This window comes from Leclercia sp. LSNIH3, from assembly GCF_002935105.1.
GTDB lineage: Bacteria > Pseudomonadota > Gammaproteobacteria > Enterobacterales > Enterobacteriaceae > Enterobacter > Enterobacter adecarboxylatus.
Genome location: NZ_CP026387.1, coordinates 800,507 through 1,031,192, shown reverse-complemented (window position 1 = coordinate 1,031,192; position 230,686 = coordinate 800,507). Strand labels below are relative to the sequence as shown.

Below are 230,686 nucleotides of genomic sequence, written 5' to 3'. Positions count from 1 at the left end.
GTGAAACCCTCTCCGGCTCCGAACAAATTTTCTATAGCGGCTTTAAAGAGTTTGCCCGTTTGCACCGCGCTAACAACCATGCGCCGGAAGCGGTCGTTGAAGGGGCATCCCGTGCGATGCGCATTTCAATGAACCGTGAACTGGAAACGCTGGAAACGCACATTCCATTCCTGGGCACCGTGGGTTCCATCAGCCCGTATATCGGTCTGTTTGGTACGGTCTGGGGGATCATGCATGCCTTTATCGCCCTGGGCGCGGTAAAACAGGCGACGCTGCAGATGGTTGCGCCGGGTATCGCAGAAGCGCTGATTGCGACCGCTATCGGTCTGTTCGCCGCTATTCCTGCCGTTATGGCGTATAACCGCCTTAACCAGCGCGTGAACAAACTGGAACTGAACTACGACAACTTCATGGAAGAGTTCACCGCGATTCTGCACCGCCAGGCGTTTACCAGCACCGAGAGCAACAAGGGGTAAACCATGGCCAGACAGCGTGGACGGGGTCGTCGCGAACTGAAGTCCGAAATCAACATTGTACCGCTGCTGGACGTGCTGCTGGTGCTGCTGCTGATCTTTATGGCGACAGCACCCATCATCACCCAGAGCGTTGAGGTTGATCTACCGGATGCGACAGAATCTCAGGCTGTAAGCACCAATGACGATCCACCGGTCATCATTGAGGTATCCGGCGTTGGGCAGTACAGCGTGGTGGTTGAAAAAGATCGTCTTGATCAACTGCCGCCGGAGCAGGTTATTGCCGAAGCGCAACGACGTCTGCAGTCCAATCCGAAAACGGTCTTCTTAATTGGTGGGGCGAAAGACGTGCCTTACGATGAAATAATAAAGGCGCTGAACCTGTTGCATAGCGCGGGCGTTAAGTCAGTCGGCTTGATGACGCAGCCTATTTGATCATCTGCGTACACAACAGAGTTTTTGGGAACCCATAGTGTCAAAGGCAACCGAACAAAACGATAAGCTTAAGCGGGCGATCATTATCTCGGCGGTGCTGCATGTCATTCTTTTTGCAGCACTGATCTGGAGTTCGTTCGATGAGCATCTCGATACCGCTGCTGGCGGTGGGGGAGGTTCATCCATCGATGCCGTGATGGTCGATCCCGGCGCGGTGGTGCAAAACTATAACCGCCAGCAACAACAGCAGGCGAGTGCAAAACGTGCTGAAGAGCAACGCGAAAAGCAGGCGCAACAGCAGGCGGAAGAGCTGCGTGAAAAGCAGGCGCAACAGCAGGCGGAAGAGCTGCGTGAAAAGCAGGCCGCCGAGCAGGAACGTCTGAAGCAGCTCGAGAAAGAGCGTTTGCAGGCGCAGGAAGCGGCGAAAGAGCAGGCGGAGCAGCAGAAACAGGCTGAAGCCGCAGCGAAGAAAGCGCAAGAGCAGCAGAAGCAGGCAGAAGAGGCGGCAGCCAAAGCCGCAGCCGATGCCAAAGCGCAGGCCGATGCGCAGGCTAAACAAGCTGCCGAGGCGGCAAAACAGGCCGCGGATGCCGCTGCATTAGCCGCGAAAAAAGCCGCTGCCGATGCGCAAAAACAGGCTGAAGCTGAAGCCGCCAAAGCGGCTGCTGATGCGAAGAAAAAAGCAGAAGCTGAAGCCGCGAAGAAAGCTGCTGCCGACGCACAGAAAAAAGCGGAAGCTGAAGCTGCCAAACAAGCAGCTCAGGAAGCCGAGAAGAAAGCGGCTGCCGAAGCAGCTAAAAAGGCCGCTGCAGCAGAAAAAGCCGCCGCAGCTGAAAAGGCTGCTGCTGAAAAGGCTGCCGCAGAGAAAGCTGCTGCCGCAGAAAAAGCGGCTGCTGAGAAGAAGGCCGCCGCCGCAGAAAAAGCCGCCGCTGATAAAAAAGCCGCTGCAGAGAAGAAAGCCGCTGCCGATAAAGCTGCTGCTGACAAAGCGGCCGCTGCAAAAGCCGCAGCAGCTAAAAAAGCTGCCGCGGAAAAAGCAGCCGCATCGGACGTTGATGGCCTGTTTGGCGAGTTAAGTTCAGGTAAGAATGCGCCGAAAGGCAGCAACAGCGGTAGCGCAGGTGGTGCCTCTCCTGCTAAAGGAAGTAAGCCAGGACAAGGTGGTGCGTCTCAGGCTGAGATTGCATCATATATTGCGCAAGTGCAGGCCGCTATTCGTGGACATCTGTATGACTGGGATAGTTACCGTGGCAAGACCTGTACGCTTAGGGTAAACCTAAGCGCAGATGGGACGATTCTTAGCGTTAAAAAAGAGGGTGGCGATGAGGCATTCTGTCAGCAGATGTTATCTGCTACCAGCAGAATGACCAAGTTCCCGAAACCACCTTCGCAAGCAGTGTATGAAACGTTCAAAAATGCACCACTGGACTTTAAGCCTTAAGTTTTATTTTTCCTGTGCAAATGGGGAAAAACAGGCCAGGTTTAGTCTTAGCGTTCTGGTAGTTTTGTTTATTTGGGTTTGTTAACATTCTGCTAAATTATCGCGGGTAAGGTTACCCGGATATGGGAGATATGATGAAGCAGGCATTACGTGTTGCAATGAGTTTCTTAGTACTGTGGGCAGCGGTGCTGCACGCAGAAGTGCGTATCGAGATCACCCAAGGGGTGGACTCGGCACGTCCGATTGGTGTTGTTCCGTTCCAGTGGGCCGGTCCTGGCGCTGCACCTGAAGATGCTGGTGGCATCGTGGCGGCTGACCTGCGTAACAGCGGTAAATTCAACCCATTAGATCGTTCTCGTCTGCCTCAGCAGCCGGGCAGCGCACAGGAAGTGCAGCCTGCTGCATGGTCTGCACTGGGTATTGATGCGGTGGTTGTGGGGCAGGTATCTCCTAACCCGGACGGCTCTTACAATGTGGCCTGGCAGCTCGTGGATACTGGCGGTGCACCGGGTACCGTTCTGGCACAGAACACATACAAGATCACTAAACAGTACCTGCGCTACGCGGCACACGGGGCCAGCGATGAGGTATTTGAAAAGCTGACCGGCATTAAAGGTGCGTTCCGTACCCGTATCGCTTATGTCGTGCAGACCAACGGCGGCCAGTTCCCGTATGAGCTGCGCGTCTCTGACTACGATGGTTACAACCAGTTCACCGTTCACCGTTCACCGCAGCCGCTGATGTCTCCAGCCTGGTCGCCGGACGGTTCAAAACTGGCTTACGTAACCTTCGAAAGCGGCCGTTCAGCACTGGTAATTCAGACGCTGGCTAACGGTGCGGTTCGTCAGGTGGCTTCCTTCCCGCGTCACAACGGGGCACCGGCATTCTCACCAGACGGCTCTAAACTGGCGTTTGCGCTGTCTAAAACCGGTAGCCTGAACCTGTACGTGATGGACATCGGCTCCGGCCAGATTCGTCAGGTGACCGATGGTCGTAGCAACAACACCGAACCAACCTGGTTCCCGGACAGCCAAAACCTGGCCTTTACCTCTGACCAGGCCGGTCGTCCACAGGTTTATAAAGTCAATATTAACGGCGGTGCTCCGCAGCGTATCACCTGGGAAGGTTCTCAGAACCAGGACGCAGACGTGAGTGCTGACGGTAAGTTTATGGTAATGGTTAGCTCGGCCGGTGGTCAGCAGCACATTGCTAAACAAGATCTGGGCGGGGGCGGCGTACAAGTTCTGTCGTCGACTTTCCTGGATGAAACGCCAAGTCTGGCACCTAACGGCACTATGGTTATCTACAGCTCTTCTCAGGGGATGGGATCCGTGCTGAATCTGGTTTCTACCGATGGGCGTTTCAAAGCGCGTATTCCGGCAACTGATGGACAGGTAAAATCACCTGCCTGGTCGCCGTACCTGTAATAATAATTAATTGAATAATATAGGAATCATAGAAATGCAACTGAACAAAGTGCTGAAAGGGCTGATGATCGCTCTGCCTGTTATGGCAATCGCAGCGTGTTCTTCTAACAAGAACGCCAGCAACGACCAGAGCGGCGAAGGCATGATGGGTGCCGGCACTGGTATGGACGCAAACGGCAACGGCAATATGTCTTCTGAAGAGCAGGCGCGTCTTCAGATGCAGCAGCTGCAGCAGAACAACATTGTTTACTTCGATCTGGACAAGTTCGACATTCGTTCTGACTTCGCTGCAATGCTGGATGCACACGCTAACTTCCTGCGTAGCAACCCGTCTTACAAAGTCACCGTAGAAGGTCACGCGGACGAACGTGGTACTCCTGAGTACAACATCTCCCTGGGTGAGCGTCGTGCTAACGCCGTTAAAATGTACCTGCAGGGTAAAGGCGTTTCTGCTGACCAGATCTCCATCGTTTCTTACGGTAAAGAAAAACCTGCAGTACTGGGCCACGACGAAGCGGCTTACTCCAAAAACCGTCGTGCCGTACTGGTTTACTAAGAGAATTGCATGAGCAGTAACTTCAGACATCATCTGTTGAGTCTGTCGTTACTGGTTGGTATAGCGGCCCCCTGGGCCGCTTTTGCTCAGGCACCAATCAGTAGTGTCGGCTCAGGCTCGGTAGAAGACCGGGTCACCCAACTCGAGCGTATTTCTAATGCTCACAGCCAGCTTTTAACCCAACTTCAGCAGCAACTCTCTGACAACCAAACCGATATTGACTCACTGCGCGGACAGATTCAGGAAAGCCAGTATCAGCTCAATCAGGTTGTGGAGCGTCAGAAGCAGATCCTGCTGCAGATGGATAGCCTGAATAATGGCGGCGCAGCAGCGCAACCCGCCGCAGGCGATCAAAGTGGCGCAGCTGGTGCAGCGGCAACGCCTCAGGCTGATGCCTCAGCCTCGACAGGCGCGCCTGTACAGAGCGGTGATGCGAACACGGACTACAATGCGGCAATTGCCCTGGTGCAGGATAAATCACGCCAGGACGACGCGATGGCAGCGTTTCAGAACTTCGTGAAGAAATACCCTGATTCAACCTATCAGCCTAATGCGAACTATTGGCTGGGACAGCTGAATTACAACAAGGGTAAAAAAGACGACGCGGCGTTCTATTTTGCTTCCGTGGTAAAAAATTACCCAAAATCACCGAAAGCCCCTGATGCGATGTATAAGGTCGGGGTGATCATGCAGGACAAAGGCGACACCGCGAAAGCGAAGGCCGTCTTCCAGCAGGTGGTCACTAAATTCCCTGGCACTGAAGGTGCGAAACAAGCGCAAAAACGTCTTGCTGCGATGGGATGATTGCCGGATGACCAGAAATCGCGTTTTTTCTGGTCTTGCCGCATACTTCCTAAGCAGTTAAGTGATATTCATCAAAATATTAGTTGCGCGGAATTCTTAAATCAGTAATATATGCCGCCGTTGCCAAGGGATATCAAACAGCCCAAAAGCAGCCAAAATAGTGGGTCGTTAGCTCAGTTGGTAGAGCAGTTGACTTTTAATCAATTGGTCGCAGGTTCGAATCCTGCACGACCCACCAATCATTAGGTGGATAGCGATAGTTTAACGTGAAGGATAACGTTGCGTCAGCAACGGCCCGTAGGGCGAGGCGAAGCCGAGTCATCCTGCACGACCCACCACTTAAAGCAGTTCCGGCAGTACAGAGTGGGTGATTAGCTCAGTTGGTAGAGCATCTCCTTTACACGGAGGGGGTCGGCGGTTCGAGCCCGTCATCACCCACCACTCGGGTCGTTAGCTCAGTTGGTAGAGCAGTTGACTTTTAATCAATTGGTCGCAGGTTCGAATCCTGCACGACCCACCAATCTTTTGATTGGTACCGAGTAAAAATTATCTTCGAAGTCAGCACCCGAATGGGTCGTTAGCTCAGTTGGTAGAGCAGTTGACTTTTAATCAATTGGTCGCAGGTTCGAATCCTGCACGACCCACCACTTCGAAGAATAAGCAGTAAATCCCGCAAGGGGTCGTTAGCTCAGTTGGTAGAGCAGTTGACTTTTAATCAATTGGTCGCAGGTTCGAATCCTGCACGACCCACCAATGTAAAAAGGCGCCCTAAAGGCGCCTTTTTGCTATCTGCGATATGAACGATTCGAACCTGCAGCAGGTTCGGGCCGAACGCAGTGAGGCACCGGAGCCATAAGGCGACGGCCCTAAGGGCGAGCGGAGCAAGTCATCCTGCACGACCCACCAATGTAAAAAAGCGCCCTAAAGGCGCTTTTTTGCTATCTGCTGTTCCTGCGTCTGAAAAACATGCCTGATGGCGCTTCGCTTAGCAGGCCTACAAAAGCAATTCACTGCACGACTCAACCACAAATGCTACTGGCACGCTTTTGATGTGACTTTGACTCCCAAATCCGCTATCTTGTTTAGTATATAAAACACAATTGCCATTACTTTGGTTTCCACCAAAAAATAACGGCAAACTTGTTAAGCCAGTAAAACGAGAAGCCAAAATGAGTGTGATGTTTGATCCTGAAGCCGCCATCTATCCTTTCCCGCCTAAACCCGTCCCGCTGAGCCTCGACGAAAAGCAGTTTTATCGCGAAAAGATCAAGCGCTTGCTCAAAGAACGCGATGCGGTGATGGTGGCGCATTACTACACTGACCCGGAAATCCAGCAGCTGGCAGAAGAGACCGGCGGCTGCATTTCTGACTCACTGGAAATGGCGCGCTTCGGTGCAAAACATCCCGCGTCGACATTGCTGGTGGCCGGGGTCCGCTTTATGGGCGAGACGGCAAAAATCCTCAGCCCGGAAAAAACCATCCTGATGCCAACCCTGAATGCAGAATGCTCGCTGGATTTAGGCTGCCCGATCGACGAATTCACCGCCTTCTGCGACGCCCATCCCGACAGAACGGTGGTGGTTTACGCTAACACCTCTGCCGCGGTAAAAGCGCGTGCCGACTGGGTGGTAACCTCCAGCATCGCTGTTGAGTTAATCGAGCATCTCGACAGCCTGGGCGAGAAAATTATCTGGGCACCAGACAAACATCTTGGCAACTACGTTCAGAAGCAGACCGGGGCAGATATTCTGTGCTGGCAGGGGGCCTGTATCGTTCATGACGAGTTCAAAACCCAGGCCCTGGAGCGCATGAAAGGTCTTTACCCGGAGGCCGCCGTACTGGTCCATCCGGAATCACCGCAGGCGATCGTCAACATGGCGGATGCCGTAGGTTCAACCAGCCAGCTCATCGCTGCCGCGAAAACGCTGCCGCATCGTCAGCTTATTGTCGCCACCGATCGCGGCATCTTCTACAAAATGCAGCAGGCAGTGCCGGAGAAAGAGCTGCTGGAAGCGCCAACGGCGGGCGAGGGGGCAACCTGCCGCAGCTGTGCGCACTGTCCTTGGATGGCGATGAACGGGCTCAAGGCGATTGCCGAAGGGCTGGAGTCCGGCGGCGCGGCGCATGAGATCCATGTGGATGCGGCGCTGCGTGAAGGGGCGTTAATTCCGCTTAACCGGATGCTGGATTTTGCGGCTACACTACGTGCTTAAGCAACGTAATGTAACGCTGAGGGAAAAAGATGGATTTTTTTAGCACGCAAAACATTCTGGTACATATACCGATTGGTGCCGGCGGCTATGACTTGTCATGGATTGAAGCCGTCGGGACAATTGCGGGTCTGCTCTGTATCTGGCTCGCCAGTCTGGAGAAGATAGTCAACTACGCGTTTGGCCTGGTGAACGTCACGCTGTTTGCCATTATCTTCTTTCAGATCCAGCTGTATGCCAGCCTGCTGTTGCAGCTGTTCTTCTTCGTGGCCAATATCTATGGCTGGTACGCCTGGTCGCGGCAGAACAGCCAGCAGGAGGCGGAACTGCAGATCCGCTGGTTGCCGTTGCCTAAAGCCATCGGCTGGCTGGCAGCTTGCGTGGTCGCTATCGGCCTGATGACGGTCTATATCGACCCGGTGTTTGCCTTCCTGACCCGCGTGGCGGTATCGGTGATGAGCAGCCTCGGACTGAACGTTACCATGCCAGATCTACAGCCTGACGCCTTCCCGTTCTGGGATTCGTGCATGATGGTTCTGTCGATTGCCGCCATGATCCTGATGACCCGAAAATATGTCGAAAACTGGCTGCTGTGGGTGATTATTAATGTGATAAGCGTGGTGATCTTTGCCCTGCAGGGCGTCTATGCCATGTCGCTGGAGTATATGATCCTTACCTTTATTGCCCTCAACGGCAGCAGGATGTGGATTAACAGCGCGCGGGAACGAGGTTCCCACGCGCTGGCACGTTAATGGTGATGATGATGGGCGTGGCCGGAGGCGATCTCATTGAGGTGGCAATCCGGCCCGTTACAGGGGGTGTACTCCATCTGGATAGTGCTATGCGCGATAGCGTAATGATGCTCCAGAAAATGCTGGATACGCCCCAGTAACGCATCGTGATCGTGGGGAGGAATGACCTGAACATGCAGCGTCATCAGCGGTTTCTCTCCCACCATCCAGACGTGAATATGATGCACGTCGCGGACTTCTGGAATAGAGCGCGTCAGGTTGCGTTTCAGCGCCGGAATATCCAGCGTCGCTGGCGCGCCTTCCAGCAGCTCATTCACACTCTCCTGCAGTAATCGCCAGGCACTGCGCAACACCAGACAGGAGACGACAATCGACAGGATCGGATCTATCGGTGTCCAGCCCGTCCACAGGATCACCAGCGCCGCGACGATGGCACCTACCGATCCCAGCAGGTCCCCCAGCACGTGCAGCGCCGCCGCCCGCACGTTAAGGTTTTTCTCCTCACTACCGCGATGCAAAATCCAGAACGCCAGGATATTGGCGATAAGCCCGGCGACGGCTACCACCATCATGGTGACGCCCGCGACAGGCTGCGGATAGCGGAAACGCTGAATGGCTTCCCAGACAATTAAAATGGTGATCAACACCAGCGCGATGGCGTTGACGAAAGCAGCAAGGGTCGTCAGACGCAGCCAGCCAAAGGTGCGTCCCTGGCTGGGCGGGCGGCGCGCGAATACTACCGCCAGCAGCGCAAACAGCAGTGCCGCTGCGTCCGTTAACATATGTCCCGCATCGGCCAGTAGCGCCAGCGAGCCGGAAACCAGGCCGCCAATCACCTCAATGATCATAAAGGCGGCAGTGACGCCGAACGCCAGCATTAAGCGTTTAGCATTTCCATCCTGTGAAGAAGGGGCGTGTGAGTGGGTGTGCGCCATGAATGATGTCCCGGTCCATTATTATTGTAAGTGTAGAGTTTTTAACATTTTGCACAAAAAATAAAGGAGAGCCTTAGCTCTCCTTCATCATCATCGCATTACCGGTAATTACTGGGTAGTGCCGTCAGTTTTCTGCTCTTGTGGGGTTCTTTCGGAATCCACTTTACCGGACTGATCCGGGCATTTACCGTCTTTACACATAGAGTTTTTGTGCTGATCGTCCTTGGTCATGCCGTCATTGCCCATCTTGCTTGGGTCGTCATTACCCATGATGGAATTGGAGCCACCGGTGGTAGAACTATTACCGCTGCCGGTAGTTGATCCGTTAGTGGTGGCGTTAGTACCATCAGGATTTAACATAGTCCCGCTGCCACCGCTGCTGGTTGTACCCGTAGTGCCAGAACCGGTATTAATCTGGCTGTTGCCGGTATTATTTGGCGCAATATTCTGGCGTGCATCTGGCGCTACCGCACCAGCATCAGCGGCGGCATTCGCCTGGCCGTTATTGCTGTCAGAGCCGCCGGCAGAATCAGCGGCCAGCGCAGCACCGCTTGCCATGGTGAGGGAAGCGGTCAGGAAAAGGGTTGCGAGTTTAGTCATTTTCATCATGCTGCTCCTGTTCTGGTCGTTATGTTCTGGATAACTTCTTTCCACAGTGCATATGCGAAATCGATACGGTGCTCAGTGGTCAAAGATGCCATGGTCCCTACTTAGATCAGTATGGAATCGTGATAAACGTAATAAATGCAGTGCATACAGTTAAAAAGTTTAGGTTGTATCTTGCTTTTCGCTACTTTGTGGGGTTTTTTAAGCGAATTCCAGGATTTATCTGTGCGAAGTGTAAAAGCCAGTTTACACTTCCTGACTGACAAGATAGATTGAAGGGATTGCATTCGTTTATAAAAATATGGCAACGCTGGAAAGAACATGAATTATCAGAATGACGATTTACGTATTAAAGAGATCAACGAGTTATTACCCCCTGTCGCACTCCTTGAGAAGTTTCCTGCCACTGAAAAAGCCGCCAACACCGTTTCTCATGCCCGCAAAGCGATCCACAAGATCCTGAAAGGTAATGACGATCGTCTGCTGGTGGTGATCGGGCCATGCTCCATTCACGATCCCGCAGCGGCGAAAGAGTACGCAGCGCGTCTGCTGACGCTGCGCGAGACGCTGAAGGATGAGCTGGAAATCGTCATGCGCGTCTACTTTGAAAAGCCACGCACCACTGTAGGCTGGAAAGGGCTGATCAACGATCCGCATATGGACGGCAGCTTCCAGATCAACGACGGTCTGCGCATTGCCCGTAAGCTGCTGCTGGATATCAATGACAGCGGCTTGCCTGCGGCAGGTGAGTTCCTCGACATGATCACCCCACAGTATCTGGCAGACCTGATGAGCTGGGGTGCCATTGGCGCACGTACCACTGAATCTCAGGTTCACCGTGAGCTGGCATCAGGGCTTTCCTGTCCGGTGGGCTTTAAAAACGGCACCGATGGCACCATCAAAGTGGCGATCGACGCCATCAATGCTGCCGGGGCGCCGCACTGCTTCCTCTCCGTGACCAAATGGGGTCACTCCGCCATTGTTAACACCAGCGGAAATGGCGACTGTCATATCATTCTGCGCGGCGGCAAAGAGCCTAACTATAGCGCGGCACATGTTGCGGAAGTGAAGGCGGGTCTGGACAAAGCGGGTCTGGCTGCACAGGTCATGATCGACTTCAGCCACGCTAACTCCAGCAAGCAATTTAAAAAGCAGATGGATGTCGGCACCGATGTCTGCCAGCAGATTGCGGGCGGTGAAAAGGCCATTATCGGGGTGATGATCGAAAGCCATCTGGTGGAAGGCAATCAGAATCTGGAAGGCGGCGAGCCGCTGGTTTACGGTAAGAGCGTCACCGATGCCTGCATCGGCTGGGACGATACCGAAACGGTCCTGCGCCAGCTGGCGGATGCCGTGAAAGCCCGTCGCGGCTAAAAAAATGCCGGATTAGCATCCGGCATTCTGTATCTAAGGCCCGGTCATCGCGACCGGGCTTTTTTATTACTTGGCTTTACCCTGGTTCGCAACGGCCGCAGCTTTAGCCGCGATCTCATCAGCGTTACCCAGATAGTAGTGCTTGATTGGTTTGAAGTTTTCGTCGAACTCGTATACCAGCGGCACGCCGGTAGGGATGTTCAGTTCGAGGATCTCGTCTTCACCCATGTTGTCCAGGTATTTCACCAGCGCACGCAGGGAGTTACCGTGAGCCGCGATGATCACGCGCTCACCGCTTTTCAGGCGTGGCAGGATGGTTTCGTTCCAGTAAGGCACAACGCGATCGATGGTCAGCGCCAGGCTTTCAGTCTGTGGCAGTTCAGCATCGGTCAGTTTCGCGTAACGCGGGTCGTGGCCCGGGTAGCGCTCGTCATCTTTGGTCAGCTCTGGTGGGGTTACCGCGAAGCCGCGACGCCACTGTTTAACCTGCTCGTCACCGTATTTTTCTGCGGTTTCGGCTTTGTTCAAACCCTGCAGCGCACCGTAGTGACGCTCGTTCAGTTTCCAGGATTTCTCAACCGGCAGCCAGGCCTGATCCAGTTCGTCCAGCACGTTCCACAGGGTGTGGATGGCACGTTTCAGCACGGAGGTATAAGCAAAATCGAAGCTGAAGCCTTCGTCTTTCAGCAGTTTGCCTGCCGCTTTTGCTTCGCCAACGCCTTTCTCGGACAGGTCAACATCATACCAACCGGTAAAGCGGTTTTCGTTGTTCCACTGGCTTTCGCCATGACGTACCAGAACCAGCTTAGTTACAGCCATATTTTACTCCTCCAGAACAAGCATTATTTGAATGATAACAATTCTCATTATATTGCCGCGGGGAAGCCGCGGGCAACGCTTAACCCTAACCATAGCGAAAATAGTGTCTCAGTGTAAGATGCTTGTGAATGAGGGGTTGTGATTTTGTCTGTAAGTGGCGCTATTTTCAGCAAGCTGGGCAAAAAAAAGCCCTCCGGTGGGAGGGCCAGTTTTTATTGAGCAATAAAGTGATATTCCGTGACGCTGACATACTCTTCGCCAGGGCGCAGAATACAGTCGGGCTGCGGCCATTCCGCATGGTTCGGGCTGTCCGGCAGGAACTCGCTTTCCAGTGCCAGGCCTTGCCAGGCACGGTACTCTCCGTCTTCACGCGCGGGCGTACCCTCGAGGAAGTTCCCGGAGTAGAACTGCAGGGCAGGGGCGGTGGTGTAAACCGTCATCTGCAGCTTCTCATCGGCAGACCAGAGGTGCGCCGCTGGCTGGCTGACATCGCCCTCTGCATCAAGCAGGAACGCATGATCGTAACCGTTCACCTTGCGCTGATCGTCATCTGCCAGGAAACCCTGGGCGATGGCTTTGGTGGTGCGGAAATCAAAGCTGGTGCCCGCCACCGCTTTTAACCCTTCATGCGGGATCCCCATCTCATCCACCGGCAGATACGCCTGCGCCAGCAGTTGCAGTCTGTGGTTGCGCACGTCGCTGCAGTCGCCGTCGAGGTTGAAGTAAGCGTGGTTGGTCAGATTGACCGGGCAGGGTTTATCCACCGTGGCGCGGTACTCAATGGCGATCCGGTTATCATCCGTTAAGCGGTAATGCACGGTCGCCGCACAATTACCCGGATAGCCCTGATCGCCATCCGGCGAGTCGAGGGACAGCAGCGCTTCGCCATCGTTCTGCTTGATAATGCGCCAGCGACGCTTATCAAAGCCGTCCGGGCCGCCGTGCAGCTGGTTTTCACCCTGACTAGGCAGCAGCGCATAAGGCACGCCGTCCAGCTCAAAGCGGCTTTTAGCGATACGGTTGGCGTAACGGCCCACAGAGGCACCGAGGAACGCGGTTTGTTCAACGTATTGCTCAGGCGATGCACAGCCGAGCAGGGTCTCGCGCACGCTGCCGTCACTCATCGGGACGCGGGCTGAGAGTAAGGTGGCGCCCCAGTCCATGAGCGTCACCACCATCCCTGCGCTATTGCGCAAGGTAATCAGGCGGTACGGCAGGCCGTCCGGGGCGAGAACAGGGGTTTCGTTTAACACTGGCCAGCTCCTTGTGAGGCGTTGCAGACGTAGAAAGTTTCTTTGATACCGGTTTTGGTTTCGTACTGCTGCTCAACGGCTTGCTGAACAACCGGGACTAACGCCTCCGGCACCAGCGCAACCACGCAGCCACCAAAACCACCGCCGGTCATGCGCACGCCGCCCTGTTCGCCAATCGCCGCTTTGACAATCTCTACCAGGGTGTCGATCTGCGGCACGGTGATTTCGAAGTCATCGCGCATGGAGGCGTGTGACTGAGCCATCAGTTCCCCCATCCGATGCAGGTCGCCTTTCTCCAGCGCAGCCGCCGCTTCCACGGTACGGGCGTTTTCGGTCAGCACGTGGCGAACACGTTTTGCCACCACCTGATCCAGCTCGTGCGCGACTTTATTGAACTCAGTGAGGGAGACATCACGCAGCGCAGGCTGTTGGAAGAAGCGCGCGCCGGTTTCGCACTGCTCGCGGCGGGTGTTGTACTCGCTGCCCACCAGGGTGCGTTTGAAATTACTGTTGATGATGATCACCGCCGCACCTTTCGGCAGGCTCACCGCTTTGGTGCCCAGTGAACGGCAGTCGATCAGCAAGGCGTGGTCTTTTTTACCCAGCGCCGAAATCAGCTGATCCATGATGCCGCAGTTGCAGCCCACAAACTGGTTCTCGGCTTCCTGGCCATTGAGGGCGATTTGCGCCCCGTCCAGCGGCAGGTGATACAGCTGCTGGAAAACGGTGCCGACCGCCACTTCCAGCGAGGCGGATGAGCTTAAGCCCGCGCCCTGCGGTACGTTGCCGCTGATCACCAGATCTGCGCCGCCAAAGTTGTTGTTACGCTTCTGAAGGTGTTTTACCACGCCACGAACGTAGTTGGACCACTGCTGGCTGTCGTGCGCAACAACAGGCGCATCCAGCGAGAACTCGTCGATCTGGTTGTCGTAATCGGCCGCCAGCACGCGCACCTTGCGGTCATCGCGTTTCGCGCAGCTGATCACCGTCTGGTAATCAATGGCGCAGGGCAGCACGAATCCGTCGTTGTAGTCAGTGTGCTCGCCGATCAGGTTAACGCGGCCAGGCGCCTGGATAGCGTGAGTGGCGGGATAGCCGAACTTTTCAGCAAACAGGGCGTGGGTTTTATCTTTCAGACTCATTGTTATTCTCCAGATTCGCGAAAATGAACGTCACTGACTGCACGCAGGCGCTCTGCGGCCTGTTCAGCCGTCAGGTCGCGCTGGGTTTCCGCCAGCATCTCGTAGCCGACCATGAACTTTCGTACAGTAGCGGAGCGCAGCAGCGGCGGATAAAAGTGGGCGTGCAGCTGCCAGTGTTGATTCTCTTCGCCATTAAAAGGTGCGCCGTGCCAGCCCATGGAATAGGGGAAAGAGCACTGGAACAGATTGTCATAACGGCTGGTCAGCTTTTTCAGCGCCAGGGCCAGATCGCTGCGCTGGTCTTCGCTCAGATCGGTGATCCGCAGAACATGCGCTTTCGGCAGCAGCAGGGTTTCGAACGGCCACGCCGCCCAGTACGGCACCACCGCTAACCAGTGTTCGGTCTCGACCACGGTGCGGCTACCGTCGGCCAGCTCGCGCTGCACATAGTCCAGCAGCATTGGCGACTGCTGTTCAGCGAAATAGGCTTTTTGCAGGCGATCTTCCCGCTCGACTTCGTTAGGCATGAAGCTGTTGGCCCACACCTGGCCGTGCGGATGGGGGTTGGAACACCCCATCGCCGCGCCTTTGTTCTCAAAAACCTGCACCCAGGGATAGCTCTGCCCCAGCTCGGCAGTCTGTTCCTGCCAGGTTTTCACCACCTCGGTCAGGGCCTCAACGCTCAGCTCCGGCAGGGTTTTGCTGTGATCCGGCGAGAAGCAGATCACCCGGCTGGTGCCGCGCGCGCTTTCGCAGCGCAGCAGCGGATCGTCACTCTGCGGCGCGTCCGGCGTGTCGGTCATCAGGGCGGCAAAATCGTTAGTGAAAACGTAGGTGCCTGTGTAATCAGGGTTAACATCACCGGTTACGCGGGTATTGCCCGGACAGAGGAAACAGTCTGGATCGTGCTGCGGCAGCGTTTGTTTCGCTGGCGTCTCCTGCGCCCCTTGCCATGGGCGCTTGGCGCGATGCGGAGAGACCAGGATCCACTGCCCGGTTAACGGATTAAAACGACGATGCGGGTGATCGACGGGATTAAATTGGGTCATGACAGATCCTTAGTCTGGATAACCCTGCGGGTGGCGAGACTGCCAGCGCCAGGTATCCTGTGCCATTTCATCGAGCGTGCGCGAGACACGCCAGTTAAGCTCTTTGTCGGCCTTAGTGGCATCCGCCCAGTAGGCAGGCAGGTCGCCGTCGCGACGTGGGGCAAAGTGATATGCCACCGGTTTGCCGCAGGCAGCGCTAAAGGCGTTAACCACATCCAGCACGCTGCTGCCGACACCGGCACCGAGGTTATAAATATGAACGCCCGGTTTATCCGCCAGTTGCTGCATGGCTGCGACGTGGCCGTCGGCCAGATCCATGACGTGGATGTAGTCGCGAACGCCGGTGCCGTCAGGGGTCGGGTAGTCGTTACCAAATACCGCCAGCGAGTCACGACGGCCTACCGCCACCTGAGCGATATAAGGCATCAGGTTATTCGGAATACCCTGCGGATCTTCACCCATATCCCCGGATGGATGCGCACCCACCGGGTTGAAATAACGCAGCAAGGCGATGCTCCAGTCCGGCTGCGCTTTTTGCAGGTCGGTCAGGATCTGTTCCACCATCAGCTTGCTTTTGCCGTACGGGCTTTGCGGCGTCCCGGTCGGGAAGCTTTCGACATATGGGATTTGCGGCTGATCGCCATAGACAGTGGCGGAGGAGCTAAAGATGAAGTTTTTCACGCCTGCCGCGCGCATGGCAGAAACCAGACGCAACGTACCGTTGACGTTGTTATCGTAATACTCCAGCGGTTTCGACACCGACTCGCCCACGGCTTTCAGCCCGGCAAAGTGGATCACTGTATCAACAGCGTGATCGTGGAGGATCTCCGTCATCAGCGCTTCGTTACGAATATCGCCTTCGACAAAGACTGGCTGTTTACCGGCCAGGCGTTCCATAACCGGCAGCACGCTGCGCTTACTGTTGCACAGGTTATCAAGGATGATGACATCGTGGCCATTTTGCAGCAGTTGCACACAGGTATGACTTCCTATGTAACCGCTACCACCTGTTACCAGAACTCGCATTTTTCGCTCCATTAGGCTTATGGTATGAGATAATCCTAGCATAACAGAGAGCTGGAAAGTGTGACATGGGATAAAATAGTGGAATCGTTTACACTGTATGAAACGCAGCAGCTCTCTGGCTAAAAAACGATTGTAGATCAAAGCGCCTGGGGTGGGATGTTGCAGGTTATCCGAAAAAAACGGGGGCATGGCCCCCGTGAGGATATCAGACCCGGCTCGTCTGGTAGCGGTAGCGCTCGCCGTCGGCGATAAACTCCAGCCGATGGGTGATACAGGCGGGGGCATCTTCCGCATGATGGGACACGAACAGCAATTGCGTTTCGCCTTCGCTAATCAGGACATCCACAAACCGGCGAATGAGCTGGCGGTTGAGGGGATCCAGCCCCTGCAAAGGCTCGTCGAGGATCAGGAGCGTTGGGTGCTTGACCAGGGCGCGAACGATCAGCGCCAGCCGCTGCTGACCCCACGACAGGCTGCTGAAGGGCGCATCCGCGACCCGGTTGTCCATCCCCAGAATATCCAGCCACTGCTGCGCCAGCTTGTGCTGCTTATCCGAGACCACCTGATAAATTCCAATCGAGTCGAAATAACCCGACAGAATGACGTTGCGCACCGTCGTGCTGACGCGGTAATCGAGGTGCAGGCTGCTGCTGACGTAGCCGATATGCTTTTTGATATCCCAGATGGTTTCGCCGCTGCCGCGACGGCGGCCAAAGAGTGTGAGATCGTTGCTGTAGCCCTGGGGATGATCGCCGGTAATCAGGCTCAGCAGGGTCGATTTACCGGCACCGTTGGGGCCGACAATCTGCCAGTGCTCGCCGGGATTCACCGTCCAGCTAAGCTGGTCGAGGATCGGCCGATCGTCATACGACACGACGCCGTTATTGAGCACAATACGCGGTTCATTCTGCGGCAGCCCATGACGCGCCGAAGGGGCATCCGGTTCGGGCAGGGTAACGCCATTCAGTTTTTCACTGTGCGCCAGCTGGGCAATCAGCGCCTGGTTCAGCAGGTCCGCTTTTTTGCCTACGGCCGTCAGGGTGCAATCCGCGAGGACGCCGGCGTTCTGCACAAAGTCGGGGATCTCGTCAAAACGGTTCAGGACCAGCACCAGGGTGTAACCCTGCTGATTGAGCGAGGCCAGCAGATCCGCCAGCTGCCCGCGGGATTTCACATCGAGGCCGTCGAAAGGCTCATCGAGGATCAGCAGTTCGGGTTCCGCCATCAGCGCCTGACACAGCAGCGTCTTGCGGGTTTCCCCTGTTGAGAGGTATTTGAAGCGTCGATCCAGCAGGTGAGCGATGCCGAACTGCTCCGCCAGCTGGCGGCAGCGGGCGTCATCTTTGATCTCGTCCTGGATAATTTCAGCTGCCGTACGGCCGGTATCCTCTTCGCCGGGGCTGAGCAGATCGGTGTTGTTGCGCTGCCACTCGTCGCTGACCAGTTTTTGCAGTTGTTCGAACGAGAGGCGGGTCAGGCGAGTAAAAGTGCTATGGCGTTCGCCCTTCAGCAGCGTCAGCTCCCCGGCCAGCGCCCGGGCGAGGGCTGACTTGCCGCTGCCGTTACTGCCAACGAACGCCCAGCTTTCGCCGGCATTCAGCGTAAAATTTGCGAGCGTGAGCGTTCGGGTGTCGCTAAGACGAAACGTGCCTTGCGAAATTTGCAATGATGACATGATTTATCCCATTTTTTGCAGCAATAAGCATCAGGGATACGCACTGTCGGCGCGAATGTCAATGCGCTCAGCACAACGTGGCGATAATCACCCGGTCAGCATTAAAATATGCCGTTGCCTTAGCACCTTCTTCTAAATCCTGGCTCTGCGCCAGCGGCAGGGTAGCGCAGAGCGTCTGGCCATCGGGCAGGGTCATCAGCACTTCACACTGTTCATCACCGCGATCGATATGGTTGATGATCCCCTGTAACTGGTTATCTGCCTGTTGCGCCGCTGCACTGTCCCGGGTAATGCTGACCCAGGGCGCTTTCAGCAGCACCAGCACCTCTTTGCCCTCATTCAGCCCCAGTCGTTCGCCGCTCTGGGCGGTAATGGCCGCTTTCAGGCGGGTGGTGCCGTCCGCGAGTAAAACCTCCACATGCTGTTGCACATGGTCGTTGTCGCGGGCGGTGACGGTACCAAACCACTGGTTACGGGCGCTGGTCTGCAAAGAGAAACGCGAAATAGCACCAAGGAGGCTGTCTAACGGCAGGGCATCGTCGTCGCTCAGGACGTCGAAGGCTTTCTGTTGGATCTGTGCCAGCAGATCATAGAGCTGGATCAGGCGTTGCCCGAAGCGCGTCAGGATCGCGCCGCCGCCGCCTTTGCCGCCGGTGGCGCGATCCACCAGGGGATGTTCGCTCAGGGTGTTCATTTCGTTGATGGCATCCCAGGCGCTTTTATAGCTAATGCCGGCGTTTTTGGCTCCCTGGCTAATGGAGCCGGTTTGCGCAATCTGTTTGAGCAGGGCGATGCGACGGGGATCGGCAAACAATTTTTGCTGAAGACGTAGGGTGAGGAGAATTTCGGCCTGCATAACAATGTCCTGGCAAAAGGACTATTGTGACGTAATTCGTTTTATGCGCAAACTGTACCGCACAAAAGGGGATGTATTTCTCGCTTTTCCGGTTAGAATAAAGCATTCACATTGTCTGGAGAAAGCCATGTTAGAGTTGCTGAAAAGTCTGGTATTCGCCGTGATCATGGTACCAGTGGTGATGGCTATCATCCTCGGTGCCATCTACGGTCTGGGTGAGGTGTTCAACATCTTTTCCAATGTCGGCCACAGAAAACAGCCGAAAAAACAGAATTAATTCCCTTTAAAAACGCCCGGTTCCGCCGGGCGTTTTGCTCTCAAGTTTCCCCCCTCCGCGCCGATATTATTTATGGCATCAATTTGATCTACTCACTCATCGGTACGATTTACCGCTGGGAAAATCCTGGGGTTATCGTTATATTGCGCTGTATATAACGAAACGCAACAGGAGCTACAAAATGGCACGTACATGGTTACGCCTTTTCGCAGGGGCAACGCTGACCCTCACCCTGACCGGACATGCACTGGCGGATGAGGGCAAAATTACCGTCTTCGCGGCGGCCTCCCTGACGAATGCGATGCAGGATATTGCTGCGGAGTATAAAAAAGAGAAAAACGTCGAGGTGGTTTCGTCGTTTGCCTCTTCCTCCACCCTGGCGCGTCAGATTGAAGCGGGGGCACCTGCCGACCTGTTCATCTCTGCCGATCAGAAGTGGATGGATTATGCCGTCGAGAAAAAATCGATGGATAACACCAGTCGCGCAACCCTGCTGGGCAATAGCCTCGTGGTTGTGGCACCGAAAGAGAGTGCTCAGGGCGAGATTGCCATCAATAAAGAGACCCCATGGACCAGCCTCCTGAAAGAGGGGCGGTTGGCGGTGGGTGACCCGGAACACGTTCCGGCAGGTATTTATGCCAAAGAGGCACTGCAAAAACTGGGTGCCTGGGAGACGCTGTCACCTAAACTGGCACCAGCCGAAGATGTGCGTGGTGCCCTGGCGCTGGTGGAGCGCAACGAAGCCCCGCTGGGGATCGTCTACGGTTCCGATGCGGTCGCCGGAAAAGGCGTAAAAGTGGTGGGGACCTTCCCGGAAGACTCCCATAAGAAAGTAGAATATCCTGTGGCCATCGTCGATGGACATAAAAACGCAACCGTCAGCGCCTTTTACGACTATCTGAAGGGGCCGCAGGCGTCTGCCATCTTTAAACGTTACGGATTTACGACTTACGAATGATATTAACCGATCCTGAATGGCAGGCCGTGCTGCTGAGCCTGAAAGTCTCTTCCCTGGCAGTTGCATTCAGTTTGCCCTTTGGGATCTTCTTCGCCTGGTTACTGGTTCGCTGTAAGTTCCCCGGCAAAGCGCTGCTCGACAGTCTTCTGCATTTGCCGCTGGTGCTGCCGCCGGTGGTGGTAGGTTACCTGCTTCTCATCGCCATGGGGCGTCGCGGGTTTATCGGTGAGCGTCTGTACGAGTGGTTTGGCATCAGCTTTGCCTTCAGCTGGCGCGGGGCCGTCATGGCGGCGGCGGTAATGTCATTCCCGCTAATGGTGCGGGCGATCCGCCTGGGGCTGGAAGGGGTGGATCTCAAACTCGAGCAGGCGGCCCGCACGCTGGGGGCCGGGCGCTGGCGCGTGTTTATGACTATCACGCTTCCCCTGACGCTGCCGGGCATTATTGTCGGTACCGTACTGGCGTTTGCCCGTTCGCTGGGTGAGTTTGGCGCGACCATTACCTTTGTTTCCAATATCCCCGGCGAAACACGCACCATCCCGTCCGCGATGTACACCCTGATTCAGACGCCCGGTGGTGAAGGGGCCGCCGCGCGTCTTTGCATTCTCTCCATTGTGCTGGCGATGGCCTCGCTGCTGGTGTCTGAGTGGCTGGCTCGCCTGAGCCGTGAGCGGATGGGGAAATAACCATGCTGGAACTCAATTTTACCCAGACTCTGGGCGAGCACTGCCTGACCCTTAACGAAACCCTGCCAGCCAGCGGGATCACCGCCATCTTTGGTGTCTCCGGGGCGGGGAAAACATCATTGATCAACGCGATAAGCGGCTTGACCAGGCCGCAGTCCGGCCGCATCGTGCTCAACGATCGGGTGCTGAATGACGTTGAAAAGCGCATCTACCTGGCACCAGAAAAGCGCCGGATTGGCTATGTCTTCCAGGATGCGCGGCTGTTTCCACACTACAAAGTGCTGGGTAACCTGCGTTATGGCATGGCGAAAAGCATGGCCGGACAGTTCGATAAGCTGGTGGCCCTGCTGGGGATTGAGCACCTGCTTGACCGGTTGCCCTCCTCGCTGTCGGGCGGAGAAAAACAGCGCGTGGCGATAGGCAGGGCGTTACTCACCGCCCCGGAGCTGCTGCTGCTGGACGAGCCGCTGGCTTCGCTCGACATCCCCCGCAAGCGCGAGCTACTGCCCTACCTGCAACGTCTGGCGCGCGAAATTAATATTCCAATGCTTTACGTCAGCCACTCGCTGGATGAGATCCTGCATCTGGCTGATAAGGTGCTGGTACTGGAAAACGGTAGCGTTAAAGCGTTCGGGAATCTGGAGGAGGTGTGGGGCAGCAGCGTGATGCATCCGTGGCTGCCGCAGGAGCAGCAGAGCAGCATTCTGAAGGTGAGCGTACTGGAGCATCATCCGCACTACGCAATGACTGCGCTGGCGATCGGCGATCAGCATGTGTGGGTCAATAAGCTGGATAAACCCCTGCAAAGCAGCGTGCGCATTCGCATTCAGGCGTCGGATGTTTCGCTGGTGCTTCAGCCGCCGTTACAGAGCAGCATCCGTAACATTCTGCGCGCCAAAGTGGCCCAATGTTACGACGATAACGGCCAGGTTGAGGTCCAGCTGGAAATTGGCAGCCGCACGCTGTGGGCGCGCATCAGCCCGTGGGCCAGGGATGAGCTGGGGATCAAACCTGGCCTCTGGCTTTACGCGCAGATCAAGAGCGTGTCGATCACCACCTGATTACACCAGATGGGTATAGATAAACTGAGCGATGCTGTCGGTCGTGTTGTCGCCAATCACGATATTGGCGCGCGCTTTCACCGCGTCGTCAGCATTACCCATCGCCACCCCGGTACCCGCTGCTTCGAGCATACTGATATCATTGTAGTTATCGCCAAAAGCAATCACATCCTTCATTGATCCGCCGATGGATTCGACATACTGCGCCAGGCGCTTGCCCTTGCTGTTGCCTTTGCGGGCGATATCCACCTGATCGTGCCAGGACCATTCGCACTCCAGCCCAAGCGTCTGCTCGACATGTTTTGCGAAAGTATTCAGTTTTACCGTGTCTTCACCGGTCAGGGCGAATTTCCAGATGGCGTTAACCTCCCGGGCTGCCTGCGCCAGCGACGGCACCTGGGTGAACACCGGACGCTGCGCTTCCGGCAGCGACAGCGCCCAATTGCTGGTGCGAATAACGTGGCCGGTCGGACGCTCGTACATCATCGCGTCGTCAACATACATCAGGCCGTGAATGTCATGTTCATCGAGCAGATCAATCAATTGCAGGGCTTGCGTAACCGGTAAAGGATCGGCTTCCAGAACCTTTTTAGCTTGATAATCATACAAATAAGTGCCATTACAACAAATTGCAGGTGTATCTAACGCCAGTGCCTGATAAAAAGGATGAATAGCAACGTGATGTCGACCCGTCACGATGAGGAGTTGATATCCCACCTCCCGGGCGCGCTTCAGGGCGTCGAGGGAAGAGGGGAGCAGGGTTTTTTGCGGGGTTAATAGCGTACCGTCTAAATCCAGTGCAATCACACGCGAGGTCATTTGATATTCCGGGTTAATGTTGAAATGGCAGAATGAGCAGATGGTACACCGCGTAACTAACGCTGCAAAATTCCTGATTAAAATTCAGCATTCACCGTTAAAAAAGACTATCCTGGTACATTACTTTTACGCGCAGTGAGGAAAGGAGCATTCATGAAACAAACCGTTTATACCGCCAGTCCTGAAAGCCAGCAGATCCATGTCTGGCGTCTGAATCCCGAAGGCACACTCACCCTGGTACAGGTCGTCGATGTTCCCGGCCAGGTTCAGCCGATGGTGATCAGCCCGGATAAACGTTTCCTGTATGTGGGCGTGCGCCCGGAATTCCGTGTGCTTGCGTACCGTATCTCTCCTGACGATGGCGCTCTGACCTGGACGGCCGAAGCCGCTCTGCCGGGTAGCCCAACCCATATCTCAACCGATCTACAGGGGCGCTTTATCTTTAGCGGCTCCTACAATGCCGGTTGCGTTAGCGTGACCCGCCTGGATGACGGCATTCCGACCGAGACCGTAGAGGTTGTTGAAGGTCTGGAAGGTTGCCACTCAGCCAACATCTCCCCGGATAACCGCACCCTGTGGGTACCGGCGCTGAAACAGGATCGTATCTGCCTGTTTACTCTTGGCGAGGACGGCAAGCTGGCGGCGCAAACGCCTGCGGAAGTGACCACTGTAGAAGGCGCTGGCCCGCGTCACATGGTCTTCCACCCGAATCAGCAGTACGCCTACGTCGTGAATGAGCTGAACTGCTCTGTGGACGTCTGGGCGCTGCGCGATCCGCACGGCAACATCGAGTGTGTGCAGACCCTGGACATGATGCCGACGGACTTCACCGATACGCGCTGGGGTGCGGATATTCACATCACCCCTGACGGACGCCACCTCTATACCTGCGATCGTACTTCAAGCCTGATCACCATCTTCAGCATCTCTGAAGACGGCAGCGTGCTGGCAATTGAAGGCTTCCAGCCAACCGAGACCCAGCCGCGCGGCTTTAACGTCGATCACAGCGGTAAATTCCTGATTGCGGCGGGACAGAAATCGCACCATATCGCCCTGTATGAGATTCAGGGCGAGCAAGGCCTGCTGGAAGAGAAGGGGCGTTACGCAGTCGGCCAGGGGCCAATGTGGGTGGTGGTTAACGCGCACTAAGGCCGATGAAATAAAAAACCTCGCCAATGCGAGGTTTTTTTATGCCCGGAGGTAATCGGGTGAGCACACCGATAACACCAACCCCACTATTAATCCCGAGCTGATGCGCTATAAGCAGGGTTGCTGTTTGCAACGGCTGGATGCGTATCTTAGGCGCGGTGCCTGACGTGCCCAGCCGCAGCAATAAGGGGGAGTCACTCCCCCTTTTTACCAGAATCTTACTGCTTTGGTTCGGCGATAACTTTGCTGCCTACACCGCGGTTGTTGTATTCCCACATGCGGTTGAAGCTAGCGTCGTTAAGGTTACGCTGCACGTTGCCTTTATCATCCACCGCACCGGTGTTACCCGCATACGGACGCTGAGAAATCGCGGCGTTGCCCCAGGGTTTTGCCATATTAAAGCCTTCGTTGATCACGCTGTCGCGGATCACTACCTGGCCGTTAGAGGCAGAATCGACATCCAGCGAGCGGCCCAGTTGCGCCACACCATCACCCATCGCGGTAAAGCGGCTGTTTACCGCCAGGAAGCCATAGAACATGTTCGACAGGGTAGCCGGTGCGAAGACATAGCCTTCCTGCTGCGTACGGCTGTTCATCACGCGGAAATCGGTATTATCAAACACCACCGCACCGCGACCTGAAACAATATCCACATCGCCTTCGATGTAGCTGTTAGTCACCAGGGTGCGAGTGATGCGGTTGTTTTTCAGGGTATTCTCGACACCGCTGTTGGTGACGAAGAAGGTGTTCTGACGACCCAGAATATTCACCTTGTCGATCTGCACCTGATCGCCATCGCTGCGCAGGGCTACGGCCTGGTGGTTTCCGGCATCGACGCTGTCACCCAGATTGTTTTCAATCGTCAGGTTCTGCAGCTGCAGGCCGTTGTTCTGCGACCAGAAGACCGCGGAACACATCACGCCGATGGTGGCGCTTTGCTTGCTCTGGCAACGGTCAAACATGTACCAGGCTGGTTTGCCAGGCATGTATTTACCGCCCGGGTTAACCAGACGACGCCAGGTGGTGGTATCGATTTCGGAGTCGATCGCCAGACCAATTTTCACATCAATGGGTTTTTCGCCCGTACCGTACAGGGTCACGCTGCCTGGCGCGGCAGGTACATACACCGTCCCTTCGTATTCGCCGGGTAAAATGGCGATGTACTGGCGGGAGCTGCTGTGCTTAGCAATGGCTGCATCGACGGCCGCCTGGATAGTGGTATGCGTAACGCCCTGGGTTCCCGCCGGGCCAACAACAAAGTTTGGCTGTGCAGGCAGGCGAATGGCATAAGGACTCCACGGCGCCGCGTTCGGATCCATGGCCGTGAAGTAGCGGGCCTGCTGGAAGTTTTTCGCTTCATCAGCGGAAAGGATCGGGCGGGAAGCCGTGCCTGGCGCGGCCTGCTCTGAAGGCAGTTGATCCGGCGGCGTAGAGCTGCACGCAGACAACGTCACGCCAAATGCGAGGGCCAGCGCCAGACGAGAAATCCTGGAAATGTTCAAGGGAAGCTCCTGCTAAGCATATCAATAGGGGGATAACTGAAATAGCCTGCTTTTTTATACTAAGTTGAGCGAAACGGGAAGATGAAAAGGCAAAAAGTTACTTTTTCTTCCCACGCTTAGCGGGAAAGTTGTCACAAATAAATAACAATTTCGGTAAAGGCGATTGACAGGCCGCCGGGAATGAAAATAAATGTCTATACAACTCATGACAAGCGGAAGCCCGATGCTGCAACTTCATCCCGACGACGTAATCTGGCGTAACCTGCGCCTCGCGACCCTGGATCCTGCCCACGGCACAGCCTATGGTCTGCTGGAGAACCGGGCGTTAATTGTACGCGGTGAGACCATCCTGGCGATCGTGCCTGAATCTGACCTGCCTGCGGATCTGCCCAACGCCAACGATTTACAGGGCCGGCTGGTCACGCCGGGCCTGATCGATTGCCACACCCATCTGGTGTTCGGCGGCGATCGCGCCGCCGAGTGGGAGCAGCGGCTGAACGGCGTCTCCTATCAGACCATCAGCGCCCAGGGCGGTGGGATTAATGCCACGGTGACCGCCACCCGGAACAGTACGCCAGAGCAGCTTGAGCAGCTGGCGCAGCAGCGTTTACAGCGCCTGATGCGCGAAGGCGTCACCACCCTCGAAATCAAATCCGGTTATGGCCTGAACGACGAAACGGAAGAGAAGATGCTGCGCGTGGTCCAGCGTCTGGCGCATACCCATCCCATTGAGATCAGCCCGACGTTGCTGGCCGCTCACGCGGTGCCGAAAGAGTACCGCCAGGATCCCGATGCTTATATAGACCATGTTTGTCAGCACACCCTGCCGCAGCTGTGGGAGAAAGGGCTTTTCGAAGCCGTGGATGTGTTTTGCGAGAATGTCGGCTTTACTCCAGCACAGAGCGAGCGGGTGTTTCAGGCGGCACAGGCCCGGGGGATCCCGATAAAAGGCCACGTCGAACAGCTCTCGAATCTCGGCGGCACCGCGCTGGTGAGCCGTTACCAGGGGCTATCTGCCGATCACATTGAATATCTTGATGAAGCCGGGGTGAGCGCGATGTCCCGAAGCGGCACCGTGGCGGTGTTGCTGCCCGGTGCTTTCTATTTCTTACAGGAGCGCCAGCGTCCGCCGGTTGCGCTGTTACGTCAGCAGGGGGTGCCGATGGCCGTCGCCACCGATTACAACCCTGGCACCAGCCCGTTTGCCAGTCTGCATCTGGCGATGAACATGGCCTGCGTCCAGTTTGGTCTGACCCCGGAAGAGGCGTGGGCAGGGGTGACCCGGCACGCCGCACAGGCGCTCGGTCGCGGCGAAACGCACGGCCAGCTGAAGGCCGGGTTTGTCGCCGATCTGGCGATCTGGGATGCGAAAAGCCCGGTGGAGATGGTGTATGAGCCGGGGCGTAACCCGCTTTATCAGCGCGTATTCAGAGGAAAAGTACAATGAGTCTGTGGCAGCCCGTTTCGCCTGACATCTGGCAGGGGCGCGACGACCGTCACGAGGCCAGCAACGCCCTGCGCCTGTTCCAGACCGTACGGCAAAGCGACACGCAGCAGCCTTCTGGCGACGGCATCGCCCTGATCGGCTTCGCCTGTGACGAAGGGGTGAGACGCAATCAGGGCCGGACCGGTGCCGCACAGGCCCCGGATACGTTACGCCGGACGCTAGGGAATATGGCCAGCCATGAGGGCCATGAGCGACTGACCGACATGGGCAACATCTGCGTTGGAGGGGAGGCGCTGGAGGCCGCCCAGCAGGCGCTGAGTGAGACGGTGACCGCCTGTCAGCAGGCGGGAATGCGCACCCTGGTGTTCGGCGGTGGGCATGAAACCGCCTGGGCGCATGGCCGGGGCGTGCTGGATGCCTTTCCCGGCGAGCGGGTGGTGATTATCAACCTGGATGCGCATCTCGATCTGCGAAACGCCAGCCAGGCCACCTCCGGGACACCCTTCCGCCAGCTGGCGCTGTACTGCGCGGAACAGCAACGTGAGTTTCACTATGCCTGCCTGGGGGTTAGCCGGGCGGCAAATACCCGGGCACTCTGGGATGAGGCGGCCCGTCTTAACGTCACCCTGGTCGAGGATCTCGACTTCCCGCAGCAGGCGTCACGGGTAGTTGAGAACATTCTGAACGAGGCGGATCGGGTCTATCTCACCATCGACCTTGACGTGATGCCGGCCGGGGAGATGCCCGCTGTGTCCGCGCCTGCCGCGCTGGGCGTTCCCGCCCGGGATCTGCTGCCGGTCATTGAGCGGGTCTGCCGCAGCGGCAAACTGCAGGCGGCCGATCTGGTAGAGTTCAGCCCCGGTTTCGACCGCGACGGTCAGGGCGCGAAGCTCGCCGCGCGGCTTGCCTGGCAAATAGCTCACTGGTGGGCATAAAGGCTGTATATACTCGACTTTTTCTTCCGGCTTAAGGAATTGCTATGTTTTCTCGCGCCCCGCAGCAGCAGGCCAATACGCCAGCCCCTTTCTATGAAAAGGTAAAACAAGCGATCAGCCATCAGATCGCCACCGGCGTCTGGCGTCCGCACGATCGCATCCCGTCCGAAGCCGAGCTGGTGGCGCAGTTCGGCTTTAGCCGGATGACCATTAACCGCGCGCTGCGGGAGCTAACCGATGAGGGGCTGCTGGTGCGTCTGCAGGGGGTCGGCACGTTTGTGGCCGAGCCGAAGGGGCAGTCGGCGCTGTTTGAGATCCGCAGCATTGCCGATGAGATCGCCTCCCGCAACCATCAACACCGTTGTGAGGTGTTGCTCCTCGAAGAGACGCAGGCCAACGCCGTGCAGGCCGTGGCGCTGAATGTTAAAGAGGGCACGCTGATCTTCCACTCCCTGATGCTGCACTACGAAAACGACGTACCGGTCCAGATAGAAGATCGCTGTGTAAACGCCACGCTGGTGCCGGACTATCTGCAACAGGACTACACCGTCACCACGCCTCATGCCTGGCTGTCGCAGGTTGCGCCGCTGACGGAAGGGGAGCATATCGTTGAAGCGGTACGCGCCACGCCGCAGGAGTGCGAGCTGCTGCGCATTAAAGAGCACGATCCCTGCCTGCTGATCCACCGCCGCACCTGGTCAGCCTCGCACATCGTTTCCCATGCCAGATTGCTGTTCCCGGGCAACCGCTACCGGCTGCAGGGCCATTTCATGTCATAAGCCAAAAGCGTGATTGCTGACGCAATATAACAAAAATGTATCGTAATTGTTAAAACCAGCCTTGTGTGCACTTGTCTATACAAGTATATCTTACTGTATATTCTGTCCCCAATGAGGAGCACACAATGTCGTCAGGTAAGTATCGCCAGCAAGAGATCCGCGCCCCCCGTGGCACCACGTTAAATGCCAAAAGCTGGCTCACCGAAGCCCCGCTGCGCATGTTAATGAACAACCTCGATCCCGACGTGGCGGAAAATCCTCACGAGCTGGTGGTGTATGGCGGGATTGGCCGCGCGGCGCGTAACTGGGCCTGTTATGACGCGATAGTTGCCGCCCTCACCGAACTGGAAAACGACGAAACCCTGCTGGTGCAATCCGGCAAACCGGTCGGCGTATTCAAAACCCACAAAAACGCTCCGCGCGTGCTGATCGCCAACTCCAACCTGGTGCCGCACTGGGCGACCTGGGAACACTTCAACGAGCTGGATGCGAAGGGGCTGGCAATGTATGGCCAGATGACCGCGGGCAGCTGGATCTACATCGGCAGCCAGGGCATCGTCCAGGGCACCTACGAGACCTTTGTCGAAGCGGGTCGCCAGCACTACAACGGCTCCCTGAAAGGACGTTGGGTACTGACTGCGGGCTTAGGCGGGATGGGTGGCGCACAGCCGCTGGCAGCGACCCTGGCAGGCGCCTGCTCCCTGAATATTGAGTGCCAGCAGAGCCGCATCGATTTCCGTCTGCGCACCCGTTACGTCGATGAGCAGGCCGACTCGCTGGATGACGCCCTCGCACGTATCAATAAATACACCCAGCAAGGCAAAGCGGTCTCGATTGCCCTGTGCGGCAACGCCGCCGATATCGTGCCGGAACTGGTGGCGCGCGGCGTACGCCCGGACCTGGTCACCGACCAGACCAGCGCCCACGATCCGCTGCACGGCTACCTGCCAAAAGGCTGGAGCTGGGAAGAGTATCAGCAGAAAGCCCAGCAGGATCCTGAAGGCACCGTACTGGCGGCGAAGCGTTCGATGGCCGAGCACGTCAGCGCGATGCTGGCCTTCAGCCAGCAGGGCGTGCCCACTTTCGATTACGGCAACAACATTCGCCAGATGGCGAAAGAGATGGGGGTGACCAACGCCTTCGATTTCACGGGCTTTGTCCCTGCCTATATCCGCCCTCTGTTCTGCCGCGGCATCGGCCCGTTCCGCTGGGTGGCGCTTTCAGGCGACCCGGAAGATATCTACAAAACCGACGCCAAAGTGAAAGAGATCGTCGCCGATGATGAGCACCTGCATCACTGGCTGGATATGGCCCGCGAGCGCATTAGCTTCCAGGGTTTACCGGCGCGTATCTGCTGGGTGGGGCTGGAGTGGCGCCAGAAGCTGGGCCTGGCCTTCAATGAAATGGTTCGCAGCGGGGAAGTCTCCGCGCCAATCGTCATCGGTCGCGACCATCTTGATTCCGGCTCGGTTGCCAGCCCGAACCGCGAAACCGAAGCGATGCAGGATGGTTCCGACGCGGTATCCGACTGGCCGCTGCTGAACGCCCTGCTCAATACCGCCAGCGGCGCGACCTGGGTCTCGCTGCACCACGGCGGCGGGGTAGGGATGGGCTTCTCCCAACATGCCGGGATGGTGATCGTCTGTGACGGCACCGATGAAGCCGCGGCCCGTATTGCCCGCGTTCTGCACAACGATCCGGCGACAGGCGTAATGCGCCATGCTGATGCCGGGTATGACATCGCGATTGATTGCGCGAAAGAGCAGGGCCTGAACCTGCCGATGATCACCTCCAGAGAAGGAAAGCACTGATGAACGCCTTAACCCTGATCCCCGGTTCACTGACGCTGGCCCAGCTGCGCCAGGTCTGGCAACAGCCGCTGCAGCTGACGCTTGATGAATCAGCCCACCAGGCGATTAACGACAGCGTGGCCTGCGTGGAAGCGATAGTGGCAGAGGGGCGCACCGCCTACGGGATCAACACCGGTTTTGGCCTGCTGGCGCAGACGCGTATCGCTACCCACGACCTGGAAAATCTGCAACGTTCGCTGGTGCTGTCCCATGCGGCAGGCGTCGGCGAGCCGCTGGATGACAACATTGTGCGTCTGATGATGGTGCTGAAAATTAACAGCCTGGCGCGCGGTTTCTCCGGTATCCGCCTGAGTGTGATTCAGGCTTTGATCGCGCTGGTCAATGCCGGGGTTTATCCGTGGATCCCGGCCAAAGGTTCGGTCGGCGCGTCCGGTGACCTGGCCCCGCTGGCGCATATGTCCCTGACCCTGCTCGGCGAGGGCAAAGCCCGTTACCGTGGGGAATGGCTACCGGCCGCCACCGCCCTGCAAAAAGCGGGGCTTGCCCCGGTCACGCTGGCGGCAAAAGAGGGGCTGGCGCTGTTGAACGGCACCCAGGCTTCCACCGCTTTTGCCCTGCGAGGCCTGTTCGAAGCCGAAGATCTGTTTGCCTCTGCGGTTGTCTGCGGGGCGCTCACCACCGAAGCGGTGCTTGGTTCCCGCCGTCCGTTCGATGCCCGTATTCATGACGTGCGCGGCCAGCGCGGGCAGATCGACGCCGCGGCGCTGTTCCGTCACGTGCTGACCGATACCAGCGCCATTGCCGAATCGCACCACAACTGCGACAAAGTGCAGGATCCGTACTCCCTGCGCTGCCAGCCGCAGGTGATGGGCGCCTGCCTGACCCAGATGCGCCAGGTGGCAGAGGTCCTGCTGGTTGAATCCAACGCCGTTTCCGATAACCCGCTGGTGTTCGCGGCCGAAAACGACGTGGTCTCCGGCGGGAACTTCCATGCCGAACCGGTGGCGATGGCGGCGGATAATCTGGCCCTGGCGATTGCCGAAATCGGCGCGCTGTCCGAACGCCGTATCGCGCTGATGATGGATAAACACATGTCGCAACTGCCGCCGTTCCTGGTGCGCAACGGCGGCGTAAACTCCGGGTTTATGATTGCCCAGGTGACGGCGGCGGCGCTGGCGAGCGAGAACAAAGCCCTGTCGCACCCGCACAGCGTGGACAGCCTGCCGACCTCAGCCAACCAGGAAGATCATGTCTCGATGGCCCCAGCGGCGGGGCGTCGTTTGTGGGAGATGGCAAGCAATACCCGCGGCGTGCTGGCGGTGGAGTGGCTGGCGGCCTGTCAGGGCTGCGATCTGCGCGACGGTCTGACCTCCAGCCCGCTGCTGGAGCAGGCGCGGCAGATCCTGCGGGAGCAGGTGGCGCACTATGATGATGACCGCTTCTTCGCCCCGGATATTGATGCGGCGATGGGGCTGCTGGATAAACGCACTCTGGTGGCGTTATTGCCTCCCGTGCTGTAACGGTTTGCCCGGTGGCGTTTCGCTTACCGGGCCTACAAAAAAACCGGCTTATTGGCCGGTTTTTTTAGTTAACTGTACATCGCCGTAATCGACGCGCTGCCCAGGGTATGGAAATGGACGTTAAAGCCCACCATCGCACCGCTCGCCTCTTCATCGACCTCGATTCTCTCCACATCCAGCGCATGCACCGTAAAGATATAGCGATGGGTTTCGCCTTTCGGCGGAGCCGCGCCGCCATATCCCGGCTTACCAAAATCGGTACGGGTCTCCACCGCGCCATCCGGCAGCGCCACCAGCGAGGAGCCGGAACCCTGCGGCAATACGCGGGTATCGGCGGGAATATTGGCGACGATCCAGTGCCACCAGCCCGAGCCGGTAGGCGCATCCGGGTCGTAACAGGTCACGACAAAGCTTTTGGTGCCCGATGGCACCTCGTCCCACGCCAGATGCGGAGAGATGTTATCTCCCTCATATCCCATACCGTTAAACACGTGGCGCAGCGGGAGTTTATCGCCGTCTTGCAGATCCTGACTGATCAGTTTCATCGTATCTCTCCGTATAAGCCCTGCAAAAAGTGTAATCCTGTGGGCTTAAATCGCAAAGTGGGCGGGATTATTCACGGCATCCACCACGGCGGCGGTCAGTTTGCTGAGCTGATCGCGGCCAATGATATACGGCGGCATCAGATAAATTAGTTTCCCGAACGGGCGTACCCAGACGCCACGCGCCACAAAGAAGCGTTGCAACGCCGCCATGTTCACCGGATGGGTGGTTTCGACGACGCCGATGGCCCCCAGCACACGCACGTCAGCGACATATTCTGCCTCCCGCGCCGCCGCCAGCTCATCCTTCAGCTGGGCTTCGATGGCAGCCACCTGGCTCTGCCACTCGCCGCTCTCCAGCAACGCCAGACTCTCGCTGGCCACCGCACAGGCCAGCGGGTTGCCCATAAAGGTCGGGCCGTGCATAAAGCAGCCTGCTTCGCCATTGCTGATGGTCTCTGCCACCTGGCGAGTGGTGAGGGTGGCGGAGAGCGTCATGGTGCCGCCCGTCAGGGCTTTGCCGAGACAGAGAATGTCCGGCGTAATGCCCGCGTGCTCACAGGCAAACAGCTTGCCGGTACGCCCGAAGCCGGTGGCAATTTCATCGGCAATCAGCAGGATGCCTTCGCGGTCGCACATCCTGCGAATGCGCTTCAGCCACTCCGGGTGATACATGCGCATCCCGCCCGCACCCTGTACCACTGGCTCAAGGATCACCGCCGCAATCTCATGGCGATGGGCGGCCATCAGACGGGCAAAGCCGACCATGTCCATTTCATCCCACTCGCCGTCAAAGCGGCTTTGCGGTGCCGGGGCAAACAGGTTTTCTGGCAGGTAGCCTTTCCACAGGCTGTGCATGGAGTTGTCGGGATCGCACACCGACATCGCGCCGAAGGTGTCGCCGTGGTAGCCGTTGCGGAAGGTGATAAAGCGCTGACGGCTTTCGCCCTTCGCATGCCAGTACTGCAGGGCCATTTTCATCGCTACTTCCACCGCCACCGAGCCGGAATCCGCCAGGAAAACACACTCCAGCGCCTCGGGGGTCATCGCCACCAGCCGACGGCAGAGATCCACCGCCGGTTGATGGGTGATCCCACCGAACATCACGTGGGACATGCGGTCAATCTGCGCTTTCATCGCGTCATTCAGCCGCGGATGGTTGTAGCCATGAATGGCTGCCCACCAGGAGGACATACCGTCCACCAGCTGTTCGCCGCTGGCCAGCGTCAGCTCGCAGCCGTGTGCTTCCGTCACTGGGTATACCGGCAGGGGCTGAGTCATGGAGGTGTAGGGATGCCAGATATGGCGCTGATCGAAGGCAAGATCGTCCGTTGTCATAATCGACTTGTAAACCATTTTGAAAACATTTAGGTTTACAAGCATAACCCGAACCCATCCTGAACTAAACCCCTTTGGAGACGCCCCATGGCTCACCAGACTCGCTGGACATTGTCGCAAGTCACCGCATTATTTGAAAAACCGCTGCTGGAACTGCTGTTTGAAGCGCAGCAGATCCACCGTCAGCATTTCGACCCGCAGCAGGTTCAGGTCAGTACTCTGCTGTCGATCAAAACCGGCGCCTGCCCGGAAGATTGCAAATATTGCCCGCAAAGCGCGCGCTATAAGACTGGCCTTGAATCCGAACGCCTGATGGAGGTCGAGCAGGTGCTGGAGTCGGCGCGTCAGGCGAAAAACGCCGGTTCGACCCGCTTCTGCATGGGCGCGGCATGGAAAAACCCGCACGAGCGCGACATGCCCTACCTCGAGCAGATGGTGCAGGGTGTGAAGGCCATGGGCCTCGAAGCCTGTATGACCCTCGGCACGCTGGACGACACCCAGGCCCAGCGTCTGGCCTCGGCAGGGCTGGATTACTACAACCATAACCTCGACACCTCCCCGGAGTTTTACGGCAACATTATCACCACCCGCACCTATCAGGAGCGTCTGGATACGCTGGACAAAGTGCGCGATGCGGGCATTAAGGTCTGCTCGGGCGGGATTGTCGGCTTGGGCGAAACGGTGACCGATCGCGCCGGTCTGCTCCTGCAACTGGCGAACCTGCCGACCCCGCCAGAGAGCGTGCCGATTAACATGCTGGTGAAGGTGAAGGGCACCCCGCTGGCCGACAACGACGATGTGGACGCGTTTGATTTTATTCGCACTATTGCCGTAGCGCGCGTGATGATGCCGACGTCGTTCGTGCGCCTCTCGGCGGGCCGGGAGCAGATGAATGAGCAGACCCAGGCGATGTGCTTTATGGCCGGGGCCAACTCCATTTTCTACGGCTGCAAGCTGCTCACCACCCCGAACCCGGAAGAGGACAAAGACGTACAGCTGTTCCGCAAGCTGGGGCTGAATCCGCAGCAGACCGCGGTGCTGACGGGCGATAACGAGCAGCAGCATCAGCTCGAGCAGCAATTAATCAACGCCGATACCGACCAGTTCTACAACGCGGCGACGGTATGACCTGGCAACAACGCATCGATGCTGCCCTTGATGCGCGCCGGGCGGCAGACGCCCTGCGCGTGCGCACCCCGGTGGAGCACGGCGCGGGGCGCTTTCTCATCCGCGAGCAGCGGCAATACTGCAATTTCTCCGGCAATGACTATCTCGGCCTGAGCCAGCACCCGGCGATCATCCGCGCCTGGCAACAGGGCGCGGAGCAGTACGGGGTGGGCAGCGGCGGCTCCGGCCACGTGAGCGGCTACACCCATGCGCATCAGGCGCTGGAAGCGCATCTTGCTGACTGGCTCGGCTACCCCCGGGCGCTGCTGTTTATATCCGGCTTTGCCGCCAATCAGGCGCTGATTGCCGCCCTGACCGGCAAGGACGATCGCATCCTGGCCGATCGCTTAAGCCACGCCTCGCTGCTGGAGGCCGCCAGCCTTAGCCCGGCACAGTTACGCCGTTTTGCTCATAACGATGTCGCCCAGTTGGACGCGCTGCTGGATAAACCCTGCGAAGGGCAACAGCTTGTCGTGACCGAGGGGATCTTTAGCATGGACGGCGACAGCGCGCCGCTGGGTGAGATCCATGCGGCAGCGCAGCGCCAGGGCAGCTGGCTGCTGGTGGACGATGCCCACGGCATTGGCGTCACCGGGCCAGAAGGGCGAGGAAGTGCCGCCGGGCAGGGGGTAAAACCCGAGCTGCTGGTGGTGACCTTTGGCAAAGGCGTTGGCATCAGCGGGGCGGCGGTACTGTGCAGTGACCCGGTGGCCGACTACCTGCTGCAGTTCGCCCGGCACCTGATCTACAGCACCAGCATGCCGCCCGCCCAGGCGGTGGCACTGCAGGCGGCCTTTAACCTGATCCGTAGCGATGAAGGTGAAGCGCGTCGGCAGCGGCTGGCGGGGCATATCCGCCAGTTCCGAGCGGGTGTGGGTGACCTCCCGATGACGATCACCGCCTCGCAGAGCGCCATTCAGCCGCTGATTGTGGGCGAAAACGCCCGTGCGCTGCATCTGGCGCACACCCTCAGGCAGCAGGGGATCTGGGTAACCGCGATCCGTCCCCCTACCGTTCCGGCAGGGACGGCGCGCTTACGCCTGACCCTGACGGCGGCCCATGAGTCGGCAGATATTGCCGCATTACTGGAGGCGCTGCATGTCGCAAGTGAATAAACAGGCGATTGCCGCCGCCTTTGGCCGGGCGGCGCACAGCTACGCACGCCACGACGGACTCCAGCGGCAAAGTGCTGACGGGCTGCGGGCCTTGCTCGCTGAAAACCGTTTCCCCCGCGTGCTGGATGCGGGCTGCGGACCGGGGAGCAACAGCCTCGCCTGGCGCAAGGCCGGGAGCCACGTGACGGCGATGGATCTCTGCGCCCCGATGCTGGAGGAAGCGCGTCGCAACCAGGCGGCCGACCACTATCTGCAGGCCGATATCGAAGCCATTCCGCTGGCGGAGGGGCAGTTCAGCCTCGTCTGGAGCCATCTGGCGGTGCAATGGTGCGCCAGCCTGCCGCAGGCGCTGGCCGAACTCTACCGGGTGGCGCAGCCGGGGGGCAAGGTGGCCTTCACGACGCTGCTCAATGGCTCGCTGCCGGAGCTGAATCAGGCCTGGCAGGCGATAGATACCCAGCCGCATGCCAACCGGTTTCTGTCCGGGGAGCAGGTAAACGACGCCCTGTCCGGCTGGCAGTACCGCTCCGCGGTCCAGACCGTTACGCTGCTGTTTGACGATGCGCTCAGCGCCATGCAGTCCCTGAAGGGGATTGGGGCCACCCATCTTCACGCCGGACGGTCGAGTAAACCCTTAACCCGCGGGCAACTGCACCAGCTGGCCCAGGCCTGGCCACAGCAGGCGGGAAAATTCCCGCTCTCTTACCAACTTTTTCATGGGATTATTGAACGTGACTGAACGTTATTTTGTCACCGGCACCGACACCGAGGTCGGAAAAACCGTTGCCAGCACCGCTCTGTTACAGGCGGCGCGTGCGCTGGGTCGCCATACCGCGGGATACAAACCGGTGGCCTCCGGTAGCGAGATGACCGCAGCGGGGCTGCGTAACAGCGATGCGCTGGCGTTACAACGCAACAGCAGCGTGGCCATGAGCTATACGGCGGTCAATCCCTACACCTTTGCCGAGCCGACCTCGCCGCATATCATCAGCGCGGATGAGCAGCGCCCGATCCTGTTCAGTACGCTTTCCGCCGGGTTACGCTCGCTGGAGACGCAGGCTGACTGGGTGCTGGTGGAAGGCGCGGGCGGCTGGTTTACGCCGCTGTCGCAGGAGCAGACCTTCGCAGACTGGGTGATGGCCGAGCGTCTGCCGGTGATCCTGGTGGTGGGAGTCAAGCTGGGCTGTATTAACCACGCCATGCTGACCGCGCAGGCGATCCGCCAGGCAGGGCTGCATTTTGCAGGCTGGGTAGCGAACGGGGTGGTGCCGCCCGGCAAGCGCCATCCTGAATACATGGCCACGCTCAGGCGCGTGCTGCCAGCCCCCTTGTTGGGCGAAATCCCGTGGCTGGGCGACGAAGCGGACACCGCAACCGTCGGGCAGTATCTTTCCCTTACTGCGCTGACGCCGCAGGCCCCATCCAGTGGGCTATAAGCGGATCATCCAGCTCGCTGACCCTGCCCTGGGCTACATTTCGCCCCCGGTAAAGCAGGCAAAAGCGATCCGCTACCCGGCGGATCAGGGAGAGGTGCTGCTCGGCCAGCAGCACTGATAACCCCAGCTCCCGGTTGAACCTGAGCAGCAGTTGCGCCAGTTTGAGAGTAAATAACTGGCCGGTCCCACGGCTCGGCTCGTCGAGGATAAGCAGGCGAGGGCGGGTCACCAGCGCGTTCGCCAGCGCCAGCTGATATTGCTGATCGTCGTTAAGACCGGAGGCCCGCAGCTGGCGCAGCGGATAAAGCTCGGGAAAGAACTCAAAAACGTCGCGGCTTGTTGTCCCGCCCGCGACGCCTTTCGCCATTCGCGCAATGTGCAAATTTTCCTCTACCGTCAGTTGCGAGAAGATCCGCCTGTCCTGCGGCACAAAGCTAATTCCCGTTCTGGCCTGCTGCAAATCGCAGGGCGAGGCCCCGGCGTCATGCCAAACCATGGTGCCGCTGGCAATCGGCAGCAGGCCAGCAATACAGCTCACGAGGGTGGTTTTCCCCATCCCGGGTAGCCCGAGTACGCCGGTGCAGACGCCGGGGGGGAGATCGAGGTCAACGTTCCACAGGGTGTGGCGATCTCCGTAATACTGATTAACGGCGCGCAGGCTTAACATGGTGGTGCTCCTTTTCAGGCATCGGTGACACCTGATACTCTGCAAGACTCTTGCCACTGCCTGAAAAAGGGCGCTTAAAGCGGCTTTTTTCGGAATCGGCTCAAAAATCAGCGCGGTGAGCCAGGGGCGATGCACTGTGTCGGTGCCCTCTGAGATGCGCCTGGTGCAGGGCGATTTTGGTCAAAATGTGAACAGGATCTCACCAAATCCTTTGGTGATTTTGGTCATCAGATCGCCAAAATTAGGCGATAAAAATTTTTTACCGTCCCGTTGTGGGTAAAAACCGGGAACGAGCCGAGTCACGTTCCGTATGGGCTGGCGGCAGTTATCCACTATTCCTGTGGATAACCATGTGCATTAGAGTTAGAAAACACAAGGTAAGCGAGAGAATACGCGGCCTGCGCCTGAATTGCTGCGAAACGCGTCTTTTTGAAAACTTTTAAGAAGATCAAATCGTTAAATAAAAGCAATCATTGTCATCAAAGTGTCAACTTGCAGGGGTGAAGTCCAGCGGCTCGCCTTGACAAATGTTAAAAAATGAAAAGTTCTGGGGATAACCCACCCCTGTTGGAATTTTATCCCGTTGCAGTCGAAATTTTACGCAGCTTCGCTCGATTCCCACTGCTGCTGGCACAAAATGGCGCGGATGCCACTGGATTTATATCCAGTATAATTTACTGGCAAAAATAGCCATCAGGAGTAAAATTACACACCTGCCGTATTAACCATCATCAGGTCGCCGCTCATGAGTAAACCGTTCAAACTGAATTCCGCTTTCCGTCCTTCCGGCGATCAGCCTGAAGCGATTCGCCGTCTGAAAGAGGGGCTGGAGGATGGGCTTGCACACCAGACGCTGCTGGGCGTAACCGGTTCGGGTAAAACCTTCACTGTCGCCAACGTGATCGCCGATCTGCAGCGGCCGACCATGGTGCTGGCACCGAATAAAACGCTGGCTGCGCAGCTGTACGGCGAGATGAAAGAGTTCTTCCCCGAAAATGCGGTGGAGTATTTCGTCTCGTACTACGACTACTATCAGCCGGAAGCCTACGTCCCCAGCTCCGATACCTTTATCGAAAAAGATGCCTCGGTGAACGAGCATATCGAGCAGATGCGTCTGTCCGCGACCAAGGCGCTGCTTGAACGCCGTGACGTAGTGGTGGTGGCATCGGTATCAGCCATTTACGGCCTCGGCGATCCCGATCTCTACCTGAAGATGATGCTGCACCTGACCCAGGGGATGATTATCGATCAGCGCGCCATTTTGCGGCGGTTGGCGGAGCTGCAGTACACCCGTAACGATCAGGCGTTCCAGCGTGGCACCTTCCGTGTTCGCGGAGAGGTCATCGATATCTTCCCGGCCGAGTCGGACGACTTCGCGCTGCGCGTCGAGCTGTTCGATGAAGAGGTCGAGCGTCTGTCGCTGTTTGACCCGCTGACCGGCCAGGTGGAGTCAATTATTCAGCGCTTCACCGTCTACCCGAAAACCCACTACGTGACCCCGCGCGAGCGCATCGTGCAGGCGATGGAAGATATCAAAGTCGAGTTGGCGGATCGCCGCAAAACGCTGCTGGACAATAACAAGCTGCTGGAAGAGCAACGTATCAGCCAGCGTACCCAGTTCGATCTCGAGATGATGAACGAGCTGGGCTACTGCTCCGGGATTGAAAACTACTCGCGCTATCTCTCTGGCCGCGGGCCGGGGGAGGCACCGCCAACCCTGTTTGACTACCTGCCGGCGGATGGCCTGCTGGTGGTGGACGAATCCCACGTCACCATTCCGCAGATTGGCGGGATGTATCGTGGCGACCGGGCGCGTAAAGAGACCCTGGTGGAGTACGGCTTCCGCCTGCCGTCAGCGCTGGATAACCGCCCAATGAAGTTTGAAGAGTTTGAGGCGCTGGCACCGCAAACCATTTACGTTTCCGCAACGCCGGGCAACTACGAGCTGGAGAAATCGGGCGACGAAGTGGTCGATCAGGTGGTGCGTCCGACAGGCCTGCTGGATCCGATTATCGAAGTGCGCCCGGTTGCGACGCAGGTGGATGACCTGCTGTCGGAGATCCGCGCCCGGTCGGCCATCAACGAGCGCGTGCTTGTCACCACCCTGACCAAACGCATGGCCGAGGATCTGACCGAATACCTCGAGGAGCACGGCGAGAAGGTGCGCTATCTGCACTCCGATATCGACACCGTGGAGCGAATGGAGATCATCCGCGATCTGCGTCTTGGCGAGTTCGACGTGCTGGTGGGGATCAACTTGCTGCGTGAAGGGCTGGATATGCCGGAAGTGTCGCTGGTGGCGATTCTGGATGCCGATAAAGAGGGCTTCCTGCGCTCTGAGCGCTCGCTTATCCAGACCATTGGTCGCGCTGCGCGTAACGTCAACGGCAAAGCGATTCTCTACGGCGACAAAATCACCCCATCAATGGCAAAAGCGATTGGGGAAACGGAACGCCGTCGCGAGAAGCAGCAGGCCTACAACGAAGAGCACGGCATTACGCCGCAGGGTCTGAACAAGAAGGTGGTGGATATCCTGGCGCTCGGCCAGAACATCGCCAAAACCAAAGCGAAAGGTCGCGGCAAGTCACGCTCACCGGTGGAGGCTGATACCGTTGCCCTGACGCCGAAGGCGCTGCAGCAGAAAATTCACGAGCTGGAAGGGCAGATGATGCAGCATGCGCAGAATCTGGAGTTCGAGGAGGCCGCGCAGATCCGCGACCAGCTGCACCAGCTGCGGGATCTGTTTATCGCCGCGTCCTAGGTAAAAGCGAAATGGCCATCTCTGGAGTAATGCCAGTCAGTTGAGTCCGGCGGATTGTTCCGTTCACCTCAGGTTCAGCAGAATATGGCATTACACAACCCGTGAACGTGACAAGGGGGGCCGCCTGGCCCCCCTTGTCAATCCCCGCGGCCCCGCAATGAAACCGGTGCTTCGCACTGCGCTCACCTCCCGACCGGCTGCCTGCGGTCGGCTCAACTCGACATCCTGTCTCGATTCGCCTCTGGCCGCCATCCCTGGCGTCCAGCCCTTGTCATCCGGTCTCCGGTTCGCCGGTTTCAGAGGGGACTCAACACCGGTGCCACATTCAGATAGCTGAGAAGCGTGAGGGAGCGTGAATCCGGCTGAAAATCGACGAAGCGTTTCCGTAAGGCCAGGGCGAGGCGCAGGGACGCGCCGAGAGGGTATAGCCTGCAGGGATGCAGGCTGGTGCCCCGCCCGAAAGCCGGAGGGAATAAGCTGAGGACAAAATTGCCGGGAGCAATGTTGAACAGCGCCTGCGCTGGCCCCGAAGGGGTGAGGCTCGGGGATGGGGCGAATATTCTGCGAAGCGGCGATTTTCTTTGCCGGGAGCCGGGGTAGCCAGGGGGGAGGCGGCGAGCCCCCCTGGCACGTTCACCGCAGCGGAGGGGGCATAAAGCAGAGGTGCTTTAGTGAGCGGAACCTGTCCACTTCAGTCCCTTAGAAATATCGAATTGCTCAACTGCCTGGCATTACAGCCGAAGGCAGCCATTTTTAGGGTTTACACCTCCTCTCGGTGTGAGAAGGCCGCCATGAGGGCACCAGACCGCACCAGCCCGTAGGCTCGGTAAGCGTAGCGCCCACAATCTCAACCTAACGCCTGAATAGCCTTCTCCAGCGCCACGCGCAGTAAATGCCGGTCATGACGGTATTTGATATCGCTGGCCTCCAGCGGCTCTTGCACCACCACCCGGCCTTCCATCCCTGATACATCCGCGTTGGGCCCGACCACCACCGCATCAATAATCTTTTTGCCGACATACTGCTCCATCAGCGCCAGCTTAGCGGGCAGCGAAAGCCCGGCAGCAGCAGGGCTGAGTTCACGGCCCAGATTGCCGATGTAGACCACCGGCGCGGGCGTCCGGCGCAGCGCCTGGGCCAGCTCTTTGATGAGCAGCAGCGGTATCAGACTGGTGTAAAAACTGCCGGGGCCAATCAGAATCAGATCCGCTTCGCCAATCGCCTCTACCGCTTCCCGGGTGGCCGGGACAGTGGGGTAGAGCATCAACTCTTTTGGCGGCAGGTCCAGCTGGTCGATATTCACTTCGCCATACACTTCATGGTCGTGACTGTCGATAGCCATTAAATCGACCGGATGTTCGGACATCGGAATCAAAAACGCATCCACTTTTAACAGATTACGAATTAAATTGATCGCCTCCAGAGGCCGCACGCTGAGGTGGTCCAGCGCCTTTAACATCAGGTTTCCGAGGTTATGCCCCGAAAGCTCGCCATTACCGCCAAAACGATACTCAAACATGGCGGAAGCGACGCTGGGTTCAGTGATAAGCTGATTTAAGCAGTTGCGCATATCCCCCCAGGCGATCCCCCCTTCGGCGCGTCGAATGCGTCCGGTGGAGCCGCCGTTATCGGTGGTGGTAACGATCCCGGTCAGCCGTGAACCGAGCGATGACAACGAGGACATAACCCGGCCCAGTCCGTGGCCTCCGCCGAGAGCGACGACACGGTCGAGATCAGCAAAAATGCGATTGCGCATAGAAATTCCTTAGTAAGACGAACACCTTAACAGTAACTCAACTACCCCTAAATGACGATGCTACGCCGGGGGCAAAATGACATATATCAATGCAAGAATTTGATAATGACGTATTCTGGATCGAAATGGCACGAACATGTCGATATATACAAGTTTATATAACGAAAGACGGTAATAGCGAAACTGCTTTTAACACGCTACTATCGGCATAACCACGTTTTCGTAATCGAAAACATACACTCTAGCCTTTGCGCCTGTGTCGAAAGATATGGTGCTCTGGCCGTGGCGGTTTCGCCACCAGGGTACAGAAAGAAATGACTGTGCCTCCCGTATCAGGAAAGGTGTACATGGCATCACAACTTACCGATGCATTCGCGCGTAAGTTTTTTTACCTGCGTTTGTCTATTACCGATGTGTGCAATTTCCGTTGCACCTACTGTCTGCCGGACGGCTACAAGCCGGGCGACACCACCAATAACGGCTTTCTCTCCGTGGATGAAGTGCGCCGCGTGACGCGCGCCTTTGCCGCCATGGGAACAGAGAAGATCCGTCTCACCGGCGGCGAACCCTCGCTGCGCCGGGATTTCACCGAGATCCTCGCGGCGGTACGTGAAAACGACGCCATCCGTCAGATTGCGGTGACCACCAATGGTTATCGTCTGGCGCGCGATGTCGCCCAGTGGCGCGAGGCGGGGCTGACGGCCATTAACGTCAGCGTCGACAGCCTGGATGCCCGCCAGTTTCACGCCATCACCGGCCAGGACAAATTCCGCCAGGTGATGGAGGGCATCGATGCGGCCTTTGCGGCCGGCTTCGACAAGGTGAAGGTCAACACCGTGCTGATGCGCGATGTAAACCATCATCAGCTGGATACCTTCCTGGCGTGGATCAAACCTCGCCGCATACAACTGCGTTTTATCGAGCTGATGGAAACCGGCGAGGGCAGCGACCTCTTCGCCCGTCATCACATCTCCGGCATGGTGCTGCGCGATGAGCTGCTCAGACGCGGCTGGATCCACCAGCTTCGCCAGCGTAGCGACGGCCCGGCGCAGGTCTTTTGTCACCCCGATTACGAAGGGGAGATCGGGCTTATCATGCCGTATGAAAAAGACTTCTGCGCCAGCTGCAACCGCCTGCGTGTCTCGTCGGTGGGCAAGCTGCACCTGTGCCTGTTTGGTGATGGTGGCGTCGACCTGCGCGATCTGCTGGCCGATGATGCCCAGCAGCAGGCACTGGAAGCGCGCATTTCTGAGGCGCTGATGCACAAAAAACAGACCCACTTCCTGCATCAGGGCAACACCGGGATCACCCAGAACCTGTCCTATATCGGCGGGTAATCGCTACAAGGAACCAGAAGATGAGTCAGGTAAGCGCAGAATTTATCCCGACGCGTATTGCTATCCTTACCGTTTCCGAACGTCGCGGCGAAGAGGATGACACCTCCGGCCACTGGCTGCGCGATGCAGCCCACGAGGCGGGGCATCAGATTGTCGACAAGGCCATCGTCAAAGAGAACCGCTACGCCATTCGCGCAGAAGTGTCGCGCTGGATCGCCAGTGACAACGTACAGGTGGTGCTGATCACCGGCGGCACCGGGTTTACCGCGGGCGATCAGGCTCCGGAAGCACTGCTCCCGCTGTTCGACCGCGAGATCGAAGGCTTTGGGGAAGTGTTCCGCATGCTCTCATTCGAAGAGATCGGCACTTCTACCCTGCAGTCGCGCGCTGTCGCCGGTATCGCCAACAACACGGTGATTTTTGCTATGCCGGGTTCCACTAAAGCGTGCCGCACCGCGTGGGAAAACATTATTGCCCCGCAGCTGGATGCCCGCACGCGTCCGTGTAATTTCCATCCACATCTGAAGAAGTAAGTTATGTCGCAACTGACCCACATTAACGCCGCGGGCGAAGCCCATATGGTGGATGTCTCCGCCAAAGCCGAGACCGTACGTGAAGCCCGCGCGGAAGCGTTCGTCACCATGCTCCCCGAAACCCTGGCCATGATCATTGACGGCAGCCACCACAAAGGGGATGTCTTCGCCACGGCGCGCATCGCCGGGATCCAGGCGGCGAAACGCACCTGGGATCTTATCCCGCTGTGCCACCCGCTGATGCTCAGTAAAGTAGAAGTGAATCTACGGGCCGAGCCGGAGCATAACCGGGTACGCATCGAATCCCTCTGCCGCCTGACGGGCAAGACCGGGGTGGAGATGGAAGCGTTGACCGCCGCGTCGGTGGCGGCATTAACCATCTACGACATGTGCAAAGCGGTGCAGAAGGATATGGTGATCGGGCCGGTTCGCCTGCTGGCGAAAAGCGGCGGTAAATCGGGTGATTTCAGGGCGGAAGAAAATGATTAAAGTGCTGTTTTTTGCGCAGGTTCGCGAGCTGGTCAATACCGACAGCCTGACGCTGGATAACGAATTCGCTACCGTAGAAGCGCTGCGGGCGCATCTGGCGGCGCAGAGCGACCGCTGGGCACTGGCGCTGGACGCCGGTAAGTTGCTGGCGGCGGTGAATCAGACCCTGGTGGAATTCAATCATCCAATTACGTCGGGCGATGAAGTGGCCTTTTTCCCACCGGTGACCGGGGGCTGACATGACAGAGACCAAAATCGTTGTCGATGAGGCGCGTTTCAACGTCGGCACAGAATATAACTGGCTGGCGGAGCGCGACGAAGACGGGGCGGTGGTCACCTTTACGGGTAAAGTGCGTAACCACAATCTGGGCGACAGCGTGAAGGCGTTGACGCTGGAGCACTATCCCGGCATGACCGAAAAGGCGCTGGCAGAGATTGTCGAACAGGCCCGTGAACGCTGGCCGCTCGGTCGGGTGACGGTTATCCACCGCATCGGTGAAATGTGGCCCGGAGAAGAGATTGTCTTTGTAGGTGTCACCAGCGCCCATCGCGGCAGCGCTTTTGCCGCGGGCGAGTTCATTATGGATTATCTGAAAACCCGCGCCCCGTTCTGGAAGCGCGAAGCCACCCCGGAAGGGGATCGCTGGGTGGAATCCCGCGACAGCGACAAGGAAGCCGCCAGCCGCTGGTAGCCGGATTCCGGTGATGTACTAGTCTATAACATGCGTCCACTTAAAAAGGAGTATGTTATGGACAGATTTCCCCGTTCCGATTCCATCGTTCAGCAGAGCCGTACCGGGCTGCAAACCTACATGGCCCAGGTCTACGGCTGGATGACCTGCGGTTTATTGCTCACCGCGTTTGTCGCGTGGTTTTCTGCGAACACCCCCGCCGTGATGATGTTCGTCTTCTCCAGCAAAATTACCTTTTTCGGCCTGATCATCGCCCAACTGGTGCTGGTGTTTGTCCTGTCGGGGCTGGTGCATAAACTCAGTGCCGGGATGGCTACCACGCTGTTTATGCTCTACTCGGCGCTCACCGGCCTGACGCTCTCCAGCATCTTCATCGTCTACACCTACTCCTCGATTGCCAGCACCTTTGTCGTGGCGGGCGGGATGTTTGGCGCGATGAGTCTCTACGGCTACACCACCAAACGCGATCTGAGCGGCTTTGGCAATATGCTGTTTATGGCGCTGATTGGTATCGTGCTGGCCTCGCTGGTGAACTTCTGGCTGAAGAGCGAAGCGCTGATGTGGGCTGTGACCTATATCGGGGTGATTGTGTTTGTTGGGCTGACGGCCTACGACACGCAGAAGCTGAAAAATATCGGTGAGCAGATTGACGTGCGCGACAGTTCAAACCTGCGCAAATACTCCATTCTTGGGGCGCTGACGCTCTATCTGGACTTCATCAACCTGTTCCTGATGCTGCTGCGCATCTTCGGCAACCGCCGTTAGTGTGATGCCCGGCGGCGCGTTGCTTGCCGGGCCCGCAAAGGACTTCTCCCTCTCCCCGATGGGGAGAGGGTTGATGTGAGGGGACATCACTTCGCCATCTGCTGCTCGTTTTTGGCCCGCATTTTCTTCGCCCGGCTCTCCAGCACCAGATAACAGACCGTCGCCAGCGCCAGCGGCAGGAAGTAATAGAGCATACGGTAGGCCAGCAGGGCGGCGATAATGGTGCCGTGGGAGACATGTTCCCCCGCCAGCAGGGCAATAAACACCGCTTCCAGCACGCCGATCCCGGCCGGGATATGCACAATCACCCCGGCAATACTGCTCACCAGCAGCACCCCCAGCACGAAGAAGTAGTTCACATCTTCGCCCATCAGCAGCCAGATAATCGCCCCCATCGCCATCCAGTTAGCGGCAGAAATGGCCATCTGCGCCAGCGCAAAGCGCCAGGAAGGCAGCACCAGCTTCTGTCCTTTGATGGTCATATGGCGATGTTTGGCAAAGGCGCAGGCCCACAGATAGACGGCAATCACCAGCAGCAATACCACGCCAAGAATGCGCAGCGTAGACTGGTCGATGTACCAGTGGTCAGGCAGTTGCACCACCCCTGCGGTAAAGATCACCCCGCCCAGCAGGATATAGCCCAGCCAGTTGGTGGTAATGCTCAGGGAGAAGATCCGCGTGATGGTACTGCTGGGCAACCCCAGGCGGGAATAGAGCCGGTAGCGCATCCCGATGCCGCCCACCCAGGTGCTCAGGGTCAGGTTGAAGGCATAGCAGATAAACGACACCAGCATAACCTGGCGTTTGGCCAGCTTATGCCCGCAGTAGACCCGTCCGAGCAGGTCGTAACAGCCATACAGCAGATAGCTCAGCACCACCAGCGCCACCGCACCCATCAGCGACATACGGTCGTAGTCACGAATAACCTTCCAGACCTCAGCCCAGTCGACCTTTTTCGCGTAAACCACCAGCAGCACCGCAACGGCAATAAAAAACACCCAGGTGAGGATCTTTTTTGCCAGACGCCAGCGCGAATGTTTTTTGCTCATCAGGGTTTCACTCCCGTGCTACCTGCTTCGACCCGATCCTGGGTCTCCATTTCGGGTTGTACCGGCGGCGGCACCTGCGCCAGCTTAGGCGTATGGGCCGGCAGCCAACCCACCAGGGCCGGGAAGTGACGCAGGAAGTGGAACACCAGCACGCTTTTGCCCAGATTCCACCAGGTGCGTTTCGGCACCATGGTTTCATCAACCCGCACGCAATCCTCGGCGATAATGGCGGAAAGATTATCGCGCAAGGTCTGGTTAAACTCGCGATCGTGAATAATCAGGTTGGCCTCCAGATTCAGCGACAGGCTGAGGGGGTCAAGGTTACTGGAGCCGACGGTCACCCAGTGATCGTCCATCAGCGCCACCTTGCCGTGCAGCGGACGGCGGCGGTATTCGTAAATCTCTACGCCACCTTTGACCAGATAGTTATAGAGCAGGCGCGCGCCCACCGTGACAATCGGCATATCCGGCTCGCCCTGTACAATCAGCTTAACCCGCACCCCGCGACGGGCCGCGTTACGCATGGCGTGCAGCAGACGATAGCCCGGGAAGAAATAGGCGTTGGCGATGATCACTTCGCGCCGGGCGTTGGCCAGCATCTTCAGATAGTGCCGCTCAATATCATCCCGGTGCTCTTCGTTATCGCGCCAGACAAACAGCGCCTGGGCTTCGCCCGGTTTGGTGTTCTCTTCGGGGCGATGACGCCGCTTCCACCAGCGACGCACGGCGGCTTTACCGGGCAGGTTTTCCACGACAAACTGCAAAATATCCTGCACCACAGGCCCTTCGACCTGGACGGCATAATCCTGTTTCGCCTCCGGGCCGTAGTCCGACATATGTTCGGCGGAGTAGTTAATGCCGCCGACAAATGCCACCTGCTCATCCACCACCACAATTTTACGGTGCATACGGCGGAACACGTTTGTGCGCATACCAAACAGAGGAGGGCGCGGATCGTAGTAACGGAATACCACGCCTGCTGCGGTGAGTTCCCCTACAAAGTCGTCGTCGAGGTCGGGGGAGCCGTAGCCGTCGAGCAGCACTTCGATATGCACCCCACGCTGGGCTGCACGCAGGATAACGGCATGCAGCTTGCGGCCCACACTGTCATCGAACCAGATGAAGGTCTCAAGGAACACCCGACTCTGCGCCTTATCAATGGCAGCAAAGACCGCCGGGTAAAATTGATCGCCATTTTCCAGCAGCTTGATCCGGTTACCGCTTTGCCATGAACTTTTCATAAATGGATCTCCGCACTTAACGGTGCATGGTCGGAGAGATGACGCCAGTTACTCAGGGCCAGCGCGGTTGGGCTGCTGGCATGGGCATTTTTGACATAGATACGATCAAGACGCAGCAGCGGGAACCTTACCGGGAAGGTGCGGGCAGGCCGGCCATGAGCAAGGGTAAACACCTCCTCCAGCCCGGCCTCCGCCTTCAGCGGATGGCTGGCGCGCTGGCGCCAGTCATTAAAGTCGCCAGCCACCACCACCGGATCGCCTTCCGGCAGGGCATTGACCCATTCGGCCATCATCTGCAGCTGCGCCTGGCGGTGGGCTTCCCGCAGGCCAAGGTGAACCGAGGCCACATGCAGCGGCATGGTCAGCTCCGGTACGGCAAGCCGACAGTAAAGCAGCCCGCGCTTTTCGCTCTCGCCAACCGAGACATCGTGGTTTTCATAGTGTTCGATGGGGTAGCGGGAGAGGATCGCGTTGCCGTGATGCCCTTCTGGATAGACGGCGTTACGCCCGTAGGCATAATCGCTCCACATGGTGTCAGCCAGAAATTCGTAGTGGCTGGTATCGGGCCAGTTCTCCACATGCATCGGATGCACCTCATGCGCGCCCATGACCTCCTGCAGGCAGACGACATCGGCGCTGACGGTACGTACGGCGTCGCGCAGTTCGGGCAGAATGAAACGGCGGTTAAAAGCCGCGAATCCTTTATGAATGTTGATCGTTAACACTTTTAGCGAAAAATGCCGGGTTTGTTGGGCCATACACTCCTTCCCGCGTCTCTATCCTGATGAAAATAAAGTGTAGTCGTCGTCACAAAAAGGTGCTGTGTTACGGAATTTTCCGTAAAGTGCGATAGTCTGAACAAGCAGAGTAAAATCCTTCAGGAGAGTGCCATGAAGTGGCAACAACGCATACGCGTCGCGACCGGCCTCAGTTGCTGGCAGATTATGTTGCATTTATTGGTAGTGGCTGTACTGGTGATGGCCTGGATGAGCGGAACCCTGGTGCGGGTCGGCCTGGGATTATGTGTGTTGTACGGCGTCACCGTACTGTTAATGCTCTTTTTACAGCGTCACCATGAAGAGCGCTGGCGCGAAGTGGCGGATGTGCTCGAAGAGCTGACCACCACCTGGTATTTTGGCGCGGCAGTCATTGTGCTGTGGTTGTTGTCCCGGGTACTGCAAAACAACTTTTTGCTGGCCGTCGCAGGCCTGGCGATCCTTGCAGGGCCAGCGATCGTTTCACTGTTAACCAAAGATAAAAAGCTACGCGATATTGCGTCTAAACATCGCGTACGCCACTGATCCTGTCACGGCCGCTATTACCAGTAGCGGCCACAAACTCCCCCACACAATATCCAGACTCGCATCCTTGAGATAGATCTGCTTGGTGATATCGGTGAAGTGCCGAATCGGGTTCACCCAGGTCAGGTTCTGCAACCAGACCGGCATATTCTCAACCGGCGAGACATAGCCCGAGAGCAAAATCGCCGGCATCATGAAGACGAACACCCCGATGAACGCCTGCTGCTGGGTTGAACAGAGCGCCGAGATCAACAGACCAAACCCCACCAGCGACAGCCCGTATATCACCATCGTGAAGTAAAACAACGCCAGCGAACCGGCAAAGGGGATGTGATAAGCCCAGATACCAATCGCCAGCACGATACTGGCCTGGAAGGTGGCAACAATCAGCGCTGGCACCGCCTTGCCGACGAAGATTTGCCAGGTCGCCAGCGGGGAAACCAGCAGCTGATCCAGCGTGCCCTGTTCGCGCTCGCGGGCCACCGACAGCGACGTGACAATCATCACCCCGATGGTGGTGATCATGGCGATCAGCGACGGCACCACAAACCATTTGTAGTCGAGGTTCGGGTTATACCAGTTGCGCACCACCAGCTCGCTGTTGTTCGGCTTCGGTTTGCCCTCCATCAACTCCTGCTGATACGTTTTCACTACCTGCTGCAAATAGTTAGCGGCAATCTGCGCGCTGTTGGAGTTACGCCCGTCGAGGATCAGCTGCATGGGGGCGGTTTGCAGGGTGTCCAGGTTACGGGAAAAATAGGCCGGGAAGCGCACCAGCAATAGCGCCTTTTGCGTGTCGATGGTTGGCTGGATCTCCTGCGGGCTATTGAGGATCAGCACGTGGGTAAAGGCTTTGGCGCGGGCGAAGCGCTGGGTCAGCTCCACCGAATGCTTGCCGTTATCTTCGTTATAGACGGCGATAGTGGCATTGGTCACCTCCAGGGTGGCTGCCCACGGGAACAGCAGCACCTGGATCAGCACCGGCAATATCAATATTGCCCGGGTCTGCGGCTCGCGCAGCAGCGATTGCAGCTCTTTGCGAATCAACGTCCATAAACGGTAAAGCATAGTGTCGTCCTCTTGTCGGGTGGCGTTTTCGCTTACCCAACCTACAAAATCAACGGGTCTTACAGGTACGGTGAGCGGAGCGCCACCGGGCGCAACCTAATCCAGGCGCCGTTTGGTTTTCATCCACGTCAGCCCGATAAACATCACCGCCGAGGCAATCAAAAACAGCAGGTTCACAATCAGCACCACCGGGATATTGCCCGCCAGGAACAGGCTTTGCAGGGTGCTGACGAAATAGCGCGCCGGAATGATGTAGGTCACCGCGCGGATCACCGCGGGCATACTGTCGATCTGGAAAATAAACCCGGACAGCATAATGGACGGCAAAAAGGCGGCATTCAGCGCCACCTGGGCGGCGTTAAACTGGTTGCGGGTGACGGTAGAAATCAACAGGCCCATCCCCAGGGTGCTGAGTAAAAACAGACTGGTGATGATGAACAGCACCAGCAGCGAGCCACGATAGGGCACCCCGAGAATAAAGACTGCGACAAGCATGCAGAGCAGCATCGCCAGCATCCCGAGGAAGTAGTAAGGGATGAGCTTGCACAGCAGCAGTTCCGTGCGCGTGACTTCGGTAGAGAGCAGCGCCTCCATGGTGCCGCGCTCCCACTCGCGGGCAATCACCAGCGAGGTCAAAATAGCGCCGATCACCGTCATGATGATGGTCACCGCGCCGGGAATAATAAAGTGCTGACTGATGGCCGCCGGGTTGAACCAGTAGCGGGTCTGCACGTCGATCAGCGGCTCGAACGTTTCACCCCGATCTTCCGCCCGCTGCATCTGCCACATCTGCCAGATCCCTTCGGTATAACCCTGCACAAAGTTGGCGGTATTCGGTTCGCTGCCGTCGGTGATCACCTGAATGGGGGCGGTGTCGTTCGGGCGGGCCATGTGCTCGGCGAAATCCACCGGAATGACAATCAGCCCGCGAATGCGCCCGGCCTGCATCATCTGGATCAGCGCCTGGCGGTTATCGCTGATGGTGGCGTCAATGTACGGCGAGCCGGTCATGGTGTGGGTAAAGTCGAGCGCCTCTTCGCTGCGCTGCTCCAGCAGGATGCCGACCCGCAGCTTGCTGGAGTCGAGGTTAATGCCGTAGCCAAAGATGAACAGCAGCAGCAGGGGGATCACCACCGCAATCAGCCAACTGCTCGGGTCGCGAACGATCTGCCGCGTCTCTTTGATGCACAGGGCGCGCACCCGACGCCAGGAGAGGGCGGTATCAGACATGGCCGTGCTCCTTATCCCAGTCGTTAATCAGGGTAATAAATGCCTGCTCCATCGTCGGATCGGGCTGTTGCTCGTCGGCCACCTGGGCTTTGAGATCGTCAGGCGTGCCGTGGGCGATCAGCTTGCCGCGGTACACCAGCCCGATGCGGTCGCAATATTCCGCCTCGTCCATAAAGTGGGTGGTCACCATCACAGTGACCCCTTTTTCTACCATGCTATTGATATGCAGCCAGAACTCGCGACGGGTGAGGGGATCCACACCGGAGGTCGGTTCATCGAGAAACAGAATGTCCGGCTCATGCATCAGGGAACAGGCCAGCGCCAGCCGCTGCTTAAACCCGAGCGGCAGATCGTCGGTGGCATGGCTGGCAACATGATCCAACCCGAACGCTTCGCTCATGCGGCTGATTTTGTCGTTCTGCGCCCGCCCACGCAGGCCATACACGCCGGAGAAAAAGCGCAGGTTCTGCTCCACCGTCAGGTTGCCGTACAGAGAGAACTTTTGCGCCATATAGCCCAGATGCTGGCGCGCCTTGCCGGAGCTGACTTTCAAATCCATATCCAGCACCAGCGCCTTCCCGGCGGTGGGCACCAGCAGGCCGCACATCATTTTAAAGGTGGTGGATTTCCCCGCGCCGTTAGGGCCGAGCAGGCCGAAGATTTCGCCGCGTTTCACCGCGAAGTTCACGTCATCCGTGGCAGCAAAATCGCCGAACTTTTTGGTCAGGGATTTGGCCTCGATTACCGTTTCACCCGGCGTGCCTTCCACGGTATGCAGGATCGCCCCCAGAGGAGATTCCGCGGTGCCTGCGCCACCAAGCAGATCGATAAAGGCATCTTCAAAGCGCGGGGCTGCATCCCTGACGGCCAGATCCGGGAGATCCGCATGCTGGCGCAGATCATCGGCGCTGGCCTCTTTTTTGAGGATCACCCGCACCGATTTCCCCTGGATCATGCCGTCGCTCACCTGGGGCAGCTTCAGCACCCGCTGCAGCAGGCGGCGGTTGTTTTCGTGGGGTGAATTCAGCAGCAGGCTGCGGCCGGTCATGCTTTGCGTGAGCGCGGTAGGATTCCCCTGATAGAGCAGCTCCCCTTCGTTCATCAGCAGCACGTCCCTACACTGTTCCGCTTCATCGAGATACGAGGTACTCCAGAGAATTAACATGCCGTCGCCTGCCAGCTCATGCACCATCTGCCACAGTTCGCGGCGGGAGATGGGATCCACGCCAACGCCCGGCTCGTCCAGCAGTAAGACTTTCGGTTCACCCACCAGAGTGCAGGCGAGGCCCAGCTTCTGCTTCATCCCGCCGGAAAGCTTGCCCGCCAGCCGGTCGGTGAAGGGGCCGAGCGCGGTAAATTCGAGCAGGCGTTGAAAGGTCTTCTGCCGCGTCTCGCCGGTAACGCTGCGCAGGTCGGCATACAGGGTCAGGTTCTCCATCACCGTCAGATCTTCGTACAGGCCGAACTTCTGCGGCATGTAGCCCAGCATCGCATGCAGGGCGCGATCGTCGCGAACCGGGTCCAGCCCCAGCACGCTGGCGGTGCCTTCGTCGGGCTTAAGTAGCCCGGCCAGCATCCGCATCAGGGTAGTTTTGCCTGCGCCGTCCGGCCCAACCAGCCCGGTGACATAGCCTTTATGCAGGGTGCAGTCGAGCGGCGCGACGGCGGGTTTGTCCATTCCGGCAAAGCGTTTGACCAGGCCGGTGAGCTGGATCACCGCGTCACTCATGGGTTTGCCCATCGTCGAAGCTGACGGTGACCGGCATCCCCTGACGCAGGGCTTCGTCGGCATCGTTGACGATAATGCGCAGGCGATAGACCAGGTCAGTGCGCAGATCCGGGGTTTCCACGGTTTTCGGCGTGAATTCGGCGGTCGGAGAGACAAAGCCGATCTTCCCGTGATAAGGCTTATCCGCGCGTCCGTCGGTGTAGAGCAGCACTTCGCGCCCCGGCCGGGCTTCCCCAAGGCTGGCTTCATTGATATAGGCGCGTACCCACACCGGGCGGGTCAGGGAGAGGGTTAGCACCGTGCTGCCCGCGTTCAGCATGCTGCCTGGCTCGACGGCGCGGGTCATCAGGGTGCCGTTGGCTGGTGCCACCAGGGTGGTGTCATGCAGATCCAGTTGGGCTTGCGCTAACTGGGCCTGCGCCTGTTCAAGGCTGGCTTTTGCCTGGGCGATATCCTGCTCGCGGTTGCCGGAGCGGTACTGGCGTAACTTATCCTGAGCAGATTTCAGGGTCGCCAGAGCCTGATCGCGCGAGGAGCGGGCATTTTCCAGATCGTTAGCCGACACGGTGCGGCTTTTCCACAGCCCCTGCTGGCGATTGTAGAAGTTTTGCGCATAGTCATACGCTGCCTGAGCCTGTTTCACGGCGGCGGCGGCCTGGGCCACCTCTTCATCCCGGTAACCGGCCTGCATTAAATCATATTGCGCCTGGGCGACAGAAACACCCGCCTGGGCCTGAAACAGCGCATTCTTGTACGGGGCTTTATCCAGCTCGCCCAGCGTCTGCCCGGCGGTGATCGTGTCCCCTTCGTCCACGGTTAACGACGCCAGCCGCCCGCCGACGCGAAAGCTCATATTCACGGTGCGAATATCTACGTTACCGTACAGGGTTAACGTCTTATCCTGCTGGCTCTGATACCACCACCAGCCACCGAATCCGGCGGCCAGCACAACCACCACGGCCAGAAGAATAACGGCAGGTTTTTTCATAACTCCAGGCTCCTTTGGGTTAAACCTTGCAGGATCAGATCAACATGGCAGGTGATGACCTGGCTTATCTGCGCGGCTTTGTCCGCATCAAATTCGGTCCAGCCGGTGCGTAACAAAATGGTCTCCCGCCCGAGGCGAAAGGCGAGCACTTCGCCCAGCAGGGCATGGGTATGCAAAATGGTCTGCGTATCACTGGCGTCGCGGCCGGTATACGCCGCCACCAGCCGGGTCAGGTGGGTGTGCATCGGGGCGATAACCTGATCGTGCACCAGCTGATAGGCAGCTGAGGGCGAGAGCTGCTCCCGGGAGATAAATTTACTCAGGTTCAGCGTATCGTCATGGGTCAGCAGCTGAATCATATTGTGACAGGCGTTTAAGATCAGCCCGCGAATGGCGGCGCGATCCGGTGAAGGCTCGGACAGCAGGGTGGTCGCGGCCTCGACGTGAGGACGAAAGTGGGTGCCGATGAAGTCGGCGATCCACTGGGCGCAGGCGAGGTACAGATCCTCTTTCGAGCCGAAATAGTAGGTAATGGCGGCGATGTTCTGCCCCGCCTGGGCGGCGATATCGCGGGTGGTGGCATGCAGTCCGTACTCGCCAAACTGCGCCAGCGCCGCGGCAATCAACTGAGCTTTGGCCTGTTCGCCTTTCGTGGTGGTTGGGGTCGGATTCATAGTGTGCATAATCTTAATCAATCGATTGATTAAGATTATGCCAGATTTGTGATAAGTCCAGCCAGCCGGAGAAATATTTCGTTAAGGGAATCCAACGGGATATTTTATGCGCCACGTCACAAAAGCTGCTACACTCCGCTGCTTTGCGACACTGTGGTTTTTGTCCTCTTATTTGTCACTATCTCCCTGAAAACTACACCTGAAACGGTCGGGGCGGTTCGGAGTTGTTATGTCTTTTGATACCCTTGGCCTGGACCCGGAAATCCTGCGCGCTGTAGAAGAGCAGGGCTACCGCGAACCTACCCCTATTCAGCAGCAGGCCATTCCTGCCGTGCTGGCAGGCCGCGATTTGATGGCCAGCGCCCAGACCGGCACCGGTAAAACCGCGGGCTTTACCCTGCCGCTGCTGCAACGTCTGATCCAGAAAGAGCCGCACGCCAAAGGCCGTCGCCCGGTGCGCGCCCTGATCCTGACCCCGACCCGTGAACTCGCCGCCCAGGTGGGCGAGAACGTGCGTGAGTACAGCCGCTATCTCAATATCCGTTCGCTGGTGGTGTTTGGTGGCGTGAGCATTAACCCACAGATGATGAAACTGCGCAGCGGCGTGGACGTGCTGGTAGCCACCCCGGGCCGTCTGCTCGATCTGGAACATCAGAACGCCGTGAAGCTCGACAGCGTTGAAATCCTGGTGCTCGACGAAGCCGACCGTATGCTCGACATGGGCTTCATCCACGATATTCGCCGCGTGCTGGCAAAACTGCCGGCTCGCCGCCAGAACCTGCTCTTCTCCGCCACCTTCTCCGATGAGATCAAAGGGCTGGCGGAAAAACTGCTGCACAACCCGCTGGAAGTGGAAGTGGCGCGTCGCAACACCGCCTCCGAGCAGGTGACCCAGCATGTCCACATGGTGGACAAAAAGCGTAAGCGCGAGCTGCTGTCACAGATGATTGGCGAGGGCAACTGGCAGCAGGTGCTGGTCTTCACCCGTACCAAGCACGGTGCCAACCACCTTGCAGAACAGCTGAACAAAGACGGGATCCGCAGCGCGGCCATCCACGGCAACAAGAGCCAGGGGGCACGTACCCGCGCGCTGGCAGATTTTAAATCCGGTGATATCCGCGTGCTGGTGGCAACCGATATTGCTGCCCGTGGCCTGGACATTGAAGAGCTGCCGCACGTGGTGAACTACGAGCTGCCGAACGTGCCGGAAGATTACGTTCACCGTATCGGCCGTACCGGCCGTGCCGCGGCAACGGGCGAAGCCCTGTCGCTGGTCTGTGTGGATGAAATCAAACTGCTGCGCGACATCGAACGCCTGCTGAAAAAAGAGATCCCACGTATCGCTCTCGACGGCTACGACGTAGATCCGTCAATCAAAGCCGAGCCGATCCAGAACGGTCGCCAGGGTGGCGGGCGTGGTCAGGGCGGTGGACGCGGGCAGGGCGGCGGTGGCCGTGGTCAGCAGCAGCCGCGCCGTAGCGAAGGCGGTGCGCCAAAAGCCGCGAACAAACCTCCGCGTCGTGACGGCGACGCCAAACCGGCAGGCGAACAGCAGCGCCGACGCCGTCCGCGCAAACCTGCCGCAGCGCAGTAATCTGGAAGCCCGGTCGTAAAGCCGGGCTTTTCTTTTGCGGCCCGCTTAAGAAAGTGCCACAATAGTGGCTGTTTATACAGTATTTCAGGTTCATCATGGCTTTAACCGCCGCGCTGAAAGCGCAAATTGCCGCCTGGTATAAGGCGCTACAACAGCAGATCCCCGACTTCATTCCCCGCGCACCGCAACGGCAGATGATTGCCGATGTGGCAAAAACGCTGGCCGGTGACGAGGGCCGACATCTGGCAGTTGAAGCCCCGACTGGCGTCGGTAAAACCTTGTCCTACCTGATCCCCGGCATCGCCATTGCCCGGGAAGAACAAAAAACGTTGGTGGTCAGTACCGCCAACGTCGCTCTGCAGGATCAGATCTACAGCAAAGACCTGCCCCTGCTGCGCAAAATCATCCCGGAGCTGCGCTTTACCGCCGCCTTTGGCCGCGGGCGCTACGTCTGTCCGCGCAACCTGGCCGCCCTTGCCAGCAGTGAGCCATCCCAGCAGGATCTGCTGGCGTTTCTCGATGACGAACTCACCCCCAACAACAAGGCCGAGCAGGAGCAGTGCGCGACGCTCAAAACCGATCTCGACGGCTATAAGTGGGACGGTCTGCGCGATCACACCGATCAGGCCATCAGCGACGACCTGTGGCGCAGGCTCAGCACCGACAAAGCCAGCTGCCTGAACCGCAATTGCCATTACTATCGCGAGTGCCCGTTCTTCGTCGCCCGCCGTGAGATCCAGGAGGCGGAAGTGGTGGTCGCCAACCATGCGCTGGTGATGGCGGCAATGGAGAGCGAGTCGGTCTTGCCGGACCCAAAACACCTGCTGCTGGTGCTGGATGAAGGCCACCACCTGCCGGACGTCGCCCGCGATGCGCTGGAGATGAGCGCCGAGATCACCGCCCCGTGGTTCCGCCTGCAGCTGGATCTGTTCTGCAAGCTGGTGGCGACCTGCATGGATCAATTCCGCCCGAAAACCATCCCGCCGCTGGCGGTCCCGGAGCGGCTGAGCGAACACTGCGAAACCATCTACACTCATATCGCCTCGCTGAATAACATCCTCAATCTCTACCTCCCGGCCAGCCAGGAGGCGGAGCATCGCTTTGAGATGGGCGAGCTGCCGGATGAGATCATGGCGGTTTGCCGCGAACTGGCGCAGCTCATCGAAAAACTGCGCGGGCTGGCAGAGCTGTTTTTAAACGATCTGAGTGAAAAAACCGGCACCCATGATGTGGTGCGTGTACACCGGGTGCTGTTGCAGATGAACCGCGCGCTGGGCATGTTCGAGGGGCAAAGCAAGCTGTGGCGGCTGGCGTCCATGGCCCAGGCCTCCGGCGCGCCGGTCACCAAGTGGGCGACGCGGGAGGTCAAAGAAGGGCAAGTGCATCTCTTCTTCCACTGCGCGGGTATTCGCGTCAGCGATCAGCTGGAAAAGCTGCTCTGGCGCAGCGTGCCGCATGTGGTAGTCACTTCCGCCACGTTGCGCTCGCTGAACAGCTTCTCGCGGTTGCAGGAGATGAGCGGCCTGAAGGAAAAGGCAGGGGATCGCTTTGTCGCGCTCGACTCGCCGTTCAACCACTGCGAGCAGGGCAAGCTGGTCATTCCACGCATGAACTACGAGCCACTGATCGACAACGAAGAGCACCACCTTGCCGAGATGGCGGCCTATTTCCGCGAACAGCTGGTAAGCAAAAAATACCCCGGCATGCTGGTGCTGTTTGCCAGCGCCCGGGCAATGCAGTTGTTTTTAACCTTTGTCACCGATCTGCGCCTGCTCCTGCTGGTGCAGGGCGATCAGCCCCGTTACCGGCTGGTTGAAACACACCGCAAACGCATTGATAACGGCGAACGCAGCGTACTGGTGGGGCTGCAATCCTTTGCCGAAGGGCTGGATCTGAAGGGCGATTACCTGACCCAGGTACACATTCACAAGATTGCTTTCCCCCCTATAGACAGCCCGGTGGTGCTCACCGAAGGCGAGTGGCTGAAAAGCCTGAATCGCTTCCCGTTCGAAGTACAGAGCCTGCCTGCGGCCTCGTTCAATCTGATCCAGCAGGTCGGGCGTCTGATCCGCAGCCACAGCTGCTGGGGGGAGGTAGTGATCTACGATAAACGCCTGCTCACCAAAAATTACGGTAAGCGCCTGCTGAATGCCCTGCCGGTCTTTCCTATCGAGCAGCCCGACGTACCCGAGGTGAAAAAACGTCCGGCTACACTCGCCGCCGGGCGTAAAAAAAGCGTCCGCGCTAAGCGGCGTGGCCCTACTGGTAAGTAAAAGTCACCTGGACTACGCTGCTGAAAGTCCCTGCGCTGATGGGCATCGAGGTGACGTAATAGCGGGCGGCAAGGGGGAAGGTAGCCGTGTGCGTGTTTTGATCGATCAGCACGTTAAAACTCGCCTGCGGCGCAAGCAGAATATTGTCCTGCGGGTCGCCCAGCTCCAGCGCCAGCCCTTTGGCGCTACCGGTGTTGGCAAACTTTGTTGGATGAATGCGGTCGGCCTGGCCGTAAAAAAAGGCGTTGGCCAGCATCAGGGTTTGCGGGCAGTGCGATACCGACAGGCTGAACGCTTTCCACGTGCCCGTGTCTCCGACATTCTTAAAGTCACTTGATACGGCCTGCCCCAGGTTGACGGTGAGATCTTTGCTGGCGCTGTCTACGATGCAGGTATTGGCGTAAATATTCCCTCTCATCTCAATCTGAATATCCTCTGCGTGAGCCTGGCTCAGCAGCGTCAGCGCCATAATCAATGCGGTTTTTTTCATAACGATCACTTATAGGCGAGGGTAAGGGTCGCGATACTGTTCGCTGGCCCCGGTGTGACGACATCGCTGATCTGTTCGTAACGCACCTCGAAGGGGATCCTCAGCGTTTCATTGGCGTTTGCCGAACGTTGGGTGGGAACGTAGCTATCAAAGGTGGCAATGTTGTCGTCGAACAGCATTCTGACGCCGACGCCGGTTGCCATGCCGCTTTGCTGGGTGAGTTTGATGACCCCTTCAAACTGCGGTTCGTAACCATTGGCACTGGTGATTTTCACTAACGGCTGAACGGCGGTGTCACAATCCACATCCACATTAAACTCTTGGGCCGGAGACGAGAGCGTGCCAGTGACGGCGAAATCACTGACCGGAAAATCCCCCAGGTTGATGGTAAGATTTTTCGGTGATACGGAACAGGTGACCTGATGCAGAATAACGTTACCGGCATAGGAGACAGTATTGGGACTGCCGATGCCGTCATTGCCGAATACGCCAATACCAAACTGGGTTTGCGCCTGACTCAGCGTTCCTGATTTTACCGTTTCGCTGGTCTTGACGAGCTGGAGGGTCACGTTAAAGTCGAACGACATTTTTCCATCATTCGAGACATAGCCGATTGGGGTACTGCGGGAGTCGCACGCGGTCTTTCCCCCACCGGAGATACGCTGCCCCTTATCATTCATCAACGCCACGCCGACGCCCGGCACGCCAGAATCATAGACGCCAGTCAGCCCTGGAATTTCGGCCCCGCTGCCGTAATAGCAGGAGATAATTTCCATTCCACTCTCATACGAATGATCGCAATTACCCGCCACGTGCACGGTCTGTTCCGTACCCGGAATGGTGGAACCCACCGCCAGCGTGGTGGGGATGGAGACGGAGGCGACATCGATCATTTTTGGCATATCGGGAGTGGTACAGGCCGCTTTAGCGTGGGGCATAAACAACGCCGCCATGCCAAGAACCAGAAGGAAAAAACAGTGTTTGAGAATCTGCATAATTGTTAGCCTGAACGGTGAATCAGTGACATTGCGCGGCAGCGTTGATGATGCTGGTTTTCTTTTCCTCATCCGTTAGCCGGTACTCAGCTACACAGCTTTCGCTGGCATCCTGACCCCAGGAAACAGACAGCGTTCCGTGCTGAGGCAGGCCGGAGAGGTAAGTCTGTCCGTCATTGCCTACGATAAACTCGCTATCCTTATCCCCGGTGGTGACCGTTGCGCCAAAGGGCAGCGGCTTACCCTGTCGCGTGAGCGTCATTAAGACCCGGCTGCCCACGCGGGTGTTAAAGCTGGCGCGGACCACCGCGCCGCGCGTTGGTGTAACAACTTGCGCCGCGTGGGTCACGTCGGCCTCGTCCGGCAGTGTTTCCGTATCCAGGGCAATAGTGTTGTGGCGATAGGCGGTGACAAAGGGCACGACGGTATAACCGCGAAAATCGGTTTTGACCCCGGTCTGGTTGGTAATGTGCGTGCCGTGCGTGCCTGGGGCTTTAACCAGCGCGATGGTATCCCCCAGCGGCTGGCTCAGGGTGATGCCGTTGGCATGGGCCACCATACCGCCCTGCAAGCCGACGTTAACGTTCCGCTGATTTTTGTCCTGGCTCACGCCGCCGCTGATTTCGCCATAAGTTCCTTTGTAATCGGCATTCAGGTTGGTTGAGTTGCCGCTTCCGCTGTTGCTCAATCCCTCCTGGATATTCCAGCTCAGGTTGTCACCCTGTAGTGCGGTGCCGTTTAGCCCGATATTTTGCGTGGTGCCCGCTTTCGTGTTGTTCAGGTTGTATGTCGCCCAGGTGTTATGCATCCAGTGATCCAGTGGCACGGAGACGCTCAGCGCGAACTGGTTATCATTGGTAACGGATTCACCGTCATCGTTGGTGTCGTTGGTATTCTTGTTCAGGCTATAGCTCAGGCTGTAACTCACGCCGTGCCAGCTGTTGTTGTAGCTAACGCTCATGGAGGTCATGTCCTGGCTTTGGCTCCAGTAGGTCTCTTTCACCAGACTCAGGGTGACCGAGCCCCAGCCTTCGCCCAGCGTCTGGTCAATGGTGGCTTCGGTACGGGCGCGGCGCTGCTGCGGTGCAGACCAGTCGTCACTCCGGGTATAAGACTCCATGGTATCTTCCAGGGTGTAGAATCCTTTGCTGTTATACCGATAGCCCGCCAGCATGAAGTTAGTCCCCATTTTTGAGAAATCTTTGCTGTAACGCACGCGCCATGACTGCCCGGTGCTGGCATGCTGTTTTTTAAGCAGCGCTTTGGCCCGCGTGACATCGACAGAGAAGGCGCCTAAATCGCCCATGTTTTTCCCGCCGCCAACGGCCTGCGACTGGTAATGGCTGCTCTCTTGCACGCCGCCGTAGGCAGTAAAACCGTAAGGCAGGCCGTAGATGGCGCTACCCTGGGCAAAAGGAGTTTTTTCAACATCTTTGTCATAAGAGCGATAGCGCCCTGCGGTCACGCTGTAGCGCAGATTTTTTTCACGTTGCAGCACGGGGACCGAGGCGTAAGGCACCACGAAATGGCTTTCGCTGCCGTCGGTTTCTTTCACCGTGACCTGCAGATCGCCGCTACTGCCGGTGGGGTAGAGATCGTTAATCTCAAACGCACCGGGGGCGACGGTATTTTGATAAATCACATAGCCGTTCTGACGCACCATCACCAGCGCGTTGCTGTGGGCGGTGCCACGGATAATCGGCGCGTAGCCTTTCTCGCTGTCTGGCAGCATGTCGCTGTCGGAATTGAGCTGCATGCCGGTATAGGGCACGCTGTCGAACACATCCGCCGGGGAAGAGCTTTGCCCTACCGTCAGATCGCTTTTCATCGCCACGATATCGCGCTGAGCGTAGGTATAGACGGAGGAGAAGCTGTGCTGCTCTTCGTGGCCGGTGGTGCTGCGATTCCAGGTTGAGTAGTTTCGCACGCGCCAGGCACCGATATTCAGACCCGGGCGCAGGTTCACATACTGGCTGCTGTTGTCCTGCTCGCCTGGCTGGCGCGCATGGCTCTGGCTGGCGTTGGTGCTGTAGTTGAGCAAACCGGCGGTAATGCCTTCATCAAAGTCTTTCGGGTCGATATAGCCACGGGGTATCTGGCCCAGTGCAGACTGCGGAATGCTCAGCAGCAACTGCTGATGGCGGACTTTAAACGTGGCCGATGCGGCAGGAATCACGCTTAACTCTGCGCACTCACCCTTCGCCATCAGTTGCGGAAATTTTTCCGTTTTGACGCCAAGACGCTTTAAGTCGCCCAGCGAAAAACAGGGCTGAAGTGAACTGTCGCCTTTGGCATCCTTATGTAATTTAAACGTGACCTCACGGGTATCAATCTTGTTGTTATTAATAAAAAGGGCCACCTGATATTGACCCGGTGCCTGGCCAGGGCCTTTTTCATAGATTGAGAGGTCAGTTTTTCCCTGCTGGGGGTTATCCAGATCCAGCAGGGCGGGGTTAAAATAATCATCGGCCCATATTTGCTGTGAAAAACACGCCACTGCCAGGCCACATAAAATGACCAGCAGTGCGAGTAAATGACAGGAAAAAGGCTTTTTAGTGCTGTACATGATTATTTGAAACGCCCGTGTACCGCTTAATTAATGGAGTGCAGCGGTCCAGGTTTTACTGACGCTACCGTAATCAGTAATGATGGAGTAACTGACGGAATTACCGCTGATAGTGGCCGGAAGGGCAAAATGCGTTTCGGCTTTCGGTACCGCCCAGGTGACGTTTGGCACTTTCTTGCCGTTCAGCATGATTTGCTGGAAGTTCATATAAAACGGCGTTGGGTTATTTACAATCAGCTCGTTGCCCTCGCGATGCCACGCCAGTTTATCGCCTGCCTCTTCGGGTTGGCCTTTTACTGACGCGGGACGATAAAGCAACTTAATGCGCGTATTAATCGCGATTTGCAGGGTATTCACCCCCTGCTGATTTTTAGAAGAGGGAATCGCTTTAATGTTAAGCCAGAAAAGCGATTCGCGATCTTCGGGCATATTTCCGCCCGTACGGACCACACGCAGAACGTTATCTTCCTTGCCGTCCAGACGGAATAGCGGCGGCGTGATCAGGAAGGGGGCTTTGGCCATGTTTTTATCGCCAGAATCAACCCAGGACTGAACCAGATAATCCGTGTTATCTGGATTTGAAAGGCCAAGAGACGATTCCTTTTTATCTCCGTGGTAGACAAGACGGGTGCCGTTAATAATGACACCCGCATGCGCTGTCGCGGCTACCAGTAATAGAGTGCTCAGTAAATAAACATGGCGCATAAATATGTCTCAACATAAACAAGAAATATCAGCCCCGAAATCAGGGCTGATATTTCTGAATTGATGATATCAGTTATAGATAATGGTAAAGGTTGACACGGAATTGGCAGGGCCTGCGGTTACGGCCGCTTGCGTCTGAATATAACGTGCACCAAATTCCAGATCGTTTACCGTACTGCCAGCCGTTAACGGGTACTGGCGAGAAGGGGTATACAGACTGACGGGTTGCCCGGCGGTGTCGAGCAGCTGAATTGCCACACCGGTCGCGGCATCCGCATCTCGCGTTAACGCCAGTGTGGAATTGTTATCTGCATCCGGCGTCCCGCCGAAGTTAACCGCAGCAGAGGTGACCGTTTCCGGGCAATTGGTTAGCTGAATGTCGAACTTTGTTGCGGTGCTGGTTGAGCCTGTGCCGGTAAAGAGGGTTTTCGACACCTTACCTAACTGCACATCCAGAGGATTACTCAAACCGTTCGTTACCTGACAAGCGGAATCGATAATTTCGCCGCTAAAGTTAATCTGTCCTTCGCCATTTGTGGCCGCAAAGGCGGACGCGGCGCATCCTGCCATTGCGGCGATGAATAAACTTAAAGCCACCTTGTTCATAATCAATCCTGGTTTCTGCCTTCAACAACAATCCGGTGTTTATTTAATCAGAATGTCTCCTGATAAGAATCTTTTGCCCGATTCACAAATATGCTCGATAAATCTTGCGTAATTAATTCTTGTGTTAAAACAGCCTGTTAATGGCAAAGGATAAAAAGCTATCGGCCGGGTCTTTATCAGGGCTATAGTGTTTAAAACATGTCGTAAAGGAGAAATCCCGTGGATTACCGTAAAATTATCAAAGAGGTAGGGCGTGGTAAGAACCATGCGCGCGACCTGGATCATGAGACCGCCCGCATGCTCTATACCCATATGCTGGACGGAGAAGTTCCCGACCTGGAGATGGGCGGTATTCTGATCGCGCTACGAATTAAAGGTGAAGGCGAAGCGGAGATGCGGGGTTTTTACGACGCGATGCAGGCCCGCACCCTGCGCCTGACGCCGCCCGCCCTCAAGCCGATGCCAATCGTGATCCCCACCTACAACGGCGCACGCAAACAGGCCAACCTGACCCCGCTGCTGGCTATTCTGCTGCGAAAGCTGGGGTTCCCGGTGGTGGTGCACGGCGTCAGTGAAGATCCCACCCGCGTGCTGACAGAAACCATTTTCACTCTGCTGGGCATTGAGCCGACCCTGCACGGCGGTCAGGCGCAGGCGAAGCTCGAGGGGCATCACCCGGTCTATATCCCGATCAGCACCCTGTGCCCACCGCTGGAAAAACAGCTGGCGATGCGCTGGCGCATGGGGGTGCGTAACAGCGCCCATACCCTTGCCAAACTGGCGACGCCTTTTGCGGAGGATGCCGCGCTGCGCCTCTCCAGCGTCTCGCACCCGGAATATGTCACGCGCGTGGCGACCTTTTTTGCCGATATCGGTGGCCGGGGGCTGTTGATGCACGGCACCGAAGGGGAGGTGTACGCCAACCCGCAACGCTGCCCGCAGCAAACCCTGATTGATCCCACGGCGGGTACACGGGTGATACTGGAGCGTGGGGAAGAGAACACCGACGTCTCCCTGCCGCAGGCGAAAGATCCTGAAACCACTGCCCGCTGGATAGAAAGTTGTCTGGCCGGACGCGAAGCGGTGCCGCACTCCCTGAAGCTCCAGATGGCCTGCTGCCTGCTGGCGACCGGTGAGGTGGAGACGGTTGACGCCGGACTGGCGCGGGTTAACCAGAGTTTTTAGCGAAAAAAAAGCCCGTCCAGCGATGGACGGGCCAAAAAAATAACAACAGGGTCAATGAGGGTTGGAGCAGCCCACCAGCGAACTGGCGAGCAGGGCAGAGATAAGGGTCAGGTTACTTGTAGATAACCGCAGTACCGCTCAGTTTATTGTTGGTGTTAGCGGAGGTAATGGTGTAACCGGTCGCGCCAGCCGCTTCAGCTTTTGCTGCCAGGCGTGCTTCCAGACCGTCCAGCGTGGTCGCGCCTTCAGCACTCACCACACCGATTTTGTTCATGCTGTTTGCCTGGGCAGCGGTAAGAGATTCCGCAGCGAAAGCACCGAAAGATAGAGTCGTCAGGGCAACAGCAGCAACAGCATATTTGATGGTTTTCATGGTTAATCTCTCGCAGGTTATTCTGTTAAGGGGACGTTGTTCCGTCGATGTGATAAGTATTACGCTTTTTTGCGAAAGATAAAATCGAAGAGAATTGACGACATCATTCGAAAAATTTGAATGACAAATAAGTTATTGAATATTAATAAATTCAGTGAATGCCTTTACGCTTCTTGCCATTGCGCTTTACAGACGCAACGGTAAGGGCACATTTTGCCAAACCTGTGGTGAAAATTCGTGCACAAGAACGTAACCGCTTGCGTGGTAAACCCGCCGCCATGCCAGTCATCGCAACTGGCTGTCTTTCGATCCCCTGCGATTATATCCTGCATGAGATGCGTTATGTGAATCTTTCTCCTGCTGGCAGGCGATGCACAGCCGGACGCCGGGTACGGCTTTGCGCCGCGCCTCGGGGATGGGCTCCCCGCACTCCTCACAGGTTTTGAGGCTTTCGCCTTGCGGGATTTCGCCTCGCGCCCGCGCAACAGCATCTTCAATGGTACTGTTGATCTGTTCATTCACGGCGTCATCATTCGCCCAACCGGAAGCCATAGACCCCTCCTGACAGGATATTGCGCTATCCAGTAACTATGGGGTCAAAAAACGCACAATCAAGGCGCGGGGCTAGATTTCAGACCATTCGCGCAGCAGGTTATGGTAGAGGTTGAGCAGGGAGAGCACTTCGTCGCTTTCACCGTGACGGGCGCGCAAAGCCTGGATGTTACGGTCCAGGTCGAACAGCATGCCGCGCTTTTTATCATCGCGGATCATCGACTGGATCCACATAAAGGAGGCCACCCGCACGCCCGCGGTAACCGGGGTAACGCAATGCAGGCTGCTGGAGGGGTAGAGCACCAGATCCCCCGCCGGGAGCTTAACGCTGTGCTGGCCATACGTGTCGTTCACCACCAGCTCGCCGCCTTCGTAGCTGTCGGGGTCGCTTAAAAAGAGGGTGGCAGAGAGATCGGTGCGCATCCAGCCGCTCTGGGGGTGGCTACGTACGGCCCCGTCAACGTGAAACCCGTAGGTCTCCTGTTGCTGATAGCGGTTGAACAGCGGGCTGGAGATCTGACGCGGCAGGGCAGCGGCAAAAAAGAGCGCGTGCTGATTCACCGCCTGCAACACCGCCGCCTGCAAACTGGCGTACAGCGGGCTTTGGGTATCGACCTGTTGGTTATTTTTAACCTGTGCGCCCTGGTTGCCCACGGTGGCGCGGCCATCGACCCAGGGAGCCTGATCCAGCTGGGCGCGGAATTGCGCCACCTCATCGGCGTTCAGCACGCCCGGAATGTGATACATCATAAAAGATTCTCCGAAAGGTGGGGCCGAAGCCCCACGCGGGATCAGAAGTGCATGTTCGCCGTTAACATAAAGGTGCGCGGCTCGCCCGGATGGTAGCGGTAACCGCTCTTGTTGATGGACGCGACATAGTCTTCATCAAACAGGTTGTAGACGTTGAGCTGCATATCGAGGTTGCGGTTAACGCGATAGCCCAGTTTGGCATCGGCCACCCAGTAACCTTCCGTGAAGGACGGGGTCCCCACCGCACCGTCAGAGCCGCGGTGCATACTGCCGATATAGCGTGCGCCAGCACCGACGGAGATCGCATCCGTGGCCTGGTACTGGCTCCACAGCGTAAAGGCATGTTCTGGAGTGTACGGCAGGGAAGAGGTGCCATCCTGCGCCACGTTGTTACCGGTGCGCACGCTGGCGTGCTGCTGGGTATAACCGCCGATCACCTGCCAGGCCGGAGTAATGTTACCTGCGGCAGAGAGTTCATACCCTTCAACACGTTTTTTACCGTACTGCGAATAAGTGCCGTCATCGTTCTGCTCGACTTCGTTTTCGATGTCGGTGCGGAAGATGGCCGCGGTCAGCAGCAGACGCTTATCCAGCACTTCCCACTTGGTGCCCAGCTCGCTGGTTTTGGCCTTCTGCGGTTTAAAGTCCGTGCGGTTGGCACTGCTGCCGGTGCCGCCCTGGGCCAGCGCGAAGTTATTGCCGCCTGGCGGCTGCTGGGAGATGGCATAGTTGACGTACACGTTGCCGTGCTCGGTCAGATGATAGAGCGCCCCGGCTTTCCAGTTGACCAGGTTGCCCGACGTTGCCGTGTCTACCGTGGTGACCGGAGAGCCTTTAGGCGTGCCGGCCGGGCAGGCAACAGCCCCGCGACCTGTGCCGCCGCAGACGCTGGCGCTGTCATATTCGGTATGGTAGGTGTCGAGACGAATGCCGCCATTCAGCTCAAAATCACGGGTGATTTGCAGCGTATCGAAGGCGTACAGACCGAAGGTATCGGTCTGGCCGTTGGCGTTAGCACCGTTGTTATCCAACCCGCCCAGGCTGACGTTGCTGTTCGGGTGATAGATGTTCACCGGCGGCGGAGTAATGGCATTCACGCCGAAGTTGGTCTGGGTTTCGCGGGTGAACTCCACCCCGGTGCTGATATCGTGGCCGACGCTGCCGGTAAAGAATTTGGTCGTCAGGTTGGTCTGGTTGGTGAGGATCTTATTGCTGACATCTTTGGTGTTAGCGAGACGCGACCAGGTCCAGGTATCCACGTTGTTGCGATCGGGCTGCGTAATGTTGGAGGCGCCGCCCATGACGGCGGTCATCAGGTAATCCTGCTTCACCCGTGACCAGCGCGTGGTATTACGCACGGTGGTGTTGTCGTTAAAGTCGTGCTCAAAACGCATCGTGGCGGTGTCAGAGGTGGAGTCGTCGTAATCCGAATCGGTGCCGTAGAAGTTATTGGTATCCACTTTGCCCGAGTGATTCAGCGCCGCGGTCCCCGCAGATGGCGCAGAGTAGCCCGGCAGCCCGATGGTCGGAATACCGCCATCCGGGGTGTTGTGCTGGGTCACGTGCAGGTAGTTCAGATACAGACGGTTTTCCGTTCCCAGGCCAAAAGCGAGAGAAGGGGCCACGCCGTAGCGTTCGTTCTTAACGTTATCGCGCCCTTCGTCATGGGTCTTTTCACCCATCAGGTTCAGACGAAACGCCGAGGTGTCACCCATCACCTGGTTAATGTCGAGGGTTCCACGACGCATGTACGCGCTGCCGATGCTGGCAGAGGCATCAATGCCTGAGTCCAGACGCGGCTGTTTGCTGATCATATTGATGGAGCCGCTGGGTGCGCTACGTCCGTAATCGCTGCCGGATGGCCCTTTAATCACTTCGACCTGTTCGGTGTTGAAGGTGTCGCGCGTGGTGGTGCTGATGTCGCGGATTCCGTCAACGTAAATGCTGTTCGAGGTATCTACCCCGCGCATGTACACCGCATCTCCGGTGGTGGAGTTGCCGTTTTCCCCGGCAAAGAAGGCCCCCACGCCTGGCACGTTTTTCAACGCGTCGGTCAGATTCGTGGTGCCCTGATCCTTTAATACCTGCTCGGAAATCACGGTCATGGTGCGGGTGGTGTCGGCCACCGGGCGGCTGAACTTCGCATCGGCAGATTTCTGCGGTGCATAGAGCGAAGGCTGCGCGGCTTCCACCACCAGGGTTTCATCAGACTTTTGTTCGTTATTATCCGCAGCCAGCGCACTCGCGACCGGGGTCAGACCGATACACAGGCCGGCGAAAAAGGTCAGCGAACTGAAGCTGTTCGGAACGTTGCGATTTTTATCCATATTGTTTAGCGACTTATAATTTTTAGAATCGAGTTTCCATTACGTTGTCAGGCAGGTCTGTGCCTTTTCCTGTGCCACGTGAATAACCGTAATGAACCTACAAATGATAATAATTGTGATAAACATTATCATTTAGCGTGACTTTTTATCACTCTCGCCAACAAAATGAAATACGTAAATTTACATTGCCTGCTAAAAAACTTCACAAAGTGGATTTTGGGCAAAAAATCAACTGCACCCGAGAGGATGCAGTCGTTATACAGGGAGGGAACTATTTGTAGATGGTGGCAGTACCAAACATGGTGTTATCGCCGCTGGCAGAGTTAACCACATAGCCTTTAGCACCTTGTTCACGCGCTTTTTCAGCGAGTTTATCCTGCAGATCGTCGAGGTCTCTTGCGCCCGAAGCCTGCACCGTTCCGGCTGGCCTGAGTTGGCTAGTATCGCCGCTATTGAGTGATTCAATCGACCATGCAGCAAACGACGCGCCTGCCAGTGAAGCGGCAGCGAGCATTACCAGGTATTTTTTCATAATCACTTCCTCTGATTGACAACGGGGTGATGCACACTAAGTGTAGAAGGGGTCAGAGTGTGATTTAGTGCAAAAAATTGATGATGATCTGCTTATTTTTTGAACGACATATTTTGACAATTCTATGACAAATCAAATACATACAGGTCACTGATTTTTGGCGGTTTATTCGCCGGTGCAGAGAAATATTTACCGTCGCGCCCGCAACGGGTATCTTACGCCGCTGTTTACAGGAGAACGCCATGACACCCGAGAAGCCGGGGTTGCACCCACGCAACCGCCACCGCAGCCGTTACGATATGAATGCCTTATGCGAGAGCTGTCCGGCATTGCGCGAATTTATCATTCAGAACCCAACGGGCGAGCCGACGGTGAACTTTGCCGATCCGCAGGCGGTGAAGACGCTGAACAAGGCGCTGCTTGCCCATTTCTACGGCGTGGCGCAGTGGGATATCCCGGATGGCTATCTCTGCCCGCCCGTGCCGGGGCGTGCCGACTATATTCACCATCTCGCCGATCTGCTGGCAGAAGGGAATAATGGCGCGGTGCCTGCCCAGGCGACCATCCTGGACATCGGTACTGGCTCTAATCTCATCTACCCGCTGATCGGTGCGCATGAATATGGCTGGCGCTTCACCGGCAGCGAAGTGGATCCGCAGGCGTATGCCAACGCCACCGCGATTATTAATGGCAACCCCGGCATGACCCGCGCCATTCGTCTGCGTCGTCAGAAAGAGCCTTCAGCGATTTTTGCCGGGGTGATCCATAAAAACGAACAGTACGATGCCACCCTGTGCAATCCGCCGTTCCACGATTCGGCAGAAGCAGCCCGGGCCGGCAGCGAGCGTAAGCGCCGTAACCTCGGCCAGGCGGCAGATGCCGCGCTGAACTTTGGCGGCCAGCAGCAGGAGCTGTGGTGCGAAGGTGGCGAAGTGGCCTTTATCACGAAGATGATTGCCGAGAGCGCCCAGTTTGCCCGTAAGGTGAAGTGGTTTACCACGCTGGTGTCGCGCGGTGAAAACCTGCCGCCACTGTACCGCGCGCTGACGGAAGTCGGTGCGGTCAAAGTGGTGAAAAAAGAGATGGCCCAGGGCCAGAAGCAGAGCCGCTTCATTGCCTGGACCTTTATGGATAACGACAAGCGTCGCCAGCGTTAACAGGTGAGGCCCGATACGCGTAGCGGCATCGGGCACGTCTGACGGCACCGTCCGTTACAGGGTAGGCTCCTGCGGCGAAGGCGGTGTCGGGCCAGGGGACGGCAGCAGCTGATACATCTGCACCGGCATCCGTACCTCTGCCAGATCGAAATGTTTTTTCACCATGCTGTCGAGGGCGAAACGCACCGTCCACTGCTTCAGCGGCTGGGTGGTGAACGACACGCGCAGCGTAAAGGCGGTGCTGGTCAGCCCGACAATCCCGGCGAACGACGGCTCGCCAATAATCAGGCCGCGAATATCCTCTTTCTCCAGCAGTTCATCCACCGCCGCTTTCAGCGCCTGCTTCGCTTTCTCGGCATCTTCATGCCTGTCCACGTCGTAGTTCGCCACTACCGAACCGATACCACGAACAAAGTTGGCGAAGGTGGTAATCGAAGACCACGGAATAATGTGGTACGCGCCGGTATCCTGTCGCACCCCGACGGAACGAATCGACATCCGCTCTACCGTGCCGGTCAGCGGCCCAATGGTCACCAGATCCCCGGTGTTCATTCCGTTTTCAAACTGAATAAAGATGCCGGTGATGATGTCTTTTACCAGCGTCTGGGAACCAAAGGAGATCGCCAGCCCCAGCGCCCCGGCACCCGCCAGCAGCGGGGCGATGTTCACGCCAATTTCCGACAGCACAATCATGATGGTAATGGTGCTGATCACCACCGCCAGGGCGTTACGGAACAGCGTCAGCAGCGTGCGGGCGCGGGCGCTGGGCAGGGGGCGGCCATGAATATCCGACGCCAGCCGGTTCTCGATCAGGCTCGCCAGTATCGTCCAGCCAATGGCGGAGAAGAACAGGATCAGTGCGATGCGGATCAGAATATCCACCGTCTTTTCACCTGCACCGTTATGCAGCCAGTTCCAGAGGTCGAATAACCCCCAGGCGCTGAGCAGCAACATGATGGCGACACAGACCGTCAGGATCCGCGCCACCTTCAGCGACACGGAGAGCCAACCGTTAATCCGCTTTTGCAGCTCCGGGTAGCTGCGCTGCACATGCGGCGACAGGGTAATGGTTTTAGCCAGCCAGCGTGAGAGCAGCCCGGAGACGAACGCGGCGATCCCGACGATGGCCAGACTGCGGAAGGTGGCCCCCATCATAAACTTCAGGCTGTTTCCCGGATCGAACAGGGAGAAGAAGCAGAGCACGATAAAATAGGCGCTCGCCAGCCAGTGCCACACCAGGGCAAACGCGCGAATAAACAGGCTGAAGAAGGCGAGGGAGCGGTCGGCAAGGTGGAGCAGCCCCTCGGTAATGGCGCGTTTATTGTGGAAAATCAGGTACAGCGCCCAGACGGTGATGCACAGCATAATCAGCACGTTGGCCAGCGCCCCAATCTGCACGTTAACCTGGTTGGAGATAATGGGCACGGCAACCAGCAGACCATAGCCAATCATGCCGCTGAGAATGCTCAGGCGTAGCGACCAGTAGTGTGCGGCGCGATCGCTAATGGCAAAAGGGCGCAGGTCCGGTACCCGTGGGCAGAATATCAGCCGCAGGATCGCTTTGAAGAACTCAATGAGCGCGAAGGCGTTGAGGAACAGCGCCTGCTGGAAGGCGATGGTGGGGTTGCCGGTATTAAGATATTCGCTGAGGATTTGACCAATAAACAGGGTTAGCGCGAGCAGCAGCAGGTCGATAATAAAGGCGCTGGCGATGGTCAGCGGCAGGTGGAACCAGCTGCTGGTTTCCCGGTTCTTTCTGCGCCCCCAGGTGCCCATTTTGCGGTACAGCGGCAAGGCGCAGAGCCTGACCAGCCAGTAGAAGGCAAAGACTAGCCCGGCGAGGATCAAAAACTGCCGCGCGGCCACGACGAATGTCTGCGGGTTAAAGGGCTTGTGCGGGGAACCGATCAGGTTGCGGTATAGCTGGGCAAAACGGGAGGAGAGTGCATCGCCGTAATGACGGCTGATGTCGGTCAGGTTCTCCAGCACGGTCTTTTCTTCCACGATCTCCGGCGGCGTAATTTTGGGCACCGGCTCCTGTGGGGGCGTGGCGGCGACGCTGCGCAGCTGGGTGATCAGCTCCTGGCGCGAGGCATCATTTTCCAGCACATCGGCCAGCGCGGAATAGGCGGCTTTTTTCTGCTCAACGTCCGGCTCGGCGGGCGGGGTTGTCGCGTCAGTCGCGGTAGCAGCAGGAACGCCGGGCAGGCTAACGGCCTGGGCAGGCAGGCAAAACAGGCTTATCAGGAGCAGCAAGATCCACGGCACGGCGTCCTCCGGTGACAATATTGTGCAAAGTGATAAGTATAGAAGGCGCGCAGAAGCGGGGGGTTTTTGGGACGATTCCAGGGATAAAATCGTAACAGTCGCAAAACCCTGGGTCGGGCAAGCGCCAGCGCCGCCTGACAACAGCGACAAAAAAGCCGGGTGGCGGCGACGCCTTACCCGGCCTGAAGTACGAACAGAGCTGTCATCAGGAAACGTGTTGCAGGAACTCCTGAAGACGCTGGCTCGGTGGGTTCTCGATCAACGTCTGCGGATTGCCATCTTCGGCAATACGGCCTTTGTCGATGAAGATCAGACGTGAGGCCACTTTTTCGGCAAAGCCGATTTCGTGGGTCACGATCACCATCGTCATCCCTTCTTCCGCCAGATCCTGCATAACCTTCAGCACTTCGTGGCGCAGTTCCGGGTCGAGGGCCGAGGTTGGCTCATCGAACAGCATCATTTTCGGTTTAACCGCCAGCGCACGGGCAATGGCCACGCGCTGCTGCTGGCCACCGGAAAGCTCGGACGGGTAGTGATGTCCGCGCTCCGCCAGACCCACTTTCGCCAGTAGCTCTTTTGCAAGCCGCTCGGCGGCCGCTTTGTCGGCACCGCGCACGCGCAGCGGACCGAACATCACGTTCTCCAGCGCCGTCAGGTGCGGGAAGAGGTAGAACTGCTGGAACACCATCCCGGCTTCCTGGCGGATCAGTCGCTCGTCCACTTTCGGGTCGTTGACCTTCAGGCCATCGACAATCAGATCGCCGCTGGTGATCTCTTCCAGTTTGTTGATGCAGCGCAGCAGCGTCGATTTACCGGAACCGGACGGCCCGATAATCACCACCACTTCACCGGTCTGGATCTGCAGATCGATATTGTGCAGCACCTGGGTCTGGCCAAAGTGCTTGGAAACGTTTTTAAATTCAATCACAGGATTTTCATCCTTCTTTCAAGACGACGCAGCACGAAGCTCAGTGCCAGGGTAATAATGAGATAGACCACTGCTACGGCGCTCCAGATCTCCAGGGCGCGGAAGTTACCGGCGATGATCTCCTGGCCCTGACGGGTCAGTTCAGCGACGCCGATAACAATGAACAGGGACGTATCTTTAATGCTGATGATCCACTGGTTGCCCAGCGGCGGCAGCATACGACGCAGCGCCAGAGGCAGGATCACGTGGCGGATGGTTTCGCGACGGGAAAGCCCCAGCGCCAGACCGGCCTCGCTAAAGCCTTTGTGAATCGACAGCACCGCACCGCGGGTGATCTCAGCGATATAGGCACCCGAGTTGATCATAATGGTGACGACCGCCGCGCTGAACGGATCAATGCGCAGATCGGTAAACGCCATAGGCAGGGCGAAGTAGATAAACATTACTTGCACCACAATTGGCGTGCCGCGAATCACTTCGATGAAAACCAGTGCGATGTGGTTGGCAATCCAGCCGCCGTAGGTGCGGGCGAAACCGGCGACGAGGCCGATAATTAACCCGCCAACCAGACCGAGGACCGAAATCCACAGGGTCATTTTGGCGCCTTCAAGCAACAGAGGAATGGCAGGCCAGATGGCGCTCCAGTCAAACTCCATGATGTGTTCCTGTATACCGTGGTGAAAACAACAGGGGGCGAAGCACGCCCCCAGGATAAAAAGTGCTCAAAACGTCATTATTATTTTGGCTCAGTTCCGAACCATTTTTTGTAAATTTCGTTGTAAGTGCCGTTGTCGCGCAGGGTTTTCAGCGCGCCGTTCACTTTAGTACGCAGATCGTCGCTGCCTTTCGGGAAGGCGATACCGTATTCCTGTGCTTCCAGGGATTCACCTACCGCTTTGAACTTGCCGTTACCTGCGGTTTTGATGAAGTACAGAATGTTTGGCGTGTCGTGCAGCACGGCGTCAGCACGGTTGGTGCCGAGTTCCATGTAGGCGTTGTCGATGTTCGGGAACTGGCGCAGGTCTTTGGTTTTGATATTGGCTTTCGCGTAATCAACAGAACCGGTACCGCTCTTCACCGCGACCACTTTACCGTCGAGATCTTTCGCGCTCTTCACGTCGTTGTTGTCAGCTTTGACCATTACCAGCAGGCCGCTTTTGTAGTAGCCATCAGAGAAGTCGATAGCTTTTTTACGTGCGTCAGTGATGGTGATACCGGCCAGCGCCAGGTCAACGTTTTTGGTTTGCAGCGCTGGAACGATGCCGCTGAAGTCCATTGGCTTCAGGGTGTAGTCCAGTTTCAGTTCTTTCGCGATGGCTGCCCACAGATCCACGTCAAAACCAACGTACTGATCGCCTTGTTTAAATTCAAACGGTACGAAGGCGGTGTCGGTGGCAACAATCAGTTTTTTATCAGCAGCCTGAGAAGAAACGGCAAAAGCCAGGGTAAGTGCAGCCAGTGAAACTTTTAATACAGACTTCATAGCATTTCCTTTTATATCCACGGGGCGATCCCCTGCGAGAACGAACGGCTCTATGAAAAAATCGTGCCAACTTTGCAACAGGTTGTTTTTAAAAGGCCAACACGAATTTCATTGCACAAAATGTGGAGCAATGGCGCTGAAATGCACCATAACGAAGCCCTGTTTTGGTGCATGGCGACGCCATCACTGACCGTTAAGCTATTAAGCGCAAATATTGATGAGAAAACAATCTTTCGTTAACGATTGTGTGAGGTGATTATTACAAATGCTTTACGTTTGCGGCGGGGAGGGCGAAATTGCTGCACTATAAAAGTGCAAAACCCCCGCCAGAAGCGAGGGTGTGATAGCAAAATGCTATGGATTACTCGATGTTAGACTCGATGAACCACAGGAACTGATCCATGTCGCGGGAAGCCGCGGTCAGGATGTCAGCAGTATCTTCATCTTTAACTTCACCAATCGCTTTACGAACGTCGTTTGCAACGACAGCATAACGATCCGCCAGCTCTTTCAGATGGTCCTGCACGCTGTGAATATCCAGCGGGTAGCTTTTCAGCGCCGTTTTGCTGTTGATCACCTGAGTGGTGCCCAGCGCCACGCCGCCCAGCTGTACAGCACGTTCAGCCATGGTATCCAGGTGGGTAGTCAGTGCGGTACGGAAGCCATCCAGCATCTCGTGTACAGCAATAAAGTTAGCGCCGCGCATATTCCAGTGCGCCTGTTTAGTAATCAGTGACAGATCAATAAACTGGATCACCTGGCGATTCAGCAACTCAATTGTCGCTTTCTTATCGCTGTCAGAGACATCGTTACGGGTATAGAGCAGATTAGGTGCTTTCGTTTTTACCAGTTTAGCGGTAGGCATAATCTCATTTCCTCTTGATGTTGGCGTCCAAAGTAATTTCCGAAATCAAGTATAGCACCGGCTATAGAAGGTGCGATTGGGTCCTGCCTATTGGTTTAATAGTGAAAGGCGGGTTGTGATAGTTAAGTTATTGAAATAATTAACTTAATTTTATTTGTGGGTAAATTTATCTTATTTTTAGCGGGCGGGTGAGAAGGTAAGGCGATATTTCAAAATAATGACGGTTATTGCGAATGGGAATATTTTGCCGGGAAGTGGCTTCCCGGCAAAATAATTTTGGCTAGCGGATATCCACTTCTTCGACTTTACTCTCCCGGCGCAGGGTGAGCGTCGACCCCATCGATGCGGCAATAATGGAGCAGAGCGCCAGCGTCTGGGTAAAGGTGAGGGATTCGCCCAGGAACACCATCCCGGACATCGCCGCCAGCGCGGGTTCCATGCTCATCAGGGTGCCAAAGATGCGCGTTGGCAGGCGCGTCAGGGCAATCATCTCCAGCGAGTAGGGGAGCGCGGTTGAGAGCACCGCCACCGCCAGACCTACCGGCAGGATCGACCACTGCCAGATAGACTCGGTGGCCTGCGCCATCCCCAGCGGCACAAATATGATGGCGGCAATCAGAGACCCCAGCGCCACGGTGGCCGGGCCGTGCTCTTCGCCGGCACGTTGTCCGGTGAGAATATAGACCGCCCAGCAGGCTCCCGCCCCCAGGGCCAGTGCCGCGCCGGTCAGATCGACGTGAGAGACGTCCTGCCCCAGCGGCAGCAGAAACCACAGCCCCAGTACCGCCAGCACCACCCAGACAAAATCGATCGGGCGACGTGAGGAGAACAGCGCCACCGCCAGCGGGCCGGTAAACTCCAGCGCCACAGCGATCCCCAGCGGCACCGTCTGAATCGACAGGTAGAAGAGATAGTTCATCGCCCCCAGCGACAGCCCGTACAGCAGCAGGGGCAGGCGCTGCTCTTTCTGGAAACGCAGTCGCCAGGGTTTAAAGATAACCACCAGGATTAAGGTGCCGAGTGCAATACGCAGCGCCGTGACGCCAGGCGCGCCCACCACCGGAAAGAGGGATTTAGCCAGCGAAGCACCACTCTGAATGGAGAGCATGGCAATAAGTATGACGATTACGGGCAACCAGACTGGCGCCCTGCGAGACAACCCAGGCATCCTTTCTCCTGTCAGTTTCTGTCAAAGGAAGTAAAGAGGGGGAGTGTAAAGGAAATATCGCCGCGCGGTTGAGTCTTTGTTGAAAAAAAAGTCGCCGGAAATCCGTAAAATGGCGTCATCCCAGTGGGTGATTTCTGTAACAGATTAGGAATCGTCTGGATGAATGTATTGTGACTGACGCGCAATATGCGCTTTTGAAACACAAATTTGGTGTTTTTTGAAGAAGATAGCTGTGGGTGGAAATGTTTGGTTACATGAAAACCTGCGTTAGACATCACGAAGCACAAAGAGTTTCACAAGATTTTTTGATATATTTAAAACTTACGGAATTACTTGAAGCACATTTGAGGTGGTTATGAAAAAAATTGCATGTCTTTCAGCACTGGCAGCTGTTCTGGCTGTTTCCGCAGGTTCCGCTGTAGCAGCGACCTCTACCGTGACTGGCGGTTACGCTCAGAGCGATATGCAGGGCGTCATGAACAAAACCAACGGTTTCAACCTGAAATATCGCTACGAGCAGGACAACAACCCGCTGGGTGCCATCGGTTCCTTCACCTACACTGAGAAAGACCGTTCTGAAGACGGCGCTTACAACAAAGCTCAGTACTACGGCATCACCGCTGGCCCGGCTTACCGTCTGAACGACTGGGCAAGCATCTACGGTGTTGTGGGTGTTGGCTACGGTAAATTCCAGCAGACTGAAAACCAGGGCTTCAACCGCTCTGCAAGCACCAGCGACTACGGTTTCTCCTATGGCGCAGGTATGCAGTTCAACCCAGTTGAAAACGTTGCGCTGGACTTCTCCTATGAGCAGAGCCGCATCCGTAACGTTGATGTTGGTACCTGGATCGCAGGCGTAGGTTACCGCTTCTAATCACTTCGGTGAGCTAGTAAAAAACCCGCTTCGGCGGGTTTTTTTGTTTTTGTTCTTTACCTGAGGGGTGAGGGAAACATGTGGCAGAAGTGGTAGTTCCGTTCACCTCACGTTCCTTACTTCTCTGATATACCTGAACCGGTGAACGTGCCAGGGTGGCTCAATCGCCACCACCCTGGCGACCCGGGCTACCGGCAAGAAAATCGCCGCTTCGCGGTGCACTCAGCTTATTCCTCCAGGCTTTCGGGTCGGGCACCAGCCTGCATCCCTGCAGGCTATGCCCTCTCGGCGCGTCCCTGCGCCTCGCCCCGGCCTTGCGGAAACGCTTCGTCGATTTTCAGCCGGACCAGGCCATCGCTGTTGTCTCTGAGCCATTCTTGTACTCTGTCATCGCGGGATGCGCGATCCTTCCCCTCTACCTGTGGGAGAGGGCCAGGGTGAGGGCATCAGGCCGCACCGCTGTTACCGGCTTTTCGTCTCAAACAGATCCGTCCCCAGATGGTTGTAATCCACTTTCTGTAACTTAAAGTTTGTCACATACACCGGCGGCGCCTTGTCGTTCGACATGAAGCGGTATTTATTCGCGATCTCTTTCGCGCTGATGCCCGTCCACTGCGAGAAGAAGCTTAAAAAATCATTCGCGGAACGGCGCGCCTTGACGATGCGATGGGCTTTATCATCGCTCGACAGCACCATAAACGGCACCTGGAAGTTCTGCTGGAAGCTGTCGTCGTGTGCCAGGTACTGCACCTCTTTCCCGCGCTCTTTAAAGGCCAGCCCGTGATCGGAAAAATAGGCCATCGAGAAGGTCTCACCGGTGTTTTGCAGCTGGGTATAGAGCTTGCTGAGCAGATCGTCGGTCTGGGTCATGGTGTAGAGATAGCACGAGGTCTCTTTCGACTGCACAAACTCAGCGTATTTCCCTTGGGTGCGATCGCAGGCCTGCGGGTGTGAACCCATCAGATGCAGAACGATCAGCTGCGGCTGGGTGCGATGGCTGCTAAAGACCTGTTCGGTCATCTTAAGCAACGCCTCGTCCCGGGTATTTTTATCTGCCTCGAAATCCCCGCTTTTCAGGAACTGCACTTCGTCAGCCCGTTTAGCAATACTGGCGATAGCGGTGTCGTATTCACCGATCTGCCCCTGGTTCGAGAACCACCAGCTCTGGAAGCCCGCGCGGTTGGCGAGGGTGACAAAGTTATCCTGATACTGCGGCTTGTTATCCACCACCCGATTGAGCGTCAGCCCGAGCGACTTTTGCGTTGAACCACTGGCGGCAATGTAGTCGGTAAACAGCGTGCCGTTGACCTTGCTGGCAAACGGGGTGTTGTTCCAGTGTCCACCGAAGGCACCCAGCGCGTCACGGCGGGCGCTTTCACCGATCACCACCATATAGATGTGATATTTCGGCTTCACGGCCAGCACGTTCCAGGTGTCCTTCATCTGCGACAGCTCGGCCATCCGGGTCTGCTCTTCCACCACTTCCTGGTTGTTCACCACCACATCTTTGACAAAGCGAAACACCGGATAACCAGTATCTTTCAGCTTGAAGACGCCGCCCCAGGCCAGGTTTTGCACCGGGGCGACGAAAAAGGCCACCAGGCTGAACACCAGACACAGGCTGTCGATTTTGCCCCACGCCTTTTTGGGCTGCGGCTTACGGCGTACGGCGATCACCCCGAGGGCAAAGATAAACAGGCCGACGACGTAGCTGTACCACGGGAAGATAGTGAGGATCTCCGTTGACTCCTCCATGTTGGTGGAGTGCATCGCCAGAAGGGTATTAAAGTTTGGCGCGCCATAGGCCTGGCCAAAGGGGAAATACATCGCCGCCACCAGCGAGCAGATCCCGATTAGCCCTTTTTGCACGCGCGGCGCGCTGATCCAGAGCAGATGCAGCACACAGGTAAAGGCAACGGCATACAGCAGGCTGAAGGCGTAGCCAAAGGAAAAGTTAATCAGCAGCGACTGTAAAAAGTAGAATCCCGTCCACGGGCTTAAGGCCCGGCTGCGGGTAATGAGCGTTTCTTTCAGGGTTAAATTCATAGGTCACTATTGTGAAAACGCCATGTGCTCACCCTGGCGCCAAGGGTCAAAACCTGCCTGAGAATGCGTAGAAGGGGAGAGGAGGTCCGCATCTGGGAGCCGCAAATAGTGCAGGGCTGCAAGAAGATAGAGCCAGTGGCCTTTAAGGTCAACAGTTATAAAGAGGGTGTTTTGCGAAGAGGATTCCATTTCCGCAAAAAAGGTCAGGGCATAACGTGGGGACGAGCAGTATAGCGGAGATAAATGACACAAAAATGAAGCGGCGTACCGCGACGCCGCTTAGTGAGATGGTTTGTTCTGCTGTGGCTTGCCGTTGATGATGTCGCAAATCATATTCAGCAGCATTAAGCGTACTTTAAAGGGAGAGTGGCTAAACACGCGTATACACCTCTTGAATTCGTTCATGGTTACCTCCTGCGGGTTGATCCCTTCGATCCGTGAAGGGTGACTGCATTACATACAGATATAGCACAGGCTATATTATATGGCTATGGCTATACCTCAAATAATTCGCGATGCCTGACAAAACGATTAATCGTTTTGAACTGCGCTTGCGCTGGACCTAAACCGGCGAGGCCAAATGCCGGGTAACGCGGCGGCGCAGCGAATCCCCAGGCGCTTACTGAAGTCAGTGGCGGGGGTGGATGAGGGCAAACTGGCATCGCAAGGTTGAACAGCGTTTGCACTGGCCACAACGGGGCGAGGCCATGCTAACGCACAGGCACCCTGAAGCATGACGGGTATAAATCGTTAATTTTTTGTGCTTGTGTAGTGATGGTTTACAATGGCCGTTTATCTATTGATACGCTTGATGTGTCCCCCGCTTGAGGAAGCACAATGAACCGCCGTGCAGGTAAACCAACAACAAAAAAAATGACGCAACTGGTCAACGTCGAAGAGCATGTCGAAGGCTTTCGCCAGGTTCGTGAAGCGCATCGTCGCGAGCTGATCGATGATTATGTCGAGCTGATTTCGGATCTGATCCGTGAAGTGGGGGAGGCCCGTCAGGTGGATATGGCGGCACGTCTTGGCGTCTCCCAGCCGACGGTGGCAAAAATGCTCAAGCGCCTGGCAACGGTTGGCCTGATCGAAATGATCCCCTGGCGCGGCGTGTTTCTCACCCCGGAAGGGGAGAAGCTGGCGCAGGCGAGCCGCGAGCGCCATCAAATTGTCGAAAATTTCCTGCTGGTGCTGGGCGTCAGTCCTGACATCGCCCGCCGTGACGCCGAAGGGATGGAGCATCACGTCAGCGAAGAGACCCTGCAACAGTTCCTGGCTTTTACCCTTAAATATGGATCGTCCGCGGAATGACCGTGCCTGGCCTGCGGGCACTGGCCCGGGATCGTTTCTTTCATCTGTTACTGGTGGTTGGGGTCGGACTCAGCTTTCTGGTGCCCTTCGCCCCGCAGCGCTGGCCTGCCGCCATTGACTGGCACACCATCATTACCCTTGCCGGGTTGATGATGCTGACCAAAGGGGTCGAGCAGAGCGGTTTTTTTGACGTGCTGGGGCGCAAGATGGTGCGCCGTTTCGCCACTGAGCGACGCCTGTCGCTGTTTATGGTCTTTTCCGCGGCGCTGCTGTCGACCTTTCTCACCAATGATGTGGCGCTGTTTATCGTGGTGCCGCTCACCCTCACGCTGCGTAAGCTGTGCGAAATCCCGGTCAACCGGCTGATCATCTTTGAGGCGCTGGCGGTGAATGCCGGGTCACTGCTCACCCCGATCGGCAACCCGCAAAACATCCTGCTGTGGGGACGCTCCGGCCTGTCCTTTGCCGCCTTTACCTGGCAGATGGCGCCGCTGGCGCTGGTGATGGTACTGACCCTGATGGCCCTGAGCTGGTTCGCCTTCCCGGCCAGGCCACTGCGCTATCACAGCGGTAGCGCGGCGGCCCAGTCTACACCGCGGCTGGCGTGGAGCTGTCTGGCGCTTTACCTGGTCTTCCTTGTGGCCCTCGATCTCAAGCAGGAGCTGTGGGGCGTGCTGCTGGTGGCGGGGGGCTTCCTGCTGCTGGCCCGTCGTGTGCTGATTAGCGTCGACTGGACGCTGCTGCTGGTCTTTATGGCGATGTTTATTGATGTCCACCTGCTGATTCAGGTGCCGGCCTTGCAGAATGTGCTGCAAAACGTCACCCACCTGTCGCAGGGCCAGCTGTGGCTGACCGCTATCGGGATGTCGCAGGTGATCAGTAATGTGCCTTCGACTATCCTGCTGCTTAACTACGTGCCGCCGACGGCGCTGCTGGCCTGGGCGGTGAACGTGGGTGGCTTTGGCCTGCTGCCTGGCTCTCTCGCTAACCTGATCGCCCTGCGTATGGCAAACGATCGCCGTATCTGGTGGCGCTTCCACCTCTGGTCGCTGCCGATGCTGGTCTGGGCCGGGCTGATCGGATTCGGATTATTCCTTCTCATATAGTGCCCTGTTTGTCAGTTTTTCCTGGCAAATGTATAGCAACGTCCTAACTTTAGTGAACGGCATAAATTGTGATGTCGTTCACTAACAGGACGGATGCTGTTATATGGCTGAAGAAAACCAACCCTCCGAAAACACCGAAAACACCGATAAAAAAGAGACGCAACGTAAACGCCCCGGCAAAAAGCCGCTGATTATTCTGGGCATTGTGGTGATCGTGATGGTCATTGTGGCCCTGGTATGGTGGTTCATGACCCGTAACCAGGAGACGACGGACGACGCCTTTACCGAAGGCGACGCCGTGACCATCGCGCCCAAAACCGCAGGCTATGTCACCGAACTGCGGGTGCGGGATAACCAGCGCGTGAAAAAGGGCGATCTGCTGGTGACCATCGATCCCCGGGACACCGCTGCCCAGCGCGACCAGGCAAAAGCCCAGCTTGGCCTGGCCGAAGCGCAGCTTCATCAGGCCCAGGCGCAGTTGGCGCTCTCGAAGGTGCAATATCCTGCCCAGCGCGATGAAGCCAACGCCCAGGTGATCAAAGCCCAGGCGGATCTGGCCAACGCTCAGGCGGAATATCGCCGCCAGCGCGGCGTCGATCCCCGCGCCACCACGCAACAGAGCATCGACGCGGCCAACGCCCAGTTGCGCAGCGCCCAGGCCCAGCTTGCCAGCGCGAAAGCGCAGCTTGAGGTGGCTTCGCAGGTGCAATTGCAAATTCGCCAGCAGGAGACCAACGTCGAAGCCCGGGAGCGTCAGGTGGAACAGGCCCGCGCCCAGCTGGAAACCGCAGAGCTGAATCTCTCGTACACCGAGGTACGGGCACCCTTTGATGGCTACATAACGAAACGCAACGTCCAGACCGGCACCCTGGTGCAGGCGGGCACCGCGCTCTTTTCGCTGGTCTCGGCGGATATCTGGGTTGTCGCCAACTTTAAAGAGTCGCAGCTGGAGCGGATGCGCCCCGGTAATAAGGTAACGCTGAGCGTGGACGCCTGGCCGGATCTGGAGCTGGAAGGGCATATCGACTCTATCCAGCAGGGGAGCGGCTCGCGCTTTGCCGCTTTCCCGTCGGAGAACGCCACCGGTAACTTCGTGAAGATCGTGCAGCGTGTGCCGGTAAAAATCGTTATCGATAAAGGACTGGATCCCAACCAGCCGCTGCCGCTTGGCCTCTCGGTTGAACCTAAGGTAACCGTGGAATGAGTGAGCACAGCCATGAAAACTGGCGGCCAGCCAGTAACCCGTGGGCGGTGGCGATCGTCGTCACCCTCGCGGTATTTATGGAGATCCTTGATACCACCATCGTCAACGTGGCGCTGCCTCACGTCGCCGGTTCGCTTTCGGCCAGCTATGATGAATCCACCTGGGTGCTCACCAGCTATCTGGTGGCCAACGGCATCGTACTGCCTATCTCGGCGTTTCTGAGCCGGGTCTTTGGCCGCAAGCAATTCTTCCTGATCTGCATTGTGATGTTCACCATCTGCTCGTTCCTGTGCGGTATCGCCACCGAGCTGTGGCAGATCATCCTGTTTCGTATTTTGCAGGGCTTCTTTGGCGGCGGGCTACAGCCCACCCAGCAGTCGGTGCTGCTCGACTACTTTAAGCCGGAAGATCGCGGCAAGGCTTTTGGCCTGTCGTCGATTGCCATTATCGTCGCCCCGGTGCTGGGGCCGACGCTCGGGGGGTGGATCACCGATAACTACTCCTGGCGCTGGGTATTCTTTATCAATATTCCGGTGGGGATCGTTACCGTGCTGGCGATCTATCAGCTGCTGGAAGATCCGCCCTGGGAGAGTAAATCGAAGGAGAAGCTCTCCATCGACTGGACCGGTATCGGGCTTATCGCCCTGGGCCTGGGTTGCCTGCAGGTGATGCTCGATCGCGGGGAAGATGACGACTGGTTTACCTCGAACTTTATCCGCACCTTTGCCGTGCTGACGCTGATTGGCATTATCGGGGCCATCTACTGGCTGATGTATGCCAAAAAGCCGGTTGTGGATCTGCACTGCATGAAGGACAAAAACTTCGCCGTCTCCAGCCTGCTGATGGCCGGTATGGCAATGATCCTGTACGGCAGTTCGGTGGTGATCCCGCAGCTGGCGCAGCAGGATCTGGGCTATACCGCCACCTGGTCGGGGCTGGTGCTGTCGCCCGGCGCGATCCTGATCGTGCTCACTATCCCGCTGGTGTTGAAGCTGATGCCGATTGTGCAGACGCGCTGGATCATCGCCTTCGGCTTTACCTGTCTCGCGGTGTCGTTCTTCTGGTCGCGCACGCTGACGCCGGATATCGACTTCGAGACCCTGGTGTTGTTCCGCAGCGCTCAGTCGATCGGGCTGGGCTTCCTGTTTGTGCCGCTGACCACCATCGCCTTTATCTCGATTCCGCGGCAGCTGAACGCCGACGCAGCGGCGCTGTTTACCATGTTCCGTAACGTGGCGGGGTCGATCGGCATTTCGCTCTCGACGGCGGCCATTACCGAGCGCTCGCAGGCCCACAGCGCTTATCTGGCCACCCACACTTCGGCATTCGACGAGCCGTTCCAGCAAACGCTCCGCGAGATGGCGCAGGCGATCCAGAACTTTACCACCCAGGTGGGCGACCCCACCGGCATTGCCACCGGGCGCATGTATCAGGCGATGATCGAACAGTCGCGTTTCCTGGCCTACGTGGACGTTTTCACCATTCTGAGCGCGGTGGCCTTTTTACTGATTCCGTTTTGTTTGTTGCTCTCGCCGGTTAAGAGCGAGGGGAGTGCAGGAGCACACTGATGATTTGCAGACGTTTAAGCCCCCTGATGTTAATGCTGTTGCTGGCAGGCTGCGCCGTGGGGCCAGACTACCAGCAGCCCGCGCCCAACACCCCGACGCACTGGAACGATCCGGGCGACGGCGGCGTAAAATCGCAAACCGCGTCAACGGCCATCAATCCTCGTTGGTGGAAAACCTTTGGCGATCCGCAACTGGACAGCCTGATTGAACGCGCCATTGCCGGTAACCTGTCGCTGCAGCAAACCGTGCTGCGCATCGCGGGGGCACGGGAACAGATCAACCAGGCGGGCGGTGCCTTCTTCCCGGCGGTGAATGGTAATTTGCAGGCCACCCGGCAGCAGCTGGGGCTGGAGGGAGAACTGAAATCCCACGGCGTGTACGATCAGCTGGATGACGTCGATCCCGAACTGCGCGGCGCGCTGGGGCCGCTGACCCAGCCCATTAACCTCTACCAGGGCAGCTTTGATGCCCAGTGGGAGCTGGATTTATGGGGCAAGGTGCGCCGTCAGGTAGAAGCCGCCGACGCGCAACAGCAGGCAGCCATCGAGCAGCGTAACGATGCCCTGGTGTCGCTGGAGGCCGAAGTGGCCCGCGGCTGGTTACAGCTGCGCGGCGCCCAGAGCAGTATCGCCACCCTTAACACCCAGATCGAGAGCGCGCAGCAGACGCTGGAGCTGACCGACAGCCGCCAGCGCGGCGGGCTGTCACCGCAGATGGACGTGGAGAACGCCCGCGCCCAGCTTGGCAACCTGGAGGCGCAGCTTCCGCAATATGAAGCCCAGGCGCGGCAGGCGATGAACGGCCTGGCGATCCTGCTTGGCAAACCCCCGGGGGCGCTGGATGGCGAACTACAGGCCAGCAAACCGCTGCCTGCGCTGCCGGAGATTGTTCCCACCGGTATTCCCTCTACGCTGGCGCGGCGACGCCCGGACGTGCGTGAAGCCGAGGCGAATCTGCATGCGGCCACCGCGCAGATCGGCGTGTCGGTGGCGCAACTGTTCCCCAGCGTCTCGCTCAGCGGCCAGTTTGGCCTGCGTAACAGCGAAGCCAGCTGGCTCACCGACTGGAGCAGCCACTTCTACAGCGTCGGGCCACAAGTCTCCATCCCCATCTTCCAGGGCGGGCGGTTGGTCTCCAGCGTGAAGGTCGCCCGCGCACAGCAGGGTGCCGCCGTACTGGAATATCGTCAGACGGTGCTCACCGCCCTGGGCGATGTGGAAAACGCGCTGGTCAGCTACCGCACCGATCAGAAGCGGGAGGCGGGATTAAGCAAAACCATCGATGCGCTGCAAAACGCCTTTGATCTGGCGAGCAGCAGCTATCGCCAGGGGATCGCGACCTTTATCGACGTGCTGGATGCGCAGCGCCAGTTGGCTCAGGCGCAGCAGCAGCGGGATCAGGCCCGGGTCCAGAGCGCGCTGGATCTGGTGGCGCTCTATAAAGCCCTGGGCGGTGGCTGGGAGCCGTATCAGCAGGTGCAGCTGCCGGAGTACGCCGTCTTTGGCGACGCCCCGCGCGGATAAGTTCAGAGGATTGGGCAAGAAACGGGCAGGAACCGCACATTCGCTATCGGCGTGAGCCGGGTATAACTATCGGGTACTCAACATACGAGGAGCGTCAAATGCGATATCAAAAACTGGGTAATACCGGCCTGTTTGTTTCTGAGCTCTGCCTCGGCACCATGACTTTTGGCGGCGAAGGCGGCATGTGGGGCAAGATAGGTCAGCTCCAGCAACAGGATGCCGAGCAGCTGGTCGGGCGTGCGCTGGACGCCGGGATCAATTTTATTGATACAGCCAACGTCTATTCCGAAGGGCGTTCAGAAGAGATCACCGGCCAGGCGTTGAAAAACCTGAAGATACCGCGCGAAAACGTGGTGATTGCCACCAAGGTGTTTGGCGAAACGGGCACGGCGGGGGTGAACTCACGCGGTAGCTCGCGGTATCACATCATCAGCAGCGTGAAAGAGAGCCTGCGCCGTATGCAGCTCGATCATATCGATCTCTATCAGTTGCACGGTTTTGACCCGGCCACCCCGATTGAAGAGACGCTTTATGCCCTGGATAACCTCGTCCAGCACGGGCATGTACGCTATATCGGAGTATCGAACTGGGCAGCCTGGCAAATCATGAAGGCACTGGGCATTTCCGAACGGCTCGGGCTGGCACGTTTTGCCTCATTACAGGCCTATTACACCCTTGCCGGGCGTGACCTGGAGCGTGAGCTGGTGCCGATGTTACAAAGCGAAGGTGTCGGGTTGATGGTCTGGAGCCCGCTGGCGGGCGGCTTGCTGAGCGGCAAATACAGCCGCGACGGGCAGGTGCAGGGCGGTGGCCGTCGCCAGGAATTTGACTTCCCGCCGGTGGATAAAACGCGGGCATTCGACTGCGTGGATGTGATGCGCCACATTGCCGGGAGCAAGGGCGTTTCCGTGGCGCAAATTGCCCTGGCGTGGCTGCTGCATCAAAAAGCGGTGACCAGCGTGATTATTGGCGCGAAACGGGTCGATCAGCTGGATGACAATATTGCCGCAACCGCGATTCGCCTGAGCGATGAGGAGCTGAAACAGCTGGATGCCGTCAGCGCGCTGCCGAGGGAATACCCAGGCTGGATGCTGGTACGACAGGGGGAGTACCGGCGTAATCAGCTGGCGCAGCAGTAGCTTTTTATCGTTTTCTGGTCGATACGGTGGTGCGTTCCGTTCACCTTATTTCCAGCAGAATATGAAATGAACGGAACCTGTGAACGTGATAAGGGGGCCACCGCGGCCCCCTTATCAATCCCCGCGGCCCCGCAACGAAATCGGTGCTTCGCACTACGCTCACCTCCCGACCGACTGCCTGCGGTCGGCTCAACTCGACATCCTGTCTCGATTCGCCTCTGGCCGCCATCCCTGGCGGCCAGCCCTTGTCAACCGGTCTCCGGTTCGCCGATTTCAGCGGGGACTCAACACCCGTGCCACATTCACGTGGCTGAGAAGCTGGAAGGAGGGATGAGTCCGGCTGAAAATCGCTGAGGCGTTGACCGCATGCCGGGTTGAGGCACATGGATGCGGACCTGGATGGATGTAGAATCACGCCGGACCCGATAGCCGGAGGGAATAAGCCGAAGACAACATTGCCAGGAGCAATGTTGAACAGCGCCTGCGCTAGCACCAAAGGGGTGAGACGAATATTTCTCGAAACGGCGATTTTCTTTGCCGGGAGCCGGGATGGTTAAGGGAGCGGCAGTAGCCCCCTTAACATGTTCACCGCAGCGGGATGGGCATAAAAGCAGAGATGCTTTAGTGAACGGAACAATTCCACAGTAACAACAGAATTGTTCCTGTTACGATCAGTTCAGACGAACCGGCATACCGGAACGGTTGTTGATCGCTTGCTCAACGATGTTCGCATCCACGTCCTGCTGGCCGGTGATGGCCTGCACGTTGCTGGTCAGGGTGACCGGAACGGTGACGTTGTTGTCGATCTGATCTTCGCTGGTAGAGAGCGGGTTATGCACTTCGAGGTAACGGCTGCCATCTGGCTCGGTAGTCGCTTTTACCGGCTCGTTGATGAACTGCACGCGAGTACCAACCGGCACGTTCTCGAACAGGAATTTAATGTCGTCGTTACGCAGACGTACACAGCCGTGGCTCACGCGCAGGCCGATACCGAAGTTGGCGTTGGTGCCGTGGATCGCATACAGACGGCCGATATAGAGAGCGTACAGACCCATCGGGTTATCCGGGCCAGCAGGAACAACGGCTGGCAGCGGCTCGCCCGCGGCAATGTATTCCGCGTGCATTTTCGCGGTTGGCGTCCAGGTTGGGCCAGCTTTCTTACGCTCGACTTTGGTGGTCCAGTTCATCGGGGTATCTTTACCCAACTGGCCGATACCGATTGGCAGCACGATGACGGTGTTGGTGCCTTTCGGGTAGTAGTACAGACGCATTTCGGCGCTGTTAATGATGATGCCTTCATGCACGGTGTCCGGCAGGATCAGCTGCTGAGGAATGTTCAGCACGGTGCCGCCCTTCGGCAGATACGGATCGACGCCCGGGTTGGCTTCCATCATGTTGGAGAGGCCCAGCTGATATTCCGCAGCAAAATATTCCAGCGGCTGAGTGTTACCTTCTTCAATGGTCACAACCTGGTTCTGACCTACCAGACGGCTACCGTCGGTTGGCAGTGGATAAGTGACAGCAGAAGCGGTCTTGCAAAACCCTACTACGGCAAACGCCGCCGCAAAAAGCGATGTTAATTTCATATTCATGGTGTGCGAGGTATCTGTGCCACATTGGCAGGTTGTTTAAAAGTCAGAACGGTTTAGGGAGCGCATTATATGTGCATTCCTGACCGCATGGAATTCGGATGTGTACTAAATCACACTTTTTTCCATCCTGTTAGAGTTTAGCGCTACGTTGATACACGGGATCTCATTTCGGAATTGTGGCATAATGCTGGGTTTATCACACTTCTCGCAGGAATCTCCCGTGTTAGTTACCAGCAACGTCACTATGCAGTTTGGCAGTAAGCCGCTGTTCGAAAACATTTCCGTCAAATTTGGCGGCGGCAACCGTTACGGCCTGATTGGTGCCAACGGTAGCGGAAAATCCACCTTCATGAAGATCCTCGGCGGCGATTTAGAGCCGACGCTGGGCAACGTTTCTCTCGATCCGAACGAGCGCATCGGTAAGCTGCGTCAGGATCAGTTCGCCTTTGAAACGTTCACCGTCCTTGATACGGTGATCATGGGCCACGGTGAGCTGTGGGAAGTGAAGCAGGAACGCGATCGCATCTACGGCCTTGCCGAAATGAGCGAAGAAGACGGCTATAAAGTGGCCGATCTTGAAGTGCAGTATGGCGAAATGGACGGTTACTCTGCGGAGTCCCGTGCCGGTGAGCTGCTGCTCGGCGTGGGCATTCCGGTGGAACAACATTACGGTCTGATGAGCGAAGTCGCGCCAGGCTGGAAGCTGCGTGTTCTGCTGGCGCAGGCGCTGTTCTCTAACCCGGACATCCTGCTGCTCGATGAACCAACGAACAACCTGGACATCGACACCATTCGCTGGCTGGAGCAGACGCTGAACGAGCGTAACAGCACCATGATCATCATCTCGCACGACCGTCACTTCCTGAACATGGTCTGCACCCACATGGCGGATCTGGACTACGGCGAACTGCGCGTGTATGCCGGTAACTACGACGAATACATGACCGCGGCAACCCAGGCGCGTGAACGTCTGCTGGCCGATAACGCCAAGAAAAAGGCGCAGATTGCTGACCTGCAATCCTTCGTCAGCCGCTTCAGCGCTAACGCCTCTAAATCGCGTCAGGCAACCTCCCGCGCCCGTCAGATCGACAAAATCAAGCTGGATGAAGTGAAAGCGTCCAGCCGTCAGAACCCGTTTATCCGCTTCGAGCAGGACAAGAAACTGTTCCGTAACGCCTTAGCCGTCGAAGAGCTGACCAAAGGTTTCGACAACGGCCCGCTGTTCAAGAACTTCAACCTGCTGCTGGAAGTGGGCGAGAAGATCGCTATCCTCGGTGCCAACGGCGTGGGTAAATCCACCATGCTGAAAACGCTGGTGGGTGAATTGACTCCGGATCACGGCACCGTGAAATGGTCCGAGAACGCGCAGATTGGTTATTACGCGCAGGATCACGCCGAAGATTTCGACAACGATCTGACCGTTTTCGACTGGATGAGCCAGTGGAAGTCGGAAGGCGATGACGAGCAGGTGGTGCGCAGCTTCCTTGGCCGTCTGCTGTTCAGCCAGGACGACATCAAAAAGCCAGCCAAAGTGCTCTCCGGTGGTGAGAAGGGTCGTATGCTGTTCGGCAAGCTGATGATGCAAAAACCGAACATCCTGGTGATGGACGAACCGACCAACCACCTGGATATGGAATCTATCGAATCGCTGAACATGGCGCTGGAGATGTATCAGGGTACCCTGATCTTCGTCTCCCATGACCGTGAATTCGTGAGCTCGCTGGCGACCCGCGTGATTGAAATTACGCCGGAGCGCGTCGTGGACTTCAGCGGTAACTACGAAGATTACCTGCGCAGTAAAGGCATCGACAACTAATTGTCCTCAGTCTGGCCCTTTCCCGTTGGGGGAGGGCCGTTCCTCTTTCCTTTCGCTTCTCCCTCCGCACTTTTCCTGATAACGTCTTGTTTCGCTGATCAATCTCAGTGCGTCTTTTTTGGCGCTCGGGAAATTGGCATGCCAATTTAACATTTATAAAACCTGTCATACCACAATTTAAATGTTGTATGACAGGTTTGTATTTCGCTTTCTGGATCAGTGAGATAAAGCCAGACTTACACCATACCCAGCGCGCGCTTGCCGTGGATATTTAAATCATCCGTCGTGAAGCGTGACTGCCAGTCAGACTCATAATCCTCCCGCGGGAAGTCGCCCGGAGAGGCGCCGGTTTCCAGCGCTGCTTTCACCTTTTTCGCATAGGCGAGGTTTTTCTCGCACATTGGGGCCGCCGGAATGTACATCACGTTGCCCCAGCCCTGCTGGTTCTCTACCGGTGCCACCGAGTGGATCACATCGCAGTGCCACCACACGGAATCCCCGGCTTCCAGCGCCGGAATGCTGGTCAGCGCTTCAATCAACAGCGGGTGCCACTTCTCAGAGATCGGCAGGACGCGACCCGGTGCCACGCCGCACAGCTCATCTTCCGGGACGTCATCCAGCAGCGGACGCAGCAGGATATACGCCATCGCTTCCGGGATCGGCACCACGTGCAGCAGCCCCTGATCCGGGATCATGTCGGAGAGCGCCGTCCAGCCCTGGAAGGTACGGAACACCGAGCACTTGGTGGTGTTATCCACGGTATATTCTTCCACTTCGGTACGGTGTGCGGCATTCCAGGGATCGTATTGATCGACATTGCCATCGAATACCCGGGCGAAGACCTGCTGATAAGCCGGGAGCAGCCAGCGCTCCAGCGCGCCGGAGTCGGTGTGTGCGCCGAGGCCTTTCGAGGTGGTGCCCGGTGGACGGCGACGGATGCGGTCCGGGTAGATCACGCTCACGTCCGGGTTAAACCACTGTTTGCCGTTGCTCTCAAATGTCCATAAACGGTTCAGGAACGACTGCACCTGGGCCATCTCTTCGCTCTGACGGGCTTCCATCTGCGCGTGTGACCAGTAGATCGGGTAGATCTCCGGGCGGGAGGCGGTGAGGCTGCCAAAGAAGTTATCTCCCGGGCCTTTGTAGACATCATCAAAACGGTTGAGATCGAGATAGTCGAGCATCGCGTTGTCCCACGCCAGCGCCTGCTCACGGGGGAAATGACCTTTGATCACCGCACAGCCGCGACGCTTAACCGCCTCGCGCTGCTCCTGGCTGATGTTACCGCTCTGCACGTCGGCAAACGGGATCACCGGCCAGACGGGATCGCCTTTGCTTTTCAGCGCGTTAATTTCTGCCACGCGGCTGGCAATTTTATCGCTCAAACGATCGAACACCGCCTGCACGTCACCGATCTGCGCTCGCAGCTCGCGTTTCATCTGGCGAATCGCGGCCTTGTGGTCTGAAGGCAAAGTTTCACTGGTAAAGGTTAAGGTCATAACAGCCTCGCTATCTTTCATTCGAAAGTAAAAGTAATTACAAGTGATACTTTAGGTTAAAAATAAGTTAAAGCAAGTTAAATAACTTGATGAAGTGCACAACCTGGAGAGAAAGGGAGATTCGCCGGAGCAGGCTCCGGCGAGAGGATCAGTGGCTGAAAGGCGGGGTGTTATCGAGGACGGCCTGAATCACGTTCAGCGCGCCCTGATGGTTGTTGTCGTCGGTCTGGTAGCGGGTGATGGCTTTAATGCTCTCGCCAGCATTTCCCATGGCAAAGGAGTAGTGGGCGAATTTCAGCATTTCGGCGTCGTTACCGCTGTCGCCTATCGCCACACATGCCTGCGGGGAGATATTCCAGCGTTTCAGCAGACGGCTGAGGCCGTTGGCTTTATGCAGGCCGGGGATAATCAGATCGACAAAACCAAACCCGCTGGTCACCGGTTTCATGATGCCGTCGAGCGAAACATGCAGGGCGTCAATCAGGTTCGGGATATCGCTGTCGGGCAGGTTCAGGGAGAATTTAAACAGCACATCGTCGATATCGCGGTAGTCGCTGACGTGCTTTAAGCGGTGATAGTGTTTCGACATCAGCGCGACGAAGGCCTCGGGTGCCTGGTCGCTGACGTACGCGCTTTCCAGACCGCAGGCGACGAAGTTCAGGGATTTATCTTTCAGCAGCTCGCCGATCACAATCTGCGATTCGTGCTTCGTCAGCTCGCCGTGGAAAATCTGCTCGCCGTGATCGAACACCAGCGCGCCATTTTCCGCCACGAAGGAGATCTGCGATTTCAGCTCCGGGAAGAAGGAGATAAGCTGGTAATACTGGTTGCCGCTGGCGACAACGAACTCAATATTACGGGCCTGAAGTTGCTGGAACTGCGCCTGAAAGCGGTCACGATCGTACTGCTTGGCGTCATTAAGAAAAGTTCCGTCCATATCTGTGACGATAACTTTAACGGTCATACATTGCGCTCCTGGATGTTACTGCGACCAGCAACATTCTAATAACAATGTGACTAAAACCACAAATTTAATTTCATTCGAAAGTAAAAGCGAAACGGCAACCTAAGTTGTAATGCCAGTCAGTTAAGCCCGGCGGACTGTTCCGTTCACCTTATGTTCAGCAGAACATGGCATTACACAACCCGTGAACGTGACAAGGGGGGCCGCCGGGCCCCCCTTGTCAATCCCCGCGGCCCCGCAATGAAACCGGTGCTTCGCACTGCGCTCACCTCCCGACCGGCTGCCTGCGGTCGGCTCAACTCGACATCCTGTCTCGATTCGCCTCTGGCCGCCATCCCTGGCGCCCAGCCCTTGTCATCCGGTCTCCGGTTCGCCGGTTTCAGCGGGGACTCAACACCCGTGCCACATTCAGGCGACTGAGAAGCGTGAGGGAGCGTGAATCCGGCTGAAAATCGCCGAAGCGTTGACCGCAGGCCGGGGCGAGGCGCAGGGACGCGCCGGGAGGGCATAGCCTGCAGGGATGCAGGCTGGTACCCGGCCCGAAAGCCGGAGGGAATAAGCTGAGGACAAAATTGCCGGGAGCCGGGGTAGCCAGGGGGGAGGCGGCGAGCCCCCCTGGCACGTTCACCGCAGCGGAGGGGGCATAAAGCAGAGGTGCTGTAGTGAACGGAACTCTTCCACTTCAGTCATTCAGAAATACCGAGTTGCTTAACTGACTGTCATTGCAACCCGGGTTGCCGTTTTTAGTGTTTTCCCTCTCCCCGTGGGAGAGAGCCGGGGAGAGGGGATACACCGTTACAACGTATGCTCGGTACGCGCAATAATATCGTCCTGCGCATCCGGTGACAGGGCGGTGAAGAACGCAGAATACCCCGCCACGCGTACCACCAGATCACGATACTGGTCCGGGTGTTTTTTCGCTTCCAGCAGCGTTTCGCGGGAGACGATGTTGTACTGGATGTGCCAGCCTTTATGCACCTCGAAGAAGGTACGCAGCAGCACCATCAGCTTCTGGCGGTCGCTGTCATTATCCAGCGTCGCCGGGTTAAGTTTCTGGTTCAGCAGCACGCCACCGAGGATCGCTTCGGTCGGCAGTTTCCCGACAGAGCCAATAACCGCGGTTGGCCCCAGATGGTCAGTGCCGGAAGCCGGACTGGCCCCTTCCGCGAGAGGGGTGTGCGCTTTACGTCCATCCGGGGTCGCCATGGTGGCCGCCCCAAACGGCACGTTGGCAGAGATAGACGACGTCCCGGCGTAGTAATTCCCGCCAATCGGGCCGCGGCCGTAACGCGGGTTATGGTACTGCTTCAGCTCTTCGATGTAGGTCTGATAAGCCCGCGCCAGCAGCAGATCCACGCTGTCATCATCATTACCGTACTTCGGTGCGCCGTTGATCAGACGCTGGCGCAGCTGCTCGTGGGTTAGCCCTTCGTAATCATCGGCCAGTGCCGCCGCCAGCTGCTGCTGACCAATCGCGCCCTGGTCGAAGACCAGTTTCTTCACCGCCGCCAGGCTGTTGCCGAGGTTGGCGATGCCTACCTGCAGGCCGGATACCCAGTCGTATTTCGCGCCACCCTGCTTGATGCTCTTCGCGCGTTCAATGCAGTCGTCTACCAGCGCCGAGCAGAGAATGTCATGCACGTTCTCTTCCAGCATGGTGTCCACCACGTACTCAATCTCGATGGATTTACGGGTGTAGTATTTAATCTGGTTATCCCAGGCGGCCATTACCTCGTCGAAGGTGTTGAAATTGCCCGCGGACAGCGCTTTTTCCTGCGGCAGGAACACTTTGCCGCTGGTGGCGTCGCGGCCACCTTCCATCGCCGCCAGCATCACGCGGGCAAAGTTGATAAAGCTCATCCCGGTGCAGCGGTAGCCCCACTTGCCGCCGACGGCGGTTTCAATGCAGCCGATGGCGGCGTAATCGTAGGCATCCGCTTTTTCGATGCCGAGTTTGATGAACTCAGGAATGACAATCTCATCGTTGTTAAAGGCTGGCATCCCGAAGCCGCAGCGGATCACCTGCACGCAGGCGTCGAGGAAGTCATTGCTCATGCCCGCATGGTAGCGCACGCTCAGGTTCGGCTGGGTGGAGCGCAGACGCCCGCAGGATTCCAGAATCGCATAGGAGAGCGGATTGACCGCATCCATCGGCACGTCATTGACCAGCATCTGGCCACCGATGGTGACGTTCTGGTACAGCGGGCTACCGGCAGAGGCTTTAGAGTGAGAGCCGGAACGGATCTTGTTCACTTCCAGCAGCTTCAGCCAGCAGCTGTGCAGCAGCTCAATGGCGTGCTCGCGATCCAGGGACTGGTTCAGCTCCACGTCACGGCGGTAGTACGGGTAGAGATACTGGTCCATACGGGCAAACGACACCGAGTGGCCGTTGGACTCAATCTGCAGGATCAGCTGGATGAAGTAGCACAGCTGCAGCGCCTGCCAGAAGGTTTTTGGCGGCTCGTGGGCGATAACATCGCAGTTTTCCGCCATCGCCAGCAGCTCGTCGCGGCGGCTTTCGCGGGTTTCGGTCGAGGCCATCTCACGGGCCAGATCGGCAAAGCGTTTGATATGCAGGCTCACCGCGTCCAGGACGATATCAATTGCTTTCAGGAACTGGTCGCCGTGCAGATCTTCCAGCACCGTCAGGTTGATGCGCGAGCGGCGTTCGGCCACTTTCGCGCGCAGGCCGTCGAGCCCTTTTTCCAGCAGCAGCGGGAAGTTCACCGCCAGATGCGCATCGCCGGAGGTCATATTGCCTTCCGCTTTGATAATGCCGGTTTCCAGCAACCCTTTCTGCTCATCGGTGAACATGCCGTAGCAGCGATCCTGCACCGTCTGGCCGCGCCACCACGGGCAGAGTTCATGCAGCACACGTTTGTTCTCTTCGCTCACCGCAAAGCCCGCGCCCGGACGGTCGGCCAGGTCGTCGATCTCTTTTTCAATCCACGAGACGGTATATTCCGGGAAGATCGGCGCGGCGCGCACTTCGCTTGCCTGGTTGCCGATGATCAGCTCATCATGTTTGATCCAGATAGTGCGCTGCGCCAGGTGGTGCGCCAGCGCCAGCGCACGACGTACCGGGATCGGCTTATCCATATGCTGCTGGTACATTTCGGTGTAGTGCTGGGCACGCTCGGTACAGACCGGCGGTTTAACGATGTGGACCAGAGCCGTTTTGTGCGCCTTAATGCGATCGCTCAGGGTAGTAAGATTCAGCTGTGTCATAACATTATCCTCGTAAGGTCGCGGTTAACCCTTTCTGGGCGGCATACTGCCGGGCAAAGTCCAGTAATGCAGGATTATCGAGCGGTTTATCTGGGGCAGAGTAGGGTTGGCCGAGCAGGGTGTATTTGTTCATGCCAAGTGTGTGGTACGGCAGAAAATGGATGTCGTGGACGTTCAGTTCGTCGGCGGCAAAATTGGTGATGGCGGTAATCGAGGCTTCATCGGCGTTAAAGCCCGGGATCAGCGGCACGCGAATAGTGAGCGGTTTCCCGGCCGCGGCCAGGCGCTTGAGGTTATCCAGCACCCGTTTCGCAGAGCCGTCCGTCCACTGCTTAAAGACCGCGCCATCGACATGCTTCAGGTCGGCGAGAAACAGATCGATATAGGGTAACGACGGCTCGATATAGTGCCAGGGGACATGCAGGCAGGTTTCGACGGCGGTGTGGATCCCCTGCTCATGGCTGGCCTGAAACAGCTGGCGCGCCAGGTCCGGGTTCATGAATGGCTCGCCGCCGGAGAGGGTGATCCCGCCGCCGCTGCGATCGTAAAACGGCTTATCGCGCAGCACGGTGGACATGATCTCCTCCACCTGCTTTTCTTCGCCGCAGACGGTCAGTGCCTGGGTTGGGCAGCAGTGGGTGAGGGCATCCAGACAGGTATCGTCGAGTTTTTCGCGGTGGATCACCAGCCCATTCAGCGTCCGGTCAATGACATCAGGCGCCACCTGCTGGCAGAGGTTGCACCCCTCCAGACACAGGCGAGCGTCGAACAGCAGGTCCCGCGACCGCGCACGGCTTTCCGGGTTCTGACACCAGCGGCAGCCCAGCGAGCAGCCTTTCATAAACACCACGGTACGAATACCGGGGCCGTCATGTGTCGAGTAACGCTGAATGTTGAAGATCATAATGTCGCCTCTTGTTGCGTATGAAGATTAAATTACTTTCGAATGAAAGTTATCTTGACGCAAATCAACCCCGACGCAGGTTTTGCCGTGTAGGGTTACGGCATCGTCATTTTTGAGGACCCCATCATGGAACTGTATCTCGACACATCTGATGTTCTGGCTGTTAAAAAACTGGCCCGCGTGTTGCCGCTGGCAGGCGTAACCACCAACCCAAGCATTGTTGCCGCAGGTAAAACGCCGCTGGAGGTGTTACTGCCTCAGCTGCAGGAGGCGATGGGGGGTCAGGGCCGCCTGTTTGCTCAGGTTATGGCGACGACCGCAGAAGGGATGGTGGAAGATGCCCTCAAGCTGCGCGCCATCGTTGCGGATCTGGTGGTAAAAGTGCCCGTCACAGCGGAAGGGCTGGCGGCGATCAAAATGCTGAAAGCGCAAGGGGTGCCGACCCTGGGGACGGCGGTCTACAGCGCGGCGCAGGGGATGATGGCGGCGCTGGCGGGCGCGGAGTATGTCGCCCCCTATGTGAACCGCGTGGATGCGCAGGGCGGGGATGGGATCCAGACGGTGGTCGAGCTACAGCAGCTGCTGACGCTCCACGTGCCGCAGTCAAAAGTGCTGGCGGCGAGCTTCAAAACCCCGCGCCAGGCGCTGGATTGCCTGCTGGCGGGCTGTGAGTCCATCACCCTGCCACTGGACGTGGCCCAGCAGTTAATCACCTCTCCGGCAGTGGATGCGGCGATTGCGAAGTTTGAGCAGGACTGGCAGGGGGCGTTCGGGCGGACGTCGATTTGATGGGGCGGCCTGATGCCCTTACCCCAACCCTCTCCCTGAGGGAGAGGGAGAAAACACTAAAACGGCAACCTGAAGGTTGCCGTTTGCTTTAACCTCCGCACACCTCACACCCCGGATGACGCATCAGCTTCATCTCGCGGAACTGGCAGGTCATGGCGTCGTACATCACGATTTTTCCCGCCGCGGGCGTGCCGTACCGGGTCAACACCTTAATGGCCTCCATCGCCTGCATCGAGCCGATCACCCCCACCAGCGGCGCCATCACGCCCGCCTCGACGCAGGTCAGGGTATTTTCGCCAAACAGGCGGCTCAGGCAGCGGTAGCAGGGTTCGCCTTCGGCATAGGTAAAGACACTTACCTGTCCTTCCATGCGGATCGCCGCCCCGGAGACCAGCGGGGTTTTATGGACAAAACAGCCCGCGTTAAGCTGATTACGAATAGCGACGTTATCGGTGCAATCCAGCACCAGATCGTGATGGGCAATCTGCGCCAACAGCGAAGGTTCATCCAGCAGGGCATTCAGCAGGGTGAACTGCACGTTAGGGTTGATGCGCATCAGCGACGCATGGGCCGACTCCACTTTCGGCTCGCCGAGGGTGGCATCGCTGTGCAGGGTCTGGCGTTGCAGGTTGGAGAGCGACACCGTGTCGAAATCGAGCAGCGTCATGCGGCCCACACCCGCAGCAGCCAGATACTGCGCCGCGGCACAGCCTAATCCGCCGAGACCGACCACCAGCACATTTGCCGCTTTTAACGCTTCCTGACCGTCAAAATCAAAGCCGCGCAGCACAATCTGACGGTTGTAGCGCAGCATCTCCTGGTCGCTCAGTTCCACCGCCATGGTTAGCCCCCAAACAGCGCGTTAAACGGCTCAACCTCAACCCATTCACCCGCTTCGACGTTGCCGCGCTCGCGCTCGAGCACGATGAAGCAGTTACCCTGGCTGAAGGAGCTGAAAATATGCGAGCCTTGATGGCCGGTGGTGCTTACTTCCAGCTCGCCGTCGGCGTTACGCGCCAGGATGCCGCGCTGGAAGTCGAGACGTCCCGGTGATTTTCTCAGGCGGGTGGCGGCACGCACGCGCTGACGGGCAGGCAGGGCGTGCGCCCGGTTGCCGGAGAGCTTCGCCAGCAGCGGCTGCACCAGTTGGTAGAACGTGAGCGCCGCAGAAACCGGGTTCCCCGGCAGGCCGCAGAACCAGCTGTCCGGTAGCTTGCCAAAGGCGAAAGGTTTGCCCGGCTTAATGGCCAGTTTCCAGAAGCCGATCTCGCCCAGCTCATCGAGGATGGTTTTGGTGTAATCCGCTTCGCCCACCGACACGCCGCCGGAGCTGAGCACGACGTCGGCCACGCGATCCGCTTCAATAAAGGCGGCGCGCAGTTTTTCTGGATCGTCCGGGATAATCCCAAGGTTGATCACCTCGCAGCCCAGTTGCTCCAGCATCAGGTGTACCGCCAGCCGGTTGGTGTCGTAGATCTGCCCCTCGGCCAGCGGCTGGCCCGGCAGTTGCAGTTCGTCACCGGTGGAGAACAGCGCCACCCGCACCTTGCGCACCACGGCAATCTCCGCAATACCCAGCGAGGCCAGCACCGGCAGTTCAGCCGCGGTCAGCCGGGTGCCCGCCGGGAAGACGGTCGCGCCCAGGGTAATGTCCTCCCCGCTGCGACGGATATTCTGCCCCGGCTTCACGCTGGCGATGAACCGCACGCCGTCGTCGGTCTGCTCGGTCTCTTCCTGCATCACCACCGCGTCACAGCCCGCTGGCACCGGGGCACCGGTCATAATGCGGATACAGCTTCCGGCTGGCCACTCGCTTTGGAAGGGCTGACCGGCAAAGGCTTTACCCGCCACCGGCAGCGCATTGCCCGCCGCCAGATCGGCCAGCCGCACGGCATAACCGTCCATCGCCGAGTTATCAAAGCCCGGTACGTTAAGGGGCGAAACGATGTCGGTGGCGGTCACGCGGCCAAAACAGTGCAGCAGCGGCAGTGTTTCCTGGTCTGACAGCGGTGAAAGTCGATCGAGCATCTGCGCGAGTGCCGTCTCAAGCGGCATCAGTCCGGCGGTAAAATCCATGGGTCACTCCAGCAAGAGAATAACGAAGGCGGCCATTATGGCAGAAAAGTGCCCTTAACTGTATGACACCATGGGCTTAGCCTTTACATCACAGTGACGTCTTTCTATATTCAAAAATCATCTGAAGTTCCTGCAACAATAATGATATTTATAGAAAAAGCGGTAATTACGCGCGTAAAGGTGAAGTAGATGGGGAATGCAGTCATCGCAATCCACGGCGGCGCAGGGGCGATTACCCGCGCACAGCTCAGTCAGGAACAGGAGAGGCGCTACATTGAGGCGCTCTCGTCGATAGTAGAAACCGGCCAGCGGATGCTGGAGGCGGGGGAGAGCGCGCTGGATGTGGTCACCGAAGCGGTACGCCTGCTGGAAGAGTGCCCGCTGTTCAACGCCGGTATCGGTTCGGTATTTACCCGCGACGAAACCCATGAGCTGGATGCCTGCGTGATGGACGGCGTTACCCTGAAAGCGGGCGCGGTGGCCGGAGTCAGCCATCTGCGCAACCCGGTGCTGGCCGCGCGTCTGGTGATGGAGAAAAGTCCGCACGTGCTGCTGGTGGGCGAGGGGGCCGAGAAATTCGCCTTCGAACACGGCATGGAAGCAGTCTCGCCAGATCTTTTTTCCACCCCCGAACGCTATCAGCAACTGCTGGCCGCGCGTGATGCGGATGAAACCCGACTTGACCATTCGGCCCCGCTGGATGAAACCACCAAAATGGGTACCGTTGGCGCGGTGGCGCTGGATAAGGCCGGAAACCTGGCCGCCGCCACCTCCACCGGCGGCATGACCAATAAACTTCCCGGTCGGGTGGGCGATAGCCCGTTGCCCGGTGCGGGCTGCTATGCCAATAACGCCAGCGTGGCGGTCTCCTGCACCGGCACCGGCGAAGTGTTTATTCGCACCCTGGCCGCCTACGATATCGCCGCGCTGATGGACTACGGCGGCTTAAGCCTCGCTGAAGCCTGCGAGCGGGTGGTAATGGAAAAACTCCCGGCGCTCGAAGGCAGCGGCGGACTGATTGCCGTCGATCGCGAGGGTAACGTGGCATTGCCCTTTAACAGCGAAGGGATGTACCGCGCCTGGGGCTATGCCGGCGATACGCCGAGCACCGGCATTTACCGTGAATAAGGGGGAAAGGGTGCCACACAGCGATGAACTTGACCGCCAGCAGGTGCTGGCGGTGCGCAACCTGAATGTCGCCTTTCCCGACGAACGGCAACCGATCCCGGCGGTAAAAAACCTCTCTTTTTCGCTGAAACGCGGCGAGACGCTGGCGATCGTCGGCGAGTCCGGCTCCGGTAAGTCGGTGACCGCCCTGTCGCTGATGCGCCTGATTGAACAGTCCGGCGGGCTGGTGGCATGCGACAGTCTGCTGCTGCGTCGTCGTAATGGCCAGGTGAGCGATCTCACCACCCTCAGTTCCTCCCAGGTGCGCAGCGTGCGTGGTGCTGACATCGCCATGATTTTTCAGGAGCCGATGACCTCGCTCAATCCGGTCTTCCCGGTGGGGGAGCAGATTGCCGAGTCGATCCGCCTGCACCAGGGGCTGAGCGGCGATGAGGCGCTGGCTGAAGCCAGACGTATGCTGGAGCAGGTGCGGATCCCGGAGGCCGACGCCATTCTGGGACGCTACCCGCATCAGCTCTCTGGCGGGATGCGCCAGCGGGTGATGATCGCCATGGCGCTCTCCTGTCGTCCGGCGGTACTGATTGCCGATGAGCCGACCACCGCGTTGGATGTCACCATTCAGGCGCAAATTCTGCAGCTGATCAAAGTGTTGCAGGACGAGATGGAGATGGGGGTGATTTTTATCACTCACGATATGGGCGTGGTGGCGGATATCGCCGACCGGGTGCTGGTGATGTACCAGGGCGAGGCGGTCGAAACCGGCACTGTAGAACAGATTTTCCACGCGCCTGAGCACCCCTATACCCGGGCGCTGCTGGCCGCGGTGCCGCGACTGGGGGCAATGAACGGCAGTGATTTACCGCGCCGTTTTCCGCTGATCTCCCTCACGAATCCGGGTTTTCAGGAGGCCGAAACCGAACAAGATACGGTGGTGCCCGGCGAACCCATCTTACAGGTGCGCGACCTGGTCACCCGATTTCCGCTGCGTGGCGGCCTGTTGAACCGGGTTAAGCGGGAAGTGCATGCGGTAGAAAATGTCAGTTTTGATTTATGGCCTGGCGAGACGCTGTCGCTGGTGGGCGAGTCCGGCAGCGGCAAGTCCACCACCGGACGGGCGCTGCTGCGGCTGGTGGAGGCCCAGGAGGGCACCATTACCTTCAACGGTGAGCGCATCGACACCCTGCCGGCCGGGCAACTGCAACCCCTGCGGCGGGATATTCAGTTTATTTTTCAGGATCCTTACGCCTCCCTCGATCCCCGCCAGACGGTGGGCTATTCGATTATGGAGCCGCTGCGGGTGCATAACCTGCTGGATGGCGATGCCGCCCAGCGGCGGGTGGCGTGGCTGCTGGAGCGTGTCGGCCTGAAGCCGGAGCACGCCTGGCGCTATCCCCATGAATTTTCCGGCGGCCAGCGACAGCGAATCTGCATTGCCCGCGCGCTGGCGCTCAATCCGAAAGTGGTTATTGCCGACGAGTCGGTCTCGGCGCTGGATGTCTCCATCCGGGCGCAGATCATCAATCTGCTGCTCGATTTGCAGCGGGAGATGGGCATCGCATTTCTGTTTATTTCGCACGACATGGCGGTGGTGGAGCGCATCAGCCACCGGGTGGCGGTGATGTACCTCGGGCAGATCGTCGAGATTGGCCCGCGTCGGGCGGTGTTTGAAAACCCGCAGCACCCTTACACCCGCAAGCTGATGGCGGCGGTGCCGGTGGCCGATCCGGCCCATCGTCAGGCCCGGCGGGTGCTGCTGCAGGACGAACTGCCGGGCAACATTCGTAAGCGGGGAGAATCCACCGAACGCGTGGTGTTGCGGGAGGTTGGCCCCGGCCACTTCGTCGCGCCGCCGCGCCAGGATAATGCCTTTAAACATCTATAAATCACGACAGCAGGGAACAACAGGAGAACACAACAATGACAAAATATGTTGCTCGCAAATGGCTGTTAGCCGCGAGCGTCACGGCAGCCCTGGCGGCCACGCCGGCCTTCGCAGCAAAAGACGTGGTGGTGGCGGTGGCCTCCAACTTCACCACCCTGGATCCGTATGACGCCAACGACACCCTGTCGCAGGCGGTGGCGAAGTCGTTTTATCAGGGGCTGTTTGGTCTCGATAAAGAGATGCAGCTGAAAAACGTGCTGGCCGAGAGTTACACCGTCTCGGACGATGGGCTGGTCTACACCATTAAGCTGCGCAGTGGGGTGAAGTTCCAGGACGGCACCGACTTCAACGCTGAAGCGGTAAAGGTCAATCTTGATCGCGCCAGCAACCCGGAAAACAGCCTTAAGCGCTATAACCTGTACAAGAACATCGCCAGCACCGAGGCCGTCGATCCCACCACGGTAAAAATTACCCTGAAAGAGCCGTTCTCGGCCTTTATCAATATTCTGGCCCACCCGGCCACGGCGATGATCTCCCCCGACGCGCTGAAAAAATACGGCAAAGAGATCGGCTTCCATCCGGTCGGCACCGGGCCGTATGAGCTGGTGACCTGGAATCAGACCGACTTTGTGAAGGTGAAAAAGTTCGCCGGTTACTGGCAGCAGGGGCTGCCGAAGCTGGACACCATCACCTGGCGTCCGGTGGTGGATAACAACACCCGCGCGGCCATGTTGCAGACCGGCGAAGCGCAATTTGCCTTCCCGATCCCGTACGAGCAGGCGGCGCTGCTGGCGAAAAACAGCAAGCTGGAGCTGGTCGCCAGCCCGTCGATCATGCAGCGTTACATCAGCATGAACGTCACGCAAAAACCGTTCGATAACCCGAAAGTGCGCGAGGCGATTAACTACGCCATCAACCGTGAGGCGCTGGTGAAGGTGGCCTTTGCCGGGTATGCGACCCCGGCAACGGGCGTGGTGCCACCGTCCATTGCGTACTCCCAGCAGTATCATCCGTGGGAATATAATCCGACAAAAGCGCGTGCACTGCTGAAAGAGGCGGGCTTCCCGAACGGTTTCAGCACCACGCTGTGGTCGTCGCACAATCACAGTACCGCCCAGAAGGTGCTGCAATTCACCCAGCAGCAGCTGGCACAGGTGGGCATTAAGGTGCAGGTCACGGCGATGGATGCCGGGCAGCGTGCCGCCGAAGTGGAAGGCAAAGGGCAGAAAGAGAGCGGGGTGAGGATGTTCTACACCGGCTGGTCGGCCTCCACCGGCGAAGCCGACTGGGCGCTGTCGCCGCTGTTTGCCTCGCAAAACTGGCCGCCAACCCTGTTCAACACCGCGTTCTACAGCAATCCGCAGGTGGATAAAGACCTGACGGAGGCGCTGAAAACCACCCAACCGGAAGAGAAAGCGAAACTGTACAGGGATGCACAGGATACGATCTGGAAGGAGTCACCGTGGATACCGCTGGTGGTCGAAAAACTGGTCTCGGCGCATAACAAGGCGCTGACCGGCTTTTACATCATGCCGGATACCGGCTTTAGCTTTGACGACGCGGATCTGAAATAAAGCACTCATTCCCGCAGGTGTACGTCTGCGGGATGAGAGGAATGTGCATGCTGAATTATGTGATTAAACGCCTGCTGGGGCTGATCCCGACGCTGCTGATTGTGGCGGTGCTGGTCTTTTTATTTGTTCATCTGCTGCCGGGGGATCCGGCGCGGCTGATTGCCGGCCCGGAAGCCGATGCCACGGTCATCGAGCTGGTGCGTAAGCAACTGGGGCTGGATCAGCCGCTCTACCGGCAGTTCTGGCACTACATTACCAGTGTCGTGCAGGGGGACTTTGGTACCTCGATGGTCTCCCGTCGTCCCGTTTCCGAGGAGATTGCCAGCCGCTTTATGCCCACCTTCTGGCTGACCCTCGCCAGCATGGCCTGGGCGGTGCTGTTTGGCCTGATGGCCGGAATTGTGGCGGCAGTCTGGCGTAACCGCTGGCCGGACCGGTTGGGCATGGCGCTGGCGGTCACCGGGATCTCCTTCCCGGCTTTTGCGCTGGGGATGCTGCTGATGCAGATCTTCTCCGTCGAGCTGGGCTGGCTCCCCACCGTGGGCGCGGACAGCTGGCGGCATTACATTTTGCCTTCGCTGACCCTCGGCGCGGCGGTGGCGGCGGTGATGGCGCGCTTCACCCGCGCCTCCTTCGTTGACGTGCTGAACGAAGACTATATGCGAACCGCCCGGGCAAAGGGGGTCAGCGAGAAGTGGGTGATCCTCAAGCACGGTCTGCGTAATGCGATGATCCCGGTAGTGACCATGATGGGACTGCAGTTCGGCTTCCTGCTCGGTGGCTCGATCGTGGTGGAAAAGGTCTTCAACTGGCCGGGGTTAGGGCGTTTGCTGGTCGATTCTGTCGACATGCGCGACTACCCGGTGATCCAGGCGGAAGTGCTGCTTTTTTCGCTGGAGTTTATTCTTATCAACTTAGTGGTGGATGTGCTCTATGCCGCCATTAATCCCGCTATCAGGTACAAGTAAGATGCGACTGTTAAACTGGCGTCGGCAGGCCATGTTAAAGGCCATGCCGGGACTTAAACCGGATCAGATCCGCACCCCGTGGCATGAATTCTGGCGGCGCTTTCGTAAGCAGCCGGTGGCGATGACCGCCGGGCTGTTTGTCCTGCTGCTGATCCTGGTGGCGGTGCTGGCCCCCTGGATCGTCCCCTTTGATGCGGAAAACTACTTCGATTACGACCGTCTGAACGAAGGTCCGTCGGTAATGCACTGGTTCGGCGTAGATTCTCTTGGACGCGATATCTTCAGCCGGGTGCTGATGGGGGCGCAGATCTCGCTCGCCGCCGGGGTCTTTGCGGTACTGATTGGCGCGGCCATCGGCACGGTGCTGGGCCTGCTGGCCGGTTATTACGAGGGCTGGTGGGATCGGATCATCATGCGCATCTGCGATGTGCTTTTTGCTTTCCCTGGCATTCTGCTGGCCATTGCGGTGGTGGCGGTGATGGGCAACGGCATGGCGAACGTGATCATCGCCGTGGCGATCTTCTCGATTCCGGCCTTCGCCCGCCTGGTGCGCGGCAATACGCTGGTGCTAAAACAGCAGACCTTTATCGAGTCGGCGCGCAGCATTGGGGCCAGCGATACCACAATCCTGTTTAACCATATTCTGCCGGGCACCGTCTCCTCTATCGTGGTCTATTTCACCATGCGTATCGGGGTGTCGATTATCTCGGCCGCCAGCCTGTCGTTTTTAGGTCTGGGCGCGCAACCGCCGACCCCGGAGTGGGGAGCGATGCTCAACGAGGCGCGGGCCGATATGGTGATTGCCCCGCATGTGGCGCTGTTCCCGAGCCTGGCGATTTTCTTTACCGTGCTGGCGTTTAATTTGTTGGGGGATGGGCTGCGTGACGCGTTGGATCCGCGAATTAAGGGCTAATCCGTAAGTAAAATGCGGGGCTTGTGCCAGGCTTAATACTTTTCACTGTATTGAAAGGAGACCCGTTATGAAAATCTGGATCGTGCTCAGCATCGCGGCAGCGGTAAGTTGCTCAGTTATGGCCTCGAAGGGGGGATTTGAATCCCAGCCCCGGGCGCAGATTACCGACACGCGCTAAGCCTTCCGTTAACGGCAGTCTCTTTACGAAAAAGCCATCCCAGACGGGATGGCTTTTTGTCTATTTATCGACGCCGAAGCCCTGCTTCAGAATCGCCGGCAGCACATCCGGGAAGTAGATATGCTGGTAATAACCGCTCACGCTTTCGCTCCAGGTTTCACCGTCAGGACGGTTAATGGCCTGCCAGTGCGCCGTCATCTGTTGGTTATAATGCGCGATCTTCTCTTCCAGCCCTTCTGCAACGTAAGCCTCGTCATGACGGAAGGTCTCCAGCGGGAGACGCGGTTTATGATGCGAAGGAACATCAACGTGGCCAATCACCATGCCCGCCACCGGGAAGGTGTGCTCCGGCAACTCAAGCAGCTCAATCAGTTCCTGTGGACGCAGACGGATCCCGCCAATCGGCACGATCCCCAGCCCTTCTGAGCGGGCTGCTGCCATCACGGAACCGAGGGCGATACCCACGTCGGTTGCGCCAGCCACCAGACTCTCAATGCTCTGATGCGCGACCTGCTCCTTGCCCGCCAGCTTCATGCCGACTTCCGTTTTATACATATCCAGCACAAAGGTGATAAACACCGGGGCTTTGGCAATCCACGGCTGGCCGCCCGCGATCTGTGAAATCTGCGCGCGTTTTTCGGCATCGCGTGTGACGATGACCGACACCTGCTGGGAATGCACGGAGGTGGGGGCGCGGTACGCGGTGCTAATAATGCGTTCGAGGGTGGCGTCATCAATGGCGCGATCGGTAAAGCTGCGCTCGCTTTTATGGTCGTTAAACAGGTCAATAATCGTGTTCATAGCATCTCCGGTGTGAAGCGCAAAAGCCTACCAGCCCGGCACCGTTTTGCCTTTAACACTCTATGCGAAAATCATGAGGGGATTGCCCGACCAGCGGCCGGGCAGGGGGATTAGCGCAGCGCAGCCACTAAGGCTTTCGCCACAGCTTCGGAACTGCCCGGGTTCTGCCCGGTGATCAGCGTACCGTCTTCAACAATAAAGGAGCCCCAGTTCGGGCCTTTCTGGTAGTTAGCGCCCAGGGCAATCAGCTCATCTTCCACCAGGAACGGAACGATGTCGGTCAGTTCGACGTCGGCCTCTTCACCGTTGGTAAAACCGGTCACCTGACGGCCCTTCACCAGCGGCTCGCCAGAGGCGGCCTTCACATGGCGCAACACACCCGGCGCATGGCAGACGAAACCGATGGGTTTACCCGCGCGGTTGAAGGCTTCAATCAGCGCAATGGAGGTCTGTGACTCCGCCAGATCCCACAGTGGGCCGTGCCCACCTGGATAGAATACGGTGTCGAAATCGTCCTGACGCACGCTGTCGAGCTTCAGGGTGTTGGCAAGTTCACGCTGTGCTGCCTGATCGGCTTTGAAGCGCTGGGTCAGTTCGGTCTGGAAATCGGCTGAATCACTTTTGGGATCCAGCGGCGGCTGGCCACCGGCCGGGGAGGCCAGCACCACTTCGGCTCCCGCATCTTTGAAGATGTAATACGGGGCGGCAAACTCTTCCAGCCAGAAGCCCGTTTTCTTACCGGTATTGCCCAGGTCACTGTGAGAGGTGAGAACCATTAAAACTTTCATTGTTATCTCCGCAGATGTCGTGATTTATAAAAGTAGCCTGGTTCGGCAAAGCCATCCCCGCAGGGATGGCTGTTTCAGAACTATTACGGCAGCTTATAGGCAATCACATAGTCACCGCGATCCGGCGAGTTACGCGCCCCGCCTGCGGTGATCAGCAAATACTGCTTTCCGTCCACCGGCGATTTGTAGCTGATTGGCGTACTCTGGCTTCCCACCGGCAGGCGGGCTTTCCACACCTCTTTCCCGGTCGAGGTATCGAACGCGCGCAGGTAGTAATCCTGCGTTGAAGCGATAAACACCAGACCGCCCTGGGTGGCCATTGTGCCGCCGATGGTCGGCATACCAATCGGGATCGGCAGCCCCATCTTCACGCCAAACGGACCGGTATCTTTTACCGTGCCCACCGGCACCTGCCAGGCAATTTTCTGGGTTTTCAGATCCACCGCCGTCAGCGTGCCAAACGGCGGTTTCTGACAGGGGATCTCCACCGGCGACATAAAGCGCACTTTGGCGTTAATGGCGTACGGCGTACCGGCCAGCGGCACCGGACGGCTGATGGCGGCGGCTTCGTTGCCGTCGTTTTTAGCTCCCTGAATCTCCGGGGAGGCCGGGATGAGCTGCACTTCCAGGCCCACGCGCATGTCGTTAATGAACAGGTACTGGTTCACCGGGTCAATCGACAGACCGCCCCAGTTCATACCGCCTAACGAACCGGGCAGGTTCAGCGACGGGTCATCCCCCGGCGGCGTAAACAGGCCGTTGTAGCGTTTGGATTTGAACTCGATACGGCAGATCAACTGGTCGAACGGCGTCGCGCCCCACATATCGGACTCTTTCAGCACGTCTGCGCCAATGGTCGGCATTCCCACTGAGAAGGGCTGCGTCGGGGAGTAGATCTCTTTCGGGATCTGCCCCTGCGTCACCTTGCGCTCTTCCACGTCGGTCAGCGGCTTACCGGTCGCGCGATCCAGCACAAACAACTGGCCGGATTTGGTGCCGAAGAGCAGCGCCGGGGTGGTTTTGCCATCCGCAGCAGGGAAGTCGGTAAAGGTCGGCTGCATCGGGACGTCAAAGTCCCAGAGGTCATTGTGAACGGTCTGATAGACCCATTTCACCTTGCCGGTGCTGGCGTCCACCGCCACCATGGCGGCCCCAAACTTGCGATCCAGCGCGTTGTGCTTCACGCCCCACAGATCCACCGCCGCGCTGCCGGTTGGCATATAGACAGTGTTGGATTGCGGGTCGTAAGACATGGGCGCCCACACGTTCGGGGTGGAGCGGGTAAAGGTTTCATTATCGGCAGGCGCGTTCTGGTCGTCCGGTTTACCGGGATCAAATGCCCAACGCAGCTGGCCGGTGATCACGTCAAAACCGCGCACCACGCCGCCCGGCATATCCGTCGCCACGTTATCCGCCACACGGCCGCCCACCACGACGGTCGTCCCGGCGAGCGTCGGGGCAGAGGTCGGATAGTACAGGCCGGTATCCGCGCCTTTACCCATCTGCGCGCTCAGGCTGACGCGACCGTGATTGCCAAAGTCTTCGCAGAACTGACCGGTATCCGCGTCCAGCGCAATCAGTTCCGGGGTGACGCTGTTCATGATGATCCGGCGCTTACACTGGGCATCCGCAGGCAGTGAAACGGCGGCCACCGGCGAAGAGTCCGGCAGGGTTGGCTGTTGCAGCGGGGCTGTGGCATCGAAGTACGCCAGGCCGCGACAGCGCATCCACTTTTTCTGTTTCGCGTTGATTTCGGTTTTCCACAACTCCTTGCCGGTCGTCGCATCGACGGCAATTACGTTGTTATGCGGCGTACAGAGAAAAAGTTTATTGCCAATCTGCAACGGAGTCTGCTGATCTTCCGCGCCGCCACCGTTCGGGCTGACGGGAATATCGCCCGTGCGGTAGGTCCAGGCGACCTGCAGGTCTTTTACGTTATCGCGGGTGATCTGGTCCAGCGCCACAAAGCGCGATGCGCCCGGGGTGTTGCCATAGTTGGCCCAGTCTTTCTGCTCTTCACCGGGCTTAACCGGGGTGAGAGGAAGTTGTTTGCCCGATGCCGTCACCGGATCGTGCGGAACAAACATGCCCCCAACGGTGGCGGCAAAGGCAACCGCCAGCAGGGCCGCAAGTGCCCCTGCGCCTTTCCAGCACGGGAACTTACCGGCGCGGCGCAGCAGCGAGGGCAGGGAGAGCGCCACCAGAATGGCAATGCCCGCGAGGGTGAGCAGACGGGAGACCAGCGGCCAGAAGTCGAAGCCGACATCCCACAAGGCCCAGAGGGCGGTGCCCGCCAGCACCACAAAATAGAGGGCCGCGCCACTCAGGCGCTGACGCACAATCTGCACACCCGAGACGATAAGCAGGCAGCCGCTGATCAGAAAGTAGGGGCTACCCTTAACGCTGACCAGCTTCCCACCGTAGTAAGCGAAGAATATCCCCATCGCCAGAATGAAGACGCCCAGAAGCCCCAGCAATATCGCTGCGGTTCTGGATAATTTTTGAACGGACATAAATGTTCCCTGATGTTGACAAAAAATGAGTGATATCACTCAAAAATGATGATTTATAATCTAAGGCGCGCGAGTGTACAACAACCAGGTAACAATATATTTACCAGAAATAGCTTTCTGAAGAGACGGGCGGACAGGAGGTGATCCCGGGTATCATACGGTTATCCCAGGCAGAACAAGGAATAACAACGATGGTTAAGGTGCGTGAGGCGAAAGCGGAAGATTACGAGGCATGGTTAAGGTTGTGGAACGGCTATCTCAGTTTTTACGGCACAGGCCTCGATGAGGCGGTAACCCTGGCAACCTGGCACCGGGTACTGTCCGCGGATTCCTGTCTGTTTTGCCGACTGGCAGAAACCGAACACGGGGTGGTGGGGTTCGCGATTTGTGTGCTGCATGAAGGCACCTGGGTGACCCAGCCGCTGTGCTATCTGGAGGATCTGTTTGTCGATGACGCGGCGCGCGGCAAAGGGGCGGGCAGGGCATTGATTGAGGCCATTATCAACGAGGCGCGCGAAAAGGGCTGGTCGAAAGTCTACTGGGTGACCCGGGAAGGTAATCCGGCCCGGGCGTTATACGACAAGCTGGCAGTGGTGGATGATTACGTTCGCTATAGGATCACGATTTAGCTGTTTGCAGACTATGCGGTTTGTAGGCCGGATAAGGCGCAGCCGCCGGCAACTCTTGCACTCTACGTTAACAATACCCGGCGGCGCTGCGTTTGCCCGGCCTGTGAACTGACTGTCTGCATGGTCGATTCCCTCTCCCTCAAAGGCTGAGGGATCCCCACAAATAACATTCGCACGGACGGATCCCCTCTCCCTCGAAGGCTGAGGGATCCCCACAAATAATATTCGCACGGACGGATCCCCTCTCCCCTTTGGGGAGAGGGTTAGGGTGAGGGGGAACCACGCGCAGATCCCCCCGTTAACCTTCCTCAGTCAATCAACGCATCAATCGCCACGCGCCCGTCCGGTGTTTGCAGCCAGCGTGGCGCGTTCAGCGTGTCGGCGTAGAAGTTCACCAGCTCATACAGTAGCCCTTCCATTACCTTTGCCATATCCCGCGGCAGTGCGTTGCTGATAAGCAGTTGCGTAAGTGTCTGACAGTACAGTCCCAACAACTCGCTTTCCGGTTCAAAGGCGGGCAAACGGGAGGGCAGATCGGTCAGGGTGAAACGCGCCACCAGGTGCGGCGGAATAGGCTCGTTAAGCGTTGGCTGCAGCAGCGCGAGGCAAGCAGAAAGGCGGGCGCAGAGCGCCAGTTTTTCCGCCGGATCATCAGTTTCCAGCAGAGTACAGGCGAAGCGTTCGCAATGGTTCGCCAGCTCGGTGAAATCGGTATTGTGAGAGAAGGGTACGTTAAATAATGCCTGAGCATGGGTTGGGGTAGTAGCCATAGTGGCAGCCTCCGATAAAGTTGTTAAACCCACCGTCAGAGGTTCCAATCTCATGGCGGTGGACTGAGCGAGGTTGGAACTACCGGCTTTATCGGATACCGGCGCATCTTACGATGCCCCCGCCAGCCCACCATTGAGGTGCAGCAAAGCGTACGACATAAGGCCTCTTATGTCATCGATAAAGTCAGTCAGGGTTCCAATCCCGGCGCCTGATTTTGCAGGCGCATCAGGAAGATACTGCGGGGAATTCGTGGCGACAAGCCGGGAAAATCATTCCCGGAAGACGTCTCGCAAAAATTTTAACGTAACGAAGAACGTAGATAATAATCAAATGCTTACGGCGACTTCCTGGTCCGGGTGAAATCGCTGGGGCGCTTCCTGAAGGCAGGGGCGAGGCGGTAAGCCCCTCTGGCACGTTCCCCGGTTCCGGTGTAGCAGAGCAGCAAGGAACCTGAGGTGAACGGAACGGCCATAAGAGCCGCATGTTCCCCTCACCCTAACCCTCTCCCCAGAGGGGAGAGGGGATCGTCCGTGCGGAAACTATTCCTGACCCTGTTTTCAGAGGGGAGAGGGGATCGTCCGTGCGGAAACTATTCCTGACCCTGTTTTCAGAGGGGAAAGGGGATCGTCCGTGCGGAAACTGTTTGTGGCGTTCACTTAACCCTCAACATTCTTGCTATCCACGCCTTAGACATTCTGTACACTCTTCTCTCGCTATCCCCGCTTCAGGCATTCTGCGCACGCCCTTCTCGCTATCTCCCCCTCAGGCATTCTGTGCACTCCCCCACAAAAGCGCACATAACCCGGCGTCGTCCTCCCTTCGCCCGTGCGTTTGCGGGCATCATACCCCCCATGACACTCCAGCCGTGGGATAAGCCATGCGTAATGAAATCCTGACCTTTCTGGCCAATCAGACCGATTTTTTCGACCCCGAAAACCTGAGCGAAGTCTTCACCGCCAGTTACCTGGCAGAGCGGTTTGACCTCAAACGCAATACCGCCAGCCACTATCTGAACCAGCTGGTGGCCCAGGGGGAGCTGGTCAAAATCAATACCCGTCCGGTCTACTTCCTGCATAAAAAAGCCTTCAGCCAGCAATTTTTCGGCCTGGCCGGGAACGAATACGACAGCATCGCCCAGCTGCTGAACGACGGCGACAGCGGGCAGGCGCCGCCGGATCATTTTGCACTGCTGATCGGGCATGACGGCAGCCTCAAAAAGGCCATTGCCCAACTGAAAACGGCACTCTTCTATCCCGCTGGCGGCCTGCCGCTGCTGATCACCGGCGACAGCGGCACCGGCAAAAGCTACATGGCGAACCTGATGCACGCCTTCGCTATTTCCCAGGGACTGCTGGCAGACGATGCCCCCTTTGTGAGCTTTAACTGCGCCCAGTACGCCAGCAACCCGGAGCTGCTGGCGGCGAACCTGTTTGGCTATGTGAAGGGCGCCTTTACCGGGGCGCAGACCGATAAACAAGGGGCATTCGAAGCCGCCGACGGCGGCATGCTGTTTCTCGATGAAGTGCATCGTCTGAACGCCGAGGGTCAGGAGAAGCTCTTTACCTGGCTCGATCGCAAGGAGATCTACCGGGTGGGGGAGACCGCTCAGGGCCGCCCCATCACCACGCGGCTGGTCTTCGCCACCACCGAGGAGCTGCACAGCACCTTTTTAACCACCTTCCTGCGCCGCATTCCTATCCTGGTCACGCTACCCGACCTCCAGGCACGATCCCGCCAGGAAAAAGAGGCGCTGATCCTCCAGTTCTTCTGGCGGGAGGCGAAAAAGCTGAATGTGCGCCTGAATCTGACGCCCCGCCTGCGCCAGGTGCTCCAGCACGCACCCTATCGCGGCAACGTAGGCGAGCTGAAAAACGTGGTCAAGTATGCGGTCGCCGCCGCCTGGGCCAGGCAGCGGGGGCAGGAGACGATTGGCGTCACCCTTCAGGATCTGCCGGAGAAGGTAATGGCCGCGATCCCGACGATGGGCGAAATGCCCGTTGCAGAAGAGCCGCTGACCATCGAGCCGGAAACCAGCCTGCTGTGGCTGCTTCGCGCTCACGATCGCACCCAGGGGATGATCCATGATACGCAGTGCCAGGTCCTGGCCCTGTACGAAGAGGTGCTCAGCGGCCGCTCGGGATGGGAGGAGGTCCACCGTCGGATGGGGGAGGAGATCGAAACCCTGTTCGACAGGCTGGTGTTTCATCATCGCGACACCACCGCCTCGCCGGTATTGCAGCTCACTACGCAGCAGGTGCGGGAAGCGTTTTACCGGCTGGAGCAGCAGTTCAACGTGCAGTTTAACGGCAATGGCATCTACGCCCTGAGCCACTATCTGGTGCATCGCGCGCCAGGTGCGCTGTCAGCCCTGAGCCAGGAGCGGGTCCGGTTGCTGGATGACTTCCTGGCGCAAAAATATCCCCTGCTGTACCGCTTTTGCCAGGCAATGATCGCCGCCCTGACGCAAAAGCTCGATATCGACGCCCAGCGGATCGACGCGCTGTTGCTGGTGCTATGGCTGCATAAAGCAGGCGCGGTGAGCCAATCCCAGGTGACCCGGGCGGTGATCCTCGCCCACGGCTACGCCACCGCCAGCAGCATCGCCAATGTGGCAAACCGCCTGTTGAAACACACGGTCTTTGAATCCTTCGACATGCCGCTCGACGTCACGCCGGAGGCGATTGCCCAGCAGGTGATGCACTACATCGAAAGCAATGCTCTGGCGTCCGGGCTGATGATTCTGGTGGATATGGGGTCGCTGAACGCTATCCACAGCCACTTCCAGCGCCGCGTCTCCACGCCGGTCGCGATTGTGAACAACGTCTCCACCAGCATGGCGCTGTATGTCGGGGAGCGGATCCTCCAGGGGCATCACATCGAGGAAATCGCCCGCGAGATCGGCGCGGATTTGCCGGTGGAACACCAGCTTTTCTGGCCGCAGGCCAGTAAACCCCGGGTTATTCTCACCACCTGCATCACCGGGATTGGCGCGGCGGCCAATCTCTGTCAGCTGCTGAAGGCCAGCATCCCGGAGGCGCTGGGCATTGAGATCATCGCCTGCGACTACGAGATGCTCAGCGACGCCCAGGAACGGGCGGTGGCCTTTAACCGCTACGACATGCTGGCGATTGTTGGCACCTTCGACCCGCAGGTGCCCGGTGTGCCGTGGATCTCACTGGATTCCTTGATTGCCGGGGAGGGGACGCGGCCGCTGATGCGTATCTTTGGCGATATCGCCACGGTGGAGCAGGTGGCCGAGATCAACAATCTGCTGCTGAAGAACTTCTCCCTGCGGCGGGTGATTGAGTCGGTGACCATTCTCGATACCACCAAAGTCATCAACCAGGTGGAGCAGTTTGTCTTCCGCTATGAGCATCTGGCGGGCTGCCAGGTGCCGAACGAACGCAAGGTGGCGCTCTATGTGCACATCAGCTGTCTGATTGAGCGGCTGATCCGTAACGCCTCGCCCACCACCTACGCCGGGCGACAGTGTCCTGAAAGCGAGCTGGCGTTGTTGCGGCAGGCCTTTAGTGTCATTGAGAGCAGTTATAGTGTCAAAATCCCCGTTGTCGAGCTGTGCTACATCCACAATATTCTGACCCTGGAAACGGAATTTATTCAGGCAGATCAAGAGTTTTAATCCCTCCCTCTCTCCTGTCCCCCACGCGCCACTTTTTCCTGGCACGTGGGTTGCACTCTCTGTAGAGCAAACAGCTGCACAGTGGAATGAGCTTCGAGGACAGGATGAAACGACATTATATATTTGCCAGCCATGGCACCTTAGCCCGCGGGGTACTCGACTCGGTCGAGTTGATCCTCGGCAAGCAGCAGGACATCCATACCCTCTGCGCTTATGTCGACGAGAACCAGGATGTTACCGGGCAGGTGGCTGAGCTACTTGCCAGCCTGCCGGAGCAGGATGAGGTGATTGTGATCACCGATATTTTTGCCGGGAGCGTCAATAACGAATTTATCCGCTATCTGCATCAGCCGAAATTTCATCTGATCGCTGGCCTGAATTTGCCGCTGGTCATCGGCTTGCTTATTTCTGCGGATGAACCGGATACCGAAAAATTAATCCATGAGGCGTTATCCAGCGCCCGGGAAAGTATTCAGTATTGCAACCACACCATTGCCAGTGCGGTACAGGCAGATAAAGACTTCTGATCGCGAGGAATAATAATGATTACGTTACTGCGTGTTGACCACCGCTTATTACACGGACAGGTGGCCTTTTCCTGGACGCAATATGTCGGGGCAGATTGCATTTTAATTGCCAATGACAGCGTGCCCAACGACGAACTGCGAAAAACAACCATCAAGCTGGCCAAGCCGCCTGCGGTCAAGCTGGTGATTAAAAATATTAACGACTCGATTGAGGCCATCAAAAGCGGCGTCACCGATAAATACCACCTGTTTATTGTGGTGGAGTCGGTAGAGGATGCCTGGCGATTAGCCTCCGCGGTGGACGGGATTAAGAGCATTAATCTCGGCGGCATTAAAGCGAAAGAAGGGGCAAGGAATATTTCAAAGGCCATTAATTTGCTGCCGGACGAAATTGAAAAGCTCACTCAGCTGGTCGGCAACGGCATTGAGATCGAAATACGCCAGGTGCCTAACGATCGCAAACAGTTATTAGCGGAATCTCTGTAACTCCTGAGGACTCACTATGGTAGAGGCACTGTTACTCGGACTGGTGGCGTTTATCGCCCAGTCGGAATATGCCCTGGGCACCTCGCTGCTTTCCCGGCCCATTGTCACCGGATTATTAACCGGGCTGGTGTTAGGCGATGTACAGACGGGCGTGATTATGGGGGCGACGCTGGAACTGGCGTTTATCGGATCGTTTTCGGTGGGAGCGTCGATTCCACCCGATGTGGTCACCGGCGGGGTGCTGGGGGTGGCGTTTGCCATCACCTCCGGGGCGGGAACCGAAACGGCGCTGCTGCTCGGCCTGCCGATTGCCACCCTGACCCTGGTGTTGAAAAACGTCTATCTCGGCATGTTTATCCCGATGCTCAGCCAGAAGGCCGACAGCTATGCCGAGCAGGCGGATACCCGCGGTATCGAGCGAATGCACCTTCTCGCCGGGTTTGGTCTGTCACTGATGCTGGCGGCAGTGGTCACCGTGTCGTTCCTGGTCGGGAGCAGCGCGGTGAAATCCTTACTGGATGCTATCCCGGAATTTATTAAACACGGGTTAAGCGTGGCGACGGGAATCATTCCAGCGCTGGGCTTTGCAATGCTGGCCCGGTTGCTGATCAACAAAAAAGTGGCCCCCTTTTTCTTCCTCGGCTTTGCGCTGATGGCGTACCTGAAAATACCCGTCACCGGTATCGCCATTCTGGGTGCCATTGTGGCGGTAGTGATGGTCAACACGACTGCGCATAACGCTCCCCGTCCTACCACCGATCAAGGAGTCAGTGATGACGACGAAGATGATTTCTGAAGAGACCCTGCCTGAGACGCAGGATGAGAACGCGATCAATGCACGCGATCTGCGCCGGGTGTTCTGGCGGTCGTTCCAGATGGAGTTTTCCTGGAACTATGAGCGGCAGATGAACCTCGCTTTTGTCTATGCCCTGATCCCGGTGCTGAAAAAGCTCTACCCGCAAAAAGCCGCGCTGGCGGCGGCGTTAAAACGCCACCTGGTATTCTTTAACACCACGCCGCATATCGTCACGCTGCTGCTGGGCATCACCACCGCGATGGAGGAGAAAAACAGCCAGCAGCAGGAGATGGACGGCACGGCGATCGACAACGTGAAAGCGTCGCTGATGGGGCCGCTGGCCGGGCTGGGGGACTCCTTCTTCTGGGGCACGCTGCGCCTGATCGCCACCGGCATCGGCACCAGCCTGGCGCTGCAGGGCAACATCCTGGGGCCAATCCTGTTCCTGCTGGTGTTTAACGTGCCGCACATTCTGGTGCGCTGGCTCTTTACCCGCTGGGGCTACGTGCTCGGCACCGGGGTGCTTCATCGCGTTCAGAAGAGCGGGATGATGGAGAGCCTCACCTACGGCGCCTCGATTATCGGGCTGATGGTGGTGGGGGCAATGGCCGCCTCGATGATCAACATCACTATCCCCATCTCCTTCGGCGCGGGGGAGGCGAAAACCGAGGTCCAGGGGATTATCGACAACATCATGCCGTGCCTGTTGCCGCTCGTCAGCTTCGGCATTGTCTACTGGTTGCTGGGGCGCAAGGTCAAACCGCTCACCATTATCGGTGGCATGGCGCTGGTGGGGATTCTGGGTTCGTGGATTGGCCTGTTTTAAGCGGAGAAAACGATGCAACCGACAATGATGACCTATATCGAAGAGCAGCCCGCGGCGCTTGAGGCGATCCTCGGGGCCTACCCGCAGCATCTGGCGTCCGTGGAAGCCTTTGCCCGCCAGCATCCGGTGCGCCGTCTGCTGGTGCTGGCGACCGGCTCCTCGCTGAATGCAGCGATGTGCGCGCGCTACTTCTTTGAACACCGCTTTGGCCTGCTGGTGGACATCAAAGAGCCGTACAACTTTGTGCACTATGAGGTCATCGACCCGCACACGGATATGGTGCTGGTCGTTTCCCAGAGCGGAAAAAGCGCCTCGACGCTGGCGGCAATGGAAAAAGTGCAGGCCGCCGGGCTGCCGGTGTTTGCCCTGACCTCGGATCCCGACAGCCCGATCGGTCGCCGCTGCGACCAGGTGCTGGACATCCATACCGGGATCGAGAAAGTGGGCTTCGTGACCCGCGGCTTTAGCGCCACGGTGCTGAATCTGCTGCTGGTCGCGCTGACGCTTGCCCGGGCGCAACAGCAGCTCGATGAGCATGAAACGCAGGACACCCTGGCGGCGCTGCACCAGCTTGCGGCGGCGATCCCCGACACGATTGCCCGCACGGAGGCATTCTTCGAGCGGCACCTTCAGGCCCTGCAATCCGGCACGCGCTTTATCGCCATCGGTGAAGGTGCCCTGACCGGCGTGGCGAAAGAGTTCGAAACCAAGTTCACCGAAACGGTGCGGGTGCCGTCCGGTGGGTTTGAACTGGAGGCGTACATGCATGGCCCCTATCTGGAAGCCAACGCTGAGCATGTGATGTTCTTTATTGAGGATGCGCCAAACCCACGCCTGCGGGCGCTAAGAGACTATATGGCTCCGGCGGTTAATCAGGCGTTCCTGATCACCCTGACGGATGAGGGGGAGGAGAATACCCTGGCGCTGAACTGCCATCTGCCGCATCTGCTCTCGCCGCTGCTGTTGATTGTCCCTCTGCAAATTCTGGCCTGGCGTACCGCCTGCGCCAAAGGCATCGATCTCTCGGTGCGTATCTTCGACGACTTCGATCGGGTTTTAAAGAGTAAAATCTAAAGGAGAACAACTATGTTAGGTTTTAATCAGGACGAGTACCTGACCAGTGCTCGTGAGATTGTTGCTGCGCGTAAACAGGCGGAACAGGTCGCTGATGAGATTATTCAGCAGGGCTTCAGCACGCTATTTTTCGCCTCGGTAGGGGGATCGTTAGCGCCGATGATGGCGATTAACGCCTTCGCCCGGGAATTAACCGAGCTGCCGGTTTATCTTGAGCAGGCGGCAGAATTAATCCATGCCGGACATAAACGCTTAAATAAAGATTCCGTGGTGATTACTCTCTCGAAATCGGGTGATACCAAAGAGTCGGTGGCGATTGCCGAATGGTGTAAGGCGCAAGGGATCCGCGTGGTGGCGATCACCAAAAATAGCGATTCGCCGCTGGCAAATGCCGCCACCTGGCATATTCCGATGCGGCACAAAAACGGCGTGGAATATGAGTATATGCTGCTGTACTGGGTATTCTTCCGCCTGGTTCAGGGTAACGGGGAATTTGACGATTATGACCGCTTCGCCAGCCAGCTGGAGCTGTTACCTGAGAATCTCCTGAACGCGAAAAAGCAATTTGATCCGCAGGCCGATGCCATCGCGCAAAAATATCACAGTGCCGACTATATGATGTGGATTGGCGGCGCGGAGATGTGGGGCGAAGTCTATCTCTTCTCGATGTGTATTCTGGAAGAGATGCAGTGGAAGCGCACCAAATCGGTTTCATCTGCGGAGTTTTTCCACGGCACGCTGGAGCTGCTGGAAAAGGACGTCCCGCTGTTCCTGGTGAAAGGCGAGGGCAAATGCCGGGCGCTGGACGACCGCGTGGAGCGTTTCGCAGCGAAAATTACCGATAATCTGGTGGTGTTTGACCCGCGTGAGTACGCGCTGGCGGGGATTGATGATCGGTTCCGCTGGCTGCTGGCACCGTGCCTCATCTCAACCTTGCTGGTGGACCGTCTTGCTGCCCATTTCGAGCACTACACCGGCCACAGTCTGGATATTCGCCGCTACTACCGGCAGTTCGAGTATTAATAGCAATAAAAAAGGGGACGTTACGTCCCCTTTTTTTCAGGCCTGATAAGCGCAGCGTCATCAGGCGTTAACAGGGATTAAACCCGGCTACCCCACAGGTCATACTCGTCGGCGTTTTCGACTTTCACACGCACGATATCACCCGGTTTCACCTTCGTTTCGCCGTTCAGGTAGACCGCGCCGTCGATTTCCGGGGCATCGGCCATGCTGCGGCCAATCGCGCCTTCTTCATCCACTTCGTCGATGATCACCAGAATTTCGCGGCCCACTTTTTCCTGCAGACGTTCAGCAGAGATCTGCTGTTGCAGCTGCATGAAGCGGTTCCAGCGCTCTTCTTTAACCTCTTCCGGCACCTGATCCGCCAGTTCGTTGGCGGTAGCGCCTTCTACCGGGCTGTACTTGAAGCAGCCCACGCGGTCCAGACGCGCCTCTTTCAGGAAGTCGAGCAGCATCTGGAAATCTTCTTCGGTTTCACCCGGGAAGCCGACGATAAAGGTGGAGCGCAGGGTCAGATCCGGGCAGATTTCACGCCACTGCTTGATGCGCGCCAGCTGGCGGTCAACGGAGCCAGGACGCTTCATCAGCTTCAGAATACGCGGGCTGGCGTGCTGCAGCGGGATATCCAGATAAGGCAGAATTTTGCCTTCCGCCATCAGCGGGATCACGTCGTCAACGTGCGGGTACGGGTAGACGTAGTGCAGACGTGTCCAGATGCCCAGCTTAGACAGCTGTTCGCACAGGCCGACCATGCTGGTTTTCACCGGCTCGCCGTTGTGGAAGCCGGAGCGGTGCTTCACGTCCACGCCGTAGGCCGAGGTGTCCTGGGAGATCACCAGCAGTTCTTTCACACCCGCATCCGCCAGACGTTTGGCTTCGGCCAGCACTTCGCCAATCGGACGGCTCACCAGATCGCCACGCATGGACGGGATGATGCAGAAGGTGCAGCGGTGGTTGCAGCCTTCAGAAATTTTTAAGTACGCATAGTGACGCGGGGTCAGCTTCACGCCCTGTTCCGGCACCAGGCTCAGGAACGGGTTATGCTTTGGTTTTGGCACATAGTGATGCACATGTTCCAGCACCTGCTCGTAGCTGTGTGGACCGGTGATTTCCAGTACCTTCGGATGGACTTCGCGGATTTGATCGACTTTGGCGCCCAGACAACCGGTGACAATCACCTTGCCGTTTTCAGTGAGTGCTTCACCGATGGCTTCCAGAGACTCCTGCACGGCGCTATCGATAAAGCCGCAGGTGTTAACGATCACCATGTCGGCATTGTCGTAGCTCGGCACGACGTCATAACCTTCAGTGCGAAGTTCGGTCAGGATACGTTCGGAATCCACCAGGTTTTTCGGACAGCCCAGCGAGACGAAGCCGATTTTCGGCTGGTGCGTAACATTGCTCATAGATTAAAAAGTAGTCAGTTAGGGAGTTATCAGGGCAGGGATTGTACAGCGTTCTCGCGGGGATTTATACAGATCCCTGTGCAGGGAAGGTAACTGTTTATATTTACCTATTCCGGCTTTAATGGACTCCCGGCGGTCCGTGCCGTTATCCCAAAGACGGGCTAAAAGCAAAGGCCGAAACGTCCAGCATCCCGGCCACGTTTAAGAGACTCCACAGGCTATAGAAGAGAAGCATGATTTTATGCTCAGTCAAAACAACCACCTCCGCACAGCCTCTCCGCCTGCTGTTTTAACATTGTAAATTTTGTTAATCCGTCACGAATTATTGACCTGACGCATTAACTTGAGCAAAAAATAAACATAATCTGAAGGTGCAATTAAGCTGACAAGGGGGGAAAAAGCATGTCCGTTGACAGACTGAAACGCGATCTTCTTAACAAGATGATCAATGCCCGAATTGATCTCGCGGCCTATCTGCAGTTAAGGAAAGCGAAAGGGTATATGTCAGTCAGCGAAAGCGACCATCTGCGTGACAACTTCTTTGAACTTTGCACCTACATGCGAGAAAAAGCGCCTGAGCTGAGAGCGCATTGCAATGCCGACGAGCAGGCGATGCTCTATCGCGCCGCCGGATCGCTCACCACCGCAGGCGTCTGTATGATGACCGGCAACCACGATTGCCCGACGTTCATCGCCGTCAACGCAGAGAAGCTGGAAAACTGTCTGAACGACCTCACTCTCTGCATCCAGTATCTGAAATCACATACACCGCTGATTCAGAGCTGATCCCGGGGGAGGCAACTCCCCCTTCTGGTTAAGCTTTTGTAAAAGTATCAACGCCCCTGCGCTGAGTGGCTAGTCTTATGCCATACGTCGAAAAGGAGTGCGTTATGCGTCGATCCTCGCTTATTTCCCTGCCAGTGTTGCTAATATCCGCCTCGCTGTTTGCCGCGCCCGCCGAAGTGAAGGTGGCGGTGCTGCAAAATAAACTCGATCACCCCTGGGCGCTGGCGTTCCTGCCGCAAGATCAGGGCATGCTCATCACGCTGAAAGGCGGGCAGCTTAAACGCTGGCAGCCAGGCAAAGGCCTATCTGATCCCATTGTCGGCGTACCTAAGGTCTGGGACAGCGGCCAGGGGGGATTACTTGACGTGGCGCTGGCACCCGATTTCGCGACGTCGCGCCGGGTCTGGTTGAGCTACGCCGAGGCGGGCGACGACGGGAAAGCGGGCACCGCGGTGGGGTATGGCCGTCTGAGCGACGATAACACCCGACTGGAGGCCTTCAAGGTGGTCTTCCGACAGCAGCCTAAACTCTCTACCGGCAATCACTTTGGCGGCAGACTGGTGTTCGACGGCAAAGGCTACCTGTTTATTGGGCTGGGCGAGAATAACCAGCGCCCTACGGCCCAGGATCTGGATAAGTTACAGGGCAAAGTGGTACGCCTGACCGAAGACGGAGCAGTACCGGACGATAACCCCTTTGTGAAGACCAAAGAGGCGCGGCCGGAAATTTGGTCGTACGGTATCCGCAACCCGCAGGGGATGGCGATGAACCCGTGGAGCAACACCTTGTGGCTTAATGAGCACGGGCCGCGCGGGGGCGACGAAATTAATATCCCGGAAAGAGGCAAAAACTACGGCTGGCCGCTGGCGACGCATGGCATCAACTACAGCGGATTGCCCATCCCGGAAGCGAAAGGGGAAACGGTCGCAGGCACCGAGCCGCCGCTGTTTGTCTGGAAAAAGTCCCCGGCGCTCAGCGGGATGGCTTTCTATAACAGCGACGTCTTCCCGCAGTGGAAGAACAAACTCTTTATCGGTGCGCTGAAGGATAAAGATGTGATTGTGCTGAACGTCAGTGGCAATAGCGTCACCGAGGAGGGAAGGATCCTCGGCGACCGCAACCAGCGAGTGCGCGACGTGCGGGTCGGGCCGGATGGCTATCTGTACGTGTTGACCGATGAATCCGACGGGCAGCTGTTAAAAGTCAGCCCGTCCAGGGAGTAAATCAGGTAACCGGGATCATCACCACGCTGCGGTAGGCCGGACGTTCGCTCAGGTTCGCCAGCCAGCGTGCCAGATGCGGGCGCGGCGCCCACTCCAGGCCCACGTTGGTCAGATTCCAGACAAAGGGGGCGACGGCGATATCACCCACGCCAAACTCTTCGCCCGAGAACCACGGCTGTGCCGCCAGCGCCTCGTCCATCATGGCGAACAGCGATTCGCAGGTCGCTTTGGCAGCGTCGATGGCCGCATAATCGCGCCTGGCTTCCGGGGTTCTGACCAGCCCCATCAAAATCACCCGGTGGGCCGGGGAGAGCGTCTGGTTAGCCCAGTCCATCCACTTTTCGCCGACGGCACGCTTCGCAGGCGCATCGATCCACAGACGGTTCTGGCCGTATTGCGCAGCGAGATAACGCACAATGGCGTTGGACTCCCACAGCGTAAGGTCGGTTTCGTCATCCCGCAGCAGGGGCACCAGGCCGTTGGGGTTCATGGCCAGATACTCGGCTTCTTTATTTACCCCGTGTTCCAGTCCCGCCATGATCTGCTTAAAGGGTAAATCCAGCTCTTCCAGCGTCCAGATGACCTTTTTAACGTTGGTTGAATTGTTCCTGCCCCACAAAGTAATCATAACAACCCCTTATAATTAAAGCCGATATCAGGATGAGATCCGTGTTGATGACTTTACATGGTGAGATAAACCAAACCAATACGCAACAGACGCGAAAAAAATCGATGCGGTCAAAGCGTATCGGGTTGTTATTGCATAAACTTTAAAAACTTTACGAGGTTTTGGTTTTTTTTAAGGCGTTAGTACGTTATTACTCATCGCTTCTTTTGACACGGTGGTATGACGTGATTTTTGGAATGGAAACTCGGGTGGCATTATGATGCGAAAAACTTTTTCTTTACGCGGTCTGGTCGCAGGTTCTGCGCTACTGGTCCTTTTTGCACCTTCGCTGTACGCAGCGGAACAGGCGGCACCAGAAGCTCCGCCGGTTGATGCGCGCGCCTGGATACTGATGGACTATGCCAGCGGCAAAGTGCTGGCAGAAGGCAATGCGGATGAAAAACTCGACCCAGCCAGCCTGACCAAAATCATGACCAGCTACGTGGTGGGGCAGGTGCTGAAGGCCGGTAAAATCAAGCTCACCGACATGGTTACCATCGGCAAAGACGCCTGGGCGACCGGCAACCCGGCGTTGCGCGGCTCCTCGGTCATGTTCCTCAAGCCGGGGGATCAGGTGGCGGTTTCCGATCTGAACAAAGGTGTAATCATTCAGTCTGGGAATGATGCCTGCATCGCGCTGGCCGATTATGTGGCCGGCAGTCAGGATTCTTTCATTGGTTTGATGAATGGTTATGCGCAAAAATTAGGCCTCACCAACACCACCTTCAAGACCGTTCACGGGCTGGACGCGCCGGGCCAGTTCAGTACCGCCCGCGATATGGCGCTGCTGGGTAAGGCCCTGATTCATGATGTGCCGGAAGAGTACGCCATCCATAAAGAGAAAGAGTTTACCTTCAATAAGATCCGCCAGCCGAACCGCAACCGTCTGCTGTGGAGCAGCAACGTCAATGTGGATGGGATGAAAACCGGCACTACCGCCGGGGCGGGGTATAATCTCGTGGCTTCGGCAACCCAGGGCGATATGCGTTTGATCTCGGTGGTGCTGGGCACCAAAACCGACCGTATCCGCTTTAACGAGTCAGAAAAACTGCTGACCTGGGGCTTCCGCTTCTTCGAAACCGTTACCCCTATCAAGCCGGATGCCACCTTTGTCAGCCAGCGCGTCTGGTTTGGTGACAAGAGCGAGGTCAAGCTCGGTGCCGGTGAAAGCGGCTCGGTCACCATTCCGCGCGGCCAACTGAAAAATCTCAAGGCCAGCTACACCCTTACTGAAAAGCAGCTCACCGCACCGCTGAAAAAAGGCCAGGTGGTCGGATCTATCGACTTCCAGCTGAACGGCAAATCGATTGAGCAGCGTCCGCTGATCGTAATGGAAGCGGTGGAAGAGGGCGGGTTCTTTGGTCGGATGTGGGATTACGTGCTGATGAAGTTCCACGACTGGTTTGGCGGCTGGTTTAATTAAGTCAAAGCCGGGTGGCGGCTTCGCCTGACCCGGCCTACGAACGACCCGGTATGCCCGCGCAAGCGTAGCGCTGCCGGGCAATAAACCGCACTCAGTACATCAGTTTAATCTGCTGCGCCTTCGCATACGTCACCAGCTCTTCATCCGGGCGGCAGTTACTCACAATGGCATCAAAGCGCGTCAGTTCCCCCATCCGCGCCGGGCGCACCTTACCAATTTTGCTGTGATCCACCACCAGCACGTGATACTGCGCCATGTTCATCGCCCACTGTTTTACCGGCAGCTCATCCAGATTAAAACAGGTCGCCCCCTGGCGAACATGCACACCTGCCGCGGAGTAAAAGGCGATATCCGGGCACAGGTTGCTGAGGGTGTCCTGCAAATTGAGCGGTTTGAAAATGGCATTGCTGGCATGGAACTCGCCGCCGCAGAGGATCACCCGGCACTCGGGCTTTTCCTGCAGGGCGAGAAACGTATTCAGGGAGTAGCAGACCCCGGTGAAGGGCAGAGCGTTATCAATGGCTTCTATGATCCACGGCGTCGTGGTGCCGCAATCAAAAAACAGCGTCTGATGAGGCTGCACCAGCGAGGCGGCCAGGCGCGCCGCTTTGCGCTTCTCTTCCACCAGGCGGGTTTTTTGATCGCTCAGCAGATAGTGGCTGGCGCTACGAGGTTCGAGAACAATGTAGCCGCCGAGCAGCACGACTGGCCCGCTTTCACTGTTGAGGTCGCGACGGATAGTCATCTCCGAGACGCCCAGCAGTGCGGCGGCTTCTTTCAGATGCAGTTTATCGCTGCGCTTAAGCGCGGTAATCAGTTGAGCCAGCCGTTCGTCACGTCGTGTTTCCATAGGTCCTCAGAGCCATTAATAAACCCCCGTTACGTCGGGGGTTCAAGTTTAACTCGCGAGACCCAAATTAGTCACGTATCCAGCCTTTACGGATGGGCAGGGCAAAGCAGAACCGGTACAGCTGCGAGAGGCGTTGGTAGAGGACGTCTCCACACAGGTTCCACAGGATCTGTGCGCTCAGGCAGCCCAGCAGCCCAACCATCAAACCACCCAGCATATCCATCGGCCAGTGGACCCCCAGATAAACGCGGGACCAGGCGATGGCGCAGGCCACAACCATCAACACCGTACCTGACCAGATCCGGTGCCAGAGCAGGAATGCCAGGGCAAAGGTGAAAATGGCGGTACCGTGATCGCTCGGGAAGGAGTCATCGGCGGCGTGATGCAGGAAGTTATAGCCGACATGATCGACAAACGGACGGTCATGCGGGAACAGATGGCCCAGCAGCCACGACGCGGCCAGGCTTATCACCAGCGCCATGGCGATTTTAATCACCAGCTGACGTTGAGCACCCACCTGCTTACGCGGTCCCCACAGCCAGAGGATTGCAATCAGCGCCGGCATAATGCTGATCAGATCTTTCGCCACAAAGATGGCCAGTTTGATGCTCCACTCCGGTGATGCTGGCGTCGCATTAATCAGGTAAAACAGTCCGTAGTTCAGATTCTCTAACATACCCTTGTTACTCTTTTGCAAACCAGATGGAAATCAGGCCATAGGCCACCACCTGTGAAAACCACACCCACCAACCTGCCCACAGGTTATGAGAGAAGAAATGTGCGCCGCGCATCACCTGGCCATAGCCCATGACCAGCCCGAGTACGACACCCGTGGCCACCAGCGCCCAGGCCAGACGGGGACGTTCGCGCCAGAAAGCAAAAAACAATCCCATCACCATAAAGCCGCTCGAGGCGTGGCCGCCCGGAAAACAGCGGCCAGGGCCACTGCCAGCAGGCGCTGCGTCAAACAGGGGATAGGACAACGCCTTGCCGCCGTACTCCACCAGATCCCAGGGGCAGCTGTGATGGCTGATCGCTTTCAGTAAACCCACCACCGCCGTACCCAGCGCCATCAGCAGCGCTGCGGTCACCAGCCGGGCATTACGCCGGAACGCGCCGTAAAGCAGCGTCACCGCCGCCACGGCAATGGTCGCGTATTTCGCCAGGCGATGATTGAGCAGATCCAGCAACGCGTTGTGCTGCAGCGGGAAGTGCTGGCTCGCCGCGTCATACCAGTAGCCCGTTAACATCCTGTCCAGCGTTTCGTCCCGCGCCAGCCAGGTAAAAAGCCCGGCCAGAACCAGCAGCGCAAGGAGCTGGTAACCATAAAAACGAACCGGCATACGGTAAAGCGGTTTTGTCTTAGAAGTCTTTAACTTAGACAATTCTGAAGTGGAGACGAGTTGTGTCATACTGAGAGCCAATGACTAAAAACGTCTAAGCATACGGTCGTTAACTTAAGGCAACCTTAAACGACGGCGATTTGTGCGTTATTTCTGTACAACTGCGTGTTTCTGCTATCTCTGACGCAGCCATTTCATTACACTTTGCGCGATTTTTTATCGGATATTGAGACCCCATGTTAAACCGTTCTTCTTCCCGCACGCGCCTGGGGCGTCAGGCGTTGCTGTTCCCGCTGTGTCTGGTGCTGTACGAATTCTCTACCTATATCGGCAACGATATGATCCAGCCGGGCATGCTGGCGGTGGTGGAGCAGTACAACGCCGGGATTGAGTGGGTTCCCACCTCCATGACCGCCTATCTGGCGGGGGGGATGTTTTTACAGTGGCTGCTCGGGCCGCTGTCGGATCGTATTGGCCGCCGCCCGGTGATGTTAACCGGGGTGGTGTGGTTTATCGTCACCTGCCTGGCGACCCTGCTGGCGCAAACCATCGAACAATTTATGGTGCTGCGTTTTTTACAGGGCATCAGCCTGTGCTTTATTGGCGCTGTCGGGTATGCCGCCATTCAGGAGTCTTTCGAGGAGGCGGTGTGCATTAAAATCACCGCCCTGATGGCTAACGTGGCGCTGATTGCGCCGCTGCTCGGTCCGCTTGTGGGGGCCGCCTGGGTGCATGTTGCGCCCTGGGAGGGGATGTTCGTACTCTTTGCGGCGCTGGCGGCGATCTCGTTTTACGGTCTGTACCGCGCCATGCCTGAAACCGCCACCCGCATCGGGGAGAAGCTCTCCCTGCAGGAATTGGGGCGCGACTATAAAGCGGTGCTGAAAAATGTTCGCTTTGTGGCGGGGGCGCTGGCAATTGGTTTTGTCTGCCTGCCGCTGCTGGCGTGGATTGCCCAGTCGCCGGTGATCATCATCAGTGGCGAAAAGCTCAGCAGCTACGAGTATGGCCTGCTGCAGGTGCCCATTTTTGGCGCGCTGATTGTGGGCAACGTCGTGCTGGCCCGTCTGACGTCGCGCCGTACTGTGCGCTCGTTGATCATTATGGGCGGCTGGCCGATTGTGATTGGGCTGGTGGTTGCGGCGGTGGCGACGGTGGTCTCTTCCCATGCGTATCTGTGGATGACCGCCGGGCTGAGCATCTATGCGTTTGGTATTGGGCTGGCGAATGCCGGGCTGGTGCGCCTGACGCTGTTTGCCAGCGAGATAAGCAAAGGCACCGTATCGGCGGCGATGGGTATGTTGCAGATGCTGATCTTCACCGTCGGCATCGAAGTCAGCAAACACGCCTTCAGCAGCGGCGGCAACGGGCTGTTCAGCCTGTTCAACCTGGCGAACGGCGTATTATGGCTGGCGCTGATGTTTGTGTTCCTGAAAGACAAGTAGGTGGGCAGTTCATTACAGCCGGATTAAGCAAGCAGTCTGCTCGCCGTTTTACCGGATGGCGCTGCGTTTACCCGGCCTACGAAACCCGTAGGCCGGTGCAAGTAACGCGCCGCCGGGTTTAGCCCTGGTTGAACGGGGCTTCCCCTTTCAACACGCGGTCAATCACTTCCAGTACCCCTTCTTCGTTATTGTTCGGCGCTTCATAGCGGGCAACCGCTTTGATGTGATCCCGGGCATTCGCCATCGCAAAGCTGAATCCGGCCTGGGTCAGCATCTCCACGTCGTTGCCGCTGTCGCCAAAGGCGACCACTTCGCTGTTGTCGATGCCCCAGATCTCCTGCAGCAGACGCAGGCCATTGGCTTTGTGAATGCCCGGCAGGATCAGGTCAATACTGCCGTGTCCGGTAGTGACCGGCACCATAATGTCGCTCAGCTTTTCGTGGATGATTGCCTGGATACGCGGGATGTCGTCATCCGACACGTTCAGGCCAAATTTAAAGAAGATGTCGTTAAAGTTGTCGAATTTATCCACCTTTTCCAGCCGGTGATAATACTTCGCCGCAAGATCGTGGAAGGCTTCGCCATAATGCTTGAGGGTATAGGCGCTGCCTTTACCGCAGGCAATCACTTCGACTTCAGGAATGGTGCAGAGAAACTCCGCCACGGTGGCGAACTGGGCCTGCGTTAACTCGCCGTTGTAAACATCTTCTCCGGCATTCACTACCCAGCCGCCGTTTTCCGCGACAAAGGCGATCTCATCGGCAATCTCCGGGAAAAAGGAGATCAGCTGGTAGTACTGGTTCCCGCTGGCGACCACAAACCGTATGCCCTGTTCCTTCATCTGCGCGTACTGGCGCAGAAAACGCGCGCGATTGTACTGCTTCGCATCGTCCAGGAAGGTGCCATCCATATCAACCGCAATCAGTTTTACGCTCATTATCCATTCTCCATGACCGAGTTCGCCTGGGTCACCGGTTTGGCGACCGCCCGGGCGACCAGGGCGGCAATCATCACTAATCCTAATACCACCAGCATGGCGCTACGTAAGCCGTAGTGCTCGCCGAGGAAGCCCAGCAGCGGCGGTCCCACCAGGAAGGCAAGATAGCCGGTGGTGGCGACCACGCTGACGCGGGTTGGCGCATCCGGGCCGGTGTCGCTGGCCGCGGAGATAGTCAGCGGGAAACCGAGCGAGGCACCCAGCCCCCACAGCACCACCGATACGCCAGCCACCCAATCGACATCGACAAAAATAATCAACGCAATGCCCAGACCACCCAGCAGGGCGCTGGCGCGAACCACCGTCACGCGGCTGTAGCGATCAATAAACCAGCCGCCGGTAAAGCGACCGACGGTCATCCCCAGCGTGAACCCGGCGTAAATCAGCGAGCCGGAGGTCGGGCTGAATCCGTGGCCATCCACCATCAGCAGCGGCAGCCAGTCATTCGCAGAGCCTTCGGCAAAGGCCATCGCCAGCACCACCACGCCAATCAGCATCAGCTGCATATCACGATAAAACGGCAGCCCTTTCTCACCCGATTTGGCTTCACCTGCGGGGTTCTTGCCGTTGCCATCCGGGATGGCGGTGATCCCCAGCAGAACTGGGGCGATACAGACCAGCGCGGCCAGTAAGGTATGGGTCGTGGCGGCGATACCGGAGGCGGTGAGCGCCATGCCGATACCGGCGCCTGCCAGCGTGCCGAGGCTGTAAAACCCGTGCATCATCGGCAGCACGGTTTTGTTCATCTCCTGCTCGATAGCGGCGCCTTCCACGTTGATCGCCACCTCTGCCGCGCCAAAACTGCCGCCAAACACGGTCAATCCGAGGGCAAAGGCCAGCGGGGAGGCGAACCACAGCGCAGCGCTGAGCATCATCATACCCACAATCGCGCAGCACATCGTGGCGCGGATCACTTTCCGCGTGCCGAAGCGCTTAACTAACCAGGCGGAACAGAGAATGCCACTCATTGACCCTATCGACAGACCAAATAACACGATGCCCATTTCCGCCGTCGAGACCGACAAAATGTCGCGGATGGCGGGGGTACGCGTGGCCCAGGAGGCCATTAACAGGCCGGGGATAAAGAAGAACATAAACAGCGCCCACAGGCGGCGTTGCAAAGTTTTGCGCGGTGAGATGACGGTCATGGTTTCTGTACCAGAAGGACAACATAGAAGACAACACTAGCAAGTTTGTGTACATTTGTACATAAATGCGCTGAGGTATAAATGAACAGACGACCCAACGATCCGCAACGGCGGGAACGGATATTGCAGGCTACCCTGGACACCATTGCTGAACATGGTCTGAACGCCGTCACGCATCGCAAAATCGCCAGCTGCGCCGGGGTGCCGCTGGGGTCGATGACCTACTATTTTTCCGGTATGGATGCACTGCTTGAGGAGGCCTTCACCTGGTTTACGCAGCAGATGTCGGTGCAGTACCGCGAGTTCTTTGCCGGTGTGACCGGGCCGGAAATGGCCTGTGAATCCATCACCACCCTGATTTACAGCTCCCAGGTCACCACGCCGCACAATATGGAGCTGATGTACCAGCTTTATGCGTTTATGAACCGCAGCCCCTCGTTAAAAACCGTGATGCAGGACTGGATGAAAACCAGCCAGACGACGCTGGAGCAGTGGTTTGATCCGGTCACCGCCCGCGGGCTGGATGCGTTTATCGAAGGGATGACGCTGCATTTTGTCACCGACAGACAGCCGCTTTCGCGGGAGGCATTAGGGGCGATGGTGAGGCGAATTGCGGGAATATAACCTCAACAAACAGGCCAGCTTGCGCTGGCCTTTATGCGATGTTTTGATGGATGTATTCCCGGCCGGGGATCACTTTTCGCGCGTGACATACCCGAAATCAAATCCCTGCAGCACATGTTCACGTAAATACTGATTGATCGGGTAGCTGTAGCTTTGTCCGATACTGACGGCATGCATCACACGCAATACCGCTCCCCCGCTCAGCGGTATAGGTTCATCGGTAATAGTAATTTTCGCGCCCGCCAGCCCATCTTTCAGATTTTTATAGGCCACTGATTCAGTGATGCTGTTATTGATAAGACTGAACGTGACCACCAGAACGGCAATTAACGCAACAGGGAAGGCCAGGGGATAGCGATTCAGGAACCGCACCGGGCGCGAGGGACGGCGGGTTAATAGCGTCGCCGTCAGGGGAACTAGGACTAAATAGAGCAGTTTTGCCAGGTGCGTAAGCGCACCCACCAGAGAGAAAATCAGCGCAATGGGCGGCACAATAACGGCACGCGCGGCATCTTCACCCAGCTTTTCATTACTCCCTCCCGCGCTATAGCTTGATACCGCCGCGCGCAGTTCAGGTAATTGCTGCTTCACCGCCTCGTTAAGATGTGGCGTGTGAAGCTCAAGGGCAAACTGCTTCAGCTTATCGTTCAGCGGATACTCTTCACGAACAAACGTATTCGCCGGGAGAAGCAGTTTTTCGCGTAACTCTTTCTGAATCACCTCCAGGCGGAAAAAGACGCCCCAGTCCAGCCGCTTAGGGAGGGTGACCCCTTTGTAGACCACGGTTCGCTGGGCGAGATATTTCTGCCTGGCGGCTTTCGCCACTGCGGCATTAAACCCGGTGCGATCTGACGGCGACCAGTCGTTGGTGACAGGGACGCCCTGGCCGCGAACCTGTTTTCTTACGGTGGCGTAATAACGGCGTGGGACGTTCCAGGTTTTCAGGCGTTTCGCTTCTAAGGAGCGCTCGTACCTTTGCCAGGCCCGGGCCTGCTCAAGCCGCACCGTTTCGCTGATATCCATCTCATCGTTGTAATAGGCAACAAACTGTTTATGCACCTCGCCGCGAGCCTGGAGCCAGAGCTCGTAGTAGCCGCGAACGCCACCTTCCCGGGCACTGATATTGTCGCGTAAGTTCTGTTCCGCATCGCGTTCCAGTAATTTACGGTAGCGATCGGAGGAACTGAGCAGAACCGGTAAGGTTGCCAGAAACGCCTTCCCGGAGGGGCTGGTCCAGGTTTGCGCCTGTCCGCCGCCGCTATCCAGCGGGATGCCTTCCAGCGTCTGCTGTCCTTCAATTAAGGCGTGCTGATAGAGCTGCGCCAGCAGGGACATCTGACGGAACTCACCCGTGCTCTTCGTCACCTGGCGTTCGATCACCCATTCGACCGCATGCCAGGTTAATGTGCCGGTGATCAGGCAGATCAACAGCACCAGCGCGGTGCTGGCTTTCGCCGTCAGCCAGACGCCTTTTTTCTTTAGCCGGACAAGACCCATCAGCGAGAACTGTAACGCCAGCAGTGCCGCCGCGATGGCGGTTAATGTCCGTCCGTAGCGCTCCATGTTGTGAACTTCATCGGCGGTCGAGACGCTGCCGACCAGGTCCAGCAGGCGGGAGTTAAAGGCCAGTTCACAAATGAGATAGGTGAGGGTGATGCCCGTCACCAGCCAGTTTTGCCAGGCGGGGAGGACCGAACGCTTGATCCCGTCCTGCGGCCAGTGTTTTTCCTGAACCTGCGCGGTCATGATTTAAGCTCCAGGCTGGTCTGACGGGTCTTCGTCGGCGCATAGATCTCGGTGGGCACGGAATTGTTCAGCTCAGGCTGGGCTACCTTAGGCGGCAGTGGTTCCACCGTTTTGGTCGGTGTGCGTTTAACCGGCTTCGCCACAGGCTGCGCTTTGGTTTTACGGGACGTTCTCACGTTATCGTTACTGCTGCTGACGACCGTTTTTTGCTTCTGAACAGGGAAGCGACGGTAGTAAACCTCGCCATGCTGCCAGTTGAACTGCTCAACACGATTGCCGGTGGTGAAATTCAGTTGCAGCTTGTCCGCGCTGGCGTTGATCTCTGGCCCTGTATCGCATACGCCGGTGAAGGCCCACTCCTGGGAGCGCGTATTTTGCAGATCGACCAGGCGATACTGTGCCGGGCAGAATGACGTTGCCACTTTCAGCAGCAGTAACGTATGCCCTTCGATGTGATACTGGTTGATGATCCTCGCCCAGCTGATGCCCTCCAGCGGGCGCTCAATCATCAGATTGCTCCACTTCAGGCTATAACGTCCATTCAGCTCTCTTAATGCCCCTGTTGAGCCATCCGCCAGCGTGAACTGTCCGACTTCGTTCCCCAGTACGCTCGCCAGATCGGTATTAAACAGAATTTTGCCTTTTTTATCGTAACGAACAGAGCAGCCACTTAACCCAAGAATTAACGCCAGAACCAGTAAGCTACGCAGGATTAAATTGTGTCGGGTGATACTCATCTGTTAATTCCGTTTTTGTTCGTTATTTTTTCAAGGCGCAATGTTATCAATGGAGCCATTGATAATTGATGAGGAGGATTTTCGCGGTCGCTTATAAATTTGACTTAAGTTCTGGCAAGTCACGAAAACGTATTCTGATGGAGGAAAAATTTATGTTGCCACTGCTCTCGAGAAAGCGTGATGCTCATCCATGAGAAAAACCTCAAAAAATTTAACATGTTGACATGATCAGTCAATCTCCATTTCTGGTAGTTCTTTGGAGCGGGATACAGCAGAGCAGGCGGCGAAAAACCGCAGGGATTAAATTTTTCCGCTGCGATGATATATATTCCTCCAGAAGCCGTTTTTAACCGAAAATGATCCAGGCTTTCATCTGCCTTTTATTTTTAAGCCGTACAGCGATCTTCCGTTGTTATACACACTCCAGCGCGTCATATCTCCCCATGTTCAGCAGGGGCCAGGGGCCATGGTTTTTACCCGGGTATAATTGACAGGATGTGGCCTTACGCCTACGTTGCTATTTTTACCCGGATAAAAAAGGAAGCGGCATGGCGAACATTACCCTTACCGCCTTCTGGCGGCACAAACAGATCGCCCAGGGTACGCTGAGCGAACTGATCCAGCAGATCCAATCGGCAAAACTCGACCATGAAACCGTTTTCATTTTTAACGATCGCAGCGGCAAGCGTCTCGATATTCACCTTCACGGCGATATTGCCAGCACGCTGGCGTTATACCCGGAGCTGGCTGAAAGCAGCGTCGTCAGAACCCGGGGCAGGCCAAAGCTCGGCGTCCTCGCGAAAGAGGTCACGTTGCTGCCACGCCACTGGGAGTGGCTGGCCACCCAGCCCGGCGGAGCGTCTGCCACCTTGCGCAGGCTTGTCGATCAGGCCAGAAAATCCAGCGTAGCGGCGGATAATAAGCGCCAGCGCCACGATCGCGCCTACCACTTTATGTACGAAATCGCGGGAGATCTGCCTGATTACGAGGCCAGCCTGCGCGCACTTTTCGCTGATGACGAGGCGGCGTTTACCACGTGTATCAGGCACTGGCCGCAGGATATTCGCCACTACGCACTCCGGCTGGCGTTTGGCAAAGAATGAGGATAGCCCGGGGAGAGGCACAGCCGGGCGACTCAAAATCTCTACAAATGTAAATTTTTGTGCAATTTACTCCTCAAAATAAATTTTAAGATATTGATTTTATTGAGTGTAAAATCAAAATATCGTTTCCACTGTTCCGCCGGACAACAAAACGCACAAGGATACGCTACGCTTTGTAAATCATCCTGCGGCAAGCGTTTTTACCCCTTCTGCGGACGTCGCCACCATAATACCGGGGAAGCCCCTATGACCCTTAGTCATGAAGATGATGTCAAAATGCTGCTGTCTGCGTTTGAACGACGTCTGGAACAACTCTTGCCCGAGGGCGAGCAGGAAGGCCAGGTCTATGCGGCCATGCGCGAAGCAACGCTTGTCGCCGGCAAGCGAATGCGCCCTCTGTTGCTGCTGCTGGCCGCGACGGATATGGGCTATAAAACTGAGCAGACAGGCCTGCTGGACCTTGCCTGCGCCATTGAGATGGTCCATGTCGCCTCCCTGATTCTGGATGACATGCCCTGCATGGACAATGCCACCCTCAGACGTGGACGTCCTACCGTTCATTATCAGTACGGCGAAAACGTCGCGATACTGGCGGCGGTGGCGTTGCTGAGTCATGCGTTTTGCGTTATCTCACGCGCGCCTGCGCTTACGCCTGAGGCAAAAGCGCGGGCGATTGCTGAGCTGTCGGCATCGGTGGGGCATATGGGGCTGGTGCAGGGGCAATTTCGCGATCTGAACGAGTCCCGGCAGAGCCGGAATGCGGATGAGATCCTGCTGACCAACGAGCTGAAAACCAGCAGCCTGTTCAACGCCACCCTGCAACTGGCGGCCATTGCCGCTGATGCACCGCCTCAGGTCAGTGAACGTCTGCGCTTTTTCGCCCGCGATCTGGGCCAGGCCTTCCAGCTGATTGATGACCTGACGGACGGCTCCAGTGCCACCGGTAAAGATCCGCATCAGGACAAAGATAAATCGACGCTGGTCGCGGTGCTGGGGGCAGAAAGCGTCTTCCTGCGGCTGCGCGAACACGTGCGCAGCGCCGATCAGCATATTGCCAGCGCCTGCCAGCCGGGAAATACCGCCCGGTACTATGTTCACGTCTGGTTTGAAAAACAGCTGACGCTTATCAGTCAGAGCCTGTCGTTATCCCTGTCGGAGTGTCAATGAGCAGCCTGTCGCAACGTAAAAGCGATCATCTCGATATCGTACTGAACAGCGCACCCGGCGCAAAAAAGTGTACCAACGGCTTTGAAAAATGGCGCTTCGGGCACTGTGCTCTGCCCGAACTGCATCTGGATGATATTGACCTCTCGACCTCGCTGTTTGGCCGGACCCTTAACGCGCCGCTGCTGATCAGCTCGATGACCGGCGGCACCCGCCGGGCGAGCCAGATCAATCAACATCTGGCCCTTGCCGCGCAGGCGCTGGGGCTGGCAATGGGGGTTGGCTCCCAGCGTGTGGCGCTGGAGAGCGAGGTAAATTATGGCCTGACGCGCGAGCTGCGTTCCTTTGCCCCGGACGTTGTGCTGATGGCCAACCTCGGTGCGGCGCAGATTGCGGGCCGACAGGGGATCGACTACGCCAGACGTGCGGTAGAGACCCTTGCGGCAGATGCGCTGATTATCCACCTCAACCCGCTTCAGGAGGCGCTGCAGCACGGCGGCGATCGCAACTGGTGCGGGGTGATCGACGCTATTCATCACACCGTTGAGGCGCTGCATGTGCCGGTGGTGATAAAAGAGGTGGGCAACGGGCTTTCGGTTCCGGTTGCCCGCGAGCTGGCCGCGGCGGGCGTGGCGATGCTGGATGTCGCCGGTGCTGGCGGCACCAGTTGGGCGGCGGTAGAGGGCGAACGCGCCGTCACCGCGCACGACCGGGCGGTGGCCATGGCGTTTGCCGACTGGGGCATCCCCACCGCAACGGCATTACAGGATCTGCATCAGGCCCTGCCCGACATGCCGCTGGTGGCCTCGGGCGGGATCGCCAACGGTATTGAGGTGGCAAAAGCTATCCGCTTAGGCGCAAGCGTGGTGGGGCAAGCGGCCGGGGTGCTGCAGAGCGCGTTGGTCTCCAGCGAGGCGGTCATTGACCATTTCCAGGTAATCATTGCCCAGCTGCGCGTCGCCTGTTTCTGCACCGGGAGTGCAAACCTGGCGCAGCTGCGTCAGGCCCCGCTGGTGGCACAAACCTGATGGCACACGCGTGGGACATCATCTTAGTGGGCGGTGGGCTGGCGAACGGGCTGATCGCGTTGCGGCTGCGACAACAGCGCCCAGCGCTGCGCGTGCTGCTGCTCGAGGCCGACAGCCAGCCGGGCGGTAACCACACCTGGTCCTTTCATGAGGGCGATATAACTCCCGATCAGCACCGGTGGATTGCCCCCCTGGTGGCGCATCGCTGGCAGGGATATGACGTCCGCTTTCCCCGCCTGAACCGAACCCTTGCCGGGGAGTATCTCAGCATCACTTCCGCGCGTTTTGCCGCCGTGCTGACGGAGACCCTGGGCGAGAGCCTGCAAACCGACGCCGCGGTCACTGATATCACCCCTGAGTCGGTGACCCTTGCCGACGGCACGCGGCTCCGGGCCAGCGCGGTCATTGATGGCCGGGGCTATACGCCGGACAAACACCTCAACACCGGTAGCCAGTCATTCCTCGGCCAACAGTGGCGTCTGCGCCAGCCCCACGGCCTGACCCGACCGATACTGATGGACGCCACGGTCAATCAGCAGGGCGGGTATCGTTTTGTCTATACCCTGCCGATTTCCGCAACCGAACTGCTGGTTGAAGATACCCACTACATTGACGCCGCCCGGCTGCATCTGAGCGCCGCGCGGCAAAATATCGCTGATTATGCCCGCCAGCAGGGCTGGTACCTGGAGAGCCTGGTTCGCGAAGAGCAGGGCCATCTGCCGATTATGCTGGCGGGGGATTTCCCGGCTTACTGGCAGGCGCGGGATAAGCAGCCGTGCAGCGGCCTGCGCGCCGGGCTGTTTCATGCCACCACCGGCTATTCGTTGCCGCACGCGGTGGCGTTGGCCGATGCTATTGCCGGTAGCACGGAGTTCAGCGCGGCCGCAGTTTTTTCCGTTATACATCGTTATGCCCTGCACCAGTGGCACGCGCAGCGTTTTTTCCGCACCCTGAACCGGATGCTCTTTCTGGCAGGGGATGCCGATAAACGCTGGCAGGTCATGCAGCGTTTTTACTCTCTTAACGAAGGGCTGATTGCCCGCTTTTACGCCGGGCAACTGAACCTGGCCGACAAAGCGCGGATCCTGGCAGGTAAGCCCCCGGTTCCCGTCGGCGAAGCGATGCTCGCCATACTGAAACTCACTCCCCGGATGCGAGCGTTTCACCATGAATAAAACAGTGATTATTGGTGCCGGTTTTGGCGGATTAGCGCTGGCCATTCGGCTGCAGGCGCAGGGTATTGCCACACTTCTGCTGGAGCAGCGGGATAAGCCCGGCGGGCGCGCTTACGTTTATCACGATAAAGGGTTCACCTTTGACGCCGGACCGACGGTGATAACCGATCCCACCGCCATCGAAGAGCTCTTTACCCTGGCCGGCAAACGCATGGCGGACTATGTTGATCTGCTGCCGGTCACCCCTTTCTACCGCCTGTGCTGGGAGACCGGCGAGGTGTTTGATTACGACAATGTGCAGACCCGGCTGGAAGAGCAGATAAGACGGTTCAACCCCCGCGACGTGGAGGGTTACCGCAAGTTTCACGCCTACTCGCGGGAGGTGTTTAACGAGGGGTATCTCAAGCTCGGCACGGTGCCGTTCCTCTCGTTCCGCGATATGCTCCGCGCCGGGCCGCAGCTTACCCGTTTGCAGGCCTGGCGCAGCGTCTACAGCATGGTCTCGCGCTTTATCGAGAATGAACAGCTGCGCCAGGCGTTCTCTTTTCATTCGCTGCTGGTGGGCGGTAATCCGTTTGCCACCTCGTCCATCTATACCCTAATCCACGCCCTGGAGCGTGAGTGGGGCGTCTGGTTTGCCCGCGGCGGCACCGGGGCGTTGGTACAGGGGCTGGTGAAGCTCTATCAGGATCTGGGCGGCGAGTTGCAGCTGAATGCGGAGGTGACCCGGCTGGTGGCCGAGGGTGAACATATTCGCGCCGTGGAGCTGATAGATGGCCAGGTAATCCCGGTCGCGGCGGTGGCCTCCAACGCCGACGTGGTGCATACCTATGAAAAACTGCTGGGACACCATCCGGTAGGCGCCGCCCGCGCGGCATCGCTCAAGCGTAAACGGATGAGTAATTCCTTATTTGTGCTCTATTTTGGCCTGAACAAGCAGCACGATCTTGCGCACCACACCGTCTGTTTCGGGCCGCGGTACAAAGAGTTGATCGACGATATTTTTAATAAAAACGCGCTGGCGGAGGATTTTTCGCTCTATCTTCACGCCCCCTGCGTTACCGATCCCTCGCTGGCACCGCCGGGCTGCGGCAGTTATTACGTATTAGCGCCGGTGCCCCACCTGGGCACCGCAGATCTCGACTGGACGGTGGAAGGGCCGCGCCTGCGGGACAGGATTTTTGCCTATCTGGAAGCCCATTACATGCCGGGGCTGCGCAGCCAGCTGGTAACCCACCGCATGTTCACTCCCTTCGATTTTCGCGATCAGCTGGGCGCGCATCTGGGGTCGGCTTTTTCTGTCGAACCGATCCTGCGCCAGAGCGCCTGGTTCCGACCGCACAATCGCGACAGCCGAATTCCCAACCTTTACCTGGTCGGGGCGGGTACCCATCCGGGGGCCGGTATTCCCGGCGTGATTGGTTCGGCTAAAGCGACGGCAGGGCTGATGCTGGAGGCGCTTTCCCGATGAATACGACTCTGATGGATCATGCGACCGGCACCATGGCTGTGGGTTCGAAAAGCTTTGCCACTGCGGCGAAACTCTTCGACCCGGCGACCCGACGTAGCGTGCTGATGCTCTACGCCTGGTGCCGTTACTGCGACGACGTTATCGACGGCCAGGAGCTAGGGTTTAATGCCACTCCCGTGGACAGCGCTCAGGCAGAGTTACGCCTGGAGATGCTTAAAAAGCAGACCCTGCGCGCCTGGGAAGGGGGCGAGATGCACGAGCCCGCCTTTGCCGCCTTTCAGGAAGTGGCGCTGGGCCACAATATCCCGCTCCAGCTGGCTTACGATCACCTTGATGGCTTTGCCATGGACGTGCGCGAGACGCATTACGAGACGTTCGACGACACCCTGCAATACTGCTACCGCGTGGCGGGCGTGGTGGGGTTAATGATGGCCCGGGTGATGGGCGTGCGCGATGAAGCTGTGCTCGATCGTGCCTGTGATTTAGGCCTGGCGTTTCAGCTGACCAATATCGCCAGAGATATTGTCGAGGATGCCCGGGTTGGCCGCTGTTATCTGCCCGCCCAATGGCTGGCCGAGGCGGATATCCCCCCGGAGGCGATAGCGCAGCCAAAAATGCGCGCCCCCCTCGCGGATATTGCCCAGCGGCTGGTGGCAGAAGCCGAGCCTTACTATGCCTCTGCCCGGCAAGGGCTGGCGGGGCTGCCGCTGCGATCCGCCTGGGCCATCGCCTCGGCGCACGGGGTATATCGTGAGATTGGCGTGAAGGTGAGTGCGGCTGGGTCCCGCGCCTGGGATAAACGGCAGGGGACCAGCGCGGTGGAAAAGTCGGGATTGCTGCTGAAAGGCGCCGGGCAGGCGCTCACTTCTCGTTTTGCGACACAGACGCCGCGTCCGGCCGGGCTCTGGCAGCGTCCGCGCTAGTCGCGCGACGCGCCTTGCGCTGGCGTAACGTGGCCTGCAATTTTTCAACGGGCGGCGCATACAGGAAACCAAAGGAGACGCAGTCCTCTTTGCCCCGGACGGCGTGGTGCAGGCGGTGCGCCAGATAAAGGCGCTTGAGATAACCCCGGCGCGGGATATAGCGAAACGGCCAGCGCTGATGCACCAGGCCATCATGCACCATAAAATAGAGCGCGCCGTAAAGCGTCATCCCGGCCCCAATCCACTGTAATGGCCATATCCCCCAGGTGCCCAGAGCAATCAGCACAATCGCCAGCACAGCGAACACCACCGCGTAAAGGTCGTTGACCTCAAACCAGCTGGTGCGCGGCTCATGATGCGATTCATGCCACCCCCAACCCCAGCCGTGCATAATGTACTTATGCGCAAGGGCCGCGACTAACTCCATGGCGGCAACGGTTAAAAGCACGATCAATGTGTTGTACAACGCGAGCATTGTTGCTCCTTTGGCTCGGGGAGGGATGGGGTTTCAGGTATTAAGCGTAACACTTAAATGGGAGAAGGGTGGCGTGCGCAGCGGCTGTCTTCATAACTGTTTCATTTTACTTGCGTAGCTTGCTCTATAATCTCTGCAACTTTACTTCTGCTAAATCCTGTTTCATCTGCGATCTCCATTATTTTGGCTTCCTTCATTGCCTTACTACGCATGGCTGAAAGGGTTGGCTTAAAAGGATGGTTGTTTCCTTGAATATTTAATGGCAGTGAGATACTGCCAATAAGAATTTCTTCAAGTAACCAGGGTTCTTCATGTGCGACCCAGTAAACTTTTGCATTCTCTTCCATCCACTGGTCAAGCCATTGCTCACCTAAATGGGTAAACGTCGTTCTTTTTCCTGAACCAACCCGGCGGAGCGGATAATTGCTTTCCAGTGCAAGTAAAACCCCTAGCGAACGTCTGAGTGTCGAGCCTTCTGCGTTGCCGCTGTAATGCGTTTTAATGCGTGTTTTAAGGTTAGCGCGACTGTTGGGTTTTCCCTTTTTATCAGGTGAGATACCGACATAGAGCAATGTGTACCCATCCTGAGTGAGGCAATCTTTCGTCGGTACGCCTGGAGGGATTTCTTTGAACCACCAGAAATAGACACCGTTGATTGCAGGAACAGGTGTTGGTTGGCTCATGACTTCTGTTCTGCTGAATGTTTTGTCAGGATAAAAATTAAACACCGGGATTCTCCGCGCTGATTGATTCCTGGTATTTTAAGGGATTGTTGGCTGTGATGAGTTGATTTACGTAGGGGCTAATATGAGTTTAAGAGTAACAACGCAGCAGGTGGATACCTGGAAGAAACGTATTCAGAGGGATGGTTTGAAAGGTTCTACTTACTTTTGCCAGCAGGGCGGGGCCGTTTGGGTTTCCGCATCAGCCGATCATCAGGCTATCTGTCAGAAAGTTTTAGGAAGGGATTCAGGAACAAGTTCTTTATCGAGTTATTTGCGCTGGGATGACGTTGGCGCTGTTGCTTTGGTTGAATTGTAGCACGCGATTGAAACGGCTTAAGGTGAAGATTTTGCTGCCAGTTTAAAGCGTTGTCGCCACTTTGTAGCCAACAAGGGAAAGCGGTGGTGTAAGTGATTCATTCGATGGGTGGTAAAATTCAGGCAACAAAAAACCCATCAACCTTGAACCAAAACGGCGGGGTTGATGGGCTCCACAAATTGGGGACATCAAAGAAAAGCAGTGGCAATAGTTATGACTGACATCTGACAGAAAAGTTCTGCACTTAGCGAAATTTTTTCGCCGTTGCGCAAATTTCTCCCTTACCCCAGCCCCGGCCAGATGATGATAATCAAGGTCCCCGCCAGGGTTAACAGCACGTTAGCGATGGCATAGGTACCGGCATAGCCCAGCGCCGGGATGTTGCTGCGCGCGGTATCGCTGATAATTTCCATCGCAGGGGCACAGGTACGCGCCCCCATCATCGCGCCAAACAGCATGGCGCGGTTCATGCGCAGCACGTAGGCGCCAAACAGGAAACAGATCACCACCGGTACCAGGCTGACGATCAACCCGGCCACCAGCATCTGCCAGCCCACCGCGCCCAGGCTGTGTCCAATGCCGCTGCCCGCGCTTAAACCGACGCCCGCCATAAACACCATCAGGCCAAACTCTTTCACCATGTTCAGCGCGCCCTGAGGGATATAGCCGAAGGTGGGGTGGTTGGCTCGCAGGAAGCCGAGCATGATCCCGGCGAACAGCAGGCCCGCCGCGTTACCAATGCCGAAGCTAAAGTTGCTGAACTGGAAGGTGATCATCCCAATCATCAGGCCAACGATAAAGAAGGCGCAGAACGCCAGCAGATCGGTCACCTGGCTGTGAATGGAGATAAAGCCGATGCGGTCAGCGACGGTTTTCACGCGGCGCGTGTCGCCGCTCACCTGCAACACATCGCCCTTGTTCAGCACGATGTTGTCATCGATTGGCATCTCAATCTGGCTGCGGATCACCCGGTTGAGGAAGCAACCGTGGTCGGTCAGCTTGAGCTGTGCCAGACGGCGGCCAACGGCATTGTGGTTTTTGACCACAATCTCTTCGGTGACGATGCGCATGTCGAGCAGGTCGCGGTCGAACACCTCTTTGCCGTTGCGGAAGCTCGGATCGAGACGGGCGTGCGCATCCGGGTAACCCACCAGCGCGATGTCATCGCCCATCTGCAACACCGCATCACCGTCCGGGTTGGCCAGAATGCCGTTACGGCGAATACGTTCGATATAGCAGCCCGTCTGGCGATAAATGCCCAGCTCGCGAAGATTTTTACCGTCAGCCCAGGCCACCAGCTCCGGGCCGACACGGTAGGCGCGGATCACCGGAAGATAAACTTTGCGTTTGATGTCAGTGTCCAGACCGCGCTCGCGGGCGATTTGCTGGGCGCTGGTCTGCAGATCCTGATGCTGCAATTTCGGTAAATAGCGCGCGCCCACAATCAGGCTCACCAGACCGATCAGATAGGTCAGGGCATAGCCAAGGCTCAGGTGATCCAGCGCCAGTGACAGCTGGGCGTTATCCAGCCCAAGATGGCGCAGCGTATCCCCGGCACCGACCAGCACCGGCGTGGAGGTCATCGACCCGGCCAGCATGCCCGCCGTCAGGCCAATATCCCAGCCAAAAAGCTTGCCTAAACCCAGCGCGATTAACAGGGCACTGCCAACCATCACCAGCGCCAGCATCAGGTAATTTTTACCGTCGCGGAAGAAAATAGAAAAAAAGTTGGGACCAGCTTCGACGCCGACACAAAAAATAAACAGCATAAAGCCCAGATTCAGGGCATCGGTGTTAATACTGAAATGCTGCTGGCCTAATAATAATGAAACGACTAAAACGCCAATAGAATTACCGAGTTGGATCGACCCGAGACGTAATTTCCCCAGGCAAAGACCTAAAGCCAGTACCACAAATAATAACAGGATGTAATTCCCATTTAACAATTCTGCGACGTTTATGTTCACGGAGGATAACTTTTCGTTTACCAGTAAGTGGTTGAAGGGGTGGGATATTTAGGCTACTGTTTGCGCTGTAATAACAGGAGTTAAGACACTCCTGATCGCATATCATAATATATCCCACAAAGTAATATCAAACTATTAGTGAATTTTTAACAGATATCACCCAATGATAGCAGTGACGTTAAGACCCGGTGATTTTGGCAAGGAAGGCCGGGTGACTCAACTAATTGGCGTCCATCGGACGAAAAAGTATTTGCCCGCAATGGCAGGGGGATAGATTGAATATTAAACGTAACTGGTTTGGCGTGGCTTGCTGCTTTTTACTGTTTACCGCAGTTTGCATCTGTCTGATGTACCAGGTGAGGGGGGCGTTTATTTCTTCGGGGTATCCTGGTCTGGGGCTACTTTTCTTCATCTTACCCGGTATCGCTGCTGGCTTCTTCTCCCGTGGTGGAGAGGTGATCAGGCCGCTGATGGGGGCGATACTCGCCGCGCCGGTCTGTCTGGTGGTGATGCGGATGATCTTTATCTCGTCACGCAGCATCCTGCAGGAACTGGCCTGGCTGCTGAGCGGCGTTTTCTGGTGTGCGTTAGGGGCGTTGTTCTTTCTGTTTGTGCGCCGGGCGCTGAAGAACCGCCGCGTGAGAGTAAAAACGCCCTCAGAGTGAGGGCGTGAAAGGCTTACTGGGCAGCGAACAGGCCCAGGTGCTCTTTGGCATAGGCTTCAAAATCGGTAAAGCCGCCGATGTGAGTCTGGTCGAGGAAGATCTGCGGAACAGTTTCAACCGGCTTACCCACGGTCTGTTCCAGATCGGCTTTAGAGATACCTTCTGCGTGAATGTCCACGTAGCGGTAGTTAAAATCTTCACGCTCAGCGGTCAGTTTTTCTGCCAGATCTTTTGCGCGCACACAGTAAGGGCAACCCGGACGTCCAAAAATTACTGCAAACATTTTCTCTCTCCTGAAACTAAGCCAGACGGCGAATGACACTATATTGCCGATAACTATCGGTAATGGAAAGCAGGTTCTGCCTGTTACATTGATACCTTCAGGCTATGTTTGGCCAATTACAGTCTCATTTTCTTTGCCTATACTGGCGAAATGTCAGTAACGCCGTAAAGAGAGACAAGATGACGCCAGTAATTGATCTGTTACGTTCCCACCGCTCCATCCGCCATTTTACCCAGGAACCTATCACCGATGCGCAGCGCGAGGCCATTATTGCCGGTGCGCAAGGCACCTCCAGCTCCAGCTTCCTGCAGTGCAGCTCCATTATCCGCATCACCGACCCGGCGATGCGTGAACAGCTGGTGACCCTCACCGGCGGGCAAAAGCACGTTGCCGAGGCGGCGGAGTTCTGGGTGTTCTGCGCCGACTTCAACCGCCATCTGCAAATATGTCCTGAGGCGCAGCTTGGCCTGGCAGAACAACTGCTGCTCGGCGTGGTGGATACCGCGATGCTGGCGCAGAACGCGATGACGGCGGCAGAGTCGCTGGGGTTGGGTGGCGTTTACATTGGTGGTATCCGCAACAGTATTGAGGCCGTGACCGAATTGCTGCAGCTGCCGAAGCACGTTCTGCCGCTGTTTGGCCTGTGCCTTGGCTGGCCTGCGGATAACCCGGACGTCAAGCCGCGCCTGCCAGCGGCGATGGTGGTGCATGAAAACCACTACCAGCCGGTCGATAAAGAGGTGCTGGCGCAGTACGACGAGGAGCTGGCGAACTACTATCTCAGCCGCGCGACCAATAACCGCCGTGATACCTGGAGCGACCATATCCGCCGCACCATCATCAAGGAAAACCGTCCGTTTATTCTCGATTATTTGCATAAACAGGGCTGGGCTACACGATAAGTCCATTCATCCTGCGCCTGCCTGCGTGTATGATACGCAGGCTTTTACCGGATTATGTCTGAGAGGTGCAGGGTGAAAATTGCCATATTGTCCCGGGATGGAACGCTCTTTTCCTGTAAACGCCTGCGTGAAGCGGCAGAGCAGCGTGGCCATCATGTAGAAATCCTCGATCCGCTGTCCTGCTATATGAATATCAGTCCGGCGGCATCCTCCATTCACTATAAAGGGCGTCAACTGCCGCATTTCGACGCGGTTATCCCGCGCATTGGCTCGGCAATCACCTTTTATGGCACCGCCGCGCTGCGCCAGTTTGAACTGCTCGGCAGTTATCCGCTGAATGAATCCGTGGCCATTACCCGGGCGCGCGACAAACTTCGCTCCCTGCAGCTGCTGGCCCGTCAGGGGATCGACCTGCCGATCACCGGTATTGCCCATTCGCCCGATGACACCAGCGATCTGATCGAGATGGTGGGCGGTGCGCCGCTGGTGGTCAAGCTGGTAGAAGGCACCCAGGGGATTGGCGTGGTGCTGGCCGAAACCCGCCAGGCGGCAGAGAGCGTGATTGATGCCTTTCGCGGCCTGAACGCGCATATTCTGGTGCAGGAGTACATTCAGGAGGCCAAAGGGCGCGACATTCGCTGTCTGGTGGTGGGGGATGAAGTGGTCGCGGCCATTGAGCGCCAGGCCAAAGAGGGCGATTTTCGCTCCAACCTGCACCGGGGCGGTGTTGCCCGGGTGGTAGAGATCACCGCGCGCGAGCGGGAGATTGCACTGCTGGCCGCGCAGACGCTGGGGCTGGATGTTGCCGGGGTCGATATCTTACGTGCCGATCGCGGGCCGCTGGTGATGGAAGTGAATGCCTCACCGGGGCTGGAAGGCATTGAGAAAACCACCGGGATTGACATAGCCGGGAAGATGATCGGCTGGATAGAGCGTCAGGCCACGCCGGAGTTTTGCCTGAAAACGGGCGGATAACTGACCTGCCACGCACACGTCGCCTGGCACAGGCACTATTTTTTTAAGGGGTTCCACCGTTATGGATTCACTCGTTGTACCGACACTTGATACTTTGCGTCACTGGCTCGACAACATGGGCGTCAGCTTTTTTGAATGCGACACCTGCCAGGCGCTGCACCTGCCGCATATGCAAAACTTTGACGGTGTGTTTGATGCCAAGCTCGATCTGATTAATGACGTCATTCTTTTTTCCGCGCTGGCAGAGGTCAAACCCTCGGCGTTACTGGCCTTAGCATCGGATTTATCTGCCATCAATGCCAGTTCTTTGACGGTGAAAGCATTTCTCGATATACAGGATGATAATCTGCCAAAGCTGGTGGTTTGCCAGTCTTTCAACGCCACCGTCGGGCTGACTTTCCCGCAGTTCGCGGCATTCATCCAGCAGAGCGAAGAGCAGATCTCCATGGTGATGCTTGAAGCCAGCGCCCATCAACTGCTCTACAACGCCGAAGAGGGCGCTGAGCAGCCTGAATCTGCGGGCAATTTTCTGCACTAAAGCTGTCTGACTTTTAGGCAGTCGCTGTCGTGGCGGCTGCATAACACCCTCGTTTCTGCTGGATTTAACCTTCCTTTAAAGAATTATTCACCGCCATCCCGGCAAATCGGCTTATCACATAGACACTTCCTGCATAAAAAATTGTTAAAAGGCGTTTTTTAATCTGAGCTATAGCTACGGAGACAAGCTACAGTTTATTCTTGCGATGCTGTTAAATGCGAGCAGATACCGCCACCTGAGTAACATCTTCTGCTGCATGCAGAGTGATAAATTATGCACGTTTCTTGCATAGGTTAAGAGTGTTCATTTTTGGCGCGTTTGTTAACGCGCTTTCAGAAGGATTAACGCTATGATCGCTTTACATAAAAAATGGTTATCGGGTCTGGTTGCAGGTGCTCTGATGGCGGTCTCTGCCGGCACGCTTGCTGCAGAACAAAAAACGCTGCATATCTATAACTGGTCTGATTATATTGCCCCGGACACGGTGGCGAATTTCGAAAAAGAGACCGGGATTAAAGTCGTTTACGACGTCTTCGACTCCAACGAAGTACTGGAAGGCAAACTGATGGCGGGCAGCACCGGCTTCGACCTGGTGGTGCCGTCAGCCAGCTTCCTTGAGCGTCAGCTCTCTGCTGGCGTGTTCCAGCCGCTGGACAAAAGCAAACTGCCGGAGTGGAAAAACCTCGATCCCGAGCTGCTGAAGCTTATCGCCAAACACGACCCGGAAAACAAATACGCGATGCCGTATATGTGGGCCACCACGGGCATCGGCTATAACGTCGACAAAGTGAAACAGGTGTTGGGTGCCGATGCCCCGGTAAATAGCTGGGATCTGGTGCTGAAGCCAGAGAACCTCGAGAAGCTGAAAAGCTGCGGCGTGTCGTTCCTCGATGCCCCGGAAGAGGTGTTTGCCACCGTCCTGAATTACCTCGGCAAAGATCCGAACAGCACCAAAGCGGATGACTACACCGGCCCGGCAACAGACCTGCTGCTGAAGCTGCGTCCAAATATCCGTTATTTCCACTCGTCTCAGTACATTAACGATCTGGCGAACGGCGACATCTGCGTAGCCATCGGCTGGGCAGGGGATGTTCTGCAGGCGGCTAACCGCGCCAAAGAAGCCAAAAACGGTGTGAATATCGCCTATTCAATCCCGAAAGAGGGGGCGATGGCCTTCTTTGACGTCTTTGCGATGCCTGCCGATGCGAAAAACAAAGACGAAGCCTATCAGTTCCTGAACTATCTGCTGCGCCCGGATGTTATCGCCCACATCTCTGACCACGTCTTCTATGCCAACGGCAACAAAGAGGCCACCAGCCTTGTCAGCGCCGAAGTGCGTGATAACCCGGGGATCTATCCACCGGCTGACGTGCGCGCCAAAATGTTCACCCTGAGCGTTCAGGAGCCGAAAATCGACCGCGTGCGTACCCGTGCGTGGACGAAAGTGAAAAGCGGTAAATAACGATGTGATGTACGCCGGGCAGCGCAAGCGCGTGCCCGGCGATACGCACCCTGATGGTGCGTTTGCACCAGTTTGATTGATGCCGGAGAGCACCCCGTGAACGACGCGATCCCCCGCCCGCAGGCGAAAACCCGTAAAGCGCTGACCCCGCTGCTGGAAATCCGCAACCTGACCAAATCCTTTGATGGTCAGAATGCCGTGGATGATGCCAGCCTGACCATTTATAAAGGCGAAATTTTTGCCCTGCTTGGCCCATCCGGCTGCGGGAAATCGACGTTGCTGCGTATGCTGGCCGGGTTTGAACAGCCCAGCGCCGGGCAGATTATGCTTGATGGCGTCGACCTTTCCCACGTGCCGCCGTATCAGCGTCCCATCAATATGATGTTTCAGTCCTACGCACTCTTCCCGCACATGACCGTGGAGCAGAACATCGCCTTTGGCCTGAAGCAGGACAAAATGCCGAAAGCCGAGATCGCCACCCGCGTGGCCGAAATGCTGAGCCTGGTGCACATGCAGGAGTTTGCAAAGCGCAAGCCGCATCAGCTCTCGGGCGGGCAACGTCAGCGTGTGGCCCTGGCCCGCAGCCTGGCGAAACGTCCCAAACTGCTGCTGTTAGATGAGCCGATGGGGGCGCTGGATAAAAAACTGCGCGACCGTATGCAGCTGGAAGTGGTGGATATTCTGGAGCGCGTGGGCGTGACCTGCGTGATGGTCACCCACGACCAGGAAGAGGCCATGACCATGGCCGGACGCATCGCGATCATGAACCGCGGCAAGTTTGTGCAGATAGGGGAGCCGGAAGAGATCTACGAGCATCCGACCACCCGCTACAGCGCCGAATTTATCGGCTCAATCAACGTGTTTGAAGGACTGCTGAAAGCGCGGGAAGAGGACGGCCTGGTGATCGACTCGCCGGGGCTTATTCACCCGCTGAAGGTTGCCGCCGACAACTCGGTGGTGGACAACGTGCCGGTATACGTGGCGCTGCGCCCGGAAAAAATCACCCTGTGCGATGCGCCCCCGGCCGACGGTTACAACTTTGCGGTGGGAGAGGTGGTACATATTGCCTATCTCGGCGATCTCTCCATCTATCACGTCCGGCTGAAGAGCGGCCAGATGATCAGCGCCCAGCTGCAGAACACCTGGCGCTACCGCAAGGGGCTGCCGACCTGGGGCGACGAAGTGCGTCTGTGCTGGGAAGCAGACAGCTGCGTTGTACTGACGGTATAAGGAACGGCGATGAGCAAACCTGAACCTGAGACCCGCGTAGCGGCGGGCATTGATACCAGCTGGCTGACACGGATGCAGATGGCCCACGGCCGCAAACTGGTGATCGCCCTCCCTTATGTGTGGCTGATCCTGCTGTTCCTGCTGCCGTTCCTGATTGTGTTTAAAATCAGCCTGGCAGAGATGGCGCGGGCGATCCCGCCCTACAGCGACCTGGTGGAGTGGGGGGACAGTCAGCTGTCGATCATGCTCAACCTGGGCAACTTCCTGCAACTGACCGACGATCCGCTCTATTTCGAGGCCTATTTACAGTCGTTGCAGGTGGCGGGCATCTCGACGATTTGCTGTCTTCTGCTGGCCTACCCGCTGGCCTGGGCAGTGGCGCACAGCAAGCCCTCGACGCGAAATATCCTGCTGCTGCTGGTGATTTTACCTTCCTGGACCTCGTTCCTGATCCGCGTTTATGCCTGGATGGGGATCCTGAAAAACAACGGCGTGCTGAACAACTTTCTGCTGTGGCTGGGGGTTATCGATCAGCCGCTGACGATTCTGCACACCAACCTGGCGGTCTATATCGGCATCGTGTACGCCTATCTGCCCTTTATGGTGCTGCCGATCTACACCGCCCTAACGCGCATCGACTATTCGCTGGTGGAAGCAGCGCTTGATCTCGGCGCCCGCCCGCTGAAAACCTTCTTCACCGTGATTGTGCCGCTGACCAAAGGCGGGATTATCGCCGGATCGATGCTGGTGTTTATCCCGGCGGTGGGGGAGTTCGTGATCCCGGAACTGCTCGGCGGCCCGGACAGCATTATGATTGGCCGCGTGCTGTGGCAGGAGTTCTTTAACAACCGCGACTGGCCGGTGGCCTCGGCGGTGGCGATCGTGATGCTGCTCCTGCTGATCGTGCCGATCATGTGGTTCCACAAGTACCAGCAGAAACAGATGGGAGATCATGGATGAACAACTTACCGGTAGTGCGCTCTCCGTGGCGGATCCTGATCCTGGTGCTCGGCTTTACGTTCCTGTATGCACCGATGCTGATGCTGGTGATCTACTCCTTCAACAGCTCGAAGCTGGTGACGGTGTGGGCGGGCTGGTCCACGCGCTGGTACGGCGAGCTGTTCCACGACCAGGCGATGATCAGCGCCGTGGGGTTAAGCCTGACCATTGCCGCCTGTGCGGCAACGATGGCGGTGATCCTCGGCACCATCGCCGCCGTGGTCATGGTGCGCTTTGGTCGCTTTCGCGGGGCCAACGGTTTTGCCTTTATGATCACCGCTCCGTTGGTCATGCCCGACGTGATCACCGGCCTGTCACTGCTGCTGCTGTTTGTCGCCATGGGTCACGCCATCGGCTGGCCGTCGGATCGCGGCATGTTGACCATCTGGCTGGCCCACGTCACCTTCTGTACCGCCTATGTTGCAGTGGTGATCTCCTCGCGCCTGCGCGAGCTGGATCACTCCATTGAAGAGGCGGCGATGGATCTGGGTGCCACGCCGCTGAAGGTGTTCTTTATCATCACCCTGCCGATGATTATGCCGGCGGTGGTCTCCGGCTGGCTGCTGGCCTTTACCCTGTCGCTGGACGACCTGGTGATCGCCAGTTTCGTCTCTGGCCCGGGAGCGACCACGCTGCCGATGCTGGTCTTCTCCAGCGTGCGCATGGGGGTTAACCCGGAGATCAACGCCCTGGCAACGATCATTCTCGGCGTGGTGGGCATTATCGGGCTGATTGCCTGGTATCTGATGGCGCGTTCTGAAAAACAGCGCCAGCGCGATATCCAACGTGCAAGACGCGGCTGAAGCTCCTAAAATCTGCACAGGCGTAAATGAGATGCCGCGTTATCGCGGCATCGTTTCATGGAAGACATCACGTTGGGATTTTTCAGTAAAACAAGTCAGTCACATGCCCGTCTGAATGTTCCTGCTCTGGTGCAGGTGGCGGCGCTCGCCATTATTATGATCCGCTGCCTTGATGTATTCATGATTTTCAATACCTTGGGCGTGCGCGGCATGGGGGAGTTCATTCACCGCAGTGTCCAGACATGGAACCTGACGCTGGTCTTTTTCGCCAGCCTGATGCTGGTGTTTATCGAAATTTACTGCGCTTTTTCGCTGGTAAAAGGGCGTAACTGGGCGCGACTTATCTACCTTCTGACCCAGGTGGTGGCTACCGGCTATCTGTGGGCCGCGTCGCTGGGCTACGGTTATCCTGAACTGTTCAGCATCCCCGGCGAGTCAAAACGCGAGATCTTCCACACCCTGGTGATGCAAAAGCTGCCCGACCTGCTGGTGCTCGGCCTGCTGTTTGTTCCGGCGGCCAGCCGACGGTTTTTCCGTCTGCAATAACGTGTATAATCGCTGCCCCCAGACGTATTAAGGTTTCGTTATGCAGTGCGCACTCTATGACGCCGGTCGCTGTCGCTCCTGTCAGTGGATAGAACAGCCGGTCTCTTCTCAACTTTCCGCCAAAATGGCCAACCTGCAGACTTTACTGTCTGGCCTGTCGGTGGCTGAGTGGTGCGCGCCCGTCAGCGGGCCGGAACAGGCATTTCGCAATAAAGCCAAAATGGTGGTCAGCGGCAGCGTCGAGAAACCGCTGCTTGGCATGTTGCACCGGGATGGCACGCCTGTCGATCTCACCGACTGCCCGCTCTATCCCGCCTCGTTCGCCCCGGTCTTTGCCGCCCTGAAACCCTTTATTGCCCGCGCGGGTCTGACCCCCTACAACGTGGAACGCAAGCGCGGCGAGCTGAAGTATATTCTGCTGACAGAAAGCCAGCGTGATGGCGGGATGATGCTGCGTTTCGTGCTGCGCTCGGAGGCTAAGCTGCCCCAACTGCGTGCGGCCCTGCCGTGGCTGCAACAGCAGTTACCGCAGCTGACGGTGATTACCGCGAACATTCAGCCGGTGCATATGGCGATCATGGAAGGGGACGAAGAGATCTTCCTCACCGACGCCCAGGCGCTGGCAGAACGCTTCAACGACGTGCCGCTGTGGATCCGCCCGAAGAGCTTCTTCCAGACCAACCCAACCGTTGCCAGCCAGCTCTATGCCACCGCGCGCGACTGGGTGCGTCAGCTGCCGGTCAACCATATGTGGGATCTGTTCTGCGGCGTCGGCGGCTTTGGCCTGCACTGCGCCACGCCGCAGATGAAGCTGACCGGGATTGAAATCTCTGCCGAGGCGATCGCCTGCGCCACGCAGTCAGCCACCGAGCTGGGGTTAACCAATTTGCATTTTCAGGCGCTCGATTCAACGCAGTTTGCCACCGGCCAGGACAACGTGCCGGATCTGGTGCTGGTTAACCCGCCCCGGCGCGGCATCGGCCAGGCGCTGTGCGACTACCTGAGCCAGATGGCCCCACAGTTTATTATCTACTCCAGCTGCAATGCGCAGACGATGGCGAAAGATCTCCATGCCCTGCCGGGCTATCGCGTTGCGCGCGTTCAGCTGTTCGATATGTTCCCCCACACCGCGCACTACGAAGTATTGACGCTGTTAATTAAGCACTGAGCCACTGCCCGGCGACGCTGCGCTTGCGCTCTCCCTGCGGGAGAGCGCCGAGGCGAGGGCACCTCCGTACAATGTTAAACAAAATGTGAACGTTTCCCGCCCCGGAAATCGGGTAAGCTTTACCTGTTAAGATTGAATAAGGCTGACCGATGAAGCAGATCCTGCTGGTGGAGGACGATGGCGATATCGCCGCGTTACTGCGCCTCAATTTAGAAGATGAAGGTTATGTGATCACCCACGAGGCAGACGGGGAAAAGGCGCTGCACCTGCTCGGGCAAACCCACTGGGATGCGGTGATCCTCGACCTGATGCTGCCCAACGTTGACGGACTGACCCTCTGCCGGGCGATCCGCCAGCGCGACCACTACCTGCCGGTGATTATCATCAGCGCCCGCAGCAGCGAAACCGAGCGCATTCTGGGCCTTGAAACCGGGGCCGATGATTACCTCGCCAAACCTTTCTCGGTGCAGGAGCTGGTGGCGCGGATCCGGGCGCTGTTCCGCCGTCAGCAGGCGATGGGCCAGCAGACATCCGGGCTTATCACCGCCCACGGCCTGACCATCGACCCGCTGGCCCGCAGCGTCCAGCTGCACGGCGAGGTGGTGGATCTCACGCCGCGTGAGTTCGATTTACTCTACTTTTTCGCCCGTCATCCCGGGGAGGTCTTCTCCCGGCTGGCCCTGCTCGAACAGGTGTGGGGCTACCAGCACGAAGGCTACGAACACACCGTCAACACCCACATCAACCGCCTGCGGGTCAAAATTGAAAAAGATGCCGCCGAGCCGGAGGTGATCCGCACCGTGTGGGGTAAAGGCTACCGGTTTGCCCGGGAGGCAGAATGACGCGCCGCCTGACCCTGCTGTTTATCCTCTTGCTGACGGGCTGTGCGGCGGTGGCCTGCGCGGTGCAGCTCTGGACCAGCATGCAGTACGGTAACGCCATGGTGCAGCGTTTGTCCGGCGGGCTGGCGCAGCACATCGCCCAGCGCGAAACACTGCTGGATGCCCAGGGGCAGGTCGATCGCACCCGGCTCAAGCCGCTGTTCGATCGGCTGATGACCTTTAACCCCAGTGTGGAACTCTACATTCTCTCCCCGGACGGACAGATCCTCGCGGATGCCGCCCCGCCGGGGCATATCAAACGGCAGAAGCTCGCCGTTGCGCCGGTTCAGCAGTTTCTCAGCGGCGGGATGATGCCGGTCTACGGGGACGACCCGCGCACCCTGACGGGCGAGAAGATCTTCAGTGCCGTGCCGCTGCATCAGGACGGCGTACTGCGCGGCTATCTGTATATCATCTTGCAGGGAGAAGAGCTGAACGCACTGGCGGAGCAGGCGTGGCAAAAAACGCTCTGGAGCACCGTGCTCTGGTCGCTGCTGCTGGTGGCCCTTTTCGGTGCGCTGGCGGGGGGGCTGGTCTGGTACTGGGTCACCCGGCCGGTGAAGCAGTTAACCGACGAGGTGAGTGGCCTCGATCGGGAAAGTATGCACGTTATCAAGCAGCTGGCCGCCCAGCCCCCGCAGGCCGCCCCGTCTGACGAGGTTGCCCTGCTGCGTAACACCTTTATCGAGCTGGCGCAGCAGATTGCCAGCCAGTGGGATCAGCTGGCCGACAGCGACCGGCAGCGCCGGGAGTTTATCGCCAATATTTCCCACGATCTGCGCACGCCGCTGACCTCGCTGCTGGGGTATCTGGAAACGCTGTCCCTCAAATCCGGCACGCTTTCGGCGCAGGAGACGCAGCACTATCTCGCTATTGCCCTGCGTCAGGGGCATAAAGTGCGTCATCTGTCCCAGCAGCTGTTTGAGCTGGCGCGTCTTGAGCATGGCAGCATCAAGCCGCAGCGGGAGCGCTTTGCCATCGGGGAGCTGATCTCCGACGTGGCGCAAAAGTTTGACCTGGCGGTGGAGACCCGTCAGCTCCGGCTGCATATCGACGTGCCGCGCCAGTTGCCGATGATCAACGCCGATCTGTCGATGATCGAGCGGGTGGTGACCAACCTGCTGGATAACGCCATTCGTCATACGCCGCCAGGCGGCGAAATTGGGCTGAAGGTGTGGCTGGAGGGGGAGCAATTGCAGGTGGAGGTGAATGACAGCGGGCCGGGCGTCGATGAACATCTCCGGGATCAGCTGTTCATGCGGCCTTCAGCGCTGAGTCAGCAGGCATCGCGGGATAATCGCGGTGGGCTGGGGCTGTTGATTGTCAAAAGGATGCTGGAGCTGCACGGCGGCGGGATCAAGCTGATGGAGGCGGCGCACGGAGCCTGTTTTCGCTTCTTTGTGCCGCTATGAGCCATGCCGGGTAGCGCTGACGCTTACCCGGCATGCAAATCTCAAACCAGCCGGGTAAGACGTAGCCGCCTGCGGGCAAAAAATCTTACTGCGGGAACCACTGGTCGCTGATTTTCTGATACGTGCCGTCTGCTTTAATGGCTTTCAGAGCGCCGTTCAGTTTCTCTACCAGGGCTTTGTTATCCGGGCGTACGGCAATGCCCAGACCGGTGCCGAAGTACTGCGGGTCGGTCACTTTATCCGTTGCGGTGCCCAGCTGTGGGTTGGTTTTCAGCCACTCGTTCACCACCGCCGTGTCGCCAAACACGCCATCGATACGGCCATTTTTCAGGTCGATAATCGCATTCTGGTAGCTGTCGTACGCCACGGTTTTCACTTCCGGGTGCTTATCCTGGAGGTATTTCTGGTGCGTGGTGCCGTTTTCCATGCCAATGCGCTTGCCTTTCAGCTGCTCAAAGGAGGTGTACTGGCCTTTTTTGGCGATCACTACTGCGGAGTTGGCGTAGTACGGGTCAGTAAAGGCAACCTGCTTGCTACGCTCCGGGGTGATATCCATGCCCGAGATCACCGCGTCATATTTTTTGAATTTCAGGGACGGGATCAGGCTGTCAAAGGCGTGGTTAGTAAAGGTGCACTCCGCCTGCATTTGGGTACACAGCGCTTTTGCCAGGTCGATATCAAACCCGACGATCTGGTTGCTGGCATCCAGTGACTCGAACGGTGGATAGGTAGCAGAAACACCGAAGTTGATTTTATCGGCGGCAGAAGCGCCTGCGGCGAAGGTTGCCAGTAAAGCGGCCAGAACTAACTTTTTCATTGTGAAGCTCCCGTCTGTCAATCTTGTCATTATGCGCCGTGTCTGCGGCTGGGAGTTACAATGCCATTTAATGAATTTGTATGCAATAAAAATGATTAACTATTACTTGATTCATAAAAAAAGGCGGGTGGTCGTTAGACTTGCCCGCCTAGAGTAATCACAATGTATGCAGTCTTAGTTGCGGCGTTCGAAGGCCAGCGCTTTACGCTCAACTAAACGCATCAGCAGCGTCAGCAGGCCGTTGACCACCAGGTAGATCAATCCGGCGGCACCAAACACCATCACATCGTAGGTGCGTCCGTACAGCAATTGTCCGTGACCCATCACCTCCATCAGGGTGATGGTGTAAGCCAGCGAGGTACTTTTGAACACCAGCACCACTTCGTTAGAGTACGAAGAGAGGGCGCGCTTGAAGGCGTACGGCAGCAGGATCGCCAGCGTATCTTTCTTGCTCATCCCCAGCGCACCGCACGACTGCCACTGCCCGTCCGGGATGGCGCGAATGGCCCCGTAGAACAGTTGGGTGGTATAGGCGGCGCTGTTCAGCGACAGGGCCAGCAGGGCGCACAGCCACGGCTCGGAGAGCAGATGCCACAGCACCGGATATTCCTGTAGCGTCGGGAACTGGCCCGGGCCGTAGTAAATCAGGAAGATCTGCACCAGCAGCGGTGTGCCGGTAAACAGCGTGATATAGCCGCGGACAATCCACACCAGTACCGGCGTTTTCAGCGTCAGGATGATGGTGAAAATCAACGCCAGCACCAGCGCCACGATAATCGAGGCGACGGTCAACGTCAGGCTGGTGTGCAGCCCTTTCATCAGTTCGGGTAAGTAATCCAGCATCAGCCTGGTCTCCGTTCAAAACGCGTCGCACGCAGGTCAATACGCTTGAGAATGTACTGACTGAGCAACGTGATCACCAGGTAGATGGCCGCCGCCACGATGTACCAGGTAAACGGCTCCTGGGTACGGGTGGCGATGCTTTTGGTTTGCAGCATCAGGTCGTTAACGCTGATTAAGCTCACCAGCGCGGTATCTTTCAGCAGCACCAGCCACTGATTGCCAAGCCCCGGCAGGGCATGACGCCACATCTGCGGCATCACCAGACGGAAGAAGATCGCCGTTTTCGACAGCCCCAGCGCCTGGCCGGACTCCCACTGGCCTACCGGCACCGCTTTCAGTGCGCCGCGCAGAGTCTGCGAAGCATAGGCGGAATAGAGCAGGGAGAGGGCGATCACGCCGCACAGGAACGGGCTGACATCGAAGTTTTCGATCTGCATCTGAATCGGGATCTGCACCACGCCCAGATTGAGCGTAAAGCCGTCCGACAGCATCAGCAGCAGCTGCGAGGAGCCGAAATAGATAAACAGGACCACCAGAATTTCCGGCAGGCCACGAAGAAGGGTCACCAGAGCAGAGCCGGTCCAGGCGACAGGTCGCCACTTAGCCGACTCCCACACGGCAAAGATCATCGCCAGCACCAGGCCGATAATCAGCGCACAAACGGCAAGGCCGACGGTCATCCCGGCGGCGCTTGCTAATGGAAAAATTTCGTTCATCAGATCTTACTTCTGGAACCATTTTTTATAGATGGAATCGTACGTGCCATCTTTCTTCACTTTTTCCAGCGCGGTGTTGAATTTCTGCTGCAGCGCGGTGTTGCCCTGGCGCACAGCAATACCCAGACCGGTGCCGAAGTAATCTTTATCCGTCACTTTATCGCCAACCGCAGCCAGCTTGTCGTTGGCCTTCAGCCATTCGGTGACCACCGCGTTATCGCCAAAGACGGCATCAATACGGCCATTCTGCAGATCCAGACGGGCGTTCTGGTAGCTGTCGTAAGGCACGGTAGTGATTTCCGGGTGCTTATCCATAATGAATTTCTGATGGGTGGTGCCGTTCTGCACGCCCACTTTCTTGCCTTTCAGCGCATCAATAGAGGCATATTTGCCTTTCTGACCGATGAACAGGGCAGAGTTCTCGTAATACGGGGTGCTGAACAGAACCTGCTTTTCACGCTCTGGCGTGATATCCATACCGGCCATGACCGCATCAATACGGCGGAATTTCAGGCTTGGGATGAGGCTGTCAAAAGACTGATTCGAGAAAGTACATGTGGCGTCGATCTCTTTACACAGGGCGTTAGCCAGATCCACATCGAAGCCCACAATCTTGTTGTTCGCATCCATTGATTCAAACGGAGGGTAGGAGGCTTCGGTGGCGAAACGAATGGTTTCGGCAGCGGTGGCAGAGAGGCTAACGCTGGCAAGCAGGGCGGCAATCACTATTTTTTTCATTGTCGTTCTCTCGATTCGATTAGTGAGACAGATAATTTCTGAACGCGTCGGTCTGCGGCTGGGCAAAGCAGCTCGCATCCCCTTGCTCAACAATATGACCGTTTTCCATATAGACAACACGACTGGCGGTTTTACGCGCCACTTCCACTTCGTGCGTCACGATCACCTGAGTAATATTGGTTTCCGCCAGCTCGCGAATAATGCTAACGATCTGGGCAGTGATTTCCGGGTCCAGCGCGGCGGTCGGTTCATCAAACAGCAGCACCGCAGGCTCCATCATCAGCGCGCGGGCAATGGCCACACGCTGCTGCTGACCGCCAGAGAGGTGCAGCGGATAACGATCGCTGTAGGGCTTCAGGCGCAGACGTTCCAGCAGCTTCTCAGCACGCGCCAGCGCCTGCTCTTTGGAGAGGCCAAGCACGCGGCACGGGGCTTCGATCAGGTTCTGCTGCACGGTCAGGTGCGGCCAAAGATTGTATTGCTGAAAGACCATCCCGACGTTCTGACGCAGATCGCGGATCGCTTTTTCAGACGGCGCTTTGGCAAAATTAAAGTGATTACCGGCGATATCCAGCGTACCGGAGCGCGGCATTTCAAGCAGATTGAGGACGCGAAGCAGCGAGCTTTTACCCGCCCCGCTTGGGCCTAACAGCACCAGCGTTTCGCCCTCAGGACAATTCAGTGTGATGTCGAACAGCGCCTGGTGTGCGCCGTAGAAGCAGTTAATGCCGTTTAGTTGAATACTCATCGGGGCAGTCTTTACTCATCCAGGCAATCTATAGCAATTGAGGCCGCAAATAGTACCGTCGGCAGAATAGTTATGCAATATTTCTGCGTTAAAAGTTAAATATAAACCGAATCTATACCTAAACATAGCACAAAATAGCGGAAGGTCTGGGCGGCGAGTATAAATGTCGGCATTCCTCACGAAATGCCAGACATTTTACGGGGTTTTCCCTGCTTGACGGGCGGTTAAGCGTGACTGTTTAACGTTTTTCAATGGACTGGCGCAGGGTGCCTGCCGGGGCGTGGACAGTGCCGCCGAGGTAGCGCACGTCGTCAACTGCCCAGCACTGACCCTCGCGGATCATCAGCACTTCATCCTGCCAGGTCTCGCTGCCCTGCGTCAGTTTCACCCGCAGCGGAATGTTGCGCGCATCGGTATTAGGAATGGTGGATGCGCTGGAGACTTCAGCTTTTTGCGGCGCAATGTTGCGGCTGGAGAAAGGATCGTCTTTCAGCAGGTTTTGATGCTGCGGATCGCGGCTGGCATTACTGAGAAGCATCGCCAGGTCATCGCTCAGATACGGGCGCAGCGCGGTGAAGTCATTGCTGCGGTGCGAAATGCGGTAATCATAGAATTGTTGGGCCACAGCATCCGGGCCGCCAGTAATGCAGCTGCCGCTGCGGGTACCGATATCCTTAAAAGCCGGGGTGACCGGGGTGGTGCAGGCGCTGAGCAGCAGCGCGCAAGGCACTAAAAGCGTCAAAGCAGAATAGCGCATGTTGATTTCCTTATGAGGCTGCAATAATTAACTAACCTTTAAATGATAGCGTAACGAAGAGATAATGGTTTTGTTCTTATACGCTTAGACCCGGCCCATCAGGCTATTTTATTCGCCATTTTGGACCTTGCCAGTGCTCACAATCCTCACGTACTACGTGTACGCTCCGGTTGTTCCGCGCTGTCCGTGTCCAAACTGCCTTCAACAATAAACGCCTGATGGGCCGGGTCCTGCACTTAACGCGCAACAAGGAGACGAAGATGCAATTTTCTACCACCCCCACTCTGGAAGGGCAGCCGATCAGCGAATACTGCGGCGTGGTGACCGGCGAAGCCATTCTCGGCGCCAATATCTTCCGCGACTTTTTTGCCGGTATCCGCGATATCGTCGGCGGCCGCTCTGGCGCGTATGAAAAAGAGCTGCGTAAAGCTCGTGACATCGCCTTTAAAGAACTGGGGGAGCAGGCGAAGGCCCTGGGCGCGGATGCCGTCGTGGGGATCGATATCGACTACGAAACCGTCGGCAAAGACGCCAGCATGTTGATGGTCAGCGTCAGCGGTACGGCAGTGAAAACGCGCCGATGAAGCACGCGCTTGCGCCTCTCCTGCTGGCGCTGCTGCTGGCAGGCTGTGCGACAGAAAAAGGCGTCGTGGATAAAGGTGCCTATGAGTTGGATACCCGACGGCAGGCCCAGGCGGCCTACCCGCGTATCAAGGTGCTGGTGATCCACTATACCGCCGACGACTTTGACAGCTCTCTCGCCACCCTGACCGATAAAAACGTCAGCTCCCACTATTTGATCCCGGCGATCCCGCCGCAGCACAACGGCAAGCCGCGGATCTGGCAGCTGGTGCCGGAGCGCGATCTGGCGTGGCATGCCGGGGTGAGCTACTGGCGCGGCGCCACCCGTATTAATGACACCTCGATTGGGATTGAGCTGGAAAACCGCGGCTGGCAAAAGCGCGGCGATGAGAAACGCTTCGCGCCGTTTGAACCGGCGCAGATTGCCGCCCTGATCCCGCTGGCGAAGGACATTATCCAGCGCTATGACATCAAGCCACAGAACGTGGTGGCCCACGCGGATATCGCGCCTCAGCGCAAAGACGATCCGGGGCCGCTGTTCCCGTGGCAGGCGCTGGCGCAGCAGGGCATTGGTGCCTGGCCCGATCCCGACCGGGTCGCGTTTTATCTGAACGGACAGCCTCCTTATGAGCCTGCGGACAGTGCCACGCTGCTTAATTTACTCTCCCGATACGGTTACGATGTCCCGGATAATATTTCTTTGGCGCAGCAGAAACGTATTATTATGGCGTTTCAGATGCATTTCCGGTCAAAATTATGGAGTGGTGTTTCTGATAGAGAAACAATTGCGATTGCGGAAGCTTTGCTGGAAAAATACGGACAAAAATAACCTTTAAAATCATAGTATCTAACGCACATTTGCGCTGTGCTTAAGATTAATCTTAAGTACATTGGCAATTCATTTTTAGTTAATTGACTTAAAATTACCCACATTTAATATAGACGCATAGCTTGCTAATCAAGTTAGCCAATTAAATATATTAGAGAGTTATTTTTCTCCAGGATATCGTCTTAATTTATTTGACTCGGACCTTCTTTATCATTTGCGACATTATTGTTGCAGGGGTCCCCTTTACTCTAAAAAAATGAAACAGGCATACTAATGTTAAATATTTACTGTAGAAATAGTCGCCCGGAAAAAGCGATAGATGCGATTATCGCTGCCACGGCTGATTATCCTGAAAAAACACTAAAAAAATGGCAGAAAGTCATTACTGCAGATACCAATTATGTTCACATCCTGATCCGCGGTGAAATCGAAATTCGCCGACGTTCCGATGAGCTAAGTATGTTCACCATGCGCCATGCGGGCTTTTTAGGTGTCTCCGCTGTCTATAACCGGGCGTCCCATATGTACGGTATTGCCCGCGATACCAGCATTATTCGCACCATTAAACGAGAGGAATTTGAGCGCATCATCAATGAAAATAATCTTTGGCTCGAATTCAGCCAAATTCTGGTCTGGTATATTGATATTCTGAGTAAGCGGGACGATGTGCTGGTTGCCCGCAGCGCCTACTCCGTGGTGCGCGAATTTCTTCTGGAAATTAATGATCTTATTCTCTACCAGAATCGCGATATTAATGTTTATGACTATATTCAGGAATACACCAACCTGGCGCGTAGCACCATTATAAAAATTCTCTCCGACCTGAAAAAAGGTCAGTACATTGTGGTGGAAAAAGGTAAATTGATAAACATCAGCAGCCTACCGGAACGTTACTGAACATCCTTCTCCGAATCTCCATGGGTTAACGCCGATGGAGATTTTTTTATTCCCTGCACAGATATTTTTTCAGTTTTAAACGCCGCCGTCTGATTTATTACGCTTTCGCCATTCAGAGCGCTGGCTTGTGTCTCATCAACCGGGTCCTGCGGTATTTTTCCCTGCGAATAATCCTGCTGTTGTTCTTTAAGCGCTTCCATAAGCCGTTCCTTTAATGAGAGTGAGCCGGTTTCCGGCGGAACGTCATGCGAGTCGGATAAAGGGCTGGCGGAACTGTCACTGTCCGGGGCTTGCTGCCAGTCAGGCTCGCTGTCCATCATCAACGGATCCCCCGGCGGCGGCAAAGGCGCGCTGTATTCCGGGTGACTGACTTTTGGTGTCGGGAAGGGTTTCGACACGTAAACATAATGCATATCGGAAAGCTGGGTGTCAGGCTGCGCGACGCTCACCGGTTTTGGCGCAGGGGCCGGGTGACGCAGATTCCAGTAAATATGGGCATACAGGCCCGCGGCCAGCAGCGCAAACAGGCAACATAAGCTTGCCAGCGTTCTGACCAGTATTTTATTCAGTGAGGGGAGACGGTAAGAGAACCAGACCGCCTCACCGGTCTGGAAGCTGCGCTGCGCAGCCAGGCAAATCGTGGACATTAGCGTGCTTTTCCTTGCGCCAGGGTTTGCGGCGTGGTCTTTGAAACCGGCGTCAATATGGCAGGGGTGGTGTTATTGAAACGCATCAACTGCATCAGGGTATCTTCACCCGGTATACCATCGACATTTAACTGCGCGACAGACTGGAATTCGCGGGTCCGCTTCTCCAGCTCATGCGTCCAGGCTTGCGTATGCGTGTCTGGCTCATGCAACGCCTGGCTGAGCTGCGTATCGAACCAGGCCAGATCCTGGCCGCTGCTGGTGGCGTTGATCTCATCTTTCCCGGCCGGGGTCAGACGGTGCAGTAAGGTGTAGTTCCCGGTGGCATGGGCAGTGAACCAGCTTCGCTTCACCTGCCAGGTGCGATTATTCATCAGCAGATCGAGGGAGTTCGCTCCCACCCGTGCTACCACGGCATAGTTCAGGTGATCCCCGGTTTTCAGTTCGCTTATCCACGGATAGCCCTCTTTTTCCAGCGTCGGCAGCGGGGCGTTACCCTGCTTACACGCAAGATTCACCCGGGCGGCATTCTGGCAGAGCGCCTCCTCGGCGGAAGGATCGTACCCCCACATGGTATAGAGCTGATGCATGGCGTCCGGCGCGTTCACCACCTCTTTCTCGATCGCCGGCTGGACCGGCGCTTTCAGGGCAGGGCGCGGTTGCGTCCAGCTTGCGGGGATGGGCGGCTGCACTGGCAATGTTGCGGTTATGGCGGGAGAGAAGTACCAGCCGCAGGCGGCAAACAGCACGCTGGCGAACAGGCCGACCGTCGCCAGCGTTTTGCCGTGGGTTTTACGCGGCAGCACTTCGCCTGCCGCCAGACGTAAATGGCGTGGCCCCACCACTGCGGCGCGCTCCGTCCAGGCCGCCAGCATCGACAGGTGCGCCAGTTTGTTCAGTTTGCTCACCGACCCTTTGGTCAGGGCGTGCATCCGGCGTACACGGGCCGGGGTAAAGGGGGATGCCCCGGCACCACACGCCTCCGCCTGCGCCGTAACATAGCTCAGGGTCTCATGGCAGGTCAGCGGGCGTAGGGTATGGCGGGTATGGACCCGGGACGCCAGACCGGAGTGATTCATCAGGCGAGCTTCCTGATCGGGAGTGCCGGTCAGCACCAGCGTCAGCGACAGATTGCACTCCTGCGCGCGGGACAGCAGCATGCCCAGAGTTTCCCAGCAATTATCCCGCATCGACTGGGTGGCGGTGATAGCCAGCACCAGGCCGTTTTTTTTGCAGGAAGGGTATTTTTCATGCCATTGGCGCAGCACTGCATCAATGGCATGAATTCTGTTATTGGCATCTTTTGCGTTGGCGCTGAGTTTATACAGCAGGGCTTTGGCGTTGAGTTTCGGAAACGCGTTGATGGCAACCCCGGCAGGTGACTTTGCCAGCACCTGGCCGGTGAAGGTGGCCAGCAGATCTTCGTCATCGCTGAAGAGCGCGGCAATGCCAGGTACGGTCGATTTCTCCGCCAGCATGCCGAAGACATCCTGGTGGTAAGCGGCAAAGAAGCTCCCGCAGGGGCGGACCGCACTCCTGAAAGGGTGGCGGGTAAATTTATAATGACTCAGATACATGACACTTCACCGTTGTATTTCATTAACCGATTTTCAGGCTGAAAAGTAAGGGAAGGCGCGTGTCGCAGCAATTTTTATACAGGAGAAAAATAACCTGTTGTTAGCGCTTAACATTGCTTTTTTTCAGGGTCAATATTTTTCTTCATTAAAGTTAACGGCAAACCCGATGGAGCGGGCCGGGCGTCATTATTATTATTTCCGGGTTTTTAAGGTGCAGCGCCTGGCTGCTAATTCCTGCATTTGCGACAAGGTCAGTTAAAAAATGAAAATGCAGCTTTATTCCCGATTGATTGCGCCCTGCGTGATGTTTGTCCTGCTGATATTTAGCGGTCATCAGGGATATGTCGTATTTAAAGAGTACAGAAAGGCGGCCGATCCCCTTCCGGGTCATTCACCGGCGAGCCCGCGTCCGCGCCCGGAGGAGCAGACTTTCGCGCTGTTCCAGCCTGCGGTTAAACAGCCTGCGCTTCAGCAGGCAGCGCAAAAGACGATTTCAGCGGAGGTCGACGGGATTATCAGCAGCGACGAAGCGTGGCTCTCGTTCGCGGTGATCAAAACCCCGGTTGGCCAGCAGAGTTACCGCGAAGGCGAGTATCTGCCGGGCTACAACGATGCGTGGATCGAAGAGATCAACAGCGACAATGTGGTGGTGAATTACCAGGGAGAGCGGCAGGTGCTGGCGTTAAAACGCCCCGATTATATTAAAGGCGATGTGAATGCGTCGCCGGTGCCAAAACCGAAAAACGATGCGGGTGCCGATAATATTCATCTCAATGATTACCTTGTCCTGAAGCCTTATGTCGAAAAGGGCCAACTGGAAGGCTATCAAATAAAACCTAAAAATTCGTCCTCCTTTTTTAGCCATAGCGGGCTGAAAAAAGGGGATGTGGTAGTGAAAGTAAATGCCGTCGATATGACGCGAGCGGAGCAGGCGAAAAATATTATCGCCAGCTGGTCAAAAATGAGAGAAGCGGAAGTCGTAGTACGACGCCACGCTCACCTTGAAAATATTCGGGTTAATGTTTTCAACAATTAACAAGTGTAATGTTATGAAGAAATTTCCCTGGGCGTGTGTCGCGCTGACAGCAGCGTCTTTGATGTCTAATTCCGTGATGGCGGCAAATTTTAGCGCCAGTTTCAAGAACACCGATATTCGCGAATTTATTGATACGGTAAGCCGCAATCTGAATAAAACAATTCTTGTCGATCCTTCCGTTCAGGGAAATGTATCGGTTAAGACCTATAACGTGCTGACGGAAGATGAATATTATCAGTTCTTCCTTAGCGTGCTGGATCTGTACGGTCTGTCGGTGATCCCGATGGATAACGGTATGGTGAAAGTTGTGCGTTCAACGGTCGCACGTACCGCGGGTGCGCCGCTGGCTGACAGCCAGCATCCCGGCAAGGGCGATGAGATCATCACCCGTGTCGTGCGGATGGAAAACGTGCCGGTCCGCGAACTGGCCCCGCTGCTGCGCCAGCTGAACGACGCCACCGGTATTGGCAACGTGGTCCATTTTGAACCTTCCAACGTGCTGCTGCTGACCGGAAAAGCCTCGGTGGTTAACCGCCTGGTGGACCTGGTGCAGCGCGTCGATCGTTCCGGGATGCAGCGCCGGGAGATCGTGCCGCTGCGCTACGCCTCTGCCAAAGAGCTGTCTGACATGTTGAATAATCTCAACAATGAAGAGCAGAAGGGGCAAAACGCGCCGCAGCTGGCCACCAAAGTGGTTGCCGATGACGAAACCAACAGCCTGATCATCAGCGGCACGGAAGACGCCCGCGCGCGCACCCGGTCGCTGGTGGGGCAGCTCGATCGCGAACAGAACAATGAAGGCAATACCCGCGTCTTCTACCTGAAATATGCCAATGCCAGCAAAGTCGTCCCGGTGTTAACCGGTATCGGCGAGCAAATGAAGGATAAATCGGGTGCGGCGAAAGGGAAAACAACCTCCGCCGGCAACGATCTGAATATAACCGCTGACGAGGCCACCAACTCGCTGGTGATCACCGCCCAGCCAAACGTGATGAACTCGCTGGAAAAGGTCATCGACAAACTGGATATCCGCCGTCCACAGGTGCTGGTGGAGGCAATCATTGCTGAAGTGCAGGACGGAAGCGGTCTTGACCTCGGCGTGCAGTGGACCGGTAAACACGGCGGGGTGCAGTTTGGCTCCACCGGCCTGCCGATCAGCCAGATCAAGAACGGGACCATGAAAGGCACCAGCTTTACCGGCCTGGCAACGGGCTTCTTTAACGGTGATTTCGGCGCGCTGATGACCGCGCTCTCTACCGACGGCAAAAACGACATTCTGTCGACCCCGAGCGTGGTGACCCTGGATAATAAAGAGGCCTCGTTTAACGTCGGCCAGGATGTGCCGGTGCTGGCGGGTTCTCAGACCACCAGCGGCGATAATGTCTTTAACTCGGTGGAGCGCAAAACGGTCGGTACGAAGCTGAAAATTGTTCCGCAGATCAACGACGGTGACATCATTCATCTGAAGATTGAGCAGGAAGTCTCCAGCGTGGATGCCAGTTCAACGGATGATGCCAGCCTCGGCCCGACCTTTAACACCCGTACCATCAATAACGAAGTGATGGTGCACAGTGGGCAGACAGTAGTCCTCGGCGGATTGATGGAGAACGTCACCAGGCAGAACGTTTCGAAAGTGCCGCTGCTGGGGGATCTTCCGCTGGTGGGGCAACTGTTCCGCTACACCTCCCAGGACACCTCGAAACGTAACCTGATGGTCTTTATTCATACCACCGTTCTGCGTGACGACGATACCTACAGCGCGTCTTCGAAGGAAAAATATGACCAGATCCGGGCGCGGCAGCAGCAGCGCCTGGAGGAGAAAAAGCTCGGCGTTATCGAACCTGAGAGCAATGCCGTGCTGCCCGCTTACCCGACTGCGGCCAGTACAAAACCGGTCAATCGCAATCCGTTTAAAGAGTAAGGGCGAGGCGCAACATGGATGGACTGAGTCATGAGTTATGCACCAGCAACTACGCCAAAACCCACGGGATCCTCTGTTATCAGGATCAGGTCTGGGTGCGTGATGACGCCCCGGCGTTTGCCCTGCTGGAAGTACGCCGGGTGCTGGGGCGATCCTTCACCCCAACGATCCTCACGGCCGAAGCCTTTGACGAGATGCTGGCCAAAATCTGGCAGCAGAACAGCGGCGTTTCCCAGCAGTTAGTGGATGACATGGACGCCGACATCGATTTGATGGCGTTAACGGAGGAGATCCCCGACAACGAGGATCTGCTGGATAACGACGAAAACTCGCCGGTGATCCGCCTGATTAACGCCATTCTGGGCGAAGCGGTGAAAGAGGGCGCCTCGGATATTCATATCGAAACCTTCGAGCGCACGCTGAGCATTCGCTTTCGCGTCGATGGCGTGCTGCGCCCGGTACTGCAACCGGCGCGGAAGCTTGCGCCGCTGCTGGTGTCGCGTATCAAGGTCATGTCGAAGCTCGATATCGCCGAAAAACGCCTGCCGCAGGATGGCCGTATCTCGCTGCGCATCGGTCGTAAAGCCATCGACGTGCGTGTTTCCACCATACCGTCGCAGTACGGCGAGCGCGTGGTCATGCGTCTGTTGGATAAGAGCAACCTCAAGCCGGATATCAACAAGCTGGGGCTGATAGACGAAGAGTTACAGCAGTTGAAAGGGCTGATTGGTCGCCCGCACGGCATTATTCTCGTTACCGGGCCGACAGGCTCCGGGAAAAGCACCACCTTGTACGCCATTCTTTCAGCGCTGAACGGCCACGAACGCAACATTCTCACCGTTGAAGATCCGATTGAATACGAGCTGGAAGGGGTAGGACAGACGCAGGTCAATCCGCGCGTGGATATGACGTTCGCCCGCGGGCTGCGCGCCATTCTGCGTCAGGACCCGGACGTGGTGATGATCGGTGAAATTCGTGACGGCGAAACCGCGCAAATTGCGGTGCAGGCGTCACTGACCGGTCACCTGGTGATGTCCACCTTGCACACCAACAGCGCGGCAGGGGCGATTACCCGTCTGCGCGATATGGGGCTGGAGTCGTTTTTAATCGGATCATCGTTGCTCGGTGTCATTGCCCAGCGTCTGGTGCGACGGCTGTGTACCCACTGCCGAACCACCAGTCCGCTGGACGACAATGAAAAAGCCCTGTTCAGCTTTATGGATACGCCGCCGAAAGCGATCTATCGCGCAGTGGGCTGCGAGCACTGTCGCCAGAGCGGGTATCAGGGGCGAGCGGGGATCCATGAATTCCTGGTGGTCGACAGTACGATGCGCCGGGCTATTCATGAAGACAAAGACGAAATGTCCATTGAGACCGAGCTGTTCCGTCAGGCTTACAGCCTGCGCGAAAACGGCCTGCTGAAGGTGATCTCTGGCGTCACCTCGCTGGAAGAGGTGATGCGCGTCACCGCCGAGCGCGGGGGAGATGAATAATGGCGTGGTATGCATGGACGGCTACCAATGCGGCGGGCAAAACCCAGCGCGGCACCTTACAGGCCGAGGGGCCAAAGCAGGTGCGTCAGGCGTTGCGCGATCAAAAGCTGATCCCGGTGAGCATTACCGTCACCCGCGAGCAGGCCGCCAGCGGTGGCGCGCAGAAGGGGGTAAAGCTCTCCACCCCCGTGCTGTCGATGTTTACCCGCCAGCTTGCAACCCTGGTTAACGCCGCGCTGCCGCTGGAAAGCGCCCTGAAGGCGATCGCCAAGCAATCGGAAGATAAAAAACTGGCGGCGATGGTGACGGATATCCGCGACAAGGTGGTGGAAGGGCATACCCTGTTCGACGCCTTCAGCCAGTTTCCGCGCACCTTTGACAAGCTCTACTGCACGCTGGTGATGGCCGGGGAAAAGACCGGGCACCTCGGCGATGTGCTGGAAAAGCTGGCCGAATACAACGAACAGCGCCAGAAGATGAAAAGCAAGCTCACCCAGGCGATGGTTTACCCCATCACCCTGACGGTGGTGGCCGTGGCGGTGATCTGCATTCTGCTGGTGGCGGTTGTGCCCCAGGTGATTGAGCAGTTTACCCATATGAAACAACAGCTGCCGATCACCACCCGGACGCTGATTGCAGTGAGTGATTTCCTGCAGGCGTACGGCATCTATATCGGTGGCGGGTTGGCGACCGCCTTTATCGGCTTTAAAAGCTGGCTGAAAAAAAACAGTCATCGTTATCTCTGGCACCGCTGGCTGGTAAACGCCTCGCCCATTAAAAAGCTGGTGTGCGCCATCAACAGCGCGCGCTATATCCGTACCCTGAGCATTCTGCAAGCCAGTAGCGTGCCGTTGCTGGAGGGGATGTATATCGCCATGGACGGGATCGAAAACCTTCATGCCCGCCAGGTGCTGGAGCAGGCAGCGGACACCGTGCGTCAGGGGGCCTCGTTATATGCCGCGCTGGAGCAGGCGAAATTATTCCCGCCCACCATGCTGTATATGATCGCCTCCGGTGAAGAGAGTGGCGAATTAGGCAATCTGATGGATCGGGCGGCAGAAAACCAGGAATCCGCATTACAGCATCGAATTACATTAACGCTGTCGGTATTTGAACCGGCGCTGGTGGTCTCCATGGCGACCATTGTTCTGTTTATTGTGATGTCAATATTACAACCGCTTCTGCAACTTAATAACATGGTAGGTTAATTATGGCGATGAAACGAAAAAACCTGGCGCGCCAGGCGGGCTTTACTTTGCTCGAATTAATGGTGGTCATTGTTATTCTCGGCGTGCTGGCCAGTATGGTGGTGCCGAATTTAATGGGTAATAAAGAGAAGGCCGATACCCAGAAAGCCACCAGCGATATTGTGGCGCTGGAAGGTTCGCTGGATATGTACAAGCTGGATAACCACCGCTATCCCACCACGGAACAGGGCCTGCAGGCGCTGGTCACCAAACCGGAAATCGCGCCAATCCCGAACGGCTATCGTGCCGACGGTTATATCCGCCGTCTGCCGCAGGATCCGTGGGGTAGCGATTATATTCTGGTCAGCCCTGGTGAACATGGCGCCATTGATGTCTTTTCCGCAGGCCCGGACGGGGAAGCCAATACCGCAGACGATATTACTAACTGGTCATTCGATAAAAAATAATGAACAGGCAACGCGGCTTTACTTTGCTGGAAATTATCCTGGCGTTAGTCATATTTGCCAGTTGCGCCATGATGGTGGTCTCGACAATACCCTCCCGCAGTGGCGCGGATATATTTGGCCAGCAATTAAAAGCCCTTGTGGATTATGGTTCTGATCGTGCCGTCATGGACGGAAATATTGTTGGCCTGGTGATCACCCCGGATAACTATCAGCTGGTGACGCTGGCGGTTAAAAACGGCCAGCGTCGCTGGGTGCCTCTGTCTGAAAGACGTATCACGACCCAAGGGCATTTCCCTGAAGAGATGCACGTGTCGCTCTCCCCCCAGCGTCTGGCCGCTACGCCCGACGCTGAGCCGCAGATTGTCTTTTTGCCGGACGGGGAGATCAGCCGTTTCACGTTGACATTGCAGAGCTTCGATAAACAGCACCATTTCCGCGTGGTGTCGCAGGGCGCGGCACCGGTAACGGTAGAAAACGATGGCTAAGGCAAAGCAACAAGGCATGACGCTGCTGGAGGTGATGGTGGCGCTGGTGATCTTCTCCACCGCCGCGCTGGCGCTCATGAACTCCATCTCCCTGAACGTGGGCTTCACCCACGGGCTTGCCGATACCCTGCAGGCCAGTTGGGTCGCAGAGAATCAGCTGGCAGAAGCGCAACTGACCGGAAGCGATTTCCCTGATGCTCAGCAGCAGGGCACCGAAATCATGGGCGGGCGCAGCTGGAACTGGCGTATGCAGCGGGTTAAGGCTGCTGACAACAGCCTGGTGGATGAGATCCAGGTCTATGCCGAAGGGGATGAGAGCCAGCCGGTAGTGGCGCTCAGGATCCTGCCGCCAGGGGAGAAAAAGTGAAAAAAATTCAGCACCAGCGCGGGTTTACGCTGCTGGAGATCATGATTGCGCTCACTATTTTTGCCGTGATCAGCACCCTCGCCTGGCAAATCCTGGATGGCGCGATGCGCACCAGTAACGCGACGGATCGTAATGCGGCAAAGCTCAACCAGATCCAGCGCGCCTGGAGCCTGCTGGAGCGTGATTTTTTCCAGCTGCAGGCCCGGGCGCCGCGCAACGACGGCAGGGTTTTTGTCCAGCAGGGTAATGCCCTTGAACTGACCACCCTTAATGGCATGAGCGGCCAGGTGCAGCTCGAACGCGTCCGCTGGCGCGTTGACGATCACCGCCTGTGGCGCGATGTGTGGCCGGCGATAGACAGCCCGGCGGGCGTCAAACCGGAAGAAGTGCCGATTGTCGCTGAGGTGAAGTCAGCCGAGTGGCGGTTTTACAGCGGGTCATGGCAAAAGCGCTGGAGTGAGAGCGACCACCAGCCTGACGGCGTGGAACTGACGCTGACGATGGAGAATGGCGAGACCTGGCGCTGGGTGTTTACGACCCCAGGCGATATGCCGCAGCCGCAGATCGTCGCAAAAGCCGAAGGCGAGAAGCCCGAGGCCGCGCCATCCGCACCCGCGCCGGAGCAGGCGGCAGCGCCTGCGACGGGAGGCCAGCCATGAGCCGCGTTACCCTGCGACAGCAGCGAGGCGTCGCCCTGTTAGTGGTGCTCATCCTGCTGGTGATGATGTCAGCCCTGGCGGCCAAAATTAGCCAGCAGTTCTGCCGCAATTTACAGAAAACCCACTATCAGGTGAGTCAGCAGCAGCTGCGCTGGGCCATTCAGCGTCAGGAGCAGGTGGTGAAAATGCGGTTGCAGACCGCCGCCATCGGCGAAAACAGCGTCCTGACGCTGGAGGGCGAATGGCATGAACCCCTTGAGACACAGGGGGAGTATTACACGGTGGTGAGCCAGGTTGAGGATGCCGAAGACTGCTTTAACGTCAATAACCTGCTCACAGAAGAGAAGGCGGCACAGGGGCAGGAGCCGTCGGCTATCCCGGAAAAACCGCGTAAACGGCGCACCGTCGAGCAACTGCTGGTTAAGGGCGGTCTGGATCACGCCACGGCGGAACAGGTCTATGACCAGCTGGTGGATTATCTTGATGGCGACAGCACCACGGCGAAAGAAGCGCAGGAGAGTGATGCCTGGGCGGGCGTTCAGCCCGCGCGTCTTCCGGCCAACCAGATGATGCGCAACATTGGCGAAATTAAGCTGCTGCCCGCGTTCCCGGCGGCGGCCTACGCGAAAGTCAGTACCTTGCTGTGTGCCTTGCCGGATGCCAACAGCAAAATTGACGTCAACACCCTGAAGCCCGAACAGGCAACCCTGCTGGCGGCGCTGTTTCCGGGGAAACTGACGGAGGATGACGCAGCACGCCTGCTCGCGGCGCGCCCCGAAGCAGGGTGGGAGAGTGTTGAGGCGTTCAGCAAAGCGCTGGAGCAAAACTTCCCGCAGCTGAAAGACGATTTAACGCAGGTGGCTGCGCAGGTTGCCGTCAGCAGTCGTTATTTCCGGGTCAACTACACCGGCAACACCGACGATTTAACGCTTCATGTAGTCAGCCAGCTTCAGATGAATACCGAAGCGGGTGAGATCCTGACGTGGCAGCGTCGTTACCGAATGATTGAATAACAAAAGCCGATACCGATGAAAAAAAGACTCTTTATTCGTCCCGATAGCCGCGAGGACGGGAATATTGCGTGGTGCGAATCCGCCAGCCAGCAGGTGCAGACGCTCAGCGGCATGGCGGCGCTGAATACGCTTGCGTCACACCCCCTGGCTGCCCACGTCTGTCTGTTGTTGCCCGCCAGCGAGATGATCTTCCGTCACTTTTCACTGCCGAAGAAAGGCCCTGGCACCCAGGCGACGGCCTTCTCCTGGCTGGCGGAAGAGACGCTGATTGGCGACGTCGATGCGCTTCACTGGACGGTGTTGAATAAAAAAGGGCGGGAAGTGGACGCCGTCGCCATTGATGCCCAGCGCTTACGTCACTGGATCGCACTCTTCCAGCAGGCCGGGCTAAAGGTGGTGCAGGCGCTGCCTGACGCCTGGCTGCTGCCGGTGGCTGAGGGGGGGCGCACGCTGGTCTCGCTGGGGGAGAACTACTGGCTGCGTTGCTCCAACGCAGGTGCGTGTGAAACCGATGCCTCGCTCCTGCCGCTGCTGATGCAGAAGACCGGCGAAGGAGAGGTGTGTTGCTACGGCGAAGCGCCAGACGGAGTGAAGGTGGATGAAACCTTACCCTGGCAGCATCCTTTGCAACTGATTCAGCCCCAATGGCAGGCCTGCCGGGCTAACGTCTTGCACGGTGATTTTGATCCCCGCGGTGGGCAGGGGGGCACGACAAAAAGCCTGAAAGGCGTGATGGTCGCGCTGGGGATCCTCAGCCTGGGGCTGCTGCTGGGGCCGAGGCTGGCCATGGCCTGGATGCTGGTGCAGCAGGAAAACCAGCTGCAAGAGGAGAATGCCACGGTGTATCAGTACCATTTCCCCAGCCTGCGGCAGCAAACGAACATCAAATACCATTTTGGTCAGAACCTTAAGAAGGTGAAGAAAGGCGTCTTCCTGCAACTGGACGATCTGAATAAAGCGAAGCAATCGGTGCCGGGAATGGAAATTAATTTGCTGGAGTACGACAGCGCGCAAAACGCGTGGACGCTCAGCGCCGTGGCAGAACAGAGCGAATCACTACAGACATTTATCAGACAGGCGAATACGGATTTTGATCTTTCTCTCCAGCCGGTTTCCACGGTTGCGCCTTATACCGCCATGATCACAGGGAAGCACAAATGAAACAGCGAGTCGCGCAACTCAAAGCGCGTTATCAGCAATACAGCGTTCGCGAAAAGCGATTAATTACTCTCTGTGGCACAGCCTTTTGCTGCGCCCTGGTCTATTACGCAGGCGTGGTGCCGCTGGACAATATGATAAAAAACAGCCAGGCCACGCTGAAGCGTCAGACTGAAACCCTGGCCTGGATGCGCAGCGAAATCGATAAAAATCATCTGCAGGTCCAGCAACTGAAAACCAATAATCCGCGCAGCGTGGTGGAAAACAGCGCGCGGGAAATTAAGCTGCCGCTGAATGATGTTCGACAGGAGGGGCAGACGTTATCTTTTATTGTGCCGCGCGTGAATATTTATGAGCTGAAGAACTGGCTGCGTGAAATCAATACTGCCTCAGGGATCCGGCTGGATAAAATGAAGCTCACGCCGGTGGACCATCTGAGTGACGTTAAGGCGGAGATCCAGCTCAGCTGGACGAAGATGGCATGACCAGCCTGGCGCTGCTGCGGGAGAGCAGCCCGGCGCTGTTTTGCACGATGAGCGCCATACTGGGGGCCATTATCGGCAGCTTTCTCGGCGTGGTGGCAGAGCGGGTTCCGCAGATGATGCTTGGAGAGGATTCACGGATCAATCTCCTGTTCCCGGCCTCCCACTGCCCGGCGTGCCAGCATCAATTGTGCTGGTGGGAAAACATTCCGCTGGTCAGTTGGCTGGCGCTGCGCGGCCAATGCCACCAGTGCGGCAGCGCAATCCCGCTGCGGTTGTGGCTGCTCGAAGCCTTTACCGCCCTGTTTTTTGCCGCCACGGCCTGGTGTCTACCCACCGTGTCGGCGCTCTTTTCCCTCTGGCTGATGGCGGCCTTTTTGCTGCCGTTGGCCATCATTGACGGGCGCTATCAGCTGCTACCGGACTGCCTGACGCAACCCCTGCTGTGGGCCGGGCTGCTAGTTCACACCTTCAGCCATACGCTGGCGCTGAGCGATGCCATTATCGGCGCGGTGGCGGGGTATCTGTCGCTCTGGCTGTTGTACTGGGCGTTTCGTCTGGCAACGGGAAAAGAGGGGCTTGGCTACGGCGATTTTAAACTGCTGGCGGCGCTGGGAGCCTGGTGCGGCTGGCTGGCGTTACCGACAATAATATTGCTGGCCTCGTTAATGGGCATTACGGGTTATTTCTTTTTTATTAGTTCGACGAATAAATCACCGCAGATTCCTTTTGGTCCCGCTATTGCTTTAGCCGGTGTAATGACCTTTATTAGCCATATTTATGCGCTCGCTCTGTAAATAATCTGTCAATTATTTTTTGAAATTTTTTCGGCAGGGGAATTGAGTGAGTATGGCTTCTTTTACGAATACCATTCGATTTACAAACCGCATGGATTATTAATCTTACTGTTGAGATTAACAGAAAATCTTAAAAGCATATTAAGTGGCAATGTATTTTAATCTTTTTTGCGCGCCATGCTGGTTTTATTCATGTTTATGGAAGACATGTTCTTTAAGTTCACAAATTAGTTATCGGGAATTGAAAATGAAATTTATGAAGCCAAAATATCTGGCACTTTTTGTGGCGGCGGCCGTCAGCCCTGTATTTGCAGCCGTCCCAGGCGTACCGTCGCTTACCAACGGTAATGACAAATTTGCGATCGTTGAAGTTAACCAGGCCGCGCAGGATTATAACAACCTGGTCAAAGTTCACGATGGCGCTGACGTCAAAGTCGAGTGGAACATGTGGAGCGGCGATGCGCCAATGTCAGCAAAAGTGCTGCTGGATGGCAAAGAGGTCTGGTCCGGCGCGGGCAGCGCAGCAGGCTCTGCCACCTTTAAAGTGATGAAAGGCGGCCGTTACCAGGAGCAGGTCCAGCTGTGTAATGACAGCGGCTGTAGCACCAGCGCCAGCAAGCTGATCATTGTGGCGGATACCGATGGCAGCCACCTGCTGCCGCTGACCACCACCCTGCAAGAGAACAACAAAGCCTTTGCGAAGCACACCGACAAAGTGGTGGCGGCCTATTTCCCTGAGTGGGGCGTCTATGACCGTAACTTCACCGTAGATAAAATCCCGGTGGCCAACCTGAACCACATCCTGTACGGCTTCATTCCAATCTGTGGCGGTGATGGCATCAACGACAGCGCAAAAGCGTCCGGCGCGCTGGAATCTCTGAAACGTGCCTGCGCAGGTCGCGAGGATTACACCGTAGCCATTCATGACCCGTGGGCTGCCCTGCAAAAACCACAGCAAGGCGTGACCGGCTGGGATGAGCCGTACAAAGGCAACTACGGCCAGCTGATGGCGATGAAAAAAGCCAACCCGAATCTGAAAATCCTGCCTTCCGTCGGCGGCTGGACCCTGTCCGATCCATTCTTCCAGATGGATAACAAAGTGTTGCGCGACCGTTTCGTCGGCTCCGTGAAAGAGTTCCTGAAAACCTGGAAAGTGTTTGACGGTGTGGATATCGACTGGGAATTCCCGGGCGGCGGCGGTGAGAATGCCAAACTGGGCAATCCGCAAACCGATAAAGCTACCTACACCGCGCTGATGCACGATCTCCGTGCGATGCTGAATGAGCTGTCAGCGGAAACCGGCCGCACTTATGAGCTGACCACCGCGATTGGCGCGGGTAAAGATAAGATCGAGGACGTGGATTACACCAACGCTCAGCAGTATATCGACCATATCTTCCTGATGAGCTACGACTACTACGGCGCATGGAGCAACACCGAGCTGGGTCACCAGACGGCGCTGTATGGCTCCTCCTGGAATCCTGCGACTAACTACACCACCGACAACGCGGTGAAAGCGATGCTGGATCAGCACGTACAGCCGGGCAAAATCGTGGTCGGTGCGGCGATGTATGGCCGCGGCTGGACGGGTGTGCATGGTTATAACGGTGACAATCCGTTCACCGGCACAGCGACCGGGCCAATTGCAGGTACCTGGGAAGCGGGGATCGTTGACTATCGCGTCATCGCTAACCAGATGAAAGGCAAGCCAGGCTGGGAGTACAAATATGACGCCGCGGCTGAAGCACCTTACCTCTTTAACAAATCCACCGGCGAACTGCTGAGCTATGACGACGCCCGTTCTGTTGCCGCGAAAGGCAAGTATGTCCTGGACAAAAACCTCGGCGGCCTGTTCGCGTGGTCCGTTGAGTCCGATAACGGCGACATCCTGAATGCCATGAACGAAAGCCTGTTGGGCAGCGGTTCTTCCTCTGACCAGCCTGTTGTCACCAACCGTGCCCCAGTGGCAACCGCAGTGGATCAGGCCGTCACCGGCCCGGTTACCGTGACGCTGGATGGCTCTGCCTCTTCCGACCCGGATGGCGATGCGCTGACCTACAAGTGGACCCAGACCGCAGGTGCAACGGTGGCTATCGCCAACAGCACCTCCGCGAAAGCATCCTTTAGCGCCCCAGCGGTAACTGCTAACCAGACGCTGGCTTTCCGCCTGACCGTGACCGATGCAAAAGGTCTGAGCAGCACGGCGGATGTCCAGGTGCTGAACAAAGCGCCAAAAGCGAACCAGGCACCGGTGGTTAACCCAATGGAAGCCATCAGCCTGGAAGCGGGCCAGACGCAGTCTCTGCATGTTCAGGCCACCGACCCGGATGGCGATGCGCTGACCTACAGCTGGAGCGTACCGGCAGATATGAATGCCTCCGGTACTGATACCGCGAACGTGCGTATCACCGCACCGGAAGTGTCTTCAGAAGAGCATTACACCCTGAGCGCCATGGTGAGCGATGGCAAGACCAGCGTGCAGTCCAACGTGCAGGTCACTGTGGCGCCAAAAGCCGCTGCGCCAGCTGACGACGTGACCCCGCCTGCTGACGACGTCACGCCACCGGCTGATGAAGTGACACCGCCGTCTGATGAGGGCAGCGCGAGCAGCAGCTGCGATAACCCTGTCGATGCCAATGCCAGCAAATACGCTGCCTGGAACGCCAGCGCGGTGTACAACAATGGCGATATCGTCAGCTTCGACCACCTGGTCTGGAAAGCGAAATACTGGACTCAGGGCAACCAGCCTGGCTTCGCTTCCGAATCCTGGGATCTGGTCAGCAAGGTGAAATTCGGCTGGAAAGCGGATGTGGTTTACAACGGTGGCGATACCACAACCTATGAAGGTTCCGAGTACCGTGCAAAATGGTGGACCCGTGGTGACAACCCGGCCCACAGCGATGTCTGGGTGAAAGAGGGTGCAGCATCAGACTGCAAATAATCTTCTTCGTCTGAGACCGCGGGTGTGAATATCGCCCGCAACCCCTGACCGCGCTCCTCCCGGAGGGCGGTCAGTTCTTTAAAGGTACACAAGGAAAACGGCCTGCATCCGTCAGGTGATGAAATGAAACGGTTTATTTTTCTGTTGCTGTTAATCAGCCCGGGGGCATTTGCCAATTGCTGGAATACGGCAGGGCATTATTATCACGTCGATCCCTATCTGTTATTTGCCATTGCTGAAGTCGAGTCCGGCCTTAACCCCTATGCAATAGGCTATAACCACGATGGTTCGCGGGATGTTGGACTGATGCAAATTAACAGCTCGCATTTCGCTGAGCTGGAACGTAAAGGTATCGATGAATATCGCTTAATGGCGGAGCCATGCACCTCCATTATGGTGGGCGCGTCTATTCTCTCCGGCATGATTAAAGTTTATGGCTATAACTGGGAAGCAGTCGGGGCGTATAACGCCGGACTAAAACGCGAAAATTTCCCTCAGCGTATGCTCTACGCCAGAAAAGTCTGGGATAAATACCAGAGAATAAAACGCGTGTCGCAGTACAAATAACCGGGCTGATTTTTTGACGAGTTTTTCCCGGTATTTTTCAGAAAGACAATTTGGCTGTTCCGGGTTCGGCGTAGGGTGAACCTGACGCAGGTCTGACATGGGCAGACGCCGGGTCAGCACGGTAAAACCCCTGTTTTTGCCCTTTCCTGCTGGGAGAGGGCATCACGTCACAGATGGCTAGCGATGTAATTTCCCGTGATCCCGCAGCCACGCCGCGGTACGCACAATCCCTTCATCCAGCGTCACCAGCGGTTTATAGCCCAGCTCACTCTCAGCGCGCTGCGTATCGAGGGTAAAATCAAAGTTGAGTTTCGACACCCCGTAGTGGGTCAGGGCAGGCTCTTTGGCAGCCTTGTTTCCCAGCCGCTCCATGCTGCGGGCAATAATATCCAGCATCGGGTAAGGCACCGAGCGGATCCGGCAGTGAATATTCAGCTCGTCAATCAGCTTCTGCACAATGCTGCGCAGGGAGCGCGGTTCGCCGTTGGTGATGTTGTACGCCCGCCCGGAAGGGAGCTGATCGCATTCGCTCTGGCTGGCCAGCCACATGGCATGAATGGCGTTGTCGAAATAGGTCATGTCCACCAGCGCATCCCCGCCGCGCGGCAACAGCACGCTACCGTAGTGGTGCATCATTTGCGCCAGGCGTGGAATAAAGACTTTATCGTGCGGGCCAAACAGGCTCTGGGGCCGCAGGATGGTAAAGCGGGTATGCGGGTTGGACTGCGCCAGCAGATCGATCACCTGTTCGCTGGCGGCTTTGCTGCGGGCAAATTCGCAGGCGTAGCGCGCAGGACGGAAATCTTCCTGGACGTCGCGATGGTGGTGATAGTCAAAATAGAGCGACGGGGAAGAGATGTGGACAAAGTTGCGCACGCCCCAGGCCACAGCCCACTCCCCCAGACGGCGGGTAGCGCGCACGTTAGCCAGATCGAACGCTTCCTGGGTTCCCCACGGCGAGGTAAAGCTGGAGCAGTGCCACAGCGTATCGATCCCGGCCAGCATCACTTTTGCCTGGGAAGAGACCAGTTCCGTCAGGTCGGCATGGACAAACTCTGCGCCCATTTTTTGCAGCAATTTACCCATCGCTTCATTGCGACCGGTAGCCCGGACGCTGACGCCTTTATTGCGCAAAAACTCCACCGCATTACGGCCTAAGCCGCTGGTGGCGCCGGTAACCAGTACCTTCATATCGATCCACTGTTTGAAAAGAATTTCGTGCGCATTCTTCCGTGAATTACGCTTGCATGCAATGGGAAACGTGAAAGATTCGCAGTTTTAATTAGACTTTTTCTGTCTTTTGTTCTGCCAGACGGGCAATACGCCGGGCCATACCGCGGAAGATGAACAGGTGCGCCGGGATCATCAGCAGCCAGTAGAACAGGCCGGGCATGCCGTGCGGGTGCCACCAGGCGCGCACGTCCAGCTCCCGGTGGTCGCCTTTATCCTTAAGGGTAAAACACAAACGCCCGAGGCCGGGGGCTTTCATGCCAAACAGCATCGCCAGCTGCTTCTCCGGCTCGACGATAATCACCTTCCAGCTGTCGACCGTATCGCCGGTTTGCAGCCAGGGTGCCGCCGGACGGCCTTTCGCCAGCTTGTGCCCCACCAGCAGGTCCATCATCGCCCGGGTTTGCCACAGGGCATTGCCAAAGAAGTAGCCCTCTTTCCCGCCGATCTGATTGACCACCTGCCATAAGGCGCTCAGGCTGGCGGCGGTTTTTACCGTACAACCGGCCTGTTTCGGGTAATAACCATATTCCGGCCGCCAGCGGGCGAAGGCCTGGGCGTCGTAACCCCAGTCGCTGGAATTTACCAGCTTCTCCTCTTCTTTCAGCGTATTGCGCACCGCGTCATCGAAGCGAATTAATTCCTGCGGGATCAGCGCCCGCAGTGTCCGGTCATCGGCCAGCAGATCGTGCTTCAGCCCCTGGATTAAGGCTTTGGCGGTGGTCGGCGGTACGGAGGTAATGACGTTTAAAAACCACACCGAGATCCAGCGGGTCGGGAAGGGGATGGGGATCAGCGGGCGACGGCAGCCGCTTACCGCCATAAAATGTTCGAACTGCTGCTGGTAACTCAACACCTCTGGCCCGGCGGCCTCCAGTACCCGGTGCGCTGTGGCCGGGTGATGGAGCAATTCAACGAGATAGTGCAGCAGGTTCTCCAGTGCAATCGGCGTGGTGCGCGAGCGCACCCAGCGCGGCGGGGTCAACACCGGCAGGTTATAGACCATGTCACGCATCACCTCGAAGGCGGCAGATCCCGCCCCGACGATGATCCCGGCCCGCAGTTCGGTGAGCGGGATCCCGGCGCTGCGCAAGGTTTCAGCGGTCAACTGCCGGGCGCGCAAATGGTCGGACTGCTCATGCTCCGGTGCCTGCAACGAACTGAGGAAGATGATCTGTTTGACCGGATTATCTAATAGTACGTCGCGCACGTTCATCGCCACCTGGCGCTCGTGAGCGATAAAGTCTCCCCCTTCGCCCATGCTGTGCACCAGATAATAAAGGGTATCCACCCCTTCAAGCAGGGCCGCCAGTTCCTGCGGCCAGTTAAGATCGATAGCATGGCAACTGACGTTGGGCAGGTGCTGTTTTTGCAGGCGCTCAACGTTGCGTGCCGCAGCCCGGACCTGATACCCGCGTGCGCTCAGGGCGGCCACCAGATGTTGGCCGATATACCCGCTGGCACCCAGCACCAGAATACGTTGCGGCACGTTAGCTCCTTAGCGCTGCAAAAAAGCCTGCCAGTGGGCAACCACTTCGGCAAGCTGCTTGCGGTTGACGTCAAGATGCATCACCAGACGAACCACCGGCGAGGCGTTAATCAGCACTCCGCGCGCCTTCATAAACTCGCCCAGCGCCGCGGCGTTATCATCCCCGACGCGGATAAAAAGCATGTTGGTATCGTGACGCATCACATCGGCGCCGATCTCGCGCAGCTGTGTCGCCATCCACGCCGCGTTGTCGTGATCGTCTTTCAGGCGAGCAACGTTATTTTTCAGCGCGTACAGACCCGCAGCGGCGAGGATCCCGGCCTGGCGCATGCCGCCCCCGGTCATTTTACGCCAGCGGTTAGCTCGCTTGATGTAGTCGGCATCGCCCACCAGCAGGGAACCCACCGGCGCACCCAGCCCTTTGGAGAGGCAAATGGTGAACGAGTCGCAATATTGCGTGATTGCTTTCAGCTCGCAGCCATACTCCACCACGGCGTTAAAGATGCGCGCGCCATCCACGTGCAGCCCCAGCTTACGCTCGCGGGTAAAGTCCCACGCCGCTTTCAGGTACTCGCGCGGCAGCACTTTGCCGTTATGGGTATTTTCGAGGCTGAGCAGTCTGGTGCGGGCAAAGTGGATATCATCGGCTTTGATTTTGGCCGCGACCTTGTCCAGCGGCAGGGAGCCGTCGGGCGCGGCATCGATTGGCTGCGGCTGAATGCTGCCCAGCACCGCTGCGCCACCGGCTTCGTACAGGTAGTTATGTGCCCCCTGACCGACGATATACTCTTCGCCGCGCTCGCAGTGGCTGAGCAGGGCCACGAGGTTGGCCTGGGTGCCTGTCGGCAGAAACAGGGCGGCCTCTTTGCCGCTCAGTTCGGCGGCATAACGCTGAAGTTCGTTAACGGTGGGGTCGTCACCGTAGACGTCGTCCCCGACCGGTGCTTCCAGCATCTCCTTGAGCATGGCCTGCGTCGGGCGAGTAACGGTATCACTGCGTAAATCAATCATGTCATATCCTTATACACGTCCTCCTTCGTGCTGCCGCGGCGTTGGCTGCCTCCTCAAATCCCCATCACATCGTGACCTCTGCTTCTGGGGATTTTCGGGCTTGCCGCCTTAATGCAACGCGAAGGATTTTGTGTATGAATTGAAAAGGATATTTTTACCTGAGCCAGTTGGTTTTTGCCAGCTCCAGAACTTCGTCACCGCGACCGCTGATGATGGCACGCAACATATACAGGCTAAATCCTTTCGCCTGTTCGAGTTTGATCTGCGGTGGGATCGCCAGTTCGTCTTTGGCGACCACCACATCCACCAGCACCGGGCCGTCGGTGGCGAAAGCACGTTGCAGGGCGTCATCCACCTCCGAGGCTTTCTCCACCCGGATGCCGGTGATGCCGCAGGCTTCCGCGATGGCCGCGAAATTGGTGTCGTGCAGGTCGGTGCCGTCGGTGAGATAGCCCCCGGCTTTCATCTCCATCGCCACAAAGCCCAGCACGCTGTTGTTGAAGACGATGATCTTAATCGGCAGCTTCATCTGCGCCACCGAGAGGAAATCGCCCATCAGCATGCTAAACCCGCCATCGCCGCACATCGCCACCACCTGGCGATCCGGCGCGGTGGCTTTGGCCCCCAGCGCCTGCGGCATGGCATTCGCCATTGAGCCGTGGTTGAACGAGCCGAGCAGGCGGCGCTTGCCGTTCATTTTCAGGTAGCGCGCCGCCCAGACGGTGGGGGTGCCCACGTCACAGGTGAAGATGGCGTCCTCGTCGGCGTAATGGCTGATCTGCTGCGCCAGGTACTGCGGGTGCAGCGCCTTGTCGCTGGGCTTCGCCAGGTCGTCCAGCCCTTTGCGCGCGTCACGATAGTCGCTGAGCGCTTTATCAAGGAACTTACGATCGGTCTTCTCCTCCAGCAGCGGCATCAGGGCGGCGAGCGTGGCCTTGATGTCCCCCACCAGCGCCATATCGACTTTGCTGTGCGCCCCGATACTGGCCGGGTTGATGTCGATCTGGATGATTTTGGCATCGGTGGGGTAAAACGCGCGATAAGGGAACTGGGTGCCAAGCAGCACCAGGGTGTCGGCGTTCATCATGGTGTGGAACCCGGACGAGAAGCCGATCAGCCCGGTCATCCCCACGTCGTAAGGGTTATCGTACTCCACATGCTCTTTACCGCGCAGGGCGTGAACAATCGGGGCCTTGAGCATGCCCGCAAATTCCAGCAGCTCATCATGCGCGCCGGCACAACCGCTGCCGCACATCAGGGCAATATTGCTGGAGTAGCGCAGTAGCTGGGCCAGCTTTTTCAGTTCGGCCTGGGCGGGGGTGACTACCGGCAGGGGGGCGGGATACCAGTGGTTACTGGCGCTCTCCGGGGCCGCCTGCAACGCCACGTCGCCAGGCAACACAATCACCGAGACGCCGCGTTTTAAAATGGCGTTACGCATGGCCAGAGCCAGCACCTGGGGGATCTGCTCTGGCGAGGAGATCAGCTCGCAGTAGTGGCTGCATTCGCGGAACAGTTCCTGGGGATGTGTCTCCTGGAAATAGCCGCTGCCGATCTCACTCGACGGAATGTGTGCGGCGATGGCCAGCACCGGGACGTGATTACGATGACAATCAAACAGGCCATTGATCAGATGCAGGTTACCTGGCCCGCAGGAACCGGCGCAGACCGCCAGCTCGCCGGTGAGCTGAGCCTCGGCCCCGGCGGCGAACGCGGCGACCTCCTCATGACGGGTGGGCATCCACTCGATAGTGTCCATCCGGTTCAGGCTGTCGCTCAGGCCGTTAAGTGAATCCCCGGTGACACCCCAGATCCGTTTTACTCCGGCCTGTTCCAGCATTTTTGCGATGTAGTTCGCCACGGTTTGTTTCATGGTAGTCCGTCTCCTGAATGTGATAACGCTTTCAAGCTTAGATGAAACTCACCGCCATGCTGGTTTAATCCCCCTCATTAATGGTTGCTTTCAATGTGCAATATTTCGTCATATTGTGGGGTGACTTCGGGTGAAAACAGGAATAAATTCAAATGGTTAAATCATTGTTAATTGCTGTTAATGAAAAGCTAACATGCGACGATACGGGTAAGCTGTTGTTGCGTCTGGCGGTAGGGGGATTGATGCTGTTTCATGGTCTGCATAAGGCCATCGACGGGGTGGGGGGCATTGCAGGCATGCTGGTGGCGAAGGGGCTGCCAGGTTTTATTGCTTATGGCGTATTGGTTGGCGAAGTTATCGCCCCAATCCTGATTATTCTCGGCATCCTTACCCGTCCTGCTGCGCTGGTGCTGGCCTTTACCATGGTGGTGGCGTGGTTGATGGTAGGCACCGGTAAAACCTTCGCGCTGGATGCCGTGGGGGCGTGGGCGATTGAGAGCCTGGTCTACTTCTTTGTGGGCGCGCTGGCGGTGGCATTTTTAGGGGCAGGGCGGTATGCGGTGGTGCGCGATCCGGCGTGGAAGTAACGCCTCTGCGCCAGTAAAGCCGGGCGACACTGCATGTGCCCGGCCTACAGTTTGCTTTCTATGGCAGGCCCGGTAAGCGCAGTGCCACCGGGCGTTTTATCAGGCCAGCACTAAATCTCCCTGCGGATGACAGGAGCAGGCCAGTACATAACCTTCCGCCACTTCGGCATCCGTCAGCGTCATGGTGCTGGTGACGGTGTAATTTCCGTCAACCACCTTCGTTTTACAGCAGCCACACACGCCTGCACGACAGGCGGCCACCACCGGCACGTTATTGCTCTCCAGCGCCTCCAGCAGCGTGCTGCCCACGCGGCCAAAGAAGGTCTGCGCCGGTTGCAGTTTGGTGAACTTCAGCCCACTGGTGGCGGCTTCTGCCACCGGGGTAAAGAACTGCTCTTTAAAGAAGCGGGTCACGCCCAGGGCCTTCACCTCTTCTTCCACGATGTCCATATACGGTGCCGGACCACAGGTCATCACGGTACGACTGGCGATATCCGGCACGCGCTGCAGCAGCTCGCGACTCAGGCGACCGGCGACAAAACCGGCCGTGGCGTTGTTTTCGGCCACCAGGGTGACCGGGTAGTTACGCCATTCATCCGCGAAAATCACATCCTGCGGCGAGCGCACGCTGAAGATCACCTGAACGTCGGCCTGCGGGCGGTACTTCGCCAGCCAGCGACGCATTGACATCACCGGCGTCACGCCGCAACCGGCGGCCAGCAGCAGGAATTTATCGTCTGGCTTATCGTCACAGGTGAAATCCCCCTGCGCGTCGGAGAGCCAGAGATAATCCCCACGTTTCACGTCACGGGTCAGCCACTGCGAGCCTGCCCCCTCATCAATGCGGCGGATGGTCAGCGTAATGTACTCGCTGATGCCCGGCGTTGAGGAGATAGTGTACGCCCGCAGCGTCTCCGCTGAGTTACGCACGCTGACCAGCGCATACTGCCCGGCACGGTACGGATAGTAGTCGTGGCAGAGCAGTGACAGGGTCCAGACGTCCGGCGTTTCCTGATGGATGTGATGAACCTGCATCCGCCATGGGCACTGATGGGTTGGCATTGTCATTCTTTACTCCTTACGCGCTCAGCAGTTGCTTCATGTCTTCTTCAACGGTGGTCACGGAACGCAGACCAAACTTCTCGTTGAGGACGGCCAGCAGATCCGGCGTAAAGAAGCCTGGTGCGGTCGGGCCGGTGACGATGTTTTTCACGCCCAGCGACAGCAGGGTCAGCAGGATCACAATCGCTTTCTGTTCGAACCAGGAGAGCACCAGCGACAGCGGCAGGTCGTTCACGCCGCAGCCCAGTTTTTCAGCCAGGGTGACAGCCAGAATGATTGCCGAGTAAGCGTCGTTACACTGACCGGCGTCGATCAGACGCGGCAGGCCTTCGATATCCCCGAACTCCAGCTTGTTGAAGCGGTATTTACCGCAGGCCAGGGTCAGGATCAGGCAGTCGTCCGGTACGCTGGTGGCGAAATCGGTGAAGTAATTACGTTCCCCGCGTGCGCCGTCGCAGCCGCCCACCAGGAAGATGTGACGCAGTTTTTCACGGCTCACCAGGTCGATCAGGGAATCCGCGGCACCCAGCAGGGTCTGACGGCCAAAACCAACGGTGATCAGGTGTGGAATTTCGCTGTACGGGAAGCCCGCCATCTGCTGTGCCTGGGCGATCACCGGACCAAAATCGTCACCCTCAAGGTGGCTCACACCCGGCCAGCCGACAATGCTGCGGGTCCAGATACGATCGTCGTAAGCGCCAACGGTTGGGTCGATGATGCAGTTAGAGGTCATCACGATCGGGCCAGGGAAGCGGGCGAACTCGACCTGCTGGTTCTGCCAGCCGCTGCCGTAGTTACCGATCAGATGTTTGAATTTGCGCAGCTCAGGGTAGCCGTGGGCAGGCAGCATCTCGCCGTGGGTGTAGACGTTCACGCCGGTGCCGTCGGTCTGCTCCAGCAGGTTATAGAGATCTTTCAGGTCGTGACCGGAAATCAGGATGCACTTGCCTTCGGTCGCTTTGACGTTGACCTGAGTCGGCGTTGGGTGGCCATATTTGGTGGTTTCACCGGCATCCAGAATGCTCATCACCTTGAAGTTCATCTGGCCGATTTCCATGGAGCACTCCAGCAGAGCGTTCATGTCAGAAGGCCAGGTGCCCAGCCACGCCATAATTTTGTGGTACTGGGCGTAGATATCGTTGTCGTACTGATCCAGAACGTGCGCGTGTTCCATATAGGCCGCGGCACCTTTCAGGCCGTACAGGCACAGCAGACGCAGGCCGAGGATGTTCTCACCGATCGCCGCTTTGTCTTTGTTCGGGGTAAAGTCTGCCGCCTGACGTTGCAGGTCGCCGAGATCGTCGCTCACCAGTTGCAGGTCGGCCATAGGGTTATCGACGCGGGCATTGGCATCAACATTCAGGGACTGCGCTTTCAGGGCGTCACGCAGGGCAATGGCTTCGCGGGCGTAGCCGACAATGCGTGGTGAATCGAAGTTGACGTTCGTCAGGGTAGAGAAAAACGCGCGTGGAGCGAAGTTATCAACATAGTGGTCGATAATGCCATATTCCCGGGCTTTTACCGCCCAGGCGGATAAACCTTGCAGGGCTGCAATCAGCAGATCCTGCAGATCGGAAGTTTCTGCGGTTTTACCGCACATGCCCTGTGCGTAGGAGCAGCCGTTGCCAGCTGGGGTACGGATGGTTTGTTCACATTGCACACAAAACATAATCACACCTGTTAAAGTTATATTTGATATACATGTTTAAGATTATGCTTGCGGCGATACGGTGAAAAGGGCTTTCTTCCACTAAGTAGAGGGTTATTGATTTAGCGCAATTTTGGCGGTAGAAGGCTACCGCCTAAGAAGTATCAGGCGGAGAAGAACGCCATCATGATCGGCACCAGCAGGCTTAAAATAAAGCCGTGAACGATGGCTGCAGGCACCATCTCCAGCCCGCCCGAGCGTTGCAGCACCGGCAGGGTAAAGTCCATAGAGGTGGCACCGCACAGGCCCAGCGCTGTGGAGCGACTGCGACGGACCAGGCCCGGAATAAGCATAATGGCGATCAGCTCGCGGCCTAAATCGTTAAAGAAGGCGGCGCTGCCAATGACCGGGCCAAAAGATTCGGTTAACAGAATGCCGGACAGAGAGTACCAGCCAAAACCGGAGGCCATTGCCAGGGCGGTATTGAGCGGCAGGTCGAGAATAAAGGCGTTGATCACCCCGCCCACCAGTGAACTGCCCACCACGATGACGGCGACCATCATGCCGCGACGATTCAGGACAATCTGTTTTAAGGTCATGCCGTTATTTCGCAACTGAATACCAATCAGGAACAGCAGGAAGATCAGGGTATATTCGCTGGCCTCGGTGGCGTGTTGTAAAAAGGCGAACCCGGTCAGACCCAGCATAAAACCGAGCACCACCACGCCGCATAATTTCAGTGACTCCAGCGCCATGGCGATACGCGACGGTAATTTTTCCTGATGATGGTGGTTTTTCCACGGAATAACGCGTTCCAGCCAGAAGAGGGCCGCAATATTGCACAGCAAAATAACCCCCATCGTAATGACGGAGTAATGCAGGATCGAGAGCAGGTTGGTCGCCAGATTATCGAGGAAGGCGAGGCTGATGCCCATAAAAAACAGAATGACGTAAACAATCCAGCTCAGTAAACGGTTGATCAGTTTTAACGCTGACAGCTGACGAAGAGGAATGAGATAACCCACGATCAGCGGGATCAGAATGATTAAGAGTCCTGAAAACATGAACAACCGGTCCTTTATATGAATGGCGCAGTGACACTACCCAATTCAGGCGGTTCAGTAAAGGTAGAAAATGGGGGGAGGTGCGGTTTAAGGCCGGGCGGCGCTAACGCTTGCCCGGCGCGGCGTTGGTTCAGTCGCGTTTTTCCAGCAGGGTGCGGTACAGCACGCCGCCGAGGATACCGCCGACAATCGGCATCACCCAGAACAGCCACAGCTGATCCAGCGCCCAGCCGCCCTGGAAGAGTGCTACTGCGGTACTGCGTGCCGGGTTAACCGAGGTGTTGGTCACCGGAATGCTGATCAGATGGATTAGGGTCAGCGCCAGGCCAATCGCAATTGGGGCAAAACCGGCCGGGGCGCGTTTGTCGGTGGCGCCGTGGATCACCAGCAGGAAGCCGGCGGTCAGCACAATTTCAATGACGATGGCAGACAGCATCGAGTAACCGCCCGGCGAGTGCTCGCCAAAACCGTTCGCAGCAAAACCGCTGGCCGCGGCATCAAAGCCTGCTTTACCGCTGGCAATCAGATACAGAATCGCGGCCGCAATAATGCCGCCAATCAGCTGGGCAATAATATAACCGATAATCTCTTTTGCCGGAAAACGGCCGCCCGCCCATAAACCTAATGTAACCGCCGGGTTAAAATGCCCGCCGGAAATATGCCCCACGGCATACGCCATGGTTAAAACTGTTAAGCCGAAGGCCAGAGCAACCCCGACAAAACCAATCCCTAATTCCGGGAAACCTGCCGCCAGCACGGCGCTGCCGCAGCCACCAAACACCAGCCAGAATGTACCAAAACATTCCGCTGCTAATTTTCTGAACATAACCACCTCAATGAAAAAAGGCGCAAGTCTGCGCCATTGTTATTTATCGCCAATAGGGCGATGAGTTTTGAAACGCCATTATTTTAAAAATGAATACCCCCCCTCACCAGCGAAATAAATAAGGTAAATTTGATGTAGGGCAAGGTGATGCCTTTAAGTAAAAAACGCATGGCGGAATTTCCGGCAGCAAAACGATTACGCGGATATTTTTATTTCGGATGAAAGCTGGCGGCTGAATATTTAATTTTTTTGAATTTGCTTATGACTATTCCACTGATAATCGGGTGTCCGTTCGGCCGCGCTGGGGTTATACTCCTGATAACTTAAAGGAAAAAGTTCATCTCTCCCGGAGGGTACATGTTGCTGGAACGTGTGGAAATCGTGGGGTTTCGCGGCATTAACCGTCTGTCGCTGATGCTGGAGCACAACAACGTGCTGATTGGGGAAAACGCCTGGGGTAAATCCAGCCTGCTGGATGCCCTGACGCTGCTGCTCTCCCCTGAATCCGATCTGTACCATTTTGTCCGGGAAGACTTCTGGTTCCCTCCCGGGGATCTGCTGGGACGTGAACACCATCTGCATATTATTCTCACCTTCCGTGAATCCGAGCCGGGCCGCCATCGCGTTCGTCGCTACCGCCCGCTTGCCGACTGCTGGGTGCCCTGCGATGACGGCTATCAGCGCATCTTTTATCGTCTTGAAGGGGAGCTGGCCAATGACGACAGCGTGCTGACCCTGCGCGGCTTTCTTGATACCGATGGCAATCCTCTTAAGCTGGCGGATATCGACGAGCTGGCGCGGCATCTGGTGCGCCTGATGCCGGTGCTACGCCTGCGCGACGCCCGCTTTATGCGCCGGATCCGCAACGGCACGGTGCCCAACATGCCCGACGTGGAAGTCACCGCCCGCGAACTGGATTACCTGGCCCGCGAGCTGGTAGCCCGGCCGCAAAACTTAACCGACGGCCAGATCCGCCAGGGGCTGTCTGCGATGGTGCAACTGCTGGAGCACTACTTTACCGAGCAGGGCACCTCGCCGGTCCGCAACCGGCTGATGCGGCGGCGATCCCATGATGAACAGCGCAGCTGGCGCTATCTCGACATCATCAACCGGATGATCGACAAGCCCGGCGGCCGTTCGCACCGGGTGATCCTGCTGGGGTTGTTCTCAACGCTGCTGCAGGCCAAAGGCACGGTCCGGCTCGACAGGGATGCCCGCCCGCTGCTGCTGGTGGAAGATCCCGAGACGCGCCTGCACCCGATTATGCTATCTGTGGCGTGGCATCTGCTCAACCTGCTGCCGCTGCAACGTATCACCACCACCAACTCTGGCGAGCTACTGTCGTTAACCCCGGTCGAGCACGTCTGTCGCCTGGTACGCGAATCATCCCGTGTCACGGCTTTTCGTCTCGGGCCGGGGGGGATGAACGCCGAGGACAGCCGCCGGATCGCCTTCCATATTCGCTTTAATCGCGCCTCCTCCCTGTTCGCCCGCTGCTGGCTGCTGGTGGAAGGGGAGACCGAAACCTGGGTAATCAACGAGCTGGCCCGCCAGTGCGGCCACCACTTCGATGCCGAAGGGATTAAGGTCATTGAGTTCGCCCAGTCGGGCTTAAAACCGCTGATCAAGTTTGCCCGGCGGATGGGCATTGAGTGGCATGTGCTGGTGGACGGCGACGAAGCGGGCAAGAAATATGCCGCCACCGTGCGCGGGCTGATCAATAACGATCGGGAAGAGGAGCGCGCGCACCTGACGGCGCTACCCGCCATGGACATGGAGCACTTCATGTACCGCCAGGGATTCTCAGACGTCTTTCATCGGGTGGCGATGATCCCCGACGATGTTCCCATGAATATGCGGCGGGTGATCATGAAAGCCATTCATCGCTCGTCGAAGCCCGATCTGGCGATTGAAGTGGCGATGGAGGCCGGGCGGCGCGGGGTTGAAGCAGTGCCGACCCTGTTGCGGAAAATGTTCTCCCGCGTGCTGTGGCTGGCGCGCGGGAGAGCCGATTAACAACCGGTTGCCTGGTTGACCTGCTCGATCAGGCTGTCCAGCAGGGCAAAGCGGCGGCGGTACTCGGCGCGCTTTTTGCTGGCGATCTCCTCCATCGGTTTGCGCGGCATGGCGAGCGGCAGACGGAAATTGCCGTCATCGCTGCGTTCGCCGCCCAGCGACGCCCAGAAACTGTCGTAATCGGCCAGCAGTTTGCCCTCTTTTTTCTTGCGATAGCGCCAGCTGCGGTAGATATGGGTGCTGTTGCTCACTGCCACGATCTGCTCTACGGCGAGGGCGCTGCCCAGCGTCATAGCAGCCTCCACCAGCAGACGTTTCGGGAACAAGCCGTGACAGGCTTTGGTGGCGCTCTGGATCGCCTCGTGCGGCACAAAGGCTTTTGCCCCCTGCATCCCGCCGATAAACAGCGTCGCGGTGCCGTTAACCTGGCACAGCGTGAAAGTCATCTCTGCCAGCACCGTCTGCTGTGCGTCGCAAAACGCCAGCGTGGCTTCACCCTCTTTATCCAGAAAGGCATCGGCGCACAGGCGCAGGGTAAACTGCTGATCGTCTTTGCCCGTCAGGGTCAGTAACGTCACCCCTTCCCGGGAGAGATAGCCGTTCATCAGCGCCGCCGGGAGCTGGTGCTGCATTGTCTGATAGTGCCAGCTCAGCGCCTGCAGGGTTTGCTGACGGTTGATGGCAACGGATAACCACGGGCGGTGCAGGCGGCAGGGCAGTCCCGGCTGTACCTGCAACAGCTGCAGTAACTGCGGCTGTTTTGCCAGGCTTGTCAGCAGGCGGGCAGTGCTGAATGGCGTCATCAGCGATCGCAGCATAAACTTGCGGCGGTAGGCCGGATTGCGCCAGGCAAGCCCGGGAGTTAATCACCCGAGGCCAGGCTTTGAAACAGCTGCCAGCCCGATTTGGGTTGCGGTTGATGTGAATAAGATGACTCTGCGATGGATGACATAATCAATACCGGTCTTGTTGCAAGGTCTTTATTTCAGCAGGGGTTTTATCAACCTCTCCTCAACGATTTTCATCCATCCCGACAAGCAGGGGTTTCGTTGAGGAACGGTTTAGTTAGAATCAACAGTTATGTAAGCCAGAATATCTATTTGGAATATTTATGAACTTCAAGGGAAAACGCAGGAAGCTGTTTCTGCTGCTGGTGCTGATTGTACTGGTGGCTGGATTCTGGCTGTGGCAGGTGCTAAACGCGCCGGTGCCGCAATATCAGACACTGATTGTCCGTCCGGGCGAACTGCAGCAAAGCGTGCTCGCCACCGGCAAGCTGGACGCGCTGCGCAAGGTAGACGTGGGCGCGCAGGTCAGCGGGCAGCTGAAAACGCTGTCGGTGGAGATCGGCGACAAAGTACAAAAGGGGCAGCTGCTGGGGGTCATTGACCCGGAGCAGGCCGAAAACCAGATCAAAGAGGTGGAAGCGACCCTGATGGAGCTGCGCGCCCAGCGCAGCCAGGCCGAAGCGGAGCGTAAGCTGGCCCAGGTGACCCTGAACCGTCAGCGGCAGCTGGCCGCAACCCAGGCGATCTCACAGCAGGATCTGGATACCTCAGTGACCGAACTGGCCGTTAAACAGGCCCAGATCGGCACTATCGATGCACAGATCAAACGCAATCAGGCCTCACTGGACACGGCCAAAACCAACCTCGACTATACCCGTATCGTCGCCCCGATGGCCGGGGAAGTGACGCAAATTACCACCCTGCAGGGGCAGACGGTGATCGCCGCCCAGCAGGCACCGAACATCCTGACGCTGGCGGATATGGGCACCATGCTGGTGAAAGCCCAGGTTTCTGAGGCGGATGTGATCCACCTTAAGCCGGGGCAAAAAGCCTGGTTTACCGTACTGGGCGATCCGCAAACCCGCTATGAAGGGGTACTGAAAGACATTCTCCCGACGCCCGAGAAGGTCAACGACGCTATTTTCTATCACGCCCGCTTTGAAGTGCCCAACCCGCAGGGGGTGCTGCGTCTGGACATGACCGCGCAGGTGCATATCCAGCTGGCCGGGGTCAAAAATGTGCTGACCATACCGCTGGCGGCGCTGGGGCAACCGGCGGGGGATAACCGCTATAACGTGAAGGTGCTGCGTAACGGCGAGACGCGTGAGCGTGAGGTGAGCCTCGGCTCGCGTAACGACACCGATGTAGTAGTGGTGAAAGGGCTTGAAGAGGGCGACGAGGTGGTCATCAGCGAGAGCCAGCCCGGGGCGGCTAAATGACCGCGCTGCTGGAGCTGATTGATATCCGCCGGAGCTACCCTTCTGGCGACGGACCGGTGGAGGTGCTGAAAGGCATCACGCTGCAGGTCGAGGCCGGGGAAATGGTGGCGATTGTCGGGGCCTCAGGTTCCGGTAAATCAACGCTGATGAACATCCTTGGCTGTCTGGATAAACCCACCAGCGGCACCTACCGGGTGGCCGGGACCGATGTCGCCACGCTGGACAGCGACGCGCTGGCAAAACTGCGGCGGGAGCATTTCGGCTTTATCTTTCAGCGTTACCATCTGCTCTCGCACCTGAGCGCGGCGCAGAACGTCGAAGTGCCGGCGGTCTATGCCGGTGTGGAGCGAAAAAAACGCCTTGAGCGGGCGCAGGCGCTGCTCACCCGGCTGGGGTTAGGGGAGCGGGTGGATTACCAGCCCTCGCAGCTCTCTGGCGGCCAGCAGCAGCGGGTGAGTATCGCCCGGGCGCTGATGAACGGCGGGCAGGTGATTCTTGCCGATGAACCGACCGGGGCGCTGGACAGCCACTCCGGGGAGGAGGTCATGGCGATCCTGCACCAGCTGCGGGATCAGGGGCATACGGTGATCATCGTCACCCACGACCCACAGGTGGCCGCGCAGGCCGGGCGGATCGTGGAGATCCACGACGGTGAGCTGGTGAGCAACCCGCCTGCCACGCTTAACGCCACCCGACGTCAGGAGGTGGCGCTACCGCCGCCGTCCGGCTGGCGGCAGTTTGCCAGCAGTTTCCGCGAAGCGCTGACCATGGCCTGGCTGGCAATGGCCGCCAACAAGATGCGGACCCTGTTAACGATGCTCGGGATCATCATCGGTATCGCCTCGGTGGTGTCGATTGTGGTGGTAGGCGATGCCGCCAAACAGCTGGTGCTGTCCGATATCCGCTCCATTGGCACCAACACCATAGATATCTATCCCGGCAAAGACTTTGGCGATGATGAGCCGCAGTATCAGCAGGCGCTGAAATATGACGATCTGGCCGCTATCCAGAAGCAGCCGTGGGTCAATTCCGCCACCCCGGCGGTGTCGCAGAATTTGCGTCTGCGCTACGGCAATATCGACGTGGCCGCCAGCGCCAACGGCGTTAGCGGCGATTACTTTAACGTCTACGGCATGACCTTCAGCGAGGGAGGTACCTTCAACGCAGAGCAACTGGCGGGCCGGGCGCAGGTGGTGGTGCTGGATGCCAACTCCCGGCGACAGCTGTTCCCCAACAAATCGAAGGTGGTGGGCGAGATTGTCCTGGTGGGCAATATGCCCGCGACGGTGATCGGCGTGGCGGAGGAGAAGCAGTCGATGTTTGGCAGCAGCAAGATTTTACGTGTCTGGCTGCCGTACACCACCATCTCCGGGCGCATTATGGGGCAGTCATGGCTGAACTCGATCACCGTGCGAGTGAAGGAGGGCTACGACAGCGCCCAGGCGGAGCAACAGCTTGAGCGCCTGATGACGCTGCGCCACGGGAAGAAAGATTTCTTCACCTGGAACATGGACGGCCTCTTGAAAACGGCGGAAAAGACCACACGTACTCTTCAGCTCTTCCTCACGCTGGTGGCGATCATCTCCCTGCTGGTCGGGGGAATTGGGGTAATGAATATCATGCTGGTGTCGGTGACCGAGCGTACGCGCGAAATCGGCATCCGCATGGCGGTCGGCGCCCGGGCCAGCGATGTACTGCAACAATTTTTGATTGAAGCGGTGCTGGTTTGTCTGGTGGGCGGCGCGCTGGGGATTTCGCTCTCCCTGTTAATTGCCTTTACGCTGCAGCTGTTTTTACCCGGCTGGGAAATTGGTTTTTCACCGATGGCGCTGTTAACGGCCTTCCTCTGTTCTACCTTTACCGGGGTCCTGTTTGGCTGGCTACCCGCAAGAAATGCCGCGCGGTTGGATCCGGTGGATGCCTTAGCCCGGGAGTGAGTCTGTTGCCGGGCGGCCGCTACGCCTAACCCGGCCTACAAAAATTTGTAGGCCTGCGCAAGCGCAGCGCCGTCGGGCATGAAGCCGTACGACAGCCCGCAAATAAAAATGCCAGCGTATCGGGCTGGCATTTTGAGTGAGGGGTGTACACAATGAAACAGAGGGCTATGCCACCACTTCTGCTTCGATGGGCACAATAACGCTGGCATGATTGCCTTTTGGCCCGAGGTGTACATCGAACCGAACGGCTTGTCCGGCTTTCAGCGTTCTGTAACCATCCATCTGAATGGTGGAGTAATGCGCGAAGATGTCTTCGCCGCCGCCTTCAGGGCAGATGAAACCAAACCCTTTGGCGTTGTTGAACCACTTAACTGTACCCGTTTCCATGCTTCGACATCCTTCGTAAATCTTATTGAGTTAGATGTAATGAACCGGTGATGGAGTGGGGGCTGTTCAAAACCTCGCCAACTCACGCCTGTACAATTTAGATAAACCAGATAGATCGTCAAGCATTTGCCGGTGAAGGGAGGGGGAAAATGAGTCAAAATTTGAAGCAGTTAACGCTATTGACAGGTATTGTGACAGACATCGCGGATGGCAATAATAGATGTGAGTTATCTGACATCTGAGGTAGATTCAGGTTATGTATAGCCTCCTGTCAGCATCAGAACCGCGACCGGAGACCGTAAACGAAGATGACGACTGACAATGGGTAAGACGAACGACTGGCTCGATTTCGACAAGCTGGCGGAAGATAAAGTGCGCGACGCGCTAAAACCGCCATCTATGTATAAAGTTATGTTAATGAACGATGACTACACGCCGATGGAATTTGTTATTGACGTGCTACAAAAGTTCTTTTCTTATGATGTAGAACGTGCAACGCAACTGATGCTTACCGTTCACTATCATGGCAAAGCCATCTGCGGTGTTTTTACTGCAGAAGTCGCAGAGACGAAGGTGGCGATGGTGAACCAGTATGCGAGGGAGAACGAGCATCCGTTGCTGTGTACGCTGGAAAAAGCCTGAATAAGGCAATGAAAATTGGGGGAGGTGCCTATGCTCAATCAAGAACTGGAACTCAGTTTAAACATGGCTTTCGCCAGAGCGCGTGAGCACCGACATGAGTTTATGACGGTCGAGCACCTGCTGCTTGCACTGCTCAGTAACCCATCCGCCCGCGAAGCGCTTGAAGCCTGCTCCGTGGATCTGGTGGCGCTGCGTCAGGAACTTGAAGCCTTCATCGAACAGACCACACCTGTACTGCCCGTCAGTGAAGAGGAGCGCGACACGCAGCCGACGCTCAGCTTCCAGCGTGTTCTCCAGCGTGCGGTATTTCACGTCCAGTCCTCAGGGCGTAGCGAAGTCACCGGTGCCAACGTGCTGGTTGCCATCTTCAGCGAGCAGGAGTCGCAAGCGGCCTACCTGCTGCGCAAACACGAAGTCAGCCGCCTCGATGTGGTGAACTTCATCTCTCATGGAACGCGAAAAGACGAGCCGAATCAGGCATCCGATTCCGGCCATCAGGTCAACAGCGAAGAGCAAGCAGGCGGGGAGGAACGTATGGAAAACTTCACCACCAATCTTAACCAGCTTGCCCGCGTCGGCGGTATTGACCCGCTGATTGGCCGCGAGAAAGAGCTGGAACGGGCGATCCAGGTACTGTGCCGCCGCCGCAAGAACAACCCGCTGCTGGTGGGTGAATCCGGCGTCGGTAAAACGGCCATTGCTGAAGGGTTGGCCTGGCGCATTGTGCAGGGCGACGTTCCGGAAGTGATCGCCGATTGCACCATCTACTCGCTGGATATCGGTTCGCTGCTGGCCGGAACCAAATACCGCGGTGATTTTGAAAAACGGTTCAAAGCGCTGCTGAAACAGCTGGAGCAGGATACCAACAGCATCCTGTTTATCGATGAGATCCACACGATCATCGGTGCCGGTGCTGCCTCTGGTGGCCAGGTGGATGCGGCCAACCTGATTAAACCGCTGCTCTCCAGTGGCAAGATCCGGGTAATTGGCTCGACCACCTACCAGGAGTTCAGCAATATTTTCGAAAAAGACCGCGCCCTGGCGCGTCGCTTCCAGAAAATCGACATTACTGAACCGTCCGTTGAAGAAACGGTGCAGATCATCAACGGCCTGAAACCGAAGTACGAAGCGCACCACGATGTGCGTTATACCGCGAAAGCGGTGCGTGCCGCGGTGGAGCTGGCGGTGAAATACATCAACGATCGCCATCTGCCTGATAAAGCGATCGACGTGATCGACGAAGCGGGCGCGCGCGCGCGTCTGATGCCGGTCAGTAAGCGCAAGAAAACGGTCAACGTGGCGGATATCGAATCCGTGGTGGCCCGCATCGCGCGTATCCCTGAGAAGAGCGTTTCTCAGAGCGACCGCGATACCCTGAAAAACCTGGGCGATCGCCTGAAAATGCTGGTCTTTGGCCAGGATAAAGCGATTGAGGCGTTAACCGAAGCCATCAAGATGGCCCGTGCCGGACTGGGGCATGAGCATAAACCGGTCGGTTCTTTCCTGTTCGCCGGCCCGACCGGGGTGGGGAAAACCGAGGTGACGGTGCAGCTCTCCAAAGCGTTGGGCATTGAGCTGCTGCGCTTCGATATGTCTGAGTATATGGAGCGCCACACCGTCAGTCGTCTGATCGGTGCGCCTCCGGGCTATGTGGGCTTTGATCAGGGCGGCCTGCTCACCGACGCGGTGATCAAGCATCCGCACGCGGTACTGCTGCTCGATGAGATCGAGAAGGCGCACCCGGATGTCTTTAACCTGCTGCTGCAGGTGATGGATAACGGGACGCTGACCGACAACAACGGGCGCAAGGCAGACTTCCGCAACGTGGTGATGGTGATGACCACCAACGCCGGGGTGCGTGAGACCGAGCGTAAATCCATCGGCCTGATCCATCAGGATAACAGCACCGATGCGATGGAAGAGATCAAGAAGGTCTTTACGCCGGAATTCCGTAACCGTCTGGATAACATTATCTGGTTCGATCACCTGTCTACTGAGGTGATCCATCAGGTGGTGGATAAGTTCATCGTCGAGTTGCAGGTTCAGCTGGATCAGAAAGGGGTCTCCCTGGAAGTGAGTCAGGAAGCCCGCGACTGGCTGGCGGAGAAAGGCTACGATCGTGCGATGGGTGCGCGTCCGATGGCGCGCGTTATCCAGGACAACCTGAAGAAACCGTTGGCTAACGAACTGCTGTTTGGTTCGCTGGTGGATGGGGGCCAGGTGACGGTGGCGCTGGATCAGGCGAAGAATGAGCTGACGTATGACTTCCAGAGTGCGGCGAAGCATAAGCCGGAAGCGGCTCACTAAGACTGTTGCGTGATGATAAAAGCCGGGCGAAAGCCCGGTTTTTTTATGGCTGCTTTTTGCTTCTTATTGTGGGGGGAGTGAGGGCGGCGGGCTGCACAGTATGTCCCTACGGTGGTGGTTCCGTTCACTTTACGATCTGTATTTCTCTGTAAGCCACGTCACCCGTGAACGTGTTAAGGGGGCTTGCCGCCGCCCCCTTAACAATCCCGGCTCCCGGCAAAGAAAATCGCCGCTTCGCGGTGCCCTCAGCTTATTCCGCCAGGCTTTCGGGTCGGGCACCAGCCTGCATCCCTGCAGGCTATGCCCTCTCGGCGCGTCCCTGCGCCTCGCCCCGGCCTTCCGGAAACGCTTCGGCGATTTTCAGCCGGACCAGGTCATCGCTGGGAGTGTTGAGGCAAATCTTTGCCGCTGTCATGGCTGCATGCTCGATCGGTTCGGAAAGGGTTAAGATGCCTTCTCGGCGCGTCCCTGCGCCTTGTCCGGCCTTGCGGAACGCTTCGGCGATTTTCAGCCGGACCAGGTCATCGCTGTGAGTGATGAAGCAAATCTTTGCCACTGTCCTGGCTGCATGCTCGATCGGTTCCCTCTCCCTTGAGGGAGAGGGTTAGGGTGAGGGGGAACCGCGCGCACGATCGTAAAATTTTGCGAGGCGTTATCCAGAATTTCAACAGGGATATTGCTGGATAAAACCCCAGTATTAGAATGGCGATGCACCTGCAAAATCAGGTGCCAGGATTGGCGTCCTGACCTAACTCCAGAAATGATGTTGCATTCGCAACCATCAGCGGTTTCGTTCACTCTTTTGGAAGCTGCGGATATAATCCGCATATTCAGATTATGGTGGGCTGGGCCTGGGCTTCTTTGAAGCGCCGATTTTACTGGGATGTTAGTCGGTACGCCAACCTGGTTCAGTCCACCGCCTGAGTTGGCGTTCGGGTGGTCAGTATATTATTTACGGAGATTATAATTATGGATAATTACAACATCCCCCAGCTATACAGCGAACTCGAACTCAATACGCCAGATCTCTCCACGCTTGCCGCGCGCTGCAACCTGCTCACCGAAATTCTGGTCGATTGCAATTCGCTGCCCCAAACACAGCCCATCTGCCGCTGCCTTGCTGCATATCTGGACGCATTCAGAAGTGAGCTGGAAAAATCAATGACCGATTTCCGCGTGCTGGAAGAGGATGAGATCCCACCGATGCACAAACAGGAGTGGTTACTCGACAGCACCGAAGCCCAGTGCAATTACTGCCGGGCGTTAAACCATGTGCTGCTGGTGTCGCATTTCGACCGCGATATGTTGCCGCATCTTACCGGCCTGCTGTACGAGATCAGCCATGCGATGCTGGCCGATCTGACCGTGGTGCACGTCCACTGAGTCGGTGCCCCAACGTTGAAGGTAGGCAACGTGTTTGATATCAAGGCGCGGCGGGAGAGCCGTCTGTTCGCGACCTTAATGAGCTGGGATAAAGAGGATCGGAATGCCATCAATGATGACTTCGGCAGCGCAGGCTTTACTGCGGGCGGGACAGGGAATGTTGGCATGCAGACTGAAATCGGGTGTTGACCTCTGCTGAATAAAAAAAGGCCGGGATAACCCGGCCTTTAGTATTCTCTCTACGCCATTTGCGGCGAAAAACTCTTAGCGACTACGGAAGACAATGCGGCCTTTGCTCAGGTCGTACGGGGTCAGCTCAACAGTCACTTTGTCGCCCGTCAGAATACGGATATAGTTCTTACGCATCTTACCGGAGATATGCGCGGTAACAACGTGACCGTTTTCCAGTTCTACGCGAAACATGGTGTTAGGCAACGTTTCAAGAACGGTACCCTGCATTTCAATATTGTCTTCTTTGGCCATCTAATCCTCTGGGGTATCACTACCAAGTTTTGAACCGGCAAGATAATGCCGAAATTCATCAATTAAGTAAAGATTTGCGCGTTTAAAACGCAGCAAAGCAGTTTCAGCGTATTACCCGGACGTCACGGTTCGACCGTACGAAAAGCGCATACGTAAAGGGGAGGTGGCAGGATAAACGATAGGGCGTTATCGGATGCGAACTATTCCCAAACGGCGGCGGGGCAACAGGCAGAACCTACTCTGCGGCAGAATTATAGCACCTTGAGGAAAAATATGCGGAAAACATTTATCCCTGGGGCGTAAATAACGTCGCAGGCACCCAGAAGTTCTGCGGTAATTTTTGCATTCGCAGAGCGGCCAGCTGCGTCAGATATTCATGGCGGGAGATCTCAATCGCCCCCAGCGAGGCGGTATGCTCGTTCAGCACCTGGCAATCAATCAGCTTGCCGCCGCTACGGGTAAAGCGATCGCAGAAAACCAGGAGCGCAGTTTTAGACGCATTCACGGCGCGGCTGAACATCGATTCACCGCAAAAGAACGTGCCCTGAGCCACACCATACATGCCGCCCACCAGATCATCACCCTGCCATACCTCAATGGAGTGGGCGTAACCCAGCTCGTGCAGACGATGATATGCATGGATCACCTCCGGGGTGACCCAGGTGCCTTCTGCGCGATCGCTGGCACAGCCTTCGATCACCTGGCCAAACGCATGATTGAGGGTGACGCGATAGGGGGAGTGGGCGTGAAACCGTTTCATGCTGCGACTGAGATGAAACCGTTCAGGCCACAAAATAGCGCGCGGGTCAGGCGACCACCATAAGATCGGATCGCCGGGCGAAAACCACGGGAAAATACCGCGCTGGTAAGCCATTAATAAACGTGACGGGCTGAGATCGCCGCCCAGGGCCAGCAAACCATTAGGTTCGCGCAGCGCCCCTTCCGGGGAAGGGAACGCAAGAGAATGACGAGAAAGCTGGACCAGGCGCATGACAACACAACTCCAGTACGCGAAGTGGGGATCGGTTCAAATATAGACTACAGACGTTGTTTAAACTGGTAGTAACGACCCTGTTTTGCCAACAGTTCTGCGTGACTACCTTGCTCAATAATCTTTCCGTTGTCCATCACAATAATTTGATCAAAATCCGCCAGTCCGCGCAGGCGGTGCGTCACCATCAGCACGGTTTTGCCCTGCATCTCTTTTTCCAGTAAATCAAGGATTTGCCGTTCTGTTGTTGCATCCAGCCCTTCGGTCGGTTCATCCAGCAACATCAGCGGGGCATTGTGCAGTAGCGCGCGGGCAATCGCCAGGCGACGCAGCTCACCACCGGAAAGCTGACGGCCTCCTTCACCGAGCCAGCTGTTCAGACCTTCATCGTCCAGCAGCTTGTGCAGACCGACCTTTTCCAGCATCGCACGTAATTCGTCATCAGCGGTTCCCGGCGCGGCTAACAGCAAGTTATCCCGCAGGGTGGCGCTGAAAAGATGGACCCGCTGCGGCACTACGCTCACTGTTTTACGCAGCGCTGGCTCGCTCATCTCTTTGAGAGGCATATCGTTAAACAGGATCTGGCCCTGAGCCGGATCCCAGGCCCGGGTCAGCAGCTGCAGCAGAGTCGATTTCCCGCACCCTGTACGGCCCAGCACCGCAACGTGTGCGCCTGCGGGGATCGTCAGATTGATGTTGTCCAGCGCTGGTTGCGCCTGCCCGTGGTAAGCAAAGCTGACATCTGCCAGACGGAGAGCCAGTTGCTCAGGCACGTCTGTTGCGGCGGTACTGAATTGCACTTCCGGCTGCTGACCTGTGATCTGGGTTATACGCAGCGCGGAGGCCACCACCTGGCCGAGATGCTGAAAAGCCCCGGTCACCGGAGCCAGCGCTTCGAACGCCGCCAGCGCACAGAAGACAAACAGCGCAATGAGCGGCCCCGGCTGGGTATTATCCCCCACACCGCCGGAGGCCAGCCACAGCATCGCCATCACGGCAATACCGCCAATCAACAGCATCAATGCCTGGGACAGGGCTGTCAGCTCCGACTGTTTGCGCTGGGCTTCATGCCAGTTCAGCTCGGTGTTCTCCATCCGCGCGCGATAGCGGCGGCTGGCGCCAAAAATTGTCAGCTCTGCCTGGCCCTGCAGCCAGCCGGTAAGCTGCTGGCGATATTCGCCGCGCAGTCGGGTCAGGTTTTCACCGGTCGGTTTACCGGCGCGGTAAAACAGCGGCGGCAGCAGACACAGCGTCAGGAGCATGATCCCGCCAAGCACCAGCGCGATGCTGGCATCCAGCAGGCTCAGCCCGAGGGTAACGACCACAATCACCACCAGCGCACCTACCATCGGGGAGATAACCCGCAGATAGAGGTGATCGAGGGTATCGACATCCGCGACAACGCGGTTCAGCAGTTCGCCCTGGCGATAGCGCGCCAGCCCGGCAGGGGAGAGAGGCAGCAGTTTGCTGAAGGTGGTGACGCGCAGGTGCTGCAGCACGCGGAACGTTGCGTCATGGCTGACCAGACGCTCGAAGTAGCGCCCGGCGGTGCGGGTGATGGCCGTGCCGCGCACACCCGCAGCAGGCAGCATATAGTTGAAGCTGTACAACCCGGCAAACCCGGCCACCGCAGAGGCAGAGAGGAACCAGCCGGAGAGCGTTAACAGGCCGATACTGGCCAACAGGGTGACGATGGCCAGCACGACGCCGAGGATCAGCATCCATTTGTGGCGCATATAGAGCGCCAGATAAGGCAGTAAAGCGCGCATTAAATGTCCTCCTGACGGTTCGCCAGCAGGGCCGCAAACGGCCCCTGTGCCGCCGCGAGCGTGGCGTAATTGCCCTGCTCAACAAGCTGTCCATTGTCCATGACCCAGATCTCATCCCAGTGGGCAATGCCCTCCAGCTGGTGGGTCACCATCAGCGTGGTTTGCTGCTGTGAAGCGGCATCCAGCGCCAGCATCACGCGCTGTTCACTGTGCGCATCAAGGCTGGCGGCGGGTTCATCCAGCAGTAACAGCTGGCAAGGGTTGAGCAGGGCGCGGGCCACAGCGATACGCTGCGCCTGGCCGACGGAAAGCCCCGCCGACTGATCGCCGACAAGGGTATTCACCCCGTCAGGCAGCAGGGGAAGGAATTCACTGACCCAGGCGCGATCGAGCACCGACTGCAGCTCTTCATCGCTGGCATCCGGGCGTGCCAGCAGCACGTTTTCACGTAGCGTGGCCGCCGGAAGCTGCGGGTTTTGACCCACCCAGCTCAAATGGGTGCGCCATTCATCAGGATCGAGCGCTGACAGCTCGGCCTGGTTGATGCGCAGCGATCCGCTGTAAGCCATAAAACCGGATAACGCATTCAGCAGCGAGCTTTTGCCGGAGCCGCTGGTGCCGACCAGCACCACGCGCTGACCTGCCGCGAGGGTGAAGTTCAATGGCCCCGCCAGCACCTTACCCTCCGGCGACAGTACGCAAAAATTCTCTGCTTCAATGCTGACCGGTTTGCTGGTGTTGAGAGTCACGTCCCCACGCTGCGGATGGGCCAACGGCGTTTCAAGGAAGGTTTTCAGGCTGTCAGCTGCGCCCACGGCCTGGGCCTTGGCGTGATAGAAGGTGCCCAGATCGCGCAGCGGCTGAAAGAATTCCGGGGCCAGAATCAGGGTCAGGAAGCCTGCCGAGAGGGTCACGGCAGTGCCGTAATGACCAAAATCGAGAGCGCCCAGGTAGGAGAAACCAAAATAGACGGCGACCAGCGCAATCGACAGGGAGGTAAAGAACTCCAGTACCCCGGAGGATAAGAACGCCAGGCGTAACACCTCCATGGTGCGCTGACGGAAGTCCTGTGAAGCGTGGCGGATGTTGTCAGTTTCGGCTTCACCGCGACCAAAAATGCGTAGCGTCTCCATGCCGCGCAGGCGGTCAAGGAAGTGGCCGCTAAGACGCCCCAGCGCCAGGAAGTTGCGGCGGTTGGCATCGGCGGCACCCATGCCGACCATCGCCATAAACAGTGGGATCAGCGGGGCGGTGCCCAACAGGATCAGCCCTGCAACCCAGTTATAAGGGAAAATCGCGAATACGATCAGCAGAGGCACAAAGACGGCCAGCGCCATCTGCGGCAGATAGCGGGCATAGTAATCATGCATATCGTCGATTTGCTCAAGGATAAGCGTCGCCCAGCTGCCGGCGGGTTTGCCCTGAATCCAGGCGGGGCCAGCTTCCTGCAGCCTGTCGAGCACCTGGCGGCGGATTTCGTAGCGAATATTCTGCCCGGCGTGAAAACCCACGCGCTCGCGTAACCAGACCACCCAGGCACGCAAAATAAAGACCAGAATCAGCACAATGAAAGGCAGTAACAGGGCCTCACGCGGAATGTTTTCCATGATCATATGATTAAGAATGCGGGCCAGCAGCCATGCCTGGCCTACAATCAACACACCGCTGATAAACCCTAGAAGACGGGAAATATTCAGCCAGCGGCGGGAAAGAACGCTTTGCTGTTTAAGCCAGCGTGTTAACTCTTGTTGACGGGTTTTTTCCATTGCGTGCTTTGCAGGTGATGTTATTAGGTATTGGGCACGGCAATGTTACATCGCAGAGACAATAAAGGCGACTTATCGCCGCCTTTTTTACGTTTGTTGCTGATTTGTAAAAATTATTTGCTCTGATCGGCCAGTCCGTCGAGATAACGTTCTGCATCCAGCGCCGCCATACAACCGGTGCCCGCAGAGGTGATCGCCTGACGGTAAATGTGGTCCATTACGTCGCCCGCAGCGAACACGCCCGGGATGCTGGTCTGGGTGGCATTGCCGTGGATGCCGGACTGCACTTTGATGTAGCCGTTCTCCAGCTCCAGCTGACCGTCGAAGATCGCGGTGTTCGGGCTGTGGCCGATGGCAACAAACAGACCTGCCACTTCCAGCGTTTCGACATTGTCGGTGTTCCGGGTATCGCGGATACGCAGACCCGCCACGCCCATCTGATCGCCGGTCACTTCTTCCAGCGTGCGGTGAGTGTGCAGCACGATGTTGCCGCTGGCCACTTTGTCCATCAGACGCTTGATCAGGATTTTTTCCGCGCGGAAGGTATCACGGCGGTGAATGAGATGGACTTCAGAGGCGATGTTCGCCAGGTATAGCGCCTCTTCCACAGCAGTATTGCCGCCGCCGATGACCGCGACCTTCTGGTTGCGATAGAAGAAACCGTCGCAGGTGGCGCAGGCAGATACGCCGCGGCCCTTGAAGGCTTCTTCAGACGGCAGGCCCAGGTAGCGGGCAGAGGCACCGGTCGCAATGATCAGCGCGTCGCAGGTGTATTCCGCATTGTCACCGGTCAGGCGGAACGGACGGTTTTGCAGATCGACCTTGTTGATGTGGTCAAAGATGATTTCGGTATCAAATTTGGCGGCATGCTCGTGCATGCGCTCCATCAGCAGCGGCCCGGTCAGGCCTTCAGGATCGCCTGGCCAGTTTTCTACTTCGGTGGTGGTGGTCAGCTGACCGCCTTTTTCCATGCCCGTAATCAGTACCGGTTGCAGGTTAGCGCGTGCAGCGTAGACCGCTGCGGTGTATCCCGCAGGTCCAGAACCAAGGATTAGCAGCTTACTGTGTTTGGCCGTGCCCATGAGATCCCCATTGTTGTTGGCAGACATTTTCCCGGATTGTAGGGAATTTGTGGTCGTAAAAAAAGGGCGCAGCGATTTTGTTAACGATATGTGTAATAGAAAGCGCCAATCAACGGCAGGGCAGGGAAGGTGATTTTATAACAATAATCATGGCTAATCGCTCGAAACGACGGCGATAAAATGAGGATTAATCCCCGGACGTAATGAATATCCGGCATGTTGTACTAAAAATCGATGTTTTGCTTTGACAATCCCCTGCGCTTTTGCGAAAACATTCAAGGAAGAAAAAAAAACGGTCTTTGTGTAACGCATAGTCATGCACAAAATCACCATTTTTACCGGGTCAGCGAAATCTACGCATGGTGTGGACAGATGCCATTCGTGATGTTGATGGCCGCCTCTGGGCAACGGTCTTCATACCACATAACCCCAATCGAATCGCTCAAACTAAATAACAGGCGATGCGATTAACCGCGGGGAAAGACTCTGAACAGTGAAGTGCACAGGGTCCTGGCAGGAGTTAGGGAAGGAATACAGAGAGACAATAATAATGGTAGATAGCAAGAAGCGCCCTGGCAAAGATCTCGACCGCATCGATCGTAACATTCTTAATGAATTGCAAAAGGATGGGCGTATTTCCAACGTCGAGCTTTCAAAACGTGTGGGACTTTCCCCGACGCCATGCCTTGAGCGTGTGCGCCGACTGGAAAGACAGGGTTTTATTCAGGGCTATACAGCGCTGCTGAACCCGCATTATCTGGATGCCTCACTTCTGGTATTTGTTGAGATTACTCTGAATCGTGGTGCGCCGGATGTGTTTGAGCAGTTCAACGCCGCTGTGCAAAAACTTGAAGAAATTCAAGAGTGTCATCTGGTTTCCGGTGATTTCGACTACCTGTTGAAAACCCGCGTACCTGATATGTCTGCATACCGTAAGCTGCTGGGTGAAACCCTGCTGCGACTGCCTGGCGTGAACGACACCCGTACCTATGTGGTAATGGAAGAAGTCAAGCAGAGCAATCGTCTGGTTATTAAGACGCGCTAACACGGAACAGGTGCATTATCAGCGTACTTTGATTACACTCCTGGTAATCCATACAGCAACAGTGTCGGGCCTCCCGGCACTGTTGTCCGTTTAGCACTCAGGCAGGAATTGCCTGATACCTGGAGAGCCTGTTTTGAGCCAGGAATATACCGAAGACAAAGAAGTCAATTTAACCAAGCTCAGCAGTGGACGTCGACTCCTTGAGGCGTTACTGATCCTTGTTGCTCTTTTTGCCGTCTGGTTGATGGCAGCCTTACTCAGTTTCAATCCCTCCGATCCCAGCTGGTCACAGACCGCATGGCACGAGCCTATCCATAATTTAGGCGGTGTACCGGGCGCCTGGCTGGCAGATACGCTGTTCTTTATCTTTGGCGTGATGGCCTACACCCTCCCTGTCATCATTATTGGTGGCTGCTGGTTTGCCTGGCGTCATCGCCAGAACGATGATTACATCGATTACTTTGCCGTCTCGCTGCGTCTGATTGGCGCGCTGGCGCTGATTCTCACCTCCTGCGGTCTGGCGGCAATTAACGCCGATGACATCTGGTATTTTGCCTCGGGTGGCGTGATCGGCAGCCTGCTGAGTACCGCCCTACAGCCGATGCTGCACAGCAGCGGCGGCACGATTGCGCTACTCTGCGTCTGGGGCGCGGGACTGACGCTTTTTACCGGCTGGTCCTGGGTCAGCATTGCGGAAAAAATCGGCAGCGTCATCCTCAACGTGCTGACTTTTGCCAGCAACCGCACCCGTCGGGATGACACCTGGGTCGACGACGAATATGAAGACGACGACTACGAAGACGAGGAACCGACCACAGAGCGTCGTGAATCCCGTCGCGCCCGCATTATGCGCGGGGCACTGGCGCGCCGTAAGCGCGTGGCAGAGAAATTCGCTAATCCGTTAGGACGCAAGACCGATGCGGCCTTGTTCTCCGGCAAACGGATGGACGACGAGGAAGTGGCATACAGCGCTCGTGGCGTGGCCGCCGACCCGGATGATGTGCTGTTCTCCGGCAACCGTGCGCTGGCCTCCGACTATGACGAGTACGATCCGCTGCTTAACGGCCACTCGGTGGCTGAGCCGCTTGCCGCCGCTGCCGCGGCGACTACAGCAACACAGGCCTATGCTGCCCCGGTTGATCCGGTGACCCCACCAACCCCTTCGATGCCGGATGCCCATCTTCAGCCGCCAGCGGTTGAATGGCATGCGGAACCCGCAGCGCCAGCCGCGCCAGTCTATGCGGAACCACAACCTTATGCCGCCGCGCCGCAGGAGCAGTGGCAGCCGCCTTATCAGCCTGAACCGGTATACGCGCAGCCGCAGTATGAACAGCCTCAGCACCAGCAACCTCAGTACGCGCAGCCGCAGTATGAGCAACCACAGCACCAGCAGCCTCAGTACGCGCAGCCGCAGTATGAGCAACCGCAGTATGAGCAGCCACAGCACCAGCCGCCGCAGTATGAGCAACCTCAGTACGCGCAGTCTCAGTACGAGCAGCCGCAGCACCAGCAGCCACAGCAGCCGCAGTACGAGCAGTCGCAGTACGGACAGCCGCAGCCGCAGCAGTATGAACCGCAGCAAGCTGAGTATCAGCCTGAGCCGGTTGTTGCCCCGCCTGTCGTTGAAGCGCCGCCGGTTGAAGAGGTGAAACCGTCCCGACCACCGCTTTACTACTTTGAAGAAGTGGAAGAAAAACGTGCCCGTGAGCGCGAACAGCTTGCGGCCTGGTATCAGCCGGTGCCAGAGGAAGTACAAGAGCCAGCCCCGGTAAAAGCTGCTGAGATCCCATCGGTACCGGTTCCGGCCGTGGAGCCTGCGTCCGTTGTCGCCCCTGTTGCGGCGAGTGTGCAGCAGGCCACAGCCGCAGGTGCCGCTGCGGCCAGCGCTGCTGCACCTTTATTCAGCCTGGCCACCAGCGGCGCGCCGCGTCCGCAGGTGAAAGAGGGTATTGGCCCGCAACTGCCGCGTCCTAATCGCGTGCGCGTTCCCACCCGCCGTGAACTGGCCTCGTATGGCATTAAGCTGCCTTCTCAGCGGATGGCAGAAGAGAAAGCCCGTGAAGCCGGACGGCAGCAGTACGATGATGAGCAGTACGAAGACGATGCTGACGAAATGCAGCAGGATGAGCTGGCGCGCCAGTTCGCCCAGCAGCAACAGCAACGTTATGGCGATGAGTATCAGCCTGAGCCACAGCAGTCTCAAAGTCAGGTTGACGAAGATGATGCCGCCGAAGCGGAGCTGGCTCGCCAGTTTGCCGCCACGCAGCAGCAGCGTTACGCCGGTGAACAACCGACAGGGGCGAATCCATTCTCGTTGGCGGATTTTGAATTCTCGCCGATGAAAGATCTGGTGGATGATACCCCGAGTGAACCGCTATTCACGCCGGGCGTGATGCCGGAAGCCGAGCCGCCGCGCCAGGCCTATACCCCGCCTAAGCCCGCGGTGGCACCGGCGACCGTGCAGCCGCAGCACCGCGCAGCGCAGCCACAGCAGTATGCACAACCTGCTCAACCGCAGCATGCAGCGCAGCTACAGCAGTATGCACAACCTGCTCAACCGCAGCATGCAGCGCAGCCACAGCAGTATGCACAACCTGCTCAGCCGCAGCACGCAGCGCAGCCACAGCAGTATGCACAACCTGCTCAGCCGCAGCACGCAGCGCAGCCACAGCAGTATGCACAACCTGCTCAGCCGCAGCACGCAGCGCAGCCACAGCAGTTTGCACAACCTGCTCAGCCGCAGCATGTCTCGCAACCACAGCAGTATGCACCGCCGCAACAGCCTGTGATTCAGCCACCGCCTCAGCCGCAGGAGAGCCTGATCCACCCGCTGCTGATGCGCAACGGTGACAGCCGACCATTGCAGAAGCCGACTACGCCACTGCCGTCGCTGGATTTGCTAACGCCGCCACCGACAGAAGTTGAGCCGGTAGACACCTTTGCTCTGGAGCAGATGGCCCGTCTGGTTGAGGCCCGCCTGGCCGACTTCCGCATTAAAGCGGATGTGGTGAACTACTCGCCAGGCCCGGTCATCACCCGTTTTGAGCTGAATCTGGCGCCGGGTGTAAAAGCCGCCCGGATTTCAAACCTCTCCCGTGATCTGGCGCGATCTTTGTCGACCGTGGCCGTGCGTGTGGTTGAGGTTATCCCGGGCAAGCCGTACGTTGGGCTGGAGCTGCCGAACAAAAAACGTCAGACCGTTTACCTGCGTGAAGTGCTCGATAACGCCAAATTCCGCGATAACCCGTCACCGCTGAGCGTGGTGCTGGGTAAAGATATTGCTGGTGAACCGGTAGTCGCCGATCTGGCGAAAATGCCGCACCTGCTGGTAGCGGGTACGACCGGTTCCGGTAAGTCCGTCGGCGTGAACGCCATGATCCTCAGCATGCTCTACAAAGCGCAGCCGGAAGATGTGCGTTTCATCATGATCGACCCGAAAATGCTGGAACTCTCGGTTTACGAAGGTATTCCACATCTGCTCACCGAAGTCGTGACCGATATGAAGGATGCCGCCAACGCGCTGCGCTGGAGCGTCAACGAGATGGAACGCCGCTACAAACTGATGTCTGCGCTGGGCGTGCGTAACCTTGCCGGTTATAACGAGATCATCGCCGAAGCGGCGAAGATGGGGCGTCCGATCCCGGATCCGTACTGGAAGCCGGGCGACAGCATGGATGCCCAACATCCGGTGCTGGAAAAACTGCCTTACATCGTGGTGCTGGTGGACGAATTTGCCGACCTGATGATGACCGTCGGTAAGAAGGTAGAAGAGCTTATCGCCCGCCTGGCGCAAAAAGCGCGTGCGGCGGGGATCCACCTGGTGCTGGCGACCCAGCGTCCGTCGGTGGATGTAATTACCGGGCTTATCAAAGCGAACATCCCGACCCGTATAGCCTTTACAGTGTCGAGCAAAATTGACTCCCGTACCATTCTCGATCAGGGGGGCGCTGAATCGCTGCTCGGGATGGGTGATATGCTCTATTCCGGCCCGAACTCCACCTCCCCGGTGCGTGTCCACGGTGCCTTTGTACGCGATCAGGAAGTGCATGCCGTAGTACAGGACTGGAAAGCGCGCGGTCGTCCACAGTACGTGGATGGCATCACCTCCGACAGCGAAAGTGAAGGCGGCGGTGGTGGTGGCGTTGACGGCGGCGAAGAGCTGGATCCGCTGTTCGATCAGGCCGTTAACTTCGTCACCGAGAAACGTAAAGCCTCTATTTCCGGGGTACAACGCCAGTTCCGCATCGGCTACAACCGCGCGGCGCGTATCATCGAACAGATGGAAGCGCAGGGCATCGTCAGCGAGCAAGGGCACAACGGCAACCGTGAAGTGCTGGCTCCGCCGCCGTTTGAGTAAAACCCCCTCGATTGCAAAGATGGGTAAATCAGCAATAATTAAGCATTTTCTTCTGTCGCCTGCCTGCGGGCAGGTCCAGAATAGTTGACAGAAAACCCCCATTTTCGGGATGACGCTTTGTAAGGACGACCAATGAAAAAAATTGCAATCACCTGTGCATTATTGACCAGCTTCGTGGCCAGCAGCGTCTGGGCAGATGCCGCCAGCGACCTGAAAAGCCGCCTGGACAAAGTCAGCAGCTTCCACGCCAGCTTCACCCAGAAAGTGACTGATGGCAGCGGCAATGCGGTGCAGGAAGGTCAGGGTGACCTGTGGGTGAAACGTCCCAATCTGTTCAACTGGCACATGACGCAACCGGATGAGAGCATCCTGGTTTCCGACGGCAAGACCCTGTGGTTCTTCAACCCGTTTGTTGAGCAGGCCACGGCCACCTGGCTGAAAGATGCCACCAGCAATACGCCGTTTATGCTGATCGCCCGTAACCAGACCAGCGACTGGCAGCAGTACAACATTAAACAGAACGGTGATGAGTTTGTGCTGACGCCGAAAGGCAGTAACGGTAACCTGAAGCAGTTCACCATTAATGTCAGCAATAATGGCACCATCAATCAGTTCGGCGCCGTTGAGCAGGACGATCAGCGCAGCAGCTATCAGCTGAAATCCCAGCAGAACGGGGCGGTTGATGCATCTAAATTCACCTTTACCCCGCCGAAGGGCGTGACGGTGGATGACCAACGTAATAAGTAAGAGGCGTGCGTGAGCAACCTGTCGCTCGATTTTTCAGATAATGCGTTTCAACCTCTGGCCGCCCGTATGCGGCCAGAAAATTTAGCGCAGTATATCGGCCAGCAGCATCTGCTGGCTGCGGGCAAACCCCTGCCGCGCGCCATTGAGGCCGGGCATCTGCACTCGATGATCCTCTGGGGGCCACCGGGTACGGGTAAAACAACGCTGGCAGAGGTCATTGCCCGTTACGCCGACGCCGACGTCGAGCGTATTTCGGCCGTCACCTCAGGGGTGAAAGAGATCCGCGAAGCCATTGAGCGTGCACGGCAGAGCCGTAATGCCGGTCGCCGCACGATCCTGTTTGTCGATGAAGTTCACCGCTTCAACAAGAGTCAGCAGGACGCCTTCCTGCCGCATATCGAAGACGGCACCATCACGTTTATCGGTGCGACCACGGAAAACCCTTCTTTTGAACTCAATTCCGCACTGCTGTCCCGTGCTCGCGTCTATCTGCTGAAATCGTTAACCACCGAAGACATTGAGCAGGTGCTGACGCAGGCGATGGAAGACAAGGCCCGGGGCTACGGCGGGCAGGATATCGTACTGCCAGACGATACCCGTCATGCGATTGCCGAACTGGTCAATGGCGATGCGCGTCGGGCGTTGAATACCCTGGAAATGATGGTCGATATGACCGAAGCCGACGACAGCGGCAAGCGGGTGCTGCTTCCGGCTCTGCTGACCGAAATCGCCGGGGAACGCAGCGCGCGCTTTGATAACAAAGGCGACCGTTTTTACGATCTGATCTCGGCGCTGCATAAATCGGTGCGCGGCAGTGCACCCGATGCTGCGCTCTACTGGTATGCGCGCATTATCACTGCGGGGGGCGATCCGTTGTACGTTGCCCGTCGCTGCCTGGCGATTGCTTCGGAAGATGTCGGTAACGCCGATCCACGCGCCATGCAGGTGGCACTCTCAGCCTGGGACTGCTTCACCCGCGTCGGGCCTGCTGAAGGCGAACGCGCCATTGCCCAGGCGATTGTCTATCTGGCCTGTGCCCCGAAAAGCAATGCCGTGTATACCGCGTTCAAAGCCGCGATGTCTGATGCACGTGAGCGCCCTGACTACGATGTCCCTGTCCACCTGCGTAATGCCCCGACCAAACTGATGAAAGAGATGGGCTACGGCCAGGCCTATCGTTATGCCCACGATGAGCCGAACGCATACGCTGCCGGGGAGGAGTATTTCCCGCAGGAGATGGCACAAACACGCTATTATCGCCCGACAAACAGAGGTCTTGAGGGCAAGATTGGCGAAAAGCTCACCTGGCTTGCCGGACAGGATCAAAATAGCCCTATAAAACGCTACCGTTAGAACGATCGTTGCGGTAAGGTTGACGGGAAACTTCAGTGACCGCAGGCTGCGGTCATTTCCTCCTATTTTTTAATTCGATAAGCACAGGATAAGCATGCTCGATCCCAATCTGCTGCGTAACGAGCCAGACGCAGTCGCTGAAAAACTGGCACGCCGGGGCTTTAAACTGGATGTAGATAAGCTGCGCGCTCTTGAAGAGCGTCGTAAAGTTCTGCAGGTTCAAACTGAAAACTTGCAGGCAGAGCGTAACTCTCGATCGAAATCCATCGGCCAGGCGAAAGCGCGCGGGGAAGACATTGAGCCATTACGCCTGGAAGTGAACAAACTCGGTGAAGAACTGGATCAGGCGAAAGCCGAACTGGACGTTCTTCAGGCTGAGATTCGTGATATTGCCCTGGCAATCCCGAATACCCCTGACGACAGCGTACCTGTCGGCAAAGACGAAAATGACAACGTCGAAGTGAAACGCTGGGGCACCCCACGCGAATTCGATTTCGAAGTTCGCGATCACGTTACGCTGGGCGAAATGCACGCGGGGCTGGATTTTGCCGCGGCCGTTAAGCTGACCGGTTCCCGTTTTGTGGTCATGAAGGGCCAAATTGCCCATCTGCACCGTGCGCTGGCGCAGTTCATGCTGGATCTGCACACTGAGCAACATGGCTACAGCGAAACCTACGTCCCGTATCTGGTCAACCACGATACGTTGTACGGTACCGGGCAACTGCCGAAATTTGCCGGCGATCTGTTCCACACCCGTCCGCTGGACGAAGAGGCAGACAGCAGCAACTACGCGCTGATCCCAACCGCAGAAGTGCCGCTGACCAACCTCGTGCGTGATGAGATCATCGACGAAGACGATCTGCCGATCAAACTGACTGCACACTCTCCGTGCTTCCGTTCTGAAGCAGGTTCTTATGGTCGTGATACCCGTGGTCTGATCCGTATGCACCAGTTCGACAAAGTTGAGATGGTGCAGATCGTACGTCCAGAAACCTCCATGGAGGCGCTGGAAGAGATGACCGGCCACGCAGAAAAAGTGCTGGAGTTGCTGGGTCTGCCGTATCGCCGCATGGCGCTGTGCACCGGTGACATGGGCTTTGGTGCCTGCAAAACCTTCGATCTGGAAGTGTGGGTTCCGGCGCAGGGTACCTATCGTGAAATCTCCTCCTGCTCCAACGTTGGCGATTTCCAGGCGCGTCGTATGCAGGCACGTTGCCGCAGTAAGTCCGACAAGAAAACCCGTCTGGTACATACCCTGAACGGCTCCGGCCTGGCAGTGGGCCGTACCCTGGTGGCGGTGCTGGAAAACTACCAGCAGGCTGACGGACGTATCGAAATTCCCGAAGTTCTGCGCCCTTACATGAAAGGCCAGCAGTTCATCGGCTAATTGCCAAAATGTAAAAAAGCGCCTGCGGGCGCTTTTTTTATGCCCCGCTTTTGACATCAGGCAATACCCACTCCCTCTAAAGGGGTAATACTCTCCCGGCAGTTGGTTAGCATAAACCGCTGCTAACGCAATCACTCCTTATATAAATAACTATATAGCGGTTGCTGTTGCACATGGAATTTTGTGAGCAATCAAAGTGAGAGTCTATGAAAATAAAAACGCCTGATGCCTTACTGGCTGCTGAGGTGAGCCGTCGCGGGCTGATGAAAACCACCGCGATTGGCGGCCTGGCCGTTGCCAGTAGCGCATTTACTTTGCCTTTTTCACGCCTGGCCTCGGCGGCTGAATCCGTAACAGCCAAAAAGCCGGATGAAAAGGTAGTCTGGAGCGCATGTACGGTGAACTGCGGCAGTCGCTGCCCGTTGCGAATGCATGTGGTCGACGGTGAGATCAAATACGTCGAGACTGACAATACCGGGGATGATAACTACGACGGGTTACACCAGGTGCGCGCCTGCCTGCGAGGCCGTTCCATGCGCCGCCGTGTTTATAACCCGGATCGCCTGAAATACCCAATGAAGCGGGTAGGTAAGCGTGGGGAGGGTAAATTCGAGCGCATCAGTTGGGACGAAGCCTTCGACACCATTGCCAGTAATATGCAGCGTCTGATAAAGGATTACGGCAACGAGTCCATCTATCTTAACTACGGCACCGGTACCCTCGGCGGAACCCTGACCCGCTCCTGGCCGCCGGGCAAAACCCTCATCGCCCGTCTGATGAACTGCTGTGGCGGCTATCTTAATCACTATGGCGACTACTCTACCGCGCAGATCGCGGCAGGGCTAAACTACACCTACGGCGGCTGGGCGGATGGCAATAGCCCGTCCGATATCGAAAATAGCCAGTTGGTGGTGCTGTTCGGCAACAACCCGGGCGAAACGCGTATGAGCGGCGGCGGCGTGACTTATTACGTTGAGCAGGCGCGCGAAAAATCGAATGCCAAAATGATCATCATCGATCCGCGCTACACCGATACCGGGGCGGGCCGCGAAGATGAATGGATCCCGATTCGTCCGGGAACCGATGCGGCGCTAATCTCCGCCCTGGCGTGGGTGATGATCAATGAAAACCTCGTCGACCAGCCTTTCCTCGATAAATATTGTGTCGGCTACGACGAAAAAACGTTACCAGAAGGCGCACCAGCCAACGGGCATTACAAGGCCTACATTCTGGGGCAGGGCAGCGACGGCATTGCCAAGACGCCTGAATGGGCATCTGCCATTACCGGCATTCCGCAGGCGCGCATTGTGAAACTGGCGCGTGAAATTGCGGGCGCTAAGCCGGCGTTTATTTCGCAGGGCTGGGGGCCTCAGCGCCACGCCAACGGTGAGCTGGTGTCCCGCGCTATCTCCATGCTGGCGATTCTGACCGGCAATGTGGGCATCCACGGCGGTAACTCAGGCGCGCGCGAAGGCTCCTACTCCCTGCCTTTCGAACGCATGCCAACCCTGGAGAATCCGGTCAAGACCAGCATTTCCATGTTTATGTGGACCGACGCCATTGAGCGCGGTCCGGCAATGACCGCCACCCGCGACGGCGTGCGCGGCAAAGACAAGCTGGACGTGCCGATCAAGATGATCTGGAACTACGCCGGTAACTGTCTGATCAACCAGCATTCACAAATCAACCGCACCCACGAAATCCTGCAGGACGACAAAAAGTGCGAGCTGATAGTGGTGGTGGATTGCCATATGACCTCTTCGGCGAAGTACGCCGATATTCTGCTGCCGGATTGCACTGCTTCAGAACAGATGGACTTCGCGCTGGATGCCTCCTGCGGCAATATGTCGTACGTGATTTTTGCCGACCAGGCAATCAAGCCGCGCTTTGAATGCAAAACCATCTATGAGATGACGACGCAGATCGCGAAGCGAATGGGCGTTGAGGAAAAGTTCACCGAAGGCCGCACCCAGGAAGGCTGGATGCGTCATCTTTACGAGCAGTCACGCAAGGCTATCCCTGATCTCCTGCCGTTTGACGAGTTCCGCAAGGCGGGCATGTTCAAACAGCGCGATCCGGAAGGGCATCACGTGGCCTATAAAGCGTTCCGTGAAGATCCAGTAGCTAACCCGTTGACCACGCCGTCCGGCAAAATTGAAATTTACTCGGCGCAGCTGGCGGAGATTGCAGCGACGTGGGAGCTGGAAAAAGGGGACGTCATCGATCCGCTTCCGGTCTACAGCCCGGGCTTTGAGAACTACGATGATCCGCAAAGCAAAGACTATCCGCTTCAGCTGACAGGTTTCCACTATAAGGCGCGTACTCACTCGACCTACGGCAACGTGGATGTGCTGAAGTCTGCCTGCCGTCAGGAGATGTGGATCAACCCGGTTGATGCACAGAAACGTGGCATCGCCAACGGGGATCGTATCCGTATTTTCAACAGCCGCGGTGAAGTGCATATCGAAGCCAAAGTCACGCCGCGCATTCTGCCGGGCGTGGTGGCGTTAGGCGAGGGGGCCTGGTACAACCCGGATGCGAACCGTGTCGATCAGGCGGGCTGCATTAACGTGCTGACCACCCAACGCCCGTCGCCGCTGGCGAAAGGCAACCCGTCCCACAGTAACCTGGTTCAGGTTGAAAAGGCGTAAGGAGTAGCCGATGACCACTCAGTATGGATTTTTTATTGATTCCAGCCGCTGCACCGGGTGCAAAACCTGCGAGCTGGCGTGCAAGGATTACAAGGATCTCACCCCGGATGTCAGCTTCCGTCGCATCTACGAGTATGCGGGCGGCGACTGGCAGGAGGACAACGGCGTCTGGCACCAGAACGTGTTTGCCTACTATCTGTCCATCTCCTGCAACCACTGCGAGGACCCGGCCTGCACCAAGGTCTGCCCGAGCGGGGCGATGCACAAGCGCGAAGACGGCTTTGTGGTGGTGGATGAGGATGTCTGCATCGGCTGCCGCTACTGCCACATGGCCTGCCCGTACGGTGCGCCGCAGTACAACGCCGCCAAAGGCCATATGACCAAGTGCGACGGCTGCCATGAGCGGGTGGCGGAGGGCCAGAAGCCGATTTGTGTCGAGTCCTGCCCGCTGCGGGCGCTGGACTTCGGCCCGATTGAAGAGCTGCGCAAGAAGCACGGCAAACTGGCCGCTGTCGCCCCGCTGCCGTCGGCGCACTTCACGAAGCCGTCTATCGTCATTAAACCCAATGCCAACAGCCGACCCACGGGTGATACCACCGGCTATCTGGCTAATCCGCAGGAGGTGTGAGATGGGAAACGGATGGCATGAATGGCCGTTGATGATTTTTACGGTCTTTGGACAGTGTGTGGCGGGCGGGTTTATCGTGCTCGCCGTGGCGTTGTTAAACGGCAATCTGAACAGGGAGCAACAGCAGCGGCTGGTAATGAGCATGTTTGGTCTGTGGGTGCTGATGGGGATCGGGTTTATCGCCTCCACGCTGCACCTCGGGTCTCCAATGCGCGCATTCAATTCCCTGAATCGTGTGGGCGCCTCTTCGCTCAGCAACGAAATCGCCAGCGGGGCGCTCTTCTTTGCTGTCGGTGGGCTGGGCTGGCTGCTGGCGGCGTTGAAAAAACTGCCGACAGGATTACGCAATCTTTGGCTGATCGTGACCATGGTGCTGGGTGTCGTGTTTGTCTGGATGATGGTGCGGGTCTATAACACCATCGACACGGTCCCCACCTGGTACAGCGTCTGGACGCCAATGAGCTTCTTCCTGACCCTGTTTATCGGTGGCCCGCTGCTCGGCTTCCTGCTCCTGCGCGTAGCAGGCGTCGATGGCTGGGCCATGCGTTTACTGCCTGCCGTGTCGCTGCTGGCGCTGGCGGTCAGTACGATCGTTGCGCTGCTCCAGGGCGCGGAACTGGCGACGATCCACAGCTCCATTCAGCAGGCCTCAACCCTGGTGCCCGAGTATGGTTCGCTGATGGCCTGGCGGGTGGCGCTGCTGGCAGTGGCGCTGGTGTGCTGGATTGTGCCTCAGCTGAAAGGCTATCAGCCTGCGCTCCCGTTATTGTCGCTGGCATTTTTGCTGGTGTTGGCAGGAGAATTGATTGGCCGCGGGGTATTTTACGGTCTGCATATGACCGTTGGCATGGCTATCGCCAGTTAACGCTGATTATTGTTATATAAAGCCGGGACTTAGTGCCCGGCTTTTCTTTTTTCAATCATGAAATTTTTCAACTGTCGCCTGGCTTTCATTTTTAATCTAAATAAACAAAAACAAATACATAATTAATATCGATAGCTGACTTTGCATTAGCAGGATGAGTTTTTTCAATCGACAAGGTACATATTGTGCGTGCGCCCCTTCCGGGTGGATTGACTTTGTTTTTGCCAGTGGCATGATGCGCACGAAATCTGAACTTCCTCACGGTTTTTAATCCATGTCGACCTATACCCGGCCAGTGCTCCTGTTGCTCTGTGGCCTCCTTTTGCTGACCCTGGCGATCGCGGTGTTAAATACGCTCGTCCCGCTGTGGCTCGCCCATGAACACTTACCGACCTGGCAGGTGGGTATGGTCAGCTCGTCCTTTTTTACCGGTAATCTGCTGGGCACCCTGATGACAGGAAGCCTGATTAAACGTTTTGGTTTTAACCGCAGCTATTATCTGGCATCGCTTATTTTTGCCGCTGGCTGTGCCGGGTTAGGGCTGATGGTCGGATTCTGGAGCTGGATGGCCTGGCGCTTTATTGCGGGCGTTGGCTGCGCCATGATCTGGGTGGTAGTGGAGAGTGCCCTGATGTGCAGTGGCACCTCCCGCAACCGTGGGCGTCTGCTGGCAGCCTATATGATGGTCTATTACATCGGAACCGTGTTGGGTCAACTGATGGTCAGCAAACTGCCAACTGACCTGATGAGCGTCCTGCCATGGGTGACCGGCATGGTGCTGGCCGCCATTCTGCCGCTGCTCTTTACGCGTATTGTTAACCAGAGCAGCGAGCATCAGGAGGCAACTCACATCTGGCCGATGCTGAGATTGCGTCAGGCGCGTCTGGGAGTAAATGGCTGCATTATCTCCGGGATTGTACTGGGTTCGCTGTATGGACTCATGCCGCTCTATCTGAACCATCAGGGAGTCAGTGATTCCGGCATCGGTTTCTGGATGGCGGTGATGGTCAGCGCCGGGATTGTCGGGCAGTGGCCGATTGGTCGCCTTGCGGACCGCTTTGGCCGTCTGCTGGTGTTGCGCGTTCAGGTCTTTGTGGTGATCATGGGTTGTCTCGCCATGCTCAGTAATGCCGCGATGGCGCCGGCACTGTTTATCCTCGGTGCAGCGGGCTTTACCCTCTATCCGGTGGCGATGGCCTGGGCCTGTGAGAAAGTGGAGCATCATCAGCTGGTGGCCATGAACCAGGCGCTGTTGCTGAGCTATACCATCGGCAGTTTGCTGGGACCCACCTTCACCGCCATGCTGATGCAGAACTATTCTGACAATCTGCTGTTTATCATGATCGCCAGCGTGTCATTTATTTATCTGTTAATGCTGCTGCGTAAAGTGGGCGAACATCCAACGCCGGTGGCGCATGCCTGAGTAAATAAAAGCCTGTCGCCGACAGGCTTTTTTGCTTCTGTCACATATAAGAGTTTTACGCATTGTTTGTTTATTGTGTCAGACGATAATTCAGAAGCGTTCTATCACTAAAAGGCAGCGATCATGTCTACTCGTCGTTTTACCACTACAGCGCTGGCAGTAGTATTGTCTTTAACCTTCGCAACTGCACCCGCTATGGCTAATCCAGGAAACGGAAATGGTCACGGCAACGGACAAGGTAATAGCGGCAATCATGGTAACGGCAATTCCGGTAAGGGGAATGCCGGTAATCAGGGCCATAAACAAAATAACGGTCACCAGAATTCAGGCAAATCGAATAAAAGCGTAAAAGACGATGTCGATGCCCGCGTCAGTTACGATCACGCCCGGCATCTGGCGTTGAATTACGGCTTAACGGGTTATGATTCACTTCCTCCGGGGATTGCTAAAAACCTCGCGCGCGGTAAACCGCTGCCTCCGGGCATCGCGAAAAAGGCCGTTCCGGCATCAATGCTAGGTCAATTACCTTCTTATCCTGGGTATGAATGGCGGGTGGTCGGAAAGGATCTGGTCTTAATTGCGCTGAGTACGGCGATAGTGACCACCATTATTAATGGTGTCTTTGACTAATAAATAAAACGCCCGGTGAAAGCCGGGCGTTTTGTTAATACATGACCTTGTGACCGTACTGCTCCAGAATGCCTTTTACGCGTTCCATGGTCTCTTTTTTCGGCGGCTTAACGCCATCCAGTTTGTACTCTTCGCCCATCGCCACCCATTTATGTTTGCCCAGCTCGTGATACGGCAGCAATTCAATTTTCTCAACGTTGCCCATATCGCGTGTGAACTCACCCAGGCGGTGTGCAGAGTCATCGTCATCTGACCATCCCGGCACCACAACGTAACGGATCCAGGTTTTGATGCCTTTAGCGGAGATGTATTTCGCAAACTCGAGGGTGCGGTGGTTAGAGACGCCGACCAGATTTTGATGGATCTCATCATTCATCTGCTTGAGGTCCAGCATCACCAGATCGGTCACTTCCAGCAGCTCATCAATCACAGGATCGTAGCGACGGACAAAGCCGTTGGTATCCAGACAGGTATGAATGCTCTCTTTATGGCAGGCGCGGAACCAGTCACGAACGAATTCGGCCTGCAGGATCGCCTCTCCGCCGGAAGCCGTCACACCGCCACCAGAGGCGTTCATAAAGTGGCGGTAGGTCACTACCTCTTTCATTAATTCTTCGACAGTAACTTCTTTGCCACCGTGAGTATCCCAGGTGTCGCGGTTATGGCAGTACAGGCAGCGCATCAGGCAGCCCTGGAAGAAAGTGATAAAGCGGATGCCCGGGCCATCGACGGTGCCACAGGACTCAAAGGAGTGAATGCGACCAATAGTTGACATTGCGGTGATATCTCCAGATTCGGCCCGTCCGGGGCCTGTGTATATGCACAACTCAATCGGCTGTGTCGAGTCTGTTTTGGCTGTTATCCATTCATTATAGATAGCGGGCAAAAGAGACTAAGGTAGGGGAGGTGTTAAAAAGGCCCCACTTGTGTGGAGCCTTTATTGTACGCGTTTTACGGCGCCATTTCAGTCAAATCCCCTTACATGGACTGAGTGAAAGTACGGGTAATCACGTCTTTCTGCTGTTCTTTAGTCAGCGAGTTGAAACGCACAGCGTAACCAGAAACACGGATGGTCAGCTGAGGATATTTCTCAGGGTGTTCCATCGCATCGAGCAGCATTTCACGGTTCATGACGTTCACGTTCAGGTGTTGACCACCTTCGATGGACGCTTCGTGATGGAAGTAACCATCCATCAGACCCGCGAGGTTGGTTTTACGCACTTCGTCGTCTTTACCCAGCGCATTTGGCACGATAGAGAAGGTGTAAGAGATACCATCTTTCGCGTAAGCAAACGGCAGTTTAGCAACGGAGGTCAGAGAGGCAACAGCACCTTTCTGGTCACGACCGTGCATTGGGTTAGCACCTGGTCCGAATGGCGCGCCAGCACGACGACCGTCTGGGGTGTTACCGGTTTTCTTACCATAAACCACGTTAGAGGTGATGGTCAGAACAGACTGAGTCGGGATAGCGTTACGGTAGGTGGTCAGTTTCTGAATTTTCTTCATGAAACGTTCAACCAGGTCAACCGCCATGTCATCAACGCGAGCGTCGTTGTTACCAAACTGCGGGTATTCGCCTTCGATTTCGAAGTCTACAGCCAGGCCGTCTTCGTCACGAATTGGTTTAACTTTCGCATATTTGATAGCAGACAGGGAGTCAGCCGCAACGGACAGACCTGCGATACCACATGCCATGGTGCGAACAACGTCACGGTCGTGCAGCGCCATCAGAGAGGCTTCGTAGCTGTACTTGTCGTGCATGTAGTGGATGATGTTCAGCGCGGTGACGTACTGTTTAGCCAGCCAGTCCATGAAGTGATCCATACGATCCATCACTTCGTCGAAGTTCAGGACATCGCCTTTGATCGGCTCAGACTTAGGACCAACCTGCATTTTCAGTTTTTCATCAACGCCGCCGTTGATTGCATACAGCATGGTTTTCGCGAGGTTAGCACGCGCACCGAAGAACTGCATTTGCTTACCAACAACCATTGGGCTTACGCAGCATGCAATCGCGTAGTCATCGTTGTTGAAGTCTGGACGCATCAGGTCATCGTTCTCGTACTGCAGAGAAGAGGTGTCGATGGATACTTTAGCGGCATATTTTTTGAAGTTCAGTGGCAGTTTTTCAGACCACAGAACAGTGATGTTCGGCTCCGGTGATGGCCCCATGGTGTACAGGGTGTTCAGGAAGCGGAAGCTGTTTTTAGTCACCAGAGTACGGCCATCTACGCCCATACCGCCGATAGATTCAGTTGCCCAGATTGGGTCACCGGAGAACAGCTCATCATACTCAGGGGTACGCAGGAAGCGAACCATACGCAGTTTCATGACCAGGTGGTCAATCATTTCCTGTGCGTCTTGTTCGGTGATTTTGCCTGCTTTCAGGTCACGTTCGATGTAGGCATCCAGGAAGGTGGATACACGACCGAAGGACATTGCTGCGCCGTTCTGAGATTTAACCGCTGCCAGGTAACCGAAGTAAGTCCACTGGATAGCTTCCTGAGCGTTGGTCGCAGGACCGGAGATATCGCAACCGTATTTCGCTGCCATCTCTTTGATCTGACCCAGCGCACGGTGCTGTTCGGAGATCTCTTCACGCAGACGGATAGTCGCTTCCAGGTTAACGCCATTTTCCAGATCGGACTGCAGAGACAGGAACTGTGCGTATTTGTCTTTCAGCAGGAAGTCGATACCGTACAGCGCAACGCGACGGTAGTCACCGATGATACGACCACGGCCATATGCATCTGGCAGACCGGTCAGGACGCCTGATTTACGGCAGTTCAGGATGTCTTTGGTGTAAACGTCAAACACGCCCTGGTTGTGGGTTTTGCGGTATTCAGTGAAGATTTTCTTCAGCATTGGGTCCAGCTCGCGATCGTACGCTTTGCAGGAACCTTCTACCATTTTGATACCACCGAACGGGATAATCGCGCGTTTCAGTGGTGCTTCAGTTTGCAGACCAACAATCTTCTCGAGGGATTTGTTGATATAACCCGCGTCGTGAGAAGTAATGGTGGACGCGATGGAGGTGTCGAAATCAACAGGCGCGTGAGTGCGGTTTTCCTGCTTAACGCCTTCCATAACGCTGTCCCACAGGGCAGTGGTTGCGTCGGTAGCACCGGCCAGGAAGGATTCGTCACCTTCATATGGGGTGTAGTTTTTCTGGATGAAGTCACGAACGTTGACTTCATTCTGCCAATCACCTTTGGCAAAACCTTCCCATGCTGCGGCTAACTTTTCATTAAGTTCGGACATGTAACACCTACCTTCTTAAGTGGATTTTTTATTTACTGCCTGAGAAAACCATTAATGATGGTTATCGCCACGCAGGTAAATGACCCAGTATGTCAACCCAACCAGCAGACCACCGCCAATAATGTTCCCGATTGTGACTGGGATCAGGTTATCAGTAATGAAGTTCATAACGGTCAGGTGAGAGAAACTTTCCGGGCTGGAACCGACTGCGGTCCAGAACTCCGGGCTGGCAAAATCACGGATTACAATACCCAGAGGGATCATAAACATGTTTGCAATACTGTGTTCAAAGCCGCTGGCAACGAACATGGCGACAGGCAGAACCATGATCATGGCTTTGTCCATCAGGCTGCGCCCTGAGTAGCTCATCCAGACGGCCAGGCAGACCATCAGGTTGGCGAGGATGCCAAGCGCAACGGCTTCAATAAATGTGTGGTGTACTTTGTGGTCGGCGGTTTGCAGGACGTTAAGCCCCCATGCGCCGTTGGCGGTCATATATTCACCTGACAACCACATCAACAGGACAAAAAGCAGGCAGCCAACCAGGTTTCCAACGTAAACGTTGAGCCAGTTTTTAGCCAGCTGACCCCAGGTTATCTTACCGCTGGCTTTCGCGACGACGATAAGGACCGTTGAGGTAAAGAGGTCAGCGCCGCAAATTACGCAAAGGATCAGACCCAGTGAGAAACAGATGCCGCCGATAAGCTTAGCGATACCAAAAGGCATCCCGGCAGTACCGGTGGTGGCGGTGATATAGAAAACAAAGGCAATGGAGATGAACACCCCGGCAGTGATGGCCAGGAAGAACGTCGTCATCGGTTGTTTCGTTGCTTTATAGACACCCGCTTCTTCGGCAACTTTTGCCATTGCGGCTGGGAGTAAAAGATCAAAAGGGTTGTCAGCTTTCACACTAACTCTCTCTTTATTAAGTCGGCGACGAGATACTAACAAAGCATTATAGAAGAGAAATTGATGTAGATCATATCTCGCCTGGCTTATAGGCCCGCAAAGTGCGTGGTTTTCCAGCGAATGCGGTGTAAGTATTTGATTATCCGTATAAAAATATATTTTAAAAGTTATAAAATGATTTGATTTTTTTCTTAATACCTTCTCCCGGGCAGTTAATTATAATGGAGTATTTAATATAAAAAGTAACAATAACCGGTAGGTCGCCAATATCATAGCTACCATTATTTAACCTTATTATTACAATTAAAATTTCTTGCCGCAGAAATAAAAAAACGGGGCAATAAAATTGCCCCGTAATATAACGTAGGTGATTGTATACGCCTACTGTTTGTAATGCTATGTAACGTTATTTAGCCCAGTAAGCGCTTTTGGCCTTCTGCAATTTCTCATAGGCCTTCAGCAACGACTGGTGAGCAGGGAAGGCTTTCAGATCACTATCCACTGCCTGCAGGCCGTAGAATGGCGCTTCGCCGCTCAGGGCTGCGCTGGCATTCTCTACCGCGTCGGCACCGTACATGCGGGTAAAGGCGTTCAGATACTGCAGCGGCTCACGATCTTCTTCCTGCGCCAGCAACAGCAGCGTCTGCAGACAACGATAGTAATTCGCGCGTTCTGCGCTGAAGACCGAGGCGTTG

The 230,686-nt window shown here is 57.1% G+C and carries 207 protein-coding genes, 5 tRNA genes, 2 pseudogenes and 1 riboswitch (2 of these 215 cut by a window edge); of the genes and pseudogenes, 121 read left to right on the top strand and 93 right to left on the bottom strand.

The genetic code is table 11. The features are described from left to right. The 13 genes from tolQ to pnuC all read left to right on the top strand — a co-directional run. Positions 1-476, top strand: partial view of a Tol-Pal system protein TolQ gene (gene tolQ / locus C3F35_RS05035; protein WP_071886480.1) — the 3' portion only. It extends 217 nt beyond the left edge of the window; the window shows 476 of its 693 coding nt (coding positions 218-693); its start codon lies beyond the left edge, outside the window; it ends in the stop codon at positions 474-476. 3 nt (positions 477-479) lie between these two features. Continuing rightward, complete coding sequence (tolR, locus tag C3F35_RS05030; RefSeq protein WP_032617094.1) at positions 480-908, top strand: colicin uptake protein TolR; 429 nt, start codon at positions 480-482, stop codon at positions 906-908. Positions 909-945: 37 nt separating this feature from the next. Beyond that, entirely contained in the window at positions 946-2,349 is a 1,404-nt protein-coding gene (gene tolA / locus C3F35_RS05025; protein ID WP_103791919.1) for a cell envelope integrity protein TolA, read from the top strand. 134 nt (positions 2,350-2,483) lie between these two features. Beyond that, positions 2,484-3,776 carry a Tol-Pal system beta propeller repeat protein TolB gene (tolB, locus tag C3F35_RS05020; RefSeq protein ID WP_103792026.1) on the top strand — a complete coding sequence of 431 codons (1,293 nt, stop codon included), beginning with the start codon at positions 2,484-2,486 and terminating at the stop codon, positions 3,774-3,776. Positions 3,777-3,810: 34 nt separating this feature from the next. Further along, positions 3,811-4,332, top strand: a complete 522-nt coding sequence (gene pal / locus C3F35_RS05015) for a peptidoglycan-associated lipoprotein Pal (protein WP_032617096.1) — start codon at positions 3,811-3,813, stop codon at positions 4,330-4,332. Positions 4,333-4,341: 9 nt separating this feature from the next. Continuing rightward, on the top strand, positions 4,342-5,136 hold the full coding sequence (cpoB, locus tag C3F35_RS05010) for a cell division protein CpoB (RefSeq protein ID WP_059308492.1): 795 nt from the start codon (positions 4,342-4,344) through the stop codon (positions 5,134-5,136). A 162-nt stretch (positions 5,137-5,298) separates the two neighbouring features. Beyond that, positions 5,299-5,374, top strand: a tRNA-Lys gene (locus C3F35_RS05005). A 127-nt stretch (positions 5,375-5,501) separates the two neighbouring features. Then, positions 5,502-5,577 (top strand) — tRNA-Val (locus C3F35_RS05000). 3 nt (positions 5,578-5,580) lie between these two features. After that, positions 5,581-5,656: transfer RNA gene (locus C3F35_RS04995), tRNA-Lys, on the top strand. A gap of 51 nt (positions 5,657-5,707) precedes the next feature. Beyond that, positions 5,708-5,783, top strand: a tRNA-Lys gene (locus C3F35_RS04990). Between the two features lie 30 nt (positions 5,784-5,813). Then, positions 5,814-5,889, top strand: a tRNA-Lys gene (locus C3F35_RS04985). Positions 5,890-6,305: 416 nt separating this feature from the next. After that, entirely contained in the window at positions 6,306-7,349 is a 1,044-nt protein-coding gene (gene nadA, locus C3F35_RS04975) for a quinolinate synthase NadA (RefSeq protein WP_059308491.1), read from the top strand. Positions 7,350-7,378: 29 nt separating this feature from the next. Continuing rightward, positions 7,379-8,098, top strand: coding sequence for a nicotinamide riboside transporter PnuC (gene pnuC / locus C3F35_RS04970; RefSeq protein WP_032617101.1), 720 nt, complete (start codon positions 7,379-7,381; stop codon positions 8,096-8,098). On the opposite strand, the gene zitB is transcribed toward pnuC, so the two are convergent. Both zitB and C3F35_RS04960 read right to left on the bottom strand, forming a co-directional pair. Then, positions 8,095-9,033: a CDF family zinc transporter ZitB gene (gene zitB / locus C3F35_RS04965; protein ID WP_103791920.1), complete on the bottom strand. Its 939-nt coding sequence runs from the start codon at positions 9,031-9,033 to the stop codon at positions 8,095-8,097. The genes pnuC and zitB overlap by 4 nt on opposite strands. 108 nt (positions 9,034-9,141) lie before the next feature. Then, complete coding sequence (locus C3F35_RS04960) at positions 9,142-9,639, bottom strand: protein YbgS (RefSeq protein ID WP_032617103.1); 498 nt, start codon at positions 9,637-9,639, stop codon at positions 9,142-9,144. A 321-nt stretch (positions 9,640-9,960) separates the two neighbouring features. On the opposite strand from C3F35_RS04960, the gene aroG reads away from it, so the two are divergent. Further along, entirely contained in the window at positions 9,961-11,013 is a 1,053-nt protein-coding gene (gene aroG / locus C3F35_RS04955) for a 3-deoxy-7-phosphoheptulonate synthase AroG (protein WP_032617104.1), read from the top strand. 66 nt (positions 11,014-11,079) lie between these two features. Here aroG and gpmA read toward each other — a convergent pair whose 3' ends face one another. From gpmA to modE, 7 genes are all read right to left on the bottom strand, one after another. Further along, positions 11,080-11,832: a 2,3-diphosphoglycerate-dependent phosphoglycerate mutase gene (gene gpmA, locus C3F35_RS04950; RefSeq protein WP_032617105.1), complete on the bottom strand. Its 753-nt coding sequence runs from the start codon at positions 11,830-11,832 to the stop codon at positions 11,080-11,082. Between the two features lie 212 nt (positions 11,833-12,044). Then, complete coding sequence (galM, locus tag C3F35_RS04940) at positions 12,045-13,085, bottom strand: galactose-1-epimerase (protein ID WP_103791921.1); 1,041 nt, start codon at positions 13,083-13,085, stop codon at positions 12,045-12,047. Next, positions 13,079-14,227: a galactokinase gene (galK, locus tag C3F35_RS04935; RefSeq protein WP_103791922.1), complete on the bottom strand. Its 1,149-nt coding sequence runs from the start codon at positions 14,225-14,227 to the stop codon at positions 13,079-13,081. The genes galM and galK overlap by 7 nt, the downstream gene beginning before the upstream one ends. Before the next feature lie 2 nt (positions 14,228-14,229). Next, positions 14,230-15,276, bottom strand: coding sequence for a galactose-1-phosphate uridylyltransferase (gene galT / locus C3F35_RS04930; RefSeq protein ID WP_103791923.1), 1,047 nt, complete (start codon positions 15,274-15,276; stop codon positions 14,230-14,232). Between the two features lie 9 nt (positions 15,277-15,285). Beyond that, on the bottom strand, positions 15,286-16,302 hold the full coding sequence (gene galE, locus C3F35_RS04925) for a UDP-glucose 4-epimerase GalE (RefSeq protein ID WP_032617109.1): 1,017 nt from the start codon (positions 16,300-16,302) through the stop codon (positions 15,286-15,288). Between the two features lie 205 nt (positions 16,303-16,507). Beyond that, positions 16,508-17,977, bottom strand: coding sequence for a molybdate ABC transporter ATP-binding protein ModF (gene modF, locus C3F35_RS04920; RefSeq protein ID WP_103791924.1), 1,470 nt, complete (start codon positions 17,975-17,977; stop codon positions 16,508-16,510). 67 nt (positions 17,978-18,044) lie between these two features. Continuing rightward, positions 18,045-18,833 (bottom strand): molybdenum-dependent transcriptional regulator, encoded by a 789-nt coding sequence (modE, locus tag C3F35_RS04915; RefSeq protein ID WP_103791925.1) that lies wholly within the window; start codon positions 18,831-18,833, stop codon positions 18,045-18,047. Between the two features lie 127 nt (positions 18,834-18,960). Between modE and C3F35_RS04910 the strand changes: the two genes are divergently transcribed. From C3F35_RS04910 to modC, 4 genes are all read left to right on the top strand, one after another. Beyond that, the gene (locus tag C3F35_RS04910; protein WP_032617112.1) at positions 18,961-19,110 is read left to right on the top strand and encodes an AcrZ family multidrug efflux pump-associated protein; all 150 of its coding nucleotides are present in this window, start codon (positions 18,961-18,963) and stop codon (positions 19,108-19,110) included. Positions 19,111-19,291: 181 nt separating this feature from the next. Further along, on the top strand, positions 19,292-20,068 hold the full coding sequence (gene modA / locus C3F35_RS04905) for a molybdate ABC transporter substrate-binding protein (RefSeq protein WP_103791926.1): 777 nt from the start codon (positions 19,292-19,294) through the stop codon (positions 20,066-20,068). Continuing rightward, positions 20,065-20,754: a molybdate ABC transporter permease subunit gene (gene modB / locus C3F35_RS04900; protein WP_032617114.1), complete on the top strand. Its 690-nt coding sequence runs from the start codon at positions 20,065-20,067 to the stop codon at positions 20,752-20,754. The genes modA and modB overlap by 4 nt, the downstream gene beginning before the upstream one ends. Before the next feature lie 2 nt (positions 20,755-20,756). Beyond that, complete coding sequence (gene modC, locus C3F35_RS04895; RefSeq protein ID WP_032617115.1) at positions 20,757-21,815, top strand: molybdenum ABC transporter ATP-binding protein ModC; 1,059 nt, start codon at positions 20,757-20,759, stop codon at positions 21,813-21,815. Here the strand turns inward: modC and C3F35_RS04890 are convergent, their stop codons facing one another. Next, complete coding sequence (locus C3F35_RS04890) at positions 21,816-22,634, bottom strand: pyridoxal phosphatase (RefSeq protein WP_059308480.1); 819 nt, start codon at positions 22,632-22,634, stop codon at positions 21,816-21,818. A 153-nt stretch (positions 22,635-22,787) separates the two neighbouring features. Here C3F35_RS04890 and pgl point away from each other — a divergent pair, with 153 nt between their 5' ends. After that, positions 22,788-23,783, top strand: a complete 996-nt coding sequence (pgl, locus tag C3F35_RS04885; protein WP_103791927.1) for a 6-phosphogluconolactonase — start codon at positions 22,788-22,790, stop codon at positions 23,781-23,783. Positions 23,784-24,001: 218 nt separating this feature from the next. On the opposite strand, the gene C3F35_RS04880 is transcribed toward pgl, so the two are convergent. Further along, positions 24,002-25,285, bottom strand: a complete 1,284-nt coding sequence (locus C3F35_RS04880) for a putative acyl-CoA thioester hydrolase (protein ID WP_103791928.1) — start codon at positions 25,283-25,285, stop codon at positions 24,002-24,004. Positions 25,286-25,508: 223 nt separating this feature from the next. On the opposite strand from C3F35_RS04880, the gene hutI reads away from it, so the two are divergent. From hutI to hutH, 5 genes are all read left to right on the top strand, one after another. After that, positions 25,509-26,732, top strand: coding sequence for an imidazolonepropionase (gene hutI, locus C3F35_RS04875; RefSeq protein ID WP_103791929.1), 1,224 nt, complete (start codon positions 25,509-25,511; stop codon positions 26,730-26,732). After that, positions 26,729-27,667, top strand: a complete 939-nt coding sequence (gene hutG, locus C3F35_RS04870; protein ID WP_103791930.1) for a formimidoylglutamase — start codon at positions 26,729-26,731, stop codon at positions 27,665-27,667. Before hutI ends, hutG begins: the two co-directional genes overlap by 4 nt. A 44-nt stretch (positions 27,668-27,711) precedes the next feature. Further along, entirely contained in the window at positions 27,712-28,446 is a 735-nt protein-coding gene (locus C3F35_RS04865) for a histidine utilization repressor (RefSeq protein WP_032617121.1), read from the top strand. 125 nt (positions 28,447-28,571) lie between these two features. Continuing rightward, positions 28,572-30,257 carry a urocanate hydratase gene (gene hutU / locus C3F35_RS04860; RefSeq protein WP_103791931.1) on the top strand — a complete coding sequence of 562 codons (1,686 nt, stop codon included), beginning with the start codon at positions 28,572-28,574 and terminating at the stop codon, positions 30,255-30,257. Further along, positions 30,257-31,777: a histidine ammonia-lyase gene (hutH, locus tag C3F35_RS04855; RefSeq protein ID WP_032617123.1), complete on the top strand. Its 1,521-nt coding sequence runs from the start codon at positions 30,257-30,259 to the stop codon at positions 31,775-31,777. Before hutU ends, hutH begins: the two co-directional genes overlap by 1 nt. A gap of 68 nt (positions 31,778-31,845) precedes the next feature. On the opposite strand, the gene C3F35_RS04850 is transcribed toward hutH, so the two are convergent. Then, a complete protein-coding gene (locus C3F35_RS04850) occupies positions 31,846-32,322 on the bottom strand; it encodes a kinase inhibitor (protein WP_059308474.1) in 477 nt (158 codons plus the stop codon). Positions 32,323-32,367: 45 nt separating this feature from the next. Further along, positions 32,368-33,675, bottom strand: a complete 1,308-nt coding sequence (gene bioA, locus C3F35_RS04845) for an adenosylmethionine--8-amino-7-oxononanoate transaminase (RefSeq protein ID WP_103792027.1) — start codon at positions 33,673-33,675, stop codon at positions 32,368-32,370. Positions 33,676-33,744: 69 nt separating this feature from the next. Between bioA and bioB the strand changes: the two genes are divergently transcribed. The 4 genes from bioB to bioD are packed head-to-tail and all read left to right on the top strand — an operon-like array spanning position 33,745 to position 37,375. Further along, the gene (gene bioB, locus C3F35_RS04840; protein ID WP_077226613.1) at positions 33,745-34,785 is read left to right on the top strand and encodes a biotin synthase BioB; all 1,041 of its coding nucleotides are present in this window, start codon (positions 33,745-33,747) and stop codon (positions 34,783-34,785) included. After that, on the top strand, positions 34,782-35,939 hold the full coding sequence (bioF, locus tag C3F35_RS04835) for an 8-amino-7-oxononanoate synthase (protein WP_103791932.1): 1,158 nt from the start codon (positions 34,782-34,784) through the stop codon (positions 35,937-35,939). The genes bioB and bioF overlap by 4 nt, the downstream gene beginning before the upstream one ends. After that, positions 35,923-36,678: a malonyl-ACP O-methyltransferase BioC gene (bioC, locus tag C3F35_RS04830; protein ID WP_103791933.1), complete on the top strand. Its 756-nt coding sequence runs from the start codon at positions 35,923-35,925 to the stop codon at positions 36,676-36,678. Before bioF ends, bioC begins: the two co-directional genes overlap by 17 nt. Beyond that, positions 36,671-37,375, top strand: a complete 705-nt coding sequence (gene bioD / locus C3F35_RS04825) for a dethiobiotin synthase (protein WP_199186135.1) — start codon at positions 36,671-36,673, stop codon at positions 37,373-37,375. Before bioC ends, bioD begins: the two co-directional genes overlap by 8 nt. Here the strand turns inward: bioD and C3F35_RS04820 are convergent. After that, complete coding sequence (locus C3F35_RS04820; RefSeq protein WP_032617131.1) at positions 37,335-38,042, bottom strand: ABC transporter ATP-binding protein; 708 nt, start codon at positions 38,040-38,042, stop codon at positions 37,335-37,337. The genes bioD and C3F35_RS04820 overlap by 41 nt on opposite strands. A gap of 745 nt (positions 38,043-38,787) precedes the next feature. Between C3F35_RS04820 and uvrB the strand changes: the two genes are divergently transcribed. Continuing rightward, positions 38,788-40,803 carry an excinuclease ABC subunit UvrB gene (gene uvrB, locus C3F35_RS04815; RefSeq protein WP_103791935.1) on the top strand — a complete coding sequence of 672 codons (2,016 nt, stop codon included), beginning with the start codon at positions 38,788-38,790 and terminating at the stop codon, positions 40,801-40,803. 847 nt (positions 40,804-41,650) lie between these two features. On the opposite strand, the gene yvcK is transcribed toward uvrB, so the two are convergent. After that, on the bottom strand, positions 41,651-42,559 hold the full coding sequence (gene yvcK / locus C3F35_RS04810) for a uridine diphosphate-N-acetylglucosamine-binding protein YvcK (protein ID WP_103791936.1): 909 nt from the start codon (positions 42,557-42,559) through the stop codon (positions 41,651-41,653). Between the two features lie 225 nt (positions 42,560-42,784). Beyond that, positions 42,785-42,919: riboswitch (molybdenum cofactor riboswitch) on the top strand. Between yvcK and moaA the strand changes: the two genes are divergently transcribed. From moaA to C3F35_RS04780, 6 genes are all read left to right on the top strand, one after another. Beyond that, complete coding sequence (gene moaA / locus C3F35_RS04805; protein WP_059308467.1) at positions 42,907-43,896, top strand: GTP 3',8-cyclase MoaA; 990 nt, start codon at positions 42,907-42,909, stop codon at positions 43,894-43,896. Its footprint overlaps the riboswitch before it by 13 nt. A gap of 20 nt (positions 43,897-43,916) precedes the next feature. Further along, entirely contained in the window at positions 43,917-44,429 is a 513-nt protein-coding gene (moaB, locus tag C3F35_RS04800) for a molybdenum cofactor biosynthesis protein B (RefSeq protein WP_103178765.1), read from the top strand. Between the two features lie 3 nt (positions 44,430-44,432). Next, the gene (moaC, locus tag C3F35_RS04795; protein WP_059308466.1) at positions 44,433-44,918 is read left to right on the top strand and encodes a cyclic pyranopterin monophosphate synthase MoaC; all 486 of its coding nucleotides are present in this window, start codon (positions 44,433-44,435) and stop codon (positions 44,916-44,918) included. After that, positions 44,911-45,156 (top strand): molybdopterin synthase sulfur carrier subunit, encoded by a 246-nt coding sequence (moaD, locus tag C3F35_RS04790; protein WP_059308465.1) that lies wholly within the window; start codon positions 44,911-44,913, stop codon positions 45,154-45,156. Before moaC ends, moaD begins: the two co-directional genes overlap by 8 nt. Before the next feature lies 1 nt (position 45,157). Then, a complete protein-coding gene (moaE, locus tag C3F35_RS04785) occupies positions 45,158-45,610 on the top strand; it encodes a molybdopterin synthase catalytic subunit MoaE (RefSeq protein WP_103791937.1) in 453 nt (150 codons plus the stop codon). A gap of 57 nt (positions 45,611-45,667) precedes the next feature. Beyond that, positions 45,668-46,375 (top strand): Bax inhibitor-1/YccA family protein, encoded by a 708-nt coding sequence (locus C3F35_RS04780; protein WP_032617147.1) that lies wholly within the window; start codon positions 45,668-45,670, stop codon positions 46,373-46,375. 86 nt (positions 46,376-46,461) lie between these two features. Here the strand turns inward: C3F35_RS04780 and C3F35_RS04775 are convergent, their stop codons facing one another. Genes C3F35_RS04775 through C3F35_RS04765 form a run of 3 tightly spaced genes read right to left on the bottom strand, consistent with a single transcriptional unit; the run spans position 46,462 to position 49,423 of the window. After that, on the bottom strand, positions 46,462-47,424 hold the full coding sequence (locus C3F35_RS04775) for a lysylphosphatidylglycerol synthase domain-containing protein (protein WP_032617148.1): 963 nt from the start codon (positions 47,422-47,424) through the stop codon (positions 46,462-46,464). Then, complete coding sequence (gene clsB / locus C3F35_RS04770; protein ID WP_032617149.1) at positions 47,424-48,665, bottom strand: cardiolipin synthase ClsB; 1,242 nt, start codon at positions 48,663-48,665, stop codon at positions 47,424-47,426. The genes C3F35_RS04775 and clsB overlap by 1 nt, the downstream gene beginning before the upstream one ends. Continuing rightward, positions 48,662-49,423 carry an endonuclease/exonuclease/phosphatase family protein gene (locus C3F35_RS04765; RefSeq protein WP_032617150.1) on the bottom strand — a complete coding sequence of 254 codons (762 nt, stop codon included), beginning with the start codon at positions 49,421-49,423 and terminating at the stop codon, positions 48,662-48,664. Before C3F35_RS04765 ends, clsB begins: the two co-directional genes overlap by 4 nt. 132 nt (positions 49,424-49,555) lie before the next feature. Here C3F35_RS04765 and C3F35_RS04760 point away from each other — a divergent pair, with 132 nt between their 5' ends. Next, a complete protein-coding gene (locus C3F35_RS04760; RefSeq protein WP_032617151.1) occupies positions 49,556-49,966 on the top strand; it encodes a YbhQ family protein in 411 nt (136 codons plus the stop codon). Here C3F35_RS04760 and C3F35_RS04755 read toward each other — a convergent pair. From C3F35_RS04755 to cecR, 5 genes are all read right to left on the bottom strand, one after another. After that, entirely contained in the window at positions 49,928-51,034 is a 1,107-nt protein-coding gene (locus C3F35_RS04755) for an ABC transporter permease (RefSeq protein ID WP_103791938.1), read from the bottom strand. The genes C3F35_RS04760 and C3F35_RS04755 overlap by 39 nt on opposite strands. Positions 51,035-51,130: 96 nt before the next feature. Continuing rightward, the gene (locus tag C3F35_RS04750; protein WP_059308461.1) at positions 51,131-52,264 is read right to left on the bottom strand and encodes an ABC transporter permease; all 1,134 of its coding nucleotides are present in this window, start codon (positions 52,262-52,264) and stop codon (positions 51,131-51,133) included. Continuing rightward, entirely contained in the window at positions 52,257-53,993 is a 1,737-nt protein-coding gene (locus C3F35_RS04745) for an ATP-binding cassette domain-containing protein (protein ID WP_103792028.1), read from the bottom strand. The genes C3F35_RS04750 and C3F35_RS04745 overlap by 8 nt, the downstream gene beginning before the upstream one ends. Beyond that, on the bottom strand, positions 53,986-54,981 hold the full coding sequence (hlyD, locus tag C3F35_RS04740; RefSeq protein ID WP_103791939.1) for a secretion protein HlyD: 996 nt from the start codon (positions 54,979-54,981) through the stop codon (positions 53,986-53,988). Before hlyD ends, C3F35_RS04745 begins: the two co-directional genes overlap by 8 nt. Beyond that, a complete protein-coding gene (gene cecR / locus C3F35_RS04735; protein WP_032617155.1) occupies positions 54,978-55,655 on the bottom strand; it encodes a transcriptional regulator CecR in 678 nt (225 codons plus the stop codon). The genes hlyD and cecR overlap by 4 nt, the downstream gene beginning before the upstream one ends. A gap of 229 nt (positions 55,656-55,884) precedes the next feature. On the opposite strand from cecR, the gene rhlE reads away from it, so the two are divergent. Beyond that, on the top strand, positions 55,885-57,249 hold the full coding sequence (gene rhlE, locus C3F35_RS04730; protein ID WP_032617156.1) for an ATP-dependent RNA helicase RhlE: 1,365 nt from the start codon (positions 55,885-55,887) through the stop codon (positions 57,247-57,249). A 95-nt stretch (positions 57,250-57,344) separates the two neighbouring features. Further along, complete coding sequence (gene dinG, locus C3F35_RS04725; protein ID WP_103791940.1) at positions 57,345-59,522, top strand: ATP-dependent DNA helicase DinG; 2,178 nt, start codon at positions 57,345-57,347, stop codon at positions 59,520-59,522. Here the strand turns inward: dinG and C3F35_RS04720 are convergent. From C3F35_RS04720 to C3F35_RS04700, 5 genes are all read right to left on the bottom strand, one after another. Next, positions 59,509-60,012: a fimbrial protein gene (locus C3F35_RS04720; protein WP_103792029.1), complete on the bottom strand. Its 504-nt coding sequence runs from the start codon at positions 60,010-60,012 to the stop codon at positions 59,509-59,511. The two genes, dinG and C3F35_RS04720, sit on opposite strands and share 14 nt — an antisense overlap. 5 nt (positions 60,013-60,017) lie before the next feature. Beyond that, a complete protein-coding gene (locus C3F35_RS04715) occupies positions 60,018-61,007 on the bottom strand; it encodes a fimbrial protein (protein ID WP_103791941.1) in 990 nt (329 codons plus the stop codon). Positions 61,008-61,029: 22 nt separating this feature from the next. Continuing rightward, positions 61,030-63,573, bottom strand: a complete 2,544-nt coding sequence (locus C3F35_RS04710; protein WP_103791942.1) for a fimbria/pilus outer membrane usher protein — start codon at positions 63,571-63,573, stop codon at positions 61,030-61,032. A 30-nt stretch (positions 63,574-63,603) separates the two neighbouring features. After that, positions 63,604-64,278 (bottom strand): fimbrial biogenesis chaperone, encoded by a 675-nt coding sequence (locus C3F35_RS04705; RefSeq protein WP_059308455.1) that lies wholly within the window; start codon positions 64,276-64,278, stop codon positions 63,604-63,606. Positions 64,279-64,347: 69 nt separating this feature from the next. Beyond that, positions 64,348-64,884, bottom strand: a complete 537-nt coding sequence (locus C3F35_RS04700; RefSeq protein WP_032617161.1) for a fimbrial protein — start codon at positions 64,882-64,884, stop codon at positions 64,348-64,350. Between the two features lie 219 nt (positions 64,885-65,103). Between C3F35_RS04700 and ybiB the strand changes: the two genes are divergently transcribed. Further along, entirely contained in the window at positions 65,104-66,069 is a 966-nt protein-coding gene (ybiB, locus tag C3F35_RS04695; protein ID WP_059308453.1) for a DNA-binding protein YbiB, read from the top strand. Positions 66,070-66,181: 112 nt separating this feature from the next. On the opposite strand, the gene ybiJ is transcribed toward ybiB, so the two are convergent. The 5 genes from ybiJ to mcbA all read right to left on the bottom strand — a co-directional run bounded on the left by ybiJ (position 66,182) and on the right by mcbA (position 70,603). Further along, positions 66,182-66,442, bottom strand: coding sequence for a DUF1471 family protein YbiJ (ybiJ, locus tag C3F35_RS04690; protein ID WP_032617163.1), 261 nt, complete (start codon positions 66,440-66,442; stop codon positions 66,182-66,184). A 285-nt stretch (positions 66,443-66,727) separates the two neighbouring features. After that, positions 66,728-66,994 (bottom strand): DksA/TraR family C4-type zinc finger protein, encoded by a 267-nt coding sequence (locus tag C3F35_RS04685; protein WP_032617164.1) that lies wholly within the window; start codon positions 66,992-66,994, stop codon positions 66,728-66,730. Between the two features lie 72 nt (positions 66,995-67,066). Continuing rightward, entirely contained in the window at positions 67,067-67,744 is a 678-nt protein-coding gene (gene ybiX / locus C3F35_RS04680; RefSeq protein WP_032617165.1) for a PKHD-type hydroxylase YbiX, read from the bottom strand. Positions 67,745-67,785: 41 nt separating this feature from the next. Continuing rightward, a complete protein-coding gene (locus tag C3F35_RS04675) occupies positions 67,786-70,071 on the bottom strand; it encodes a catecholate siderophore receptor Fiu (RefSeq protein ID WP_103791943.1) in 2,286 nt (761 codons plus the stop codon). Positions 70,072-70,342: 271 nt separating this feature from the next. After that, positions 70,343-70,603 carry a DUF1471 family periplasmic protein McbA gene (mcbA, locus tag C3F35_RS04670; protein ID WP_032617167.1) on the bottom strand — a complete coding sequence of 87 codons (261 nt, stop codon included), beginning with the start codon at positions 70,601-70,603 and terminating at the stop codon, positions 70,343-70,345. A gap of 242 nt (positions 70,604-70,845) precedes the next feature. Here mcbA and rlmF point away from each other — a divergent pair, with 242 nt between their 5' ends. Then, on the top strand, positions 70,846-71,760 hold the full coding sequence (gene rlmF / locus C3F35_RS04665; RefSeq protein ID WP_158251923.1) for a 23S rRNA (adenine(1618)-N(6))-methyltransferase RlmF: 915 nt from the start codon (positions 70,846-70,848) through the stop codon (positions 71,758-71,760). 54 nt (positions 71,761-71,814) lie between these two features. Here rlmF and ybiO read toward each other — a convergent pair whose 3' ends face one another. The 6 genes from ybiO to rhtA all read right to left on the bottom strand — a co-directional run bounded on the left by ybiO (position 71,815) and on the right by rhtA (position 78,472). Further along, entirely contained in the window at positions 71,815-74,028 is a 2,214-nt protein-coding gene (ybiO, locus tag C3F35_RS04660; protein ID WP_032617170.1) for a mechanosensitive channel protein, read from the bottom strand. Positions 74,029-74,233: 205 nt separating this feature from the next. Next, positions 74,234-74,956, bottom strand: a complete 723-nt coding sequence (gene glnQ / locus C3F35_RS04655) for a glutamine ABC transporter ATP-binding protein GlnQ (protein ID WP_032617171.1) — start codon at positions 74,954-74,956, stop codon at positions 74,234-74,236. Then, positions 74,953-75,612 (bottom strand): glutamine ABC transporter permease GlnP, encoded by a 660-nt coding sequence (gene glnP / locus C3F35_RS04650; protein WP_032617173.1) that lies wholly within the window; start codon positions 75,610-75,612, stop codon positions 74,953-74,955. The genes glnQ and glnP overlap by 4 nt, the downstream gene beginning before the upstream one ends. Before the next feature lie 80 nt (positions 75,613-75,692). After that, positions 75,693-76,439 (bottom strand): glutamine ABC transporter substrate-binding protein GlnH, encoded by a 747-nt coding sequence (gene glnH, locus C3F35_RS04645; RefSeq protein WP_032617174.1) that lies wholly within the window; start codon positions 76,437-76,439, stop codon positions 75,693-75,695. A gap of 361 nt (positions 76,440-76,800) precedes the next feature. Next, on the bottom strand, positions 76,801-77,304 hold the full coding sequence (gene dps / locus C3F35_RS04640; protein ID WP_032617175.1) for a DNA starvation/stationary phase protection protein Dps: 504 nt from the start codon (positions 77,302-77,304) through the stop codon (positions 76,801-76,803). Positions 77,305-77,584: 280 nt separating this feature from the next. Continuing rightward, positions 77,585-78,472 carry a threonine/homoserine exporter RhtA gene (rhtA, locus tag C3F35_RS04635; RefSeq protein WP_032617176.1) on the bottom strand — a complete coding sequence of 296 codons (888 nt, stop codon included), beginning with the start codon at positions 78,470-78,472 and terminating at the stop codon, positions 77,585-77,587. Between the two features lie 355 nt (positions 78,473-78,827). On the opposite strand from rhtA, the gene ompX reads away from it, so the two are divergent. Next, positions 78,828-79,346 carry an outer membrane protein OmpX gene (gene ompX, locus C3F35_RS04630; RefSeq protein ID WP_032617177.1) on the top strand — a complete coding sequence of 173 codons (519 nt, stop codon included), beginning with the start codon at positions 78,828-78,830 and terminating at the stop codon, positions 79,344-79,346. A gap of 462 nt (positions 79,347-79,808) precedes the next feature. Here the strand turns inward: ompX and C3F35_RS04625 are convergent, their stop codons facing one another. Further along, on the bottom strand, positions 79,809-81,392 hold the full coding sequence (locus C3F35_RS04625) for a phosphoethanolamine transferase (RefSeq protein ID WP_103791945.1): 1,584 nt from the start codon (positions 81,390-81,392) through the stop codon (positions 79,809-79,811). A gap of 279 nt (positions 81,393-81,671) precedes the next feature. Next, positions 81,672-81,797, bottom strand: coding sequence for a manganase accumulation protein MntS (mntS, locus tag C3F35_RS04615; protein ID WP_032617180.1), 126 nt, complete (start codon positions 81,795-81,797; stop codon positions 81,672-81,674). Between the two features lie 432 nt (positions 81,798-82,229). Between mntS and mntR the strand changes: the two genes are divergently transcribed. The 6 genes from mntR (at position 82,230) to C3F35_RS04585 (ending at position 89,243) form a co-directional block, all read left to right on the top strand. Further along, positions 82,230-82,703, top strand: coding sequence for a manganese-binding transcriptional regulator MntR (gene mntR, locus C3F35_RS04610; protein ID WP_032617181.1), 474 nt, complete (start codon positions 82,230-82,232; stop codon positions 82,701-82,703). Further along, complete coding sequence (locus C3F35_RS04605) at positions 82,700-83,809, top strand: anion transporter (protein WP_077226629.1); 1,110 nt, start codon at positions 82,700-82,702, stop codon at positions 83,807-83,809. The genes mntR and C3F35_RS04605 overlap by 4 nt, the downstream gene beginning before the upstream one ends. Positions 83,810-83,912: 103 nt before the next feature. Next, positions 83,913-85,013 carry an HlyD family secretion protein gene (locus C3F35_RS04600; protein ID WP_059308448.1) on the top strand — a complete coding sequence of 367 codons (1,101 nt, stop codon included), beginning with the start codon at positions 83,913-83,915 and terminating at the stop codon, positions 85,011-85,013. Then, on the top strand, positions 85,010-86,581 hold the full coding sequence (locus tag C3F35_RS04595) for a DHA2 family efflux MFS transporter permease subunit (RefSeq protein ID WP_059308447.1): 1,572 nt from the start codon (positions 85,010-85,012) through the stop codon (positions 86,579-86,581). The genes C3F35_RS04600 and C3F35_RS04595 overlap by 4 nt, the downstream gene beginning before the upstream one ends. Continuing rightward, positions 86,581-88,104 (top strand): efflux transporter outer membrane subunit, encoded by a 1,524-nt coding sequence (locus tag C3F35_RS04590; protein WP_103791946.1) that lies wholly within the window; start codon positions 86,581-86,583, stop codon positions 88,102-88,104. The genes C3F35_RS04595 and C3F35_RS04590 overlap by 1 nt, the downstream gene beginning before the upstream one ends. Positions 88,105-88,202: 98 nt before the next feature. After that, positions 88,203-89,243 (top strand): aldo/keto reductase, encoded by a 1,041-nt coding sequence (locus tag C3F35_RS04585; RefSeq protein WP_103791947.1) that lies wholly within the window; start codon positions 88,203-88,205, stop codon positions 89,241-89,243. A gap of 671 nt (positions 89,244-89,914) precedes the next feature. Here the strand turns inward: C3F35_RS04585 and ldtB are convergent. Further along, positions 89,915-90,835 carry a L,D-transpeptidase gene (gene ldtB / locus C3F35_RS04580; RefSeq protein WP_032617187.1) on the bottom strand — a complete coding sequence of 307 codons (921 nt, stop codon included), beginning with the start codon at positions 90,833-90,835 and terminating at the stop codon, positions 89,915-89,917. Positions 90,836-91,055: 220 nt separating this feature from the next. On the opposite strand from ldtB, the gene C3F35_RS04575 reads away from it, so the two are divergent. Next, complete coding sequence (locus C3F35_RS04575) at positions 91,056-92,651, top strand: ABC-F family ATPase (RefSeq protein WP_077226631.1); 1,596 nt, start codon at positions 91,056-91,058, stop codon at positions 92,649-92,651. 236 nt (positions 92,652-92,887) lie between these two features. On the opposite strand, the gene C3F35_RS04570 is transcribed toward C3F35_RS04575, so the two are convergent. The 4 genes from C3F35_RS04570 to C3F35_RS04550 form a co-directional block, all read right to left on the bottom strand. Further along, positions 92,888-94,150 carry a DUF1479 domain-containing protein gene (locus C3F35_RS04570; protein ID WP_059308444.1) on the bottom strand — a complete coding sequence of 421 codons (1,263 nt, stop codon included), beginning with the start codon at positions 94,148-94,150 and terminating at the stop codon, positions 92,888-92,890. A gap of 148 nt (positions 94,151-94,298) precedes the next feature. Continuing rightward, entirely contained in the window at positions 94,299-95,114 is an 816-nt protein-coding gene (locus tag C3F35_RS04565; RefSeq protein ID WP_103791948.1) for a Cof-type HAD-IIB family hydrolase, read from the bottom strand. Positions 95,115-95,909: 795 nt separating this feature from the next. Beyond that, positions 95,910-98,342 carry a formate C-acetyltransferase/glycerol dehydratase family glycyl radical enzyme gene (locus C3F35_RS04555; protein ID WP_103791949.1) on the bottom strand — a complete coding sequence of 811 codons (2,433 nt, stop codon included), beginning with the start codon at positions 98,340-98,342 and terminating at the stop codon, positions 95,910-95,912. A gap of 4 nt (positions 98,343-98,346) precedes the next feature. After that, positions 98,347-99,246 carry a glycyl-radical enzyme activating protein gene (locus C3F35_RS04550; protein ID WP_032617202.1) on the bottom strand — a complete coding sequence of 300 codons (900 nt, stop codon included), beginning with the start codon at positions 99,244-99,246 and terminating at the stop codon, positions 98,347-98,349. Positions 99,247-99,372: 126 nt separating this feature from the next. On the opposite strand from C3F35_RS04550, the gene fsa reads away from it, so the two are divergent. After that, positions 99,373-100,035, top strand: coding sequence for a fructose-6-phosphate aldolase (gene fsa / locus C3F35_RS04545; protein ID WP_103791950.1), 663 nt, complete (start codon positions 99,373-99,375; stop codon positions 100,033-100,035). Positions 100,036-100,123: 88 nt separating this feature from the next. Here fsa and moeB read toward each other — a convergent pair whose 3' ends face one another. Both moeB and moeA read right to left on the bottom strand, forming a co-directional pair. Continuing rightward, complete coding sequence (gene moeB / locus C3F35_RS04540; RefSeq protein ID WP_077226636.1) at positions 100,124-100,876, bottom strand: molybdopterin-synthase adenylyltransferase MoeB; 753 nt, start codon at positions 100,874-100,876, stop codon at positions 100,124-100,126. Positions 100,877-100,878: 2 nt separating this feature from the next. Then, positions 100,879-102,111: a molybdopterin molybdotransferase MoeA gene (gene moeA, locus C3F35_RS04535; RefSeq protein ID WP_103791951.1), complete on the bottom strand. Its 1,233-nt coding sequence runs from the start codon at positions 102,109-102,111 to the stop codon at positions 100,879-100,881. Between the two features lie 189 nt (positions 102,112-102,300). On the opposite strand from moeA, the gene iaaA reads away from it, so the two are divergent. From iaaA to gsiD, 5 genes are read left to right on the top strand one after another with little or no spacing between them, the layout of a single operon-like run. Further along, positions 102,301-103,239 (top strand): beta-aspartyl-peptidase, encoded by a 939-nt coding sequence (gene iaaA / locus C3F35_RS04530; protein ID WP_077226638.1) that lies wholly within the window; start codon positions 102,301-102,303, stop codon positions 103,237-103,239. Positions 103,240-103,249: 10 nt separating this feature from the next. Beyond that, the gene (gsiA, locus tag C3F35_RS04525; RefSeq protein ID WP_077226639.1) at positions 103,250-105,121 is read left to right on the top strand and encodes a glutathione ABC transporter ATP-binding protein GsiA; all 1,872 of its coding nucleotides are present in this window, start codon (positions 103,250-103,252) and stop codon (positions 105,119-105,121) included. A gap of 35 nt (positions 105,122-105,156) precedes the next feature. Then, positions 105,157-106,695 carry a glutathione ABC transporter substrate-binding protein GsiB gene (gene gsiB / locus C3F35_RS04520; protein WP_032617210.1) on the top strand — a complete coding sequence of 513 codons (1,539 nt, stop codon included), beginning with the start codon at positions 105,157-105,159 and terminating at the stop codon, positions 106,693-106,695. Between the two features lie 47 nt (positions 106,696-106,742). Next, positions 106,743-107,663: a glutathione ABC transporter permease GsiC gene (gsiC, locus tag C3F35_RS04515; protein WP_032617211.1), complete on the top strand. Its 921-nt coding sequence runs from the start codon at positions 106,743-106,745 to the stop codon at positions 107,661-107,663. A 1-nt stretch (position 107,664) separates the two neighbouring features. Continuing rightward, positions 107,665-108,576: a glutathione ABC transporter permease GsiD gene (gene gsiD, locus C3F35_RS04510; RefSeq protein ID WP_032617212.1), complete on the top strand. Its 912-nt coding sequence runs from the start codon at positions 107,665-107,667 to the stop codon at positions 108,574-108,576. Between the two features lie 238 nt (positions 108,577-108,814). On the opposite strand, the gene C3F35_RS04505 is transcribed toward gsiD, so the two are convergent. The 3 genes from C3F35_RS04505 to C3F35_RS04495 form a co-directional block, all read right to left on the bottom strand. Beyond that, positions 108,815-109,555: a nitroreductase family protein gene (locus tag C3F35_RS04505; RefSeq protein ID WP_103791952.1), complete on the bottom strand. Its 741-nt coding sequence runs from the start codon at positions 109,553-109,555 to the stop codon at positions 108,815-108,817. 110 nt (positions 109,556-109,665) lie between these two features. Beyond that, the gene (locus C3F35_RS04500) at positions 109,666-110,343 is read right to left on the bottom strand and encodes a type 1 glutamine amidotransferase domain-containing protein (protein ID WP_103791953.1); all 678 of its coding nucleotides are present in this window, start codon (positions 110,341-110,343) and stop codon (positions 109,666-109,668) included. An 83-nt stretch (positions 110,344-110,426) separates the two neighbouring features. After that, positions 110,427-112,856 carry a membrane-bound PQQ-dependent dehydrogenase, glucose/quinate/shikimate family gene (locus C3F35_RS04495; RefSeq protein WP_103791954.1) on the bottom strand — a complete coding sequence of 810 codons (2,430 nt, stop codon included), beginning with the start codon at positions 112,854-112,856 and terminating at the stop codon, positions 110,427-110,429. 191 nt (positions 112,857-113,047) lie between these two features. Here C3F35_RS04495 and C3F35_RS04490 point away from each other — a divergent pair, with 191 nt between their 5' ends. Beyond that, entirely contained in the window at positions 113,048-113,485 is a 438-nt protein-coding gene (locus C3F35_RS04490) for a GNAT family N-acetyltransferase (RefSeq protein ID WP_103791955.1), read from the top strand. 308 nt (positions 113,486-113,793) lie between these two features. Here the strand turns inward: C3F35_RS04490 and C3F35_RS04485 are convergent, their stop codons facing one another. Next, positions 113,794-114,255, bottom strand: a complete 462-nt coding sequence (locus C3F35_RS04485; protein WP_103791956.1) for a hypothetical protein — start codon at positions 114,253-114,255, stop codon at positions 113,794-113,796. 878 nt (positions 114,256-115,133) lie between these two features. On the opposite strand from C3F35_RS04485, the gene C3F35_RS04480 reads away from it, so the two are divergent. From C3F35_RS04480 to C3F35_RS04450, 7 genes are all read left to right on the top strand, one after another. Then, positions 115,134-117,896 carry a sigma 54-interacting transcriptional regulator gene (locus C3F35_RS04480; RefSeq protein ID WP_103791957.1) on the top strand — a complete coding sequence of 921 codons (2,763 nt, stop codon included), beginning with the start codon at positions 115,134-115,136 and terminating at the stop codon, positions 117,894-117,896. A gap of 104 nt (positions 117,897-118,000) precedes the next feature. Next, positions 118,001-118,423 carry a PTS sugar transporter subunit IIA gene (locus C3F35_RS04475; RefSeq protein WP_103791958.1) on the top strand — a complete coding sequence of 141 codons (423 nt, stop codon included), beginning with the start codon at positions 118,001-118,003 and terminating at the stop codon, positions 118,421-118,423. 15 nt (positions 118,424-118,438) lie between these two features. Beyond that, positions 118,439-118,909, top strand: coding sequence for a PTS sugar transporter subunit IIB (locus C3F35_RS04470; protein ID WP_103791959.1), 471 nt, complete (start codon positions 118,439-118,441; stop codon positions 118,907-118,909). Positions 118,910-118,925: 16 nt separating this feature from the next. Further along, the gene (locus tag C3F35_RS04465; RefSeq protein ID WP_032617229.1) at positions 118,926-119,705 is read left to right on the top strand and encodes a PTS mannose/fructose/sorbose/N-acetylgalactosamine transporter subunit IIC; all 780 of its coding nucleotides are present in this window, start codon (positions 118,926-118,928) and stop codon (positions 119,703-119,705) included. After that, entirely contained in the window at positions 119,683-120,531 is an 849-nt protein-coding gene (locus tag C3F35_RS04460) for a PTS system mannose/fructose/sorbose family transporter subunit IID (RefSeq protein WP_032617230.1), read from the top strand. The genes C3F35_RS04465 and C3F35_RS04460 overlap by 23 nt, the downstream gene beginning before the upstream one ends. Before the next feature lie 12 nt (positions 120,532-120,543). Next, complete coding sequence (locus tag C3F35_RS04455; protein ID WP_077227461.1) at positions 120,544-121,605, top strand: SIS domain-containing protein; 1,062 nt, start codon at positions 120,544-120,546, stop codon at positions 121,603-121,605. Between the two features lie 12 nt (positions 121,606-121,617). Continuing rightward, a complete protein-coding gene (locus C3F35_RS04450) occupies positions 121,618-122,628 on the top strand; it encodes an SIS domain-containing protein (protein WP_077227462.1) in 1,011 nt (336 codons plus the stop codon). A 77-nt stretch (positions 122,629-122,705) separates the two neighbouring features. Here C3F35_RS04450 and rimO read toward each other — a convergent pair whose 3' ends face one another. Further along, on the bottom strand, positions 122,706-124,031 hold the full coding sequence (gene rimO, locus C3F35_RS04445) for a 30S ribosomal protein S12 methylthiotransferase RimO (protein WP_032617233.1): 1,326 nt from the start codon (positions 124,029-124,031) through the stop codon (positions 122,706-122,708). Positions 124,032-124,433: 402 nt separating this feature from the next. Between rimO and bssR the strand changes: the two genes are divergently transcribed. Together bssR and C3F35_RS04435 are read left to right on the top strand one after the other, a co-directional pair. Further along, complete coding sequence (bssR, locus tag C3F35_RS04440) at positions 124,434-124,817, top strand: biofilm formation regulator BssR (protein ID WP_103791960.1); 384 nt, start codon at positions 124,434-124,436, stop codon at positions 124,815-124,817. A 104-nt stretch (positions 124,818-124,921) separates the two neighbouring features. Further along, complete coding sequence (locus tag C3F35_RS04435) at positions 124,922-126,040, top strand: PQQ-dependent sugar dehydrogenase (protein WP_103791961.1); 1,119 nt, start codon at positions 124,922-124,924, stop codon at positions 126,038-126,040. 1 nt (position 126,041) lies between these two features. Here C3F35_RS04435 and C3F35_RS04430 read toward each other — a convergent pair whose 3' ends face one another. Continuing rightward, on the bottom strand, positions 126,042-126,668 hold the full coding sequence (locus tag C3F35_RS04430) for a glutathione S-transferase family protein (RefSeq protein ID WP_103791962.1): 627 nt from the start codon (positions 126,666-126,668) through the stop codon (positions 126,042-126,044). Positions 126,669-126,924: 256 nt separating this feature from the next. On the opposite strand from C3F35_RS04430, the gene dacC reads away from it, so the two are divergent. After that, positions 126,925-128,130, top strand: coding sequence for a serine-type D-Ala-D-Ala carboxypeptidase (gene dacC, locus C3F35_RS04425; RefSeq protein ID WP_103791963.1), 1,206 nt, complete (start codon positions 126,925-126,927; stop codon positions 128,128-128,130). Positions 128,131-128,221: 91 nt separating this feature from the next. Here the strand turns inward: dacC and deoR are convergent, their stop codons facing one another. The 3 genes from deoR to C3F35_RS04410 form a co-directional block, all read right to left on the bottom strand. Beyond that, positions 128,222-128,980: a DNA-binding transcriptional repressor DeoR gene (deoR, locus tag C3F35_RS04420; protein ID WP_032617246.1), complete on the bottom strand. Its 759-nt coding sequence runs from the start codon at positions 128,978-128,980 to the stop codon at positions 128,222-128,224. A 67-nt stretch (positions 128,981-129,047) separates the two neighbouring features. Next, positions 129,048-129,656, bottom strand: a complete 609-nt coding sequence (gene ybjG / locus C3F35_RS04415) for an undecaprenyl-diphosphate phosphatase (protein WP_103791964.1) — start codon at positions 129,654-129,656, stop codon at positions 129,048-129,050. 7 nt (positions 129,657-129,663) lie between these two features. Continuing rightward, positions 129,664-130,392: a phosphatase PAP2 family protein gene (locus C3F35_RS04410; RefSeq protein ID WP_103791965.1), complete on the bottom strand. Its 729-nt coding sequence runs from the start codon at positions 130,390-130,392 to the stop codon at positions 129,664-129,666. 167 nt (positions 130,393-130,559) lie between these two features. On the opposite strand from C3F35_RS04410, the gene C3F35_RS04405 reads away from it, so the two are divergent. After that, the gene (locus C3F35_RS04405; RefSeq protein ID WP_103791966.1) at positions 130,560-131,768 is read left to right on the top strand and encodes an MFS transporter; all 1,209 of its coding nucleotides are present in this window, start codon (positions 130,560-130,562) and stop codon (positions 131,766-131,768) included. A 118-nt stretch (positions 131,769-131,886) separates the two neighbouring features. Here C3F35_RS04405 and C3F35_RS04400 read toward each other — a convergent pair whose 3' ends face one another. Together C3F35_RS04400 and C3F35_RS04395 are read right to left on the bottom strand one after the other, a co-directional pair. Continuing rightward, positions 131,887-132,705 carry a Cof-type HAD-IIB family hydrolase gene (locus C3F35_RS04400; RefSeq protein ID WP_059308420.1) on the bottom strand — a complete coding sequence of 273 codons (819 nt, stop codon included), beginning with the start codon at positions 132,703-132,705 and terminating at the stop codon, positions 131,887-131,889. Further along, a complete protein-coding gene (locus C3F35_RS04395) occupies positions 132,705-133,913 on the bottom strand; it encodes an MFS transporter (RefSeq protein WP_032617252.1) in 1,209 nt (402 codons plus the stop codon). Before C3F35_RS04395 ends, C3F35_RS04400 begins: the two co-directional genes overlap by 1 nt. 81 nt (positions 133,914-133,994) lie before the next feature. Here C3F35_RS04395 and C3F35_RS04390 point away from each other — a divergent pair, with 81 nt between their 5' ends. Further along, positions 133,995-134,537 (top strand): TetR/AcrR family transcriptional regulator, encoded by a 543-nt coding sequence (locus C3F35_RS04390; RefSeq protein ID WP_032617253.1) that lies wholly within the window; start codon positions 133,995-133,997, stop codon positions 134,535-134,537. A gap of 69 nt (positions 134,538-134,606) precedes the next feature. On the opposite strand, the gene C3F35_RS04385 is transcribed toward C3F35_RS04390, so the two are convergent. Together C3F35_RS04385 and C3F35_RS04380 are read right to left on the bottom strand one after the other, a co-directional pair. Continuing rightward, the gene (locus C3F35_RS04385) at positions 134,607-136,283 is read right to left on the bottom strand and encodes a hypothetical protein (protein WP_103791967.1); all 1,677 of its coding nucleotides are present in this window, start codon (positions 136,281-136,283) and stop codon (positions 134,607-134,609) included. Next, the gene (locus C3F35_RS04380; protein WP_103791968.1) at positions 136,280-137,020 is read right to left on the bottom strand and encodes a hypothetical protein; all 741 of its coding nucleotides are present in this window, start codon (positions 137,018-137,020) and stop codon (positions 136,280-136,282) included. The genes C3F35_RS04385 and C3F35_RS04380 overlap by 4 nt, the downstream gene beginning before the upstream one ends. 548 nt (positions 137,021-137,568) lie before the next feature. Here C3F35_RS04380 and C3F35_RS04375 point away from each other — a divergent pair. The 6 genes from C3F35_RS04375 to crtB all read left to right on the top strand — a co-directional run bounded on the left by C3F35_RS04375 (position 137,569) and on the right by crtB (position 143,884). Continuing rightward, on the top strand, positions 137,569-138,123 hold the full coding sequence (locus C3F35_RS04375) for a DUF2239 family protein (protein ID WP_103791969.1): 555 nt from the start codon (positions 137,569-137,571) through the stop codon (positions 138,121-138,123). A 246-nt stretch (positions 138,124-138,369) separates the two neighbouring features. Continuing rightward, positions 138,370-139,290: a polyprenyl synthetase family protein gene (locus C3F35_RS04370; RefSeq protein WP_032617258.1), complete on the top strand. Its 921-nt coding sequence runs from the start codon at positions 138,370-138,372 to the stop codon at positions 139,288-139,290. Further along, complete coding sequence (gene fni / locus C3F35_RS04365; RefSeq protein ID WP_103791970.1) at positions 139,287-140,315, top strand: type 2 isopentenyl-diphosphate Delta-isomerase; 1,029 nt, start codon at positions 139,287-139,289, stop codon at positions 140,313-140,315. Before C3F35_RS04370 ends, fni begins: the two co-directional genes overlap by 4 nt. Continuing rightward, complete coding sequence (gene crtY / locus C3F35_RS04360) at positions 140,315-141,490, top strand: lycopene beta-cyclase CrtY (RefSeq protein ID WP_103791971.1); 1,176 nt, start codon at positions 140,315-140,317, stop codon at positions 141,488-141,490. Before fni ends, crtY begins: the two co-directional genes overlap by 1 nt. Further along, a complete protein-coding gene (locus C3F35_RS04355; protein ID WP_103791972.1) occupies positions 141,483-142,961 on the top strand; it encodes a phytoene desaturase in 1,479 nt (492 codons plus the stop codon). Before crtY ends, C3F35_RS04355 begins: the two co-directional genes overlap by 8 nt. Beyond that, the gene (crtB, locus tag C3F35_RS04350; RefSeq protein ID WP_059308414.1) at positions 142,958-143,884 is read left to right on the top strand and encodes a 15-cis-phytoene synthase CrtB; all 927 of its coding nucleotides are present in this window, start codon (positions 142,958-142,960) and stop codon (positions 143,882-143,884) included. Before C3F35_RS04355 ends, crtB begins: the two co-directional genes overlap by 4 nt. On the opposite strand, the gene C3F35_RS04345 is transcribed toward crtB, so the two are convergent. Together C3F35_RS04345 and C3F35_RS27035 are read right to left on the bottom strand one after the other, a co-directional pair. After that, entirely contained in the window at positions 143,823-144,359 is a 537-nt protein-coding gene (locus tag C3F35_RS04345; RefSeq protein ID WP_103791973.1) for a sterol desaturase family protein, read from the bottom strand. The two genes, crtB and C3F35_RS04345, sit on opposite strands and share 62 nt — an antisense overlap. A gap of 101 nt (positions 144,360-144,460) precedes the next feature. Next, positions 144,461-145,042, bottom strand: coding sequence for a GIY-YIG nuclease family protein (locus C3F35_RS27035; RefSeq protein WP_164529713.1), 582 nt, complete (start codon positions 145,040-145,042; stop codon positions 144,461-144,463). A 124-nt stretch (positions 145,043-145,166) separates the two neighbouring features. Here C3F35_RS27035 and C3F35_RS26640 point away from each other — a divergent pair, with 124 nt between their 5' ends. Further along, the gene (locus C3F35_RS26640; RefSeq protein ID WP_146054027.1) at positions 145,167-145,400 is read left to right on the top strand and encodes a hypothetical protein; all 234 of its coding nucleotides are present in this window, start codon (positions 145,167-145,169) and stop codon (positions 145,398-145,400) included. Between the two features lie 281 nt (positions 145,401-145,681). On the opposite strand, the gene C3F35_RS04335 is transcribed toward C3F35_RS26640, so the two are convergent. Further along, complete coding sequence (locus C3F35_RS04335; RefSeq protein ID WP_059308411.1) at positions 145,682-147,367, bottom strand: aspartate:alanine antiporter; 1,686 nt, start codon at positions 147,365-147,367, stop codon at positions 145,682-145,684. Positions 147,368-147,642: 275 nt separating this feature from the next. Here C3F35_RS04335 and C3F35_RS04330 point away from each other — a divergent pair, with 275 nt between their 5' ends. Further along, complete coding sequence (locus tag C3F35_RS04330) at positions 147,643-148,032, top strand: inner membrane protein YbjM (RefSeq protein ID WP_077227474.1); 390 nt, start codon at positions 147,643-147,645, stop codon at positions 148,030-148,032. A 13-nt stretch (positions 148,033-148,045) separates the two neighbouring features. Here C3F35_RS04330 and C3F35_RS04325 read toward each other — a convergent pair whose 3' ends face one another. After that, positions 148,046-148,315: a GrxA family glutaredoxin gene (locus C3F35_RS04325; RefSeq protein ID WP_032617267.1), complete on the bottom strand. Its 270-nt coding sequence runs from the start codon at positions 148,313-148,315 to the stop codon at positions 148,046-148,048. 179 nt (positions 148,316-148,494) lie between these two features. On the opposite strand from C3F35_RS04325, the gene nfsA reads away from it, so the two are divergent. The 11 genes from nfsA to C3F35_RS04270 all read left to right on the top strand — a co-directional run bounded on the left by nfsA (position 148,495) and on the right by C3F35_RS04270 (position 159,231). After that, entirely contained in the window at positions 148,495-149,217 is a 723-nt protein-coding gene (gene nfsA / locus C3F35_RS04320) for an oxygen-insensitive NADPH nitroreductase (protein WP_103791975.1), read from the top strand. A gap of 72 nt (positions 149,218-149,289) precedes the next feature. Continuing rightward, on the top strand, positions 149,290-150,192 hold the full coding sequence (rimK, locus tag C3F35_RS04315) for a 30S ribosomal protein S6--L-glutamate ligase (RefSeq protein ID WP_032617270.1): 903 nt from the start codon (positions 149,290-149,292) through the stop codon (positions 150,190-150,192). A gap of 61 nt (positions 150,193-150,253) precedes the next feature. Next, a complete protein-coding gene (locus tag C3F35_RS04310) occupies positions 150,254-150,730 on the top strand; it encodes a YbjN domain-containing protein (RefSeq protein ID WP_032617271.1) in 477 nt (158 codons plus the stop codon). 349 nt (positions 150,731-151,079) lie between these two features. Beyond that, positions 151,080-152,192 (top strand): spermidine/putrescine ABC transporter substrate-binding protein PotF, encoded by a 1,113-nt coding sequence (gene potF, locus C3F35_RS04305; RefSeq protein WP_059308409.1) that lies wholly within the window; start codon positions 151,080-151,082, stop codon positions 152,190-152,192. Positions 152,193-152,288: 96 nt separating this feature from the next. Further along, on the top strand, positions 152,289-153,422 hold the full coding sequence (gene potG, locus C3F35_RS04300; protein ID WP_032617274.1) for a putrescine ABC transporter ATP-binding subunit PotG: 1,134 nt from the start codon (positions 152,289-152,291) through the stop codon (positions 153,420-153,422). 9 nt (positions 153,423-153,431) lie between these two features. Further along, positions 153,432-154,382, top strand: a complete 951-nt coding sequence (potH, locus tag C3F35_RS04295; RefSeq protein WP_103791976.1) for a putrescine ABC transporter permease PotH — start codon at positions 153,432-153,434, stop codon at positions 154,380-154,382. Next, positions 154,379-155,224, top strand: a complete 846-nt coding sequence (potI, locus tag C3F35_RS04290) for a putrescine ABC transporter permease PotI (RefSeq protein WP_032617277.1) — start codon at positions 154,379-154,381, stop codon at positions 155,222-155,224. Before potH ends, potI begins: the two co-directional genes overlap by 4 nt. Before the next feature lie 57 nt (positions 155,225-155,281). Further along, a complete protein-coding gene (locus tag C3F35_RS04285; RefSeq protein ID WP_032617278.1) occupies positions 155,282-155,770 on the top strand; it encodes a YbjO family protein in 489 nt (162 codons plus the stop codon). A gap of 40 nt (positions 155,771-155,810) precedes the next feature. Then, positions 155,811-156,938, top strand: coding sequence for a 23S rRNA (uracil(747)-C(5))-methyltransferase RlmC (gene rlmC / locus C3F35_RS04280; RefSeq protein WP_103791977.1), 1,128 nt, complete (start codon positions 155,811-155,813; stop codon positions 156,936-156,938). Positions 156,939-157,087: 149 nt separating this feature from the next. After that, positions 157,088-157,780, top strand: a complete 693-nt coding sequence (locus C3F35_RS04275; RefSeq protein ID WP_032617280.1) for a response regulator transcription factor — start codon at positions 157,088-157,090, stop codon at positions 157,778-157,780. After that, positions 157,777-159,231, top strand: coding sequence for a sensor histidine kinase (locus C3F35_RS04270; RefSeq protein ID WP_103791978.1), 1,455 nt, complete (start codon positions 157,777-157,779; stop codon positions 159,229-159,231). Before C3F35_RS04275 ends, C3F35_RS04270 begins: the two co-directional genes overlap by 4 nt. 85 nt (positions 159,232-159,316) lie before the next feature. Here the strand turns inward: C3F35_RS04270 and artJ are convergent, their stop codons facing one another. From artJ to C3F35_RS04240, 6 genes are all read right to left on the bottom strand, one after another. Beyond that, complete coding sequence (gene artJ, locus C3F35_RS04265; protein WP_032617283.1) at positions 159,317-160,048, bottom strand: arginine ABC transporter substrate-binding protein ArtJ; 732 nt, start codon at positions 160,046-160,048, stop codon at positions 159,317-159,319. A 174-nt stretch (positions 160,049-160,222) separates the two neighbouring features. Continuing rightward, positions 160,223-160,891, bottom strand: coding sequence for an arginine ABC transporter permease ArtM (artM, locus tag C3F35_RS04260; protein WP_032617284.1), 669 nt, complete (start codon positions 160,889-160,891; stop codon positions 160,223-160,225). Continuing rightward, positions 160,891-161,607 carry an arginine ABC transporter permease ArtQ gene (gene artQ / locus C3F35_RS04255; protein ID WP_032617286.1) on the bottom strand — a complete coding sequence of 239 codons (717 nt, stop codon included), beginning with the start codon at positions 161,605-161,607 and terminating at the stop codon, positions 160,891-160,893. Before artQ ends, artM begins: the two co-directional genes overlap by 1 nt. 6 nt (positions 161,608-161,613) lie before the next feature. Beyond that, positions 161,614-162,345, bottom strand: coding sequence for an arginine ABC transporter substrate-binding protein ArtI (gene artI, locus C3F35_RS04250; protein WP_032617288.1), 732 nt, complete (start codon positions 162,343-162,345; stop codon positions 161,614-161,616). 19 nt (positions 162,346-162,364) lie between these two features. Then, complete coding sequence (gene artP / locus C3F35_RS04245; protein ID WP_059308406.1) at positions 162,365-163,093, bottom strand: arginine ABC transporter ATP-binding protein ArtP; 729 nt, start codon at positions 163,091-163,093, stop codon at positions 162,365-162,367. A gap of 238 nt (positions 163,094-163,331) precedes the next feature. Further along, positions 163,332-163,850, bottom strand: a complete 519-nt coding sequence (locus C3F35_RS04240; protein WP_032617290.1) for a lipoprotein — start codon at positions 163,848-163,850, stop codon at positions 163,332-163,334. Positions 163,851-164,110: 260 nt separating this feature from the next. Here C3F35_RS04240 and C3F35_RS04230 point away from each other — a divergent pair, with 260 nt between their 5' ends. The 3 genes from C3F35_RS04230 (at position 164,111) to C3F35_RS04220 (ending at position 166,158) form a co-directional block, all read left to right on the top strand. After that, complete coding sequence (locus C3F35_RS04230; RefSeq protein WP_032617291.1) at positions 164,111-164,434, top strand: heavy metal-binding domain-containing protein; 324 nt, start codon at positions 164,111-164,113, stop codon at positions 164,432-164,434. Then, a complete protein-coding gene (locus C3F35_RS04225; protein WP_032617292.1) occupies positions 164,431-165,261 on the top strand; it encodes an N-acetylmuramoyl-L-alanine amidase in 831 nt (276 codons plus the stop codon). The genes C3F35_RS04230 and C3F35_RS04225 overlap by 4 nt, the downstream gene beginning before the upstream one ends. A 273-nt stretch (positions 165,262-165,534) precedes the next feature. Further along, positions 165,535-166,158: a helix-turn-helix domain-containing protein gene (locus C3F35_RS04220; protein ID WP_103791979.1), complete on the top strand. Its 624-nt coding sequence runs from the start codon at positions 165,535-165,537 to the stop codon at positions 166,156-166,158. On the opposite strand, the gene C3F35_RS26825 is transcribed toward C3F35_RS04220, so the two are convergent. Beyond that, positions 166,152-166,805: a hypothetical protein gene (locus C3F35_RS26825; RefSeq protein WP_233211634.1), complete on the bottom strand. Its 654-nt coding sequence runs from the start codon at positions 166,803-166,805 to the stop codon at positions 166,152-166,154. The two genes, C3F35_RS04220 and C3F35_RS26825, sit on opposite strands and share 7 nt — an antisense overlap. After that, positions 166,805-168,382 (bottom strand): ExeA family protein, encoded by a 1,578-nt coding sequence (locus tag C3F35_RS04210; protein ID WP_103791980.1) that lies wholly within the window; start codon positions 168,380-168,382, stop codon positions 166,805-166,807. The genes C3F35_RS26825 and C3F35_RS04210 overlap by 1 nt, the downstream gene beginning before the upstream one ends. Positions 168,383-168,644: 262 nt before the next feature. Between C3F35_RS04210 and gspC the strand changes: the two genes are divergently transcribed. The 14 genes from gspC (at position 168,645) to iagB (ending at position 182,955) form a co-directional block, all read left to right on the top strand. Continuing rightward, the gene (gene gspC / locus C3F35_RS04205; protein ID WP_223263921.1) at positions 168,645-169,418 is read left to right on the top strand and encodes a type II secretion system protein GspC; all 774 of its coding nucleotides are present in this window, start codon (positions 168,645-168,647) and stop codon (positions 169,416-169,418) included. A 13-nt stretch (positions 169,419-169,431) separates the two neighbouring features. After that, on the top strand, positions 169,432-171,339 hold the full coding sequence (gspD, locus tag C3F35_RS04200) for a type II secretion system secretin GspD (protein WP_103791981.1): 1,908 nt from the start codon (positions 169,432-169,434) through the stop codon (positions 171,337-171,339). Between the two features lie 14 nt (positions 171,340-171,353). Next, a complete protein-coding gene (gspE, locus tag C3F35_RS04195) occupies positions 171,354-172,832 on the top strand; it encodes a type II secretion system ATPase GspE (RefSeq protein ID WP_032617296.1) in 1,479 nt (492 codons plus the stop codon). Beyond that, positions 172,832-174,040, top strand: a complete 1,209-nt coding sequence (gene gspF, locus C3F35_RS04190; RefSeq protein WP_077227485.1) for a type II secretion system inner membrane protein GspF — start codon at positions 172,832-172,834, stop codon at positions 174,038-174,040. Before gspE ends, gspF begins: the two co-directional genes overlap by 1 nt. A 2-nt stretch (positions 174,041-174,042) precedes the next feature. Next, on the top strand, positions 174,043-174,486 hold the full coding sequence (gspG, locus tag C3F35_RS04185) for a type II secretion system major pseudopilin GspG (protein ID WP_032617298.1): 444 nt from the start codon (positions 174,043-174,045) through the stop codon (positions 174,484-174,486). Beyond that, positions 174,486-174,971 carry a type II secretion system minor pseudopilin GspH gene (gspH, locus tag C3F35_RS04180; protein WP_032617299.1) on the top strand — a complete coding sequence of 162 codons (486 nt, stop codon included), beginning with the start codon at positions 174,486-174,488 and terminating at the stop codon, positions 174,969-174,971. Before gspG ends, gspH begins: the two co-directional genes overlap by 1 nt. Further along, a complete protein-coding gene (gene gspI, locus C3F35_RS04175) occupies positions 174,964-175,338 on the top strand; it encodes a type II secretion system minor pseudopilin GspI (RefSeq protein WP_103791982.1) in 375 nt (124 codons plus the stop codon). Before gspH ends, gspI begins: the two co-directional genes overlap by 8 nt. Then, entirely contained in the window at positions 175,335-175,997 is a 663-nt protein-coding gene (gene gspJ / locus C3F35_RS04170) for a type II secretion system minor pseudopilin GspJ (RefSeq protein ID WP_103791983.1), read from the top strand. Before gspI ends, gspJ begins: the two co-directional genes overlap by 4 nt. Further along, positions 175,994-177,010 carry a type II secretion system minor pseudopilin GspK gene (gene gspK / locus C3F35_RS04165; RefSeq protein WP_103791984.1) on the top strand — a complete coding sequence of 339 codons (1,017 nt, stop codon included), beginning with the start codon at positions 175,994-175,996 and terminating at the stop codon, positions 177,008-177,010. Before gspJ ends, gspK begins: the two co-directional genes overlap by 4 nt. A gap of 15 nt (positions 177,011-177,025) precedes the next feature. Continuing rightward, on the top strand, positions 177,026-178,171 hold the full coding sequence (gene gspL, locus C3F35_RS04160; RefSeq protein WP_103791985.1) for a type II secretion system protein GspL: 1,146 nt from the start codon (positions 177,026-177,028) through the stop codon (positions 178,169-178,171). Further along, on the top strand, positions 178,168-178,653 hold the full coding sequence (gene gspM / locus C3F35_RS04155; protein ID WP_077227489.1) for a type II secretion system protein GspM: 486 nt from the start codon (positions 178,168-178,170) through the stop codon (positions 178,651-178,653). The genes gspL and gspM overlap by 4 nt, the downstream gene beginning before the upstream one ends. After that, positions 178,650-179,447: a prepilin peptidase gene (locus tag C3F35_RS04150; protein ID WP_103791986.1), complete on the top strand. Its 798-nt coding sequence runs from the start codon at positions 178,650-178,652 to the stop codon at positions 179,445-179,447. The genes gspM and C3F35_RS04150 overlap by 4 nt, the downstream gene beginning before the upstream one ends. A 247-nt stretch (positions 179,448-179,694) precedes the next feature. After that, positions 179,695-182,388, top strand: coding sequence for a glycosyl hydrolase family 18 protein (locus C3F35_RS04145; protein ID WP_103791987.1), 2,694 nt, complete (start codon positions 179,695-179,697; stop codon positions 182,386-182,388). Between the two features lie 123 nt (positions 182,389-182,511). Then, the gene (iagB, locus tag C3F35_RS04140) at positions 182,512-182,955 is read left to right on the top strand and encodes a type III secretion system invasion protein IagB (protein ID WP_032617308.1); all 444 of its coding nucleotides are present in this window, start codon (positions 182,512-182,514) and stop codon (positions 182,953-182,955) included. Positions 182,956-183,132: 177 nt separating this feature from the next. On the opposite strand, the gene C3F35_RS04135 is transcribed toward iagB, so the two are convergent. From C3F35_RS04135 to poxB, 4 genes are all read right to left on the bottom strand, one after another. Then, positions 183,133-184,146 (bottom strand): NAD-dependent epimerase/dehydratase family protein, encoded by a 1,014-nt coding sequence (locus C3F35_RS04135; protein ID WP_032617309.1) that lies wholly within the window; start codon positions 184,144-184,146, stop codon positions 183,133-183,135. Between the two features lie 91 nt (positions 184,147-184,237). After that, entirely contained in the window at positions 184,238-185,674 is a 1,437-nt protein-coding gene (locus C3F35_RS04130; RefSeq protein WP_103791988.1) for an SDR family oxidoreductase, read from the bottom strand. A 9-nt stretch (positions 185,675-185,683) separates the two neighbouring features. Then, positions 185,684-186,685, bottom strand: a complete 1,002-nt coding sequence (gene ltaE / locus C3F35_RS04125) for a low-specificity L-threonine aldolase (RefSeq protein WP_103791989.1) — start codon at positions 186,683-186,685, stop codon at positions 185,684-185,686. Positions 186,686-186,839: 154 nt separating this feature from the next. After that, the gene (poxB, locus tag C3F35_RS04120; RefSeq protein ID WP_059308389.1) at positions 186,840-188,558 is read right to left on the bottom strand and encodes a ubiquinone-dependent pyruvate dehydrogenase; all 1,719 of its coding nucleotides are present in this window, start codon (positions 188,556-188,558) and stop codon (positions 186,840-186,842) included. Between the two features lie 152 nt (positions 188,559-188,710). Here poxB and C3F35_RS04115 point away from each other — a divergent pair, with 152 nt between their 5' ends. Further along, positions 188,711-189,145, top strand: coding sequence for a DoxX family protein (locus tag C3F35_RS04115; RefSeq protein ID WP_103791990.1), 435 nt, complete (start codon positions 188,711-188,713; stop codon positions 189,143-189,145). Positions 189,146-189,244: 99 nt separating this feature from the next. Here the strand turns inward: C3F35_RS04115 and hcr are convergent, their stop codons facing one another. The 4 genes from hcr to aqpZ all read right to left on the bottom strand — a co-directional run bounded on the left by hcr (position 189,245) and on the right by aqpZ (position 193,745). Beyond that, complete coding sequence (gene hcr, locus C3F35_RS04110; RefSeq protein WP_103791991.1) at positions 189,245-190,213, bottom strand: NADH oxidoreductase; 969 nt, start codon at positions 190,211-190,213, stop codon at positions 189,245-189,247. A 10-nt stretch (positions 190,214-190,223) separates the two neighbouring features. Then, positions 190,224-191,876 carry a hydroxylamine reductase gene (hcp, locus tag C3F35_RS04105; protein WP_032617316.1) on the bottom strand — a complete coding sequence of 551 codons (1,653 nt, stop codon included), beginning with the start codon at positions 191,874-191,876 and terminating at the stop codon, positions 190,224-190,226. Between the two features lie 143 nt (positions 191,877-192,019). After that, on the bottom strand, positions 192,020-192,919 hold the full coding sequence (locus tag C3F35_RS04100; protein WP_032617317.1) for a lysine exporter LysO family protein: 900 nt from the start codon (positions 192,917-192,919) through the stop codon (positions 192,020-192,022). 130 nt (positions 192,920-193,049) lie between these two features. Then, a complete protein-coding gene (gene aqpZ, locus C3F35_RS04095; protein ID WP_059308386.1) occupies positions 193,050-193,745 on the bottom strand; it encodes an aquaporin Z in 696 nt (231 codons plus the stop codon). A 357-nt stretch (positions 193,746-194,102) separates the two neighbouring features. Between aqpZ and C3F35_RS04090 the strand changes: the two genes are divergently transcribed. Beyond that, positions 194,103-195,761: an ATP-dependent endonuclease gene (locus C3F35_RS04090; protein ID WP_103791992.1), complete on the top strand. Its 1,659-nt coding sequence runs from the start codon at positions 194,103-194,105 to the stop codon at positions 195,759-195,761. Here C3F35_RS04090 and C3F35_RS04085 read toward each other — a convergent pair. After that, positions 195,758-196,713, bottom strand: a pseudogene (locus tag C3F35_RS04085) (VirK/YbjX family protein). The gene C3F35_RS04090 and the pseudogene C3F35_RS04085 overlap by 4 nt on opposite strands. A gap of 159 nt (positions 196,714-196,872) precedes the next feature. Between C3F35_RS04085 and macA the strand changes: the two are divergent. Next, a complete protein-coding gene (gene macA / locus C3F35_RS04080; protein WP_032617322.1) occupies positions 196,873-197,988 on the top strand; it encodes a macrolide transporter subunit MacA in 1,116 nt (371 codons plus the stop codon). Further along, complete coding sequence (gene macB, locus C3F35_RS04075; RefSeq protein ID WP_059308384.1) at positions 197,985-199,925, top strand: macrolide ABC transporter ATP-binding protein/permease MacB; 1,941 nt, start codon at positions 197,985-197,987, stop codon at positions 199,923-199,925. The genes macA and macB overlap by 4 nt, the downstream gene beginning before the upstream one ends. Positions 199,926-200,090: 165 nt before the next feature. Here the strand turns inward: macB and cspD are convergent, their stop codons facing one another. After that, entirely contained in the window at positions 200,091-200,312 is a 222-nt protein-coding gene (gene cspD / locus C3F35_RS04070; RefSeq protein ID WP_032617324.1) for a cold shock-like protein CspD, read from the bottom strand. 321 nt (positions 200,313-200,633) lie between these two features. On the opposite strand from cspD, the gene clpS reads away from it, so the two are divergent. Together clpS and clpA are read left to right on the top strand one after the other, a co-directional pair. After that, positions 200,634-200,954: an ATP-dependent Clp protease adapter ClpS gene (clpS, locus tag C3F35_RS04065; protein WP_032617325.1), complete on the top strand. Its 321-nt coding sequence runs from the start codon at positions 200,634-200,636 to the stop codon at positions 200,952-200,954. Between the two features lie 30 nt (positions 200,955-200,984). After that, positions 200,985-203,261 (top strand): ATP-dependent Clp protease ATP-binding subunit ClpA, encoded by a 2,277-nt coding sequence (clpA, locus tag C3F35_RS04060; RefSeq protein WP_032617326.1) that lies wholly within the window; start codon positions 200,985-200,987, stop codon positions 203,259-203,261. 298 nt (positions 203,262-203,559) lie between these two features. Here clpA and C3F35_RS26620 read toward each other — a convergent pair whose 3' ends face one another. Next, a complete protein-coding gene (locus C3F35_RS26620) occupies positions 203,560-203,817 on the bottom strand; it encodes a hypothetical protein (RefSeq protein ID WP_146054029.1) in 258 nt (85 codons plus the stop codon). A 413-nt stretch (positions 203,818-204,230) separates the two neighbouring features. On the opposite strand from C3F35_RS26620, the gene C3F35_RS04050 reads away from it, so the two are divergent. Both C3F35_RS04050 and C3F35_RS04045 read left to right on the top strand, forming a co-directional pair. Next, positions 204,231-204,644: a hypothetical protein gene (locus C3F35_RS04050; RefSeq protein WP_103791993.1), complete on the top strand. Its 414-nt coding sequence runs from the start codon at positions 204,231-204,233 to the stop codon at positions 204,642-204,644. Between the two features lie 6 nt (positions 204,645-204,650). Beyond that, positions 204,651-204,833: pseudogene (locus C3F35_RS04045) on the top strand (carbohydrate porin); the annotation flags it as partial. A gap of 75 nt (positions 204,834-204,908) precedes the next feature. Here C3F35_RS04045 and infA read toward each other — a convergent pair. The 5 genes from infA to trxB all read right to left on the bottom strand — a co-directional run bounded on the left by infA (position 204,909) and on the right by trxB (position 210,735). Then, positions 204,909-205,127: a translation initiation factor IF-1 gene (gene infA / locus C3F35_RS04040; RefSeq protein ID WP_001040187.1), complete on the bottom strand. Its 219-nt coding sequence runs from the start codon at positions 205,125-205,127 to the stop codon at positions 204,909-204,911. Between the two features lie 286 nt (positions 205,128-205,413). Then, complete coding sequence (aat, locus tag C3F35_RS04030; protein ID WP_103791995.1) at positions 205,414-206,118, bottom strand: leucyl/phenylalanyl-tRNA--protein transferase; 705 nt, start codon at positions 206,116-206,118, stop codon at positions 205,414-205,416. 47 nt (positions 206,119-206,165) lie between these two features. Then, entirely contained in the window at positions 206,166-207,887 is a 1,722-nt protein-coding gene (gene cydC / locus C3F35_RS04025; RefSeq protein WP_103791996.1) for a heme ABC transporter ATP-binding protein/permease CydC, read from the bottom strand. Then, positions 207,887-209,653, bottom strand: coding sequence for a heme ABC transporter permease/ATP-binding protein CydD (gene cydD, locus C3F35_RS04020; RefSeq protein WP_032617334.1), 1,767 nt, complete (start codon positions 209,651-209,653; stop codon positions 207,887-207,889). The genes cydC and cydD overlap by 1 nt, the downstream gene beginning before the upstream one ends. Positions 209,654-209,766: 113 nt before the next feature. Then, positions 209,767-210,735 (bottom strand): thioredoxin-disulfide reductase, encoded by a 969-nt coding sequence (gene trxB, locus C3F35_RS04015; RefSeq protein ID WP_032617336.1) that lies wholly within the window; start codon positions 210,733-210,735, stop codon positions 209,767-209,769. Positions 210,736-211,285: 550 nt separating this feature from the next. Here trxB and lrp point away from each other — a divergent pair. From lrp to C3F35_RS03960, 10 genes are all read left to right on the top strand, one after another. After that, positions 211,286-211,780, top strand: coding sequence for a leucine-responsive transcriptional regulator Lrp (gene lrp, locus C3F35_RS04005; protein WP_000228469.1), 495 nt, complete (start codon positions 211,286-211,288; stop codon positions 211,778-211,780). Between the two features lie 133 nt (positions 211,781-211,913). Next, positions 211,914-216,137: a DNA translocase FtsK gene (ftsK, locus tag C3F35_RS04000; protein WP_103791997.1), complete on the top strand. Its 4,224-nt coding sequence runs from the start codon at positions 211,914-211,916 to the stop codon at positions 216,135-216,137. A gap of 132 nt (positions 216,138-216,269) precedes the next feature. Further along, entirely contained in the window at positions 216,270-216,884 is a 615-nt protein-coding gene (gene lolA / locus C3F35_RS03995; protein ID WP_103791998.1) for an outer membrane lipoprotein chaperone LolA, read from the top strand. A 9-nt stretch (positions 216,885-216,893) separates the two neighbouring features. Then, complete coding sequence (gene rarA, locus C3F35_RS03990) at positions 216,894-218,237, top strand: replication-associated recombination protein RarA (protein ID WP_077227500.1); 1,344 nt, start codon at positions 216,894-216,896, stop codon at positions 218,235-218,237. Positions 218,238-218,331: 94 nt separating this feature from the next. Continuing rightward, positions 218,332-219,624 carry a serine--tRNA ligase gene (serS, locus tag C3F35_RS03985; protein WP_103791999.1) on the top strand — a complete coding sequence of 431 codons (1,293 nt, stop codon included), beginning with the start codon at positions 218,332-218,334 and terminating at the stop codon, positions 219,622-219,624. Positions 219,625-219,830: 206 nt separating this feature from the next. Then, complete coding sequence (gene dmsA / locus C3F35_RS03980; RefSeq protein ID WP_103792000.1) at positions 219,831-222,275, top strand: dimethylsulfoxide reductase subunit A; 2,445 nt, start codon at positions 219,831-219,833, stop codon at positions 222,273-222,275. A gap of 10 nt (positions 222,276-222,285) precedes the next feature. Continuing rightward, positions 222,286-222,903 carry a DMSO/selenate family reductase complex B subunit gene (locus C3F35_RS03975; protein WP_059307999.1) on the top strand — a complete coding sequence of 206 codons (618 nt, stop codon included), beginning with the start codon at positions 222,286-222,288 and terminating at the stop codon, positions 222,901-222,903. A gap of 1 nt (position 222,904) precedes the next feature. Then, the gene (locus C3F35_RS03970) at positions 222,905-223,768 is read left to right on the top strand and encodes a dimethyl sulfoxide reductase anchor subunit family protein (protein WP_059349878.1); all 864 of its coding nucleotides are present in this window, start codon (positions 222,905-222,907) and stop codon (positions 223,766-223,768) included. Between the two features lie 274 nt (positions 223,769-224,042). After that, positions 224,043-225,191 (top strand): MFS transporter, encoded by a 1,149-nt coding sequence (locus tag C3F35_RS03965; protein ID WP_032617345.1) that lies wholly within the window; start codon positions 224,043-224,045, stop codon positions 225,189-225,191. Positions 225,192-225,314: 123 nt separating this feature from the next. Beyond that, on the top strand, positions 225,315-225,821 hold the full coding sequence (locus C3F35_RS03960) for an anti-virulence regulator CigR family protein (protein ID WP_059308375.1): 507 nt from the start codon (positions 225,315-225,317) through the stop codon (positions 225,819-225,821). 34 nt (positions 225,822-225,855) lie between these two features. Here the strand turns inward: C3F35_RS03960 and pflA are convergent, their stop codons facing one another. The 4 genes from pflA to ycaO all read right to left on the bottom strand — a co-directional run. Next, positions 225,856-226,596 (bottom strand): pyruvate formate lyase 1-activating protein, encoded by a 741-nt coding sequence (gene pflA, locus C3F35_RS03955; protein WP_032617349.1) that lies wholly within the window; start codon positions 226,594-226,596, stop codon positions 225,856-225,858. 203 nt (positions 226,597-226,799) lie between these two features. After that, positions 226,800-229,082 (bottom strand): formate C-acetyltransferase, encoded by a 2,283-nt coding sequence (pflB, locus tag C3F35_RS03950; RefSeq protein ID WP_032617350.1) that lies wholly within the window; start codon positions 229,080-229,082, stop codon positions 226,800-226,802. 51 nt (positions 229,083-229,133) lie between these two features. Next, entirely contained in the window at positions 229,134-229,991 is an 858-nt protein-coding gene (gene focA / locus C3F35_RS03945; RefSeq protein ID WP_032617351.1) for a formate transporter FocA, read from the bottom strand. Between the two features lie 406 nt (positions 229,992-230,397). Next, a protein-coding gene (ycaO, locus tag C3F35_RS03940) for a 30S ribosomal protein S12 methylthiotransferase accessory factor YcaO (protein ID WP_059308374.1) crosses the window boundary here: on the bottom strand, positions 230,398-230,686 show its final stretch. It continues 1,472 nt past the right edge of the window; 289 of the gene's 1,761 nt are visible here — the last part of the coding sequence; its start codon lies beyond the right edge, outside the window — the gene reads right to left on this strand; the stop codon is at positions 230,398-230,400.

Bases quoted from the DNA above. Each gene is read 5' to 3' on its own strand.
- tolR (WP_032617094.1), top strand. From the start codon at position 480: ATGGCCAGACAGCGTGGACGGGGTCGTCGCGAACTGAAGTCCGAAATC.
- tolB (WP_103792026.1), top strand. From the start codon at position 2,484: ATGAAGCAGGCATTACGTGTTGCAATGAGTTTCTTAGTACTGTGGGCA.
- pal (WP_032617096.1), top strand. From the start codon at position 3,811: ATGCAACTGAACAAAGTGCTGAAAGGGCTGATGATCGCTCTGCCTGTT.
- cpoB (WP_059308492.1), top strand. From the start codon at position 4,342: ATGAGCAGTAACTTCAGACATCATCTGTTGAGTCTGTCGTTACTGGTT.
- nadA (WP_059308491.1), top strand. From the start codon at position 6,306: ATGAGTGTGATGTTTGATCCTGAAGCCGCCATCTATCCTTTCCCGCCT.
- pnuC (WP_032617101.1), top strand. From the start codon at position 7,379: ATGGATTTTTTTAGCACGCAAAACATTCTGGTACATATACCGATTGGT.
- zitB (WP_103791920.1), bottom strand. From the start codon at position 9,033: ATGGCGCACACCCACTCACACGCCCCTTCTTCACAGGATGGAAATGCT.
- C3F35_RS04960 (WP_032617103.1), bottom strand. From the start codon at position 9,639: ATGAAAATGACTAAACTCGCAACCCTTTTCCTGACCGCTTCCCTCACC.
- aroG (WP_032617104.1), top strand. From the start codon at position 9,961: ATGAATTATCAGAATGACGATTTACGTATTAAAGAGATCAACGAGTTA.
- gpmA (WP_032617105.1), bottom strand. From the start codon at position 11,832: ATGGCTGTAACTAAGCTGGTTCTGGTACGTCATGGCGAAAGCCAGTGG.
- galK (WP_103791922.1), bottom strand. From the start codon at position 14,227: ATGAGTCTGAAAGATAAAACCCACGCCCTGTTTGCTGAAAAGTTCGGC.
- galT (WP_103791923.1), bottom strand. From the start codon at position 15,276: ATGACCCAATTTAATCCCGTCGATCACCCGCATCGTCGTTTTAATCCG.
- galE (WP_032617109.1), bottom strand. From the start codon at position 16,302: ATGCGAGTTCTGGTAACAGGTGGTAGCGGTTACATAGGAAGTCATACC.
- modF (WP_103791924.1), bottom strand. From the start codon at position 17,977: ATGTCATCATTGCAAATTTCGCAAGGCACGTTTCGTCTTAGCGACACC.
- modE (WP_103791925.1), bottom strand. From the start codon at position 18,833: ATGCAGGCCGAAATTCTCCTCACCCTACGTCTTCAGCAAAAATTGTTT.
- C3F35_RS04910 (WP_032617112.1), top strand. From the start codon at position 18,961: ATGTTAGAGTTGCTGAAAAGTCTGGTATTCGCCGTGATCATGGTACCA.
- modA (WP_103791926.1), top strand. From the start codon at position 19,292: ATGGCACGTACATGGTTACGCCTTTTCGCAGGGGCAACGCTGACCCTC.
- modB (WP_032617114.1), top strand. From the start codon at position 20,065: ATGATATTAACCGATCCTGAATGGCAGGCCGTGCTGCTGAGCCTGAAA.
- modC (WP_032617115.1), top strand. From the start codon at position 20,757: ATGCTGGAACTCAATTTTACCCAGACTCTGGGCGAGCACTGCCTGACC.
- C3F35_RS04890 (WP_059308480.1), bottom strand. From the start codon at position 22,634: ATGACCTCGCGTGTGATTGCACTGGATTTAGACGGTACGCTATTAACC.
- pgl (WP_103791927.1), top strand. From the start codon at position 22,788: ATGAAACAAACCGTTTATACCGCCAGTCCTGAAAGCCAGCAGATCCAT.
- hutI (WP_103791929.1), top strand. From the start codon at position 25,509: ATGCTGCAACTTCATCCCGACGACGTAATCTGGCGTAACCTGCGCCTC.
- hutG (WP_103791930.1), top strand. From the start codon at position 26,729: ATGAGTCTGTGGCAGCCCGTTTCGCCTGACATCTGGCAGGGGCGCGAC.
- C3F35_RS04865 (WP_032617121.1), top strand. From the start codon at position 27,712: ATGTTTTCTCGCGCCCCGCAGCAGCAGGCCAATACGCCAGCCCCTTTC.
- hutU (WP_103791931.1), top strand. From the start codon at position 28,572: ATGTCGTCAGGTAAGTATCGCCAGCAAGAGATCCGCGCCCCCCGTGGC.
- hutH (WP_032617123.1), top strand. From the start codon at position 30,257: ATGAACGCCTTAACCCTGATCCCCGGTTCACTGACGCTGGCCCAGCTG.
- C3F35_RS04850 (WP_059308474.1), bottom strand. From the start codon at position 32,322: ATGAAACTGATCAGTCAGGATCTGCAAGACGGCGATAAACTCCCGCTG.
- bioA (WP_103792027.1), bottom strand. From the start codon at position 33,675: ATGGTTTACAAGTCGATTATGACAACGGACGATCTTGCCTTCGATCAG.
- bioB (WP_077226613.1), top strand. From the start codon at position 33,745: ATGGCTCACCAGACTCGCTGGACATTGTCGCAAGTCACCGCATTATTT.
- bioF (WP_103791932.1), top strand. From the start codon at position 34,782: ATGACCTGGCAACAACGCATCGATGCTGCCCTTGATGCGCGCCGGGCG.
- bioC (WP_103791933.1), top strand. From the start codon at position 35,923: ATGTCGCAAGTGAATAAACAGGCGATTGCCGCCGCCTTTGGCCGGGCG.
- C3F35_RS04820 (WP_032617131.1), bottom strand. From the start codon at position 38,042: ATGTTAAGCCTGCGCGCCGTTAATCAGTATTACGGAGATCGCCACACC.
- uvrB (WP_103791935.1), top strand. From the start codon at position 38,788: ATGAGTAAACCGTTCAAACTGAATTCCGCTTTCCGTCCTTCCGGCGAT.
- yvcK (WP_103791936.1), bottom strand. From the start codon at position 42,559: ATGCGCAATCGCATTTTTGCTGATCTCGACCGTGTCGTCGCTCTCGGC.
- moaA (WP_059308467.1), top strand. From the start codon at position 42,907: ATGGCATCACAACTTACCGATGCATTCGCGCGTAAGTTTTTTTACCTG.
- moaB (WP_103178765.1), top strand. From the start codon at position 43,917: ATGAGTCAGGTAAGCGCAGAATTTATCCCGACGCGTATTGCTATCCTT.
- moaC (WP_059308466.1), top strand. From the start codon at position 44,433: ATGTCGCAACTGACCCACATTAACGCCGCGGGCGAAGCCCATATGGTG.
- moaD (WP_059308465.1), top strand. From the start codon at position 44,911: ATGATTAAAGTGCTGTTTTTTGCGCAGGTTCGCGAGCTGGTCAATACC.
- moaE (WP_103791937.1), top strand. From the start codon at position 45,158: ATGACAGAGACCAAAATCGTTGTCGATGAGGCGCGTTTCAACGTCGGC.
- C3F35_RS04780 (WP_032617147.1), top strand. From the start codon at position 45,668: ATGGACAGATTTCCCCGTTCCGATTCCATCGTTCAGCAGAGCCGTACC.
- C3F35_RS04775 (WP_032617148.1), bottom strand. From the start codon at position 47,424: ATGAGCAAAAAACATTCGCGCTGGCGTCTGGCAAAAAAGATCCTCACC.
- clsB (WP_032617149.1), bottom strand. From the start codon at position 48,665: ATGAAAAGTTCATGGCAAAGCGGTAACCGGATCAAGCTGCTGGAAAAT.
- C3F35_RS04765 (WP_032617150.1), bottom strand. From the start codon at position 49,423: ATGGCCCAACAAACCCGGCATTTTTCGCTAAAAGTGTTAACGATCAAC.
- C3F35_RS04760 (WP_032617151.1), top strand. From the start codon at position 49,556: ATGAAGTGGCAACAACGCATACGCGTCGCGACCGGCCTCAGTTGCTGG.
- C3F35_RS04755 (WP_103791938.1), bottom strand. From the start codon at position 51,034: ATGCTTTACCGTTTATGGACGTTGATTCGCAAAGAGCTGCAATCGCTG.
- C3F35_RS04750 (WP_059308461.1), bottom strand. From the start codon at position 52,264: ATGTCTGATACCGCCCTCTCCTGGCGTCGGGTGCGCGCCCTGTGCATC.
- C3F35_RS04745 (WP_103792028.1), bottom strand. From the start codon at position 53,993: ATGAGTGACGCGGTGATCCAGCTCACCGGCCTGGTCAAACGCTTTGCC.
- hlyD (WP_103791939.1), bottom strand. From the start codon at position 54,981: ATGAAAAAACCTGCCGTTATTCTTCTGGCCGTGGTGGTTGTGCTGGCC.
- cecR (WP_032617155.1), bottom strand. From the start codon at position 55,655: ATGAATCCGACCCCAACCACCACGAAAGGCGAACAGGCCAAAGCTCAG.
- rhlE (WP_032617156.1), top strand. From the start codon at position 55,885: ATGTCTTTTGATACCCTTGGCCTGGACCCGGAAATCCTGCGCGCTGTA.
- dinG (WP_103791940.1), top strand. From the start codon at position 57,345: ATGGCTTTAACCGCCGCGCTGAAAGCGCAAATTGCCGCCTGGTATAAG.
- C3F35_RS04720 (WP_103792029.1), bottom strand. From the start codon at position 60,012: ATGAAAAAAACCGCATTGATTATGGCGCTGACGCTGCTGAGCCAGGCT.
- C3F35_RS04715 (WP_103791941.1), bottom strand. From the start codon at position 61,007: ATGCAGATTCTCAAACACTGTTTTTTCCTTCTGGTTCTTGGCATGGCG.
- C3F35_RS04710 (WP_103791942.1), bottom strand. From the start codon at position 63,573: ATGTACAGCACTAAAAAGCCTTTTTCCTGTCATTTACTCGCACTGCTG.
- C3F35_RS04705 (WP_059308455.1), bottom strand. From the start codon at position 64,278: ATGCGCCATGTTTATTTACTGAGCACTCTATTACTGGTAGCCGCGACA.
- C3F35_RS04700 (WP_032617161.1), bottom strand. From the start codon at position 64,884: ATGAACAAGGTGGCTTTAAGTTTATTCATCGCCGCAATGGCAGGATGC.
- ybiJ (WP_032617163.1), bottom strand. From the start codon at position 66,442: ATGAAAACCATCAAATATGCTGTTGCTGCTGTTGCCCTGACGACTCTA.
- C3F35_RS04685 (WP_032617164.1), bottom strand. From the start codon at position 66,994: ATGGCTTCCGGTTGGGCGAATGATGACGCCGTGAATGAACAGATCAAC.
- ybiX (WP_032617165.1), bottom strand. From the start codon at position 67,744: ATGATGTATCACATTCCGGGCGTGCTGAACGCCGATGAGGTGGCGCAA.
- C3F35_RS04675 (WP_103791943.1), bottom strand. From the start codon at position 70,071: ATGGATAAAAATCGCAACGTTCCGAACAGCTTCAGTTCGCTGACCTTT.
- mcbA (WP_032617167.1), bottom strand. From the start codon at position 70,603: ATGAAAAAATACCTGGTAATGCTCGCTGCCGCTTCACTGGCAGGCGCG.
- rlmF (WP_158251923.1), top strand. From the start codon at position 70,846: ATGACACCCGAGAAGCCGGGGTTGCACCCACGCAACCGCCACCGCAGC.
- glnP (WP_032617173.1), bottom strand. From the start codon at position 75,612: ATGGAGTTTGACTGGAGCGCCATCTGGCCTGCCATTCCTCTGTTGCTT.
- glnH (WP_032617174.1), bottom strand. From the start codon at position 76,439: ATGAAGTCTGTATTAAAAGTTTCACTGGCTGCACTTACCCTGGCTTTT.
- dps (WP_032617175.1), bottom strand. From the start codon at position 77,304: ATGCCTACCGCTAAACTGGTAAAAACGAAAGCACCTAATCTGCTCTAT.
- rhtA (WP_032617176.1), bottom strand. From the start codon at position 78,472: ATGCCTGGGTTGTCTCGCAGGGCGCCAGTCTGGTTGCCCGTAATCGTC.
- ompX (WP_032617177.1), top strand. From the start codon at position 78,828: ATGAAAAAAATTGCATGTCTTTCAGCACTGGCAGCTGTTCTGGCTGTT.
- C3F35_RS04625 (WP_103791945.1), bottom strand. From the start codon at position 81,392: ATGAATTTAACCCTGAAAGAAACGCTCATTACCCGCAGCCGGGCCTTA.
- mntS (WP_032617180.1), bottom strand. From the start codon at position 81,797: ATGAACGAATTCAAGAGGTGTATACGCGTGTTTAGCCACTCTCCCTTT.
- mntR (WP_032617181.1), top strand. From the start codon at position 82,230: ATGAACCGCCGTGCAGGTAAACCAACAACAAAAAAAATGACGCAACTG.
- C3F35_RS04605 (WP_077226629.1), top strand. From the start codon at position 82,700: ATGACCGTGCCTGGCCTGCGGGCACTGGCCCGGGATCGTTTCTTTCAT.
- C3F35_RS04600 (WP_059308448.1), top strand. From the start codon at position 83,913: ATGGCTGAAGAAAACCAACCCTCCGAAAACACCGAAAACACCGATAAA.
- C3F35_RS04595 (WP_059308447.1), top strand. From the start codon at position 85,010: ATGAGTGAGCACAGCCATGAAAACTGGCGGCCAGCCAGTAACCCGTGG.
- C3F35_RS04590 (WP_103791946.1), top strand. From the start codon at position 86,581: ATGATTTGCAGACGTTTAAGCCCCCTGATGTTAATGCTGTTGCTGGCA.
- C3F35_RS04585 (WP_103791947.1), top strand. From the start codon at position 88,203: ATGCGATATCAAAAACTGGGTAATACCGGCCTGTTTGTTTCTGAGCTC.
- ldtB (WP_032617187.1), bottom strand. From the start codon at position 90,835: ATGAATATGAAATTAACATCGCTTTTTGCGGCGGCGTTTGCCGTAGTA.
- C3F35_RS04570 (WP_059308444.1), bottom strand. From the start codon at position 94,150: ATGACCTTAACCTTTACCAGTGAAACTTTGCCTTCAGACCACAAGGCC.
- C3F35_RS04565 (WP_103791948.1), bottom strand. From the start codon at position 95,114: ATGACCGTTAAAGTTATCGTCACAGATATGGACGGAACTTTTCTTAAT.
- C3F35_RS04555 (WP_103791949.1), bottom strand. From the start codon at position 98,342: ATGACACAGCTGAATCTTACTACCCTGAGCGATCGCATTAAGGCGCAC.
- C3F35_RS04550 (WP_032617202.1), bottom strand. From the start codon at position 99,246: ATGATCTTCAACATTCAGCGTTACTCGACACATGACGGCCCCGGTATT.
- fsa (WP_103791950.1), top strand. From the start codon at position 99,373: ATGGAACTGTATCTCGACACATCTGATGTTCTGGCTGTTAAAAAACTG.
- moeB (WP_077226636.1), bottom strand. From the start codon at position 100,876: ATGGCGGTGGAACTGAGCGACCAGGAGATGCTGCGCTACAACCGTCAG.
- moeA (WP_103791951.1), bottom strand. From the start codon at position 102,111: ATGGATTTTACCGCCGGACTGATGCCGCTTGAGACGGCACTCGCGCAG.
- iaaA (WP_077226638.1), top strand. From the start codon at position 102,301: ATGGGGAATGCAGTCATCGCAATCCACGGCGGCGCAGGGGCGATTACC.
- gsiB (WP_032617210.1), top strand. From the start codon at position 105,157: ATGACAAAATATGTTGCTCGCAAATGGCTGTTAGCCGCGAGCGTCACG.
- gsiC (WP_032617211.1), top strand. From the start codon at position 106,743: ATGCTGAATTATGTGATTAAACGCCTGCTGGGGCTGATCCCGACGCTG.
- gsiD (WP_032617212.1), top strand. From the start codon at position 107,665: ATGCGACTGTTAAACTGGCGTCGGCAGGCCATGTTAAAGGCCATGCCG.
- C3F35_RS04505 (WP_103791952.1), bottom strand. From the start codon at position 109,555: ATGAACACGATTATTGACCTGTTTAACGACCATAAAAGCGAGCGCAGC.
- C3F35_RS04500 (WP_103791953.1), bottom strand. From the start codon at position 110,343: ATGAAAGTTTTAATGGTTCTCACCTCTCACAGTGACCTGGGCAATACC.
- C3F35_RS04495 (WP_103791954.1), bottom strand. From the start codon at position 112,856: ATGTCCGTTCAAAAATTATCCAGAACCGCAGCGATATTGCTGGGGCTT.
- C3F35_RS04490 (WP_103791955.1), top strand. From the start codon at position 113,048: ATGGTTAAGGTGCGTGAGGCGAAAGCGGAAGATTACGAGGCATGGTTA.
- C3F35_RS04485 (WP_103791956.1), bottom strand. From the start codon at position 114,255: ATGGCTACTACCCCAACCCATGCTCAGGCATTATTTAACGTACCCTTC.
- C3F35_RS04480 (WP_103791957.1), top strand. From the start codon at position 115,134: ATGCGTAATGAAATCCTGACCTTTCTGGCCAATCAGACCGATTTTTTC.
- C3F35_RS04475 (WP_103791958.1), top strand. From the start codon at position 118,001: ATGAAACGACATTATATATTTGCCAGCCATGGCACCTTAGCCCGCGGG.
- C3F35_RS04470 (WP_103791959.1), top strand. From the start codon at position 118,439: ATGATTACGTTACTGCGTGTTGACCACCGCTTATTACACGGACAGGTG.
- C3F35_RS04465 (WP_032617229.1), top strand. From the start codon at position 118,926: ATGGTAGAGGCACTGTTACTCGGACTGGTGGCGTTTATCGCCCAGTCG.
- C3F35_RS04460 (WP_032617230.1), top strand. From the start codon at position 119,683: ATGACGACGAAGATGATTTCTGAAGAGACCCTGCCTGAGACGCAGGAT.
- C3F35_RS04455 (WP_077227461.1), top strand. From the start codon at position 120,544: ATGCAACCGACAATGATGACCTATATCGAAGAGCAGCCCGCGGCGCTT.
- C3F35_RS04450 (WP_077227462.1), top strand. From the start codon at position 121,618: ATGTTAGGTTTTAATCAGGACGAGTACCTGACCAGTGCTCGTGAGATT.
- rimO (WP_032617233.1), bottom strand. From the start codon at position 124,031: ATGAGCAATGTTACGCACCAGCCGAAAATCGGCTTCGTCTCGCTGGGC.
- bssR (WP_103791960.1), top strand. From the start codon at position 124,434: ATGTCCGTTGACAGACTGAAACGCGATCTTCTTAACAAGATGATCAAT.
- C3F35_RS04435 (WP_103791961.1), top strand. From the start codon at position 124,922: ATGCGTCGATCCTCGCTTATTTCCCTGCCAGTGTTGCTAATATCCGCC.
- C3F35_RS04430 (WP_103791962.1), bottom strand. From the start codon at position 126,668: ATGATTACTTTGTGGGGCAGGAACAATTCAACCAACGTTAAAAAGGTC.
- dacC (WP_103791963.1), top strand. From the start codon at position 126,925: ATGATGCGAAAAACTTTTTCTTTACGCGGTCTGGTCGCAGGTTCTGCG.
- deoR (WP_032617246.1), bottom strand. From the start codon at position 128,980: ATGGAAACACGACGTGACGAACGGCTGGCTCAACTGATTACCGCGCTT.
- ybjG (WP_103791964.1), bottom strand. From the start codon at position 129,656: ATGTTAGAGAATCTGAACTACGGACTGTTTTACCTGATTAATGCGACG.
- C3F35_RS04410 (WP_103791965.1), bottom strand. From the start codon at position 130,392: ATGACACAACTCGTCTCCACTTCAGAATTGTCTAAGTTAAAGACTTCT.
- C3F35_RS04405 (WP_103791966.1), top strand. From the start codon at position 130,560: ATGTTAAACCGTTCTTCTTCCCGCACGCGCCTGGGGCGTCAGGCGTTG.
- C3F35_RS04400 (WP_059308420.1), bottom strand. From the start codon at position 132,705: ATGAGCGTAAAACTGATTGCGGTTGATATGGATGGCACCTTCCTGGAC.
- C3F35_RS04395 (WP_032617252.1), bottom strand. From the start codon at position 133,913: ATGACCGTCATCTCACCGCGCAAAACTTTGCAACGCCGCCTGTGGGCG.
- C3F35_RS04390 (WP_032617253.1), top strand. From the start codon at position 133,995: ATGAACAGACGACCCAACGATCCGCAACGGCGGGAACGGATATTGCAG.
- C3F35_RS04385 (WP_103791967.1), bottom strand. From the start codon at position 136,283: ATGACCGCGCAGGTTCAGGAAAAACACTGGCCGCAGGACGGGATCAAG.
- C3F35_RS04380 (WP_103791968.1), bottom strand. From the start codon at position 137,020: ATGAGTATCACCCGACACAATTTAATCCTGCGTAGCTTACTGGTTCTG.
- C3F35_RS04375 (WP_103791969.1), top strand. From the start codon at position 137,569: ATGGCGAACATTACCCTTACCGCCTTCTGGCGGCACAAACAGATCGCC.
- C3F35_RS04370 (WP_032617258.1), top strand. From the start codon at position 138,370: ATGACCCTTAGTCATGAAGATGATGTCAAAATGCTGCTGTCTGCGTTT.
- fni (WP_103791970.1), top strand. From the start codon at position 139,287: ATGAGCAGCCTGTCGCAACGTAAAAGCGATCATCTCGATATCGTACTG.
- crtY (WP_103791971.1), top strand. From the start codon at position 140,315: ATGGCACACGCGTGGGACATCATCTTAGTGGGCGGTGGGCTGGCGAAC.
- C3F35_RS04355 (WP_103791972.1), top strand. From the start codon at position 141,483: ATGAATAAAACAGTGATTATTGGTGCCGGTTTTGGCGGATTAGCGCTG.
- crtB (WP_059308414.1), top strand. From the start codon at position 142,958: ATGAATACGACTCTGATGGATCATGCGACCGGCACCATGGCTGTGGGT.
- C3F35_RS04345 (WP_103791973.1), bottom strand. From the start codon at position 144,359: ATGCTCGCGTTGTACAACACATTGATCGTGCTTTTAACCGTTGCCGCC.
- C3F35_RS27035 (WP_164529713.1), bottom strand. From the start codon at position 145,042: ATGAGCCAACCAACACCTGTTCCTGCAATCAACGGTGTCTATTTCTGG.
- C3F35_RS26640 (WP_146054027.1), top strand. From the start codon at position 145,167: ATGAGTTTAAGAGTAACAACGCAGCAGGTGGATACCTGGAAGAAACGT.
- C3F35_RS04325 (WP_032617267.1), bottom strand. From the start codon at position 148,315: ATGTTTGCAGTAATTTTTGGACGTCCGGGTTGCCCTTACTGTGTGCGC.
- nfsA (WP_103791975.1), top strand. From the start codon at position 148,495: ATGACGCCAGTAATTGATCTGTTACGTTCCCACCGCTCCATCCGCCAT.
- C3F35_RS04310 (WP_032617271.1), top strand. From the start codon at position 150,254: ATGGATTCACTCGTTGTACCGACACTTGATACTTTGCGTCACTGGCTC.
- potF (WP_059308409.1), top strand. From the start codon at position 151,080: ATGATCGCTTTACATAAAAAATGGTTATCGGGTCTGGTTGCAGGTGCT.
- potH (WP_103791976.1), top strand. From the start codon at position 153,432: ATGAGCAAACCTGAACCTGAGACCCGCGTAGCGGCGGGCATTGATACC.
- potI (WP_032617277.1), top strand. From the start codon at position 154,379: ATGAACAACTTACCGGTAGTGCGCTCTCCGTGGCGGATCCTGATCCTG.
- C3F35_RS04285 (WP_032617278.1), top strand. From the start codon at position 155,282: ATGGAAGACATCACGTTGGGATTTTTCAGTAAAACAAGTCAGTCACAT.
- rlmC (WP_103791977.1), top strand. From the start codon at position 155,811: ATGCAGTGCGCACTCTATGACGCCGGTCGCTGTCGCTCCTGTCAGTGG.
- C3F35_RS04275 (WP_032617280.1), top strand. From the start codon at position 157,088: ATGAAGCAGATCCTGCTGGTGGAGGACGATGGCGATATCGCCGCGTTA.
- C3F35_RS04270 (WP_103791978.1), top strand. From the start codon at position 157,777: ATGACGCGCCGCCTGACCCTGCTGTTTATCCTCTTGCTGACGGGCTGT.
- artJ (WP_032617283.1), bottom strand. From the start codon at position 160,048: ATGAAAAAGTTAGTTCTGGCCGCTTTACTGGCAACCTTCGCCGCAGGC.
- artM (WP_032617284.1), bottom strand. From the start codon at position 160,891: ATGCTGGATTACTTACCCGAACTGATGAAAGGGCTGCACACCAGCCTG.
- artQ (WP_032617286.1), bottom strand. From the start codon at position 161,607: ATGAACGAAATTTTTCCATTAGCAAGCGCCGCCGGGATGACCGTCGGC.
- artI (WP_032617288.1), bottom strand. From the start codon at position 162,345: ATGAAAAAAATAGTGATTGCCGCCCTGCTTGCCAGCGTTAGCCTCTCT.
- artP (WP_059308406.1), bottom strand. From the start codon at position 163,093: ATGAGTATTCAACTAAACGGCATTAACTGCTTCTACGGCGCACACCAG.
- C3F35_RS04240 (WP_032617290.1), bottom strand. From the start codon at position 163,850: ATGCGCTATTCTGCTTTGACGCTTTTAGTGCCTTGCGCGCTGCTGCTC.
- C3F35_RS04230 (WP_032617291.1), top strand. From the start codon at position 164,111: ATGCAATTTTCTACCACCCCCACTCTGGAAGGGCAGCCGATCAGCGAA.
- C3F35_RS04225 (WP_032617292.1), top strand. From the start codon at position 164,431: ATGAAGCACGCGCTTGCGCCTCTCCTGCTGGCGCTGCTGCTGGCAGGC.
- C3F35_RS04220 (WP_103791979.1), top strand. From the start codon at position 165,535: ATGTTAAATATTTACTGTAGAAATAGTCGCCCGGAAAAAGCGATAGAT.
- C3F35_RS26825 (WP_233211634.1), bottom strand. From the start codon at position 166,805: ATGTCCACGATTTGCCTGGCTGCGCAGCGCAGCTTCCAGACCGGTGAG.
- C3F35_RS04210 (WP_103791980.1), bottom strand. From the start codon at position 168,382: ATGTATCTGAGTCATTATAAATTTACCCGCCACCCTTTCAGGAGTGCG.
- gspC (WP_223263921.1), top strand. From the start codon at position 168,645: ATGAAAATGCAGCTTTATTCCCGATTGATTGCGCCCTGCGTGATGTTT.
- gspD (WP_103791981.1), top strand. From the start codon at position 169,432: ATGAAGAAATTTCCCTGGGCGTGTGTCGCGCTGACAGCAGCGTCTTTG.
- gspE (WP_032617296.1), top strand. From the start codon at position 171,354: ATGGATGGACTGAGTCATGAGTTATGCACCAGCAACTACGCCAAAACC.
- gspF (WP_077227485.1), top strand. From the start codon at position 172,832: ATGGCGTGGTATGCATGGACGGCTACCAATGCGGCGGGCAAAACCCAG.
- gspG (WP_032617298.1), top strand. From the start codon at position 174,043: ATGGCGATGAAACGAAAAAACCTGGCGCGCCAGGCGGGCTTTACTTTG.
- gspH (WP_032617299.1), top strand. From the start codon at position 174,486: ATGAACAGGCAACGCGGCTTTACTTTGCTGGAAATTATCCTGGCGTTA.
- gspI (WP_103791982.1), top strand. From the start codon at position 174,964: ATGGCTAAGGCAAAGCAACAAGGCATGACGCTGCTGGAGGTGATGGTG.
- gspK (WP_103791984.1), top strand. From the start codon at position 175,994: ATGAGCCGCGTTACCCTGCGACAGCAGCGAGGCGTCGCCCTGTTAGTG.
- gspL (WP_103791985.1), top strand. From the start codon at position 177,026: ATGAAAAAAAGACTCTTTATTCGTCCCGATAGCCGCGAGGACGGGAAT.
- gspM (WP_077227489.1), top strand. From the start codon at position 178,168: ATGAAACAGCGAGTCGCGCAACTCAAAGCGCGTTATCAGCAATACAGC.
- C3F35_RS04150 (WP_103791986.1), top strand. From the start codon at position 178,650: ATGACCAGCCTGGCGCTGCTGCGGGAGAGCAGCCCGGCGCTGTTTTGC.
- C3F35_RS04145 (WP_103791987.1), top strand. From the start codon at position 179,695: ATGAAATTTATGAAGCCAAAATATCTGGCACTTTTTGTGGCGGCGGCC.
- iagB (WP_032617308.1), top strand. From the start codon at position 182,512: ATGAAACGGTTTATTTTTCTGTTGCTGTTAATCAGCCCGGGGGCATTT.
- C3F35_RS04135 (WP_032617309.1), bottom strand. From the start codon at position 184,146: ATGAAGGTACTGGTTACCGGCGCCACCAGCGGCTTAGGCCGTAATGCG.
- ltaE (WP_103791989.1), bottom strand. From the start codon at position 186,685: ATGATTGATTTACGCAGTGATACCGTTACTCGCCCGACGCAGGCCATG.
- poxB (WP_059308389.1), bottom strand. From the start codon at position 188,558: ATGAAACAAACCGTGGCGAACTACATCGCAAAAATGCTGGAACAGGCC.
- C3F35_RS04115 (WP_103791990.1), top strand. From the start codon at position 188,711: ATGGTTAAATCATTGTTAATTGCTGTTAATGAAAAGCTAACATGCGAC.
- hcr (WP_103791991.1), bottom strand. From the start codon at position 190,213: ATGACAATGCCAACCCATCAGTGCCCATGGCGGATGCAGGTTCATCAC.
- hcp (WP_032617316.1), bottom strand. From the start codon at position 191,876: ATGTTTTGTGTGCAATGTGAACAAACCATCCGTACCCCAGCTGGCAAC.
- C3F35_RS04100 (WP_032617317.1), bottom strand. From the start codon at position 192,919: ATGTTTTCAGGACTCTTAATCATTCTGATCCCGCTGATCGTGGGTTAT.
- aqpZ (WP_059308386.1), bottom strand. From the start codon at position 193,745: ATGTTCAGAAAATTAGCAGCGGAATGTTTTGGTACATTCTGGCTGGTG.
- C3F35_RS04090 (WP_103791992.1), top strand. From the start codon at position 194,103: ATGTTGCTGGAACGTGTGGAAATCGTGGGGTTTCGCGGCATTAACCGT.
- macA (WP_032617322.1), top strand. From the start codon at position 196,873: ATGAACTTCAAGGGAAAACGCAGGAAGCTGTTTCTGCTGCTGGTGCTG.
- macB (WP_059308384.1), top strand. From the start codon at position 197,985: ATGACCGCGCTGCTGGAGCTGATTGATATCCGCCGGAGCTACCCTTCT.
- cspD (WP_032617324.1), bottom strand. From the start codon at position 200,312: ATGGAAACGGGTACAGTTAAGTGGTTCAACAACGCCAAAGGGTTTGGT.
- clpS (WP_032617325.1), top strand. From the start codon at position 200,634: ATGGGTAAGACGAACGACTGGCTCGATTTCGACAAGCTGGCGGAAGAT.
- clpA (WP_032617326.1), top strand. From the start codon at position 200,985: ATGCTCAATCAAGAACTGGAACTCAGTTTAAACATGGCTTTCGCCAGA.
- C3F35_RS04050 (WP_103791993.1), top strand. From the start codon at position 204,231: ATGGATAATTACAACATCCCCCAGCTATACAGCGAACTCGAACTCAAT.
- infA (WP_001040187.1), bottom strand. From the start codon at position 205,127: ATGGCCAAAGAAGACAATATTGAAATGCAGGGTACCGTTCTTGAAACG.
- aat (WP_103791995.1), bottom strand. From the start codon at position 206,118: ATGCGCCTGGTCCAGCTTTCTCGTCATTCTCTTGCGTTCCCTTCCCCG.
- cydC (WP_103791996.1), bottom strand. From the start codon at position 207,887: ATGCGCGCTTTACTGCCTTATCTGGCGCTCTATATGCGCCACAAATGG.
- cydD (WP_032617334.1), bottom strand. From the start codon at position 209,653: ATGGAAAAAACCCGTCAACAAGAGTTAACACGCTGGCTTAAACAGCAA.
- trxB (WP_032617336.1), bottom strand. From the start codon at position 210,735: ATGGGCACGGCCAAACACAGTAAGCTGCTAATCCTTGGTTCTGGACCT.
- lrp (WP_000228469.1), top strand. From the start codon at position 211,286: ATGGTAGATAGCAAGAAGCGCCCTGGCAAAGATCTCGACCGCATCGAT.
- lolA (WP_103791998.1), top strand. From the start codon at position 216,270: ATGAAAAAAATTGCAATCACCTGTGCATTATTGACCAGCTTCGTGGCC.
- serS (WP_103791999.1), top strand. From the start codon at position 218,332: ATGCTCGATCCCAATCTGCTGCGTAACGAGCCAGACGCAGTCGCTGAA.
- dmsA (WP_103792000.1), top strand. From the start codon at position 219,831: ATGAAAATAAAAACGCCTGATGCCTTACTGGCTGCTGAGGTGAGCCGT.
- C3F35_RS03975 (WP_059307999.1), top strand. From the start codon at position 222,286: ATGACCACTCAGTATGGATTTTTTATTGATTCCAGCCGCTGCACCGGG.
- C3F35_RS03970 (WP_059349878.1), top strand. From the start codon at position 222,905: ATGGGAAACGGATGGCATGAATGGCCGTTGATGATTTTTACGGTCTTT.
- C3F35_RS03965 (WP_032617345.1), top strand. From the start codon at position 224,043: ATGTCGACCTATACCCGGCCAGTGCTCCTGTTGCTCTGTGGCCTCCTT.
- C3F35_RS03960 (WP_059308375.1), top strand. From the start codon at position 225,315: ATGTCTACTCGTCGTTTTACCACTACAGCGCTGGCAGTAGTATTGTCT.
- pflA (WP_032617349.1), bottom strand. From the start codon at position 226,596: ATGTCAACTATTGGTCGCATTCACTCCTTTGAGTCCTGTGGCACCGTC.
- pflB (WP_032617350.1), bottom strand. From the start codon at position 229,082: ATGTCCGAACTTAATGAAAAGTTAGCCGCAGCATGGGAAGGTTTTGCC.